This is a genomic window from Natrinema halophilum, from assembly GCF_013402815.2.
GTDB lineage: Archaea > Halobacteriota > Halobacteria > Halobacteriales > Natrialbaceae > Natrinema > Natrinema halophilum.
Genome location: NZ_CP058601.1, coordinates 1030717 through 1256594, shown reverse-complemented (window position 1 = coordinate 1256594; position 225878 = coordinate 1030717). Strand labels below are relative to the sequence as shown.

The window sequence follows — 225878 nt, the reverse complement described above, 5'->3', positions numbered from 1 at the left end:
ACGGAATCGTTCGGGGATGTCTTCGACCGATTGGTCGACGAGCAGTACGAGTCCCCCGAAGACGTCCGTGAAGCGGTTTACGGGGAAATAACCGGTGAGGCGGGCAGCCCGAACGAAGCCAACGCGGAACGCGACCTCGAGGCACTCGACGCGGAAAAAGAGGGCATGATCGGCGAGAGTGACGACGACGGATACTGAGTCGAGCCACCCGCGTGGATGGCTGACTGCACTACGACCTCCTTCCAACTCATCCTTCAGCGATCAGCGCGCAATCGGGTGGATTACGATAGCAGAACGGATTTACGTTCGCGTCGTCTGTTCTCGTGTATGGATTACGAATCGAGTCTCGACCGAGCGATGGAGGACGTTCCAGATATCGGGGGCGACGAACAGCGACTCCAGATTCCCGACCCCCAGACGCAGAAAGACGGTGCATTTACGCGAGTGACGAACCTCGACGAAGTAGCCGACGTTCTCTCTCGAGAGACCGAACACCTCCACCGGTTCATCCAGCGGGAACTCGGGACCAGCGGCAAACTCGAGAACGGCCGTGGTCGATACAACGGGACGTTCTCACAACGCGACATAAGCGCGGCGATCGACGCCTACGTCGACGAGTACGTCCTCTGTTCGGAGTGTGGGCTGCCGGACACCCGTCTGGTCCGAGAAGACCGAACGCCGATGCTGCGTTGTGACGCGTGTGGTGCGTTCCGACCGGTTACCAAACGCTCGACGAGCAGCCAGCAGCAACAGCAACAGGACGCCGTCGAGGAAGGCCAGACCTACACGGTCGAAATCACCGGAACTGGCCGCAAAGGAGACGGCGTCGCAGAGAAAGGAAGCTATACCATTTTCGTGCCGGGGGCAGACGAAGGCGACGTCGTCGACATCTACATCAAGAACATTTCGGGCAATCTAGCGTTCGCCCGACTCGCCTGATCGCGGTTTAGCCGGCCAGGGACGTTCCGTTTTGGTGGCTGTCCGAACGACTTCACTGGAAGCGACACGCGTATCGCGAAATTAAAGTCAGCTTGTGCTAGTGACACGACTGTGGGTGTATCGTTTGATCTCTTTGGAACGCTGGTGACCGCCGACGGGCCGGACGACCCGGCCGCAGCCGTCGCGACCGAACTCGAGAAACGAGACGTCGCAGTTCCGGACGATTGGGCCGACGCCTACGCGGAACCTCACGTCGATGCGCCCGAGGGGGCTGAAGTCCCGTTGCCGGCCCACGTCTCCCGCACGCTTGCAAGCCGCGGTGTCGATTACGAGCACAACGCGGCTAGACGGGCCGTCGTGGCGGCGTTTGATCCTACCGTCGAAACCAGGCCGGGCGCACTCGAAGCAGTCGAGGCCGCCCGTGAACGAGGACCCGTTGCGATCTGTTCGAACTGCAGCGTCCCGGAACTGGTTGGCCGGACGCTCGTCAGATCCGATTTCGAGCGCGACGACTTCGATGCGATCGTGACGAGCATCGGTTGTGGGTGGCGCAAGCCGGCGCCAGAAATCTTCGAACAGACCGCTGACCGACTTGGCATCGAGGCAGCAGAGCTCGTTCACGTCGGCGACGATTCCCGGACGGATGGCGGAGTCGAAGCCGTCGGCGGGAAAGCACTGTTGCTCGAGGACGTGTCGCTCGTCGACGTACCGTCGCGGCTGTCGTCGACGGACTCACAGCAGTCATGACCGAGTGGAGACGGGCTGTCAGCGCGGAGGGCCGGCCGTGACGCTGACGACGCTTGCCGTGATCGGCCTTGCGTTCAGTCTCGATTTACTGATCGGTGAGCCACCGACTGCCGTCCACCCGGTGGCGTGGTTCGGTCGATTCGTCGACGCCCTCGATCGGCCGTGGAGTACCGACGAACGACGGCAGCGTCTGTTCGGCATCGGAATCGCCGCCGCTGCTCCGCTCGTCCCCGCTGCGACCGCCGCCGGAGCCGTCCTCGTCGCGAGCGAACTCGACCCGATGGGCGGGGGGATCGCCGCAGCACTCGTTCTCTTTTCGACGACCAGCCTTCGATCACTGCTCGAACGGACGGCGGACGTCGTTCGAGCGACCGACGGTGACACAGAGCAGGCCCGCGAGCAAGTTATCGCGCTCGTCGGTCGCGACGTTTCGTCGCTTTCGCCCGGCGAACTTCGTAGCGCCGCAGTCGAAAGTGCTGCCGAAAACCTGGCGGATGGACTGGTCGCGAGTCTGCTCCCGTTCGCGGTTCTCGCACCGTTTTCGCTTCCCGCCGCGGCGGCGGTCGCCGCCTGGGTCAAAGGCGTCAACACGCTGGATTCGATGCTCGGCTATCCCTCGAAACCGATCGGCACCGCGAGCGCGCGACTGGACGATTTCGTGATGTACGTTCCCGCTCGAATCGCAGCAGTCGCAATCGCCGTCGCGGCGCTCGATCCGCTTGCACTCCCTCGAGCCCGACGGTGGGCACGGGTTCCACCGTCTCCGAACTCCGGCTGGCCGATGGCCACGCTGGCCTGTTCGATCGGCGTTCGTCTCGAAAAGCCGTCGGTCTACGTGCTCAACCCGGACGCCGACCTCCCGACGCTCGCCGACGGCGAGCAGGCCGTTTCGCTCGTCGGTATGGCTGCCGTCTTCTCGGTCGTACTGGCCGGTATGCTCGTGGCCGTCGAACCGGCGATCGGGACGGGACTCGAAACTCGAGTTCAAACGCTTGTCGTGGTGGTGACATGACCCTCGTTGGGCGCTGGATACGTGGGCTTCGCGGTGCGGTCGGATTTTTGACGCGCGTTCCGATCGACTACCGAGACGGGGACTGGAACGCGTTTCGAACGACACCAACGACGTTTCCCGTCGTCGGATATGTCGCGGGTGCGCTGACGGCGATACCGCTACTTGCGGCTGGGATGCTCGCTCCGCCGACCGTTGCGCTCGGCTATCTGCTCGCGGTGTACGCGGTGATGGGAATCCACCATCTCGACGGCGTCGCTGACCTGGGCGACGCGCTGGTCGTACACGGCGACGTCGCTCGCCGTCGCGACGTGCTGACGGACACGACGACCGGTGTCGGCGCGCTGCTCGCGGTATCGGCAACGGTCGCTGCCCTCGCGCTGGCCGGGTTGGGCCTGGCGGGGCTCTCGGTTCGCACAGCCGTCGGCGTCGCAGTCAGTGCGGAGGTCGGGACGAAACTCGGCATGGCCGCGATGGCCTGTTTCGGGGCGGCGAGCTACGAGGGGATGGGAGAACAGTTCACCGCGGCGTCCGCTCCGCGCTCTGTTGTCGCGCCCGCAGTCGTTGCCCTTCCTGCCGCTTTGCTCACCTGGCCCGATCCCGCCGCAGCGGTTGCCCTCTGTGGCGCCGTCGCGGGCATCGGATTGCCGTGGTACATGGCGAACCGTCACCTGGGGGGAATCAGTGGCGACATTTTCGGCGCGGCAAACGAAATCGGTCGAATCGCCGGCGTTCACGCGGGGGTGATCGCGTGGACGCTCTTGTGATGTGTGGCGGGACGGGAACTCGCCTCGAGTCGACCCACGAGAAACCGCTGTATCCCATCGACGGCACGGCGATGATCGATCGGGTGGTGACGGCACTTCGCGAGAGCGGAATCGAAACGATCTACGCCGCCGTGTCGACGAATGCACCATCGACGCGTTCACACCTCGAGCGGGCCGCCGGCGTGATGACGATCGAAACGAGCGGCGACGGCTACGTCCCTGACCTGATGGCGGCCCTCGAGCGAGACGACCTTTCATCGCCGGTCCTGACCGTCGCCGCGGATCTGCCGTTACTCGAGGCGTCGTGCATCGACCGGGTGCTCGCGGCCCACGGTAGCGGTGACGGCTCGCGGACCGTCTGCGTTCCGGCGGCGCTCAAACAGCGACTCGGAGTGAGCATCGACGCGCGACTCGAGCCCGACGATCACCTCGTGCCGACCGGGGTCAACGTCGTTGGCGACGCGGATGATTCGACGACTATGACCGATGTGTACTACGACATACGATTCGCGGTGAACGTGAACCGACTCGAAGACGCAGGAATCGCAGCCCGACGGCTGCGGGATCGACGTACTGCGGGGGGCTAGAATGCGAGTCCTCCTCCCCGCCGGAACGACCGAAACGGCCCTGATCGATGGGATCAGCGCTGCCGGAGCCACACCGGAGCTGATGGCGCATACTCCCTCGGCCGACGTCGAGATCCTCGAGTACGGCGAGCCGATCGCGTCGCCGGTGACTCCGGTGAGTCCCAGCGGGTGTCCGACACCTGCAGCGGTGACACGCGCCGTCTGGGAGGTCGTCGGCTTTAACCTCACAGTGATCGATGCGGGACTCGCCCGACCGACGGCTGCGCCGACGGTCGATCTCGACGTTCGGCCGGGCAACGATGTCCGAGAACCGATTGCCGTGCCCGACGCGGACGCCACCTTCGACCGCGCGTACGACTACGGCACGAGCCTCCCAGACGACGAGCTCCTGATCGGCGAGACGGTCCCCGGCGGTACGACCACTGCACTCGGCGTCCTCACCGCGCTCGGCGAACCGACCGGTGTCTCCTCCTCGCTTCCAGAGAACCCGATCGAGCGCAAGCGACGCGTCGTCGACGAGGCCCTGACCGCAAGCGATCTCGAGGCCGGCGATTGCGAGGGCGCACCGCTCGAGGCGGTCGGTGTCGTCGGTGATCCCGTCCAGCCGACCGTCGCCGGAATTACGGCCGGCGCGCTCGAGGCCGGTATCGACGTAACTTTGGCCGGTGGGACGCAGATGATCGCGGTCGCTGCACTGGTGCGCCACGCCGGGATCGACGCGGCGCTTTCGATCGCGACTACCTCGTTCGTCGCGGCGGAGCAAGGCGATCGACTGTGGGATGCCTGCGAGCGATTCGACTGTGATCTCACCGTCACGGACCCCGGTTTCGACGAGCGAGATCACGTCGCGATGGAGCGCTATTGTGCCGGCGAGGCCAAAGAGGGCGTCGCGATGGGCGGGGCACTCTCGCTCGTCCCGGAGGGCCGAATGTCCGACGTCAGAGACCGACTCGAGATGATCTGTGTCCGACTCGGGATCGATACCGAACCGGGACTCGAGTCGGGCGGTCGGAACGAGGGCGGATCTACGCCGTCGTCAGTGGGGATGGCGGACGCGGAAGGGACGGCCGCAGAAGAGATGGACGCGGAAGGGACGGCCGCAGAAGAGATGGACGCGGAAGGGACGGCCGCAGAAGAGATGGACGCGGAGGGTGATCGTGGATCCTGACTCGATTCCGGGAGAGAGTCGAGTCCCGCACGGCGGCGAACCCGACCGGAACCTGCTGGATTTCTCCGCCAATACTAACCCGCGAACTCCCGACGGCGTCGACGACGTATTCGCGGCCGCACTCGAGGACTCTCGGCGCTATCCGGACGACGAGTACCCCGATTTCCGATCTGGCGCGGCCGAGTACGTCGGTTGCGATTCGACGCGTATCGTGCCGACCCCCGGCGGACTCGCCGCGATACGGCTGGCGATGGAAATCGCACTCGAGCCGGGCGACGAGGCGCTGGTCCCGTACCCTAGTTTCGGCGAGTACGCCCGCGAAGTCCGTCTCCAGGGGTCGAAGCCGCGGTTCGTCCACTACGATGAAATCAGCGAGGTTGGCCCCGCCGTACTCGAGCCGTGTTCTCTGGTGGTCTGCTGTACGCCGAACAATCCGACTGGGGACGCGATCGATCTGGACGCGCTCGAGGCGCTCGCGGCCCGCTGTGCTCGTGCCGGGACGACCTTGCTCGTCGACGAAGCGTTTCTCGGGTTCACCGACCTGCCGTCGGCGGTCGAACTCGACCATGAGCACGTCGTCGTCGCCCGCTCGCTTACCAAACTGTTCGGCCTCCCCGGACTCCGCGCCGGGTTCGCCGTCGCAACCGGCGATCGACTGGACGCGCTCGAGACGGCCCGTCGCACGTGGTCGCTCGGGATTCCGGCGGCTCGCGTCGGTGCCCACTGCCTCCGACAGGGTGAGTTCGTTCGCGACACGCGCGAGCGCGTTGCCCGTGAACGAAAGCGGATGCACGCCGCGCTCGCGGAGCGGTTCGACGTCCAGCCGTCGGATGCACCGTACCTCCTCTGTGACGTGGGCGACCGCACCGTCTCGACGGTGATCGCCGATGCGCGGGCCGACGGCGTGGCGATTCGTGACGCGACGACGTTTCGCGGACTCGACTCGCACGTTCGAGTCGCCGTCAAGGACCGAGCGTCGAACGACCGGTTGCTCGCGGCGCTCGGCGCAGACGACTCGAGAACCGAGTCCGACCACGGGGCCACCGATGATTGAGTCGGAGCCTGCTTTCGACGCGATCCGGCGAGACGGCGTCCTCCGGGTCAGTCGACCGGAGACGGAGTGGCTTTCGACCGGCTGGAACGGCGGCCGTCGCGTCGCAGATCACGCGTACAACATTTCGGTTCCGGAGGGCTGGGACCGGACGGACCTCAGCGCGTACGTGGACGAACGGCTCGAACGGGCGGGCTTCCAGCGGACCGCCGCGGACGCGACTGGACCGGCTTTACTGACCGGTGTGGAGATCGAAGACGCATGCGGTGCACGCTGTGGTCCCGTGACAGCCTACGCGACCGCCGGGGTTTCGAACCCGGCAGCGTTGCCGATATCGCAGGACCCGTCGTCGGAGATGGATACGAAGATGAAATCGGAGTCGGAAGCGACCGTCCCCGAGACCGGACAAGCGGGTCTCGAGCGGGGTCAGGGTGAGAGACAGGGACAGAGACAGGGACAGGGACAGAGACAGGGACAGAGACAGGGACAGGGACAGGGGACCGTCAACGTCATCGTTGGCACCGAGCGGGCGCTCGCACCTGGCGCGTTGGCGAACCTGATCGCGGTCGCCGCGGAGGCGAAGGCGGCGACGTTGCTCGCCGAAACCGGCTTTCCGGGCACTACGACCGACGCGGTCGTCGTCGGTCACGATCCGTCGGGGACGCCGACTGACTTCTCGGGGAGCGCAACCGAAGTGGGTGGGGCGACGCGCGCCTGTGTTCGAGAGGCGGTCCGTGCGGCGTTGCGGGTCCACTACACGGACTCCGACGTGGTCCTTCCGGAGTCTGTCGCGGACGCGGCGTACGGTGTCTCGACGGACGTTCGTGCGGCCGTGTTTCGTCCGCGGGGACCAGACGAGGCCGCCGAACCCGAAGGTTAAACGACCCGCGCCCGTACCCGCTTTTGATGGCCGAGAACGACGATCCGACAGCAATTCGTTCGGTCGCACTCTCGCCGGAAGACGCCGCCGATGCGTACGTCTATAGTCGCGAGAATCCCGGGGATGCTGTTCTTCGCGTGACTCCGCCGTTTCACGGTCGAATGCGGGCCCGAATTCACGTCTACCGCGTCGACGACACCGAACTAACCGGTGCGGTTCACCTGTCGCCCGGCGACGTCATCGCGGACGAGGTCGTCGCCGCCTATCCGGGTCTCGAGACCGAACTCGCGGACAGTGTGGAGGACGATACGCCCGACGGAGCCGACGAGATCCGCAAGCGCCATGCAGAAGCCGTCGCAGAGTGGCAGGATCGTGCCCGCGAATCGATCGTCGACGTGATCACGCTCGAGACCGACGACGGCCCGCGCGAGGTCGACGTCAAACGGATCGGCTAAAGTGGCACGTCTACGTCCGCCCGTGATCCCGTCGGCAAATCGGAGGTCGGGTTCGTTCGAGCGACCCCGCGGCTCTGCTCGTATGACCGTCGTTGCGTCCCGCACTTTCACTTTCACTCCGGACGGGTCGGTTTGACATACTGTCGGTCTAACTGGAATGTATGTCACTGATCGTCGAAGCGACCGACGACCGGACCGATCGCAGCGAGGGGTACGATGAACGTGGGGACAGCGCATTCGTCGACTGGCAGACGGGAACGCGAAACCAGCAACGCCGGATCGACGTTACCGATGTACACGCGGCGGGTATCGACGAATTCGTCCGTTCGAACGTCGAAACGGACGCCGTCTCGCTCGAACACCGCGGCGGCCGAACGTACCTGCTACTCGAGGATTAACGGGCCGCGAACGGACCCCGTCGAATCAAATCGGTACGACTAATTCGTCGGCCCCGAGAGCGCCGCTAATGAAACTCGTGCGAATCGCGACGGACGACGGGCCTGTCGCCGGGCGGTACGAAGACGGTGTCGTTCACACGGACGACGGCGTATACGAGGTCGGTACGGATGCGGACTTTCTCCCACCGTGCGTTCCCTCGGCGCTGTACTGCGTCGGGCGAAATTTTGCAGCGACGATCGAACAGATGGAGTACGAACGCCCCGACGAGCCCGATTTCTTCATCAAGCCGCCCGCCTCGCTCGTCGGACACGAAGATCCGATCCCCTATCCGACGTTCACCGACGAACTCACCTACGCCGGCGAACTCGCGGCCGTCATCGATGAACCCTGCCGAAATCTCTCCGAAGCCGACGTACCCGGTGTCGTCCGCGGGTACACGATTTTGAACGATATGGACGCTCTCGATCAGGGCGAGCGGACGCCGCGAAAGGCCTTCGACGCGTCCGGACCGCTCGGCCCGTGGATCGAAACCGCCGTCGATCCGACGGGGATCGATATGTACACGGACGTCGCCGGCGAGCGCCGACAGGAAGCAAACACCGAACGCATGCTGTTCGATCCCTCCGAAGTCATCGCTTATCTCTCGCGCCGGATTACCTTTCGGCCCGGCGACGTCGTCTCCTTTGGCAGTCCTGCAAACCCCGGTCTGGTCGAACCCGGTGACTCCGTCGAAATCACGTACGAGGGCGTTGGCACACTTCGGAATACGGTCGTGAACCCGAGCGAACGAGACCGGTTCGGACTCGAGTCAGAGCCGGTCCGTCCGTAACTCCGTCTCGCGGCGTCTCCCAGCATTGACCGTTGACCATCCCATCGGATTGGAACGAACGGAAGATTCCGGGACTCGTGTGTATGACGAATTGAGCTACCCACGGCTAAAGCCGTGGGTTTTCTCCTGTGTCTCGTATAACGTGTCTCCGACCGATGGGGAACTCGGGTAGAAAGGCACTTGTGGACGAATCCCGACCCACGATACGTGAGCGCTGACGCCCCGCGACGCGTCGAAGTGTACCCAGACAACGAGGTCGTCGTCGAGTTCGATCCGGACCTCACCTTCGAGTGCGTCGACGATTGCACGTGGTGTTGTCACCACGGCGTTCTCCTCTACGACCGGGACCTCCTCGAGTTAGCCGAGCGAGCGAATCTCGCCGAAACGACGACGGACTTTCGCGGCGAAAAATTCGTCACGCGCGAAGAGAAAGACCGCGACGATCACGTCGCTGAAGACGGCCACGCCTGTGCCTTCCTGCGGGAGGACGGGCTCTGTTCGCTTCATCTCGAGGACGATTGGAAACCGACCCGGTGTTCCGTGTTCCCGCTGGGTGTCTGGCTCGAGGACGGCAACCTCCACGTGGATATCCGTGACTCGGCCCACGATCACTGCGAGGGGTTGAACGTCAGTGAGCGGCGGGTGGTCGACAACCTCGAGGCGTTCCTGCCGGCGGTGCTCTGGGACCTCGAGAACCCTGACTCGGATCGCGAACTGTAGCTGCGTCGCGAGCGGTCAGTACAGAAGGCTCTTGAGAAAATAGCATCACACAGCGGTATGGTCAGTAGAACTGTCGTCGCGTACGTCCCGGCGGTAGGGTCTCAGAAGAGGGATGATAACTCGTGACCGGCCACATCGAGTTCGACGTGGATCGCCGGGCTGTCCTCGGCGCACTCGCCGGCATCGGTGGGACCGCGCTGGCTGGCTGTTCGGCGTTCAACCGTGAGAGCGACGGCCAGACGAAGGGACTGGATGGCGAAGCCGCTCGAGAGTTGGCGTCGGAGTTCGCCCCGGCGTTGTACTTCGATGCCAACGAACCGTGGTTCCCGACGGACCCACGACCCTACGCCAGCGAGCGCGACGGCGAGACCGTCGTTATCGGGTTCGATGCTGTCGACGGGTACCACGGGCGATTCAGCGACGGGGACCCACCGGATCCGACGGTGTTCTACAACGCCGTCGCGTACGAGGACTCGCCCCTCGCCGTGGTCCAGTTCTGGTTCTATTCGGTGTTCGACCAGTTCACGACCAACTTCCACTGGCACGACTGGGAAGTGTTGCACGTCTTCGTCGACACGGAGACTGACGAGCCGCAACTGTACGTCGCCAGTTCCCACTCCCGGAAGGTGCCGAACAACGAATTCCTTGATCCGGATCCGGCATTGGTGCCACGCATCCTCTCGGAACTCGGCTCACACTCGAGTGCGCTCTCGGTCAACGACGTCCCTGATCGCTTCCAACGGGTCGCCATCGAGGACCTGGTGGCGGATATCACGAACACGGCGCTCGAGGGCGTCGAAGACCTCGCGGACCTCGAGTTACCGCTCGCGTACGGACTGCCGCGAGACGAGGGGTCACGGCTCCCATACCTTATCCCGGAGTACGAGGGGGACCCGATATACGAACACGAACGTTTGCCATCTGTTACCCGCGAGTCGCTGATCGACGACGATCTGACGGTCCGATCGTACGACACGCTGACATCGCCGCCGACGGAGCTGCCGACGCGCGAGACGGGGCTCGTCTTCCGCCATCGCGATCAGGAGGCCGACGCCGACGTCGAGTACGACCTCGTACCGAGCACCGAGGTCGAACATATCGCGGCCTTCACCGGACCGCAGTTGAGCTTCGAGTTCACCGTCCCCGACGTGGTCGAGGACGCCATCGCCGGCCATATCACGACGACAGGGACGCCGTGGACCCAGCCCCGCTACGGTAATCCGGCAGCTGACATCTCCGTTCCCAACCACCGGATGGCACTGGCTGACCGCTACGACGCCATCGGCGAGGCGGCACCGGTAAATAGCATCATCGCCCGCGTGACGGAGGCGGTCACGACCGACGATGCACCGGAGAACGAGGGGCTGACCACGACAGAGACGACCGTCGAGTCGGTCGTTCTGCTGGAGAGCGACCCCGAGGCCGTCCCGACGTTCGGCGGCATCGCGGTCGTACAGGACGTTCCAGCAGGCGATCATCGGCTGACAGTAAACGGTGCGGGCCGCGCGCCACACGGCGAACGCGTCGCTGTTTCAGACGACGGAACACCGACAGCAGCCGGCATCGGCGGCGAGATTCCATTGGTCGCCCGTGATCGCGCGACGAAGCTAGAAATCGGCGGCGAGAAGTCTGCGGCCGATCTCTCGACTGTCGCGGTCGAAGACGATTTCGCCGGTCGGCTGTACGAGTCGTCGGTAGACGGAACCGACGCCGTCTACGTCCACACCGGCGGGGCCTATACGACAGCGGTCCGGGACAGCGACGGCGCCATCGGCGCCTACCGGGTCAACCCGACTCCCGGGGGTAAGTCGACGGTCCGCATCGAACGCCCGGAGACGGGCAAAGCCCAGCTCGCGACGTTCGTGGCGGATATCGCCGACGAGACGCGGGAAGAGATCGCGTCGCTCGGCAGTGGCGGTGATCGAGGCGGTGGTTCGTCGAGCGCCGTCGAGGGACTCGAGCGCGCCCTCGCGGCCGTCGTCGAGGCCGCACGAAAGGCTGCCGAGGGGGCACGCGACAGTGAGCGAGGTACTGCCGACGCGCAGCTTTCCGCCGTTGCTGAGCGCCTCCAGCGGGTAGAGCAGCGTCTCACCGAGGCAAGGAGTGACTTGCCCGAGCCCCTCTCGAACGCGACGCAAAACCGGATAGAACAAGCCGATCGACGAACGGAGCACGCCCGAAACGTGAAAAAACTCTCCGCCGACAATTGAACGACCTCCATGCGAGTCACGGTATCATGACTCTCCCATGTTTTAAACGTCTGCCTCACGTAGGTAAGCTGTGACAGAAGAATCCGGGCGTCGGAACCTCCGTATGCCCAACAACGATGAAGTATTCGCCGTCGTGACCGAACACCTCGGTGGCAACCACGTTCGCCTCCGCTGTGAGGACGGCGAGGAACGGCTCGGACGCATTCCTGGGCGCATGAAATATCGCACCTGGATCGAACAAGACGACATCGTCGTCGCCGAGCCCTGGGACTGGCAAGACGAGAAGGCCACCATCGAGTGGCGCTATACCGGCCAGGACGCAGACCAGCTCCGCCGCGAAGGTCACATCGATTGATTCACTCGGTTTCGACCTGATACGTCGCATTCTCCTGCGTGTACCTATACCGGGCCTAGCATCGCGAATATCGAGTGTCGCGAATATCGAGTGTCGCGAATATTGAGTGTCGCGAATATCGAGTGCCATGAATTTGCTCGCTCGAGTGACCGGCGGACTGCGATTTCGAACGAATGTCCATGACCCACAGGTTCGCTGACGGCACCTGCAATCTGCTGGTCGAGAATGCACGCTCCGAAAAGGCGCCGAACGAGGCACCCGGGACGTGAGTCGCGTGCGTGCTAGCAGAAATATACCCAGTAGGTATGTCCCCGTGAACACGTGACCGTCGTGTATTCACCGTACGCAGCGACCGATTTTCGTACGGCGAGCGCTGTCTCCTCGTCGGGGAGTGAGATAGTGTTATTCTCCCCACAGTGAGGACAGGTAACCGCTTTCGTTGTGACTTGTTGCATCTCCATTCACTGTGGTGACATACACCATGAGCTCGCATAACGGTTGTTGTGAGGAAATCCAGACCGTTCACTTTTCTACGCTGTTGCCTGTAGAACCTGCAATCGCCAGTTTGTTCGTCACCAGTCTCGTTGGTTGTATGAACTCGATCCAAACGATCGAATAGTCACCGATCCTGGCCCCCGTGTGCCGCAGTTGGGTTCGATTCTATCGAACAACGATACATTGCAACAGCGGCTTTTTGCCGATCGACACTTCACATGACTCTGTCATTCGCAGCATACTGTTCCGATTGTGATACCGACGCGTGATGTCCGATACTTCGGGGCAATCGACCGATCGTACAAACCGTTCGCGACGAACCGTTCTGAAAGCTATCGGCGGAACTCGACTCGTTTCGCCCCCTGTTTGAGGTAGTGATTGACGAATGTACCGTGGCGCCCGGTCAGTAGGCATATCGGTCGTCGATGGATTGGAACCGGAACCTACCCGAAAACTGGCACTCGAGACGGATGTTCTCAAAATTCATCACGTCCACAGCACCGCCGGGGACCGCAGACGTCAACCGCTACGATCGATCGACGACGTCCGCGCCGACCGCGTCTTCGACCGAGGAGAACCCGTCGCGCTCGAGTATCTTGACCAGCCCTCGATTGATTCGCTTCGCCGTCGAGGGGCCTTCGTACACGAACCCGGTGTACAACTGGACGAGCGAGGCACCTGCTCGGATCTTTTCGTACGCGCTCGCCGCCGAATCGACGCCGCCGACGCCGATAATCGGTAGTTCGCCGTCCGTGTAGTCGGCGAGCGTGCGAATGACTTCGGTGGAGCGCTCCTCGATCGGCTTCCCGCTGAGCCCACCCCACTCCTCTTGTTGCGGTGACTCGAGGTCTCTACGGCTCGTCGAGGTATTGGTCGCGACGATTCCGTCGAGGTCGAACTCCCGAACGATGTCGACCAGATCGAACATCGATTCGTCGGGTGAATCGGGGCCGATTTTCACGAGTATCGGTACCTCTCGGTCGTTTTCGGCCTCGAGCGTTTCGAAAATCGAACGAAGGTGTTCGGGCGAGCCCTCGTCGAACTCGTCGGGCGTGTTCGGACAGGAGACGTTTACCACGACGTAGTCGGCAAACGGTGAGAGTCGATCGAACACACGACGATAGTCTTCGATCGCCTCGCGTTCGTTCGAGGAGTTCATCTTGCCGACGTTCACGCCGAGCGGAATCTCCGGTGTTCCGTCGCTCTCGAGCCGTGATTTGACCCGTTCCATTCCCTGGCCGTTGAATCCCATTCGGTTGATCATCCCCCCGTCCTCGAGCAGCCGGAACAGTCGGGGTCGGTCGTTGCCGTCCTGTGGATATGGCGTGACGGTTCCGATTTCCACGAAGCCAAAACCGAGCGCGGCCAGTGCGTGAGTCACCTCCGCGTTCTTGTCGAACCCCGCAGCGACGCCGACGGGGTTTGAAAATCTCGTTTCGAACAGATCGACCGCGAGCGCCGGATGCTCGTACTGGTACGCGCTGGATAGCGCCGCCCGTGTCGGCCAAGTCGACTGGGCCGCCCGGAGCGTTCGCTTGCCGAGGTCGTGGGCAGTCTCGGCCGGCAGTTTAAACGCCAGGGGCCGCACGCGCGAGTACAGCGTCATTATCAGCAATCGGAACGGCTGGCTGGTAAACGTCCCGAAACCTCGAGCGGAATCCACCTCGTCCGATTTCGAGGCGGATGCCCGCTCGGCTGACGGTTAAAGCGATTCGATGACGCTACGTACGTCCTCGACGCTCCGGAGGTTGTCGAGGGCTGTGATCGCGTCGTCGATCGCAACCGGTCTCGGCGCATATTCCGCACACATTCTGAACTTCTCCTGAAGTTCGTCGTTCGAAAGCGGATCGTCGTGCGTGCCGGGTGGTCGTTCCTGTGTGCGTTCGTATACGTCACCCGTACGGTCCGTCACAGCGACGTGAGCGGTGTTCGAGTCGTACGGCAAGTCTTCGTCGACGGACAGCGTGACGCGCTCGCGGACAGCCTGGACCGCAGGTTCCTCGATCCGATCAGCCTCGAATGCCGATAGACCGACCCCTCGACGGACGATCGCGCTGGCGATCAGGTACGGCATCGAGAACTTCGCCTCGAGACCCGTCCGCGGATCGTCGTGGGCGAGCGCATCGGCCGCACCCTGGGAGGCGGTCACGACGATGTCGTCGATGGCGTCGGCCCGAATATCGTTCGTTTCCGCGATCTCGGTCGCCGCGTAGATCGCGGCGTGCGTGTAGTAACAGCACGGGTACTTTTTGACGTCTATGCCGTCCTCGAGCAGCGCCCAGCGGGAGCCGAGGTCAGGTAGTCGCTCTTTGTCCGGGGGACTGTCACCTCGATAGAGGTCGAAGAACCCACGGTCGCCGTCGATCGCCGTCGAATCCGCCGTCGCTCCCTCGCTTGCGAGCAGGGCCGCGGTCGTCGCTGAACGAGCGGCCTGACCTGCGTGGATCGGTTTCGTCGTCGTCCCGAAGTTCCGCTTGAGGCCGGCCGGCATCGAGGCGGCGATATTGAGCGCGTGTTCGGTGCGGTCGGGAGATAGTGCGAGCAGTCGGGCGACTGCGGCAGTAGCGCCGAAGAGGCCGATGGTCGACGTCGCGTGCCACCCGCCTTCGTAGTGGCCGGGACTGATCGGTTTCGAGAGATACCCCTGCACCTCGAATCCGGCGACGTATGCGGTCAGCAACTCTCGTCCTGACGCTCCGTTTCGTTGCCCGACGGCTAAAAGCGGTGCAACCATCGGGACGCTCGGATGCCCGTCCATCGCCGCGAGGGCGACGTCGTCGAAATCTAGCGCGTGTCCCGCTGTCGCGTTCGCGAAGACGGCGTCGGAGAGAGACAGTTGTTCATCACGTCCGAGGACAGTCGTCTCGCCACGGCTGTCCCCCATCGCGGCGACGGCAGTCGTTCCTGCCTCGGCATCGGCACCGGCGAGCGTCACCCCAACGGTGTCCAAGATCGCCCGTTCAGCCAATCGAAGCGCTTCATCGGGAATCTCGTCGGTCGTACGTTCGGCGACGAAATCTGCAAGTTCCGTTGCGACTCCACTCGAGGGGGTCTCGGTCATTGGTGTCCTTTCGGCGGTCGGTCCCTATAATCATACGTGTCGGCGATACCAACGGGGTCTGCGGGTTTTTGAGACTGCCGTCGCCTCGAAACGGATGCCTTCTCGCTCACCCGGGGTCGCGGTCCGAGTTTGCGTCCGCCCCGAATTCGGACTCGCTGTCCAGGTTTGCATCCGCCCCGAATTCGGACTCGAGCAGGTCGGGGACGTCGGCCGGTGTCACGTCCGAATACCACGTATTCCGCGGCTGGATGGAGACCGCAGCTCCGTCCTCGCTGCACAATCCCAGACAAGAAGTCGTGCTGACGGATACCGTCGTCCAGAACGCGTCTCGGTCGCGCAACCATTCGTTTATCGCAGTGACCGTTTCCTCGCCACCCGCCGCGGCGCAATTTGCGTGGGGCGAATCGCGGTCGTTCGTGCAGACGAACACGTGAGCCTCGAGGCGCTCTCGGTGTTGCTCGGTCCGATCTTTCATGGGTTGGTAAGCAGGTCGTCGGAGCGTTTCGTTGCCGATTGAACGTCAGCCCGGGTCTGGAGCCAGACGAAACAGCCGGCGATGCATGTCCAGAGCGCAGCCTGGCTCAGCGCTGTCAGTCCACGGAACACGGTCACGAGTTCGGCTGGCATCCCGCCGGCCTCGACGATGGTCGGGGCGCCGACCGTCGTACTGGCGACGAGTGCGACGATCGGTGCTGCAGCTGTAACTACCCCGAGTAGCCGGTGTTCGGTCGATACGCGTTGATACACTTGTACCGAGGCGGTGGCAACGACGGCACCGACTACCATCATTCCGAGGTAGATTCCGACTCGGAGGGACGGATCGTACGCTTGAGACGCACCTGGCGTCGTAGGCGGAAGGACGAGCCACGGCGCACCCGAGACAGTGAGGAAGCCGGCGCCGGCTAACACGCAAGCCTTGACGTTGCCGCGGCCCGGTAAGGCGGGTTCGAGAACGTAGTAGGCGAGTGCAAAAATACCGCCGAGCAGGATTCCCCAGAGGACGCCACCACCGACGCTGATGGTAGCGGTCATCGCCTCGCTTACTGCGTGAGCCTCCTCACCTGCGGTATGGGCGTGTTCGCCGACGATGCTGGCGTGATTTCCCGCTTCGTGGGCGTGACCACGACTGCTGTCACCGGCTTCGGCGACCGTTTCCATATAGCTGATCAGCGGATTCGCGACGAAAGCAACGTATGCGCCGTACGCGATACCCGCGATGACACCGGCGAGAATCCCGCGTTCGAGATACTCGACGAGCATCAGTGACAGATCACGCCGGCTGCGTGCCGGAAGTTGTGCAGCGAGTCGTGAGCGAGTGGCTCCTGAAGAAAGAGCAATGCGAAGGATACTGCCGCGGCGAACGTGAGAACGGCCGTAAGCTGTCCGATCGGCAGTTCGTCGCGTGCGGTCCCGATGCGGTCGTGAACGGTTTCGGTCGTCATGAAAGTCAGTTTTACCTATTGAAAGTATGCTTGTAAAACTATCGATCAGATCCCGTCGGCGACGATTTCGTCTCAGTTCGGCTGATCGCCGAAAATCTGGACAAATATCACGAATATCCCTGCAAGAAATGGTCGGAACGAATGACTGCAGGCGAATAACGAAATCGTTTTCCTACGCCTACCGTTTCACTCGACTACCAACGAGAGACATGAATATCAAACGACGGTCACCGAGAGGGGGGAGCCCCTGTGGCGTCTGAACGCCTGCTCGTTCCGTTATCGGACACGGTGACCGTTCGGCAAACGGTCGGATACGCCGTCCAGTCGGGCCTCGAGACCGGTGACTCCCTCGAATGTCACCTCGTGGTCGCACTCCCGTACGACGCCGACGTGCCCGAGAGCGAGCGCTACCGCGAAGACGCGGCGGGGTTACTCTCGCGAGCTCGAAACTGGGTCGAGGAAGACGCCAACGACGCGGACGTGACAATCGAAACGGCGACGCTCGGCGCCGATGAATACCTGTTCGGCCCGCGGGATTACGCCGACGTATTCGACGCGTACGCCGACGACAACGGTATCGACCGCGTTGTTATCGATCCAGAATACCAGCCAGGCGTTACCGCACAACTGCTCCAACCCCTCGAGCGCGAGCTCGAACGCGTCGGGTTGGCCTACGTCGAAGCCCCAGTCGGGCGGCCGGCCCGTCACGGACGGCTCGGCGGCGATAGCGAGAGCTTCGATCGACTGTTCGCGACGTTCTGGATCTCCTACGGGTTCTATCTCGTCCTGGGCGATCCAACCTACTGGTTCGATCTCGTCACCGGTGCGGCGGTCGCAGCCATCGTCGCCGTCACGCTCGCGACGGTAACGTTTTCAGTGCCGCTGGATCGAATCAAGTCGCCGGTACGAACGGTCCGATTCGTCTGTTACATCCCGTATCTCCTCTGGGAGATCGTCAAGGCCAATATCGCGGTCTCGGCGGTCATACTCAGACCATCCATGCCGATCGAGCCAGCGCTGACGCGAGTCAACGCCCGCGTTCGAAGCGGCTTGCCGCTGACCGCCCTGGCCAACAGCATCACGCTCACACCGGGAACGCTTACGGTTCGAGCCAACAATCAGCAACTACTGGTACACACGCTGATCCCGGCGGCCCGCGAAGACCTGTTCGACGGCGGACTCGAGCGCGGAATCCGCTTCGTCTTCTACGGGCGGAAATCCGCGTCGATCCCGTCGCCGGAAGAGCGCGACGACGCCGAGATCGTCGGAGGTGACGAACTATGACGCCCCCGCTCGCAGACGTATTTCTGTTCGCCGCAGCGCTGTTCATCGTTCTCGCTATCGTGATGTTTTACCGCGCTATCGTGGGGCCGACCACCCAGGATCGGCTGCTGGCAGTGAACGTCATCGGGACGAATACGGTCGTTGTTCTCGCCTTGCTGTCCGTGGCACTCGACGAACCGTGGTTTCTCGACGTTGCGCTGATCTACGCGCTACTGAACTTCCTGATGTCGATCGCGATTTCGAAGTTCACCGTCGAACGAGGTGGCGTCCTGTGATCGAGACGATCCGCTTCTGGGCGGTCGTCGTCCTTCTCGGACTCGGCGTTTTCTTTACGCTCGTTTCAGCCGTGGGCATCATTCGGCTGCCCGACGTTTACGCGCGAACGCACACCGCATCCCAGGCGGACACTCTCGGAGCCGGCCTGACGCTTGCAGCCGTCGCACTGGCACTGGGATGGCAGCACGCGACGGTGTACACCGTCCTGTTGCTGTTTTTCGTCTTTATCACCAATCCGACAGCGGCCCACGCGATTGCTCGTTCGGCCGCCGAAACGGGCGTCGAGGCGCGCCTCGACGATGAGGGAAGTAGCGCTCACGGACGTGATGCCGAGGCGACGGACCACAGTACCGAAACGGGAGGTGAACCCCAGTGAGCGTCCTCGCGTATTCCCTCGCAGTATTCATCCTTGTGACCGCAGTCGCAACGGCGCTCTTTCGCGACGTCCTGTCGGTGATCATCGTCTTCGGGGCCTACAGTCTCGGCATGGCGATCCTCTATACGTTCCTGCTGGCACCCGACGTCGCGATGACCGAGGCCGCGATCGGCGCCGGCGTTACGACGCTCTTGCTGTTGCTGACGATCGCGCGTACGTCCCGGCCCTCGACGAACGGCCTCAGTGAGCGGATTCACGTCCCTGCAGTCGTCGTCGTCGTCGCGTTCGTCATCCTGCTCTATACGATCGTCCTGCCGGAAATGTACGCGGTTGGCGGCACCACCACGCCTGTCTGGTCGAATCCCGACGTGACGCAACATTACATCCAGGAAACGTACGAGCAAACGGGCGTCCAGAACGCGGTGACGTCCGTGCTGGCCGCCTATCGTGGGTTCGACACGTTCGGCGAGGCGGTCGTCGTTTTCGCTGCCGGCGTCTCGACGCTGCTCGTCTTGAAACGCGAGGTGTTCGCCTAAATGCCCGATCGATACGACGATACCTACACCGAAAGCCAGGTGATCATGACCGCCGTGAAGATCATCGCCCCGTTTACGCTCACGTACGGGCTATTCATGACGTTCCACGGAGGCGACGCGCCCGGTGGCGGCTTCCAAGGGGGGACCATCGTCGGCGTTACGGTCCTCATGCTCGCGTTCGCCTTCGGGATCGAACCGACCCGACAGTGGCTTCGCAACTCGCTGCTCGTCGGCCTCGTTACCGGTGGCGTCGTTATATTCGGTGCTATCGGCCTCGCTATGGTGGCACTCGGCGGAAACTTCCTCGAGTTCTATCAGCTCAAGGAAGTCTTCCACATCAAACCGAAGTGGGGACTCGAGGCTGTCGAGATAGCCGGCATCTCGCTGATCGTCTCGGGGGTTATGATCACCCTCTTCTTCGCGATGGCAGCGGGATATACACCGGAACGGCCAAGCGGGACCGGAGGCACAAGAATGGCCGATGAGCCCCGCGAGTCGTCCGACCCAGAGGTGAGTGACGATGATTGAACTGCTTTCGAGCCACTACACGTACGTGTTGCTGTTCGCCTTGCTCGGCATCGGGATCTACATGGTGATCGCCAGCGAGAATCTCGTGAAGAAGTTGATCGGGGTGAACCTCTTTCAGACCGCGATCTTCCTGTTTTTCATCTCGATGGCCTACATCAACGTCGAGGGCGCGTCGGCCCCGGTCGTCCCAAACGAGAAAAATCCCGGGGAGCTCCTGGTCGCAAGCCCGCTGCCCCACGTCATCGTCCTGACCGCCATCGTCGTCGGCATCGCGCTAACGGCGGTCGGTCTGGCCCTGATCATCCGCATCTACGCGGAGTACGGGACGCTCCGCGAGGACACCCTCCGGGAGGTGCGTGCCGATGAGTAACGTCGATCTCATTCTGCCGTTGTTGATCGTCGTCCCATTGCTCGCGGCGACGCTCCCGATCGCTCTCGGACTGCGGTTCGACCGGACCGGATGGGCCGTCGCTGCGATTGCGACGCTCGGGCTGTTCGCGGCGGCCACAGCCCTCGCGAGCGTCGTTTACACTGACGGGCTGGTAACACACACACTCGGCGGCTATCCCCGCGAGTACGGGATCGAACTCGTCGCCGACCGGTTCTCGACGATGATTGCTCTGCTCGTAACGGCAGTCGCCGTCGGCATCCTCGCGTACACGCGCCGCGGTGGCCCACGCGGGAATACCTTCTACACCGCGTACCTGTTGCTCGTCGGCGGACTCCTTGGTATCACGCTAACCGGCGACGTCTTCAACCTGTTCGTCTTCCTCGAGATCACGAGCATCGCGACCTATGCGCTGGTCGCGAGCGGCGACGGTCCCGAATCGGCGGTCGCATCCCTGAAGTACCTGATTCTGGGAACCGTTGCCGCATCGATGTACTTGATCGGCGTCGCGTTCCTGCTCATGGCGACGGGGACACTCAACATGATCGAGCTCGCGACGGCGATTCCCGCGGCGGAACGACCCACCTTGATTCGGACTGCGTTCGCGTTCATCGTCGTGGGCTTTGCGGTCAAGGTCGCTCAGTGGCCACTACACACCTGGCAGCCGAGCGCCTACCAGCAGGCACCTGACGGTGTGACGCCGTTGATCGCCGCGCTCGTCTCGACGGCCTCCGCGTACGCCTTCGGTCGCCTGATCGTTACCGTCTTCGGCGTCGACTACCTGGCCGCGATGCCGAACGCGGCGGCTATCGTCGTCACAGTCGGTTGCGTGAGCGTCCTCGCGGGAACGGCCCTCGCCGTGATCCAGACCGAAGTCAAACGGATGCTCGCGTACTCGTCGGTTTCGCAGTTCGGCCTCGTCATCGCCGCCTACGGGATCGTCATCGCCGGCAATTCGGGGGCTGCGAAAACGGCGCTGACCGGAGCGACGATCCATCTGGTCGGCCACGGCCTGCTCAAAGCCGGCCTTTTCCTTGCCGCCGCGCTCGTTGCCACGAGTTACGGCGCTCGCACCGTCCACGAGTACGCCGGACTCGCAACCCACCGCCCGGTCATCGCCGGCGCGATGGCCGTCCTTTTGCTCTCGTTAGTCGGCGTCCCGCCGGGCGTCGGCTTCGTTGGCAAGTGGTACATCGCACTCGGCGCCGTCCAGTCCCAGCTGTGGCCCGTCGCCGCCGTCGTTTTCCTCAGCACCATGCTCACACTCGGCTACGCTGCCCGTCTGCTCGAGAAGATGTATTTCACACCGTTGCGCGTCGAATCGCCCGCTGAGCCGGGACCAGTCGCGACGGATGGCGGCTCGGACGCAGACGACCCGTCCGAAGTCGGGTCAGCTGAAAGATCGACTGACGCAACCGCGTCCGAAACCGTCGTCCCAGTCACTGCTTCGAGCAGGGCAGCTCCGGAGACGGTTTCGGTCGGGATGGTCGCCGTCGTCGTACTCGCTGCGCTCTGTGCCGTCGCTCTCGGATTTGCGGGTGGAACGTTCGCCGACCTGCTCGAGCCGTTTCTCACGGAGGTTATTAGCTAATGGTAGCAGATATTCGCCCCCTCGCCGCCGTGCTGGTATCCGCGGTCGCGGTCGTCCTGATCGTCGCGTCGCATCGTCGTCCGAACGTGCGTGAAGGGTGGTCCGTGTTGGCGGCCCTCGCGAAGTTCGGAATCGTCGGTAGCATGCTCCCGGCGGTCATGTCCGGGACCGTCTTCCGGTGGAGCCTCGCGGAGTCGACCGGAATCCGATTCCTCGACGGAATCGACTTCGCGCTCCGTGCTGACCCGCTGGGGATTTTCTTCGCGCTGCTCGCGAGTTTCCTCTGGATCTTCACCTCGTTTTACGCGACGGGGTACATGCGAGGCCTCGACGAACACGCCCAGACGCGCTTTTTCGCGTCGTTCGCGGCCAGTCTCTCGACCGCCGTGGGGATCGCTTTCGCCGCGAACCTGGTGACGATCTTCGTCTTCTACGAGCTGCTGTCGCTGGTCACGTACCCGCTAGTTGCACACAACGAAGACGACGAAGCGCGGATCGCCGGCCGAAAGTACCTCACGTACACCTTCTTCGGCGGCGGCGTCTTCCTGCTCGCCGGCACTGCGATGATCTACTGGCTCACGAGTCTGGTCGGTCAAGGACCGACGCTCGCCTTCGAAGCGGGTGGCACGGAAGCCCTCGCCGCGGCCGCCCAGGCAGAACCGGTCTACGCGCAGACCGCGTTCTTCCTGCTCATCGCCGGGTTCGGTGTCAAGGCCGCACTAATGCCGTTGCACTCCTGGCTCGCTGACGCAATGGTCGCGCCGACCCCCGTTTCTGGTCTCCTCCACGCGGTCGCGGTCGTCAAGTCTGGCGCGTTTGGCATCGCTCGAGTTATTCTCGACGTCTACGGTCCCGACCTGATCCACGACCTTCCCCTCGACGTCCCCGTCGTCGGCGAGGTCGGGCTGAACGTCCCGGTCGCGATCGTCGCCGCGTTCACGCTGACCGCGGCGAGCATCATCGCGATGCGCAAGGACCACCTGAAGCGGCGGCTCGCATACTCGACGACGGCACAGCTTTCGTACATCGTGCTCGGTCTCTCGATGCTTCACCCCTACGCGATCGTCGGGGCGTTGTTCCACATCCCTGCGCACGCGTTCGCGAAGCTCACCCTGTTCTTCTGTGCCGGATCGATCCACGTCGAGACCCACACCGACTACATCAGCGAAATGGCCGGTATCGGCAAGCGAATGCCGCTGACGATGACCGCCTTTACCGTCGGTGCGGCCGGCATGGCCGGCGTCCCGCCGATCGCCGGCTTCGTGAGCAAGTTCTACATGCTGATCGGCGCCGGCTACATGGGAACCGAGGGCATGGGCGGCGAGTACTGGCTGTTCGCCGGCGCGTTGCTCCTTTCGGCGGTCCTCAACATCGCGTACTTCTGGCCGGTGGTCTACACCGCCTTTTTCGAGAGCGAGGACCGACACAACGCCAAGCCGTTTCTCGAATTCCCCCGGGGAGGCCTGCCACGATCTTACAGTTCCGAGGAGCCGACCGACGAGAGCGTCTCCGCCGACGGCGGCGAACCGAGCGTGGACGGTACGGAGTCGGACGATACGGAGCCAGACTACGAGTACGCCGTCGACAAATACCCGAGCGATCACACAACTGCCGACGCGACGGCGAGGGACAACGACGAGCACGACGATCGCGATGAAAACGAGGACCACGACGGCGACACCCTCCACGGCGAATCCGTCGGCGCCATCGACCACCACGGCGATCACGACGACCACCTCACCGGCGGCCCGCCCTCTGGAGGGTGGTCGCGGACCTCGCCGCGTTCCGAGAGCACGTGGCTGATGCTCGCACCGATTGCGATCATCGCTACCGGTGCGATCGTCCTCGGCGTCGTCCCCGGCTACGTCGTCTTCCTCGATCTCGCGACCGAAATCGTCGAAGGGGTCTTCGGGATGCCGTTCGACCGTCTGGCTGACATACCGTTTGCGGAACTCGTTTCGGAGGTGACCGCCTGATGGAAGCAGACCTGCTCACGATGGCCTATCCGCCGTTGCTGGTTTTCGCGGCGGGACTGTTGGTACTCGTGGTCCCGAGAATCGCCGGATTCACGATCGGGACGCTCAGCCTCGCGGCCGTACTTGCGATCTCGCTTTTCGTCCCCGAGGGAAGCTACCTGACAGGAACCTTCCTCGGCTTCGACGTCGTTCCGTTTTACGTCGATCCGTTCTCCCGGATGATCGGTATCGGACTCGGGTTCCTCGGGATCTGTACCGTCGTTTACGCCTACTCGAGCGAGGCAAGCAAAACGATGACCGCGTTCGCGCTGGTGTACGTTTCCTCGTCGATCGGTGCAGCGTTTGCGGGCGACTGGCTCGTACTCCTGTTCATGTGGGAGTTGATGGCGGTGACGAGTACGCTGCTGATCTGGCACTACGGCGGGGATGCAGTTCGAGCTGGCTTCCGGTACGCGCTCTTCCACGGGACCGGGGGAGTGCTCGTGATGCTCGCAGTCGCTGCCCACTACGTCGAAGTCGGCACGTTCGTCTACGGAAGCGGCGGCATCGCGGACGGGATTCCGGCGCTGCTGGCAGTGCTCGGGATGGGAGTCAATGTCGCCTTCGTCGGGTTCCACACCTGGCTGCCCGACACCTACCCGCGTCCGCACTTCGCGGCGTCGGTGTTCCTCTCCGTGTACACGACCAAGACCAGCGCGTTCGTGCTCTACCGGGCGTTCCCGGAGGGCGAGGGGACGCTCTTCCTCGCGTACATGGGTGGCATCATGGCGGTCTACGGCGCTGCCTTCGCCCTACTCCAGCACGACATGCGGGCGCTACTGTCCTATCACATTCAGGCCCAGTTGGGGTACATCATCGCCGGAATCGGCATGACCTCGGGACTCGCCGTCGCGGGCGCGATGAGTCACCTGTTCAACAACATCCTTTTCAAGAGCTTGCTGTTCATGGCCGTCGGCGTCGTCATCTATCGGACCGGCGAGAACGACCTCTACGAACTCGGCGGCCTCTGGCGCGAGATGCCGCTGACCGCGATCGGCTTCGGATTCGGCGCGCTCTCGATCACCGCCATTCCGGGCTTCAACGGCTACGTCAGCAAGGGAATGATCTTCGACGCGGCCGATCCTCACTACTACGGCGAGCCCGAATTCCAGGCGCTGTACTGGCTGCTCTACCTCGGCGCGATCGGCACCCTGTTGTCGTTCATCAAACTCGGCTACTACGTCTTCTTCCACGGCGAGAACGACCTCGAGGTCGCGGACGCGAAACTCGGCCAGACCGTCGCGATGCTCGGCCTCGGCGGCGCCTGTCTCCTGTTCGGCGTGTGGTGGCAGGGGCTGGCTGAACTCGCTCCGACGATTCACGACCTTGGATTCCAGTATCACGGCGAAGAAAAGCATCTTCATCCCTACAGTGTCGGCCACCTCGAGACGGCCGGAATCCTGACCGCGATCGCGCTCGTGGCCTTTCCCCTTATCCGAAAACCGCTCTCGAAGCTCGATCTCGGAGATCCGGCGATGGTCGTCTATCCGGTCACCTACTACGTCAGCCGCTGGACGATGCTTGCGGTCACCAGAACCTACGCCGCGGTCGACGCCGTCGTCGTCGGCGTCGTCAAACGCTCTTACTGGGTCGGCAACAATCCCGTCCTCGCGGTCGATGCAGCGACACGTCCTCTCCCGGACTGGCTGGTCGACAACGACGCGCGTCGATCGGCCGATGGCGGCCGCCCGTCGACGATTCACCTTCGGGCCGGTATCGGAACGACCGTCCTGATGCTGACGGTCATCCTGACCGTAATCCTGTGGCTGCTCGTGAGTTGAAGCTGGTACCGGATTCCCCGTTCTCACAGAACACCGTAGACGGTCGCATATCGTATCGGCGGAGAATCGCCGTCATCCGACCCATCGATCGGAATCAATCCGGGGCAGACGAACGGATGCTGCCGACCAGTACGTGGGGAGTACGATGTCCGTCCTGGCGATGGGTGAACGGATTTTCTCAGTCAGTTTCCGTCGACTCGTCTCCGTTGCCCGTCTCGACGTCGATGACGGGCGATTCGCCAGATGAGACGACTATCGACTGCTCTATGACCGATGCACGAAGCGTCGGTTTGGAGGCTGACGCCTCCTGTCGATATGGATCCGATCCTTGATTTCGGCGGACACCTCGCGGCGTCAGGTAATCTCCGTCGACGTCGACCCCTGCTCCCTCGCAAAGTCGCTTCAGGACCGACCGTGCTCCTTCTGTGGTGATCGCCGGCGGTGCAATCGAGTGCTCGCGTGCGAGTTCCATCGCCGTCGCGTCGTCGAACAAAGACTCGATCGTCTCCGCATCGTAGCCTCGCTCTCTCAGGGCCGACCGAACTCGCTTGGCTATCGACGGTGCGTGGGCGGTCGGAAACAGCGGCCAGTCGTTCGACGGTGGATCCAGAACGATTCTGTAGCGACGCAGCGGCGTCCGCGCGCGGGCGGGCAACGGAACGTCCTCGAGTCGCTGTGATTTCCCCAGGACGCGGATCGTCCCCGTATAGAAGTCGACGTCTTGCCAGGTCGCACCTGTTCGCCTCTCGTCGTCGGGAACGCGGAACAATTCGGCCCCGCGGACGCTCGAGTGTGCGAGGACGGCTACCATCGCGTACTCTCGCAGTCTGGAGCGACGTTCGCTCGTCGATTGTGCTGTCACGTCGAGCACCCGATCGCGGACGTAGCGCTCGAGTTCGCGACGCTGTCGTGCCGTCCAGTGATCGTTCGCGGGGCGCGAGTCGCCACTCGGAAGCGTCGCTTCGGCGCGGGTCGTCGCAGCAGGGTTCGCCTCGCAGATACCACCCCGAACACACCACGAGAGAAACGCGCGGACGACAGCGTAATAGGTGCCGGCGGTCGACGCGGTGTACTCGCCGCGGTCCGTTCGCCTCCGGAGTTCCTCCGCGTACGCACGCATGTGGTCGACGCCGAGGGTCGCGATCGAGACGACGTCGTGTTCGGCCTCGAGCCACTCGGCCCAGCGTCGAAGGATCGATTCCGCATTGGACGCGTAGGTCCCGGCACCGGAACCGTTCGGATCCCCGACGGCCTTTCGTTGGAGGTAGGCGTCGACCGCGTCCGCGATCGCGATGTCGCTCACGTACGGATCACCCGCTTGAATATCACAATCGGTCCCGAAGTCGATCTTCGATTCGTGCACCGATCGCCGTCGGGCCCGTCGGGAGGGGGAGCACGGTTCGCGAGGGTGAGACGACTGATCATCGCTTCGTTCACTACTGTTTCACGAACCTAAATCCGTGTTTCGGTGTTACGGGGTCGGAAAAAACTCGACGCCACCGAATTTCGTTTTTCCTCATCCTGTGGTCTTCCCATCGCGTCGGATACGTCGCGTCTCGGATCGAATCGCGTTCGTATCAGCCGATACTGGATTTGCGTGGCACACCGCCACCCCTCTCGTCTCCGCCCTGTCTCGAGAGCGTGGATTCGGACGAACGGACGCGTTCACATATAGTAGTCGTTGAAAGTCATTGCACATCCCACTTGGGAATTCGCGGCCAGCGAGTGCTCGCTGACCGCCCCAGCGCAAGCGGTGGGTACAACATTTCAACGACTACTATCGCACCCGTCGAGACGACTTCCGCACCGTGCGCACTGCAACGGCCAGCGAACATCCGCTGGCTTCGAATGTACGACTCGATGTGCATCGATTTTCGACGACGGCTATCGGTATTGGGTGTTCTAGTAGTTACTGCCGTTTGTAGCGTTGGCAGTGGTTCAAACTTCTCGTGATCGAATGATGATGGGAACGAAACCCATACCCATCCCCGTAACTGTCCGAACGTCGTTACCCGTAACAGATAATTACTTACGAAAAATAATGGAAAATATGAACTATCGATCTTGGCTCCGCGTCGCGGTACTCGCTCTCGTCGGAGTAAGTCTCATACTCAACCCGTTTTATCTGTCCCCGGATGGCGGAGGAGATTACAAGAAGACGTACGAGGCAACAGAAATCGACCCCGAATCAGACACCTTTCTTCAAATACTGGGTTCTGACCGTATCCTTGCCTGCCCCGGAAATCGCATCTGTCCGTTCGAACGGAACATTCTCGAGGAGGAAACATACGAAACGAACGCAGCAGTGAATACTAATAGAGAAAAGATACTGGAAGTGACAAACTACCACGACTTTCTGGGATACGTCATGGTTTATATGAACAACACGTGGTATCTCCCGAAAGAGCGGGTGGAGGGGGATACCACCATATTATCACTCGAAGAAGTCAGTTCGAAGGAGGCGATCGAACACGCCGCAATCCCGGCCGAAAAGCGCCCCGAAGAGGTCTTGGAAGCGATCGAGACCGGCTCGGTGACTGTCTATGATACTCCGATTCAGAGTCTCGAAGAGACCGCTATTTACGAACACGACGACAAATATTACGGGATCTGGCTGAGTTCTCAAGAACCCCACTGGACTGGCAGTGGTATCCTCCCGGCAGTTAGACTGGTTCTCATCTTTTTCGGTAGCGGATTAGTATTCTATACCGGATGGACTGTTCGGTCGATAATCGACTGACCGGTAGGACGATGTACCCGCGCGGTTTGTTCGTTTAGTTTCCTCTTCTGATCGAGTTTTCCCTCGATCCAGCAGGACCGTTACACATCGAGACGCAGTCACAGCGATCAGCGGTCTCGGGACGTACTGCCGTGATCTGAGGATTACAGGTAGTTGCCCCGTCGATTGCTCAGGACAGAGGATGCGAAACAAACGCATCTGGAGATTTTTTGGATACCGAAACCAGCTACTAGTCACTGATGATGGATGCGACACCGCACTCAGTATTCCTCCTCGAACACGACGGTTCCCTCGGTAGCACTGACATAGACGCCATCGGCAACGGGTACTGATTGGACGCAGCCGTCGACGTCGTGACTTCGAGGGTATCCTCACCTGAGGTCAAGAGATGGTATTCTCTCAGCTCCGGAAAAACACCGTTGCTCCGGTTTCTACCGACGAACGGATGCGTTCGTTTTCTCCTTCTTCCGAGCCGTACGCCTATTTTCGCCCCTACTGTCGAGTCAATTGCATGCAAGCTATCCGATCGTCTCCTGCCAATTGATTCGATGACCGGCAACGAGTCGTTCGAGGGACGAATAGATTTGATATCGCATTATATGATTTACAGCTAGGTGAGTACGGTCGCAACGACTTTCGAGAAGTTCGGTGACGAGGATTCGGACGTCTCGATGATGAGGAACGGACCCGCATCCAGTACCGGATTGTCAAACGAGTTCGGGGCGGGAATCGATCGTCCGCAAGGAACTGGCGACCGAGTAAGCGTTACCGGAACGCGACTGCGAACACAACCGTGATTCAGGATGGGTCCTGATGGCTGATTTTCTCGGCGGTCATCGACGGTATCGGCGTCCCGCAGTCTTTGCACTTCCAGTTCGGCGTCGTCGTCCCTGGTTCTTTCTCGAGGTCCTGTTTGAACTCGATGTGTGCACCACACTCACACTGGTACGTCGTTCGGGTCATACCCGAACAAAGCCGATGGGAGGCGATAAACGGACCGCCGGGCGGGTAACCGACCCGTCCTGACAGGCGGTTCGATTGCGGGAACCTCCCGCCAGTGGCTCGACACTGATCGGTGCTGTTTGTCCGACCCGTTACGGCGACGGTGACGATCACGGCAAAGCCCGGTCCGACTGTAACGAACCCACGTCTGGTCACCGTGACCCTTGGGGTAGTCCGTTCGTGAGCCGTTCAACGACACCAGTCGTCTGTTGGTAGGTACCGTCCGGACCGAACTCGCACAGTCCCGATGAGGACGGACTCCGGTCTTGCTAAACCGAAACAGGAGATCGGTCCCTCCGAGGCGTGTCGTATCGAACGTGACCGCCGATATCAAGACGGCAGGCGACGTTCGAAAGCATACGAATGCCAGAACGCCATCGTATACCGGTCGAGGGTCCCGAGACCACGGGGGAGGTGCCTGAACTCGCTGCCGTTTATCACCCGGCGGATACCGATCAGTGGCTGTTTTTCTGTCACGGCCTCCGCAGTGACAAATCCGGCAGTTACGAGAACCGGTGTCGGCGAGCAGTCGAATCCGGTTACAACGCAGTCCGATTCGATGCCCGGGGCTGTGGTGAATCCGACGGCGAGTTCGTCGAATCGACGATCGAAACTCGTCTGACCGACCTCCGTCACGTCGTCGATCGGTTCGATCCGGAGTCGTACGCCCTGTTCGGATCGAGTTTCGGCGGGAAAGTCGCCTTCCACATGGCTGCATCCGACGACCGAGTCGAAGCGGTTGCCACACGCGCACCCGTGACGACTACTGAGACGTTCAACCACCACCGTGGCGTTGTCGACACCACCGGAACGTGGACCTTCGAGACCGGCGAACGGATCGACCGCCGGTTTTTCGAAGCCCTCGATCGGTATCCGTTCGACGACGTCGTGGGTGCACTCGGGGTCCCGGCCGCGGTTTTTCACGGCAGCAACGATGACGTCGTCGATCCGAACGATAGTTTCGACGCTGCCCGACGACTCCAGACGGACGTTCTCCTCGAGAAATTCGCTGGGGAAGGCCACCGATTTTCCCGGCCCGCCGAAGATCGGCTGCTCAAGCGGTTGTTCGGCTGGCTCGAGTGGGCGTACGGTCGAACGTGACGTTCAGCGCTCGCATGTGCAGTGTTCGACGATCGCTTTCGAACGGAGGAATGAATCGTATAACGATATATAGAATATGGCGATGTGAATAGTCGGACGTCGCTGAGGTCTCGAGAAACTCTCCTGAAGCTAAACCCCTATAGACGCAGCTATTCTGTTATCGAAATGGGCCTATCTGAGAGAAGTGGGACCGGGAAGCGTGTGGAACGCGAGGATGCTTACAACGGTCGGCCGAAAGATAGCGTGTTGTTCCGCCGTCGTAGTCGTGACGGCTCTGGCCGTCCAGTGGTACCGCGAAAACCTGCTGCCCCAAGGTCGGCCGCTCCCAGGAGAGTGAGTGCACCACGGCGGGTAGCCGTATTCTGTGTCTCGGTCTCCGCTGGGATTTCTTCGCGGACGACCTCTCGAATTCGGTCATCGTCGAGCGCATCGGTCTCGTCAGTCCCCCGCGTAAGTCTCACTTCTACCAGCGGGGGTAGTACTGGCACCACTGTTCCATCGGACTGGATCAGGATCAAACGATCTGATACTATTTTATAGGCGATAGAAATCGTACTGTTTTTAATATCTATTCCGGTACGAATAGCTATACCAGTGAGTGAGGACACCGACTTGTCGACTCTACTCGCCGTTCTCGAAGACGAGTACGCGCGAGATATCCTCACCCATACCAGCGTCGAACCCATGTCTGCCAGTACACTGAGCGAACGGTGTGACGCCTCCCTCCCGACGATTTATCGACGGCTCGACCGTCTCGAGGAGTATGATCTCATCACAGAAGAGACAGAACTCGCACCGGACGGCAACCACTACGGCGTCTACAGTGCGAACCTCGACCGGCTGGAACTGTCCCTCGAGGACGGCTCGTTCGCACTCGAATTAACGTATCGCGAGGAAGATGTCGCCGACAAGTTCACTCGCATGTGGGAGGGGATGCGATGAGTCGGAACGTCGTCCGAATTACCGAGGCGACGGTGTTCGAACTATTGACCGTCGCGAGTCTCTTTCTCGTTGCACTCTTCGGGACGATCATCGCGTATCAGGCGTATCGAGGCTATCGCCGCAACGATGCACCGTCGATGCTCTATCTCGCCGTTGGGTTGCTCCTGTTGACCTTGTTCCCCTTCTTGCTCAACGTCACTGTCACGACGATTATCAATCCAGAGCGGATCGTCATCGCGCTGCTCGAGAACGTGAGCCGACTGCTCGGGCTGGTCGCGATCACCTATTCGTTGTACGGACACCATTGAACAGTGCAAGTCGATCGGCAAACGGATTCGGGCCGACGCGATTTGAGCGGTCAGTCAGTCGCTTGTGAGGGAGGAAACGCCGGCGGGAATCTCGTGGAGAGGGGAACGTCGGCGGGGAGCTCGTGGGGGAGGAAACGCCGGCGGGGAAGTGGTAGATCGACGTGGCGTGTCTCGGCGAAAGGAGGACGAAGGCACGTCACATGAGATAGGGGCCGTACCCTGAGACGGTGCGGTACATGATGAGACCCGCACTGGCATACGAGGGTCGGCATGTCGCGACCCCCACCAGTCTCTTTCGCAGGGACCATCGTAAGTATACGAGAGCGTTTTCCGGGTTAGAAAATACACCGATAGCTATACTATTGACTGGAAATCTATCGGCTGAGCTCGTCGAACGGTACGGCCACGGTCCATGATCAGTCACGGTCGGTCCGCTCTTCTTTCGTTTGTTCGTCGGTTCGAAGGGTTCTTCGAAGCGGCCGTTGTGGTGTCGTTGTGCACTATCTCGTCGGCACGGATTCCGTTCACACGACGGCAGCGATCTGTGACTATCTCGATGATCGGGCAACACCCGACGACACAGTGACCGTGATCTCGGTTACACACTCGGACGACCGGACCGCACGCAGGGATGGCGAAGAAGCGCTGAACGTCGCATCCGTTCGACTCGCGTCAGTCAGCCGCGTCGAGACGGACACCCGATCCGGTACGGCCGCCGATGCGCTACTGGAGGCAGTACGAAACGTCGATGCCGATGAAGTCATTATCGGAGCCCACAGCGGCGACCCGGATGCGACGCGGGACCTCGGCTCGACGGCTCGACGCCTTCTCGAGGAAGCGGACAGACCGGTGGTCGTCGTTCCGATTCCCGAGTTGTAGTCGCTTCGAATTGCACGGTCGACAGACTCCGCTTCGAGTGAAATTCGCCTCGACCTGTAGCGTGTACGGACGAGCCGAGACCGAGAACGGACGCTGTGACGAAACATCACCGCTCAATCCGGTCTCGCTGTATGCCCGGATAAAGATTCAGTCCGAGCAGGCAATCGTGGATCTCGCCGATGGAAACTTCTCGCCGACGATTCTCCGGATGGCGACGATATACGGGCTCTCTCCCCGAATGCGGTTCGATCTGGTCGGGAACGTTCTCCCCGCAAAGGCCTACCACGATGCCGTCATCCCCGTTTTCGGCGGCGAACAATACCGGCCGAACGTCCACGTCGCCGACGCCGCACGCGCGTACATCGACTGCCTGACCGCCCCGATCGAAACGGTCGGCGACACCGTCTACAACGTCGGTTCCAGGCAACAGAACTTCCGCATCGACGAACTGGCGACGATCGTTGCCGACTGTTTCCCTCACGCAGACATAGCCTATCACGAGGACCGGACGGACGACCGGAGTTATCGAGTTTCGTTCGAACGGATCACCGGCGACCTCGATTACGAGCCACAGTTGACCATCCGAGACCACTGTCACGAACTCCGGGACGTGTTCGAGTCAGGCGACTTCGACGAATACACCGCCGACCGATATAACAACTGTGCGATTCTCGAGAAGACCGACGAGTTCGAAACGACCGCGACGAACCTCGACCATCACGAACCACCGATGCGAGAGACGCCCATATCGAAGAGCGCCTGAGAGGAGCGATCGACTCCCGTCCCGTCCGCTGAGCAGTAGGACCCGACCGGCAGTCAGGTGCCGCGTTTGATGGTTCGTACTCGTGGTTTGCGAATCTCCGACCGTGATCGAGGAGGTCTCCGGCAGGCCGAGCAGCAAACGTCTGCGTCCGTACTGTACCGCTCCGGTCGGCGATCGCCGGCGCGTCTTCCGTTTCTACGGGTCTCACTCGCCATACTTGAACGATGCATACCGGAGACGAGACGAACGATCCGAATCGACCGACGGATCGCACTCGAGGCGGACAACTGCCGTCGCTGTCGACGGAGAGTGGCGAGTCGACACGGAGGACGAGGCCGGTTAGCGACGGAGAGAAACGATCAGTCGGGTAACTGGGCCAGCAAGTCGAACTAGAAGGGAAACAGCGAGTCAGCCTCGAGGTCTCGCTCGATGAGTTCTATCTCGTGGCCGTCCTGGTCCGTCGTGAACGCGTACATGTCGTCGCAGCTTTCGGGATCGCGGTAATCGGCGGCCCCGCGGTCCAGTAGCCGATCCCAATCGCCCTCGAGATCGTCGACGCGGATGCAGAGGTGTCCCCAGGCATCGCCCATTTCGTAACTGCGGCCGTCGTAATTGTAGGTGAGTTCGACGCTCATCGCTTCGGGTGGGGCGGTCCGAGGTTCGACGAAGTAATTCGCGAAGCTATCGGCCTCCCATCGGCCGACCTCGTCGTACTCGAACTTCCGTGTCCAGAAGCCGAGCGCTTCGTCGGCGTCCTCGACGCGGATCATCGTATGATCGAGCGACCACAGCGCGCCCTCGTCGGGATCGCGCTGGACGATCTCGATCTCGTGGCCGTCGGGATCTTTGACGAAGGCATAGCGGCCCCCACAGGACTCGGGATCGCGGTAGTCCTCGACGCCGTCGTCCATCAATTGCTGATAGCGATCTTCGAGTTCCCCTTCAGGGACGCGGACGGCGATGTGTCCCCAGGCGTCACCGACTTCCGGCTCTTCGCCCTCGTTGTGGGTGATCTCGAGCATCGCCCCGTCCTCGTGCATCTCCTCGGGCCCGAGATAGACGATCGTGAAGTCGTCGCCCTCGTAGCGATCCTTCTCCTCGTACGCGAGGTGGGTCTCGTACCAGTCGAGGGAGTCCTCGAGGTCGGCGACGCGGATCATCGTGTGGTCGAGCGTTCCATCCATGCTGGAATTGAGGCCTGCAGACTCCAAAAGATTGGCGAAGGCGGTGGTCTAGTTTGGCTCCTCGGGCGACCCGGCGTCGCGTTCGGACTTCGTTTCGGCGTCATTGCTGGCCGAGTTCCCTGCGACCGGCTCGAGGCCCCTTCGGTTCGCGTCGAGCCTCGAAAGGCCGGCGACGAGGCCGACGAGTGAGACGGCACCGAGCGGCAGGAAGACGATCGGTGGGACACCGAGATACCCGTAGAGGAGATAACAGGCCACGACGACGAGGAAAACGGTCAGCGCGTAGGGAAGTTGCGTGCGCACGTGGTCGATCAAGTCTGCACCACTGAACGTGGCCGACAACACCGTCGTATCGGAGATCGGTGAGGTGTGGTCGCCGAAGATCGCGCCGGAGAAGACAGCACCGACCGCGACCGGAACAAGGTCGAATCCCGCCCCGAATTCGTACGCGACCTCGACGGCGATGGGCGTGACGAGCCCCATCGTTGCCCAGGACGACCCCATGGTAAACGCGACGAACGCCGATACGAACAGTACGAGAACGGGGAGTAACTCCGCCGATAGATATCCCCGGGCGAGATCGGCGACGAACGCTCCCGTTCCGAGCGTTTCCGCGACGCTGCTGATCGTCCACGCCAGTACGAGAATCGTCACCGCTGTCAGCATCAATTCGAAGCCGTCGATGACGGTATCGACGCCGTCGCCGATATCGAAGAGGCCGTAGGCAAGGCCGATCGCGATTGCGGTCGCGACCATGGCGAACGATCCCCAGATCAGCGCCGTCGCGAAGTCCCCCGCACCGACGATATCGACGAGCACCTGCGTGACTCCCGACTCGCCGGCCGCGGCGCCGATCGACGTCGGTCCACCAGCCTCCGACTGGCTCGAGAGCCACGATCGATAGCCGGTCCAGAACGCACTCGCCAGCGTCACCGCGATCAGAACGGCGATGGGCGCGAAAAACGTCCGAAGCATCGGCTGCTCGTCGATGGGGTCGCCGAGATCCTCCTCGACCTTCTGGAGCGGCTGTGCGCCCTCGCGGGTGACGTTCCCGGTGGTTCGTGCGCGGTGTTCGGCTTCGAGCATCTCGCCGTAGTCTCGCCCAGACGTGACGACGATGCCGACCATGACGATCGCCAGCAGCGCGTAGGTGTTGTACGGGATCGACCCCACGAACGTTTCGAAGGCACCCGGCGCCTCGCTCTCGACGCCAAGGTCCTCGTACGCGCTGCGAATCAGTGATAGCTGAAACGCGACCCAACTCGAGATGCCGAGCGTCGCGACGGGTGCAGCCGTGGAGTCGACGACGTAGGCGAGCTTTTCGCGAGAGATGCGCATCTGATCGGAGAGTTCTCGCATCGTACTGCCGACGATGGCGGTGTTTGCGTAGTCGTCGAAAAACAGGAGAATCCCGAGAAACCACGCGCTCATGCCGACGGTCCGTTGGGTCTCGAGTCGAACGATCGCCCATCGTCTGACGGCGGTTGCGCCGCCCAGTCGCCAGATAAGTGCGACGCCGGCCCCCAACAGGAGCGTAAAGAGAAGAATCTGGGCGTGAGCACCGTCGTTGACGATGATCGCGTCGACGATCCATTCGAACGTCTGTCCGATGCCGAGACTCTCGGTGTAAATGACCGCGCCCGACCAGATACCGAGAAACAGCGAGAGCAGTGGACGACGAGTCACGACCGCGAGGATGATCGCGAGCAGCGGCGGCACGAGCGATAGCGCTCCAAAATCAGCCATGGTTCCCTCCTAGCCGGGGCAGTTGATAATTACTGTTGGTTTCGATCCGGATTCTCACAATTCCATATGTTTCTCTGCCGACGACTGGAACGTATTCTGAAACGCTATCGACCGCCGACAGTATGTCGGGATCGTCGTGACTGCCAATCGGGCGAGTGATGGTATACTGATGTGGACCTATTGATCCGGGCTGACGGAAATCGATCCCACGATCGACGGATAGGCACCTGCTATCGGCGCAAGATTAGTTTTAGTACGTCTTCGTCTGCGAGGACGTGATCCTTCCCGACCTGCTGTTCGTCGTGGGTTGCGCTGGGACCTGTCACGCGTGCGAAGCGGAATCGCTCTTCCATCTCCCCGCCGAGTTTTTCGATGGCCTCGCCGACGGTCGTGCCCTCATCGATCACGAGGGGTTCCTCCCAGTCGACGCCGCGGCCGGGTTTGTCCATGTAGACGCGGATGAGTCCGAGGTTCTCCCAGATCCGGTCTTTGAGTGCCTCGAGACCCTTCTCCTTGTCGGCGCTGATGAAGGTCACGTTCTCGGGATCGAGGTCGCGTTCGCGAAGTTCCTCGTCGACGGTTTCCTTGTAGGAGGGCTCGATCAGATCCACTTTGTTGACACAGGTGATCGACGGAATGTACTCCCGGTTTTCCATCAGCCCGTCGACCAGCCGGTCGATGGTGACGTTCTCCTGAAGATTCAGATCGGCGTTGACGTAGCCCTGGTCGCGGAGGACGTCCTGAATGGTCTTCTCGTCGAGATCCTGATCAGTGCTCGAGGTGATCTTGATGCCATCTTTAATCTTCGGTCGAACGGTGACCCGCGGCGGCTCCTGATCAACGCGGATGTTGATGTCGTACAGTTCCTCGCGCAGCCGATCGTACTGTTCGATTTCGAACACCGAGAGAACGAACACGATTAGGTCGGCGTTGCGGACGACCGCGAGCACCTGCTGTCCGTCACCGCGACCCGAAGCAGCGCCTTCGATCAACCCCGGCACGTCGAGCATCTGGATGTTCGCCCCTCGGTGTTGCAACATCCCCGGATTGACGTCCAGCGTCGTGAACTCGTAGGACCCCGTCTCGCTCTCGGCGTTGGTTACCGAGTTCAAAAGCGACGACTTGCCGACGCTCGGAAAGCCGACCAGCGCAACTGTCGCATCGCCGTGTTTCTCGACGGAATAGCCGCCACCGCCGCCCGAACCGGACTGCTGTTTCTCGAGTTTCTCTTTTTTCTCCGCGAGTTTCGACTTCAGCCTGCCGATGTGGGCCTCCGTCGACTTGTTGTAGGGCGTGTTGGCGATTTCGTCCTCGATTTCCTCGATTTCCTCCTCGAGCCCCATTTGTCCGTACACAACCGGTCGGGCCGAAAAACCCTTTCGAGACCCGCACGGGTGGGCATCGAGACAGTGGTGGTCGATTCACTATTCGTTTCGTCCCGTTACGACCGAATCCACCCGGCGAAAGCACATTGTGATCACATCTTGGGTTCCAGAAAGCCCGCCCATTCGTTCACTCGATCAGGTTCGTATCGCGAATATTCACCCTCGGGTACGAGACGTATCCGGTTCGGAACGACGACGAGTTCTCCGTTCGCATCGCGACGGCCGACGGTGCAGCATCGCGAACGGTTCTCGTATACAGGCGCGATGAAGGCGGTGGCGGTGACAGTGACGGTGGCGACAGCTGAGGCGATGGAACCGGATCGCCGTCGTTCTCCGTGGCGATCACCGGCACGAACGCGCCGACGACCGGCGGTGGGTGGCTCTCCGTGACTGCCGCTCTCGAAAACGTCGGAAGCGATGTGGGAACGCATACCGTCGAACTCGTCGTCGGCCGCTCCCCAGAGGTCGTCGATACCTCGAGCGTGAGTATCGCGTTCGGAGAGACGGTACAGGTGTTCCTCGGTTACGAAACGTATCCGGTGTCAACCGAGGACGGATTCCCGGTGACGGTACGCACGGCGCAAACGAGCGATACGCGGCCCGTCATCATCCGTGCACGGACTGACGGCAGCCTTCGTTCAACACTGCAACTGGGCCGGTACCCCGTCCGTGACCGGACGGCGGTTCACGAGGGAACCGGCGGCAGCGTCGCTTCGTCGATCCAGAACGCTTCGACTGCTCGGACGATCTTTTCGAACTCGTCGGGATTGGTCGGCTTGGTCAAGTAGGCGTTCGCACACAATTCGTAGCTTTTGACGATGTCTTCGGTCGCTTCCGAACTCGTAAGCACGAGAACCGGTAGCGATGTCAGTTCCGAATTATCTTTGATCGCCTCGAGAACGTCGAACCCGTTCGTCCTCGGAAGGTTCAGATCAAGCAACATCAGATCGATGTCGGGCCCCGATTCGGCAGCAGCCTGTTCCCGTAAAAACTCGAGGGCGGTGTCGCCGTCGGTAACCGTATGAAATGTCGTCGCGAATCCCGCTGCTTTGAACGCTTCCCGTATCAGGCGGACGTCACCGGGATTGTCTTCGACGAGCAAGATAGCGACTTGCTCCCTGGAAACATGGGTAGACACGACTGTGCTAACTAAGCAAGTGGGGGAGAAGATGCATAAGGTTAGTCACTACAGACATTGGTTCGTCCGGGGTTCGACGATCGATGCCGGAATCGGTTTCACGTTCCGCAATAGTCCGTGTGGTGTCTGGGCGGCAGTCCTGGAACGATTACCGCTGCTGCGGATCAGTTCGCTACGAATGTGTCGAGCCACTGCAACAACCCACGCATCGAGCCATCCAAGCGGTGGAGAATGATTTCGAGTACGTCGGTGGTTCGTCAGCGCTCTGTGATTGTCCCGCCGGCGAGCCCGTCCCATTCGACGCGATAGCCGAGGTGAGAGAGTATTGCGCTCGAGTCAGTAATGTCGTGGTCGTCGAACGTCGCTTCGGCGTCCGCCAGCGTCATACCTGATTCGATCTCCTCGGAAAGCGATTCGATGATAGTAGGTCTGACCAAGGTCCGTCCGATCCGTTCGTGTTCGGGAAACGACTTGTCGGCGAGGGCGTCTGCGCTGACGCCGTAGTTTGTAGCCAGCACATCGAGCGCGATAGCGTCTTCGTCCGGTCGGAGCTCGTCTGGGAGCCGAGCTGCGCTCTCGGCCACGAGTTGGCGTTCGTACTCCCGAAGGACATCAGCGACGTCTTTGACTCGTACTGTCCCGGAGTACGGGATCGCGCGGTGGTCACGGGCGGCGATTTCTTCGCCGACACCCAGGGATTCGTCGACGGCGGTCAGCATTTCGACGTCCTCGAGGTCCGCGAGCTGGTCCAGTTTCTTCTCGACGTACTCCGGCGTCCAGAATCCGACGATTTCGAAAAAGACGCGAAAGTCGCCGTAGCCACCGTCCGACGAGTCCGTTCCGTCCGGGGTGCCCTCGCGGGTCGCTCCTGCGGGATCGTACTCGAACGCGAAGTCGGGGATCATCACGCGCGTTCCCGTCGCGAGCGGCTCCGGTTCGCGAACGAGGTTCCAGTCGAGGTCAAGGTTCGCGAACCGAGCGGCGAAATCGGACTCGACGCTACTGTCGTACGACACGTCCGCGATCGGCTCGGCGTCGGGAACCCGGACGGGACACTCGTGGGATAGCTCGAGCGTTCGTTCGGTGCCGCGATCGTCGATCGTCGCCTCGAGGTGCCACTCGCTGGCGTTCGCAACCGTTCGCAGGAGCCGCGCAAAGCGGGTGCCGTAGCGCCGAGACGAACGAAAGAGGTGAGTCGGTCCCGTGACGACGACGGTGCGGTCCGAAGCGCTCCCGTTTCCGGTCGCGTGTCTCCCTTTGGGCCGGTGAATCTCGTACATCAGCCGCAGTCGCTTGACCGCCGAGATCAGCGCCTTTGGCTCGCTCGAACGCACTCGTAGTTCAGTCGCGTCGAACAGCGCGGTCTGGGCCAGCGACATGTTGTACTGGGCGATCAACTCGTCCGGATCCCACCGCGACTCGACCCCAGTCAGAACTTGTCGCTCTTCGAGGTCGGCGTACAGCGCAGTCTCGAGGTCGTCCGCCGACACGTCGAGCGACTCGCTCGCGCGAATGAACGCCATCGCACGGTCGTCTTCGCTGACGACGCCAACCGCTTCGGCAGCCTCGAACACGGCCCGGCGTGCACGTGCGGGCTCGATCGTCGTCTCCGTCTCGAACGTCGCCTCTCGCTCGAGCAGCGCTGAAAGCCCGCGGATGAGTTTGAAATCATCGGCGTCGCGCTCGAGAGCGGTGAGCGCCTCCTCGAGGTTCGCCCGCGGCTCACCGACGTGGCCCTGGTACGTCCCGATAACGCGGGCTGCGAGCGGCCGATACTCGCGGTCGGCGAACTGGGGATGATAGCCGCCGCCGGCCCGAGAGATGCGGAGCAGATCCTTTGTCAGCATCTACCTCGAGTCGGCGTGGCACCGACAAAAGTCACCCGGAGAGCATCGGAATCCTCGACGAGTCGCGCTCCTCGAACGAGATGGCCCGATGGGCGAGACGGACTCGCGTCCGTGGAAAACGAACCGCAGCCGAATCGACCGGTGCTTTTCCGAGAATTCAGGGCACCACGGCCCGTCGAACGGTACTCCAACGGAGCCCCGTCGTCTCGGTACACCTCGACCAACCCGGACGAACCCGTCAGCGGACCGTTTCGAGAAGACGCGCATCCGCCGAGAGAGAATCTCGGCGGGCATATGCATGCTGTATTGCTTTGCCTCGAACGGGCGGATGGAAAAGAAGAAATGGCATTCACACCGCCGGTCGAATGTCCGATCTGCAAAGATGTACTGGAACCGGATCGGACGCTCGAGGGTCACCTCGTCGGAAATCATTCCCACCTCGAAGTCGCCCGCTACCTCGCCCGCCTCGACGAATGGGACTGGATCACGCCCGTCTCGGACTGAGGGGGACCGGCAGTCAGCGCGATACGAACACCCGTGTCGCCACCGACTGATCTACCTCACACGTTTCGATTCCCGGCCGGTTCGCGCAGTGTTCCCAGGATACGCCACGATCAGAACGTAACGGCGACGGGTTCCGACAAGGGACGCAGTTTCCCTGCACTCGGTACTCGTTAGTCTCGACGACGATCCGCGATCCGTTCTTTGCCGGTATCTTTCGAGACAATTTCGTAGAGAAGAGCCCGCCTCCCGTTCGCTTTCGGGCGATGAATCCGGCCGAAACGCTGCCTGAATTCGCGCTCGCTTCCACTTCCCGAAAGGATGGCGCCAACGCTTGCTTCCGGGACGTCGATACCTTCCTTGAGGACGTTCGTATCGATCCGAAATAGGCATCAACATCGTCGGCCGTTGCGCGCGCATGATGGCGGCCTCGTTCAGCCATGTGTTCCTTCCAACGTCGTCCCGCTCGTTCCGTCCGCTTCCGATGACTCTCCGAGCAGTCTTCGTCGAGCATATCGTTAGCGTACGCTCCTGATCCGAGGACCTACCTGTACTATTTATTCGGCGTGGGGTATATTTCTGAACTGACCGAACCGGCAGTCCCTTCCTATTGCCTGTAGCAGCTATTAGGAGCCACCGACCGTTCGTTCGTCTGGTTTGATACGATGGCCAAAATCGGCGTCGTCCACATGGATCTCATGTCGAAAGGCGGGGAGAGGCCGTCAGCATGAACGTGCTGGAGGCATTGCAGGATGACCACGACGTCACCCTATTGACGCTGACTGAGGCGGATCTCGACGAATTAAATGTCTACTTCAATACCGCTGTCGAATCGGTGACTGTCCGACAGGCGGGACGACTACGGGAACCGGATCGACGGCGGTGTTGAAGTAGCGGTTCAACTCGGCGAAGTCGGGCCGTGTCAGCGTGAACAACTCGACGTCGTGGTCTGCCTGGAGGGGCTCGAGGACGGTCATACAGTCGCCCTCGCCGCCGCCTTTCGCCATCAGGTCGGTGTGTGCTACGGCGATCCGAGACATCTGCGGTGGACGTCCACGGCCACGGGCAAAGCCTTGGGCCAGCGTCCGACGGGTGGAACCGGCGCGCCGCGGATCGACACGGAGACCGTCAAGATATAGTGTAATTCCACCCAGAACCTGTAGTTATTTCAACATTCCCTATCGATTTCGAAAGCACTTCCCTCCGCGATAGCGTATCCCATCCGAACGATGAGTCTCACTCACTCGTATCGGACGGGCGATAGCGCCGAGGTAATGGCCGCGATCGACCGGACTGGCGAGCGCGCCCGTCTCGTCATTTCGGACGTGACGAGAGACGGGGCGTGGCTCACCGTTCCGGAGGCCGAGGCGGTGACGGTGAAGGCGTGGCGATAGACCGCGATACTCACGGCCGAACGAGAACGACCAGTTGTTCCGAGACCAGACGATCAGTCCCGGAATTGCGCGAGTGCTCGCGCCCCCTTCTCGAGCGAGGCAGCCGGATCCGCGGGGTCATCGTGTTCGTAAATCAGCCACTCGGCGCCGGCGTCGCGTGCCGCCGTCGCACAGGCGTCGATGTCGACCTCTCCGTCGCCGAGTTCGACCGGCCGGCCGTCGGCGACGTCCTTGAGATGGACCAGCGGGACGCGCCCCTCGAGTCGCTCGAGCAGCGCGATCGGATCGTACCCCGCCGCGTGCGCCCAGCCCACGTCGAGTTCGATCGACAGGGCGTCGTCGGTCTCGTCGATCAGGCACTCGAAGGCGCTCCGCTTGTCGCCCTCGAGGGCGACGAACTCGTGGTCGTGGTTGTGATATCCCAGCGCGAGTCTGCGCTCTGCGAGCCGGTCGGCGAGTGCCGAGAGCCGGGTTGCGGTCTCCTGCACGGCGGCCGCATTCTCGAAATAGCTGTCGTCGAGATACGGCACGATGACGCGATCGCAGTCGAGTGCCGCGCAGGTCTCGGCCGCTCCGCCGGGATCGTCCTCGAGCGCGTCGATTCCGACGTGAACGCCGGCGGCCTCGAGGCCGACCGCCTCGAGGACGGTCGCCGCTCCGTCCGGCGGCGTCTCCCCGAACCCTGCGAACTCGACGCCGTCGAAGTCGGTCTCGCCGACGCGGCGAAGCAGCGTCGGAAGTCCGCCTTCTAGCTCCCGCAGTGTGTACAACTGGATCCCGGTTCGGATCATGTCGTCGACCGTAGCACGCGGGGAGTGAAAGAATGTCACCCTGCGGAGATCAAAATGAGGGAAACCGGATACCGTGATCGATACAGGTAAAGAACTGATCAGCAGGCGCGACCGACTGGAGGTCGGTTCCTGGCGAGTGCAACCACTTTCCATTTGCCCGCCAGTCCACTTTCGAGTTGTGGAGACCACTATGAGTAACACACCAACCGATCCAGAGGCGAATCGCACCACCGAGACCGACCGTCGCTACAACACGCTCAACACGGACACGATGCAGTGGGTGAGCGCGATCGTCGCCCTGGCCGGGCTCGGACTCGTCGCCTATCCGTTCATTTTCGAGGCCACGGAGGCGGCGATCTGGAACGACACCCTCACCGGGACGGCGATCTTCCTGCTCGCCGGCTACAATTTCGTCCGCCTGTCGCGGGACCGGCTGGCCAGCGTCGGCGTCGCCTCGTTGACCACGCTACTCGGGCTCTGGGCGCTCGTCTCGCCGGCAGTCATCCAGATGGGAAGCGGCGTACTTGCGACAACTACCGCTGCCGGCGGATTGATCGTGGCCGCCCTCTCGGCCTACAACGCCTACGCCAACAGTAAGGCCGACACCCCCGAACACGCTCCCGCTCGCGCTTAAATAGCAATACCCCATTTTTCGCGTCTCAGGGGCCGAGAGCGCGTTTGATATAGTGACGACGTGGGGAGCCAGTACTCCATACATTCGCATACTCACTCACCAAAACGGCCATTTCAGTACCGTCTTTCGGATTGGAGGACGGAAGATAGTAGACCTACTACATGTCCTTCAACCACGGCGACGCTTCGCAATCCGTTCTTCACTCGTGTTTTCGGCGATTATTTCGTAGAGAACGGCTCGTCCGCCGTTCGCTTTCGGGCGAAGGATTCGGCCGAGACGCTGCCTGAATTCGCGTTCGCTTCCGCTTCCCGAAAGGATCACGCCAACACTAGCTTCCGGGACGTCGATTCCTTCATCGAGCACGTTCGTCGTGACGAGCCTGGTGTACTCGCCATCGCGGAATCGATCCAGAACGTACTCGCGTTCGCTCCGACCATCCCTTACTACGGAGTCCGTCTGGTGGGTGATCGCCGGAATCAAGAACCGTTCGCTGACGTCGTACGCGAGGTCGTTGTGGGCCGTAAAGACGATGACCCGCTCGTCCCGGTGATCGTCGAGGATTTCGGCGAGCGTCTCGAGTTTGGTCTCGCTACTGAGCATGATCTCGCGTGCGCGCTGCCGTGCGAGCAATGCCTTGCGCGCTTCGGGGTCGTTTCCCGATCGTTTGACGAGAGTCTGGTAGTCCGAGCCACTTCTGAGCTCGATGTTCGATTTCGCGAGGTAGGACGAGAACACGTCCTGATTCCGTTCGTATTCCTCGCGTTCTTCGGGTGAGAGCGAGACCTCGAGACGTCTAATATCGTAGTCTGCCAGGTGATCTCCAGCCAGCGCCTCAACGTCGACGCGGTGGACCACTGGGCCGACGATATCTTCGATCACTTCGTGGGCGCCGTCGAGTCGTTCGAACGTCGCGGTCAGCCCCAGGCGCGCCGGAGCGGCGAGTAATCGTGCGATATCGCGGTATCCTTCGGCACCAAGCCGGTGTACCTCGTCGAAGATCACGCAGCCGAATCGATCACCGACCGAATCGGACTTCAAGTACGCTGAATCGTACGTCGAGACGGTGATCGGCTCGAACCGCTGCTCGCCCCCGCCGAAGCGGCCGATCGGTCGGTCGAACTCCCGCTCGAGTTCCCGCTCCCACTGCTCGAGCAGATCGATTGTCGGGACGACGACGAGTGTCGGCGCGGCGATCCGTTCGATTGCCTTCAGCGCGATCACGGTCTTGCCGCTGCCCGTGGGAAGCTCCAGAACGCCGGCGGGCGCTCGGAGGGACGAACCGAGACCCTCGACGTCGGCCCACCGGTCGGTCTCTACCCAGTCCTCGAGCGCTTTTGCCTGATAGTCGCGGAGTTCGTACGTCGAGTGGAGAGCAGGGATGGACGGAAAGTCAAAAACGTGATCGTCGACAACAGCGTCCGATTCTGTGAGGACTGCTCGAGCGTCGGCGTAGCGTATCGCCGGAACGCGCCAGCTGTCGGTCCGCGGATCGGATTCAAGATCGGGGATTCGCTCCTGAAGCGTCGACGGCGAAACAGGCGAGGCCTCGAGACCGTCGATACGGATCGTTCCGTCCTCGTATCGGAGTTCGATCGTCGCCGAACCGTCCATCGAAACCCGCATCACACGTCACAGTCGGAACAGAATGCACATATACTGTTGGGTCTGGATGATCCCGTTCAGCCGATACCGCCTTCACGACGCATCGTGGCAGGACCCCGCACGTGAATGACTGACTCTCTTTGCGAGTTCCTCTCGCGGGAGCGGTGGGACCGCCCGGACGTGCAGAACCGTCGAAACCGCATTGCCAGGCAGCAGTGTCGGTGAGACGGCTGTGACACCTGACGGCTCGCGACTGCGGGAATGCAGTGGAACGAGACACTCAAGTGAAGCGAACGACGCGACTGTTTTTCACTCGCTGCAAACGGCCCGAAAAACAAAACCAACACGAGTGTACGTTCCAGATGGCCGGCTGGCGACCCGGCCGACAGGGAATTATCAGGGATCGCTCTTTCACAGTCGGTCCCTTTCTGAGCAGGCTTCAGTAGGAGGGCTCGAGTGGCGCGGATTCATCAGCTCGACGAACTGGAGTGCATCGTGAGCGACTTCGAAACGGAATAGAATTCGAGACAGGATCGACTACGATACCGTCCCGAAGACACGTTGCCGAGAGGTGTCGACGAACGGAGTGCTACGGTGATTCGAAAGCGAGTGCGGTGGAAACGGCGTTATCGCTCGAGTTTCCCGCCGAGGACTTTCGCCGCCGTGAGGATCGGGTCCCAGACGGGGCTAAACGGTGGAGCGTACGCCAGGTCCGCGTTTTGCAATTCGGTGACGTTCATGGACGCGTGAAGCGCCGTCGCGACCGTGTCGATGCGCTTTGCTCCTTCCCGACCGACGACGCTGCCACCGAGCAAGGCCCCGGTTTCACGGTCGGCCAGCAGCGTGACGGTGAGTTCCGCACCGTCGGGGTAATAATGGGCGCGCGTCTGGGCCGAAATCGTGACCGAAACCGGATCGAAACCCGCTTCGCGGGCCTGCTCTTCGTCTACAATTCCTGTTCTGGCGGCCCCTAATTCGAACGCTTTCACGATGGCGGTTCCTGCGATATCTCCTATCGGCGTCGGCGAACCGGTGACTGTCTCCCCGATTGCTCGCCCCGCGCGGTTTGCCGTCAGGGCCAGCGGGACGTGGTCCGGCTCGCCGGTGACAACGTTTCGCGCTTCCGCACAGTCACCTGCCGCGTAGACGTTTTCGTAGTTCGTGCGGCCGTATTCGTCGGTCGCGACCGCACCGGTCGGGCCGAGATCGATGCCCGCCGTCTCCGCAAGTTCGACGTTCGGCGCCACACCAACCCCGACGATCGCAATGTCAGCGGGGACGACCTCGTCGTCGAGCCGCACGCCGTCGACGCGTTCGGCGCCCTCGAAGCCCGAAACCGCGGTCTCGAGGTGTAGTTCGACATCCTGCTCGCGCAGATGCGCTTCGACGACCTCGGCGACCGTCTCGCCAAACGGCTGGAGGACGTGTGGAAGCATCTCGTAGAGGTGCACGGTGATCCCGTGGGCGGACAACGCCTCGGCCATCTCGATACCGACGTACCCGCCACCGACGATCGCCGCGGTCTCGAGGTCCCGATCGGTGACGTACTCTTCGATAGCGTCGGCCTCGTCCATGTCGTGAATGGTGAACACTCCCTCGAGTCCGACGCCGTCGAACGGCGGTTCGATCGCGCTCGCACCGGTCGCGACGAGCAAATCGTCGTACGGCTGCTCGTACGTCTCGCCGCCGGAATCGACGGTTATCGTTTCGACTTCCGGATCGATGTCGACGACTTCGTGGCCCGTCCGAAGGTCGACGTCTCGCTCGTCACGGAACTCTTCGGCGGTGATGGTGACGAGATCGTTCAGCGATCCGACCTCACCTTTGACGTAGTACGGCATCCCGCAGGCAGCGTAGGAGACCCATTCTCCTTTTTCGAGGACGATCACTTTCAGGTCCGGATTCTCTCGTTTCGCCTTGCTCGCTGCGCTCATTCCCGCCGCGTCACCGCCGATGACGACGAAGGTGTCGGCCATGCCAGTAACTGGGTGCGGCAGCGTCTAAAATATTTCTCGGAATTCCCAATATTGTGGAGCACAGGCTACCTTTATCGACGTTTCTCTCTGAACGTCGATATATCGGTAGCGGATACGGCCGACTATTCTATCCGGACGGGCTCTCGTCTGCGTGCCGCGGGACGACGTTCCGTCCGACGAGGGCTCCCCAGAGGTCGACGACGAATACCGCCCAGGCGGCGGTGATAAGGAAATAGCCCGCGAGTGTGAGGAGTGACGCGACGTCGACGACCGGCGGAAAGGCCGTCGCCCAGAGAAAGAGCATCCCCGTATTCACGCTTCCGACCTGTAACCAGGACGGACTGGAACCCTCCTCGGTCGCGTCGGGTATCGCACCGATGAATTCGCTCGACGGTTGTAATGCCGCGATGGCAACGACGGGAAGAAAAGCCATCGCCAGTTGCAGCATCCAGCCGAAAACGAGCCCGTTTATCGCAGCGGTCTCGATAGCCCCTGCCGGAACGGCGTCCGGGAACAATATCACGAGCGGCGCCCAGGGCACCGGAAACAGCAGCCAGAGATACGCGCCCAATACGAGGACGAAACGGCTGTCCCACGTCCGTTCGCTGAGCCGGTAGGTCCCGCCGACGTTCACGAGTAGCGCGGTTGTTCCGAGAACGTACATCGCGAGGCCCCCGATCGTGAACTCGTGTCGAGCCAGCCACGGGCCAGCGACGAGTCCCATTGCACCGACCGTAAGACCCCAGTACGTGATGACACGGAGCCGCGGGAAACGGAGTGGGACATCGAGCAATCGAGGGAGAACCGTCAATAAGACTCCCGCCACGACGAGTCCGAGGAACCCCCAGACGTTGGCGTGAACGTGGGCCTCGAGCGACCCGAAGTATCCGCCTGGCCCGTGAATACCGAATAGCATTCCGAACGCGGCCAGAATCCCGATGACGAGAAACGACGGTGCCGTTCGAAAGTATCGACCAACTCCGCCGGATCTGTTCGACGCCGGTCGCAACCGATATAGCGTCACGAACAGCGATACGAGTGCGACGAGTACCATCCCCGCACCGGTACCGGCAGTCGTCGCTGATCCTGCCGTCATTCCGATCAGAATGAGCGGATAGCCGGCGTTCAACGCCCCCCACTGCAGCCATCGGTTTCGATAATGTATCGAACGTGAGCCGTCCGTCACTGCCGCGACGAATCGCGGCAACACTCCGAATACCGTTTGTGTCATCCCGCCGATCGTGACGAAGTGGATCGTCACCCATCGAAGGCGAGGCAATGCTTCGACGAGCCCCAGTTCGAAGGTCAGTTTTCCGGTCGCGGCGAGTACTCCGAGAACCATATACAATCCGGCCATGAGGAGAAACGGATTGGTTCTTGTGTGCAGCTTCATCGTTTCCCAGTACTCCTTCGTAGCCCGGCACGCCGAGTAGTTCTTCAGGCTACTGTGTTCCCGATAGCCGAACATGTTATGGTACCCCTTTCAGGTTAGCGACAGACTCAACCGTAGCTGCGACGGTAGATCCGGTATGCCCCGGGCCCGACTGTCCATCTCGCTCCCAGACGATGTCTGGATTCAACAGGTATCGACGGCACATCCGGAAACGGAATTCGAGGTCGTGACGGCACTCGCAGGGGAACGTGCTGGTATCGCACTCATCAACGTGACGACCGATGATCCCCTCCCCGTGCTGACGGCAATCGAACAACAGTCGAATGTCGTCAACCTGGAATTGCTCTGGAAACAGGCTGAGACGGCGCTTTTGCAGGTCGAGGCGACCAGTTCGCCGCTCCTTCTCCCGCTGTGGGAGGCGGGCATCCCGATCAGGCTACCGTTCTCGATCCGAAACGGGACAGCGACATGGGAACTCGTCACGTCCGCATCGCGCTTTTCAGCGCTCGGGACCGCGCTCGAGGAGGCCGGCATCGGCTTCGAACTCGAATCAGTCTCCGAGATCGGGACTACTGAGGCCGACCGGCTGTTGACAAATCGCCAACGGGAGGCGGTTGCCACCGCACTCGATGCCGGCTATTACGAGACGCCGCGAGAAGCGACATTGACCGACGTCGCCGACATGCTAGCCATCTCGAAGGCAACGTGTAGCGAGATTCTCCACCGGGCCGAGGGGAACATCATCTCCTGGTTCGCCGAAGAAGAGTTCGATATGGGAACCGGGACCTAGTCGATTCAGGGGTCCTAAACCGGATTGCGCCCATCGGCCAGTAGGACGCCAGGAACGCTGTTGTGGGATGAATCGAGGACCGACAGGGGCACCCAGAGACGAATCGAGAATCGTCATCGGTGACCGCAACACGAACGAGACGACTCCTGCCGTCTCTCACCGAAATGATCCCGGTGGATTACGACTCGCAGTTCGAGCAGTCCGCTCGATATTTGAGCGTCATCCCGACGAGCGCGAGGGTGAAGAGAGTTACCGCCATCTGAGAGAGACTGCTGCCCATTGTCCTGACAGCGGTTCCGCCGGCGACAGCGGTTCCGCCAGCGACGACAGCTCCGGTGCCGACACAGCAGAGGCTTGCAAGTCCTGCGAGCCCTACCAGCGACAGTCGAGAGGCAGAATCCGAGTCCATTTACCGAGATATCAGACGGGGGACGGATACGTATTGTGGCGCGTTTCGGCGCGAGTCACTTCGCGGCGGAACTGAAGCAAATCGAGTTACAGGTGGCTCTCGACGACGCTCCGAAGCTGCGATTCGGTTTGCATTCCGACGAGTCGCTCGGCTGGTTGTCCGTTCGCGAAGAGAACGAGCGTCGGAACGCCACGGACACCGTACTCCGTGGCGAGTTGCTGATTGGCGTCGATGTCTACTTTCGCTACGGCTGCCTGGGTATCAGCGGCTATCGTTTCGACGACTGGTTCGAGCATTTGGCACGGACCACACCAGTCAGCGTGGAAATCGACCAGAACGACGTCGTGATCATTGACGGTTTCGGTTAGCTCTGCCGATCCCTGTACTGGAAATGGTTCGGAGGGACTATCTCGAGTCGTCTCCTCCGCGTCGGCTTCCGTGGTCCGGCTGCGAAGCCGCTCCAGTTTCTGCTGACGAATCTCTTCGAGAGTTTCGTCTTCGGTCATACCCGGTGATTGGTGACGTACCATCTTATTTGTTTTGTATGGAGGGCACAATATAGCTCACCAGAGGCGTCCATCTGAGGGAGGGTCAACCGAAATGGTGCAGATGACTCGGATGCGAAGCGGTACCGGAATCGAGCACCCTATCCGATTACGGACAGCCTGAGAATTGCTACACTCTACGCGGCCAGACGTGCTCGCCTGTTGCTCGTCGAGGATGACTGTACTGTATCCGTGTTGAGACTGGTAAGGGTGGTCTCATGCCGGCCCCAGCCTCCGCGGGTGGCTTCCCTCGCCGGGCAGTGTGGAGTATCCGTCACCATACCGATCGAAATCCGGCCACGACCGCCGTTGCGCGCCTTCTCGCACCGAACAGTTCACCTCCACCCTTTTCGGGTTTCGGTTCGAACCACGCTGACGGACGCGGTTGTCGTGTGAACACGACGGGAGGTCTTCGAGGCAGTTCCCGTTTTCATCCGTTCTCGGGATGGCTCGACGTGCCGTGGCATCGCGCTCTTTCGTCTTTGAATCAGTCGGGCGCACGTCACCCCGCTGACGTTCGGCTCGTTTTCGGTACCGACGTCCCACTGAGTTGGCTGAGAATGATCCGAAAGGGGATAGGGGGGGAAAGGATGGTGCCTCTGGGTGTAAACAGAGGGCAATGTATTGTTGTTGGCTATTACTAATAATTCTTCCGCTTTATATCGGTAGTTGTCGCCAGTCGTGAGTCTAATGGTTCCCGCCGAGGCGACAGGAAACGTTCGGGTTCCCGCTGACGGTCGTTTCGAGTAATGCGTCTGTTGTCGATGATGTTCGGAAGAATCGTCCCCCACCAGTGAGTTATTGATGCGTAGACACTGCTTTGGTGACGAGAAAACTTTGTTTGGAAGCCCCAATACCATACATGAATGGCTCTTTCAGTTGATGCGAATCGGATACACCGAGACGAGATCGATACGACCCAGACAACACTCGAGATGATCCAGGAAGCGGTGATCGAGCACGTTTGCGAGGTGTTCACTGGCTCCGGGTTCGGGATTCCCGTCGAATTCTCCCTATAGTTACTCAACGAGAAGGGAGACGCCGATCGTGATCCCCACGACGTCCTGGGTGCCCGTAACTCGGCGGATGCTGGCCGTCTCCTCGAGGCCAGCGACGGAAAACGGGGTGGACTGTTTCCATTCAACGTCGTCTGGGCGGAAGAACCGGGACTCAAGGGATCTATCCCGTCTCGATAATGCGTATCGCACGCCTCATCGGAACGGCGACGAACGACGAGGAGATGGAAGAGATCATTACGACGACCGACGAACACGTCGACAACGCCTTCGGTGACTTATAATGGGACATCACACGTTTGACGCATCACGGGCTGACAAGCTTGAACAGGCGGAGCGACGATACCGATTTCTTTCGGCCGAAGAACTGCTGTGGGCGCTCGATCCCGCATCGACGGATACCGTCGCAGATCTCGGAAGTGGAACCGGATTCTATACGGACGACGTCGCGCCACACGCTGGCGATGTGTACGCGGTCGACCTCCAGGAGGAGATGCACGACTACTACCGAGAAAAGGGCGTCCCCGAGAACGTCGACCTCGTAACGACCGGCATCAGCGATCTCCCGTTCGACGACGAAAGCATAGACGCCGCGTTCTCGACGATGACGTATCACGAGTTCGCGGATGACGATGCGATTACCGAAATCAACCGCATCCTCGAGTCTACAGGGCGGCTCGTCGTCCTCGATTGGGCGGCGACCGGATCCGGTGACCACGGGCCGCCGGTCGACGAGCGGTACACTGCTGACGAAGCAACTACCGACCTTCGTGATCACGGCTTCCGTATCGAGTTCGAGGCAGTTCGGCCGGAAACGTTTCTGCTGGCCGGGACGCTCGAGTGAGCATCACCAGATCCCTCTTTGCAACACCCAGTCTGTGATCCTTCGCGTCCCTTCGTTCGTCGTCGGGTGCATCCGACGGCTCGAGGGACACAAGCGGATTTGCAGGATATTCGGACGTGAGTGCGTTCGCTCACCGGGTTCCATCCGGTTCTGAGTGATCATTTCGACGGAGTATCGTCTCGCAGTCCTGTTCCGAAAACCGATGCTCGAGCGAGGAATGCTTCTTCCACGTAACGGTGGAGGGTGGGTGCCGGTCGCCACGTTTTCGGTAGCCCGGTGGGTTGTTGCCGTCGTCGGCGTTGTACCAGCCAGTAAACGCTTCAGCAAACTCTTCGAGAACTCGCTGTGCTCAAAAATCAAAGATTTTTGGCATCACGAAAGACGAATTCTTTCGAACGAACTTGATTGAGAATGGAGATCACTGTAGCGTTCGTGGGCTTTCAATTCCGACTTCAACTCGACTTCGACAGGTATCTCGCCGTCTTCATCCCACCGGCCTTGAATGTAGTAGCGCCGACGTGCCACAGTTTCGAGGCGGAGAACCCGCACTGGTCAAGGTTGTCACGAACCTGTTCGTGGTTCGTGATTCGGGCGACGGAGGTGCGGGTTGTCTCCAGAATCGTGGCGACCTCATCATACAGTAAGAAGTTTGAGAATCAAATTTATCGATATATGATATATAATATACAGCCATGCTATCAACCAGCAGAAGTCGCTCACGAGGTCGGTTTCAACACCTGCCTAAAGGCGGGTGTATTCACCTCTGAATCTCTATAACAGGCTAACGAGGGTGGGTAAAATACCGTGTATATCGAGACAGTTGGTGTACGCAAGAAACGGCTCAGACCAGAAGTTGAACGTCGGATTCGGCCATGTGCTGAAGGGCGGTGGCTGCGCCGACGCCGGTGGTGACACCGTCGTAGAAGTCGTCCTCGTCGTAGTCCATCAACTCGATGGTCATCTGACAGGCCTGCAGTTCGACACCCTGCTCGATCGACAGATCGATGAGCTCTTCGATGGTCGCCGTCCCGTTTTCGTCGATTCGTTTCTCCATCATCCACGTTGCCATCCGGTCCATGCCGGGGAGCGCGGCGAGAGCGTTCGGCATCGGCATGTTCGGGTTGCCGACCGCCGACAGTTGCAGGTTCGTGGAGTTCTCCTCGTGGAGAATATCGAGCCCCCAGAACGTGTGGAAAACGACGACGTCCCAGCCGAAAGCGGCCGCCGTGCTCGCGAGGATCAAGGGCGGGTACGCCATGTCGAACGTCCCCTGCGTCGCGACTATCGTCATCTTCTTCCCGTCGTCGTCAGTCTCCGTCTCGAGCGAAGCGACTTTGTCCTCGAGTTCCTCGATCCGAGCCTGGAGGTCTTCCTCACGTATCGGCTCTCCGTCGGTCGGTGCCGAAGGTGTATCCGTACTCATCTTACGACGTTTTTTCCACGTAGTGTTTGTACACGTCGCCGTCCTCGATTTGCTCTACGAGTTCGACGCCGTCGGTGCCGGTCGCCCAGCCGTCGATGTCGCTCATGCTGCCCGAATCCGTCGCCACCACCTCGAGAATCTCGCCTTCGGCGAGGCCGTCGATGGCGGATTTTGTCTTGACGACCGGCATCGGACACGATGCGCCTTTCACGTCGAGCGTCTCGGTAATATCGTATTCCGTGTTCATGCTAGATTGCTCCGTTTGCTGTATTGGAGTCATTGCACAATATACTGCCCGTGGTTATAAGAGTGTCGGCACTTGTGACGAACGCAAACAACTGTACTTCGATGACCATACTCCGACACAAACGCAGCTTGTTTCAGACAGTTTGATGAAACCTCCGTCGGAATCACTCGCATTGGTATTGTGCAAATAGGGAACTACTATGCAAACTCTTATATGGTGCCGTCCGGTAGATAGCCCTGTACGACATGAACGCTGAAGACTTTCCGACCCCGGATGCTGATGTGGAAACGATTGCACCGGAAACGTTGAAGAGTCGCATCGACGCGGGCGAAGACATCACGCTTCTCGATACGCGTATGGAATCGGATTACGAGGAGTGGCGCATCGACGGCGAAACCATCGAATCGATCAACGTCCCGTATTTCGAGTTCCTCGAGGACGAGGTCGACGACGAGGTCTTAGAGCAAATACCCGATGATCGCGAGGTGACGGTTCTCTGTGCCAAGGGTGGTGCGAGTGAGTTCGCCGCGGGCACGCTCGTGGACCACGGATACACCGTCAACCATCTCGAGGACGGAATGAACGGTTGGGCACGCATTTACGAATCCGTCGAAGTTACCGACTACGACGGCGCCGGAACGTTGCTGCAGTACCAGCGGCCGTCCTCGGGTTGTCTCGGTTACCTCGTCTACGACGACGGCGAAGCCGCCGTCATCGACCCACTGCGTGCGTTCACCGATCGCTACCTCGAGGACGCCGACGAACTCGGCGTCGACCTGACGTACGCGATCGACACGCACATCCACGCGGATCACATCTCGGGCGTTCGTGCGCTCGATGCCCTCGGCGTCGAGGGTGTGATTCCGGATGCCGCGGTCGACCGCGGCGTCACCTACGGGGACGAATTGACGACGGCCGCTGACGGCGACACCTTCGACGTCGGCGACGCCACGATCGAGGCCGTTTACACGCCCGGCCACACGACGGGCATGACCTCCTACCTCGTCGACGACAGTCTGCTCGCCACCGGTGACGGACTGTTCATCGAGAGCGTGGCCCGACCCGACCTCGAGGAAGGCGACGACGGCGCTCCCGAGGCCGCGCGGATGCTCTACGAATCGCTCCACGAGCGAGTTCTGGCGCTTCCAGACGAGACCCTCGTCGGCGGGGCGCACTTCAGCGACGCCGCGGTACCTGCCGCCGACGGTACCTACACCGCACCGGTCGGCGATCTCGTCGACGACATGGAGGCACTCACGATGGACGAGGACGAATTCGTGGAATTGATCCTCTCGGACATGCCACCGCGGCCGGCCAACTACGAGGACATCATCGCGACGAACCTCGGTCAGCAGGTCGCAGACGACGACGAAGCGTTCGAACTCGAGCTCGGGCCGAACAACTGTGCCGCGAGCCAGGAATCGCTTGCCGGTGATTAACGACGCCACCACCAATGGTAACTGATCCAGTCCCACTACAGCTGGCCGCCGAAATCTTCCCGAACGGGATCAGTCGCTACGCTGTCGGCGGATTGCTCGTTGGTCTCGGAACCGTCGTGATCTACCTCGGGACAGGGATCCCCGCCGGCGCGAGTACGTTCCTCGAGTCGACGCTGTCGTACGTGTCCGGCCAGTCGCGGTTCCAGCAGTACGTGTCGTCTCGCGACTGGCGCGTCGTGTTCACGCTTGGCATCATCCTCGGCGGACTGGCGTTCGCGGCCACGATCCAGTCAGGGGTGATCACGACCTCGCTCTACCAGCCCGGAACGACCGGTGAACTGTACGAAATTGGCGGAGTGACGCTCTGGTCGACCGAGGTACAGGCCTGGCGGCTGCTGGTCGGCGGCGTGTTCGTCGGGATCGGCACGCGCATCGGCAAGGGATGTACGTCCGGTCACGGGGTCTGCGGGGTCGGCTCGGCCTCGAAGACGTCACTCGTCGGCGTGGTGACGTTCCTGGCGGTCGCCATCGCGACCGCTCAGGTCGTCGCCGCACTGGGGGTGGGTCCGTAATGTTCGAGACGTCCGCGTTTCGAACTGGCGAACGGAGGGGTGACGACCCGTGAGCCGGAACCGACATCCCCTGTTCATGCCGGTGATCTTCGTCGGCGGCCTGATCTTCGGTTTCGGCCTCGGATTCAGCCAGATGGCACGCCCGGAGGTCGTGTTGAACTTCCTGCAGTTCGAGGACTTCGGACTGCTGTTCGTCATGTTCGGCGCGGCGATCGTCTCCGGGATCGCCTTCGCAGTGATGCCCCGGATTCGGGACAGTGCGCCACTGACCGGCAACCGGTACGAACGCCGGTTGAAGCCCTTCGATCGGAACGTCCTGATCGGCGGTGCGATCTTCGGCGTCGGCTGGGGTCTCTCGGGAATCTGCCCGGGAGCCGCCTATGCAAGTCTCGGCGTCGGCAACGTCACCATCCTCTGGGCGCTCGCCGGGATGTTCCTCGGCGCGTACCTGCAGGGTCGGTGGCGGAGTCGTGCCGCGAGTACCGATACCGTGGCTGCGGGTGCTGACTAACGCACTTTTTCGGATTACTACTTCAATGGAATTGACGATACTTGCCCTGTTCGTTACTGCCGGATTCGCGAGCCTCTTTATGGCCTGGGTTATCGGTGCCGGCTCCAGCGGTGCGACGCCGTTCGCACCAGCGGTTGGAGCGAACGCCATATCGACGATGCGCGCCGCGTTCATCGTCGGGATATTCGGGCTCGCCGGAGCCGTCACTCAGGGTGGGAACGTTTCGGAAGCGATCGGTCGTGGTCTGGTCGGCGGGGTGAACCTACCGGCGATGGGCGTCATCGTCGTCTTACTGATCGGAGCGGGACTCATGGCGGTCGGTATTCGGACCGGCTATCCGATCGCAACCGCGTTTACGGTAACCGGTGCAGTAATCGGTGTCGGACTTGCACTCGGCGGAACGCCCGTCTGGTCGAAGTATCAACAGATCGGAATCGTCTGGGTTATGACACCGTTCGTCGGCGGCGGGCTCGCGTATGCTATCGCGAGCGTTCTCCCACGCACGGACGTCCCGGAGCGGTTCAGCGTTCCGATACTCGCGGGCCTCGTCAGTGCCGTCCTGGCGAACGTAGAGTTCGCGTTTCTGGGACCTGCCGGATCAGCGGGTACCGCTGTAAGGCTCGTCCAGCGATCGATCGGCTTCGAGAGCGTCGGTGCGTTAGTCAGTATCTCACTGGCGATCGGGATTGCGATTACGGGTATCGTCTACTGGGACGTCCGTCGAGACCTGACCGGTGGACTCAGGCGAGTACTGCTGGCGCTCGGCTCACTCGTGGCGTTCTCGGCCGGCGGAAGTCAGGTCGGGCTCGCAGTCGGGCCGTTGTTCCCCCTACTCGACGAGGTAGCTGCGGTCTCTACAGCTGCCGTTCTCTTCGGTGGCGGCGTCGGTATCCTCGTCGGCTCGTGGACTGGGGCACCGCGGATGATCAAGTCACTCGCGCAGGACTACTCGTCGCTGGGACCGCGGCGATCGATTGCAGCGCTCGTCCCGTCGTTTCTCATCTCCCAGCTCGCCATCCTACTCGGGGTGCCCGTGTCGTTCAACGAGATCGTCGTCAGCGCGATTATCGGCAGCGGTGCCGCTGTGGGTGGAGGAGATGCGATCAATCCACGAAAAATCCTGCTGACGATCGGCGCATGGGCTGCGTCGTTCGTCCTCGCGTTCACTATCGGGTATGGCCTCGTCGCCGCGATATCACTGATATAATCGGGAGGCAATCCGAGATCACGCTGTCCGGGGCGGGGGAACGAGGTACACGTTTTCGTCGGCTCTCGTGACGACCGATTCGGAGACGCTCCCGAGCAGCAATCGTCGGAGTCGACTTCGACCGCGTGACCCCAGCAGTATCGTCGTCGGATCTGTCTCGGCTGCGGCTGCGAGAATCTCGTCCGCCGGGTCACCGCGACGAACGTCGATTCGCGTGTCGATGTCCCACTCCTCGAGCTGTTCTGCGAGTTCTGATAACCGTTCGGTCGGCTCCGCTCCCTCGGTGGCTTCTACGTCCTTCGGCGATTCGACGTGGACCAGCGTTGCCCCGTCAGCGGCATGTCGGAGCGAGGAGAACGCGTCGAACGCGCGCTCGGAGTTTTCCGAAAAGTCGGTCGCAAAGAGTATTCGCCGGAAGAGATGCTCGCGTCGGATCGCGGGCTCGTCGGTCTCGCGTTCGATGCGAGTAACCAGCAACGGAACCACGGTCGTTCGCGCGAGGTTACGGGCCGTCGAGCCGATGACGCGGTTTTCGAGCGGACTCTTCCCGCGTGAACCGACGATCGACAGGTCTGCACGGACGGCTTCGGCAATTCCGTTGATTCGCCGATGGGGCGTCCCACGGACGACGTGCGTCTCGACGTCGAAGCCCGCTGATTCCATCGCCGACTGATACCGATCGAGCGCTTGCTGGCGTCGTTCCTCGAGGTTCATCGCGGGCACGCCAGCGTAGACGTTAGAGGGAACGACGGTGACGAGGTGAATCGATTCCACGCCGATTTGCTGGAGACTCTCGAGAGAAGTCTCGTTCTTGATCGCAGCCTCGCTTGCCGCCGAGAGGTCTGTTGCGTAAATCGCTCGCATAGGGGAACAATAGCACCCATCGTACAATATTGTTCGTATAATTCACGTTCAGTGACTGTCCAGTAATGATTTCGACCGTCGATCTATCGAAGCACACCTTGATGAAATACTGTCTTCTTTCCCGACATTATCCGCGCGCGAGCGGAACCAGTGCGATCTTCTGGTCGATTGGCGCACTTCATTGACACCTCCGTATCCGTATAACTTACAGATGTATTTCGGTGGGTTAGGCGTGTGATCCGTAGCAGTAATATTGTGTAGTACATCCAAAACTGTTATTACCGGCATCCGTCTAGGGACAATCGAAGAGAAAGCCATGATACACCCATATCCACACACGATCGGTGGTGATGACCGATGATCGGCAGTTTCGCTACGGCTGCAGACGCCGCCGTGCTCATCGGTATTGTGCTCCTCGAGGCCATCGTCCTGTACGTCGGCTACGGTGCAGCAGAAGAAGCGCTCGCAGAACCAATCGTCAAACGAATCACGAACGTCTAAAATGGAAATACTCGGAATGAGTCTGGCACTGGTGGTGATGTTCGTCGGATTCGGCCTGCTCATCGGGATCCTGTTCGGATTCTTCGGAATGGGCGGGTCGTTCCTCGTGACGCCCGCGCTGTTGGTCATGGGCTACGACGCAAACGTTGCGGTCGGGTCCGGGCTAGCGTTCGTCTTCGGGACTTCCGTCATCGCGACACTCAAGCACCGCGACCTCGGGCAGGTCGACTACAAACTCGGAGTACTGATGATCGCCGGCACTACTGCCGGCATCGAGGTCGGTAAGATCGGCCTCGAGTTCCTCCAGCACATCGGGCTCGCTGGCTCCGTGGTCAGCGTCGCGTACGTGCTCCTGCTCGGCGGGATCGGCGTCTTCGTCACGTACGAAGCACTGAAAGGCGGCGGTGGCGGCCTGGAACACGACGTCGACGAGGACGCGGACGTCGACGAGGCGGAAATCCCGGAGATCGCACAGAAGATCCAGTCCTACAGGGTTCCGCCGATGATTTCCATCCGCGGTGGCTTCACCGTCTCGCTGTGGATGGTGTTGGCCGTGGCATTCGCCACGGGTCTGCTGTCCGGGTTCCTGGGCGTCGGCGGCGGCTTCATCCGCATGCCGGCCCTGTTCTACCTGATCGGCGTTCCCGTCCCGGTCGCGGTGGGGACTGACCTCTTCGAGATCGTCTTCTCCGGCGGGATCGGGAGCTTCCTTTACGCGCAGTCCGGGGCCGTCGACCTGAGCATCGTCGCCCCGCTGTTGGCTGGGAGTGCACTCGGTGCCCGAGTCGGTGCAGCGGCGACGGATCTCGTCGATGAAGACGACATCAAGGTGTACTTCGGCATCATGCTGTTGCTGGGTTCGATCGCCGTCGCCGTGCGGGAAGTCGGCGGACTGCTGGATATGCCGGTGCTCGACACCGTGAGCCTCGCCATCATCCTCGGTGCTGCGCTACTCGTCAGTGGGGCCGTCGTTTACAGCGGCGTCACCATGCTTCGCGATGAAGCCCAAACGGTATCGTCGGTCGCAGACTGAGTTGGCGCAGGATTGTACGAACCCTACACAAGTCTTTTAACGGCGCGGTGAGTACCTAGCAGTGATTACAATGCCGGATTCGCTGTCCGAACAACTACAACAGGACATCCAGTGTGAGGGACTCCTCGAGTGCTTCCACGGCCTGAAACAACTCGACAAAGAGTGTTTTCGGGTGCTCGTCAATGCCGAGGAACCGTTGACCGTCGACGAAATCGCCGACACGGTAGATCGTGAGCGCTCGACCGCATACCGAGCCGTCCAGCGCCTGCTGCAGACGGGGTTCATCAAGAAAGATCAGGTTAACTACGAACAGGGCGGGTACTACCACGTCTACTCGCCGACCGACCCGTCGAAGATTGCAAACGACATGCAGCGGATGTTGAACGACTGGTACGCGAAAATGGGCCAGCTCATCCAGGAATTCGAAACAAAATACGAGCAGGCGGAGGCGACTGCACCGGCCGAAGGGTAGCATCGGACTCTGTCGTTTTTCGTCGCTTCCTTTCTCGACGATCCGTTGCCGTTGGTGGTCTCGGTTCTCCGTTCGAGCCGCCAGCGTCGCGGATTTGATACCGATGGCCGGTCGACGATTTTCCGACGGCGAAACGGTCCCGACTCGAGTGCAACGAGCAGGCGTTCGTCGTGCCCATTCTCGGCTTTCGTTCGACGAGCCGATGCTCGGCCATCGTTCGACACCAAATACGGAGCAGCGAGAAGAGAATCGGACGTAATCTATCGGACCGGAGTGCCCTGGTGCTCTCTTACTTCATCAGCGATACGAGGATGAGGATCATCCCGCTCGAGACGACGACTGCCTGGATGAGCGCGGCAGAAACGATCGTCGTTCCAAACGTGTGATAGATAAGTCCCTCACAGACCGCACCCGCACCGATGAACACGAAGCCGCCGGAGACGTATAGCATCGGCGTCCGGTCGCTACGCTGATAGCCGTGATACGCCAGATACGCGACCATGAGGCTCAAAAAGAGCGTTATCAGTTTGGCGATGACGAACGACGCTTCCATCAGTCTTCACCCCGAAGATCGTTCCAGAGAGTCGTAAAGTTGTCCGCGAGTTCGTCGCGCGTCTCCAGACTCAGTGTGAACTGCCCGTCTGTGAGATCGACGTACAGCCCTTCGAGTGTCGTCTCGAACTCGCTCCTGTGGGACCCGTCCGAGTCGACGGTATGACGTTCCTCGATGAGACCGTGTTCTTGAAGCGTCGAGACGCGGCGATAGATCGTCGTCAGAGAGGCATCGCATTCCTCGCTCAACGTTTTCGCGGTCTTCGGCCCGTTGTCCGCAGCGACGAGTATCTTCCGTGCGTACTCGTCTGCGAGGGTTTGGAAGATCTCCGGCGAATCCGGGGTACCTCTGTCCTGCACACGATACGTGCCGTTGGTCACTACCATATAGGCCACGATTTGCTGGTTCAGCAAATCGTCGCGGTTGTTTTGAAGGCACTTCGAGTCGGTATAAACCAGCGTCACCATCACGGAACCATGACGGATTATTTGCTCGCGTTCAAACCCGCGATTGGACTCTACGGACAACACGATCCGAGCGCTGTCCTCTTCGAAGACGGAACTCCTGTGTTCGGCGTCGAAGAAGAACGATATGCGCGAGAGAAACACGCCACCGATACCTTTCCGGAAAGCGCGATACGTGCCTGTCTCGACCATCGAAACCTCGAGGTCGCCGATCTGGATCAGATCCTGCTCCCGTACGAGCCGACGCTTCGAAACGAAATCGCCTCTCACTATCTGGCCGATGCGGTTCGAGTGCCTGGCCTTCGACGGAAAATCGTCGCGCTGGAACGGACACTCGTCACGCAACTTCGGAGCCGGTTCCTCCCGACCCGGCAGATCGAATCCCGCCTCGAGTCGATCGGGACCTCGTTGCCGCCGATCGAGACGATTCCCCATCATCGCTGTCATGCTGCGAGTGCCTTCCACCCGTCCGGCTTCGAGGAGGGGATCGCCCTCACCGTCGACGCGAAAGGTGAGTACGATTCGACGGTCGTCTGGCACGCAACGGATCGGCGTTTAAAACGCGTCCAGACGTACGAACACCCCAACAGTCTCGGACTCTTCTTTGCCGTCGTGACGGAGTACCTCGGGTATCGGATGTTCAACGGCGAGGGGAAGGTCATGGGACTCGCACCGTACGGCGACGACAACCCCGAGATCGAATCCGTCTTGCGAGAACTGATAGACGCGGGCAGAGACTACGACGTCACCGACCTGACGAAACGCTGGGGGACCGGCTACGGCGTCGAAATCCTCGAGAACGCGTTCGGTCGTCCCCGACTGGAGTCGCCGGGCGAGTTCGACCAGTGGGAGAAAGACCTCGCGTACACGGCCCAGAAATTGCTCGAAGAGACCGTCGTCGACATCGTGGAGACGGCTGTCGACCGACTGGGCACCGCCAACGTCGCGCTCGCGGGCGGTGTCACGCTGAACTGTAAACTGAATAAACGCATCCGGGAATCGCCGGCCGTCGACCGCGTCTTCGTCCAGCCCGTCGCTCACGACGCTGGGCTCGCCCTCGGGGCAGGATGGTCGCAGCAACGTCCGGCGGATGTCGACCACCAGACGTCGGTTTATCTCGGACCTGAATACGAGCCCGACGAAATACGATCCACCCTCGAAGAAAACAAAATCGCGTACGCGAAACCGGATAACCTCGAGCGGTACGTCGCCGAACGACTCGCAGCGGGCGACCTCGTCGGCTGGTTCCAGGGCCGAATGGAGATGGGCCCTCGAGCGCTCGGAGCCCGGAGCATCCTCGCCGATCCTCGCACCGCCGAATCTCGTGACCGTGTCAATCGGTACGTCAAACACCGCGAAGAGTGGCGACCGTTTGCGCCGTCGATGCTCGAGTCGGCTGCCGACGAGTACCTCGTCGACGGACAGCCGGCACCGTTCATGATCGAGGCCGACGACGCCCAGCCCGGTCGGATCGACGAACTCGAAGCCGTGGTGCACCCGGCCGACGAGTCGACCCGTCCTCAGACCGTCCGCGAGGACCAGCATCCCCGGTATCACCGGCTCATCTCGGAGTTTGACGACATCACCGGTGTTCCGGTCGTTCTGAACACTTCGTTTAACGACCATGCCGAGCCGATCGTCCGAACACCGACGCAAGCGCTCAAGGATTTCTACGGGATGGGACTCGACGTGCTCGCGCTCGAGGATTTCGTCGTCGAAAAGGACACGGCGTAGGCGGCGGTGACTGCGGTACGGACCGACGATTGCCGGAGCCACCGACGGGCGCGATTCAAACGACGGCCAGCCGCGGGGCAATCTCACAGCGGAGAGTCTCGGGCCCGCTGCGGGGCAATCTCACAGCGGAGAGTCTCGGGCCCGCTGCGGGGCAATCTCACAGCGGAGAGTCCCGGGCCCGCTGCGGAGCAATCTCGCACTGCAGAACCCTGGGCGCACCGAGTGTCTTACTTCTGGGCGTGCGCTTCGAGGAGGTCGACGATCGTTTCGGCACCCTGAAAGCCGTCATCGAGACGAGCGACTTCGTCACCGTCCCGCAGGACGACGAGCGTCGGGACGCTCCGGACGTCGAACTCCGCGGCGAGATCCGGGACGAGTCCCGCGTTTACCGTCGCTACCGCACCCGGTGCGCTGCGAGCGACCGTGCCGAGTACCGGCTCCATCGACGCACAGATCCCACACCCCGACGTGACGAACTCGAGCAAGACGAGGTCCTGCTCCGCGAGCAATTCGTCGTAGTCTGCCATCCCGTTCAACTCGACGGGCCTCTCCGTCCCACTACCGTCGTCGGAAGCATCTGCGTGTTTCGTTTCGGTCATCGTCGACGTTACGGTCCGACGGTATTTTAGTGTTATGTACATACTACACAATACTACAGATCAAGTGATCGTCTCCCGCCTTCCGAATCGAGCAGTACGGGCCGATAGCGGTCGGGGTCGAGTGATACGTCGGTTTCGAAGGAGCTCGCGATGATTGCGACAAGCACCGCGTCCTCGAGCGGTTCGGAATTGGGCATCAGTCGCCGTCGATCGCAGGATCGAACGGGCTCCGCTGCAGGTAGAGAAACTCAAGGAGAAAGAGCGAGACGAAGATGCCGACGATCCAGAGCAGGATCTCGACGTCGGTGCGATAGAGGTGATAGAGCACGACCGGGATCGCGACGGTCGTTCCGATCAGGCCAAGCGCGGGAAGGAAGCGGATCGAACCCGTCTCGTCGGCGAGCCTGAGATTCGTGTAGTTGGTGACCGCAAACGAGGCCAGAAACGCCACCGATCCGAACTCGGTGATTTGCTTGAGCGAGCCGAGGGCGGCGAACGCCGCCGTCAGGCTGCCCATTATCACGAGCGCGTATACGGGAATCCCCTCCCGGTTTCGAAACGAGAAGACCCTCGGCAGGGCCCCCTCGGTCGCGATTTTGTGGACGAGCCGGGCTGTCCCGAACAGGGTGGCGTTGATGCCTGACGAGGTGCTTTTCATCGCGGAGAGGATGACGAGGACGAATCCGGCACCACCCAACAACGGAATGTTGGAAACCGCCTCGGCGAGTGCGACTTCCTCGTGAGCGACGAGCTGTTCGGGCGTCAAATGGAGCGTCACCATAAACGAGACGGACACGTAGATCGCTATCGCGATGGCAATCGCGATATACATCCCGACCGGCAGCACCTGCTCTACGTCCGCGATGTCCTCGTAATCGTAGACGAGCAGTTGAAACCCTTCGTATGAGACGAAGATGATCGCGAACCCGGTGATGGGGCTTACGACACCTTTGTTGAAGAAGTGGACCGAGGTCACGCTCCCGTTGTAGAAGACGATTCCGAGGACTGCGAGGGATAGCAGAATCGTGATCTTGATGTAAACCGCGATATCCTCGAAGAGCCCGGTTTCCTCGACGCCTCGCAGGTTGAGCCCGACGAAGACGGCGACGATCAGGACTGAGATGACCGGTCGAAGGAGTTGTGGGAGTTCGAACCCGGCGATAGCCCGGGCCGCGGTGAGGGTGTACGCGCCGAACGCGAACGCGTACATCGCCATCACGCCGACGTAGCCGACGACGAGCACCCAGCCGACGTAGGCGGCGAGACTCGGGCTGTCGACGATGTGCTCGACGAACGAGAAGACGCCACCGTGCTCCCCGAAGTGAAGCGTCAGCTTGAGATAGGAGTAGGCGGTCACCAGCGTCAAAATCCCCGCGATGAGGTACGAAAGCGGGACGGCATTACCGGCCTGTCGCATCGCGACGCCGAGCACGGCGTAGATCCCACCCGATACCATTCCCCCGACGCCCATCGCGACGACCTCGAGCAGGCCGAGTTTTCCCTGACGGTTGCGCGTTAGCAAGGAGCGAAACGAATCCATATTCCATCAGGTCTGACGTCGGTCTCACTCCTCGGTCCATCCGAATAGGTTATACAGCCGGTTGAGGGAGTGCGAGCTCGTAAACCCACCATTGAACCTCCGGCCAGCACCTGTTCCCACCCTGCCGCCCGTCGAACTGAGCTTCGGGCACACATCGGACGACGAATCACGCCACACGTCTCCCCGGTCGAAACGCGACTTCAGCCCGGGGACGACGACGGTGCCAACCCGAAGCAAGCCCGTCGCATTCGCGAGTGCATTTCCATTGCCCCGACCGGCGATCGAACTGCCCATATCGGACGTTTCGCCTCCGCTTCACTTAACTGGTTTATTCGTTTTCACCGGATGGGTGTTCACCACCTCCGTTCGAAGAGCATCGTCCCGGTGCGTGAGAACCGCCGGATATCGAGGTTCGCGGAACCGCGTTTTCCGGCGACGGAGCGTGCGGTGCAGAGGCGTTCGGCGGAGGAACACAGTCGCCATTCTGAAACCGTGTTCCGAATTCGCGGGTCTCTCGCCCTTTACGCGTCACAAGTCGGACACGACCGTCTGTGACGAAGGAAGATCAATCCCGACAGGACCGCAACGGAGAGTACGCCGAGGACCGGACGGAACGGATCGAAGTACGTCATCAGCGCGGACGAACTGAACAGGGCGAGCAGGAAGACGTTGCAGATCGGACAGCCGACCGCGAGGAAGCCACCGATCAAACCGCCCATTGCCAACCGGTGTTCGGAGCTCGAGTGGCCGTCCGCTCCATCGAGTCGCGATTCCGATGCGACCCGCTGTGCGGCGTAGAGTCCCGCCAGCAACGCGGTCAGCGTCAGCAGCAGGTAGTCGACCGGCGTCCGGGGAACCATTCGCACGTAGAGCGGGTTCGGAATGAGGCCGGTGACCAGTCCGAACAGCAGAAACACGCTGGCTCCAGCGATCGCCCCCCACGCGATTGCCCGGCGATCCGATCGGATCGATCGGAGTAAGTGCTCCGTCATTTCGAGGCCTCCGTCGGAAACGGACACCGTTCGGGGTGGCCCGTCCGTCCAAGAAAGAACACCAACAGCGCGAGGCCGCCGACGCGAAGCAACGCGCCGTCGTACGGAAGTGCGGCGATTCCTCCCGCGAACCCCAGAAAGCCCAGGAGTCCGGCGCCACAGCTCGCACAGCCGGATGCGACGAGGCCGGGGAAAATACCGGTCAGGTCCGTCAAACTCGACGGACCGATTGCCCTGAGTTGTGCCACGGCGTTTACGACTGCGATACCCGAAAGTACGGCGTAGAGGACGATAATCGAGAGCCCCGTCCACCCGTCGGACCGATAAATCGTCTCCGTGAGCGAGACGAGGACGTACGTAACCCAGTGAAAGTCGTCACCGAGCATCTGCAGCGTAAACGTCGGCATCGTGCTCAGTATCAACAGCACGTAGATCGCGAGGGATAGGACCACGAGCCCGATCGTGTCTCGCCACGTCTCGAACGGGTACAAAACCGCAGCGGAGAGGTTCCGCAGGTATTCACTGATCGAGTCGCGCGTGAGCATCTGATTGAAACCAATGCAGGGCTGACTGATACCTACGGCTCCGATTTGCTGAGTCAGCAAATCGCCAGTTCTATTTACGTTCCAGAGCGTGAATGTAACAACGAGTATCCTATCTACAATGGCTCACGAACCCGACGCGGATGGCGACTCTTCCCGACGGCGCATGTTAGCCGTACTCGGTGCCGCCTCGACGACGCTCGCTGGCTGTATGGACGCACTGTCGGACGGCGACTCCGGCGGGACGGAAGCCGACGACGGGACCGGTGGAAACGGATCCGGCGGTAACGCTGATGCCGGTCCCGTACGCTGGCCAGCTATCGAAGCGGGCGAAGTGATTTCGAATTTCGAATCTCTTGACGAGTGGTCGCCCCGGTCCGGCGAAATAGCGGCTGCGCCTGACGAAGCGCGGTCCGGTTCGCAGGCGGCCGCCGTCGAGAGCGACACTGGGAACGCCGGCATGCGGATTCGGTTCCCTGACGGATTCGACCTCGAGGGCTGGGACACCTCGGTCGCGGTCAAGCCCGAATCCGCTACGAAAATCACCGTCGAGTTTTTCGCGCCGTCACAGAGCGCGCGCCTCGCTAGCACTCGCGTGATACCGGACGAGTACGACGGCTGGTTTCGGATGGATTGTGGCTACCAGCAAAAGCCCGGCGACGATCCGGATCTCTCGACTGTCACCGGTATGACGATCTCCGCGGACGGACCCGACGGCGGCCCGACCAGACTGCTCGTAGACGACCTCCGCCGAACGAAATCGGCCGGAAACGGGAAAGCAATCCTCGCCTTCTACGGCAGTCACGATTCGCACTACGAAATCGCGGCCGAAATGCTCGCAGAGCGCGACTGGGCCGGAGCAGTTCCGATCAGTCCGGAGCGCATCGGCAACGCCGGTCGGATGGAGCTTTCCGACCTTCGCGATCTCCGGGATCGCGGCTGGGATATCTGTTCCTACCCGCAGGTGTCGACCCCGCTTCCCGAACACCCCGAGGAGCAACAGCGAGAACTCTTCGAAACCGCTCGAGACGCACTCGAAAAGGCCGGTTTCGAAAAGGGGTCGCGTCATCTGTTCATTCCCGATAGCGGTCCGGACCCGACGGCCTACGAAGTCGCCAGAGACGTCCACGAGTCAGCGTTCCTGTACAGCTCCGGGACGACCGGCGTACCGCCGTCCGAGATGCATCTGATTCCGCTCATCTGGGGGCCGGCGCTTCACACCGGTGTTCGCCGTCATATCAATCTCTCCGATCAGTACAACCTGCTCACCGTGTTGCGGATTCCCCGGATCGTCGACGAAGATGACGTGGGCATCAACGAAAACAGAATGTCGCTCGACGACTTCGGGCTCCTTCTCGATCACATCGAACAGCGCGGTCTCGACGTTGTCACCCCCTCCGATCTCGTCGACGGGACCTGGGAGGGCGACGGTAGCGGTGACGAACCCGCGAACAGAGAGCGACCGGAGGGGACCATCCTCGAGGCAGGGCAATCCCACGAATTCGAGGGATCGGGCTCGGACGACTCACCGACGTTCGAACTCGACGACGGCGTTCTCGTCGCGAGCACCACCCACGAGGCCGATTCGGAGATCACCGTCGACGTGACGAAGGCTGACGGAAACGGACGCGACGAAAACCTGGTGACGACGTCAGGGGATACAACAGCCAAGTCGATCATGGCCGTCGAGAGCGGCACCTACGGACTCGAGGTCGACGCGGACGGTGCGTGGTCGATCGAACTGGCCCAGCCCGCCGTCGAGAGCGACGAGCTCGAGGATCTCCCCGTGGAGGCCGACGGGACCGGGTCGGCGTTCGTCGGGCCGTTATGGACGGAGGGCCGAACCAGGGTCCTCGCGACGCACGATGGCGACGGCACGTTCATCGTCGACGGCTACGGTGCGGACGGCAGTCGGGAGATACTCGTCCATCGGAGCGGCGAATTCAATAACGCCCGATCGTACAAGGCAGGAGGCCCCGTCTGGATCAATATCGAAGCCGACGGTGACTGGACGCTCGAGGTCGTCGACTCGTAGCTATCGGGCGTTTCGGTATCGTTCCCCCGCGGTAGTTTCCCTCACCTCAGATGGCGCGTCTGAGCGGACATCGAGCGTCGTCGAGCCGTCGTGGACGGACGAATACGATACTTCGACGACTCAAACCCGGACCGATCCCGATTTGCTGACTCAGCAAATCGTCTGACCCGTTTACGGGTCAGTGATGCAAACGGTCGGGAGTACAAGCGATGTCGCTCGATCAGCCGTCCCGTCGCGCCGTTCTTGCGGGCACTGGAACGCTGTTGGGTAGTGGCAGCCTCTATTATGCCACGCGATCCGACGAGAGCGCCGATCACGATCTGTCTCCACCATTTCACTCGAGCGACGAACCGTCCGCACTCGGCGTCGAGTTACGGGAGAAGCCGATCATGGGCTCGCCGGACGCACCGCTCGAGTTGTACTACTGGACGGACTTCCAGTGCCCGTTCTGCGAACGATTCGAACGAGAGACGCTCCCCGAACTCGTTCGGAATCACGTCCGACCCGGAACGGTTCGAATCGTGTTCATCTCGCTGCCGTATTTCGGCGCGGATTCGATGACTGCCGCGGTCGCCGGAAAGTGCGTGTGGGATCAGGTCCGCCGATCGGAGCCGACGGCGTACTGGGACTGGCACACCGCTATCTTCGACGAACAGGGCGAGAAAAACTCCGGCTGGGCGTCAGCGGAGAACCTCGTCGAGTACACGCACTCGGTTTCCGGTGTGGACGCCGCTGCACTCGAGACCTGTCTCGAAGAACGGCGCTCGGAACTCGAAGCCCGGATCGACGCGGATGCCGAACGAGCCCGCTCGGGTGGTATTTCGAGCACGCCAACGTTCGTCGTCTTCGATCGAGATCTCGAATCGGGGACGTCGCTCGTGGGCGCCCAGCCGATAGAACGGTTCGATGAGGCGATCGATCGGTACGAGAGCGGCTAACACTCGTCGACGGCGGCGAACGCAGCGTCTCTGTGCCAGTGGAGACCGGCGGCGAACGCAGCGTCTCTGTGCCAGTGGAGACCGGCGGCGAACGCAGCATCTCTGTGCCAGTGGAGACCGGCGGCGAACGCAGCATCTCTGTGCCAGTGGAGACCGGCACCGAACGACGGATTCACACTATTCGACGACAACCGCGCCCTTCATCCCCTGTTGGCGGTGGGGCTCACACACGTACAGGTACGTCCCGGTGTCTTCGAACTGGTGTTCGAACGTAAACCCTGCTTCGTCGGTGATTTCGGTCTCGAAAACCGGTTCCTCCGCACCAGTTGCATTTTCGATTCCCAGCGACTCCTCTTCTTCTGGAACGTGGACGACGTTGTGGCTGCCGCCCTCGCCCGTCCACTCCCAGACGACCGTCGCATCCTGATCGATGCGGAAAGCGGGGGGATCGAACTGGAGGCCATCTCCAGCCCCGACGTCGACGGTGACTTCGTCCTCTCCCGTCAGATCCTCGGTCTCCTCGTAGTTCTCGACGTCGTCGAACCAATCGCCGTAGTCCGGTTCCTCCTCACCCTCCTGTGCGCTCGCGGAGCCACTGATGCCGCCGAGGACGGTACTTACGCCGATCGTTTTGAGTATCGTTCGTCGTTCGATCAGTTCCATATAGAGGCCTGCTCCGACTGAGTAGAAAAATAGACACCTTACGATCGCAACGAACATCACGAAACGGATGTGAGAGGTGACGAGAACGGAGCTCGGCACCGTCTTGTGGCGGTCACAGTCCCACGGGGGCCAGGTTTCCACCTCGATGTCGCCACCGAACGGAGCCTGGGGCGTCCGAATTCCACCGATCGCGTCATTCATCGGCCGGCGTTGGATCTACGGGGGTCGCCAGATCACCCCGATGCCCGCTCCGACGACTCGATCGCGGCTATCCCAAACTGACGTCGAGATACAGCATTATGACGACGCCTGCCATTACGCCGAGCGTCGCGATCCGCTCGTATCCGCGAGTGTGGGTTTCGGGGATGATCTCGTCGGAAATGACGAAAAGCATCGCTCCCGCGGCAAATCCCATCGCGTACGGCAGTACCGGTTCGACGACACTTACTGCCAGCGCGCCTAAAACCGCAAGGGGTATTTCGACGATGCCGGATCGTATTCCGGCGAAGGCTGCGTAGAAGCGCCGATCCAGGCCCGCATTGATGGCGGCTACCGACACGGCGAGCCCTTCCGGTATATTTTGAATGCCGATAGCGAGCATGAGCGGAATCGCGTTCTCGATGTCTCCGGAGCCAAAGCCGACACCCACGGCTAGCCCTTCGGGCATGTTGTGGAGGGTGATAGCGAGGATGAAGAGGATCACGGGCGTCAGCCGCTCGCTCTCGAGCGGAAGGGACGTACTCGGGTCGGCTTCGTCCGTCCGCCTGCTCCCGGTCAGCAGATAGTGTGCGTGCGGGACGAGCCCGTCGGCACGGTCGAGGAAGACGGCACCGAGTACGACGCCCACGAGCGTCGGAATCGGATTTCCTCCCGAATACTGGTCGATCCCCGGGATGATGAGGCTCGTGAAGGCTGCAGCCAGCATCACACCGGCCGCGAATCCGAGTGCGCCATCGAGCGCACGTTCCGAAGGATCTTGCCAGACGAGCACCAGCGATGCGCCGAGCAGGTTTAACACCGCGATAACGATCCCGCCGACGAGCCCCTGTACGACCGGGTTTTCGCCGGCGATTCGAACAAACAACTCGACTACTGGAACCATGATTCTCTTCCTCCCACTTACTTGACGAACGCCCTTGTGTCGCGTTTCATTGCGAACCGTTATCGGTGGACGACAGTAACGAAGTTCAAATAAACCCATCGATCGGGGTAGAAGATCACGGGCAAGCCGTTGTGGTCCCGCTACACGATAGAACTGTTGTGGCTGAACGGACGTCGGTTCAGCCCGGGTTCTACGCGGACGAACGACATTTCAAAGCGGATCTGGAACCGCGAGGATCAAACGCGACGCCGATCATCATCCCGCCGTGCCCACGTCGCGCCATCAGGAACGAAGCCGGACCGTCGAGTACGGCGTTGGGGCCTAAACCGCATGTAGACCGTTGTATCGTTTCTTTCAACGTATCATGAACGGCCACGATTACCTGCTGAAACGGGCGATTGATCTTTGTGGTGACCGTTTTCCCCGACGGACGTCTCCGTTCGTCCGTTCGTCAGTTCGTCCGTTCGTCAGTTCGTCCGTTCGTCAGTTCGTCCGTTCGTCAGTTCGTCAGTTCGTCAGTTCGTCCGAGCCGGTCCGCCGTACCTCAACCCTTTTATTATCGCTGTTCGTTGACTGGCACATGAGCGAAGACGAAGGGACGAATGCGTCCGCCCAGGGTGTCCAGTCCGAGGAGGAATCCAACGACGGCGAGATGGCTGACGTGAATCCCGAGGAGTCGGTCGGCGGGGAAACGGAATCGGCTCCCGACTCGAACGATTCCGAATCAGAACCGTCGGCGACGGAATCGGAATCAGAGGCGACCGATATCGGTTCGAACAGAGGAACGACCGAGGATGAGACAGAGGCAGAGACGGACACGGACGACGATGCACCCGAAACGAGCGAGGACATCCAGCGTGTCCTCGACCGTGTCACCGAATACGACGACGAACTCGCACACAAGGTAAGCTCGATCGTCGAGGAAGCTCGCGACCTCAATGGCACAGTCACACACCAGCGCGAGGAACTGGAGGATCTCGAAGAGCGAATCGAGTCCCAGGCCGAAACGATCGGCGAATTACAGGACGAACTCGACGAGTACGAGCAGGCATTGAACGAACGAGACGAACAACTCGAAGCACACAAAGAGGAAATCGACGAGCTGAAGAGTCGACTGAAGCGCAAACAGGCGGACTTCCAGAACTACAAGAAGCGCGCGAAAAAACGCCAACAGCAGATCAAGGATCGCGCTACCGAAGACCTAGTCGAGCGACTCATCGGCGTCCGCGATAATTTGAAACGCGCACTCGAGGAGGAAAGCGACGATACCGAAAGCCTTCAGCAGGGCGTCGAAATGACCCTCCGAGAATTCGACCGTATCCTCGAAGACGAGAACGTCTCCGAAATCGATCCAGAGCCCGGGACAGAAGCCGACCCCCAGCGCCACGAGGTCATGATGCAGGTCGAAAGCAGTCGTCCTGAAGGGACCATCGACGAAGTCTACACCCCCGGCTACGAGATGGGTGATAAGGTCATTCAGAACGCACAGGTGACCATCTCGAACGGCGATCCCGGGACTGAAACTGAATCACCCGCTGACGACGCCGAACGCGGGAGCGAAGGGGCGAGTGACGACAGCGAGGCCGGAAGTGACGAGGACGCCGATGAATCCGCAGAGACCAACGCATCCACAGATGGATCGGTCGACGTCTCCGACGACGCAGGAGAGAAAGAAGAAACCGACGCGGACGATGGAGCGATCGAACTTGGTGGCGAGGTCGCCACCGACGACGATATAGACGAGACTCCGGTGGACGATGTCGACGAGTGACTTCGACCGTGTAGCGATACCTGTACGTGTCGCTTCTCCAGATCGGTATCGGCTTTTACCCGCGCTATAACTATAGGAACACTGTTATTTTTTTCATCCGGTCGACGGATTCCACGATCGTTTTTATAGATCCCCAACTGCCGTAAAATCGTATCTAAGGGGCCCTATGAGCGTTTAATTCGGCACCTGATCGCTCCTAGTAACCTTTAAAACAAAGTGCGCACAATACCCCTCCACGATGGCGAGCAACAAAATTCTCGGAATCGACCTCGGAACGACGAACAGTGCGTTCGCGGTGATGGAAGGTGGCGATCCGGAGATAATCGTTAACGCAGAAGGCGAACGAACGACGCCCTCCGTCGTTGCCTTTACCGACGACGAAGAGCGCCTCGTCGGGAAACCAGCGAAGAATCAGGCGATTCAGAACCCCGAAAAGACGATTTCCTCGATCAAACGTCATATCGGCGAAGAGGATTACACCGTCGAGGTCGAGGACGAAGAGTACACGCCAGAACAGATCTCGGCGATGATCCTCCAGAAGATCAAACGCGACGCCGAGGACTATCTGGGTGACGAAATCGAAAAGGCCGTCATCACGGTTCCCGCTTACTTCTCCGACCGACAGCGCCAGGCGACCAAAGACGCGGGTGAAATCGCTGGCTTCGAAGTCGAGCGCATCATCAACGAACCGACCGCCGCGTCGATGGCGTATGGGCTCGAGGACGATCAAGATCAGACCGTCCTCGTTTACGACCTCGGTGGTGGCACCTTCGACGTCTCCATACTGGATCTCGGCGGCGGCGTCTATGAGGTCGTTGCGACTAACGGTGACAACGACCTCGGTGGCGACGACTGGGACAGGGCGATTATCGACTGGCTTGCTGACGGATTCGAGGACGAACACGGAATCGACCTCCGCGAAGACCGTCAGGCCCTCCAGCGGCTCAAAGACGCGGCGGAAGAAGCCAAAATCGAACTCTCTTCCCGAAAGGAAACCGAAATCAATCTTCCCTTCATCACGGCGACCGACGACGGCCCGATTCACCTCGAGGAGTCGCTCACGCGTGCGAAGTTCGAATCCCTGACCCAGGATCTCATCGACCGAACCATCGAACCCACCGAGCAGGCACTCGAGGATGCTGGCTACGAAAAAGACGACATCGACGAAGTACTGCTCGTCGGCGGATCGACGCGGATGCCCCAGGTCGGCGAGAAGGTCGAAGAGCTGACCGGTCAGGAACCGCAGAAGAACGTTAATCCGGACGAAGCGGTCGCACTGGGTGCGGCGATTCAGGGTGGCGTCCTCGGTGGCGAGGTCGACGACATCGTTCTGCTCGACGTGACGCCGCTCTCGCTCGGTATCGAGGTCAAGGGCGGCCTCTTCGAGCGACTCATCGAGAAGAACACGACGATTCCAACCGAGGAATCGAAGATTTTCACCACTGCAGCGGCCAACCAGACCACCGTTCAGGTACGGGTCTTCCAGGGTGAGCGCGAACTGGCCGAGGAGAACGAACTGCTCGGCGAGTTCCACCTGACGGGTATCCCACCGGCTCCGGCGGGTACGCCCCAAATCGAGGTCACGTTCTCGATCGACGAAAACGGTATCGTCAACGTCTCCGCCGAGGACAAAGGCAGCGGTACGACAGAAGAGATCACCATCGAGGGCGGTGCCGGTCTTTCGGACGCAGAAATCGAAAAGATGCAACGCGAGGCCGAGAAACACGCCGAGGAAGACCAGCAAAAGCGCCAGCGCATCGAGGCACGCAACACCGCCGAAGCCACGATCCAGCGCGCCGAAACGCTACTCGAGGAGAACGACGAGCAGGTCGACGACGACCTTCGCGCCGACATCGAGGACGCGATAGCGAACCTCGAAGAAACGATCGACGACGACGACGCAGACGCCGACGATATCGAAGCTGCGACGGAAAACCTGAGCGAGGAACTGCAGGAGATCGGAAAGCAAATTTATCAGCAGGAAGCCGGTGCAGCGGGTGCTGGCGGCGCAGCCGGCGCTGGCGGCGCAGCCGGCGGTGCCGCGGGAGCAGGACCCGGCGGCATGGGCGGCGGCCCGAATCCCGGCCCCGACGCCGGTGCGGGTGCGGCGGGCGGCGAGGACGAAGAGTTCGTCGACGCCGACTTCGAAGACGTCGACGACGAGGACGAATAACCCGATCTGAGACGTCGCCTGGCATAGCTCCGATACGTGCCGGCAACGTCGACGGAGACGGTGCCGGAGGTCGGCGAGACGGCTCACACCGCTGTCCGTTCCCGGTTCGTCTCAAATCACCGATCTGCCCACAGAAGCAGGTCTCGTAACGGTTTGCTACGGTTTTCCCGCGGATCGTTTTATCGCATCGGCATTGTACCCCGCAATCGTCGCCGATACGTCTGGACCGCTGTGACGATCGACGCAGATCGAACAGGCGAGCGGCGACGAACGCTCGGGATCACGAGCCGCGACTGCTGGACGCGTTCGGTCGATTCGTCACAGTCCGCTTAGCCGAACCGGAGGGTCGCTTCGGTACCGTCTGAATTCGTCTGAAACTCCAATGTTGCACTCGAGCGGTCGACGATCCACTTGACCAGCCACAGGCCGATGCCGCTGCCGTGTTCCAGTGACGTTTCGCGTTCGTCTTCGAGGACAGTAAGCTCGTACTCTGGAATACCCGACCCGTTGTCCGTGATGGTAAGCGTCGGCGTCTCGTCGTTCGTGAGACGAACCGAGACGCACGGACTGGTGGCATCGTTGTGTTCTGCAGCGTTCTCCAGAAGGTTCTCGATGACCACCTCGAGTCTGGTGTCAGCCTCGACGGGACGAGAATTGGGTCCGTTCACGTCGAACGAGACGTTCGGATATCGGTTTTCCATGCTCTCGATCGTTTCGTCGACGACGTCTCGAAGATCGTATTCGGCAGGTTTTCCGTCCCCGTCGACGACGTCTTCGACCAGTCGCGCTTTTCGACTGATCGATAGCAAGTCGTCGCTGGCCTCGAGGACAGTCTGAAGCCGTTCGGCGTGACCGTCTTCGACGGCTTCGGCGACGTGATTTGTGTGGCCCCGGATAGAGGTCAGTTCGTTGCGGATGTTGTGTCGAAGTACTCTGGACTGCACCTGTCGGAGCAGGTCGAGTTCCTCCTCACGGCGTTTGATTCCGGTGATATCCCTGAGGACGACCACTCGTCCACCCCGGGTATTGGACCCTCGGTCGATCGGGGACAGAGACAGTGAAAAGTATCGTTCCTCGCCGTCGAGTTGCACGGCGATCTGGGTTTCGACCTCTGCAGTGTCTTCGTAGCGTTCTAGCACCTCGTCGGGCACTGAATCGAAAAAGGCGGATCCTTGCATGCCGACGTAGTCGTCGCCATCATCGATGAACAGGTTCCGGGCGGCGACGTTCGCGTCGAGTACGCGGTTATCGCCGTCCAGCGTGACGATGGCATCATCCACCTCGTCCCACGCGGTTCGTCGAGCGATGGGCACCAGATCGAGCATTCGGTAGCGAAAGATAGCGTAGCTAAAACACAGGCCGGTTACGCCAATGCCGATTGGAGTGAGGTCGAGGAAATCCGGAACGAACGGGATCAGATTGAAAAGAAACAACGCGCCAAGCGTCATCGGCGTTATCGCACCCAGAACGATAGCAATCGTCTGTCGTCGGTAGAGTTTGGCCGAGTCGAACGAGTGCTTTACGAGCAAAACCACGCTGTAGACGACGACGGCGTCCAAGTACAACAGCGATAGTAGATGCGCCGGCTCGGGTTCGGTAACGTAGACGTATAATCCGTTTCGACTGACGAACTCGCCGGTCCACAACAGGGTATGAAGTTCGTTGGTGAGGGCCAACAGGATTCCAATCACGACCGGGACTAGCAGGATTCCAACGGTACGACGCGCAAAAACGTCGGTTCGTCCGGTGTAGGCCAGCGTGAAGAACAGGAGCCCCATCACCCCTCCGCCCCAGCCGATCCAGACGATCGATGCCAGGAGCACCTTCAACGTCTCGTCGGTGACGACGTATTGGAACGACCGCGATAGAATCCAGATCGTCGCCGATAGCATCATGACGGCAAGTGACAGGACCGTCTCGTCGCTCCCATATTTCCGATGGTATCGATACGTATATGCCGCTACGCCGGCCGTGACGATCCCCGACCCGAAATACGGAACGACGAACGGAGAGAATTGGAACATAGGTACGGATTGGCGGGAGTGACGTGAAAGTTCGCTGTACCCATAATCACAATACACTTTCATTATTATTGCGGCCAGTGCTATCGAGAGACGCAGTCGGTTTTGGCCACACTTTCCCGGGATAGTGGTCCCTGTCTGCTGGCCCTGTGTACTCTCGTCTCAGCACTCGAGGAATCGACCGTCGAACGTTCGTTTCAAGTGTCTCAACCGAGTATCGGTAAGACAACGAATGAGCGAGGACTTCTATGACGTTCTCGGCGTGAGTCCCGACGCGTCTACCGAGGAGATTAAACAGGCGTATCGGAAGAAGGCCACCGAGTATCATCCGGACGTCAGCGACGACCCCGATGCCGAAGAGAAATTCAAGAAGATCCAGAAAGCAAAGCAGGTGCTAACTGACGAGGAAAAACGCGAAGCCTACGACCAGATGGGTCACGACCGCTACGAGCAGGCCGAAAAACACGGCTTCGACGCCGGCGAGGCAGGCGGTGCCGGCGGCATGGGCGGCGGCCCGTTCGGCGGTATGGGTGGCAACATGGGCGGTGGTGGCATGGGCGGCGGCGGCCTCGGCGACCTTTTCGAGCAGGTCTTCGGTGGGGGCAGTGGTCGCGGTGGTCGCCGTCAGCCCCGAAAGGGGAGAGATCTGCGAACCGAACTCGAAATTGACCTCGAAGAGGCGTACAACGGTGCAGAGAAGCAATTCTCCGTCGAACGACCCGAAGCGTGCGAGGTCTGTGAGGGTGAGGGCCATCCCCCGGAAGCGGACGCCGAAACCTGTCCGCAATGTCAAGGTCGCGGCCAGGTAACCCAGGTCCAGCAAACGCCGCTCGGTCGAGTCCAACAAACGACGACCTGTCCACGGTGTGAAGGCGAGGGAACGCTTTATTCGGAGACCTGCGACGAATGTCGCGGCGAGGGGTACGTCCGTAACGAAGCGACGTTGACCGTCGAAATTCCAGCCGGAATTCAGGGTGGCCAGACCCTCCGGATGGAAAGCGAGGGCGCACCTAGCCCCGAGGGCGGGCCCAAAGGCGACATGCTAATCGACGTAACCGTTAGAGATCACGACGAATTTAAACGCGAAGGCGATGACCTGTACTATCGGCTCCCCGTTTCGTTCCCGCAGGCTACCTTCGGAGATACCGTAGAAGTTCCAACACTCGAGGGGGCTGCCGAATTCGAAATTCCGGATGGGACACAAAGCGGCGAAACGTTCCGCCTCGAGGGGAAGGGAATGCCGCGACTCCGTGGCCGTGGAACCGGGGACCTATACGTGCAAGTCCAGGTGGTCACTCCAGACCGCTTGAACGACGAGCAACGCGAAGCACTCGAAGCCTTTGCAGAGGCCGGCGGCGACGAAATCGACATCAAGGACGGCTTCTTCGAGAAAATCAAACGAGCGTTCTAACTATAGTAGTCGTTGAACGTCATTGTACACCCCGCTCGCGAATTCGCGGCCAGCGAGTGCTCGCTGGCCGCAGCAGTACGAGCGGTGGGTGAATCGTTTCAACGACTACTAAAGCTGCCGCGGATGGAGTCGGAATCGGGCGCCGATGTTCGATACGGCCGAGAAACAAATTCGCCTCCTCTCGGAGCGCATTCGTGATGAATCCCACCGGGACAGGACCCGGATTATTACACCGTATGTAATGAAACGCTAATGCGGTAATTATGAAAATGATAAGGGCAGAAGGCGTCCTGGGCTGGTAAAATGAGTGGAGGGGTTTCGGGGAAGGTGGCGATGCAGGGGAGCGTTCAAGACGCAAAATGATGTTATATCGTCGATAATTATACGCCGCTCCCTGTCATCAATTCACATGGACCTCGTTCGTGCCTATCGCACTATCGGACAAGTATACAACCTGATACAGGCGGAACGACGGACTAGGTCGTCGTTCGAGGTTGCATTGGGGGACCGACCGTGGCTCTACAGACACGGGTTTCTGAGCAAGTCTGGCGAGATATACTCGCTGGATTTGAACGGTCCGGAGGAGTATCTGACAGATTATCAGCGGTTCGTCAGAACGACGCGAATCAACGGGTCACAGTGGAACACGTTGATCGACAACAAACTCGCCTTTCATCGGTTGCTCGGCGAGTTTCCGACGCATCGCCCAGCCGTGTACGGATTGCTCACTGATGGGGAACTTCACGTATACGACCGGACTGACGGCCGATCAGTGATGACCGACGGCGGGCTCAAACTCGAGCATCCATCCGAACCGGCGAGCGAACAACCGACCACGGAACCAGTTACCTGGATCGCCGACGCCCTTTCTGACGGGGATCGACTCGTATTGAAGCGGTTTCGTGGCAGTGATAGAACCGACGTTCACTTCCTCGAGCGAGTGGGCGAGGAGTACGTCTTCGATGGCACGCGGATGAGCGAGGCCGCTCTCGCCAAGACGCTCACGACCTTCGACGGGTACCTGCTCTGCGAGCACGTCGAACAGGCCGACTACGCGGCCGAACTGTTCCCCCATACGACGAATACGATCCGGGTGCTGACGATGTACGACGATCGAGAACGAGAAGCGTTCATCCCGATGGCGATTCATCGGATCGGAACGACCGACTCCGCTCCCGTCGATACGTTTTCGGACGGTGGGATGAGCGCCCGCATCGACCGAGAAACGGGTGAACTCGGCGAAGCCGTCAAGTATCCGACCGACGGGACGGTCGACTGGCATCGAACGCATCCCGATTCCGGCGCTCGAATCCGGGGGACGGACGTGCCGGGCTGGAGTCGGGTCCGGGACCAACTGCTCGAGATCGCAGAAATGTACTCTCACATCCCCTACGTCGGATGGGATCTCGTCGTCACCGACGAGGGCGGGTTCGAGATTATCGGGGCACACAGCCACCCGAACGTCGCCCCGTTGCAGGTTCACGAACCGTTACTGGCCGACGATCGGACGCGTCGGTTCTACCGCGACCACGACGTCATCTGAATTATACGTGTCCAATCGAAGAGATCGCGTATCCGATCAAGGACTGCTTGCGGGTCTAGCCATCGTGACTCGAGTGTAAACGTAGCTCCGCCGTGTGAGGCACGGTTTCGAGTTCTTGACGTGTTCCGCCTCAGCAAAATCGCCGGTAACGATCTGGGAATCCCGATCGCGAGTCGCGTTGAGTGGAAACGACGGTCGCGTCGTCGACGCGAGTCGGCGCGCTTTTTCCGATTCGGCCCCGAAGATCTGGTATGAACGTTGGGACGGTCGACGACCTGTTCACGCGGGAACTCCGTGACGATCGGACCGGACTCGTCGACGCGACGGGTCGGGAATACGACTACCATTGGCTGTGTACGTCGTCCTGGAAGGCCGGCAACTTTCTGCGCCATTCGGGCGTCCGCGAAGGCGTCACCGTCGGCGTTGTCGGTGACGGCCCGTTCGCTTTGCTCGCATTCTTCGGCACGACGCTGCTCGAGGGGACGACCCGCTTCGACCCGCCGATGAACCTCGCCGAAGTGGACGACTTCCGGGCCCTCGTCGCACCCGTTGAGTCCCTCGAGAACTTCGAGCTACCGCGTGGCGCTCAGCGAATCGGCTACGGCACCAGACCCGATGCGCCGGACGTCCATCACTTCGATGCCGGACTCTGGAGCGAGAATCCGTCGTTTCCGCCGCTTTCGACCGATCCCGAAACCGTCCTCCTGACCGACGGCGATCGGACGGTGACCCATCGTGAGGTCCTAGACGAGACGCGTCGGATCATCGAGGAGGCCGGACTCGAGGCGAACGATCGCGTCGTCGTCAGAGCGCCGTTATCGGATCTCCGAACCGTCGTTGCGGGTGTTATCGCCCCGTTGCTGGCCGGGGGCGGGATCGTGCTTTCGGGCAACGACAGTGAGACCGACCCGGAGGCCAAACGCGGTGCGTACGCGGTCTCGAGCGAGTCCGTCCCCGAGCCGAATCGAATCGATCCCGACTCGGTATCACTCCCGTAAGCGCCAGCGCTTTCTCCGGGCACGTTCCGCCCGCCGAGCGGGTTCGACGTCGTCTATCCGTCACAGTTCCCGATACAGCAGTCCCTCGAGAGCGGGCCCCGAGAGCACGTCTCCGTCGTAGGTAAACCGTGAACCGTGACAGGGGCAGTCCCAGGTCCGTTCGGCGTCGTTCCACCGGACGAGACAGCCCATGTGCGGGCAGGTCGCCGACACCGCGTGGGTCGTTCCGTCTTCGGCGCGGTAGAGACCCACTGGTTGGCTCGCCCGGCGGACGACGCGCCCGTCACCGGGCGAGAGAGCGTCCTTGCCGTCCGACTGGAGCGTGGCGAGCAGCGATTTGATCCGATCGCCGACGAAGCTCCCGCCGACTTTGGCGTTCTCCTCGAGGAATTTCTTCGCCGAGGCACCGGGTGTGAGTCGCTGCGGATCGAATACGTCGGCCCAGGGGCTCGAGCCGTCCGTTACCAGATCGGCAAGTATCATCCCTGCGGCGGGTGCCGCCCGTCATCCCCCATCCACCGAACCCGGTGCCGACGTAGACGTGTCGGGCGAGCGGATCGATCTGTCCGATGAACGGGACCCGATCGACCGGCGAGTAGTCCATCGTCGACCAGCGGTACTCGATCGATTCGACGGTGAAGTGATCGCGGGCAAACGTCTCGCAGCGTCGGTATCGCTCGGAGGTTGGGACCCCGTCGACGCTCGGCTTGTGGCCCTGTCCGCCGACGAGAAGGAGATCGCCGTCCCCGGAATCGACGCCGTCTGGTGCACTCGAAGCGTAGGTTCGCATCGTCGCGGCCGGCGAGTCCGTGCTGTAGTACATCCCTTCGAACGGCGTCTCTGCGACCCGAACGGCGAGCAGATACGCTCGATGTGGATGCATCCGCGCGAAGTAGCCGGCGCGATCGAAAAGCGGGAAGTGCGTCGCAACGACGACGTCGTCGGAGATGATTTCCCCGTGTTCGGTCTGGACGCGACACGGCGAACCGGGATCGATGTCGAGGGCCCGCGTTTCCTCGAAGACGTGGTTGTCCTCCCCCTGTATCTCTTCGGCGATCGTGAGCAGGTACTTCCGCGGGTGAAACTCCGCCTGGTCGTCGAAACGGACCGCTCCGTCGACCTCGAACGGCAGCGGCGTGTCCTCGACGTACGAGGCGGGGAGGCCGACTCGTTGGGCAGCCGCCACTTCGTCACGGATCTTCTGTCGATCGTTCGGCGAGGCGGCGTAGGTGTACGCGTTCGTGCGATGAAAGTCGCAATTGATGGCGCCGGCCTCGACGCGTCTACTGACTTCGTCGATCGCTGCTTCGTTGGCACGGGCGTACTGTCGCGCCTTCTCCTCTCCGAATTGCGAGACGAGTTCGTCGTAAATCAGCCCGTGCTGGGATGTGAGCTTCGCCGTCGTGTGTCCGGTCGTGCTTTCTACGATTCGATCGGCCTCGACGACCGCGACGGTGCGACCGGCTTCCGTCAGATTGATCGCTGTCGTCAGACCGGTGATACCCCCGCCGATAACCGCCACGTCTACGTCCAGCCCATCCTCGAGGGGAGCGTATTCGGTCGACGGCGTCGTGGCCATCCACAGTGACTCTTCGCGCAGGGACTTCGGTGAAGTCTGGTCCGACATACAGATCAGTGGTCTGGCTATCCACACTCGTGACAAAAGGGACAGGGGGTGACATTGCCTGGATGCTGCCGCTTGCGTACCTGCGCAAGCGACCATCATCGCTGACCGAATAGTTATTATTTCTGATAAAATCGTTTATCTCGACGGTCGTGGTCGCTTCGCCCATGCCAGATGTCGCTATCATCGGCGGTGGCCCCGCCGGACTGAGCGCAGCATTGTTCACCGGAAAGAACGGCCTCGAAACCGTCGTCTTCGACACGGACGAGACGTGGATGCACAAGGCTCACCTGTTCAACTATCCCGGGATTCGGAGTATCAGTGGCGACGAATTTATGGAACTCACGCGTGGGCAGGTTCGCGACCGCGGTGCGGACGTCCGCGTCGGCGAAGAAGTCACCGACGTCGAACCGAGAGAAGGCGGATTTCGAATCGAGACCGAGGACGACGAGTACGATCCGAACTACGTCGTGCTCGCCACCGGCGCCGATCGGTCGATCGCCGAAGATATCGCCGTCGAGTTCGACGACGAGGACACCGTCGACGTCGATTTGCAGATGGAGACGAGCGTCGACAATCTGTACGCGACGGGCGCGATGGTCCGTGCTGAGGAGTGGCAGGCCGTCATCGCCGCGGGCGACGGCGCATCAGCAGCGCTAAACATCCTCAGCAAAGAGAAGGGCGAACACTTCCACGACTTCGACGTGCCCGATGACGTACCGGGGCTCGAGTCGGAGTGAGAGCCGCGTCGAACCGGCAATTTGTCGTTCGTCGTCCGCCGATGGTCGATCGACGGTCGTCGGCGACAGCGGCGAGCCTGCGTGTTCGTGGACTCCGACTAAGCGACTGGTCGGTGTCTGTCTTCGTACGCTGATGAACGACCTCCACCAGCTGTTCGTCCACAAACTCGCCCAGCAGTACTACGTCGAACAGGAACTCGTCGAGACGCTCGACGAAATGGCCCGTAACACGACTAACGACCGGATGAGCCAGGGCTTTGCCGACCATCGCGACGAAACTCGGACGCAGGTTCAGCGCATCGAGGACGTTTTCGCGACGCTCGACCAGCCCGCTGAAACGCGGGATTCGGCTATTCTCGACGGGTTGGAAGAGGATCGGCGCGAACTCGAGTCCGAGATCGAAGACGACGAACTGCTCAACATGGTCTACCTGAACGCAGGCATGATGACCGAGCGCGTCGAGATGACCGCCTACGAGGGGCTGACGACGCTGGCGGAGCAACTCGAACTCGGTAACGACGTCCAAAAGCCCCTCGAGTCGAACTACGACGAAGAGAAGTCCACCCTCCGCGAACTCGAGACGATGGCGACCGCCAAGGACATGAAGTCCCTGTGGGATCGACTGACGCCATCGTAAGCGTTCGTGCCGGTGATCGGGATATTCCGCCACCGGCTACACGGGTATGAGAATCGGACTATCGAGGTCGATAGCCACGTTCATCGGTCGAGACTCGCGAAACCGTCGACTACAAGGGACGACGGATCGAATATCGCGACGTGCAACTCGAGTGTGTCTTTTTCGGACCGTTTCGCGACGACGTGGGCCGGAAGACCGTTCGTTACGAGACTGATGCGGAAACGGTCGGCGATTTGCTGGTCGAACTCGAGATGACGTACCCGACACTCGAGGGACGACTCCTCGCCGACGACGGGTCCGGACTGGCTGGTGAGACGGTCGTCACGAAGGATACGAAACACGTTACCCAGCTCGACGGTCTCGAGACGCCCCTCGCGGAGGGAAACGTAATTCGACTCGTTCCGTCGGTGTACGGCGGTTCGACGCGAACGAAACACCGAGCCGACGGCAACTACGCAGCGAACCGACGGCAGCTAAGTAGCGAGCCGACGGCAACTACGCAGCGAACCGACGGCAGCTAAGTAGCGAGCCGACGGCAACTACGCAGCGAACCGACGGCAGCTAAGTAGCGAGCCGACGGCAACTACGCAGCGAACCGACGGCAGCTAAGTAGCGAGCCGACGGCAGCCAAACAGCGAACCGGCAGCTGCCAAACAACGGTCGTCAGTCCGCGGAAGGCATGACGGGATCGATTGCCGTTTGAGGGACGGTTCCATCGTCGTTCCAGCCCCGGGCTGCATAGTACTCCGTGACAGCATCCTCGAGGTCGGGAATCTCGTATGGTAACTCGTCGTCATTCCGATCGAAGCCGCGCCGATTGTTGAAGTGGCGCTCGAGGCGGACCGTTCGTGCGCCGACCTCGAGGAGGTCGTCGTAATCGGCGTCGAACAGCGTTTCGAGGCGCTCGTCGGTCAGGTAGTCGCTGCCGAACGCACAAACGATCCCGGTATCGCGAAACGCCGACGCGTTCTCTTCTTTCACGAGCGTTTCGGCCTTTCCGAGCGTGCCCTCCGGATCGAGTTCGCCACTGTACTCGAGGGACAGCATTCCGGCGTACATGTGGTCTGCACCTCGGTTTGCGACGGCATAGGAGAGCCCCTGGCCGTGGAGGACGCGGCCATCGTGAGCGGCGAACTCCATCCCTTTGACGGTGTAATTGTCGACGCCGAGTTCGCCGTGGACGCGGTCGACGCCTTCGGCGAGCGTGTCGCCGATCCCATCGCGGTGGGCGATCTTCTCGGTCACCTCCTGTGCGAGTTCCGCGTTGCCGAACTCGTCTTCGCTGGCCAGGTAGGCTGCGACGGTGACGCCCGCGGAGATCGTATCCATCCCGAGCGAATCACAGAGCTCGTTCGCCCTCATTACGTCGACGATATCACCGACCCCCTGACTCGAGCCGAAGGCGTAGACGGTCTCGAATTCCGGCCCTTCGGTCTCGACGCCGGTCTCTTCGTCCCGCGTCGGCAGTTTGCAGGCGTACGCACAGGCCGAGCACGCGCCTTTCTTGTATTTTTTCTCCTCGACTGCGCTGCCGCCGATGTCGGCCACATGTTCGAATCCGTGCTCCTGGAAGTACCGTGTCGGCAGCGAGAAGTTGTCGTTGATGAACTCGGTCGTGCCGGTCGTTCCCTGTCGTCGCATCAGGTCGTCGGACTGCGCCGCCTCCCTGTGAACGTCCATTTCTGGCGGATTCGGAATGTCGACGGACGGTTCCGAATCCCCCTCAAAGGTGACGCACTTGACGTTTTTCGACCCGAGGACAGCACCGAGACCACCGCGGCCGAACGCTCGCGAGTCGAACGTCATCACCGAGGCAAACCGAACCCGGTTTTCGCCCGCCGGACCGATGGCGATGCAGTTGTCGGGGCCGAGGTCGTGAGTGTCGGTCATGTAGTCCGACGTCTCCGGAACCGTCGCACCCTCGAGTTCCGGTACCGCCTCGAACTCTACACCCTCGTCAGTCACGTGGATAGCAATTAATTCGTTGCTCTCGCCGACGAGTTCGAGGACGCTGATTCCCGTTCCGACGAAATTTCGCGAGAGATAGCCGCCGGCGTTCGTCGAGACGAGTCCGTCGGTTAGCGGCGACAGCCCAGTCATGTTCATCCGGCCGGTAAATGACATCCGAGACTGTTGTAGCGGCCCCGTCGAGAGATACGCCCTGTTTTCCGGACCGAACGGGTCCGCGTCGAACGGGATCCGGTCGTGTGCGAGCGCCGTTGCGACGGCCCGTCCGCCGACCAGCGTCTCGAGGACATCGTCGATGTTCGTTTCCGTTGCGGTTCGCTCCCCGACGTCGATAGTGAGTAGGGGGCCTTCCGAGTGAAGCATTAGCATACAGTTCCGCCCGAACGAACTTAGCTTTGATAGCCGTCCCGGGAAATACGCGGCCTCCCCGCGCGTCGTCGGTACGAGCCGAAAACCCGGACGGATTCTGGCGACCATCCGTGTCACTCCGTTGTGCTGTGGTGTGTTACACGACCTCGACACCGGCGTGAGGTCGATTCATTCCCCAGAGACATCCAGTTAGAATTATTAGTCTTCGCTATGGATCGTCACATCGATGCACTACGACGCGGTCCTATTCGACTTCGACGGAGTCGTGGTCGAGACCCCTTCGTCCCGGCACCTTTCCGATGCCCTCGGTCGAACGTACGAGAAACTCGAGCGCTCCGGGCCGACGCCTGGGACGTTCCAGGCGTTCTTGGCCGGTGATTTCGAATCGATCGCGCAACGGTGCCGGAATCTCGGTATCGATACCGACGTGTTCTGTGCTCAAGCAGCCAGGGAGATGGTCCGCGCGCAACGCGAAGAGGTCGAACGCGGACTGCGATCGGCTTACGACGACGTCACTGCGGTACGATCGCTCGAGCCACCGCTGGGGATCGTAAGCGACAACCATCCGACGGCTGTCTCCACGCTGCTCGACCGATTCGGCCTTCGATCGCTGTTCGAGACCGTTTACGGCTGTCCGCTAACGTCGGACGGTCTGGCCCGACGCAAGCCCGATCCGACGAATCTTGAATCGGCGATGGACGCACTCGAGGCTGACGACGCTCTTTACGTCGGCGACCGAGCCGTCGACGTCCGAGCGGCAGATAATGCGGGCATCGACTCGGCGCTGATCGCTCGCGACGAGGACGATCAACCGGAGACGGACGTGGAACCGACCTATCGTTTCTCGTCACTCTCGGCCCTCCCGTCGATCCTCGAGTGATATCGAGACATCCCAGTCGTCTGGGACGGGCACGAGCCGATCCGGGTGCGAGGTCGTTCGAAGAGTCTTTGTAACCGGCAGCGAACGATTTCCGGCGACAGCGTCGTGAATCGGTCTATCGGTGGCAGATTCGTGGCGGCGCTTTTTTGAGCTGCTCACGGTAATCAGTGTATGGAATCCGACGACACTTGGTCTATGCTCCGGACGCAGTGTGAGTCTCTCGAGCCGGGTTCGGAGCTGATTACGCCAGTCTCTGACCGTCCGTTCGGTATCGAACGTATCGAGGACGACCGAATCGTCGTCCGCTTTGGTGACAGCGGCGAGCGGCGGCCGCTCTGGCGGGAGCAATTCGTCGTTTTCTTCGAGCAACTCGACGACGGATCAGTTCCCCTTGCGGAGTTACCACCGGGTGTCGAGCCCTACGCGAGCATCGTCACGCTCACGGGATCGTACACCGCCGACGACGACGCGATACGTTACGAACCCGCGCAAGCGACCGCCGGAGAAAGTCCGTTTCTCGTCCCGGCGGTTGCCGCTCGATCGACGCCCGAGCGAGTTCACGACGACGCGTTGTTACTCGCCCGCCAACTCGAGACCCACGACGCCGATGCACCCTCGACGCTCGACACCGACACGGCGACCGACCTCTACGTCCTCGCGTCGGACGTCCAACGCGGGGCAGACCGGGTACGGCGTTCGATTCGCGACGCGCTACTCGAGCGGCTCGGGCAGGGCCAACGGCTCCACGGCCGGTACGGCACCGTCAGGCGGACGATGCGGAAACGCCGCCAGCCGAAAGACGAAGAAACGATTTTTTCGTCACTCGACGAGCGTGGCATTCCCCGAGAATGGGTCACCGGCGTTGATCGGGATAAATTAGACGTCGTTCTCGCCGTGACTGATCTCGAGGAGGACGAAGTGTACGACGTCGAAGAGGACGTCTACGTTCAGAAAACGGGCGTCGACGAGGACGAAAAGTATTCGCGACTTCAGGGGATCGCCGACCGGATCGACGACCTCGAGGGCGACGCGAGCGAGGAGTTTCGCGCCGAACTGGACGACTTCGAGGATCGACTCGAGGACGCACTGTCGGCCGGGTGAGTGCTCGAGGGGACTGTTCGGTTCACTCGATACCGCATCCGGCCGGCCCCATCCGGTTACGGCCCGGTAATGCGAGTATCACAACGGCATCGTATAGATGCGCATCGGGTACGATTCCCCGCCACCTCGGTCAATCGCGTGCTATCTCGGGTTCGAAGCCGTTTCCGAGTCCGACCCGGAAGGCGAACCGGGCTCCGAAGTTGACCGAATCGGCCGACTATACGTTCGTGTGTGACGTTTTCGTAGCGGAACTCGGAGGTGCCACCGTCTACCTGACTGGCGCGAGACGGATAATTCCACATCGAATCGCCTATGGTCTATCGTCACCCAATCAGTGATAATGGCTCTCGACGGGGTACGACTTCGTCTCGACGCGATCATTGCTCTATTACTGATAATTCTTTCAGTGCTGCTCTTGTCCGTTCTCCCCCTCTTTCTCGGCCTCACTGGTATTTTCTTTATACTCGCTGTACCGGCGATTACGTGGGTTTTGCTCCAGTCAGATCCCCGAATTCGGGTGTAGTATCCGAATGCATATCACTACTGTGCCGGTATGGCTGGCCATCTTTCCGAGAAGCGCGCGAGTGTGACGGTGGCTGCTATCGGGACAGTGTTCTTCGCTCGTCGATTGTCGATAGCCGGTTGTCTGCGCTCGTACTCGACCGTAATTCTGTGCATCGAGGGATCGAATCGGGGCCTCGAGATGGCCGAACGGATCTCGGTGATCATCGGACAGAGGCAAGTTGGCCCGATCCTATCGGTTCGGCGGATAGTCGAGTAGCAGTATACTATAGTAGTCGTTAAACGTCATTGCACACCCCGCTCGCGAATTCGCGGCCAGCGAGCGCTCGCTGGCCGCAGTAGTTCGAGCGGTGGGTACATCGTTTCAACGATTAGGATAGCGACCAGCGCCCATCTCGGATCGAATCCGAGTCGCCCCGATCCCGTTTCGTGCTGTCGAACCGAACACGTCGAGAAATCGAGAACAGTATTTATAATGGTCGATGATGAAGATATTTCGTGATGCCCGATCCAACCGGCAATCACCGAACGAGAGAGCTCGGGATCGAGTTCGGATCACTCGCTGCCCAACTCGAGCAACACGAGTATCCGACAACGTGTGAAGAACTTGTCGACGCCTACGGTGCCGAAGTCCTCCTGTTCCAGAACGGCGAACAGCCACTCGAGGAGGTACTAAACCAGGTTCCCGAAGAACGGTTCGCGTCGGTAACGGAGGCACGTACAGCGATCTTCAACAACGTCGCCGAAGGTGCCATCGGGCGGAAAGGCTACAGCGACCGCACGCCACCCGCACTCGGTGAGCAAAGCGACGAACCGGAGGAATCGTTCTGAGGGATCTCGGCTCCCGAGAGGCTCGGCCGTCTTCGGTGATCCACACACTGCTCGAGCCCCGTCCGAACTGGTGACTCACTCGATGTTGCATTTGCCACCGTAGTAAGCGATGTCACGGAAACGGGTGTCACCGGGCCCGCATCAGCCGAACCGCGCCGCGACCGTTTCGAGTCGACCTGACAGCAGATCGACGAGGGCGAGTACGTCGGACCGCGTCGGCTGGTTCGCGAACGGATCGTACTCCTCGCGGACGGACTCCGCGACCAGCGAGCGAACGACCTCGTTCATCGCAGTAGCAGCGTTTCCGTACTGATTGCTGGCCATCCGCTCGCTGACCTGCTCGAACGCATCCGCGAGCAACTCTGGGAGGTCGCGCTCTCTTCGCCTTCGGGGCTTACGAACCCGCGGGCCGGAACGGCTGACACGCGTCTCGAGCCCGTGGAAACACCATCTTGGAAATACTAAGGGAGGATTGGACCGTCCGAACGAATCGTGTCGGTCGTGTCGACGGCGGTGGTCTTGGACTTCGACGCCATCGATACCTGCTGGAAACGGCCTCAGCCCGATCGTACGTGCAGGATGCGCTTTTCTCCACCAATGAACGGATTTGTGATGCGTGATACGAGCGACGTCGATCGATACCGTGTCGCGAACTCGGATGCCTCCGTGTTGCAGACGAGGATATCCGCCCCAAATCCGCTGAGGGACTCGTTCGACACTCGTTTCAGTCGGCCGTCCGTAGTTCGAAGCTGATGTCCGTTCGTGGAACCGGAACCCGGCTCGTGATGGCGCTGGTGGGCCTGCTCCTGTTACTGTGGTATTTTGGGCTGGCGGTCGCCAGTTACTGGGTCCTATCGGTCCTCCGCGTTTCCGCACCCGATCCAGGGGTTACCCTGCTGTTGCTCCTCGGTACCGCCGTCGTCGGGGGCGTTTTGAGCTACCGACTTGGAACGAGACAGTTGCTCTCGCGCCTCGAGGCGGTCGAGCTCCCGCGGTCGCACGCGCCAGCGTTTTACCGCCACCTCGATCGACTGGAGTCCCGAATGGATGTCGATTCCCCGTCGGTCCTGATCGCGCGACTGCCGATGCCAAACGCCTTCGCTTTGGGGACTGGGCGAAACGGCGTGATCGTTCTCGACCGCTCGCTCCTTCGGCTATTATCGCTCGACGAACTCGAGGCGCTGGTCGCACACGAACTTGCCCACCTCGAGAGTCACGATGCGCTCGTTCAGACGCTCGCATACAGCATTTTTCGGACGGCAGCTGGACTCGTATTTTTTCTCTTCGCCCCGCTACTGTTGCCGATAGCGGGGATCGCTCGATCGGTCGCGTGGATGCGCGGAAACCCGCAGTCGTGGTCGGAAACGGTCTTTGGACGATTGCTGCGTGTATTCGAAGGTGGGATACTGGTCGCCCTGGTTGTCCTGACACTCGTCGCCCGTGCCCACTCCCGTCGCAGGGAGTACGCTGCCGACGAGCGCGCTACCGAAGTCACCGGAAACCCGCTCGCGCTCGCCCGGGCGCTCAGGACGATCGAGCGTGCTTCGGTGCCGTATCAGGGCTTGCTCGCGACATTGTACGTCCACACCGAGGCGGATACTCTGAGCCGACTCTTGGCTACGCACCCCTCGACGGACGAGCGAATCGACCGTCTCATCGACCGAGAGCAAACCGATCACAACGAGCCGATGCGACCGATCGAGTAAACGGTCCGATCACCAGAGCGAACTCGTCGTCGGCGAGGGTGAACCAAACGAATCGGTGCCATCCCCGTCGTGTGGTTACTGCCAATCCACAAACGCTTTTGGCCGCACACCTCCTATCTCCAGTTATGTACGTGCGGGACGCGAAAAACAGAGAGGAAGTCTGGTTGCTGGACCACATCGAGTCGATGGGACTCGACGAGACGGCGTTCCGCTCGCGCGACTACGTCGTCGCGGTCGACGAGGAAACCGGCGAAAAGGCCGGATTCGGCCGTATCCGCGTCCACAAACCCGACGAAGAGTCGGCGGCTGACGTCTGCGAACTGACCAGTATCGGCGTCCTCGAAGGCTGGCGCGAACGAGGCGTTGGAGCCCACGTCGTCGAGCGGCTCGTAGAGTACGCCGGTGACCAAGGGTTCGACACAGTCTATGCCCTGACCGGCGAGGGCGCGTACCTCGCACAGTTCGGCTTCCAGCGGATCGAGGAGTCCGATCTGCCGGCCGTATTACAGGACCGCCTCGCAGCGAAGCGAGGCAGCTCCGACCCGGACGCGGTACCGCTGTCGATCGACGTCGCCGAGTTTCGTATGCCCCAGCAACTCCGGGACGCGTTCAAGCGAGCCCCCGAAGGGCGCGGGGAAACTGGCGACGAGGAGTCGCCGGAAGATTTCGGAATCGATCCCGACTCCGCCACGTACAAGTACGATACAGGACGGTGAGGACGATACGTGACGATTGGGTGGTCCGAACGACAGACGCAGTCCGGCTTTCCGAATCGTCGTCACCAGTCATCGGCTCGAGTCGGTTTCGACCGGTCGCTCGTGAAATCCGTGACGGAAGGCAATCCAGCCGATCCCGGAGAGAAACAACACTGGCGGAAGGATGGCAAATCCCCAGAGCGGATCCAGTCCCCATCGGAGCAAGAACCCAAGATTCACCAGCCCGATGATGAGAAACGGCGCGACGTAGCGGGCGGCACGGCGGCGGCTATTCCCGTCCTCGGTCCGGACCGTCGGCTCCGTTACCATGGTATGGGTATCGACGGCTCGAGAAATAAGATGTTGTGGCGAGAAACAGGACATTCATGACTGCAAACGCATCCGATTCGACGACGGAAAGCGGTATCGACAACGACGAAAACGGGTCAGATGACGACGATGAGATTCCAGTCTGGCTCGTCGAACGAACGTACTCGGACGACGAACTCAACCTCATCATCCTCGTATACGCCACCGAGGACGGCCGACGGTACCACCGACGCGAGCGCGCGTTGACGAGTTTCTCAGGACCCGCTCGAGAAACCAGCGCGGGGCTGGTCGTCTCGCCTGCCGACGTTGGGACCGTCGATGATCCCGACACTCGAGAGCGGTACGCCGAAGAAGCGTCCCGAATGGCCGAGCGACACGATCCAAACGATAGCGTTTAGACCGACTTGTCGTTCGCGTCAGCGGTGTGTAGTGACCTCACCATGTATATCAAAGTTCAAGCCCTGTGCCGTCCACGCTATCGATAATGTTCGATCCCGACGAACTCGAGGAGATCCGTGCCAGTAAAGCGGAATGGCACGAGGCGGAAGTCGAACCCGTCCTCGAGCGGTTCGGCGAGCGGAAGGAAACGTTTACCACCGATACGGGCGGCCAGGAGGTCGATCGCCTCTATACACCCGCGGACGTCGACGACATCGACTACGAAGCGGATCTGGGTAATCCAGGCGAGCCGCCGTACACGCGCGGGGTGTACTCCACCGGCTATCGCGGTCGGCTGTGGACGATGCGTCAATACGCCGGGTTTTCGACGCCGGAAGATACCAACGAGCGCTACCACTACTTGCTCGATCAGGGCCAAACTGGTCTTTCGATGGCGTTCGACCTCCCGACGCAGATGGGATACGACTCCGATGCGGACATGGCTGCCGGCGAAATCGGCAAGGCCGGGGTCGCAATCGACTCCCTCGCGGACATGGAGACAGTCTTCGAGGGCATTCCACTCGACGAAGTCTCGACGTCGATGACGATCAACGCGCCGGCGTCGGTACTGCTGGCGATGTATATCGCGGTCGGCGACCAGCAGGGTGTCGACCGCAAGGAACTGCGAGGGACGATTCAGAACGATCTCCTCAAGGAATACATCGCGCGAAACACGTACATCTATCCGCCGGAGCCGTCGATGCGGATCATCACGGACATTTTCGAGTTCTGTGCGGCCGAAACGCCGAAGTTCAACACCATCTCGATTTCGGGGTATCACATCCGCGAAGCCGGTTCTACGGCCGCTCAAGAACTCGCCTTCACGCTCGGGAACGGAATCGAATACGTCGAGACGGCGATCGAGGCCGGACTCGACGTCGACGAGTTCGCGCCCCAGCTTTCGTTTTTCTTCAACGGGCACAACAACATCTTCGAGGAGGTTGCGAAGTTCCGCGCGGCTCGCCGGATGTGGCACGACATTATCGAGGCGCGTTTCGACCCCGACGATCCCGCATCGAAACAGCTCAAATTCCACACACAAACCGCCGGCTCCATGCTAACCGCCCAGCAGATCGAGAACAACGTCGTCCGCGTCGCCTACCAGGCGCTCGCGGCCGTTCTCGGCGGTACACAGAGCCTCCACACCAACGGCAAGGACGAAGCGCTGGCCCTGCCGACAGAGGAATCTGTCCGAACCGCACTTCGTACGCAACAGATCCTCGCCCACGAGTCTGGCGCGGCGGACACTATTGACCCGTTGGCGGGCAGCTACTACGTCGAATCGCTGACAGACGAAGTCGAGGACGAGGCGTACGACATTCTCGACGAGGTCGAAGAACGTGGCGGCATGCTCGAGGCCGTCGATCAACAGTGGGTTCAGCGCCAGATTCAGGACACGGCGTTTGATCGTCAGAAGGAGATCGAAGAGAAAGATCGTATCATCGTCGGCGTCAATGAGTTCGAGGTCGACGAAGAGCCGGAGATGGACGTCCAGGAGATTACCGAGGAGGATCAGCAGCGCCAGATCGATCACCTCGAAACCGTCCGCGACGAGCGCGACGATGAGGCAGTCGATGCAGCCCTCGAAGCGCTTCGCGACGCGACCAGGAGCGACCAGAACCTGATGCCGTTCATTATCGACGCGGTCAAAGCCTACGCGACGGTCGGCGAAATCTGCAACGTCATGCGCGACGAATTCGGCGAGTACCAACCCGGCGGCGCCGTCTGATCGGCCACCGGATCGTGTCGGTGATGGTAGTGGCGAATATCGTCGACGGTCTCATTGCGACCATCATCGAAATCGACGTTTTCGGTTCCGTCTCGAGATCGATCCGCCATTTCGTCGTCACGGAAGGCGTGCCCTCTGTCGACGACGATAGCCATCAGTCTCCGATATTCCACGACTGGTAAGGCTTTCGTTGCGTCGCTCCACCCAACTGGGTCTTTTACCTTCGTAACTCAGTGTTACGCGCATTCCCTTCGGTCAGTTCGAAGCTAACACTTCGTTGAGCGAGGAATTCGGAGGAACAGTCGGGTCAATTTATTCGAATATCAGGCGACGGCGTTGCTGTGAGTCTTCCATGAGCGATCACTCGGATGAAAACCCAACTACTGGATCGAAATCGGTAACTGATTACTCCGCGACTTCGCGTCGTCGGCTCCTGCAGGCGGCTGTGGCCGCTGGTGGCGTCGCGAGTTTCGGTGGTCTCGCCGCTGCCCAGGAATCGCAATCGTTCGAATTCGGCGGCGAGGTAAGCGGCTGGCAGGGCCGGTCGCCATCGGAAATCGAGGGGCAAACGAACCCAACGCTTCAGTTACAGGAGGGGACGACCTACGAGTTCACCTGGGAGAACGTCGACGGCGCCCCCCACAACATCGCGATCCTCGACGCAGACGGCAACGAACTCGAAAGCACCGAGATCATTAGCGAACAGGGTGCGACCCAGACACTTGAGTTCGAGGCGACGAGCGAGATGGCCGAATACTACTGTGCGGTCCATCCCGCTTCCATGCGCGGTTCTCTCGAGATCAGCGGCGGAGGCGGCGCGACCGATGGACAGACCGGTGGGGCCGACCAGCGGTTCTTCCAGCCGGGGACTGAAATCGGCGTACAGACCATCGCGGAAGGGATGACCGCGCCGACTGATTTCGCCGTCGCGGACGAAGAGCAAACGCGGTACTTCGTCACCGACCAGACTGGCGAGGTCCGGGTCGTCACCGACGAGGGACTGCAAGACGAGCCGTTTCTCGACGTCAGCGATCGGATGGTCGAACTCGGAACGTTCGAGGGAAGCTACGCAAGTCAAGGGCAAGCGTACGACGAGCGCGGGTTGCTCGGGATCGAACCTCACCCGAACTTCTCCGAGAACGGCCGCGTGTTCATCCACTACAGCGCGCCGCCGAACGAGCAAACGCCCGACGGCTGGAGCCACGTCGAGGTCGTCTCCGAGTTCCAGGCGAACGACGATCTCAGTCAGGCCGACCCCGAGTCCGAGCAGCTCCTGATGGAGTTCCAGAAGCCCCAGTACAACCACGATTCCGGGCCGATGGCGTTCGGTCCGGACGGGTATCTGTACGTTCCGATGGGCGACGGCGGCGGCGCGAACGACAACATGTACGGCCACGTCGACGACTGGTACGACGGCAACGAGGGCGGGAACGGGCAGGACGTTAGCGAGAACTTGCTCGGGAGTATTCTCCGGATCGACGTCGACCAGGAGGGCGAGGACAAACCGTACTCCATCCCCGACGACAATCCGCTGGTCGATTCTGAGCAGGGACTCGACGAGCACTACGCCTGGGGCTTCCGGAACCCGTTCGGAATCTCGTTCGACAGCAACGACCGGTTGTTCGTCGGCGACGCCGGACAGAACCTCTTCGAGGAAGCGGACATCGTCGAAAAGGGCGGCAATTACGGCTGGAACGTCAAGGAAGGGACCCACTGCTTCAGCACGGAAAACCCGGGCCAGCCGCCCGAAGACTGTCCGGACACGGCGCCCGACGAGCCGCCGTACAACGGTCAGGAGCTACAGGATCCGATCGTCGAGTACCCCCATATCTACCAGGGGGAGGTCGTCGGTATCGTGATCGTCGGCGGCCACGTCTACGAGGCCGGGCAGGTCGAGGGGCTAGAGGGCAAGTACATCTTCGGTGACTGGACGGCCGATCCGGCGCGGGAATCGCCACAGGGGCGGATCTTCGCGGCATCCGAGCCCGACGGTGGAATGGGCCAGACGACCGACGCCGGTGGGAACGAGACTGCCGGGATGAACGAGTCCGCCGACATGAACGAAACCGGCGGGATGAACGAGTCCGCCGACATGAACGAAACCGGCGGGATGAACGAGTCCGCTGACATGAACGAAACCGGCGGGATGAACGAAACCGGCGGCATGAACGAAACTGGCGGCATGAACGAGTCCGCCGACATGAACGAGACTGCCGGCGGAAACGAAACGGAGACGGACGGTGCGGCCGGTGGAGGCGGTCCGGGGCAGACGGTCCCGCGTGACGAACTATGGAATATGGAGGAACTTCAGATCGCGGGGAGCGAAGACGGTTCCTTCCCCTACTTCGTTCGGATGTTCGGTCAGGACGCCGACGGCAACGTCTACGTCCTCGCGAACAGGCGAGGCGTTCCGGAAGGTGACACGGGCGTCGTCATGCAGATCGTCCCGCCAGGAGAGGGTGATTCCCTTTCGATGCCCGCCGACGGCGACGGAGCCGCGGCTGGCGGAAATGAAACGGCTGGGGGTAATCAGACGGCAGATATGAACGAAACAGCCGATGGAAATCAGACGGCAGATATGAACGAAACAGCCGACGGGAACGAAACAGCCGACAACGAATCCACCGGAAACGCGACGGACGACGCCTGAGTTCCAGCCGAGGTCGACGCGCGTCGGATACCCGGTGGCCTCCCTCTCGAGTCGAACCCCGACCGGTTCTGACGTACGAGCGACCGAGTATCGTTCGCCGGGGCGGTCTTGATTACGGCCGGTATCGAACGGGCCGTTATGAGCACTGATTCCACGACTGGCACCGTACTCGCACAGGGAGCGGACGTGCCTGCGCTCGGACTCGGAACGGCGCGTATGACCGGCGAGGACTGTCAGCGTGCCGTCGAAACTGCACTGGCGATCGGCTATCGCCACGTCGACACCGCTCAGATGTACGACAACGAGGCGGCAGTTGGCCGCGCGATCGCCGAGAGCGACGTCGACCGAGAAGCCGTGTTCATCGTCACGAAAGTACATCCCAGCAACGCGGCTCCGGCGGCCGTCCGCGAATCGACGCGGGAAAGCCTCGAGCGACTCGAACTCCAGACCGTTGATCTTCTATTGTTGCACGGCCCGAGCGATGCGGCTCCGCTCGAGGAAACTATCGGCGCGATGAACGACCTCCAGCACGACGGACTGGTCGATCACGTCGGCATCAGCAACTTCGGCGTCGACGGACTCAAACATGCGATCCAGTACTCGGAGACGCCGATCGTCACGAATCAGGTGAAATATCACCCCTATCACCAACCGGACGACCTCGTCGCTTACTGTATCGAAAACGAGATCCTCGTGACCGCATACAGTCCCCTCGCAGAGGGGAGCGTCGTCGGCGACGATCGTCTGACTGCGATCGGCGACGTGTACGGCAAATCGGCCGCACAGGTGACGCTACGATGGCTCATTCAGCACCCCTACGTCGCGGCGATCCCGAAGGCTGCGCGTCGGACCCACATCGAGGCGAACGCGGATATCTTCGATTTCGAACTCTCGCCAGAGGAGATGCGCACCGTGTCCGAACTCGACGGCGGCCTCTCGGATCAGCTGGCCGTCCAGTTGGGGGTGAATTGATTGCCGTTCTGGCCATCGTTTTGACCTCGGATGGGAACGGAACGACGGTCGGGCACGGATGGGGTTCAACGAAAAATCACAACAGTAACACGGTCCCCGTGAGGAGGAGAGACCGATGCATTTCGATCACGCCGGGATCGCGGTCGACGACGCACAGAATCTGGCGGAACTGTACGGCGAGCTTTTCGGCCTCGAGGTCGCTCACGAAGAGGAGTTCGACGGTCTGCGAGTCGTCTTCCTCGACTGTGGCGACGGATACTTCGAACTGCTCGAACCGCTGTCGGACGACGGGACGATTGCCCGTTACCTCGAGACGAACGGTGCGGGTATCCACCATCTCGCGCTCGCGACCGACGACATCCAGGGCGCGCTCGAGACGGTACGCGACCGGAACGTGGCGCTGGTCGACGAAGAACCGCGACCGGGCGCATGGGGTCACTCGGTCGCATTCCTGCACCCGAAGGACACCGGCGGAATTCTGGTGGAACTCGTCGAACACTGAAGCGTCGTCCTATCGCTGGCCCTCGGATGGCCCGGTCGGGTGGTCGCCCGTCACTTTCCATCCCCTCGGGGGCAAACCGGGTCCGCTGAGTCCGATCACGCACCTGTCTCTCATTTTCGGTCTCGGCGACGAGCGGCGAACTTCCGTTCGAAGGCGTCGGCCTTGCGCTGTGGCAGGCACCCGCCGCGTCTGTCACCGATATCGTGGGATTCGCCATCGGCGCACCGCCGGTAACACACTATAGTAGTCGTTGAAACGATTCACCTACCGCTCGCACTACTGCGGCCAGCGAGCGCTCGCTGGCCGCGAATTCGCGAGCGGGGTGTGCAATGACGTTTAACGACTACTATATTTCTTGCCGCTGGAGAATTCGGACCAGCGCCATCGGGAGTTTATCCAGTTCCCCAGGAAGAGTGCACTGCTGCGGGCGGCAAATGCGTTCCTTGAGTGGGCCATGCCCGCGACCGCTATCCGAAGTTCTCGATGTGGGCGTCATCCGAATCGCCCCCGGCGTCTTCGATCGCCTCGGCGACGGTCGTGACGAAGTCCTCGAAGCCGAAAGCGTACAACTGACCTCCTGATCGGTGGGTTGGGTCCGCATCTGCGAGTTCGTCCTCTTGATTCGCGTCCACGAAGACGACCGTCGTCCCCGCTGCTTCGAGCGCCTCGAGCCGATCGACGTGAGCCGGTTCGTCGGCCTGATAGATGACGGCTGCGTCGTGGTCCGTCTCGAGGGCTGCCTCGGCGATGGCGACTGCTGCACCGATGCCCGGACCACCCGCGACTGCGACGACGTCACCGTCGTCGTCGTAGGTGATCCGGCCGAACGGTCCCTCGACGTTGACGGTTTCGCTGGCGTCGAGTTCTTCGAGCCACGGAGAAAGGTCGGCATCTGGGTCGATTCCGACCGTTAGTTCGAACGTTTCATTTCCGTCGGGTGACGAAAGCGTGTAGTGGCGGGCTATCTCTTCTTCCGCAGGTTACGCGCGCAGTAAGACGAATTGTCCCGGAAGCGCGTCAAATCCCTCGGGGGATTCGAGTCGAGTGCGATAGTATCGGCCCCGACTTCGTCGACCGATGCGACCGTGACTGGCGTCCCCTTCATGTCGGATCTGTTCGGCGGCTCATTGAAAAGGGGTCCCGTTCCGTCGATGATATCCGAAGTTATCACTACATTCTTTTGATATGTATGGATTCTAATACCCGAGTTAGTTAGGCGGCGGCCCCGGGTTCCATACCTCCGTGTCCGTCTCCCTTTCCCCGGTCCATAACGATTAATTATAATTACTACGTCTCGTCAAACATATCACCTATCGTTGCGGTTGCTCGGTTGGGGTTTCAGAAGCCTTTTCATTTGTGGGGGGCAAGTCTCAGGATAACATGGCTGAGGATCTCAACTGGGCGATTGGAGGCGAGGCCGGCGACGGTATCGACTCTACCGGAAAAATATTCGCTCAGGCACTTTCCCGAGCCGGACGGCACGTATTCACGTCGAAAGACTTCGCATCACGAATCCGTGGGGGCTATACTGCCTACAAAATTCGAACGTCGGTCGACCGCGTCCAGAGCGTGGTCGATCGACTGGACATTTTGGTCGCACTCACACAGCGGACGATAGACGAAAACCTAGATGAGCTTCACGGCGGTAGTGCAATCATCTACGACGGCGAACGCTCTTGGGAAGCCGAAATTCCTGACGAGATGACTGCTGTCGACGTTCCGCTGAAGTCACTGGCCGAAGACGCAGGTGGCGCGATCATGCGCAACATCGTCGCACTCGGTGCCGCGTGTGAAATCACTGGCTTCGACGTCGAGTACCTCGATGAAGCGCTCGAGAAACGATTCGGCGGCAAGGGCTCGAAGATCGTCGAAAACAACAAAGAAGCCGCACGACTGGGCCAGGAGTACGTCCAGGAGAACTACGATTTGGATCACCTCGGCTACAACGTCGGGACAACCGACAACGATTACGTCCTCCTCAACGGCAACGAAGCGATCGGCATGGGTGCGATCGCCGCCGGTTGTCGATTTTATGCTGGATATCCTATTACGCCCGCAACGTCCATCATGGAGTACCTGACGGGACGTATCGAAGACTACGGCGGTCACGTCGTTCAGGCCGAAGACGAGTTGTCTGCGATCAACATGGCACTCGGTGCCGCACGCTCCGGTGCTCGATCGATGACCGCGACGTCGGGAGCCGGGATCGACCTCATGACCGAAACCTTCGGTCTGGTCGCAACCAGCGAGACACCGCTCGTCATTACCGACGTCCAGCGTTCAGGTCCTTCGACGGGGATGCCGACGAAACAGGAACAGGGTGACCTCAACATGGTGCTGTACGGCGGCCACGGCGAAGTTCCGCGGTTCGTCGTCGCTCCGACGTCGATCACCGAGTGTTTCTGGAAGACCATCGAAGCGTTCAATCTCGCCGAGAAGTACCAGACGCCGGTCTTCCTCGTATCTGACCTGGCGATGTCGGTTACCGAACAGACGTTCCCGCCGGAGGCGTTCGACATGGACGAGGTCGAAATCGACCGCGGCAAGCTCGTCGACGAGGACGAAGTCGACGAGTGGCTCGACGCGCAGGGCCGGTTCCGTGCACACGCCGTCACCGAAGACGGCGTCAGCCCGCGGGCAATTCCCGGGACGACCGACGGTGCACACATGTCCACTGGTCTCGAACACGACGAACTCGGCCGGCGAACCGAAGAAGAAGACGAACGCGTCCAGCAGGTCGACAAGCGAAACCGAAAAGTCGAGACTGCACGGACCGAAGAGGACTGGGACTATCGCGAGTTCGGAGATTCGGACGCCGGTAACCTCGTCATCTCGTGGGGGTCGAACGAGGGCGCGCTCGTCGAAGCGCTCGAGTATCTCGAAGACGACGATATCGACGTTCGCGTTATCTCGGTTCCGTACCTCTTCCCGCGACCGGACCTTAGCGATGAGATCGATGCAGCCGACCAGACGGTCGTCGTGGAGTGTAATGCGAACGGGCAGTTTGCGGACGTGCTCGAACACGACGCGCTTACCCGTTTGAAACGCATCAACAAGTACACGGGCGTTCGCTTCAAGGCGGACGAACTCGCGGAATCGATCACCGAAAAACTCTCCGAAGAGGTGCCAGCACAATGAGCTCCGACGTACGATTTACCGACTTCAAATCCGACAAACAACCGACGTGGTGTCCCGGATGCGGCGACTTCGGGACGATGAACGGCATGATGAAAGCCCTCGCCGAAACCGGTAACGATCCCGACAACACGTTCATCGTGGCCGGAATCGGCTGTTCCGGAAAGATCGGGACCTACATGCACAGCTACGCCCTCCACGGGGTTCACGGCCGTGCGCTCCCGGTCGGTACCGGTGTCAAAATGGCCCGTCCCGACCTCGAGGTCATGGTGGCTGGCGGTGACGGCGACGGCTACTCGATCGGTGCCGGTCACTTCGTTCATGCCGTCCGCCGAAACGTCGACATGTCCTACGTGGTCATGGACAACCGTATCTACGGCCTGACGAAGGGGCAGGCTTCGCCGACCTCGCGATCGGACTTCGAGACCTCGACGACTCCCGAAGGCCCGAAGCAGCCGCCGGTCAATCCGCTTGCCCTGGCGCTGGCCTCCGGCGCCTCGTTTATCGCCCAGTCGTTCGCGTCAGACGCGTTGCGCCACCAGGAGATCGTCCAGAAAGCCATCGAACACGACGGCTTCGGGTTCGTCAACGTCTTCAGTCCCTGCGTCACGTTCAACGATGTCGACACCTACGACTACTTCCGCGACAACTTAGTCGACCTGCAGGAAGAAGACCACGATCCGAACGACTACGAAGCCGCCAAGAAGGTCGTCCTCGACAGCGAGAAGGAGTATCAGGGCATCATGTACCAGGACGAAAACTCAGTGCCGTATCACGAACAACACGGCGTTACCGAAGACATGTCCGACATTCCGGACAGTGCTCCCGACGATGCGATGGACCTCGTCCGCGAGTTCTACTGACGGGTGACTGCTCCGCCGCTGATCTTTCGATGGCGGCCACCCTGTTGTGGAACCGTTCGACGGCAGATTCTTGCGATCGAAACCGACTGGTAATTCGGCCGCAGTGGGCCGCCAGGGACCCCTGGGCACCGGAGACCCGACCAGACGGCGCCTGCGTCAGTTTGTCGACCACGACGGCCAGCGGAACCACGCCATCGCGATGGTATCCACCTGGATTTCTCGAGAGCGTGCCGACGTCGGCGGCTGCTAAGCCCCTTCGATGATCGAACAAGATAGCGAGACGGTGCTGACCGAACGGGGTTCCTCGAGGCGGATCGCACTCGCGTGCGGGTGTGGGTCTCTATCGGTCCCAACAGTTGGTGATCAAACGACCGTTTCTCGATCCCAACCGTCGAACTGGTTCGTAGCAGAACCGTATCCAATCGACTGGCCGTCCGCGATGACGCGACCACGATCGGCACGAAAGAAGAAGCGCCTGCACACGCGTCCGAGGCGCCGACGAACGCCGACTGCAAGTCAGTCGTCGCGCCGATGCCCTACAGAACACGGTCGACGTGGATCGTCCCGGGCACGAGCAACGATAGTACGTGGCGCGTCGACATCGATCCGTTGACTGCGAAGACGCGTCTCGTCGGCACGGCCGGCTGAGTCTCCGTCGGCCGCTTCGTGGCAATACAGTCCTCTTCAGGACGGTTTTACCGGGGACGGAATCAAATCGCCGCGCGATGTAGGGAACGGAATCTCCGCTCAGACGGGATGTTCGGCGGACTCCATCAGCACCTCGACGTTCGCGGACTCTTCGGTGAGCATCTTCGGGAGGAGTCCGAGTAACACCAGCATATCTCCCTCGTGACTGAACGACGTGACCTTGATTTCGATGTCGATCGTTTCACCCTCGAGTTCGGATTCGCCGAGGAAGGTATCGACAGTACGACCGCCGCCGAGGATCTCGAGATCGAACGAGTCCTGGTGAGTAATGTTTTTGATCGCGCCCTGATCGGTCTCGATCTGATTCAGGAACCGTTCCAGTAAGCGTTCGTTCGACATGTCGTCGAGCGGATTGAGCGATCGGCCCGCGACTTCCATCCCCGGGATCGAGACGGCAGCGAAGGCCGCACCCTCGCGTTTTTGGCCCATGTATTCGACCTTTTTCGTATAGACAGAGCGCCAGAACGATGCTTTGAAATCTCGTTCGATGCCGGCGACTTCCTCGGAGCGCTCGATCGAGTCCTCTTTGACGGACTGTTCCTCGTATCCGGCGTCTCCGAGGGCCTCGTCGGTCGGTGCGACGCGGTCTGAATCGAACGTGAGCGGTTCGTTGCCGAGGACGAAACCGAGACAACCAGCCGTCAATGCGATCGTTCCAGTCGCTCCCGCAGCGAGCAACGATCGACGAGAGAGAGTCATTACTGGAGAGGTTCTGTACGACCCATATATTCCTTGTGGCCAGTACGATCCCGAAGACAAGACAGTCTGACGTTCATGATAGTCGGTCGAACGATTGCGGCGACGTACATGAAGAGTTATCGGGATTGACGTCACCGGTTAAGCCATGACTGGGTTTGCAGATCGAGTCGAAGACGTGTCGATCAGTGGCATTCGCAAGGTCTTCGAGGCTGCGGACGAAGACGCGATCAACCTCGGACTCGGACAGCCGGATTTCCCGACACCGGCTCACGCTCGCCGCGGTGCCATCGAGGCAATCGAATCCGGACAGGTCGACGCCTACACCTCGAACAAGGGCACTCCCCAGCTCCGAGAGGCAATTTCCGCGAAATACGACCGTGACTACGGCATCGAAATCGACCCGGCGGACGTGATCGCCACGTCGGGTGGCAGCGAGGCTCTGCATCTCGCGCTCGAGGCACACGTCAATCCAGGGGACGAAGTGATCTTTCCGGATCCGGGGTTCGTCTCCTACGACGCACTGACTCGTATTGCAGACGGCACGCCGAAGCCAGTCCCCCTGCGCGAGGATCTGACGCTCGATCCCGCGACGGTCGAAGAGGCAATCACCGACGAGACGGCAGTGTTCGTCGTCAACAGTCCGGCGAACCCAACGGGGGCCGTCCAGAGCGAATCCGACATGCGCGAGTTCGCCCGCATAGCTGACGAGCACGACGTACTCTGTCTCTCCGACGAGGTCTACGAACACATCCTGTTCGAGGGCGAACACCACTCTCCGTTCGATTTCGCCGAGACGGATAACGTGGTCGTGGTGAGCGCCTGTTCGAAGACCTACTCGATGACCGGCTGGCGACTCGGCTGGGTCATCGCTTCGAATCGCCGAATCAAACGCATGCTCCGCGTCCACCAGTACGGTCAGGCCTGCGCGTCTGCACCCGCTCAATTCGCCGCAGAGGCGGCGCTGACGGGTTCCCAGGAGCCGGTTCAGGAGATGGTCGACACCTTCGAGCGCCGTCGCGACCTCGTTCTCGACGGCCTCACGGATGCCGGTCTCGAGGTTCCAACCCCGAAGGGAGCCTTTTATGCGATGCCAAATGTCCCAGAGGGCTGGTGTCAGGAGGTAATCGACAGCGGCGTGATCGTGGTCCCTGGCGACGCCTTCGGCGCAAATGGCGACGGCTACGCACGACTCTCGTATGCGACCGGGACGGAGGAATTGAAGGAGGCGCTCGAGATCATCGACGACGCGACTCGAGCAATTCGCTAGCATCTGGGTGCCACCGCCGGTAGAACGGACAGAGTACGACGAGGATGGCTGCGGTCCGTTCGATTCCGGCCGATGACACGGCCTACGGTCGGTGCGATGACACGGCCGACGGTCGAGTTGTCTGAAGAATCAGTACGAACAGGTATGTGACGGTAAAAGTGACTGTCACCCTGACGGAGCGGTCACAATCGCTAAGTTCTCCCTCGACTAATTCAGTATATGGTAACCCTGGGTACAATATTTGACCTACTCCAGGATGAACGCCGGCGATACGCGTTATATTATCTGTACGAACAGGACGGCCCGGTCGCTGTGACCGAACTGGTCAAAACGGTAGATGACTGGGAAACCGATCAAACGCGGAACGACCAGCATGAACGATTTGACAAAATCGCCGTCGATTTGCGCCACACTCATCTCCCGAAGTCCGCCGAAGTCGAATTCCTGCAGTACGATCAAAACCAGGGAATCGTTCAGGTCTCTGGAACACCAACGGAGTTCGATGCGATCATAACTATCGCGAGATTGATCGAACAACCAGAGAAGTGATGGTTAGTGCAAGCGGTTGGCTGATCGATTTGCACACAGGGCGGGTCAAGGGCGGCACGCGTACAAAGATTCCACTTGCTCGTGTAACAGGGGGATACCCAGCAGCCGATGGCGACTCGCCGAGACAATTTCCGACCATCGTCGGGACATTTTTTTGACTCCCCGACGCGTGCGCTCAGCCATGCGAGCTGTACGCCTCCACGAACACGGCGACCCAGACGTACTGCAGGTAGACGAGATCGATCGGCCGGAGCCCGGCGAGGCCGAGCTTCTGGTCGAAATCGCCGCTGCGGGTGTCAATCCCGTCGATACATACTTCCGGGACGGCTCGTACACGCCGGTGGACGTGCCGTTTTCGCCCGGCGTCGACTTCGGAGGGGTCGTCGCCAAAACGGGATCGGCAGTCGAGTCGTTCGACGAGGGCGATCGCGTTTACGGCACGGGGATCGGTAACGGTGATTTCCAGGGTTCGTACGCCGAGTACGCGACGGTCCCCACCGATCGTGTCGTCCACCTACCGGACGGTGCCGACGTGACCGAAGCGAGTGCAGCAGGCGTCGCCACGGCCACCGCCTGGCGCGCGCTGATCGACCACGCAGGCCTCGAACCGGCCGAGTATTGTTTGATCCACGGCGGTTCTGGCGGTGTTGGTCATGCAGCCGTCCAGATCGCCGCCGCTGTCAGTGCACGAGTGATTGCCACCGCAGCCGAGGAGTATCACGACACCCTGTACGATTATGGGGCCGAAACGGTACTGGATTACGGCCGTGAGGATCTTGCCGATGCCGTTATCGATGCCTCTAGTGGTGGCGTCGACGCCGTGTTAGATCACCGACTCGACGATTACCTGCAGTTCGATGCGGAGGTCGCTGCGACTGGGGCTCGTGTGGTCGGCATCGGCGAGAATAGCCCGGACCCTGGCTTTACGAACGATGGACCGGCTCGGTCGAAAGACGTTTCCTATCAATTTATGAGTATGTTTAACACGCCGGATCTGCGCGTCCCGCTACGGGGAGTCGCCCACCTTATGAGGACCGGGGCTCTCTCGGTCAACGTCGGACGGACGTACGACCTGGAAGAAGTAGCCGACGCACACCGCGCTGTCATGGCGGATAGTTTCCTCGGCAAATTGGTTCTCGAGCCGTAACGTTTCGTGCGACGAATCCGACAGGGGCGAAACGGTATCGATACGAGAGTGTCACCCCGTTCCTCGACGAAAGAACCCAGTCGTATACAGCGAAAACAGCACGAACGTCTGGACTGAAGTCGTGGGAGAAGCCGGAACGTTCAGGCTATCACTCGTGCTGAGGTGATCCGGAGACGGCGTCTCGCCGAGAAAGTAGCGTTCGGCCGTGGTCGGTCAGCGTAACCGTCTTCGCCGCAGCGTCGTAATCGACCGCATTTGCACTGGCTAACTGCGGGACGTGAGTGTGGTGTAACGATATCTGAACGGCGCGGCGGTTCCGCGGAGAGACCGTCTCGTGGTCCGAAATCGCACTCGGTTCGGATGAGTTTTCCTGCGTCGCGATTTCAATCGCCAGCTCCGGAAGGGTTGCAAAGCCATCCATCGAAGCGAGGATCGTTAGAACCGCGCGCCGCCGTCGATTCGACAGCAATTTCATCCCCGTATCCACAGCGTCCGCGTACGTGTCACCGACCGACGTGAGGGTTTCGGGCGAACCGAGAAGTGGAATCATACCATCGGTAGGTCCCGAATAGTACATAAACGGACTGTGAGTCCGATCGAAACACTATCCCTCGGTGTCGGATTTCGTTCGGATTCTCGGTGGTCATCCCGGTTTACTCATTCCCGGTCTACCCATTGCGGGACGTCGCGTCGACCCTCAGCCGAGGTCAGCGACCGTTTCCATCGTCGTGTGTTTTTCGTCTTCGGATATTCCATTGATGAAACCGATCTGTACGGCATCGACGCCGTCGATTTCGCCGTATGCTTCGATCCACTCGCGGACCTCGTCGGGCGTACCTGCAGCCGCCAACTCGTCGAGAACCTCGTCGGGTAATGCCGCCGCCATCGCGTCAGTATTCCGATCTTGCCAGGCCGCACGGATTTCCGAGACGACGTCCGGATATCCCTGTTCGGCGACCGAGTTGCCGTAGTAAGGACCGTAGGCTCCGAGCATGAACGCGATCGCTCCTCGGGCCTTTTGGCGCACTTCTTGGCGGTCTTCTCCCGCAATTACGCGGACGATCGGTGCCACTCGCAGGTCCGAACGGTCCTTGTCCGCGAGTTCGACACCGCGTTCTAAATCCTCGAGTCGATCCCGCAGGCCGTCGGCGGTGAACATCTGTGGGGCCCACCCGTCGCCGAAGCGGCCGGCCATCTCGGTGGCTTTGGGTCCAAGGGTGCCGAGGTCGATCGGTGGGGGATTTTCGGTTGGTCCACGTTCGTACCCGAGCCCCGGAACATCGAAGACGTCGCCCTCGTACGCTGGATTGCCCTCGTCGTAGACTCTCCGCATTATTTCGATCGTTTCTCGGGTTCGGCGCAGGGGCCGGTCGAATTCCATCCCGTGCCACCGCTCCGTGATCGCCGGCGAACTCGGTCCGATTCCGAACCGGTAGCGGCCGTCGGCGGCGGCCTGAAGCGTGAGCGCGGTCTGGGCGAGCATCGCGGGCGTTCGACTATACGGTGAGATGACGTTGGTCGAGATTCCGAGTTCGTCGGTTCGGTCGGCAGCTAACGTCAGCGGCGGAACGATATCCCATCCGGTCGTCTCGCCGACCGTGATTCGATCGAAACCGAGTTCCTCAGCCTGAACGGCACGGTCGGCGACCTCCTGGGGCCGGTCGTAGTCGCCGAGACTCACCAGCAGGTCAAGTTCGGCGTTCACAGTTCGTCCCTCCGCGCCGGCGTTCGAGATGCGTGTCGAAGCCTCATCACCATGCAACGCGGTACGCAATCACATAAATCTGTAACGTTTCCGCTCACTGATTGCACGCAGAAGTGCGATTGCTCACTCGATCCGGGAATCGCGCCGTGGACGATCCAAGCTCGTCGGGATATTCGGGCGTCAGCACGAGCCGAGTCAGTGGAAAACGTTGATAGTTCCCGTGGCCAACGTGGCCGTATGACACATGACTGTTCGTTTCTCGAGGACTGCCCTCTCGCGGACGATCAGCTCTCGTTTTCACCCGAGCCGAGAGAATCGCATGCGACCGACTACGGGACCGAACGCAACGGCGGCAGTGGGGTCCTTCCGGATGCCGTGGTCTGGCCCGAGTGCACCGAAGACGTTTCGAACGTACTCGCCGCCGCGACCGATGCCGGCGTCCCCGTAACGCCGTACGCCGCCGGGACGGGACTCGAGGGAAACGCCGTTCCGGCCTACGGAGGGATCAGCCTCGATCTGACGCGAATGGACGACGTCGTCGACTATCGTCCCGACGACTTCCAGATCGACGTCGGGCCGGGGATCATCGGCTCCACAGTCGACGAATACGTCGCAAACGATGGCCTGTTCTTTCCGCCGCTTCCATCGTCGGGTAACATCTCGACGGTCGGCGGTATGATCGCGACGGATGCAAGCGGTATGAAAACCGTTCGCTACGGCGAGATCGCCGACTGGGTCCTCGGACTCGAGGCAGTTCTCGCCGATGGTACCATCATCGAGACGGGCTCGCGGGCGATAAAGACGTCGAGCGGGTACAACCTGACCGATCTCATCGTCGGTAGCGAGGGGACCCTCGCCGTCGTCACCGAGGCGACGCTAGCGCTTGCGGGCCGACCCCAGCAGATCCGCGGCGGGCGGGCAATCTTCGAGACGCTCGATGAGGCCGCCGAAGCCGTCTTCGACGCGGTCCGGACCGATGTGGACGTCGCCCGCATCGAACTCGTCGACGGTCTGAGCGCGACGATGGCCAACGACTACCTGGGCAGTGACCTGCCCGATGCGCCGATGGTCTTTCTCGAATTCCACGCCAATCACGGCATCGAGACGGAAATCGATCTCTGCCGGACGATCTTCGCAGATCACGCCGTCGACCGGTTCGAGATGAGCGACGACGACGCTGAGATGGAAGCGCTCTGGCAGGCCCGTCGGGAACTTGCGTACGCCGTCTCGAACTACGACCCCGACCTCGAATCGCTTCGCCCGGGCGACGTGACGGTTCCGATCAGTGCCTACCCCGACGTCGTCCGGGAGGTGAAACGGCTGGCCGACGAGGCCGACCTGCTCGTTCCCTGTTTCGGTCACGCCGGCGACGGGAATTTACACTACAGCGTTCTCGTCGATCCCGACGACGCCGACGAACTCGAGCGCGGCGAGCACCTCTACCGCTCGGTCGTCGAACTGGCGATGGAGTTCGGCGGGACCGCAACTGGCGAACACGGTATCGGGGACGGAAAACAGAAATATCTCGAGCCGGAACACGGAGCCGCCGCGGTCGAAACAATGCGGGTCATCAAGCGAGCGCTCGACCCGACCGATACGCTCAACCCCGGGAAGATTTTCCCCGAAACGTCTGAGGGCGGGCGTATTCGGGGCCCAGAGTGCTGATTCCGATCGACGGTCCCGATTCGCCGTATCGCGTCATCCGTGCGTTCGAGACCGTATCGGCCGTTGTGCTCGTCCCTGCGGGTACTCGGGACTACCGGGTCCGGATCGGCAACAACGTTTATGCCAATTTCGACGAATGAGCGGTCCTAATGCAACGGCGGAAGTTTCTCGTGTGTTCGTGTGCCGCCGCCGGCACCGTTGCCGGTTCCACCGTTGGCTCGGCCGGCGGCGGTTCCGGTGACCTCACGGTCGAGGTGATCCGTCACGGCTCGGTCCGGCCGACTGACGACGCGCTTCGCTACGTCATCGACGGCGTGGAACTCTTCGCCGAGACGTGGACGGATTCGACACCGGGGACGGTTACCGTCCGAACGGAGACCGAGACTGTCGCCGACTTCGATATTTCCGCGTCGTACGCTGAAACACTCGACGCGATCGAAGACGACGACGCCCTCCGATCCGATCGAAGGCCCGAAACGGTGTCGCTGTTCGTCCTCGAAGACGGAGCAGCGACCGCGGGTGCGATGCGCGCGTACGCCGGCAATGATGGTCGTACGTACGCCGAACCGGGTGCATATGGCTACGTCAACACCGAACTCGTCGGACTGTTCGGGTTGCCCGTGGGGATGCCCCACGGGCTAGTGCGCAACTTTGCGGCCCACGAGTGTGGACACGCGGTACTGGGCTGGGCTGACATCCCGTACTACCCGGCCGACGCGACCGAAGGAGATCCTTCCCCGGGCCTGCGCGCACACAGCTGCGGCGCACAGGATCACCCAGTTCCAGGCGGCTGGTTCGCACGCCACGGGATCACGCCGATGGCAACGGGCTATTCGGCCCGGGAAAGTCGGAACACTCCCCGAGATCACAAGTTCGCGACCGAAACGGACGGCCTGGACACCTATGCCGATCCCGTCGACGAATCGTGGTCTTACTTCGCTATGGATTACGTCCCCGCGTTCTCGCGGACCGCGCGAGCTGCGATGGGCGAACATCACCGACAGTTCCTGTCATAGCACGATCAGGAGGCGTGACCTGGTGGATCGATTTGGTCACAGTTTTTATTACGACACTCCAACTCTGTCGGAAGTAGATACCGTTCGGCAGCGGTCGAGCGAGGGCGGTTCGACGACGATTCCACAATGATACGCAGGCTTCACGTTGATGTCCGGTCCAGTTGCAGCTTTCTCGGCACGGTGCTGAAATATCTCTCGCTCACGCTCTTCTTTCCAACCGGAATCGCGCTCTACTACCGAGAGAGTCCGGTCCCGTTTCTAGTCACGTTGGTCGTCACTGTCGTGGTGGGGGTCGGCCTCGAGCGCCTCGAGGCGGAGCCGCGACTCGATCATCGCGAGGCGTTTCTGCTCGTCGCGCTGACGTGGTTCGTCGTCCCCTTCGTCGGAACCGTTCCGTATCTCGTCGCAGGAACGGGGACGGTCGCGGATCCCGTCAATGCGTTTTTCGAGAGTATGAGCGGATTCACGACGACCGGAGCGACGGTCATGGGCAGTATCTCCGTCGAGACTCACTCGCGGTCGATCATGATGTGGCGTCAGCTGACCCAGTGGCTCGGCGGGATGGGGATTCTCGTTCTCATGGTTGCGATTCTCTCGGAGCTCTCAGTCGGCGGGACACAGATCATCCGACAGGAAGCACCGGGGATCAAAGTCGAGAAACTGACCCCGCGGATCAGGGAGACTGCGCGGGCGCTGTGGCTGATTTACGCCTGGTTCACTCTCGCCGCCGTGGTCGTCTACTACGGCCTCCATCTCGCCGGGTTGGCTCCGAACATGACTGCGTACAACGCCGTCGCCCACGGGCTTACGTCGCTGCCGACCGGCGGGTTCTCGCCGGAGGGGCGCAGCGTCGAAGCCTTCGAACCGATCGTCCAGTGGGCGGTCATGCTCTTTATGATCGTGGCTGGGACGAACTTCGCGCTCTACTGGTACGCCTGGCGCGGCCGTCCCGAGCGGTTGACGGAAAACGCCGAATTCCGCTCGTACATCCTGGTGATGGGTGTCATCGGTGGACTCATTTCCACGCTGTTGTTTCTCGGCGTCGGGCTCGCGACGGTTCCGGAGAGCGTCTCGACGATTCCGGGCAGCGTAGAACGATCGCTGCGACACGGGTTCTTCCAGATCATCGCCATCGTCACGACGACCGGGTACGCCAGTATGGACTTCAACGCGTGGAGCGACACGACGCAGGTAATTCTCCTGTTTACGATGTTTCTCGGCGGGTCAGCGGGGTCTGCGGCCGGTTCGATCAAAATCATCCGCTGGTACGTGATCCAGAAGTCGATGCGGCGCGAACTCTTCAGGCTCGTTCACCCAGAAGCAGTCCGCCCGGTCCGAATGGGAACCACCGGCGATGTCATAGACGAGGAGACAATTCTCGGTATCTTCGTCTTCGTGGCGGTATTTCTGACGCTATTCGTGATTTCGACCGTCGTGCTCCTCGTCGACGCCCATCGAACGCCCGGCCTCTCGTTATCGGCGCTCGAGGCGGCAAGCGCCGTCATCGCCACGCTCGGCAACGTCGGCCCGGGCGTCGGCGTTGTCGGACCGATGAACAGCTACGAACCGTTCTCCGACGCCGCGAAGCTGTACATGATCTTCCTCATGTGGATCGGGCGGCTCGAAATCCTCTCCGTACTGGTTATCCTGACGCCTACATACTGGCGATCGTAGCGACACGGGCAACTCGCAGTCGTGTTACGCGACGGTCCCGGACGATCGTTCCCGTGACAATACCTGACGACCAATACATCACCCGTTCGAAACGATGATCGTGTACTCAGTCGTGGACCAGCACGTCGAGGACGTCGGGACCGTCGCGAGCGAGTGCGGCCGAAAGCGCGGATTCGATTTCGTCCGGCGTTTCGACGAGCTGGGCGCGCGAGCCGTGGCTTTCGGCGTTTTTCACGAGGTCGACCGACGGCTCGAAGTCCATGCCGACGAAGTCGTAATCGTCTTCCTCGCCGCCCATGAGGTGGAGCGTGTTGTTCTTTAGAATACGGTAGTTACGGTTGTCCGAGATGACGACCGTCAGATCGAGATCGTAACGGGCGGCGCTGTAGATAGAGTGCGGGTAGTACTGGTAGGATCCGTCGCCGATAAAGCCGACCACGTTCCGTGGATCGTCTCGCTGGTTTTCAGCGACGGCAGCGCCGACCGATGCCGGGAGCCCGTAGCCGAGGCCGCCGCCTTTGTTCGACGTGTACTGTTCCGGTGCGAGATCCCAACGGATCAGCATGGCGAACTTCGAGGTGACGCCCTCGTCGACGATCGCCGCGTCTCCCGCGACTCGTTCCATCGTATCGACCAACTGCGCCTTCGAGGCCCGCGGATCGTCCCCGTCGCCTTCGCCGTAGCCGGCCATCTCCGACTCGACCATCTCCTTGGTCGCGGCAACGTCTTCGAGCCGATCCGCGACGACGTCTTCCGAGAGGCGCTTTCGGACGCGTTCGGTAAGTCCCTGAAGGACGAGTCCAGGATCGCCGATCACGGCCGCGTCGGCCGGTTGGTTCTTGCCGACCTGCCAGGCGTCGTCGCTGACGTGGATGCAGGTCGCGTCCGAATCTACCAGCGGCTCCTCGTGGCGCGTCAGCGTCGTATTCGTCGAACACCCGGCGAAGAGGAGCGTATCCGTGTCCATCAGCATCGAGGCGAGTGTTTCGCTCACCGGCAAGTAGGAGACCCACTGGTCGTGGTCCGGGGGAAAGTCCACCTCGCTGGAAAGGATCTCGCCGTGGACGCGAGCGCCCGTCGCCTCCGCCAGATCGACGGCCGCGGCGACGGCGTCGGCACCGGATCGGGCGATGTGATCGCCGACGACCATCACCGGACGTTCGGCGTCGGCCAGCAGATCGGCGGCGCGGTCGAGTTGTGTGGGGTCGCCGCCGCCGGCGTTTGGAATCGCCCCGAGACGTTCCGGTTCGGCGTCGGTTTCCGCCATCGTCACATCGAGCGGAAGGCCGAGGAAGACGGGTCCGGTTGGTGGCGTTATCGCGACGCGGAACGCCCGCCGGAGCATCGTCGGTAGCGCCGACACGTCCAGCACTTCGTCGGACCACTTGCAGAACTCCCGTGCCATGTCGGCGAGCCGTCCCGACAGGATCGGCTCTTCGTGGCGAAAGTCCGTGCTATGATTTCCCGCGGTCACGACCAGCGGCGCACCCGCGATCTTGGCCGCGTAAAGGTTTCCGAGGCCGTGAGCCAGCCCGGGAGCGATGTGCAGGTTCGCCACTCCTACCGGCATAATCGAGTCGTCGTGGTGGGCGTGGTACCGTCGCCGCTGGGCGTAGCCCGAGGCCATCCCGACCGCGATGTCCTCGTGGAGTGCGAGCCTGTACTCGAGATCACTTCGACTGATCGCGTCCATGATCGGCAGTTCGGTCGTCCCCGGGTTTCCGAAGACGTAGTCGACGCCGTAGGACTCGAGAGCGTCAGTGAAGAGATCTGCACCCGTGTGGCTATCCGTCATGCAGCCTCGTCGCACGGCATTTCACATCAAACTGTGTATTTCGGTTACTCGATTCGACAGGTTACGAATCCGGGTTGGGTATTATACATCAGTTCGTTGTCGGGCCGGTATGGCCCTCGTGAGGAATGGGACCGGATTTCGCGGGACGGCTATAGCGTTCTGGTCGCAGGTTCATCCCGTCTTCATGACGCCACCGTTGGCCGCATCGCTGTTCGGTGCGATCCTCGCTGCGAACGTCGACCCGCTACTCGCGGCGGTCCACCTCGTCGCGATGTTCGCGGCGGTCTACACGGCCCACGTCAAAGACGGCTACGTTGATTTTCACGTCCGCGGCGAGGACGACGATCACCCGCTGACTGCGACCGGATGTCGGGTTGCACTCGTCGTCTCGACGACGGCGTTCGCCCTGTGCTGTGTCGTCCTCGGTGTACTCGTCAATGGAATCGCGGTCGCGCTGGTCATCCCGACGTGGCTGATCGCGTACCATCACGCGCCACAGCTCGACACGAACCCTGTGACAGCTACGACCGGCTATCCCCTCGGGATCGCGCTCGCTATTCTCGGTGGCTTCTACGTGCAAGCGAAAACGCTCACTCCCGTTTCGATCGCGTTCGCCGTGGTCTTCCTTACGCTTCTCTCTGGGGTCAAGGTGATCGACGACGCCCAGGACTACGCGTACGACCGGTCCATCGAGAAGCGGACCGTTGCGGTGGCGGTCGGACCCGACCGGGCGATCGGAGTCGCCTACGGCCTGATGATCGTGGCGTTAGTCGCCGTCGTCGGGTTCGCCCTCGCTCGGGTGTTCCCTCTGACGGCCATCCTCGCGGCGTTCGCATTCGCTGCCGTGGCTCTCGTCGCGCGGCGTGCCGATCCCGAACTCGCGACCATGTTGCTCATCCGCGGCTCGTACGTCTTTCTCGCCGTCCTCGTTGCCGCGGTCCGCTTCGATCCGATTGGTGGGTTGGTCTGAGTCGACCGGCGATGGCCGACAGGTACCAACGTAGCAACACCCCACGGAAGTCGAATACGTTTCTCTACGACCGCCGCATTCGACCCGCGCGCTCCCGGACACTGGGTCGAGTGACTCCCAATATATTACTGTGTACGCGGACCCCGACTTCGCCCGTGCCGGTAATTCGGCGCTACATCGTGCGTCTGTGTCCGCAGTGAGGGCAGTACATATGCCCGTTTTTGATTAACATGTAGCTCTTCTCACAGTGGCTGCACGGCGATCCTACCGAGACTCCGTTTTCCCGCCCGAGCGCTTCGACCGTCCGTCGTAACAGGCAGTGGCGCTGCTCCATCGCCTCGAGGCGTTCGTTGAGCGCAACCAGTTGTGCCTTCACCGTTCGATCGCGTTTGGTCTGTGGGAATCGAATGTGGCGTGGCATCGTATGGAGTATACATCGCCACCAGCGAAAAGCGCATCTCTACCCTCCCATCTTTTTGATACTCTGCGACAGAGAACCGATTAGCCGTTCGCGGGCCACGAGCCAACTGAACGCGTCGGGAAACATCGTTCTACGCTATCGCCGCCAACGGCGGTCGGTACGGTCTCCGTTGCGGAGGGCTACGCCGAACTGCCGTGGCGTTGCATGGAGTGGACAGTGCCACGAGCGCAAAACATCGTCGCCCGGAAACGGGTCCGGGAGTGTTCCCTGTTTTCCGAACCGGAGAGAGGGTTTTCCCCCAGATCGGAACTCAAGCAGTGCTCACGATCTTTATTACGTCACCTTCCTCGAGTTCGTATTCCTCGCTGATCTCTCGATTCGTCTTCGCGTTTACTGCGTGGAGGTAGCCGTCCCCGATGTCGGAGTGGACGGTGTACGCGAGGTCGACCGGGGTCGATCCGCGCGGCAGCAAGAAGGCGTCCGGCAGGACGTTCCCGCTGCCGTCGGACCACTTCGAGGCGTCTTCGACCGGATAGGCGGTGAGGTGGTCGAGCAGGTCGTAGACGGCGTAATCGAACGCCGCTTGGACGCCGGTTCCGCCCCACTCGGCCATCGTCTCCGCGAGCCCCTCGAGGGCTTCGCGCTGTGCGTCGGAGACGCCCTCGCCGATGTCGATCGTTTCGTCACCGGGGTCGTACTCGACGAGCCCATTGTCGGCGGCCCGGCGGAGTGCGAGTTCGCCCTCGGCCGTGGTCGGGATGACGGGTTTGTCCAGTTCAAGCAGGCGGTCGACGTTTTCCTCGGGCGCTACGTCGATCTTGTTCGCCGCAACGACGATCGGCTTGGTTCGCTGGCGAACGTCTCGAGCGAGCGCCTCGCGGTGTTCGTCCTCCCACTGGATCGGATCGTCGGGGTAGTCCAGATCGCGGAGAACGGTCGCGATCTGTTTCGGGGAGGCACCGAAGCCCGAGAGCATGTCCGCAAGCACGTCGTCGATGTCGAAATCGGGAGAGCGGGACTTGCGCTCGACGGATTCCCAATTGCGCTCGACGATACCCGCAAGCCAGAGGTCCATTTCTTCTTCGATGAAGTCGATGTCGGCAAGCGGGTCGTGGTCGCCGACATCGACGGGTTCGCCCTTTTCGTTGGTCCCGCCCGAGGCGTCGACCACGTTGACGATCACGTCCGCGTTCGTCAGCTCGTCCAGAAACTGGTTGCCGAGCCCCTTCCCCTCGTGGGCACCCGGGACCAGCCCCGCGACGTCGAGGAGTTCGATCGGAACGTAGCGCTTGCCGTCTTCGCAGTTGTCGGCGTTGCACCGTTCGTCTCGCTCGAGGCACGGACACTCTGTCCGGACGTAACTCACCCCCCTGTTAGCGTCGATCGTGGTAAACGGATAGTTGGCGACGTCCACCTCTGCCATCGTCGCCGCCGTGTAAAACGTGGACTTGCCGGCGTTTGGCTTCCCGGCAAGTGCAATGGAAAGCATACGCGTCCGTAGCCCCGTCCGCAGGAATTGTCTTTCGATTCGACTGACCACGGTCGTCTCATGCGGGACGTGGGGTACGTCGATGAGTGCACTCTCGCTGCTCGCAACCGCGAACCCGTCGCCGAATTGGCGGTCTTCGATCGACGCATCCAGTAACCGAAATGCGGTACTCGAACTCGAGTACGATCTGACCGATCGACCGTTCGCGACGCTCGAGAGGGACAGTTCGCGACGCCCGAGAGGGACCGTTCGCGACGCTCGAGAGGGTTCATCGTGCGGGTGCGTCGATCGGCCTCGCGAATCGACCGCGGCGGAAGGTGCTGAACAGATGAGCGTTTCGTCGCTGACGCTATGAAATCAGGTACGAAAGGTGGACGGGGAAACTCGCCGCCTCGTTTGTCGAGGCGAGTCGCCGCGTCCGAGACGGCGATGTTTCCGACTACGGTCACCGCGCCAGATCACAGTTCGACTGCCATCATCACTTCGTCGACGTAGTGGCCTTCGAGCTTGTAGTGGTCACGCCGAATCGCTTCGGTATCCCAGTCGTGCGCCTCGAGGAAGGCGATCGCCTCCTCGTTGGTCGAGGGCACGCTCTGATAGACCTTCTCGTAGCCGTTCGATCCAGCCCACTCGAGTCCTCGTGAAAGGAGATGTGACCCGACGCCATGACCCCGGTACTCTTCCAGGACGCCGACCGTGAGTTCGGCGGTGTGGCTCAGTTTCTCCAGTTCCGGCGCGTAGAGATGAACCCAGCCGATTACTTCGTCTTCGACCGTCGCGACGAAGAACATTCGCGACTCGAGTTCATTGTGTCGTAGCAGGGCGTTCTCGTGATCGATTTCGTCGGCGACGCTCTCGGCTTCGATGTAGGTCTTTTCTTCGGCCACCTGCCGGATCGCACCGACGATCCCCGTGAGGTCCTCCTGGCGGGCCGGTCGGATGTGAAACTCGAGGTCCTCGGAAACGTACTCTTCTTCGGCACCTCCATCGATCGTCACTCTGAGAGTCCTGTCTTTCTGCTCGAGTCGTCCGTCGCGCTTGAGAATTGCGACGTGGTGGCGAAACCCGCCGGGATCGAGCCCGAGTCGCTCCTGGGTTTCCTCGGCGTCGACCGTCCCGTGACGTTCGACGTACTCGTAAATCTGTTTACGATCTTCGTGTCCGAATTCGAGCGTATCAGTCACTACCATGACATTCGGTACCACCTACCATTACTTAATCCTTGCCGGGTGAAGCCAACTCGGAACCATCGGGCGTGATGCAAACCCGAGGATGGTGTTCGTCCCGTCACGAACTGTCGAATTTGACTCGAACACCGATTCATCGTCTGAGATCGTTTCGCCGTTTCGTCTCCAGTCGAGGCCAACGTCAAGCGACTACGCGTTTCTAATCAAGCGCCAAATCGCATGGCAATTTCCGAAAGCTACATTCGTATAAACTGTTGTAATATAAAGTAGTTTCTCTATCTCTCATTGAAACGTAGAGAGATATCAGAGCTGATCGCTGGTGATCGGTGTGCGGGGTCGTCGATTCAGCGCTGACACGATTCGATGGCGAATCACAGTGCTGCCTCCTGGAGCTGACGCCGGACGAAGCCGGGGGTCACACCCTGCAATTGTCGGTGACCGACCTGCCGATCGAACGAGTACGGACCGGCGTATGGTCCGGATCATCACCGACTGCGTGGGTAGTGAACGACCCGACTGCCGCTTCGATTGTTGGCCATCGCGACGTTAGAGGCGGTTATCCGGGGTTGTCGGTGACCGTTCACTTCTCGTCAGTCCCGACAGGGAGCGGTAGAAGTGGCTCGCGGAGTGGACGCGAGCCGTCGAAGTCGGGGTTCGTTTTCAGGGCCAGGCGACAGCCCCAACAGCAGTAGCGATACCGACGACGAGAGCAGAACCGACAGCGATCGGATTTCGTCGGTGAGGTACGAGATAGCGAACGCCCACAGCGGCCAACTGCTCGAGGTGGCCGGCCCGAAACGAATACCGCGGAATGGCCATTAGTTGCCATCGAAGGGGCCTCAATAGAGTGGCTCGTCGCGAACTGCGCGACGGCGAGTACTGTTTCACGACCGAGAATAGCGCCAATTCTCTCGACGTAGCTTTCGACGACAGGAGCGTCGGTGCTCTCGTCTACTCTACTCCACGGCTGGCTTCGCCTTTCAGCACCGGTGCATCTCCGGCATCGCTGGCGGTGAGTTCCTCCTCGAGGCCATTCCGGTAGTATTCATTGGTCGTCAATGAGCGCCCCGCCTCTGAATTCGCTGCCAGCGAGGGTTCGCTGGCCCAGCGGTGCAAGCGGTGCGTAATCGTTTCAACGACTACTATATCGAACGGTCGTCGACGCCATAGAATGGCCATCTGGGGTCGGGACAAACGACATCCAGTAGGCAGACAGTGGCGCCGCGAATCACTGCTCGAAGTTCCACTGGTGGCGTCCTCGTCTGGCACCTTAAGGCGACAACCTGTACACCCTGCTATCCTTCCATCGCCAGTTCATCGTCCCGATTGCGCGAGATGGGCTCCCGGATCGAGTAGACGAGCTGATCGACGGGTGTCTCTCTCGCGTGCCCCATGATCGGATCGAACGTTGTGGTTGCTGGCTGTGTGCTCGCCCTCTCCGTAGCGGTCGGGCTGGTGGCTCACGAGTGGGCGCACGCGGTCGTCCTTCGACTCGCACGAGTCGAACACTCCGTCACCTACCTCCCCGGCAAATCCGACGGATTCTGCGCCCTCCTGACGACCCGTCCCTGGGCCGCCGTCACCCCTCGTCCGACCGGACGAGAACCGGCCTGGGTCCTTCGCTTTGCCGCGCTCGCGCCCGCCCTCCTCGCAATTCCAGTCTTCGGGCTCGGACTTGCTGGCCACGTTACAGCCGATGCGCCGATTATCGCTGCAGCGGCAATCGGCTGGCTCGCGTGTTCGATTCCTAGCCCACAGGACTTCTCGGTTGCATTTCACGCCCATCGACTACTCGACCGTACCGGCGAACCGGACGCTCACGCCCTCTCCCGCGCCGACTGACGGTTGTCACTGGTTACGCGTTCGGTTCCTCGTCTCCGGTCGAACTGTCTCGTAACTGGTCGGTCGACAACGCGTGGACGACGGTCACGGTCGCGAACGTAACGAGAACGATTACGGTCCCGAGTCGTTCACTGATTGGCACGATTTCCGTCGCGACCGCTGCGAAAAATGCGCTACACAGGACGACCGTCCCTGCGTACCGAAGCGGCCATCGATCGGCAGACGTGGCCGGGTACGGAGAGTCGAGATACTGATCGAGGTGTGCCATCCGTGGCGTCGGTTCGACCCACCCGCGATCCTTGTCGTAGTTGACGATGCCGTGATTGTCGAGTTTCGGAAGATGCGATTGATACAGCGAGATATAGACGCGCTGCCGTTCGCTCGAGTTGAGATTTTCGACGGTCGTTTCTTGTTCCCAGGCTGCGACCTGTTCGGCGAGGTCGCGGAGGGGAACTCGACCGTCCGACTGGCGGAGGTATCGAAGCACGTCTCGCCGGCGTTTCGTCTGTAGAATGTGGTAGATATCATCGAGCTCCAGGTTCGGCGGCGTCTCGATTCCAGTAGGCGCTCGAGACGATGCATCGACGCCGTCCGTCTGGCTACGTCCGAGCACGTTCGTTCCTTCCAGACAGTACCCTCGTCTAACAGATAAAACTACGCACCGATGACTGTTCGACCGGTGGTAGCCGGGAACAGCGGTCGACAGTTCTGTCGTGATCTGTCGAATCCCCCCTCGTAGGCAGGGAATGATGCTGGTTTCGCTCCCCCAATCGACCACGCGTTTACGACCGATCAAAGCGACCGTCCGACTGAAACAATTACTCAGGACGGCTTCGTCGCGCCGGATCGAGACGTTTCGTTCGGTCAGGGATCGATCTCCATCGGAGCGGTTCGATCGGATAGCTCCGCGCTCACGAGAGCTGCGTGGCTTCGGCGAAGCCGTTCGGAGAGCGCCTGGTGGGAGATGTCCAGTTCCGCAGCTAGCTCTTTTAGCGTCACCCCTCGAGGGACGTCGAAATACCCAAGTTCGTGGGCCTTACAGATCGTTTTGTACTGCGTTTCGGTCAGGGGCGTCCGTGCAGTCGCCAGGTCGTCGACGCCGCTGATTCTGGTGACGTTCACTGTGAACTCGTACTGCTCAAGGAGCTCGTGACACGCAGAAACCGACTCCCGGTCGTGAAATAGTAACTTTAGCATCCACCGGTTTTCGCGCCCCTGTGCCGTCAGGATAGCACCGTCGTTTTCCGTGACGATTTCCTCGAATAGTTTTACGCCGTCCCCGAACTCGAGTCGATACAGCCAGCGGTCGCTCGGGATGGCACCGACTCCGTCGTCCGTCGTAGTCCCCGCATCGTCGTTGGCCACGCTCGCGATCAGCTCGACCGACGGATCTGACTCGAGAGCTGTCTGGACGGTTGCCCGGTCCTGGCCGCCGGCCCAGACGAGCGGCGGGGAGCCACCGATCATTCCACCGACCTGAAACTCGAACGTCGATACTCGATCGAACGTCCGGGCGAGTCCGAGTCGATCAGCCGGAATCTCGAGTTCGACGACTGTGGTCATCATCGAAGTCCACCACAAAGACATATAGACGGATTTGGTTTCCGGTAGCCTTTCCCGCCACCCAGTTCCGATGACTGTCAGTTTGACGAAAGGGTCACTTTCGATAACCTGTCTGGGTCGAGCTTTCAAAGTTAGCTTCGATCGTGTTCTTCGTGACCGACTACTGTCAATTTGAAACGCGGGCTACTCACACGTTGGTTTCTGGAGAAAATGACGACCTCGATAAGGTATTACCAATAAACATGGGCGTTCTCAGACCGTGCAATTCCTGATCAGTTACAAATAGTACTGCCGCCATTGTTTCTGGTGGCCAACGGCAGGTACTTGAGCACCAGGGAATGCACGGCGTCCGCCGATGGCCGTCGTTTTCACCACCGGTTTTGCAGTTACGAGCCTCTCGAGCGACCCGGTTATAGTAGTCGTTGAAAGTCATTGCATACCCCGCTCGCGAATTCGCGGCCAGCGAGCACTCGCTGGCCGCAGCAGTGCGAGCGGTGGGTATATCGTTTCAACGACTACTATAGTTCGGCCGAAAGCCGCAAATCCGTTCAGCGCTGGAGTCGCACGACGTGGTCGTCGCCGTTTCGCTCGAGTTCGACCAGCCCGTCCGACTGAAGGTCGTCCAGCAACCCCTTGATCCACTCCCGGCCGTACTCGCCGTCAGGGGTGTAGTCGACTCGAATGCGGTGGCCCAGCGTATCGAGTTCGAGTTCGTCGTACTCACGCAGTGTGGAGATCACGCGGCCGCGGAACTGCCGACGGCTCCCCTCGAAGCTCGGCTGTGTCGGCACGTCGGGTGCGGTGAAGTCACCCGTGGCGTAGGCACTACACCACTCCCGCCACGGACAGCCGGATTCGTCGCAGCGAGGGGTCTGCTCGCAGGCGACACCGCCCAGTTCCATGATCGCGTTATTCCAGACTCGAGACCGACCATCGGGCATGAGTTCGCGTGCGGCGGTCTCGAACGCCGAATGCACGGTAATTGCGGAAATACATTATACCAAGACCTATTCCGCTTATCGTCATCGTAATGATCATCTTTCATCGCGCAAGTTTGGACGTGATGGCTGAGTGCGAAGCGAAGTTTGATCCTGGAAAATGGAAACATGAGTTCGGTATCGATCCAGTGACAGAAGATCATGTAGATTGCACCAGAGAACAAATCTCCGAGAGCAACTACTGCAAATACCATTCTAGTTCCAAAACCAGAAAGAAGGCAGGAATTAGCGACTCAGATGTAATAATTAATCTATTACATGAAGATGATGCCGTCTTTGAGCCAAAGTTTCAGAGCGTGACAATTGAGGATACCGCAATTGACATCGACGATGACGCGGGAGAAAGCCCTAAATTACAGATCGTTCATCCAATAGTACAAGACAAACTCGAGATAAAGGGATGCGAATTCGGGGACGACTTTAGAATAATAAATGGGCTTTTAGGTGATATTGAGATACGGCATCCGGAATCTGTGTGTGATATTGAATTCCGCCGGAGTGTTGTAACCGGCAATCTTAGCATTTTCGCTGATGATACAAGGGCGAAGTTTCTATTAAACCAGACAGACATATATGGTCATACGGAAATAAATTCGACATTTGACAATAAATTCATCATTGACGATTCAAGGTTTAAAGAATTAGTGTATATAGAAGATTGTACCTTCAAAGGTGGACTGGATTTATCAGGAAGTGAATTCTGGGATTCAATAGTAATTAATAAGTCAGATATATATAATGAAGCAAGATTCCACTCCATAGCTACTGATTTTCTTTTGTACATATCTGAATGCAATTTCGAAAGCATTGATCTTGACATCAAGAGCTGCTTCGAGAATCTGATTCGTATCTATTATTCTGAAATAGAAGAGGGGACATTAAGGCAGCAAGATCGAGGTACGACCTATTTTGATCTATCCTACTCAACATTGGGGAATGTTGATGTTCTTATGAAAGATGAGGGCCTTGAGACACTACATATTAGCGACTGTGACTATACTGAATTTGATTTTACTCAGATACGGAATCAGTTAAAGGAGTCAAATTGGTATCTCCATGATTTTGGCATAGATTGGGGATTAGCAAACATAAAAATACGAAAGGCACTCTCAAATGAGATATCAAAAGTCCCATACCGAACATATATAGATCAATTTCATATGAGAAACTATGTTGAAACATATATCAAGTCGAAAGAACGGGCATCAAGACAAGGGGACAGTCGATCTGCTTCGGAGTTCCTGATAAATGAGATGAGGGCCAAAAGAAAGAAAAGGTCTCACAATTCTCTAACATCTGATTTTGGATGGAGAGAACAATTAAATCACAGCACAGCTCAAGCAAAGAATATTTTCCTTGACTATTCTTGTGGGTTCGGAGAAAAGCCTTGGAAAGCAGCCGCTTGGGCAATAGGTTTTCCAACTTTTCTAGGAGCATTTCTATTCCCCTCTATTGGTGGTGTGGAAAATCCAGACACAGGCCAAAAATTCGCCTTTTCATTAGATGGTAAATTTGATCTTCTTTTAGGAACCGAGATTCTGCTAAAGAACATTTACTTTAGTATATTGTCTTTCTCGACAATTGGATCGAATTACTATGTTCCAGCAACTCTTTGGTCTCATATTCTGATGGCAGTTGAATCACTTAGCGGACCTTTTCTAGTAGCTCTTTTTGTATTTACTCTCGGAAAACAGGTAACCCGTTAAATTCCGAGCTTAAATATTTCTTCTCTATATGATTTCTCTATATCTTCAAACCAAGTATGAATATAGGAATCAATTGCATTTCGGGTCGACTGTATTTTTCCGCCTCCTTGTCGATCCCCCCGCATATACTTTATGAGGTCTCGAGACCACTCTTGTTCAATCCTGAACCACGTCGTGAAGTAGTGTCGCCCGTAGTGGGATGATACGCCCCGGTGGCGTTCGTTTGGGCCATACTCCGGCCTAAAATGCTTCTTCCATATGTCGTTGATGTTGTCTTGATCAAGCTTCTTTCCACCTGACTTCGACAGAAACAGCCACGGACGCCCGTTGTCCGGGCGACAGAGCAGGTACTGAAGCAGGACTCGGCGTAGTTCGTCGTCCAGGGGTAGGACCCGGGGGCGCTCCGACTTGTTTCGCTTTCGGTCGTGAGGGATGTAGACTGCGTTCGGTCGGGCTTCTAGGGCAGGGTGCGCCCCCAAGTCATCGTAGTGATCCTGAAGTTCGGAGTTGGCGATGTGGACTTCACTGAGTTTAATGTTCGACGCTTCCGACGCCCGTAGCCCCAACTTGAACTGGGTGACTATCAGCGCCCGGTCGCGGATGTGCTTGATGTCGTCGCGGACGACGTCGCGGAGTTCGTCCAACGGGATCGGGCGCGGCTCCTTCGGGTCGTCGCCGTTAAGATCGATCTTCCCCTTCGCGGCGTCGAATGGGTTGAAGTCGGTCGGGTGCGGGAACGCGGGTTCACTCTGGAAGTACCGAAACATCCGGCTGAGAGTACCCAGTTTCGCCGCGACGGTGTTCTTCGCGTTGTCCCGTTCGTCTAGGTAGTACCGGGCGAAGTCCATGACGTGGCGCGTCGTCGGGACTGCAGCGTGTCGGTCGTGCTGGTCGGCCATGTAGTCGCGCCACTGGTTGACCCGGCGTTTCATGGTGTTCACCGTTCCGTCGGAGTAGTCCTGACTATAGACTTGCTCTTCCAGCCAGAGGTCGAACGGATCGACGTCCAGGTCTTTGAAGCGGGCGTCGTACTCCGCCAGCGGGTCCGTCGTCCGCCCGAACGCTTCGGCTATCGTTTCGTGCGTCGTCTGATTGTCGCTCATTTTCTATCTCCATAGTCGGGTTTGTAGTCAGTCTGCCAGTACCACACTTCACGGGTGATACCGCTGGCGTGGGCGCCCATCAGGACCGGGTTGTAGACGTGCGGGTAGTCGACGTGGTGGACCAGCCACCGGAAGAAAGTCTTCAGCGGGGACAGGTGCTGGTAGTAGACGGTGTTAATCGACCGCTCCGTAACCTTGGTCGAATACCCGCCGTCCTTGATGTGGGCCAGGTACGCTTCGACGTCGTCCGGGAGCGGGAGGGCGTGGTGTCGCCCGACTTCCTCCTGCATGAACTTCTTGAAGCGGTCGCCACACGGATACCAGGAATTTTTCTTTGTCGATTCGGCCAAGTCGTCGCGGGTCGCCAGGTAGTCGCCCCAGGTGTCTTCCCCCGCGAATTCGCTTTCGTAGTTCCGTAGCCGGTAGCGGTCGGGGACTTCTTCTATCGACTTGTAGACACCCAGCCAGTATTCGACGTCCCGCTCCCCGGGCGCATCGTCGGGTCGATCTGGCCGGTCCGGGTAACTGTCTTTCCGGGTCATCACGCACCGCCCCCGGTTTCAGCCGGGTAGTAGCCGCCGTCCACGTACCGGAGTTCGTCGCCTTCCAGGTCGTCCAGGTGCGTCGTGACCCGCTGGGGGACGGTGTCGATGACGTGTTGGATGACTTCATCGTAGGTCGCCCCAGGGTTGTCTTCGACGTACCGCTTGATTGTCCGGCGTTCCCCGTGGTAGACGGCGTCTTCCAGTTCCTGAATCCGATCGCGGGCGCGGTCCAGTTCCGTCTTCAGTTCGTTCCGCTGCTGGCGGAGTTCCTGGTTTGTTTCGTCGGGTTCCACCGTCGCGTCGAACTTCTTCATCCCGGCTTCAACCATCGCTTCCATGAATTCCGACATGGACATCCCTAGGTCGTCGGCCCGGTCCTGCCACCGCTGATACTGATCTTCAGACGAGTAGGTGGCCGCGTGAAGGCTATCCGCCATTTTCGACCACCCACAGCATTGCGCCCCCGACCTGACGGCTGTCGATCTGGCCGTCGTCTCGGAGGTTCGATAATCGGTGATACGCCGTCCGCTGGGGACAGCCAATTTCGTCCGCGACGTCGGCGGTTCCCGCTGCGCCCCCCAGGTTACGGAGCGCGTCCAGAAACGCCGACGCGGGGTATTTTTCGGTGAACTTCCCCGTGTCGTCCCGTTCGTCGTCTGAATCTTCTGAATCACCCATTGCCTGATGAAGCAATGGTGTGGCCTTCACTTAACCGTTGCCCACGGAGGTAACGGTGTGGCCTACCGTCCCCGTGACAGTCAGACCATGCAGTAGGAGGCTTAAACGGGCCGTCAGTCACGGAAGTGGTAGTCGATCCATGATGGGAAACGGACCCATCGGAGAAGCGGATAGCCGACGGTCCAGCCGCACCGATGCATGTCAGGAAGCGGGATCTGCGTTTCCATGTCCTCCGCGCGTGGGTCGTGTCCGCTCGGCACGCGCCGGTGTTCACAGTAGAATAACATAAACGCCCCCTCCCCGGTCGACGCCCGGTGTCGCGGCCACGACCGGCGTACCAGCAGGTGCTAGCAGTTCCCGTAGTCGTCGGCGTGGTCGCACCCGTTGATTTCCCCCGGGAACAGGCCTGTCGCCACGACGTCGAAGCGGGCATCCCGAATATCGGAAAGCGGCGTCGAACAGGGCCGGCGGGGCGGTAGGACGACGTGGGTCACGGGCACGTCGAACATCGGGTGCAACAGTTCGCACCGATGGACGACCGACGTCCCCAGGCTGGGGGCGGCCCGGGTCATGTGTCGATCCCTCCCTCAACCCCGCTGTCAAAGCCGACCCCTGTTCGTTCGACAACGTCTGAGTGGCTTATCGCTGAAGCCGAACAACAGTCTTCCCGTCGTTTTGATCCACGACATCTACTAGCCCGTCATCGGCTAAGTCTAATACCAGGTCACGGAGCCACTCCTGACCATGCTTGCCGTCGGGTGCGTAGTCGACGCGGACCCGTGGCCCAAGGTCATCAAGCGCCAGTTCATCGTGTTCCCCCAGAACGCGGACGATCCGTCCGCGGAACTGTCGCCGGCTACCTTCGAAGGACGGTTGGGTCGGAACGTCCGGCGCTGTGAAGTCGCCGGTCTGATAGGCGTGACACCATTTCCGCCAGGGACACTCTTCTTCGTCGCATCGGGGCGTCTTCTGACAGGCGACGCCTCCTAATTCCATGATGGCGTTGTTCCACACCCGTGATTGGCCGTCTGGCATGAGTGCATTCGCTACTTCCTCATACGGCGGGTTGTCCGCATTATGGATTTCCGCAAAACGATAGAGAACCCGCTTGACGTTCGTATCGACGACCGCGTCGCCGTCGTTGAAGGCGAAACTCGCCACCGCGTTGGCCGTATACGGGCCGACGCCCATGAGTTCCTGGAGTTCGGTGGGCGTGTCTGGAAAGTCGCCAGCGTACTCCGTTTCGACCTGCTGAGCTGCCTCGTGCAGGTACTTCGCTCGGTTGTTGTATCCGAGACTGTGATCCGTCCAGAACCCGACGACCGCAGCCCGGTCGGCCGCGGCCAACTCGGCTGTCGTCGGCCACTGTTCGAGGAATTCCTCCCAGGCTTCGACGACTCGACCGAGCTGGGTCTGTTGGCTCATCACCTCGCTGACGAGGATCGCGTACGGATCGTCCGTTCGCCGCCAGGGAAACTCGCGGTGGTCGTCTTCGTACCATGCGATGAGCGCGTCGCGAACGGCCTCGCAGTCGTCGGGCAACGCCCACTCCTGGGCCTCTGCTGTCATCGACGACGCTTGGGGAAGCGGCGGCTTATGGATGATGATCGACGACGCGTACGGCTCCGAGGGGACGATCACCGACGTAAGCAACAGTCGTGTTCGATCGGCCACAGGACGGATTGGCCGCGCAGTACCGGGCGGCCGGTCGACGCGACAAGAAAGGCCTATCCGGCATGCTCGAGTCTCACGTCGTATGAGCCTCGACGGACTCACTGACGACGTCACGGCATCGTATTCGGATATCGGCGACGAACTATCCGTTTCTCTCGATCGAGAAACGCGAAACGAACTCGCATTGCTCGAGACGGCACTCGAGCCTGAAGAGACGGACGAACTCGTCCGGCGGGCGATCCACATGCTCTTCCAGTCGACCGTCGACACCGGCAAGCTCGACTTCCAGCTTCGGACCGCCTACGACGTGACGTACGACGAATACCTCTCCGGTATGACCTTCGAGGAGATGACCGGTGCGAACCAGTATCCGTCGATGGATGACGAGCGACGATACCAGTTCTAGCTGTCGGAAAGCGGAACGAACGGCAACGTCGCCCGCTCGTCAGCCGAGTAGGCGAGCGCCTCCGCCTGGGTGACGTCCCCGCCCGTCACCAGGTCCATAACTCGAGGTGCGTTCTCGGCTGCACCGGAAATAGCACCGCCGAAGGCGTACTCCTCGGCCGTTTCGTCGACGGGTCGGAGCGCTCCCCGATCCTCTGACTGGACCATCGCGACGAGTTCCAGGTCCGAAATATCCGTCGCGCCGAACGCCGTTCGGTCGACGGAGAGCGCCACGGTATTCGACTCGAGGTCGACGTCGTCGCGCACGACTCTCTCGTTGCCGTCGGCATCGGTCAGCGGATTGCCACTCGCGTCGACCGCGCTCTTCGTGAAGCCGCTGACCTCGAGACGATAGTGCCACGCCGATTCGAAGTTCGCGGCCAGGCCGAGGTCGCCGATTTCGGCTGTGGTGCCGCCGTCGGCGGTCGGGTCGCGGAGCCACACCACGAACATGTGCGGCGAGAATCCGCGGTCGCTGCCGAACGCGTTGTTCAGAGTTTCGACCGAGAAGGAGAACTGAACGCTGCTGTCGGTCCGCGTTACCTCGACCGTCTGCAGGTCGAAGATGCCGTCTTCGAACCCGTCGGCGGTCGGATACGTGTACGCGCCCGGACCGTGATCGTCGTCGCTCGGATCATCGAACGAGGCGACGGTTTTCGGCGGTCTCACCGTAACCGTTCGGGTGGCGAGCGTCTCTTCCGCCAGGGTCCGGACGGTCACATCGTAGGTCCCGGGGGCGTCTATCGTCGACCTGAACGCGAACGACTGATCGGATCCATCAGGCGCGAATCGAACGTTCCCCTTATCGGCGACGTCACCGTCCACGACGAGTTCCACGTTCGTTCCGCCGATGTAGTCCCCGTCGTTCGAACCGGTCGCGGAGATGAACGGTTCCCGAACGAACGTCTCATCGTCGATCGAAACGTCGATCTCCTGTCTGGGCCGATCGTACGTCGGCATCGATTCGAGATCGTCCCGCGTTGCAGGACAAAGCCGAACGGCGGTCCCGCCGGAACCGACCATCGACGCCAGGAGCGTCGTCGATCGGTCGACGATCGCCGCGTCGATGCGGACGGCCTCGAGATCGTCGTCGTCCGCATCGGTGCCGTCCGAGTAGATCTCGGCCACGTATGCGCCTTTCGCGTGGTCGTTTCCGTGGTCCAGATCCCGTTCGTGGCAGTTTTCGCCACGCGTTACAGGGCTATTCCGGTTCCCGCCGTTCTCCCTCCGTTTTTCGTCGACATTCTCGTGACTGCGCTTGCGACCGGACGGGGACTCGAGGAAGTCGAGAGGAATCTCGAGCGCGCGGCCGTTCTCGTCGGTCATCGCGCCGACGAACCACTCGTCGTCTTTCTTCCGAGCAGTGATCATGTACTCGCCGATCGACGAGTCTACGACGCGCGTGTCGTCCCAGCCCGCGGCGGGAACGTCTTCGATGAACTTGAACTCGGGAACCGTCGGCCCGGTGATCGGCGGCTCGTCCGGTTCTGGCATCGACCGTCCGGGCTCCGTGAGGGCGATTGCGTCGAGGTTGAACCCGCCGGTGTCCCCGTCGGTTAGCGTCAGACCGAGGTCTGCATCGCCGCACTCGAGCGAGACGGTCGTGGAGGTTTCGGTCCAGACGTCCCAGTACTCGGTTCCCGGTATCGATAGCTGCTCGACTGGGTTGCCATCGATCTGGAGCGTCGCGGTTGCATCCACGCCGTCGTCCAACCCATTGTCGGTCTCGTAGTTGGCGATCCGGATGTGGACGTCGTACTCGCCTGTATCGACAGTATCGAGAGTCCAGGTGGCTGCCGGGCTGCTTTCGTCGCTGTCGCCGGCGAACGGGACGTACGCCTCGCCCTGCGAGTTGGCCCACTTCGACCGTCTCTCGAGTCCAGACAGTTCGGCGTGTTGTGCCTGAGCGACCTCGCCGACGCCAAGCGTTGCTGGCTGGTCGGCCAGGTACGAACTGGGCAGATCCGCCACCATCTGGAGACCGCTGAAGTACGTCGGATACATCGCGAGCTGTTTCGCTCGTGTCGTCTCGATGCCGCCGGAGCCGGAGTCCATATCGAAGATACCCGGGGTGTATTCGACGGGACCTCCGAGCATGCGCGTAAACGGAAACGTCACGTGGTGTGCGGGGCTAACGTCACCGAACGCGTCGTACTCCTGTCCTTTCACACCCTCGCGAGTCATCATGTTCGGATAGGTTCGACGGCGCCCGGTCGGGTGAATCGGCTCGTGGACGTCGAGCAGCTGCCGGTTGGCTGCTGCCGTCTTCGCGACCAGCGTATGATGGTTGACGAGCACCTGATTGTGGTGATTGAAACCGTCACCGGCCAGATTTCCGTCGTCCGAGACGTACCCGGTTTTAATCGTCCGGATACCGAGGTCGTCGTACAGGTCGAACGCCTCGTCGATCTGTGATTCGTAATTTCGGAAATCTCCCGCCGTCTCGTTGTGCATCGTCATCTGGGTCGGTGGGTCGAGGTGCGCACCGTAGCTGGTCACCCTTTCGAGACCGAAGTCGGGGTAGGACTCCGTGAAGTCGAAGCCGTTTCCGTCACCCGGATAGCTCGACCAGCCCCGGTTCCAGCCCTCGACGAGGACGCCGGAGATATCGTGCTCGCTCGCGAAGTTCATGTACTGCTTTACGCGACCGGTCTGTGCCCCGTGGTTGCCGGACTGTGGGCCCTGATATTCCCAGTCTGCGCGGCCGGTGATCATTAGCCACCAGACGCCGATGAACTTCTGCGGTTCGATCCAGTTCGTTCCCTGGACGAACACGTCGTCGCTGTAGTCATCGTTGAGATTGACGATGAGGTTCGACTCGACGAGATCGCCTGGTCGCACGCCGAGTTGGATCGTCCGCCACGGCGTTACGTGCGGCGCGGACGCGGACACCTTCGTGCCGTCGGGAAGCGGGGCGAGTTCCGATTCGAAGTCGGTTCCACCGCCTCCTCGGGGCGCGATTGCAAGCGACGCGTAATCGTCGAGGTTCGCCTCGTGGACGCTGACGTAGTGATCGTCGTCGGTTCGCATCGTCATCGGTGTGTGAACGCCGTCGAACGTGCCTCCCAGATCAGTCTCGAGCGTCGATCCGATAGAGCTCAACGGGGTCCGCTCGTACTCGAGTTCGAAGTTATCGTAATCGCTGGGAATCCACCACGATTCGTAGTCCCCTGCAAAGGCGTATTCGGTTCGCTCAGACGTGATGACGAACGGATCGCCGAAGCTCTCGCCAAAGAGGAACCGAAACCCGAGTCCGTCGTCGAACACCCGGATCTCGAGCGTTCCACCCCGACCAGAACCCGTGGTTTCGACGAGTCCAAGTCGGAGTTCGCAGTAGCGTTCGGGGATTTCGTCGTACTGATCCCAGATCGGTTCCCACGTCGTATCGACCGTCGTCCGTTCACTTCCGGTAACGGTGATATCGTCCCCGTCGCTCCCGACGCCGAAGGTCGGCTGGTTCTGAAACTCGAATCCGAGACGCGAGGTGTCGATGACGGATGACCCCTCGAACGTGACGCTATACGTCGGCGTTCCGTCAGTGACGTCGACCGCCACGGCGACGCTCCCATCCGGCGAAGACACCGTCTGCACCGCCGAGTCATTGCCCTCGCGAACCGGCGAAGCGGCGTCGGCCGAGATGTTCAGCGAATAAGTCGTCGCTGCAAATAGCGATGCCATTCCGCCGAGAACTCCTCGACGTCGATACGTGGGAAATGTTTGGTGAGAACAATCATCAATCATTTCAAGATACCGATCTCGACACTGACACTAAAAATTTACTACCTGACGAATTTATTCCACCTCCTGTTTGGCGTGGAAAACGCGATCCGTTGCCAGAACGGGGTCCGAAACCGAAATATCGGACGCTCAGCCCGACCGACTCGTAGCGACGGGGTCGGCTCCGGAGATCGGTATCCGTCGCGGATGACGACTTTACTGGTGCATCCGCCGGTATTCGATCGGAAACGGTCGGTCGCCGCTCTTTGGTAGTTGTGAACGGACCGTTACCGCTCGGATGGAGCGACTTTCGGACCGCATTCGCATCGCCCGTTCCCAATTCGGGCTCACATCGCCGTGACGAGGAATACGCAACGCTATCGAAATACACAACGCCAACACGAGACATCCCGACTGCTCCGGCAGAGATCGAAACTATTTCGGCAGGTATTCCAGCTACATCGGCAGGTATTCCAGCTACATCGGCAGGTATTCCAACTTCATCGGCAGGTATTCCAGCTCCATCGGCAGGTATTCCAGCTCCATCGGCAGGTATTCCAGCTACATCGGCAGGTATTCCAGCTACATCGGCAGGTATTCCAACTACTCTGGCGGATGTCCCCTGGAGACGAACGGCGCGAAGAACCTACGAGCAACGGGTTGGGTCGCTTTCAGTCGTCGATCGGGGCTGCACTCGAAAGCGCTTCGTCGATGTCGGCTTCGGCCATCTTTTCGACCAGGGCATCGATCACTTCCTCGCGCTTGCCGGTGACGAACTTGATCGATCCGACGACGAGGTGGCCGCCACCGGAGACGCCACCGCCGGCTATCTCGGCTTCGAGTTCCGACACCATGGTCGGAATGTCCAGTCGGACACCGTCGCTGCGCAACACGGCGAAATCAGGCCCATAACCGACCGTGATTACCGGGTCGCCGGTCTCTTCGATCTTGCGATCGTGGATTTCGCCGGTTGTCTTCCCCGGTGCGGGGTAGGTAAACCGGTGGGCGTAGTTCTCCACGTCGATTCGGTAGAGGTGAGCGCCGTTGTCGAGCGTTTCGTGCTCGAGATGGGGCATCGCGGCATCGAGTTGTTCATCGACTTCCTCGCGTGCGCGGTCGGCGAAGAAAGAGACGAGATCTCGGTGGCGCGCTTCCTCGTCGTCATCGAGGTGGAGTAGATCCTGTATCAGCTGGTCGCCGGAGTTGTAGCGCAGCCAGAAGGCGGCATAATCCAGCGCTTCGCTGACGTCCTGCAGGCGGTTTTCGTCGTAGCCCTTCTCGGCGGCGAGTTCCACGTAGTCGTCCATCGCGTCGGCCTTCGATCGGTCCGAAAGGCCGGCCACGGCAGGAATGTGACGGAGTTCCTCAGTGAGATCCGGGTAGATCATTCGTGCGAGCTCGACACAGAGCATTCCCGTCGTTATTCGGTAATCCTCGTCGTGGAGATACGGATTCACGTGGGCGTCGAGGAGGTCACCGACTGCCTCGGGGTCGGGGTGGTGGTGGTCGATCGCGACGATCGGGATGTCGTAGTGGGCCAACGTCTCGTACGCCGGGACGTCTTCGGCCGTCGAGCCGTTGTCGAGCATGAGCAAGAGCGGAAGTTGCTGGCCGTGTTTCTCGCGATCCTCGAGCGCGAAGTTGAGGTCTCGCGTCGCATCTTCCATCTCGTAGAAGGGAGCTTTCGCCGGAAGTCGCTTGATCAGATGCCGGGGTGCGTTCTCGTCTTCGTGAACGTCGGCGATGAACCGCTCCAGGGCGATCTGGACGGGAACGGCTGCACACATTCCGTCGCCGTCGGCGTGGTGGCGAACGCGAATCGGGCGCCCGTCGAGAACCGTTCGACGAAGCAGTTTCGCGACTTCCTCGAGGTTCGGGCGGAGCTTTTCGAACGCCGGCCAGTCGATCAGCGGCGCAACGTCGTGCGGTTCGGCTCGAGCCTCGAGTGCAGAATCGAGGCGCTCGCGAGCCTCGTCAGCGTCTTCGCCATCGAGTTTCGAGAGGCCGTCGACCTCGATCTGTATCGACCCTTCGCGGTGTTCCGGCATGCCCGTCACGCGGACGATGTCGCCGACCTCGATCGTCGGGTACGCACGGACCCCGGCCTCCTCGAAGGCGGCACAGGGTACGACGCCGTTCTCGTCGGTGACGTGGAAAATCGTCGGGCCACCGGTCTGTTTGACCTGGGTGACTTCTCCCTCGACGTGAATCTGCTCACCGAGATTGCTTTCGAGACGGTGAGTGCCGGTCAGTGAGTAATCGTGGCTGACTTCCTCGGTCACGTATTCATCGATGTCGACGGGCTCAAAGGCCATGTCGCCGTTTTCGCGGATGCTCTCTAGTTCGACGACGAGTTCATCGCCGACGGCGTACGTTCCCTCGAGGACGGATTCGTGAACGAGACCGGAAACGGAATCGGAGAGATCTACGAAGACGCCATAGTCGACGATGCCGTTGATTTCGGCGAGATAGGGAAGCCCCTGTTCGATGTCGTCGGCGGTACATTCGGGAGCGAGATCGTAGACGACGGAATCCCCGTCGTCTGCGCCGGGTTCCCCGGCGGAGTCACGCGTCATCTTGGTTCGCCGTTTGGGGGTGGTCGCGTATAACCCTTGTCAAGATGCGATGTCGATTCGGGTCGCCTTCGAAACCCGGTATCCCACTCGAGAACCGCGCGTCCCCGTCGATAGGGTTCTCGCCTGGGTGAAGTGTCGAGGCGGTGCGTACGAACCCGCCGACGGAACGTCGACGGAGCGACGGAACTGGACTGGCGGTCTGCCCCGTCAGACCGCATTCACGACGACGAACCTTCGACCGCCTCGCAACCGACGGATACGTCGCATATCGATCAGTAGCTACAGGCAAACCGTCAGACGGTCCAGCATGGACGTCTCGCTTCCCCCTGCAACAGGCGACGAGTACACCTTCGTACGGCCCTTCAGCCGCGAGGATGCCCGGGAATGCGACGATATTTCGGGAGATCAGCAGCCGATACACACCGAACCGGACGACGCTGGTCGATTGATCGCCCAGGGGTTGCTCACCGCAACGCTGCCGACGAAGATTGGCGGCGAACTCAACTATATCGCTCGCAATATGGAATTCGAGTTCGCCGAGCCAGCCTATATCGGCGAGCGGGTACCTGTCCCCTTCGACTCGAGTCTGTAACCGAACGGGAAGATCGATACGACGAGGAGAGTTCGGCGGTCTGTCGGAACGGAGTCGGTGAGGTCGTGATACGAGGCGAAATCGACGGCATCGTTCCGGCGGACGCCGTTCCGGACAGCGAGTCGTCCCATACCGACGAGGCGTCGGATCGTGCTCGACGATAAATGATAACGGGCGCATCGGAACGTTTAGCAACCGCAAGGCCGGAGGTGGGGTATGGGGCTGTTCGACGCGCTGTTTCGCTCGAGCGAAATCCTCGGAATCGCCGAGGAGACCCTCGAGTTCGCCCTAGAATCCTCGGAGGCGACCCATCCAAGCGAGTACATGGGGTTTCTCCGAGGAACGGAGGCCGATCGACTTGGAATGGATTCGGACGGGCTGGTCATTACGGATATCCTCGTGGTACCCGGAACCGAGTCAAATAGCGTCAGCGCGACCGTCAAGACGAATCAGATTCCGAACGACGTGAAGGCGCTGGGCAGCATTCATTCCCATCCTAACGGCGTAATCAGTCCGAGCAATGCGGATCTGGACACCTTCGGCCGGGGCAGCGTCCACGTCATCATCGGCGCACCCTACCGCCGGACGGACTGGCGCGCGTTCGATTCGCAGGGAAAGCCGACGGATCTGAACGTGATCGACGTCGAACTGCCTGAGACGGAGGATTTCTTCGATTTCACACAGGCCGATATCGACGAGGAACTGCGGCGATGAACCTTGCTATGCTCGGGACGATCCTTTCAGCGACTACCGGACGAATCGCGACGGAACCGACGTGCAGCCTTCTGGCCGCGAGAGTGTCACCGAGGGATACATGACACGGACGGTAATCGCCCAGGGGACGTTCGACATCCTCCACCCGGGCCACGTTCACTACCTCGAGGAGGCTGCCACGATGGGTGATGAACTCGTCGTGATCGTCGCGCGAAAGGCGAACGTCGATCACAAGGAAGCGCCGATCTGTCCTGCCACTCAGCGCCGAGACGTAGTCGGCGCACTCGAGGCCGTCGACGAGGCCATGCTGGGTCACGAGGAGGATATCTTCGTCCCGATCGAAACGATCGATCCCGACGTAATCGCCCTGGGCCACGACCAGCACCTCGACGACGAGGCTATCGAAACCGAACTCGAGCGCCGCGGCATCGACTGCGAGGTTCGTCGGGCAAGCGGCCGCGAACCGACCGACGAGGAGGAACTGTTATCGACAAGGCTGATCATCGATCGAATTCTCGAGCGACGAGGGTAAGCGGGATCGATCGGTACGTTTCGCCTGGTACATTCACGGACCGACCGTACCTCTCGGGTGCGTCAGCTTCCCCCACAGAGTCAAACGGCGGGCATCGACGGACGAACGAAACCCGTCGATTGAGGTGGGTCAGTTTTCGAGTATCACTGGCGGTGGAAGCCGGATCGAATCGACTGTGTGTCCCGTCTCGACGAAGTGTTCGATGGCCTTTTTCGAAACCTCTTTTTCAGTATGGCCACCGGCCATGCTAATCTGCCAGTCGCATTCGAGGCAATATTTACACATGGATCGTTCTATCTGCTATTCGGTCACAGGGGCGGGAAAGATTCGTGCAGGAAATCGAAGGGAACGTTACGACGCGGTGGGTAACCGCCGAGCCAGAACGTCCGGAAAGGCGGATTCGCCTACTCGTCTTTGACGCCAGGGTTAGTCACCGCACCGTTCGCAGCCGACCCGAAATCGCGGCCAAATTTGGCCAGGACGCCGGTCTCGTAGTTCGGCTCGGGTTGCTCCCACTCCTCACGTCGGGCCTCGAGTTCGTCGTCGTCGACGTCCACCTCGAGGGTCCGCTCGGCGATGTCGATGGTGACCACGTCGCCATCCTCGATGAGGCCGATGGGGCCGCCCGCGAACGCCTCCGGAGCTACGTGGCCGATCGAGAACCCGCGCGTGGCACCGGAAAAGCGGCCGTCGGTGATGAGTGCGACGTCTTCAGCGTGACCCTGACCCGCGACCGCGCTCGTGACGCCCAGCATCTCCCGCATTCCGGGCCCGCCTTGAGGCCCCTCGTTGCGGATGACGATCACGTCGCCGCTCTCGACGTGTCCCTCTTGGACGTACGCCATGGCGTTTTCCTCGTCTTCGAAGACGCGGACGGGACCTTCGTGGTGGAGATCGTCGTCGCCGGTAACCTTGAGGACCGAACCGCCGGGCGCGAGGTTCCCGGTCAGGATTCGAATCGCCCCCTGCTCGTTTTTCGGCTCGTCGACGGTGTAGAGGAAGTCTGCGTCGAGATCTTCGATCGTCGGTGGATCGAGTCGCTCGAGTTCTTCGCCGATCGAGTTGCCCGTAACCGTCAGCGCGTCTCCGTGGAGCAGATCCGCCTCGTAGAGGGCGTTCAAGACGACTGGGACGCCGCCGACTTCGTGGAGGTCCTGCATTACCCGCTGGCCACCGGGCTGGAGGTCGGCTATCTTCGGGGTGCGCTGGCTGATCTGGTCGAACTCCTCGATGGAGAGTTCGACCCCGGCTTCGGCGGCCATCGCCAGCAGGTGCAAGACGGCGTTAGTCGAGCCGCCGACGGCGACCTGGAGGGCGATCGCGTTCTCGAACGACTCCCTGCTGAGGAAGTCGGATGGTTTTCGTTGCTCTTTGACGGCTTCGACGGCGAGTTCGCCGGCCTCGCGGGCGACCTCGTAGCGCGAATTGCCCTCAGCGGGCGGACTGGCGCTGCCGAGTGGGGCGAACCCGAGCGCCTCCGAAATCGATGCCATCGTGTTCGCGGTGAACATGCCACCGCAGGAGCCGGCGCCGGGACAGGCATTCCGTTCCATTTCGTCGAGTTCCTCGCTCGACATTTCTCCGTCCGCGACGGCACCGACGCCCTCGAAGAGGTTCTGGACGGTGATCTCGCGTCCCTCGTGCTCGCCGGGCATGATGGAACCCCCGTAGAGGAAGACCGACGGGAGGTCGGTCCGAATGGACGCCATCATCATTCCGGGCATGTTCTTGTCACAGCCGCCGATGGTGACCAGTCCGTCCATGCGCTCCCCGAACGTGACGAGTTCGACCGAGTCGGCGATGAGTTCCCGGGAGATCAGCGAGGCTTTCATTCCCTCGGTTCCCATCGAGATGGCGTCTGAGATGGTGATCGTCCCGAATTCGATCGGCATCCCTCCAGCCTCGTCTATCCCCTCGAGTGCGGACTCGGCGACGTCGTCCAGGTGAACGTTACACGGCGTGATGTCTGCCGCGGGATTCGGAACACCGATCATCGGCGCGCCGAAGTCGTCGTCGTCGAATCCCATCGCACGGAACATGGCTCTGTGCGGTGCCTTGTCGGCACCTTCCGTCACTTCTCGGCTCCGCAACGTCTCATCTTTCCCGTAATTGAACTCGCTGTCACCGCTCATGGTCAGACCTTGATTCGAAAGGACATAAGTTGCCCTTTCTCGGCCAATCGAACGTGGGTGTCCGATTAGTCCGAACGGATTCGGGTGCCGACCCCGACAAACCTCGACTATCGCGGGGGAGTACAGGTAACCGCGCCCGCCAACGATATTCAGGGCGAGGAAGCTCGTACGCCCACCTTCCGGTCCCTATCGGTCCTCGGTATCTCATCGAAAGTAGTTTCGCGACGGTGATCGGTTGGGCAGTGTATACTCGAGGTAGCCGACGAGATACGTCCAGAGAAGTCGACCGTAGCCGATGCGCTCTTGCCGACGAGCCGACGTTTCGACGGGGCAGGTGTGATCGTAGACGACGGTCCCGGTGTGGCGGAGCCGCAGAGAGATGTCGGTATCCTCGAGGAACCGCAGCGAACCGTCGAATCCGCCGATCGTTTCGAACGCGGACCGGCGAATGCTACAGTTACAGCCGGGTTGCTGGACGAAGCCGAGCGGCCAGCACGCTCGATACCACCAGTCCGAGAGAACGCGAAAACAGGCGCGGTGTCGAAACGCGTCCTCGAGCGGTCGGAGCGGGCCGCCGACGCCGACGACGGCAGGGGTGACGTAGTGGCGACAGTGACGTCGGACCCACGTGGGTGGAACGACCGTATCGGCGTCCGTAAACAACAAAACATCGCCGCTGGACGCGGCCACGCCCATATTTCTGGCCGGGCCGGGACCTGCCCGCTTGTCATCGACACGAACGCGATCGACGACCGGATGTTCTCGAGCAGTTCGCACCGTTTTTGAGTCACTCGCCACGACGACTATCTCGAGACGCCCGTCGAACGTCTGCGCCGAAAGCGACTCAAGCGTCTGCTCGAGGCAACGTCTCTCGTTACGGGCGGGAACGACGACCGATGCATCGACATTCGCCATCGTCGGTGACTGTCCTTCCGAAGGTTATAATCGCTGCGCCCTGCCGAACTCGACTCGCCTCCCGTCGATCCAGCCGACCCCCCAGTCGACGCTATCGTCGTCACTCGAATTATCTGAACCATCCTGGCCGTCGTCGGTTGCCCAGCCTTTCGGTGGCGTACAGCACCGACGAAACGGTAATCACCGCCCACCGAGGGGAGAATTGCTGTCCGCTGTCCGCAATCGCTTTCTTCGCTCTGTAACTCGACTAATTCGAATCGTATTCACACCTACTATTTCCCTCGCAATATATAGTTCTAATAGATATAATCATTAGATATATATCTGGTGAAATGGTCCACTCTGTCTACATGGCAGAGAATGGCAATCATTCATCTGGGAATCAACGGGCCAAACCAATCAGTAGACGCACTCTAGTCTGCGGAGCTGCGATGGCCGGTCTTTCCTTCGCTGGCGCGAGAGTCGCCTCGACTGCCGCGGCCGCTGGCGAGTCCGTGTTTTTTCAGTATTTCCACGAGACGTGGCCGACGATCACGGATACGCTCCCGACAGTTGCCAATCGCGGGTACGATGGAATCTGGATTCAGGCACCACAGGAGAGTGCGCTGTCGTGGTCCGACCAGGAGAGCAGGAACGACCCACCGTTGGGCTACCAACCCGTCGATTTTCGCTCCTTCGATAGTGAGTTCGGAACCGAAGAGGACTTCCAGTGTCTCATCGATACCGCCCACGAAAACGACCTCGAGGTGTACGTCGATTGCGTCATGAATCATATGGCCGCGAACCGCGGATACGACTTTCCGCAGTTCGACGAAAAGCACTTTCACACGCACGTCAGTTCGATCGACGACTGGGACGACGAACATCAGGTCGAACACGGCGATCTCCTCGGGCTGAAAGATCTCGCACAACTCGAGTCACACGGCCACGAGGACACGGCTCCGCACGTCCGCGAGCAGTTGCGCGAGTACATGAAAAAGATCGCCGATTTCGGCGCCGACGGCTACCGGTACGATGCGGTCAAGCACATCGACCCCGAGTACTGGGAGCGGTACGCGAACCGATGGGCGGACGAATTCGACATGAACCGTGTCGGTGAAGTACTGGCCGGCACCGTCGACTACGTTCGGACCTACATCAACACCGGTATGAACGCGCTTGACTATCCGCTATACTGGGTTCTCGATGACGTCTTCGACTACGGCGATATGAGTCGGCTCGAGGGTGCGGGCGTCACGACGCAGGATCCGTGGCATTCCTGGCCGTTCGTCCAGAACCACGACGAAGGCGCGCCTCCACAATATCACTTGGCGTACGCACACGTACTCACGATCGAGGGAACGCCATTGGTGTACAACCTCTACCCGACGGAGATTCTCGACGACGACGCGATAACCAACATGGTGTGGGTCAAGACGAACCTCGCCGGTGGCACAACGTATTGGCGACACACCGATTCGGATCTCGCGATTTACGAGCGAGACAATACCTTGCTCGTGGGCTTGAACAACGACACCAGTGAGTGGCACGGCGACCGCGTATACACGACGTGGCGCAACGAAACGCTCACGGACTACAGCGGGACGGCTGCGGACGTTACCGTCGACGGCGACGGCTGGGTCGAAATCTGGGTCCCGCCCGAAGGCTGGGTCTTCTATGCACCATACTAACCGGTACGACCGGCTGGAAGAATTCGCCGAACAGCCGATAGGCAGGTTCGAACGGGAGGCAGAATACTGTGCGGAGAGAACCCCGTGTCTGCGCACGAGGCTGTTTCCGACGTAACCTGGTTCGGACGTCTCAGGGAACGTCGTGGTTCCTCGTTGCCACCGTCGAAATTCCCTTGATTGCCCACCCCCTACGCCACGACATGGCGACCGCCACTGTCAGCGCAGGTGCGCGACTCCACGTCGGCTTTCAGAATCTGTCGCTCGCACGTGAGCGTCTCTACGGTGGCATCGGTGTCGGGCTCGCGAGGCCGCGAGTGACCGTTACCGCTGAGCCCGCTGCCGCCGTCGTTACCGACGATCCACTGGTTCGAAAATACGCGACCCGCGCTGTCGACGTCCTCGGCGTCCCCGGCGTGTCGATCTCGCTCGAGGAATCGCTCCCGCGCCACGTCGGTCTCGGTAGCGGGACACAACTCGCGCTGAGCGTGCTCGCTGCGACGGCCCGTGCACACGGTCGCCGGCCTCGGGTCAGGACCCACGCCCCGGCGATCGGACGAGGGGGACGTAGCGGGGTCGGCGTTGCGACGTTCGAAGGCGGAAGATTCGTCGTCGACGCTGGCCATCCGACGAATCGATTTACGACGAAACCACCTGCGGAGGGCGACTGGACGGTGCCACCGGTCGTCGCTCGCCATGACCTGCCGACGGAGTGGCGGTTTGTGATCATCGTCCCGGACGCCGAACCCGGCCGCAGCGGGGACGATGAGGATGCGAGCATGCGCGCGGTCGTCGAACGCGCCGACCCCGCAGTGGCCGACGAGATCGCCGGCGTCGTCACTCGAAAACTCCTGCCGGCTACTGCCGAGGGCCGGCTCGATGCCTTCGGGGAAGCGATCGGCGAAATCGGCCGCAAGAACGGGTCCTGGTACGCCGACGCCCAGGGCGGCGTCTTCCGGCCACCTGCGGGAGAACTCGTCGAAGCGCTCGAAGACTGTCCGGTTCTCTCCGGCGTCGGCCAATCGTCGTGGGGGCCCGTCGTCTACGGCGTTACCGATACTGCCCACGCAGACGAGGCCCGGGCAGCGGCCGAAGACGCGCTCGCCGACAGCGGCCTCGAGGGACGTCTCGTTCTCACAGAGCCGGCCAAGGCGGGGGCTACCGTCGAGACGAACGGAACGTGACGGCGGTGAAGACGGGCTCGTTATCGATCCGTGACTGGTCGTTCGTCGTGCGTTTCAGGGTCGTGGTACCCCCCTTGACAGCGACTGGATTTTCCAGCCGGACCGGTACCGTCGACTCGAGCAGCCAACTGACTCCACGAACGGAGGCCGAAAGCACATCCCAGAACTGAGACGGCGCGATGCAGGGGGACTCGAGTCCACGTAATTACTCCTGCATGGTGTAGTATCGGTAAGTGAACGTGTCGTACCGTCAGTGCGGACTCTCCCCCGTGGCTCTCTCGAACGATTGCAGATCTGTTCCGTACCCTCGAATGACCGATACACCCCGTTTTACAGCCAGGACGATGCGCTCTATCTCGACCGAGAGACCGGGGACGCGGCGACAACCTGACCGAGACGGAACTCGTCTGCCCCGATCGACATTTCGGCGACGACAGCCATGTGACGAATGCGTGCTCTGCAGTTTTCGGTGCCCAGGATTGACCCGCTATCTCGTGGCGATTCAAAAGTCGACATCGCGCTTCCCGTGCGGCTCGGGTCGATGGGACGGCCGTGTGTTTCGCCGACATGCCGTCACTTGTTCCTCTCTTCAGCCATTGTTTTCGATACCGAAACAAATAGTAAAATAGAATAACCGATAGAAAGTATGGCAGAAAAGAGAGACGCGGCGGACGAAAGACGCCGAACTACTCGTCGGACGGTTCTCGGAAGCGCACTTGGTGGATCGACAGCGTTGCTCGGCGCAGGGACGTTCGGAACACGGCCCGGAACTGCGAGAGAAACGGCTGACCGGAGCCCGACGGAAGAACGGACGGATATCGGACTCTCGAAGACACAAACAGTTCACGACGGACCGAAAGAATTGTGGCGCCGTACGTACGGTGGTCTCGACGACGAACGAGTTCGAGATTTGATCCGGACGTCGGACGGCGGATACGTTCTCGTCGGTAATACGAGATCGCACGGTGAGGCGATCGCAAATGCGTGGATGGTGAAAACTGATCCGGGCGGGCGAGAACTGTGGACGCGAACCTTCGGGTGGGGGACGATAAATTCGGTCGTGCAGACGACCGACGGCGGCTATGCCATAGCCGGTGGAATAAGCGGCGCCGAATCGGAACTCTGGATCGCTCGAACGGACGCAGCTGGTTCGCTCGAGTGGTCACGAACGTACGGCGGAGACGGAACGCTATTTTCCATCGCTCAGACGGTCGACGGTGGATTCGCAGCCGGTGGATTCGATCGTCCACGAGCCTCGATTCTCAAGGTCGATCGACGCGGAAACGCAGTGGGGGAATATTCAAGATCCGATATGGTTTCCGTATCGGATCTCGTGGTCTCAGCAGACGGCGGGGTTGCGTTCGTCGGAACCCACGTCGGGACCGTTCTGGACGGAAGGCAAGACGCAATGCTCGGAAAGTGCAAGTTCCACTCGGAGCGCGTCACCGAGGAGTTCCTCACGTCGTTCGGGACCAGCAATGCTCGCGAAAACGCCTCATCTATCGTGTCGGCTCACGACGATGGGTTCGTCTTCGTGGGACTGGTGTCTCAATCGGGCGAGACGTTCCATACGCGCGTCGTAAAGACGTGTCCGATCGGACGGTCTGAGTGGACGGTGACTCTCCCGGATCGCGCGTGGAAATCGATCGAGCCGACTTTCGACGGCGGATATGTGCTCACGGGGCCTCATCTCGGCCTCGTAAAGATAGACGGCTCCGGAGACAGAGAATGGACCGCTCAGTTCGATCGCGGATACAGAGCACAGTCGGCGATCCAGACGCGAGACGGCGGATATGCACTCGGTGGGACGGGGTGCGGTGGCGACGGTAATCGGGAATTCTTGCTGATCCGAACGTACCCATGGACCTCCATGGACGAGTAACCCGATACGCTCCTGAACCGCCTGTGCCGTCGCCAGTCCGACACGGAAGACCGCGACGGCACACCCGTTTCTCTGCGGGGGGAACGTAGTTGCGCCTATCGCGTGCGAGTCGGAACTCGTCGGTTTCGAACCGGTGTCCGTCATCGAGACTCGAGAGGAATCGCGAGGAAAGACCGTGGGTTCGCGATCGGGACGGAAAACGGTGACGTCGTCCGAGATTCCGACTGAGGGCCGGCCTCGATGAACGAGGAACGGAGACGGAGCGAATCCCGATTGCGTGAGGGACCACTCGGTTTTGCCACAACAGGTATACCGATCCGTCCAAACGGGAGTGTATGGAGCGGATGCCGCTTGGAATCTCACGGTTCGACCGGACCATCGGTGGCGGTGCTCCAGCCGGAAGCGTCGTCCTCCTCGCGGGTGAATCCGGCGCCGGTGCGCGCGAGTTCTGTTATACGAGTGCGGCTATGAATGGACTCGTGAAAGTCGACCCCGACATGTTCGACCTTTATTACGGCGATCTCGAGCAGGGGGTGACGGTCCCCGAATCCATCCACTACGTCTCGTTTACGGACGAGCGAAGCGCTGTCGTCAGCGAAATGGAGTTCGTCATGGACGACGAACTCGTCGATGCAGGGATGTCCGACGTCTCGTTCGTCGAACTCGCGGAAGAGTACTTCCAGGTGACGCCAGTCCCGACCAACTGGTATGCAGACGGGATGGCCGACATCACGGAATTAGGGAGTCAAAGCGAACGCACCGACGTTCTCGAGGCGCTGGGTGAATTCCTGACCGATCACGCGACGGGTAATCTCGTCGTGATCGACTCGTTGACCGACCTCATTGCGGCGGCCGACGACCGTCTCGGTCTCTCGGATCTGACCGTTCTGTTGAAAGGCCTCAAACGAGCATCTCACCGCTGGGGCGGCGTAATCCTGTTGCTCGTCAACGCGGAAGTGCTCGAGCCGTCCGATCTGGGGCGACTCAAGGAAGCGACGGACGGTACCCTCTCGTTCGAGTGGGAAAGCGGCGGGTCGGAGCGGGCCAGAACCCTCGTCGTCGAAGAGTTTCGAGGGGTTCTCTCCCGCCTGGAAGACGAGGACATCGTTCGGTTCGAAACCGAGATCCACGACGGCGGATTCGATATCAGCAACGTCCGCAAGATCAGGTAACCGGTATCGTCGTTGGCGGACGGCCGGAAAAGTCGACGCCGGCCGGAACTCAGCGGCTGAGTTCGAACCAACCCTTATGCGAGCGCGACCACATTTTCGAGTAGATGTCGAGCCAGAAGCGGGACGAGGGTGTGATTTCGTTTTCCCCATCCGAAGAGATTACCGACTGGCTCACCGAGGAAGCCGCTCGACGAGGCGACAGCCCCGGAGAGATGTGCCGTCGTCTCGTGACTGCGGCCCACGAAGCGACCGACGACGACGGGTTTGAGCCTGCCGCCCGTGAGGATTTTGCGGCGTTGCAGGGCGAACTCGAGGCCCAACACCAGGAGTTTACCGATCTCATCGAGGACGTCCGCAGCCGAGTAATTCAGGTTAAACGTGAAACCGACAGCAAGGCATCGGCCGACCACGATCACCCCGAAATACCGAGCGAAGCGGAGTGGCAAGCCATCGAGAAGGACATTGCGACTCTCGAGACGACGGTCGAACGCGGCTTCGAAAACTTCGAGACCGTCCTCGATGACCTGGTCGACGAAACCGACGATCTCGCACACCGTTCGACGGTACTTGCACAGGCCGTGGTCCGGTTGCGAGACTGGCAAGCCGAACTCGCCGAGCAACACCGCCGTCAGGAGGCGGCCGATCGGCTCCAGGTGGCGGCGAACCAACTCCAAATCCGAACCGCGGTGTGTGAGGACTGTGATTCGAGCGTCGATATCGCGTTGCTGACTGCGCCCGAGTGCCCTCACTGTGGGAGCGAGTTCGTCGAGGTCGTCGAACGATCGTCGTTGTTCGGTTCGCATCGACTCGTAACTGGCGAACCACCAGCCCTCGAAGGAAACGGCGAACGAGCGACCGACGCAACAGCTGATGGCGTCTTCGAGGCCATCGAGGGCGATGCCGATGGGACGGCGTCAGACCAGTACAGTTCGAACCGATCGACTGACGACGGAGGCACCGACTGATGACCGACCGAGGTAATAGCGACGAGACGAGCCAGAAGGATGCTGATCGGGAAGGCACAGACAAAACCGACGCTAATCGGGAAGGCACAGACCGAACCGAACCACAAGAAACTGAACTCACGTACGGTGACGATCGAGAGTCTCCGAGCCGTACCGACACCGAGGTCGATGGAGATGTGAATACGGACGAAGGCGCACAACCCAAACCGCTCGGTGACCTCGCAGCTACCGTCTCGGAACGATCCGATACCGACCGTTCGAAATCGGGTTCGCCCGACTTCGACGATCTATTCGACAGTCAGGACGTCGCCGACATCGACGGCGATCGGCTCTGGGAGCAACTCGAGGCCGACGAATCCGTTGCCTCGAACGACGACCTAACGCCGACCAAGCGGACCGTCCACGAAATCGAGAAACGGTCGTACTGCCAGGACTGCGAGTACTTTGCCGACCCTCCCGACGTTGCATGCTCCCGAAAGGGAACCGAAATTCTCGCCGTCCCAACGATGACGACCGTTCGGGTTGCGGACTGCCCGTTCGTTCGCGAGGACGAAATGCTCGAGGACTCGTCGTGACGGAACCAGCGGACCAAAGCGTATGAGGAGTGGTGTATTTTTGCGTCTCGAGTTCGTAGCTAACCGGTATGCAGTTTTGCGACGAATGCGGCTCGATGATGAAAGCCCAGGGGGACAATATGGTCTGTACGAACGAGGACTGCGGGGCCTCGAGCGAACGGGACCAGGAACGGGAAGACGCATTCATCACGACGGAGTCACAGACCGACGACGACGTGATCGAATCCGACGAAAACGCGAATTTCGAAGGAAAACCGAAGGCGACCGACGTCGTTTGTGACGAATGCGGCACCCAAGAAGCGTGGTACACGCTCAAGCAGACTGCGTCGGCTGACGAACCGCCCACGCGCTTTTTCAAGTGCACTGAGTGCGGTCACCGCTGGCGAGAATACAACTAAGACTCACCTTAGACTGCCGATTTTGGCAGATTAGGTTATGGGTCTGCTTGCAAGATTGCATCGTAATCCGTCCAGATGAAATCACGGTTTTCGGGGGTTTCAAACTACCTGATTCGGCCAAGAGAGTGCTGATACCGACCCGATTGGGCGTTCCATAGGGAAATTAAATGTCGCTTGCTGTATGTTCACTAACTGAGGAGCGAAGATATGCCGAACTACACACCACCAGAAGTTGACGAAGGAGCTGGAAGCAGAGATGAGGAAGTGGCTGAGAGGCAAGCGAGATACTGACCCTCGTCTCTGAGACGTTCAGAATCTACTCTACCGATTCTGGAGATAGTCGCGGATATGCTCTAATAGCTTCGTACCGGGTGGACCACCAAGTCCAGTTACGGAAACATCTTGACGGCGCGTCTGGAATCGCATTTTCCCTAACGAGGATACTTGAACGTCAACGATGTTATCGAATTGGACGGTTATCCAGCCTTTGGACATTATGGTCCCCTTCTGCTGTATCTTTATCCGGTCTTTGTAGACTTCTATCTTACCACAATTGGTTTTCTCGTTCGTATTTCCAGCAATACGAACTTTATTCCCGCGAACCGTAAATTCTGGTTCTGCCATTAATTGGCACACGTCGTCGGGCCATGATAAAACCCAACGCACAGTATACAGCAACCGCAGTCACGAGGAGGGGAACTTGCTGGTGTCCGCGATGACGAGAACGGCGAGTCGAAGAACTGGGGTAAACACGGCAACCTCGACTTGCACGGGTGGGCTTCGGCCGCTTCACGAAGAGTCTCACCTACACGGCGAAAGTCAGTGGCAGTGAAGTCGTAGAAGTGTCCGAACGCGACACGAGTAAGACGTGTTGCGTGTGCAGTAGAGAGGACGATAGTCAGCGTGTTGAACGTGGGCTGTACGTTTGCGAGGAGTGTGATGCGGCGTTCAACGCTGACGTGAACGGGGCGGAGAACATCCGTCTCACCATCAACGGTAGCGAAAGTAACTCCGAGTCTGCACCCGATTTGGATGGATCGCCACCAGATAGGAGTACCGGCTGGTTGGCACAGCCCGGAGTCTACCTCCACGACCTCTCTCGAGGATCCCACCCTCGAGCAGAGGTGGTAGACTGCAAACCCTAATATCCCAATCCAGCGGCGCGGTGCCGTGGGATTCCCGCGTCTTCAGGCGCGGGAGGATGTCAATGGAAAGGGAGAACTTGCGTTAGATACCACGGGTGGCACCAGGACAGCTATTGTATCCGTCACGTATCCGTTAACTGTGAAAAGGTTAAAGAGACGAGAGTACCACTGCTGAGGGACTAGGGACACAGCGGAGAAGGCCGAAGGGAGTGGAACACCTCTGCCTTCTTCCTACGACCGCATAAGCCTTTCCCAGCGAGTGGCGACGCTACTGGCGACGAACCGTCGTTGCGTGATGATCGTGTCACGTCACACGTCTTTGCCCACCGCCGGTGGACGCGCGTCCCGACGAATTGCCGAGTCACCATGTATCAGAATAGAGATCAAAACCCATCGAACGGAGGAGGTGCCGAACAGAGGAGCCAGTCTGCTGACTCGGACGACGACGGTACTATCGACGTCCGAGAGTCACGTGACCGGACCGAACTCGATCAGTCCATCGAGCGGACGTCCGTCGACGATGGGGCGGATCCCGAGCGGAACCGTCGGTACCGACTGACTCCCGAGCTTTTTTTCGAACGGATCGTTCGGCTCGGACGAACGACCGCGAAGCCAGTCGAAATCGTCTTCGAGAGAACTCGTTCCACTGGGGACGACGGGCCTGAAACACCACGGGCCGGATCAGCGGAACTACTCGCCCCGTTCATCGTCTCGGTAGTGTACGTTGGATTGGCTGCTCTTCTCGGGCCCGGAGTGTTCGATACCGCTGCGTCCGGTTTTACGCAGTTAGGTGCGTACGTGTTACTCGGCACGCTGCTTCACCTTTCAGGCTATTCCACACTTCAGTTGTATAGTGATAGTCGCCTACTGCAGGATGGAGACGGTCGTTGGCAGCCGAATCCGTGGCTCTACATCTGCGGCGGAGCACTCGCACTCGTTGGAGTACGCGCCGGAGAGATACTGATTGCAGGACGGACGGTCTCCGAACCGACCATCTACTTTGTTGGGAATGCGTTCGTTGCCCTCCCACTTGCTTCGATCGTCGCTGGTCCGATTTACTGGTCGAATCGCCGTCGCCACGGCGAATCGACAGAATAATGCCGGTAACACGGCGTCCAGGTCACCGAGTCGGATCGCTGGCTCATCCTGCTCGAATCACAAGCAATAACGCAAGGAGGGCGAACGCGTATGCCAGACCGATCACCAGAACGGCTCCCAGTCTATATGCGTACCGCTCGTATGTTCCCGGTTTGCGGGCCCTCCGCCGTCCAACAGCCAGGTCGTCGACTCGTTCGACCGTTTCTGCCACCTTCGTCTCGATGGTCGACAGGATAGCCAGATGATACCAGACGAGCGAATCGTACAGGTAGACGATAATGCCGCCGATCTCCCAGATCGGATCTGCCGTATCCAGTGGCGTGTCACGGCGTTCACGACGCTGCTCGAGCGATGGCTTCGCGCCGTGGGTTGGAACGGTCGACGAAGGAACGGTGGACTCGTCGAAACTCACCTGAGTGGAATCTGCCTGGACGGATCGGGAATCCGACTCGGCCTCCGATGACGATTCGCCGTCGCTGCCCGTGGACGGGGTCGTCTTCGTAGCCGCGGTAGTCGAGTCAGTCGTTCGATCAGTACCGTCTTGAGGGGACGGATGGAGATCCTCGAGTGACGGCGTCGAGCCGGCGTCTGCGGTGTGTTTTCGTCGAAATTGGACCCGTTCGATCGATTCGTCCCAGTCAGTCTGGACGATCGCCTCGCCGTCCGCTAACGACTGAATGGTTTCAGCTGAATCGTCGCCGAGAATCCGTCCGACGACGGCGGTATCGTTCTCCCACGTCAGTCGGTGCCAGATGAACCAGTTACACTGCGTGATGTAATCCTTGTCGACGGACGCCGGTCGCTGGGACAACGCACAGATCCCGAGTCCTCGCTTTCGTCCGCGTTTTGCCACGCGGATGAGGAGCGTTTTGAGGTCCGAACCGCCTTTCCCACCGTGTTGGGGAAGGAACTCGTGGGCTTCTTCGAGGAGGATCAGAAACGGAATCCGATGCTCGCTTTCGGCGTCGAACAGGGCCTTAATCGCCTCGTAGAGGACCGATTCCAATTCTTCCTCGTCGACGTACGTCGAGAGGTCGAGGAGAATCGGAACGCGATCCTCGAGTCCGTAGGAGACCAGCGGAGTCACATCGTCGCTCGTGATTTCGACGTCGCAGTCGCTGTCCCTCCCCACGTGCAGGAGATCGTACGTGTCCGTTAGCCCGGTGTACTCGCCGTCGGTATCGACGATCAACAACGGAAGGTTCCGATCGAGTAACTCTTCGACGATCACGCTTGCGGTATTGGACTTCCCGCTTCCCGATTTGCCCGTAATGAACCCACGTCCGGTGAGTACGTCCTCGGCGGGAAACGTGAATCCACTGTCTGAGACCGGGAATTTCTCGATCGAATCGGGCATTCGTTTCGGCTCATTGGCAGTCATTGCATAAATGCTTCCTGTCCGTTCACCGACCGGTCAGTCGGCCTCAACGTTTTTCTCTCGAGGGGAAGGTTGAGAGCATATGAACTGGGGTCGAGCATCTGAAACGATACCGGGACGAATATTCGGCGCCGTTGCTGGCGTAACCGTCGTGCTGACCGCGAGTATGGTCGGTGTGGTCGCGCTGGTATCTGGAAAGGCGGGCGGGGCAGGCGGGCGGTTTCCGTACTACGTTCTTTTGACCGCGATTGCGTTCGTCATCAGCCTCTGGAAGCTCGACGACGAGACCGTCGACGGCACGACGGTCCTCATCGCGACGTCCGGTATCGCAATCGGCAGCGGATCGCTGGTTTCGCTCGCTATCGAGGGTATCGTCTTTGGAAGCCAGCACCCCGATCGGATCGTCGGCTCCCGGCTTCTGGTGTATTTCGTGGCTGCAGGGTTGATATGTACCGCTCTCGGCATGTGGTCGCTCCGCCATTGGCGGGAGTTTACGATGTACGATTCGTCATGAATCCGTACGGTGGAAAGCGGTGGATAACGGAGACCGATTCCGTCCGTGTCGCTCGAGGCGGTCGAGCCAGTTCCAGTTGACGAGACGCCGCACTCACTCGCGGTCGGTCACTCCGAACGAATCAGCCACTCGTTCGCTCCACCGCTCGCTCGACCCGCTGATAGGCGGTCCGTTCGATTCCGTCGGCAGATATGGTCTGGGAACCCAGGAGACGAAGTGCCACCGGCCCCGTCGCATTGCAGCGGCGGAGTACCGTCGGTCGAACCATCGTCCAATCGTCTGCGTCGGTCCACGTTGTCGACAGTCCTTTCCGGCGACACAAAGAATTTACATCTCCTAATTATATCTAATTACGAGATGGCTGAGAACTTCCCCGACTACGTCAACGTAGACTATTCCGACGGCGAAGATGAAGACCCTGTCGACTATCCACACATTCAGGACAAAATCGAGAAGGCGATCGAGGTGACCCGTGATGGCCTCGAGGAGTACGAGAACCCGGCGGTCATGTGGACCGGCGGCAAGGACTCGACGCTGACCCTGTACTTCATCAAGGAGGTAGCCGACCGCTTCGACCTCGAGGTACCCCCGGCGGTGTTTATCGATCACTACCAGCACTTCGACGAGATCCACGACTTCGTCGACCACTGGGCTGACGAGTGGGACCTCGACGTGATCTACGCGCGTAACGAAGACGTCGGTGGCTACGTCGACGAGCACGGCCTCGAGCCCGGCGACGAGATCGAAATCGCAGACCTCTCCGATCACAACCAGCACCACGTCGAAGACATCCTCGAATACGAGGAGGACACGTTCCCGTTCCTGCTCGACACCTACGTCGGCAACCACCTGCTGAAGACGGTCGCGCTCAACGACGCGCTCGAGGAGTACGACATCGACGGCGTCATCTCCGGCGTCCGCTGGGACGAACAGGAGGCTCGAGCCGACGAGACGTTCTTCTCGCCGCGTCACGACCCCGATATCTACCCGCCCCACGATCGCATTCAGCCCATCCTGCAGTTCGACGAGGCCGCAGTGTGGGAGGCGTTCTGGAACTTCGTGGTTCCGGACACCGTCGACGAATTCCCGGAGGAGGGCTACGTTCCCGAAAGCGACGACGACCTCCCCGCGGGCGTCGAACAGGACGACGTTCCGATCTCGCCGAAGTACTTCGCCGGCTTCCGATCGCTGGGTAGCGAAGTCAGTACGGAAAAGAGTGACCAGGAACCCGCATGGCTACAGGACCTCGAGGGGACGACCGAGCGCGCAGGCCGCGCACAGGACAAGGAAGACCTGATGGAGCGCCTGCGCGATCTCGGTTACATGTAAATCGTCGCGGTCGACGATAGTCGAAGCGATACGCTCCGATTTTCGCCTCGATTCTCTCGGTCGCGATCGTATTGTTGCGAACGAACCGGGTGAACGACCGACTGGGTTACGGAGGGTGACTGCTGCCACGGTGCGGCTGGCTACCGTCCCATAGCGCGGTACTCGCCGTGTTTGATACCGAGGACGAGCATAATCAGTCCGAATACGATCATCGACGGTGCGACCATCATCAGTACGGTATCCATAGCCATCATCGGTGCCGCGATAAGACTGACGACGCCGATCGCGATAACGGTGATAAACGTGGCAGCGGTTGTTGGGAGGTCGAACTCCATATTTTCGTCTTGGAGCCTGGTCGACTAATGATATCGGGAATCGGCAGTCCGTTCACCGACGGTGATCGGAACCGTCCGTGCTTACTCCGACGGCCGAACCAGGTTCGCCAGCGCGACGATACTGCCGAGGAACCAGCCAAGCGGAATGGAGATGCCGAGCCACATGCCCGCGTAGGCAGGCCCTTCGAGCGTGAAGTTCGATCGGAGAATGTCGTTTGCGCCGCCGAGGACCAACACGTTATCGAGCACCCAGACGGCGAAATCGTAGCTGGGGTCGAGAACGTAGGGATGCAGCGACGGCGTCACGAGCGCAGCAACGACGGGCGGCAGGAACAGCGCCGTCATCGCGAACGGATACGCCAGAATAACCGTTGCAGCGCGGCCGCCGACTTTCGAAAAGGTCGCTGCGAGCGCGGTCGACACCGTTGCGACGCCACTCGCCGCAGCCACCGCGAGAACTGCCTCGAGTGGGATGTCGACCTGTTCCATGTACGACATCGCCCCCCACGCGACAGTGAGTAGCCCCCACCCGAGCAGCGCGAGAGCCGTGACGCCGACGATGCCGAGCCGGGTTCGCGTCGAGTCGAGTTTCGCCGCGTAAAAGCGGGTCGCGAGTCCGAGAACGGTCAACGGATAGAGGGCGAGCAAACCGATGAGGCCGAGAACGCTCCAGCCGTAATAGCTGACTTTCTGGGGGACAGTTTCGGGTTTCCACTTGCCCATGACGGAGTGACCGCGGCCACGTTGTCTGGGGAAGACGATCTCCATCCAGGCACCGTGTAACCGCTGTATGTCGGCCCTGATCGCGCCGACGAACCCACCACCGCCACTTCGTTGCGAGCGGGTAGACATACGCGAGCCAAAAGCCCGGCGTACCGTAAACTTTCCTGCTTTTTCTTTGTGTTCGACAGGTCGGATGCAATCAGAAAAACGGTGTTTTCAACCCCTCGAAGACGGTGAAGCCGTCAGTTCCAGGGGGCGAAATCTGGGTCTACCTGTCGGCTCGTTTTATTTATGGCGTCGATTCTATTGATGTCCTCTCTATCGAGTTCTACGGTGAGCGACTCCCAGTTGTCGACAATATGATTCGCACTCGTCGCTTTCGGGATCGTGGTGACGCCCTTTTGACGGGCCCAGGCGAGGCTGACTTGCACCTCGGTGGCGTCGTGCTTCTCCGCGATCGTCTGTATCTCGGGCTGTTCGATGACCCGGCCACGCGCAAGCGGCGAGTAGCCGACGACTTCGACGTCGTAGTCGTCGCAGGCGTTACGGACCGACTCCTGTGGGAGCAGCGGGTGTAGCTCGACCTGGTTTGCGAAAATTGGCGTATCACAAACGTCGACGGCGGTCTCGAGCTGTTCGGGCTGGAAATTGCTGACGCCGACGTTCTCGATCAGCCCCTCGTCGTGGAGTTCGGTGAACGCAGATAGTGTCTCTTCAGCGTCGTACGTTCGGGCTGGCCAGTGGACGTACAGCAGGTCGAGGTAATCGACACCGAGCCGATCGAGACTGTCTCGAGTCGTTTCGAGGACGTCGTCGGAGGACAGGTTCGCGATCCAGATCTTGGTCGCGAGAAAGACGTCCTCGCGGTCGACGCCAGCGGCCGCGAGGCCGTCGCCGACAGCCTCCTCGTTCCGGTAGAACTGGGCGGTGTCGATATGACGGTAGCCCGCCTCGAGTGCCGTTCGTACGCTCTCGGCACACTGATCCGCGTCGTCGTTTTGCCAGGTGCCGAGACCGAGCATCGGCATACCGCTAGCGGTTGGACACGTCCCCGGAGCGATCGAGTCGGCGTGTTCGGGTTCCATAAACGTACGATGGGTAAGAACGCGAAAAGGGGTTTTGGTACCGGTCAGCGGTGCGGGTTGCGACGTCGGGATCTGGAAGGCGACGTCGTCAGCGGACGGTGAACGACGATCCTGACCGACTCCGTCCGTTCGCCCGCTGCCGATCGAGTGCCCGCCAGTACCGCGCTACTCGTAGAGGTAGTCCCAGGGCCGTTCCCGTTCGAACGCGGCGCTCGCCGCGAGGATATCATCGTCACCGAATCGCCGACCGACGAGTTGCAGGCCGACAGGATGGCCGCGTTCCGTCACCCCGGCGGGCGCGGACGCGACCGGATGGCCGGTCCAGTTGAACGGCCACGTCAACGGCCACTCCCAGGCCTCCGCGCCGATGTCCTCGTGGAGTCTGACGTCGGCCCGTGAAAGCGTCGGCGTGACAAGCAGGTCGTAGTCCCCCAGTACGTCTTCGACGGCGTCGTAGACGCCGGTTCGAACGACGCCGGATCGGGCGACGTCCGCGGGACCGTACTCCCCGCTGACGTGGAGCATCGCAAGCAGACTGTCTGAGACCTCGTCGGAACGATCCCGGAACTCGACGCCGTGGGCCTGCTCCATTACCGTCGTACTTTCGAGGACGGACGTCGTGTACGTCGGCATCGCCGCTTCGCTCAGATCCGTCATCGAGTAGCCGTGGTCGACGGTCACCGTCTCGACTGTCGCACCCGCGTCCGCGAACGCGTCGACCGCGTCGTCGACGACCGCACGCACTTCGTCGTCGATCGGAAACGCGTCGAAGTCGGGACTGTACGCGATGCGAAACTCGTCGATCGGTCGATCGAGTGCGGCGGTGTACTCGATGTCGACGGGAACGCTGTTTGGGTCTGCCGAGTGCGGCCCGCCCATCACCGATAGTAGCAAGGCGGCATCGGCGACGCTGCGGGTCATCGGCCCCTTCGTCGTGTGTTGCAGCTCCCGGCCGAACGCGCTCGGTCGGCCGTCGTCGGGCACCAGGCCGAACGTCGGCTTGAACCCGTAGACGCCGCAGGCTGCGGCCGGAATGCGAAGCGAACCGCCGGCATCGCTTCCCGTCGCGATCGGCGCCATGCCGGCGGAAAGCGCCGCCGCCGAACCGCCGGAGGACCCACCCGCGTTCAGCGTGGGGTCGATGGGTGACGCCGTTGGGCCTATCACTTCGTTGTCGGTCGTGCCTTTGTGACCCAACTCCGGCGTGTTCGTCTTCCCGATTACGATCGCACCGGCTGCCTCGAGACGCTCGACGACCGCAGCCGTCCGTTGGGAGACGTACTCTTCGAACAGCGCCGAGCCGTACGTGTGTCGGACGCCCTCTTTTTCCGCGCCGAGGTCTTTCAGCGCCAGCGGGACGCCGTGGAGCGGCCCGACGTCCTCGTCCGCTTCGAGTGCACGATCGGCCTCGGCAGCGGCCTCACGTGCCTCGTCCTTACAGACCGTGACGAAGGCGTTGATTTCGTCGTCCCGTTCGTCGATTCGCTCGAGGTGGGCATCGATGACGTTGGTGACCGTCACATCCCGGTCTCGGATTCGAGCGCCGAGTTCAGACGCGGAAAGCCGCGGAAGTTCCGTTCTGCATGACATACCGTTAGAACGTCACGGTACCATGATATACGTTCGCTCGGTTTTCGCGGTTGCAGGACGTAAATCGTAGCACTTCGGCGATCGGACACGGAACGCGTCGTCGGTTTCTGTTCGTAGAGAACGCAGGCACGCGAGAACGAATATCGATGCCGGCTCTTCTCGAGCCAGTGGTTCAGGTGATGATTACTGGTACATCCGTAGCGGCTGAGCCTGCGAGCTCTGATCCTTGCCGATCGCCTGCATTTGCTGAGCCAATTGCTGTCGCTTCGACCGAATCTCCTCGGCGCGGTCGACGAGATCCTGGACGTCTATCTCGAGGTCGGCGATCGGACCGATGCCGTCCTCGAGCAGGACGCTCGCGGCCTTCGGATCGGGAAACTGGGGATCACATTGGACGACGAGGCCGAGACAGTCCTCGTTCTCCCGCGCTGCGCGGTTTATAAGCGCGCCTGTCGGCCCGGTTATGACGCCGTCCTCCGGCGGTATCGGTACGTCGGCTGACTCGAGCAACTCGCCTCCGTCGCCGGTCGCGATGCCGTAGATGTCCGGTCGGTCGTCCTCGCTGCGCTCGGCGGGGAGGCCGCTCAGGTAGATCGGCGTCGTCGCTCGATCGACGATCCAGTCGCTCAGACATCCTGCGACACTCTCGACGGCCTGCGAGGCGATCGGTGCGTCACTCTGGAGAACGAGCAGATCGTCGGCCTCGCTGACGTAGATCCGAACCGGTGGCTGCACGGTTCGATCGCCACCGCGGTAGACACCTATTTGAGCCAACCCGTCGCAGTGGACGCTCGCGTAATAGCGCATGTCGAGTTGTTCGACGAGATGATCGGCTGCGATTTTCCCGACGAGACCGACGCCCGGAAAACCCTCGATTAGCGTGGGGTCATCGAGCTCCGCTTCCTGTCCCTGCTGGCGAATCTCTGCCATACTCAGACAGAGGATCGTTACCGGCATAAAATCGGGGGAAGACGTTCGTTGCCGTCGATGTGGGTCGTTCCGGCCGCTTCGAAACCCACAAGCGGTGGGCCACCGAATCCGCGGTCGATGGAGCCACTCGAGCGGTATCGATCGATCATCGACGATTTCGACGCTTTTCTCGCGGCCTGTAAGCGGCCCCTCGCGAGCGCCGTCCGCGTGAACACGATCAAGTCATCAGTCGAGCGGACGCTCGCGGCCCTCGAACGGGAGGGGGTCGGCTACGAGCAGGCGAACTGGAACCCGCGGGTTTTACGCCTCGAAACCGATTCCCCGGGATCGACCTGGACCTCCTTTCACGGCTTTACGCACGGCCAGGAGGAGGTTTCGGCCGTGCCGCCAGTCGTCCTCGATCCCGAACCCGGCGAACGGGTCTGGGACTGCTGTGCGGCCCCCGGCGGCAAGGCGACCCAGCTCGCCGCACGAATGGACGACCGCGGGACGGTCGTCGCCAACGACGACAACCTCGGTCGTCTCTCGGCGCTCCGATTTAACGCGGAGCGACTCGGCGCGACAAGCCTCGCCGTGACTAACGAGGACGCGCGCACCTACTCGCTCGAGCGATTCGGTTTCGACGCGTTCGACCGGACGCTGGTCGACGCACCCTGTTCGTGCGAGGGGACGATTCGAAAGAACCCCGACGCGCTCGATAACTGGTCTGAGGGACATATTTCGTCCGTCGCCGGGATCCAGAAGGGAATCCTCCGACGGGCTATCCAGGCTACCCGGAAGGGAGGTGCCGTCGTGTACTCTACGTGTACGTTCGCCCCCGAAGAGAACGAGGCGGTCGTCCAGCACGCGCTCGAAACCGAATCCTGTCGCCTCGTCGACTTCGAATTGGGGCTCGAGCACTCGACAGGTCTCACGGCCTGGCAAGGCGACGACTTCGACGACGGCCTCGAGCGAGCGGCGCGGATCTATCCACACCAGAACGACACCGGCGGCTTTTTCGTCGCGAAACTGGAGGTGACCGCCGAATGAGCAACGGCGGTGACGGCGCCGATCCGGAGACGAACGTCGGACAGCGGTTCGATCGATTACCGGCCACCGAGGCGGAGCGATCTGTCGAGGGCCGCGCTACGCGCGAAGAAGTCGTCGACTACTTCGCGGACCGGTTTGCCATTCCGCCCGAAACGTTCGACGCCTATACGTTCTGGGAAAAGGGGGCAGGCAAGATATGGATTTACGCCGACGAGGCTCCGACGCCGATCGAAATCGAGGCGATCGGGATGACGTGCCTGCGTACTCGGCAGGAACACTGGAAACCGACGACGGACTTCGTCCAGCGCTTCGGCCGGGCGGCGACCGAGTGCGTGATCCACCTCGAACGCGAGGAGGCCCGACGGTTCGTCGCCGGCGAGGACCAAGATCTCGAATGGGACGGCGACTGGGGGTATCTTATCGCCGCCCACGACGTCGCGGGCGAGCGCGAACCCCTCGGCATCGGCCTGTACGTCCACGGCGAACTGCGTTCGATGGTGCCAAAGGGCCGACAGCGGTCCCTCGACTCGGAGCAGATGGACCCGTAGTATCGGACCCGGTTTCGACATCGGTCGTGACCGACAGATACTCGAGAAGAGACATTCGGGGTCGTACTTATCTCACCGTGTCTCGGCAAACCAACGTATCACGCTGCCGTGCGTCGTATTTCCGGATCGATTTTCGTCGGTCCGCGACAGACAGCTTCTCGTTCGGTGTGGTCGTATCTTCTCGTGAAACACCTCGAGGCGACTTCTTGGTCCCATTACCAATGACAACTGAACTTCGACACACATAAACGATGGGCGGAAAACCACTCATCTATGTCCAACGCGTCGCAGCTGCGAGACAGTACCCAGATCGTCCTCTCCCGAGAGGCACTCGAAGGACTGGAACAGCAGCTCGACGACGAGTTTACCGTCACCGTCTTTCCCGAAAGTGAAAACTGCTGTCGAATCATCGGCAGCCCCGTCGAGATCAAAGCGGCCAGCGAGTTCCTCGCCCGTCACGGCGTCAGCGTTCGCTGACTGTAGACCGCGTTCCAACGGGACCTCGTTCCGATCGTCCTTTTCGATCGACTGTGACGCCACCGGTTGTGGTCTCTGGTTTATTCGGCTCACACTCGGTAGCCTGTTATAGTTGAAGGCAGGCGCAAAACCCACGACTACAGTCGTGGGACGCGTGCCGGAAGCCTGGTTACACATCACCCGTACCGAGTCTTGTGCGTAGAGAACTGCCAGTTGACTCGGTGTCTGTCACGGCCAGAGCCGACCGCGCCGAGCGGCACAAAACCAGATGGCCCCAGGCCGTTACATCGGGAGGAGAACGGCTTCGTGGCGGAGCCAGTGCCGTCGGTCACATATAGTGGTCTATGGCTCAGGTGTCAATCGTCGACATCACCGTTCGGGATGCGTCGGCGCGTCGAACCCGCCGCGGATGAGCGGCTTCGCAATGTGACGACGCGCACACGGCGGCACTTCGTACCAACCGATCTCGAGACCACGGTCGAGCGACCGTTCCACCTTCCCGTCGCGTGACGTTTCGCAGGTCCGGCAGCGATAGCCCTGATTACGGCCGGCGCTCTCCATCGTCCGGGAACAATCGGGACAGGTGGGGGTCACAGGTTCGGTTCGAACGAGGTCGCGAACGGCGAATTTCTCGAGCTTAAGTGTCCCATCGGACACTTCGCCACAGGCGGTGATCCGATCGCCGATCCGAAGCGCTCGCACGCGATCCCTGAATCGCTTCGTCGGCTCGAAGGCTGCACACGTAAGTCGGTCTGGTTCGTTTCGAACTTCGTTCGCCGCAGGGGCCGGTGCCTCGAGGTCGACGAAGACGTGTCCCCCACGACGTGTCTCCGGCTCGGTCGCAACCCGGCCCTCGAGTCGGTAGGCACGACCATTTTCGACGGCTCCAAGCGTGCCCTTCTGGAGGTGGACGTCAGTCCCCTGGTTGGTGACGAACAGCTGGCTCGCGGTAACGGGCTCGCTCTCGATCTGCTCGGCGACCGATCGGGTCGCGGCGGGGTCGTCGCCGCGGATTCCGTGCAGGATCGGTCCCGGCGTATGTGGGACGCAAACGGTCTCGCCTTCGCCCCGGTCGACCGTATCCCAGACGTCTGGATAGCCCCAGTCCGCCGCGACGACGACGCTCTCCCGGTCGACGTCGCGCGGTGTTCCCCAGCGGTCGGAGTCACGGTAGGAGATATATTCGTACGTCCACTCTTCGAGCGCGGCCCAAGAGCCGATTGCGGCCAGCGCGCCGATCCGGCCGCGGCCGTCGCCTGCGTGCCACGATCGATATCCGTGGCGCTCGAGTACGTCTGTTGCGTCGGCTATTCTGAGCTTGTCTCGGACGGCTGCGCGCGCGAACTCACGTACATCGTCGGGAACGTCGCGTTCCTCGGGATCGTGATCTGCGACGACCAGCCCCGGATTCGTCCGTTCGTCTTCCGTTTTGGCCAGCGCCTCGAGTCGTTTGCGCGCGACCGCAAAGGCACGATCCGGATCGCAGTCGGTGTGGATCGCGAGTGCGGCGTTACCCCTCGTCTTGTACTTGATGGCGGGGTTGAGGCGGACGAGGAGGAGTCTCGAGACTACTGGAGAGCCGTTCCGGCGGAGCTGGTCGGCGATCTCCGTGGCGACGTAGGTCGTACACATTCCTCGCTCGCGCGAGTCTGTATCATCGATCCCGACGACGGTCATCGACGGACCTTGTGGTTCGCTCGAGTAACCCCTTTCGGGACTGATCCTCCGACAGGGGAACTGCAGGTATATAAGTATAGTCCCGGTATAGATCCCAATCGCGACACGGCATACGGGCAACCGGGGAAAACGTCTTATAGGAGGAATAGCTTACCTCCCCGTATGTCCCGCTCCGCACTGGTCGGAAACGTTACCGCGATGTTAGAGGACGCGGGATTCGTGGTAAGCGACCTGTGTGCGATTCGTCCAAAGAGCTTCGATATCGCTGCACGTCGCGGTGAAGATCTCATCCTCGTCAAAATTCTTGCAAACATCGACGCGTTCAACGAGGCGATCGGCCACGAAATGCGCCGCCTGGGAACGTATCTCCAGGCGACGCCGCTGGTCATCGGCCTTCGAAGTCGCGACGAGGATCTCAAACCCGACGTCGTCTACTTCCGCCACGGCGTCCCCGTCTTCAGTCCAGACACCGCGTACAACCTATTTATCGAGGACGTACCGCCGTTGATCTATGCCGCACCGGGCGGCCTCTACGTCAACATCGACGGTGAACTGCTGGCTGACGAACGCGAGGACCGCGACTGGAGTCTGGGCCAACTTGCAACCGAACTCGGCGTCTCCCGCCGTACTGTTTCGAAGTACGAAGACGGCATGAACGCGTCCGTCGAAGTCGCGATGGCGCTCGAAGAACTGTTCGACGCACCGCTTACGAGCCCCGTCGACGTCCTCGAGGGGGCTGATGAGGTCCACGAGAGCGACTCGACGCCGGACGATCCGGAAGCGGATCCGGACGACGAACAAGTGGTCGCAGTCCTCACGCGGGCCGGCTACCGCGTTCACCCGACGGTTCGATCGCCGTTTACCGCGGTCAGCGAGGACGAAGACGACAGCGACGTCCTCCTGACCGGTCACTCCAACTTCACGAAAGCCGCGGAGAAACGCGCACGGATCATGAGTTCGATCGGTCACGTTACGCGTACGCAATCAGTCTACGTCGTCGACCGGGCGAAACGAGAGTCGGTCGACGGCACTGCGCTAGTCGAACGCGACGAACTCGCACAGCTCCGAAACGCCGACGAACTCCGGGACGTTATCCGAGAGCGATCCGAGCACGAAGAAGCGGCCTGACTACTCTCGAGAACTCACAAATCAGTACGGCGGTCTTGATCGCCCCGAGTTCAGTCTCGAGCACAGCCGACGAAACCTATCAGCGGGTATCCGCGCGGACTACTTGACGCGAGTTGAAATGTTTAGGTGGCGCGTTCGCCGTACGTTTCCTCGAGGTACTCGACGATGTCGTCGCTTTCGTTCATTCCGTCGACGCCGTTTGCTTCATCGGTGATGACCGGCACGCCCGTCTGACCGCTGACGTTTTCGACCTCGGTTCGGTCGCCGTGCGTGCGGGGCACCTCGATGATGTCGTACTCGAGGTCGAGTTCGTCGAGTTTCGAGCGAACCTTCGCACAGAACGGACAGCCGGGGAGTTCGTAGAGTGTGATATCTGCCATTGTGGACGAAAATAGGGTCTTCCAGAGAGAAGTAAACACCGGTAGCGGCGGTCACGGTGGAAAACGAAAGAGGAGGTCGCAGTGTGTGGATTCGTTTGGCGCGAGCGTCGTTAGCCGAGCATCCCGCTCGTGGACACGTAAAAGTAGCCCACGAGGATGGCCGCGAGGATCCACTGTCCAAAGTGGACGTCGTCGTGTTCGCCCATCGCCGTCTTCATGAGCGGGAAGGCGATAATCCCCGCCGCGAGACCGTTGGAAATCGAGTAGGTCAACGGCATGACGGTGACCGTTAGTCCGGCTGAGATTGCCCACGCTGGATCCTGCCAGTCGATGTCGAGGACGCCACGAAGCATCATGATACCGACGGCGACGAGCGCGATGTACGACGCGTACGCGGGAATCGCGGCGACGACCGGCACCGCAACCAGCGATATCAAGAACAGGATAGCGACGACGAGGGCGGTGAATCCGGTACTCCCGCCTTCTTCGACACCTGCAGAGGACTCGATGAAGGTCGTTACCGTCGACGTCCCGATCATCGCGCCGAACGTCGTACCGATCGCGTCTGCCATCAGCGGTTTTTCAATCTCGGGCAACTCTCCGTCGTCATCCAGGAACCCGCCGAACTGCGAGACGCCGATGAGCGTTCCGGCAGTGTCAAAGAAGTCGACGAAGAAGAACGTGAAGACGACCAGCCAAAAGTCAAGTGTGTCGATATTGGTTAGCCCGTCGATAAACGCCCCGACAAGAGGCGTAATATCGTAGTGTGGCGACGTTACGGCGTCGAAGCTGACTTCTCCGGATTCCGTAAGAAGCGTCGAAGGCGCGAGTGCGTTCGCACTCGCGACGTCAGCGAACAGAAGCGCCCAACCGGCGATCGCCGTGGTAAAGATACCGAGGATAATCGCACCTTTCACCCCTCGGGCCCAGAGCACCAGCGTCAGGAAAAGGCCAGCCACACCGAGAGCCGCAGCAGGGTTCTGCGCGATGCTTCCGAGCGTAACCATCGTCGCGGGGTCGGCCGCGACGAGTTGCATTTCCTGAAGGCCGATAAACAGGAGGAACACACCGATACCCGCACCCACCGAGAACTTCACCGGCTTGGGAAAGAGGTTGATAATGTACTTTCGAGCCCCGACAGCCGTAAGAAAGAGGAAGATGATCCCCTCGATGAAGACCGCTGCGAAAGCAGTCTGCCACGGGATACCCAGTCCGAGGACGACGGTGAACGCAAAGAAGGCATTCAGTCCCATTCCGGGCGCGAGCCCGAACGGTCGTTTGGCATACAACGCCATAACGAGCATCGCGACGACCGAAGCGAGGATCGTCGTGATCGCGAGCATCTGAAACACCTCGTTTGCCGTGTACTCCGCCCCGTTGATTGTCGTTGTCCCGTTTGAACCGCCTGCCATGATCGCGGCAGAGAGGATCGTCGGATTGACGACGATAATGTACGACATCGCCAAAAATGTCGTAATCCCCGCGATCAATTCTGTTTTGAAATCTGTCTCGTGCTCGTCGAATCCGAAATACCTGCCGAGTTGATCTACGGAGCTCATATTGGACGATCGAGCATTACCAGACCGATTAGTTAAATATTTTGGCCGATTCTGGCGCTTGAATCACTTCATTTGTGAATGAATGAGTTCCACGACGTGGCGATTGGTTCCCTGGTCGTATCGAGAGATTGCGGTCGGGTCTGGCCTATCAGACCCTGTTTTGCTCTATCGAGCGGTAGGTACCCGACGGACCAACGTATTTCATCTCCGAGCACGTACTGTATTACCATGAAGTTTGTTATCGTGGGGTACGGTCGTGTCGGCTCCCGAACGGCGACGATACTGGCGGAGGAGGGCCACAAAGTCGTCATCGTCGACAGCGACAGTGATCGGATCGAGCGAGCCACCAACGATGGATTCGAAACCGTGCTGGGCGACGGCGCCGACGAAGACACCCTCCTCGAGGCGGGGATCGATACCGTCGACTCCGTCGGTGCGTTCACGCCCGATCTGAACGTCAATTTTGCGGCCTGTATGGTTGGCACACATCACGGCTGTCGGACCGTCCTTCGGATCGACGAAGACTACCGCGAAGACATCTACGAAAAGTACGCTGAGGAAGTCGACGACATCATCTATCCCGAGCGCCTCGGTGCAGCAGGCGCGAAAACGGCCCTGCTCGGCGGCGATTTCAACGTCGTCACCGACCTCGCGGAGAACCTTCAACTCACGGTCCTCGAGATTCAGGACGGATCACCTGCGGTTGGCAAGCGGATGAGCGAACTCGAGTTGCCGGAGTCCGCACGCATCTACGCCCACGGTCGCGCTCGCGAACCGCTGACGATTCCGCTGCCGGGAACCGAATTCGCGGTCGGTGACGAAATCGCGGTTATTAGCGAGACCGAGCGCATGGAGGCGGTCAGGTCAGCGCTGCTGCCGGCAAGCGCCTGATCGGGAGGTGTCGACGGCTTCCGCAGGGGTCGTTCGACCGTCACGTGGGTCTGCGTCGAACGAGCGGCGACGAACGGGACCAGACGCGCCGACGAACGGATGAGGGATGGGGGATGAGGGATGGGGGAGCAGTGGATGAGGTGTTGGGGATCGTCGGCGCGTCTGATCGTTTCGTCACCGCGCTTTCCAATAAAACCGCGTCAGACGGCCGACAGACGCCGGTCAGACAACTTCAGTCATCGGTTTCGGTCCCGTCCTCGAGGCGAAAGACGAGAACGTTCTGATGGACCATCGAGGGAACGAACGAAAAGGGATATCCGTAGACGTGGAGGTCCTTCGTCGGATCGTACCAGACCAGGTTCGCGATGAGCGTCAGTGGTGCCGTCGACTCGATCGCGCGCGCGAGGTCGGCAGAGAGGAACTCGTAGGATTGATCCCGGTACATATCCCCGATGAAGACGACGACGTGGCCAGCCTGTGTGACGGCGTCCGTAAACCGATCGAATTTCTCGGCCATATCCGCGAGCCACTCGTTTTTCGTCTCTCGCTTCGCGGACGCATCGGTCGCATCGGTACCGTCTCCCTCGGTGTTCGCGTCCCCGGCGAACGTGCCGAGCTTGCTCTCGCGGGTTCGGCGTTCGTTGCGCGTCTGCTCCAGTTCGTCCATGTGCCAGTAAGGGACGTCAGTCAACAGGAGGTCAACCGAGTCGTCGGGAACGTCCTCGATCAACTGGGCACAATCCCCGTGGCGCATGTCCTGGGCCGCAAGCGGCGACTCACCCCGAGCGTGGCGGTCCTCGTTTTCGCGCTCGAGGACCTCGTGGTAGATTTCGATCCACCGTTCGGTTCGTTCGAAGCCGATGGCTTCCCGGAGACCGGTGCCTTCGTGCTCGCAAAAGCTTGCACCGAGCAACGTGCCGCCGACGCCCGCAAACGGATCGAGGACGGTATCGCCGGCCGCGGAGAACTGGCCGATCAGATCGGCACAGAGTCGGGGCGGCTTTTGACCGCCGTGTTCGCTGCGAAGATCATGCTGAACGGCCGGCGGATAGCTTTCGTCGATCACTGACTTCGTGGCGTACTTCCACTCCTTTCCCGTGAGGTCGTTCACCCGATTGCGCTCGTCGTAGATCCCGCGCCCCTCGACGTAGCGCTGGTGGTCTGCCAACTCGTCGGTATCGATCACCTCGCCGTCTTCGACCGGAAGGGACTCCTCTCGCGCCCGTTCGGCGTCGAACGACCCATCGTCATCAGTGAACAGGCGACTCTGGCGGTGTCGATCCCCGTCGTCTGCCATACCTCGAGTCCTCACGCGAACCGCTTAAACGCTTGCGCCTCCCTCCGAACGAACCGCATCGTCCGGTGGCGAATAGTCCGTGTTCTTTTGAGAATCCCGTCCGAACTAATTCGCCACGATGGTTCCCGCTGGTGAGGTCGGCTTGCTCGTCGTCGGGGTTCTCGCTCTGTGGATCGGCGCTCGCCTACTCGTGACTGGGGCCGCGAGACTCGCCGGCGCGGCCGGCGTTTCCGCGCTCATCGTCGGCCTCACGGTGGTCGCTTTCGGGACCTCTGCCCCGGAGATCGTCGTCTCGACCGAGGCGGCACTCGAGGGACGGGGGAGCATCTCGGTCGGAAACGTCGTCGGCTCGAATCTGTTCAATCTCGCGGTGAGCCTCGGGCTCGTCGCGACCTTCTCGCCGTTTCGAGTCTCCGAGACGCTAGTCCGCCGGGACGCGCTCGCGATGGCGTTCTCGACGGGCATCGCAACTGTCGTCCTCGCAAACGGCATCGTCTCGCGGCTCGATGGAGGAATTCTCCTCGTGATTCTGGGCTGTTATCTCGGTGCGCTCGGCGTTGCGATTCGAAACGCCGATGGCGCGGATGACGCGGGAACCCAATCGCCCGAGGCGGCAACGACGGTGGCGACCGCTTCTGTTCCGTCCGACGGAGACGACGGACGGAACGCGAAATTCGGCCCGGAAACCGTCCGTGTTCTCGTCGGGCTCGTTCTCGTGATCGGCGGTGGACGCGTGCTGGTCGACGCGGCGGTTGGGCTGGCCCTGGCCGTCGGCATCTCGGAGTGGGTCGTCGGTGCAACGATCGTCGCGGCCGGAACCTCGCTGCCGGAACTCGTGACGTCGATCGTGGCCGCCCGCGGGGGCGACGTCAGCATCGCTGCGGGCAACGTCATCGGGTCGAACGTCTTCAACGCCCTCGGCGTGCTGGGGATCGCAGCGGTGATCCAACCGCTGACGGTCGATCCGGCGGTCTTCCTCGGGCTTGCGTGGCTCGCCGTGGTCACCGCCTTCGCGACGGTGGTGCTCGCGACGGGCCGGACGCTCACCCGTCTCGAGGGGGTCGCGCTCATCGCCCTCGGAGCAGGCTACTGGGTCGTCAGCGTCGTCGTCTGACTCGAGGACGGAGCCGGTAGCGACGTCTCGACGCGACCGTCGCGGGGCTGGTGACGCGAGGATTAGCGAGGCCCTTTGTAGCCCGCGTCCCTTTTGACCGTATGAATATGCTCGTCGATGGTGAGTGGCGAACCGACGCGTACGAGTCGACAACGGACGACGGCTCGTTCGACCGTCAGGAGACGACGTTCCGGAACGAGATCCGCGACGATCCCGATGCTCAGTTTCCACCCGAGGCAAACCGGTACCACCTCTACGTTTCCTACGCTTGCCCCTGGGCCCACCGAACGCTCGTGACACGGGCGGTAAAAGGGCTCGAAGACGCGATTTCCGTCTCGGTGGTCGACCCCTATCGCGACGAGGACGGCTGGCAGTTCACGCCCGAGAAGGAGGGCTGTACGCGCGATCACGTCCACGACGCGAACTCCCTCCGAGAACTCTACGTTCGTGCGGATCCGAACGTGACCTGTCGGGTCACAGTGCCGATCCTCTGGGATACGAAGACGGACAGGATCGTCAACAACGAGTCCGAGGAGATCATGCGGATGCTCGATACGGAGTTCGACGAATACGCGACGCGGAACGTGGATCTCTACCCCGACGGCTACCGCGACGAAGTCGACCGGATCATCGACGAAATCTACGAACCGATCAACAACGGCGTCTATCGTGCGGGCTTCGCGACGGAACAGGAGCCCTACGACGAGGCGGTCGACGACCTCTTTTCGGATCTCGATCGCTGGGACGATGTACTCGCTGATCAGCGGTACCTCGCAGGAGATCGATTGACCGAGGCCGACATCGCGATGTTCACGACGCTCGTTCGGTTCGACAACGTCTATCACACTCACTTCATGTGTAACGTTCAGTACGTCAGAGAATACGACAATCTCTGGCCCTATCTCCGCGATCTGTATCAAACGCCCGGCGTCGCCGAGACCGTCGACATGGGTCACATCAAAGAACACTATTACACGACGCACCCGGACGTCAACCCGCATCGGATCGTCGCTCGCGGTCCCGATCTGAACTTCGATGCGCCACAGGATCGGGACGAACTCCCCGGCGGCCCACCGTCAGATCTCGCCACCGCTGCGAGCGTCGACGATTGAGTGGTCGAGGCCGAACCAAACCTGATTCGGACGAGAGATGGGAGACGGAAAACTGGAAACTGGAGAGACGGGAGGTTGGATTGGGAGGGCAACGCCTGAGGAACAACTCATTTCCGGTATCAGGACCCGCTCGGCGGGCGGCCCGATTCGCGACGCCAGTCTTCGAAGCTATGCTCGATGTCCTCCTCCGAAACAAACACTTTCCAGAGGATCCACGCGAGAACGAGGACCGGAAGTAACGGAAGGAGAACAATGACGAGAATCGCGGCCATCACGTATCCGAACAGGGACATCTGCGTGTTCGGCCCGTAGCCTGTCGACTCCGACACCTTGGGTGACATGTGCGACGATACGAACGTGTCGCTATTCCGTCTTTCGACTCCATAAGTAGCGTCCGGACCGAACGGCCCGTCTTTTGACAAACGCTCAGGAAATGGTGGTCGGGTATTACGTCGTTTCGAGCCCGTTGTGACCGTTCGATTCGTCGCTCAGTACCGCTTCCGCATCGTCCTGCGGTCGATACTCGAGCGCCTGCATGGTCTCGGAAAGCGAGAGGAACCGTTCCGAATTATCGGAAATTCCATGGGCGATCAGCGGCGACTCCTCGAGCGTTGCCGTTGCGGCCGCGTGAATCACTCGGCGGCAGTCGCCGGGGCTCAGCCACATCGCGCGTGCGTAGCGCTCGCCTGCCCCATCCCGCTTCTGGCACTCTTGACGGAGTTCGTCTCGAGTGAGCAGCCAGCCGATCCGCAAGTTCACCACGTCGAGTCCGTGGCGCTTGGCGTAATACGATCCCATCGCCTCCCCGAAAACCTTCGTCACGCCGTAGTAGGTATCGGGGTCCGTCGAATCAGACGGTCGGACGATAGCGGGGCTGGCGACCGACGACTCCGGTCGGATCGGCGAGACCGTATTTTTCCTGTTGACCGCGTGGTTCGAACTCGCGAAAACCACCCGCTCGAGGTCGGCTGCGGTTGCGGCTTCGAAGGCGTTGTAGAGGCCGTCGACGTTCGGCCCACGTAGTTCGTCCCACTCCGCTCGCGGCGACGCGTTCGCAGCGAGGTGGATCAATACGTCCTGTCCCTCGAGCGCGTCGCCGAACGCCTCGCTGTTGGTAATCTCGAGCGGCGTCGCATCCAGATCGTCGGTCTCGCTGTGGGAAAATAGCGTCAGTTCGTGGTCGTCGTCCGGAAAGGAATCGACGGCTTCCCGGCCGACGTTTCCCGCCGCGCCGTTGATGGCGATATCAGTCATACGCGACGAACAGCGAACTGACGGAAATAGATCGGGCCAGCGCGTTCCGGCCGCTTCCTCCGAGGAGACGCCCTCGAAAAATTCGGACCGCAGTAGCGGTCGACGACAGCCGGAACGTCCGTCGGTCCAGCTCAGACGTCGAAAGCAGCGCGAGCACCGCTGGTATAGTAATCGTTGAAACGATTCACCCACCGCTCGCACTGCTGCGGTCGGTAGGTACTCGCTGGCCGCGAATTCGAAAGCGGTGTGTGAAATGACGTTCAACGACGACTATACCGACGGGAACTGTCCACGATCCGGTCGACGGCGGTCGGCCGAATCGGGTGCGCACGACTTCCAGTAGCTACTGTCGCGTTCCGATCCGGCCCCGCCGACCGACGGTTGGACGACGATCTTGCCCACGATCCCGCGGTCTCGCATTGCCGCAAAGGCCTCGTCAGTTCCCTCGAGCGAATACGTCCGGTCGATCTCCGGCGACAGATCGTCGGCGGCGACGAAATCGACGAGTCGCCGGAGGTCGTCCTGGGTACCCATCGTGGACCCGACGACGGGTCTCGCTTGCCCCTCGATCGGTATAGATTTCTCTCGCGGCTTGCGACCGTCCGGCAGGAGGTCTTTTCCCCAACCCATCGTATACGATCCCGTGACAGCCCCCACTACCTGGGAGGTCGAACTGCTACTCCCCGACGACGCAGATCTGGACGCGGCCGGCGAGTCGCGAACGATCGAGGTCGGCGAGGACGAGTCGATACTGGCGGCAGCCCGCGCCGCTGACCTGTGGCTGTCCGCCGACTGTCAGCAGGGGTGGTGTATCACGTGCGGCGCGAAGCTCGTTTCCGGCGAAGTCGACCACAGTCAGGCCAAACGGTACTATCCGGAGGACGAGGAAGCAGGTTTCGTCCTCACCTGCGTCGCCCGCCCCCGATCGGATTGCGTCATCGAGGCCGAACAGTACGCCGAACTGCTTCAACACCGGGCCGACCACGACAAGCCACCGGGCCGATCGAAGCTCGGATAGCGGTCGAAACGTGTCCGGATTACCGAAACCGGCAACTGCTCCACCGGACGGTTTCCCCTCGTGGCGTACGAGGCGATATGCCCGAACCGCAGGTCACCGGCGTTCTGCTTTACGACGGCGACTGCCCGTTCTGTTCGGCGGCGTCGACCGCGATGCGTCGACTAGAAGACGTCGTCGCCGTTCCGTGGGACGACCCGGCCGCACAGGCGTTTCTCGAGGCGCAATTCGGCGAGGCTCCGTTCGCCCTGTTCTACGTCGATATAGCGGCCGAGACGGTCTGGGCGGGCCGAGCCGCGGCAAGCGAACTCTGTGACCGTGCCGGTATGCCTGTTCTAGTCCGGGATATCGTCGACGAGAACTACGAGCGGTTCGCGGACGCCGTCCGGTCCGTTTCGGGAGTCGACCGCGATATCGATCCCTATCACGACGCGTATCCGTTGGTCGACGACGCCGCGGCGCTGTTCGACGAGCTGGCGGCGAACGGCGAGCGAACGCACGTGCCGAGTACGTGAGATAACGCTGTCGTCAGCGAACGTCGACCGCTCCTCGCATCGACGACGGATGGACCTGCCAGTAGTACTCGATCATCTCGGCCGAGGCCGTGAACGTGACCGACTGGGTCATCCCCTGTTCGCCCACGAGGTTCGTTGCGAGCAGGTCCTCGCCGTTCTCGTCTTCGAGCGTGAAATTGTGCTGCAGGCCGTCGCCGTTCTCCCAGCCGAGGACGTACTCGGTTCCTGCTTCGAGCGTCAGCGTCGGGTTCTCCGTCTCCGCGATATCCTCGGGCGCGATGCCTCGCCAGCCGGATGCGTCGGCGAGGAGACGAATGTCGGCACCGTCGCTGCCGATCTCCCGTTCGCCACCGTCACCGGGATATTCCCGTCCGCGAACGGCCCGTCGACGAGTTCGTCCTGCTCCCACATTGCATGGACAAAGTGCTGGGTCTCCCCGTTCGGCAGTTCGAACGCAGTCGGGACCGGCGCGAACACCGGCCCGTCGGGCGTTGGCTCTATCGGCAGGACGACGCCGTGAGTGTGGTGGATTGTCCCCGGATCGTGTTTCCGGGCTCGAGCGACGACGACGGCGCACGGAGAAGACGGCGAGTTTGTCCCTCACCGGGGGTTCGGAACGGGAAGGGACCGACGCTCCCGCGGCGGGACGAGGTAGTTCGCCCGGTTACGAACGGTGAGATACTGGAGAATACCGCTGTTGGTTGGCGGACCGGAGAGGTCGGCCCCGGTCATCGCTTCGCGAGTTTTCACGAAGTCCGCGATGGAGCGCTGCAATGAGAGGAAGTGAGTGGTCGCCGTTTCGTCGTCGGTCGAGTCGAAGTCCCGTCGAAGGATGATCGGCTCACCGTCTTCACGTGCGCGGGCGGCTTTCTGAGCGTGGCCGACGGTCCCCTTGCTCCGGGCAGCCTCGGCTGCGGTGTTCGGACCGTCGGTTACGCCACTCGAGTCGCCGAGGTTCTGGCCGGCTCCTTCGACCAGGTTATCTGTGTTGTGGGTCGGCGAAAACATCTTGGAGACGCGCTGGGCCCGGCTGTCTTGCTCGTACCACTGGTGGAGGTGGAGCTGTATCTTCGAGAGGTGAATCGTGGTCCCACCCGCGTACGGTCCGTCCGGAATTGTAACGCGGTCCTCGCTCGCCTGATTGTGTCGAAACCCGGATTTAAATCCCATGAACATCGGCGCATCCTCGGGGACGGGTTCGCTATCCGGAATGCCGCTGACGCCCGACTGGCGTTCTGCGGGGAGGCCGCGCCCGATGAATCCCGTCCGACGGCCGGCAACCTCGAAGATATCGTTGAACGACCCCTCGGTCTCGAGACCGTTTAGCTGCTCGAGTTCACCTTTCAGGGCCTCTTCGGCGCTTAAGGTGACGTGACCGTAGTCGCTGGCCAGGTGAACGAGCGCGTCGTACTCGTCGAATGCGGGATCCTCGAACGGCGTCAACGCCTTCGGAGCCGGTAGGTCGATCCCTTCGGGTCCGTCGCCGTCGAACCGGTCGAAATACACCGGCCCGTATCCAACTGCGAACACCAGACCGTCGTTCCCCCGCCTGTACGCTTTCTCGAGCGTTCTGAACGCGGACTCGAGTCGTTCGCGTTCGCCGGACGCATCGGCTGGGCCGTTGCCGACGTACTCGAGGCCGAGCAAGAGGTGGTGTTCGGGTGGGTGTACGTTGCCGTGATCGTCAGTCGAGAGAAATTCGTTCCAGGCGTGCTGGCGATCGGGGAGGTCCTCGGGAGCGAGGGCTGCCTGTGGCACGTCCTCGCTTTCCTCGCGCTGGAGGCAAGCGGCGAGCGCACTCGCGCCGCCGATAGCGACTGCACTACGAACGAACGCGCGACGCGAGAGTCCGCGATCCGGTCCGTCCATATTCGAGTCTGCGGGCCCGTCGCAAAAGGGGGTTGCGGTCCGAACGCCCTCGTCATCAGTCGCCGGCAAACTGGACGAATCGACTGACAGTCGCTTCAGCATGAATAAATTTCGCTGGCTTTGGGCAAACATCTAAGTGGTGGCTTATGGGAGTCGTACGGTGCGATGTCCGACGAAAAACCACACGTTGCAGGCAACGTCGATGCAGGGGATACGAGCGAACGAGTTGGAATGAATGTCCTTCGCGAACGGGGACTCGAACCCGAAGACCTTCGCGAAAAACTAGTGGACGCGATTGGTGCCGAATTCACCACCTATTACTACTATACGAACCTGCGAATGCATCTTGCTGGTCACGAAGACTACAAGGAAATAGCCGAAGATGCCCGCCTCGAGGACCGGGCGCACTTCGAACTCGTCGCGCCGCGAGTGTACGAACTCGGCGGTGCGTTACCGAACGACATCCGAGATTTCGCAGACCGGGCTTCTTGTCCGGATGCGGAGGTCCCAACCCCAATGGACGACGAGGGCGGTTTCGACACCCACAGCCTCGACGCCGAGTCGATTCTGGAGGTACTGCTCGAGGCCGAGCGCTGTGCCATCCGCACGTGGTCGGAAATCTGCGACATGACCCAGGGGAAAGACCCCCGGACCTACGACATGGCCTCCCGCATCCTTCAGGAAGAGATCGAACACGAGGCGTGGTTCGTCGAACTGCTCTCGATGGAGCGCGACGGCGAGATCAACCCCGCAGGCCACTTCATCCGTGGCGAACCCGGCGATGCCCCCTACTCGACGAACCGCCGGTTCAACGATAGCGCATAAGCGGGCCATCGCAACTGCCTCCCGATTGCTTCGGATCGAAACGCGTTCCAGTCCGATGGTCTCTGGCCCGACAGATTCGTGGTTCCATCGTGCCCGTTCGGTCGTCGATGACAACCGACTCGATCGCATCGGTGAAGCGACCGATACTGCCATAGCACGTGGTGAGTTACCTCCCATCATGGAGGAGGTCGAAGTGTTCGTCGAAATCGATGCCCCGCCACCCGACGTATGGGAAGCCCTTCGTTCGTTCGAGAGCTATCCCGAGTGGAATCCGGCTTCTCGACGGATCGAGGGTGTCGTCGTCGATCCCGGGATAGAACGACCACCGGCCGCCCCATCCGGGCGTGGCCGACGCACCATCGAATCGTCCGTGGTAGCCGTTGAACCGCACCGGCGACTCGCCTGGCTCGATCGGTTCGTGGTCCCGTTCGCCTTCGACCGCTACCACGAGTTTCACCTCGAGCCGATCACCGATAGCGGCCGATTCACGTCGGAACCACTTTCCGACGGTAGTCGACGGACGCGACTGCTTCAACGGGAGACCGTTCGGGGAGCGCTCGTCCCCTTCGCGTTCGATCACGATCGCGTCGAACGAGCGTTCGTCGAAATGAACGAGGCGATCGCCGCCCGGGCCGAACGTCGAGCGAGTCCGACTATTTGACCGAGAGTCGCGACCAGAACGCCGATCCGAGCATCGCTCGAGTCGCTATCAGACCAACCCGGTCAGCGTCGAAAGCGTCTCGATTTCGTGTGCCGGCTCAGTCGGTAGCTCGTAGCCAGCCCGGTGATCGCGACGAATGAACGCCGCGTCGATTCCGGCCGCATCGGCGGCAGCGATGTCGACTCGACTGTCCCCCACGTACAACGGATTCGTGACACCGAGGTCCGCAAGCGCCTGTTCGAGGTAGTACGGCGTCGGTTTCTTCCGTTCGATTCCTTCGATCGTCGGCTCGCGGCCGTACCAGACGTCGAAGCCTTCGAGATTGCAGTGGTCGAGGATGTTACCGATCGTTTCGTGCTGGTTGTTGCTGACGATCCCGGTCGGGACCGACAGCGACTCGAGCGTCGCGATGTCATCGTAGCCGCGTTTTCGGCCGGATCGAAGCTCGGCGAGTTGGGCCGCGATCGCCGCCTCTTCGCGGGCGGTCCAGAGCTCGTGCGGTCCGATGGCGTGTTCGGCTGCGACTCCACGCAACGACGGAACGTCGGGGCTCAAGAGAATGTCGACGTGATCGGCCGGCGGCTCCGTGACGCCGACGGTTTCGAACGCTTCGTGCATCGCCTCGACTAGCACGTCCCGATCCGTCGGCGTCGTCAGTACGCCGTCGTTGTCGAAGACGACCGCGTCGTATGCCGTCCCGGTACTCATGCATTCCATACGTAGTGACGGACGGATTTCGGTGTTTTGCCACCGGGGATTTCGCCCCGTTTCGGCGTGGAATCGACCCCCTCTCTTTCGGAACAGTTCTGCGCTCGATTCCGGTCTCGAGTGATGAGAAAGTACTTAACCGACTATTAGAAACCGAGGATCGACTCCACTGGTCGTTTTATGACAGTTGCTCGATCCGAACCGACATCGACGACCAGCGGAAATGGGACGAGACCGTCGTCGGTTCGAGCGGTCGTCCGCTCCCGTCTCGGGATCGACCCGCGAGCGCTGGGTGCGTTCCGGATCGGACTCGGGCTCGTCGTTCTTTTCGATCTGCTCGTTCTCCGGGCCCCGGGGTTGGGTACGTTCTATACCGACGGGGGAATCCTTCCGCGGTCTGCTCTGGGGGAACTCTATCCCGCCCTCGCGAGGTGGTCCCTCCACGCGCAGTCGGGGTCTTTCTGGATAGAGGCGTTCCTGCTCGCAGGTACCTGTCTCCTCGCGACGTGCGTCCTGGCCGGCTACCGATCCCGTCTCGCAGCCGTCGGTACGGCCCTTCTTCTCGCGTCGTTGCACGCGCGCAATCCGTTTCTGGTAAACGGCGGCGATACGATCCTCATCTCGCTGCTCATCATCGCAGCATTTCTGCCGCTCGAGGCGCGGTGGTCGCTCCGTCGTCGCCTCGACGGCCGGTGCGTCGGCACGCGTTCCGTCGAGAACCGCCGCATCACTTCGATAGCGACTGCAACGGTCCTCGTCCACGTCGTGAGTATCTACGCGATCAACGCGATTCTCAAGTTCCGGAGCGATGCGTGGATGAGCGGCGTCGCAGTCCCGCGCATTTTCCAGCTCGAGGACTTCATTTATCTGTTAGGGCCCGTTCTCGCAGAGCATACCGCGGTTCTAACAGCAATCAACTGGCTCTGGATCGTGACCCTTTCCACGTCGGTGTTACTCGTCCTTTCGTCCGGCTGGATTCGATCCGTGACCGTCTCGGCCTTCGTGGTCGCGCACCTCGGAATGGCTGCGACGATGCGTCTCGGCGCCTTTCCGTTCGTCATGGTTGCCGTCCTGCTGTTGTTCTTTCCCCCGCGAGTGTGGGATCGTCTCGCTCACCTGGTTTCGAGGTTCGACCGCGGTCGTCGGCTCGAGTCCCTCGCGACAGAGAGACGATCCGGCGACAAATCCGAATCATCGTCGTCCGAAATCGCAGTCCCGCCGCGCATACGCCGCGGGGCTCGCCTCGTCGGAGTGGCGTTTCTCGTGGGTTTCGTTCTCATTTCGGGATGCTGGCAGGTGGTAGCGGCTGGCCTCGTCGACGCACCTGCGGCAGTGGCTGATAGCGACCTGGATGGGGCGAGCTGGGCATTCTTCGCGCCGAACCCGCCGGATTCGTACAGCTGGTACGTGATCGAAGCCGAACGCGAATCCGGGGCCTCGATGGATCTCGTGGACGGCGAAGCGGCGGATTTCGACCGGCCGCCCGACGCGATGGATCGGTATCCGACGACACTCTGGAAACGGTACGGAACGAAAACACAGGGCGCAGGAGCGGCCCACCTCGAGCCGGCGGCCGTCTACTTCTGCGGTCGTGCTCCGGCCGACGTCGAATCGATAACGATCTATCGCGCTGACCAGCCGGTCGATGCCGACGGCCCGGTCGGCGAGCCGATCCGACGGGAGTTGATCGCCGCCTCCTGCGAGTAAGGCGTCCCGTGCGCCGGGGGAGCCCCGTGCGATGCGAGGGACACTCGTAAACGACGGACGTGAACGTCGGCTGGGATCGCAGATCCAGTTCCGGCACGTCCGCAGATTCAAGTACGGATGGGCGGCCAGACTCTCCGTGATCCGTACTACCGTACCCCCATCGAACGTCGATGCAGTCGCTCCGGTCGAGTTGCGTCGGTTCTGCCGGGTGGACCATGGGGCATAGGGCGCTGGTCGCCTACCAGCGGCCGGATCGGCTCTACGACCTGCGGTACAGTCACTGGGGTGGTGAGGAGCTATCGTTCGCTGCCGAAATAACCGCCAGCACTCCCCTCGCCGAGGGTGCGATCGACAGCGACGTGCTGACGAACTCGATCACGTGCGATCGAATCCTGACGGACTATCTCGACCCTCGGATTCACGAGGCGCTTTACCTCGTCACACCGACGGCCGACTACGCGACCGACGCATTTCGAGTTTGCTGGCTCGAGTGGGGTCTCGGACGGGATAGCGGTCGGGGTGTGATCGTCGAGACCGAACCCGCTGAAGACCGTGCTCTCAGAGTCTGGTTTCGCGCGACCAAGACCGCACTTGCAGACGCCATCGAGATGGGTGTCCTTTCGCGGCGGGCCGCACGGGCGTATCTCGAGGCTCGGATCTGCGAGGAGAAAGATGGGGTCGTCTACACGTACGGCGACTCGACCGAACCGCAAAGCCGTGCCGGAACGGCGTCTCCACTGGCGACTGATATGTGCGTCGAGGACGATTCGGAGAGACAGGAGGAGAGTGAGGAGGAGAGTGAGGAGGGAAAATAACGCGCCGAACGCGGACCAGCAGATCACTCGCCGGTGGCCCAACGGGCGTCAGCGAGCGTCCGCTGAACGACATCGTTACCGACGGCCTCGGCAAGCGTCTCGAATCCGACCCGCTCGGTCCGGTCGCTCGCGTTCGCCACCAGTCGCGAGACGATAAATTCGGGGGTCGAACGACCTACTGTCCCGAAGCGGGGCTGGTAGTCGACGAGCAACTCGAGATCAGGATTCAGCCCTTCCGCGAATATGCCGTCGACCCGCGCCTCGGACGGCAGCGGTTCCAAGTCGTCGGCGAGGTGGGTGACGAACACGCCGAGGGCCTCGCGATCGACGGAAAGCGTGACGAGGCCGTGTAACAGGTCGGCGGCGCTGCCCGGTTCTGTGATCGCCTCGAACTCGTCGACCAGCATCAGCGTCCGCCCATCCGTCGATAGCGGCGGAACGATGGAGCGAAGCGTCGACTCGAGGACACCGGCGTTGAAACTCGCGTGCCGGCGGTGAAAGACCAGCGAGTCGACCGGCGTCACTTCCGCGCGATCTGCCGGAACCGGCAACCCCATCGTTGCCAGCAGAACGACCTGACACATCGTCTCGAGCAACGTGGTTTTCCCGCCGCTGTTCGCGCCCGTCAGGACGGCGACGCGTTCCTCGCCGGGGACTTCGTTTACCTCGTCGGGAACGGCCGTCACGTCGTGATCGCCGAGCGCGTAGGTAACGGGCTGGACGGACTCACCTTCGCGGTCGTCCGCGCTTCGCGTTCCTGAAGCGTCATCGCGGGCGGCGAGTGTGAGATTGCGGGCATTGACGACCGAAACCGCGGCATCGGTACCGGTCACGAAGGACGGACGAGTACACTCGTACTCGAGTGCGAAACGCGCAAGAGAGAGGTGCAACGCGATGTCGTCGACAGCTTCGACGGCCTGATCGATACCGTCACGGGCTTGTTCGAGCGTGTCCTGCAGGTCGCTCGCGACGGCTTCCTCGCGCTCGTCGACCGCCGCGGTGAGGTCGTTTCGAAGTGTTCGGAGCGTCGCGCCGACGAAGTCCGTCGCATCCGACGCGTCCGTCGGCATCGCTTCTCGAACCCGGTCGATCGTTACGTCCGTCTCGTTCAGGAGATGGTCCTCGAACGATTGGCGGAATCCCTCGACGTCGCGAACGCCCTCCGAACGGAGGTCGTCGATCAACGCGAGGGCGTTCGCGTCCATATCCTCGATCGCACCCAGCGCGTCACGTAAGCGGTCGAGTTCCTCGTCTACACCGTCGCGGACTCGCCCGCCGTCGATTGCAGCCAGCGCCTCCGCGGACTCCTCGAGACGGTCGGGCTCGAGGTCGGCGATTGCGGCGAACGGTCCGGAATCGACTCCCGCCTCGAGCAGCGCCAGCGCGGCCTCGACGGCCGCGTGTTCGCTGCCGTCACGCTCGTCGTAGCGGTCGTAGGCAGCGAGGACCGCCGATCGGTCTTCGTCCGGAAGCCCTGCCCAGGCGTCCCGTGCCGCAAGAACGTCCTCGAGTCTGCTTTCCATCGCGTCACGGCTGGCAAGCGGCGTGAGCACTCGGATTCGGTCGGCTGCACGTTGGGTAACCGCGTGACCGACCGCAAGGTCCAGCAACTCTTTGTACGCCGACCGGGCATCGCGCGTCGCTAGTATGTCCATTCCAGCCCCGCCGGTCGCTCGGCGCAGGATTCGCGTCGCCCGGCCACGGGCGAGGCCGGCGTCGGAAAGCGCCCGCACGTCGCCGCTTTCGATGGCCTGGATCGCCTGTTCTCTTCCCAATTCGTCGACCAGTGTCTCCCGCGTTTTCGGACCGACCCCCCAGTACTCCTCGAGTCGCATACGTCCTGCACTCGAGGCGACTGTCTTGAACGCTGTGTCATCGCCGTGTCGTATCGATGTCATCAACGGCCCCATCTATACGGACGGGAGTCCCGAGCCGAAATCGATCCCGTCGTGCGTTGCTGTTCACGGCCGTATCGCGAGCCGTCCACGGTCGTGGACGGATCGCGAATACCTGCCTCTCTTCGTCGGCGCCGGCCGTCCACGAGTGACTTCCCGGCGATTCGCACCGCCCGTCACCGCGTCTCGAATCCTTCCGCCGACCGTCATCGCCCGATAGGTATCCAAGAACGTGAATAACAATAGGGAACGATGGAGACCGTTGCAGCACAAACACGGGGATTTTTATCGATTCGGTGCCGTACTGACTCTCATGACTGATGGGCGGGGCGAGACTCCCCGGCGAACAGGAATGACCGAAAAGTGCGGCGTCGTCGGCGTCTCACTCGACGGTCGAGACGCAGCACGTCCGCTGTACTATGCACTCTATGCACTCCAGCACCGTGGACAGGAGTCCGCGGGGATCGTCACGCACGACGGCTTCCAGCAACACAGCCACGTCGAAATGGGTCTCGTGGGAGATGCCTTCGGAGAGGACGACCTCGATACGCTCAACGGCTCGGCGGGGATCGGTCACGTTCGATATCCGACGGCCGGTTCTGTCGATTCCTCCTGTGCCCAGCCCTTCTCCGTCTCGTTTAAGAGCGGCTCCCTCGGCCTCTCGCACAATGGCAACCTCGTCAACGCCGACGAGATTCGCGACGAACTCGCTGCCGCGGGCCACGCGTTCACGAGCGACGGCGATACCGAGGTCATCGCTCACGACCTGGCGCGCAACCTCCTCGAGGAGGATCTGGTACGGGCCGTCAAACGCACCATGGGTCGGATTCACGGGTCGTATTCGCTGACTATTAGCCACGACGATACGATCCTCGGTGTACGGGACCCACAGGGAAATCGACCACTCTGTATCGGGAAACTCGACGACGGCTACATGCTGGCCTCCGAATCGGCAGCGATCGACACGCTAGATGGAGACCTCGTCCGAGACGTACAGCCAGGCGAACTGGTCGTCCTCCAGGACGGCGGGCAGGGGTTCGACACGTACCAGCTCGTCGATCAGGAGCACACGGCTCACTGCTTTTTCGAACACGTCTACTTCGCACGACCCGACAGCGTCATCGACGGCACGCTCGTCTACGAAGCCCGGCGAGAACTCGGGCGACAGCTCTGGGAGGAAAGCGGCGTCGAGACCGACGTCGTGATGCCGGTTCCCGACTCCGGGCGCGCCTTCGCTTCGGGGTATGCTGATGCAGCGAGCGAAACGACCGCAGACGGCGAACCCCGGGCCGCGGACGACGACGGTGTCGAATTCGCCGAGGGCCTGATGAAAAACCGGTACGTCGGCCGGACGTTCATCATGCCGACGCAAGACGAGCGCGAACGCGCGGTGCGGCTGAAACTCAACCCGATCAAATCCACTGTCGAGGGCAAGACGGTCACCGTCATCGACGACAGCATCGTTCGCGGGACGACCTCAACCCAGCTCGTCCAGTTGCTCAAAGACTGCGGGGCAAAAGAGGTCCACGTTCGAATCGGAGCACCGGCTATCGTCGCCCCCTGCTACATGGGAATCAACATGGCCACCCGCGAGGAACTCATCGCCTCGGACAAATCGACCGCCGAAATTCGCGACGCGATCGACGCCGACAGTCTCGCGTACCTCTCGACCGACGCCGTCGCCGACGTCCTCGAACAGGAACGCATCGATCTCTGTCTCGGGTGCGTGACTGGCGAATATCCCTACGACATAGACGGCGAAGAGACCGATCGAGACGTGAGCCGTCCTGACCTCGCCGGACAGCCGATGCACGCTGACGACTGAGAGGCGAAATTTTCCTCTGTGGGTGCGACAAAGACCCATTCTCCGCAAAATTCGATCAAAAAGCGCTCCCCCTCCCAGCTACTCGCGTCACTCGCCCCAGGTCGGACGTCGGCCCGCACGCTCCGCCCGCGTTCGCGAATCTACAGGCGAAGTACGTCGAGGCGTTTTACCGCCAGAACGGCTACCGCAGGCAGGCCGCGACGACCTCGAGCATCTGTTCCCCTCGAACTTCGTCCGCGAACAGGGGAACGCGGCGCACGTCAGTCCCGCGAAAGAGGTCCTGAGCTTCGGCCAGTGCCGACTGCTGGACGTCCCACCGTCGTTGACAGAACTCGCAGTCGTCGAGATTGGGCTGCAAGAATTCGCCTTCGACGTCGTCGGTGACGTTCGACAGCGGTTCCATCACCCGGTTGACGACCACGGTGCCGACGGGTATCTCAAACTCCCCGAGTTGCTGGCGGAGCCGCTTCGACTCGATGACGCTCATCTCCTCCGGGATCATGACGATTCGAAAGTCCGTCCGCGCTGGATCGCGCAGCGCCGCCCGCAGCCGCTCGATGCGCTCCCGTAGTTCCTGCAGATCCTCGAGATCTTCCCCGTCGTCAGGGACCTCGTCTCCGCCAAACATGCCCTTGACGCCGTCGATCATTCCGCCGATGCGCTGGCGAAACTGGACGAGCCGTCCCATCATCGTGTCCATGATCTCTGGAAGTTGCAACAGTCGGAGCGTATGGCCCGTCGGGGCCGTATCGATGATCACGCGATCGAACCGATCGTCGTCCATGTACTCGAGTAAGAGTTGCATCGCAGCGGCTTCGTCCGCACCGGGCATCGCACCGCCGAAGAGAGCGTCCATTGGCGATTCGTCGCCGAGCAGTTCGCCGAGGCCGCCGAGGGGACCGTTCGCGGCGCCACCGCCGAGCATACCGTCGTCGGCCTCGGCGTTCCCACCGCCGAAGAACGCGGTCTGGCCCTCGTCGAGTGCTGTATCGGGATCGATTTCGGCAGCGAAGAGCGGGATGTCCTCGCGAATTCGATCGGGTCGTGCCGGAACAGCCGTTTCGAAGGTATCCGATAGGGAGTGTGCCGGATCGGTCGAAGCGACGAGCGTTCGGGTACCGCCGCGGGCACTATCGAGCGCAGTTGCTGCGGCCATCGTCGTCTTCCCGACGCCGCCTTTTCCGCCATAGAGTACGTAGTCGGGGCCGTCTATCGGCTCCTCGGACGGTTGGACATCGATCATCTCTCGTCCGGATCTCTCGTCCTCGACCGAGTCGGTCGGCGTGACCTCGATCCGTTTTGCGCCGTCGTTCGTCTCGGCCGCTGTCTCGTCGTCCCCATCGACCGGCTCGACCTCGATACCGCTCATGCGCTTCGGTTGCCCGTCCAGGCACGAGTATTCGTCGGTCCCGATCCGACACGTCTGGCGCGCGGAGAAGGTTCGGATGCGAGTTCCTCCAGGGTTTCGACACCCGATTCGAACGGGAGCGTCCGTCGACCGGATCAGACGTACCGGTCCTGTGGTGGGTCGTTAGTCAGTTCCACGACGCCGGTTGCGTCGAGGACAGCCAGACGGATCGGTACAACCCAGAGCGTCGCGTAGAGGGCCTGCGTGATCGGGTTACATAGTACGGAGTATCTGAGGCGATCCCAGCCGCTACTGAATGGGACTCCTTCCCATGCGGCATGAGACGAGCGCCAGCCGTAATACGCCCAGATGGCGACGTTGAACAGGATGACCGGCGTCAGAAACGAGGGAATCGAGACGACAGTGGTATCGCTGACGGTCAGAATCAAAACGAGAGCCCCGATCGGGATTCCGAAGACGTTCGTCATCGAAACTGCATGCAACACGACCATTCCCATTCCGTTCCACCCTCGCCCGAGTCACCGCGTGCTCGGTGCAGAGAGGCGCCGATACACGCCGCGGACCCAGTGTCGCTTCTGTCGTATCCACGAATTGAAGGTATCCGGACACCGGGTCCGTACGTACCGATAGACGACACCCTGCAGTCGCACTCGGTTTCGATACCGATACGGAGCGCTTGACTCGGTTGCTGTCGTCGCGGAGACGAGCTGGACGGCGTCGATTTGCGTTGGTCGTCTCGTGTTGGGATGCCGTCTAGTCGACGGCGCGAGCGAGCGCGCTATCGTCGATTTGATTCCCGGATCGGCGGACCAAACGGGACAGGCGGCCGCAGTTGACGATGAAATAGGCCCCCTGCGTCAGACCGAACGCAACGACGACGGCATCGAGCAGCATCTCCCGCTACCTCTCGAGCCAGTGTGCATCCATGGTGGCCAGATAGAGATGTGATCGAACGAGCGACCGATCATCGAGTGGCCTGGGAACGGTACTCCGATCGATCACTCGAAGTAGTTCGCCAACCGCTCTGTGGCTTCCTTGACCCGCGGGGTGACGAGCGCAAATCGCACCCAGGCCGTTCGCGAGTCACCGAATGCCTCACCCGGCATCCCCGCGACGCCTGCTTCGTCGATCAATCGCGCCACGTTCTCGAGCGTCCCCGGATAGCCGTCGAACCGAGCCATCACGTAGAACGACCCGTTCGCTCTGGTATAGGCCGCTCCCGCAGCCTCGAGCGCGTCGGTAAACGAGACGACACGTTCGCGGAGCCGTTCCCGATTGCGCTCGGAGTACTCGGGCGGCGTCTCCCGGAGAGTGTTCAAGACCGCGTACTGGCCGGGCCGAGTAGTCGCGACGTTGACCAGCATGTGCCGGCTTTTTGCTGCTTCGACGAGATCCGGCGGCAGAATAGCGTACCCGACTCGAACGCCGGTGATCGCCATCGACTTCGAAAACGCGTTGGTGACGATCCGGTGAGCGGAGTCGATCGAGAGCGCGCTCGTGAATTTCTCCGAGAGGTCGTAATGGTCGTACACCTCGTCGCTGATCAGAATCGCATCGTACTCTTCGGCGATCGCGACCAGTTCTCGCATCGTCCGTTCGGGGTAGACGGCGCCTGTCGGGTTGTTCGGCGTGTTAACGACGATCGCAGCCGTGTTCGAGTTGGCGGCGTTGCGCACGTCGACCGGGTCGAGTTGGCCGTTGCTGGCCGTCTCGACGAACGCCTGCGTTCCGCCGAGCATGGTCGTCTTTCCCGGATAGTACGGATACACGGGCTCCGTCAACAGAATCTCGTTCCCGCTGTCACGCTCGAGGGCACGCGCCATCGCGAGATAGTTCGCCCCTCCGCCACCGTTCGTGATGACTACCTGATCAGTGGCGACGCCGCGGCGCGCCGCGATTTCCTGGCGGAGTTCGAGCAAGCCCCCGCTGGGCGGGTACTGGAGCCTGTCGGGCTCGAGTTCGGCATATTCGGTGAACCCCTCGCGAAGCGCCTCCGGAGGCTCCCAGTCGGGGTTTCCGCTGACCATGTCGATGACGTCGCGGCCCGCCGCGTTCGCGTACTCCATCACCTGGAAGAACAGCGGCGTTTCGTAGTTCATGCGCGACGATGTGGGGCGTTTCGTAGTTCATGCGCGACGATATGGGTCGTTTCCTCTTTCGTTCTTCCCCTCCCGATTCCCGGTCCGAATCGGAAGTTTCTCGAGGGGATCGGTCGTCGAGTCGGGATCGGTGCGTGAGCGAGCAGTCAGGGTTGACCGGCGATCTGCTCGATGGCGGCCGGTGCGTCGATACGTCCGGCCCCGAGACCCGATGTGGACTCGCCTGAGAGTTCGATCGCGCCCATCTCGATCGCCTGTTCGACGCGTCGGGGATGGAGATCTGGATCGATTTCCCGGAGCAGACACGCCAGTCCGGCCACTTGCGGTGCCGCCATCGACGTCCCGGGCTTGCGCCTGTACAGCGATTCGTAGTAGAGACGATTCGGGACCGTCGAAAGAATCCCGCTGCCGGGTGCAGCGACGTCGATCGCGTCACCGTAGTTCGAGAAGAGAACCCGTGTATCGGTTCGGCCGGTCGCACCGACGGCGACTGCGCCGGAGACGTCGGCGGGCAGGACATACCTTGCCACGCGATCGAGATCGAGAAAGTCGTTCCCGGCGGAAACGACGATCAGCGTCCCATTTTCGATCGCGTGTTGAATCACCCGCCGAAACGCGGCGAATGCACGGCTGTCTCCGGGTTGGATCGTTCGCAAACTCGCATTCACCACGTCGACGCCGATCTCGACGGCGTAGTCGATCGCGATGAGTATGTCCGCGATCGATCCGATCAAGCGACCGTATGTGGACTCTCCATCTTCCAACACCGGGTCGAAAAACATCGTCCGAAGCGAGACGACCGATGCATCGGGTGCCACGCCGACGACACCGGTATCCCCTCGAGATGCAGCGGCGATACCGGCGACGTGAGTCCCGTGTCCGTCTACGTCGGTCGCCAGTGCCTGCGTCGTCGTTTCGATCGGATTCAATCGGCTAAGCGGATTTTGCGGCCCCGAAGCGACGGTAACCGAGTCGGTTCCCGAGCGGATCCGGGCGTCCCGAACGAGTCGGCTCCGGTCCGTGTCGACTTGCGATCGCAGGTCCGGATGTGCAAAGCTTACCCCAGAATCGATAACCGCAAGCGTCGTTCCTGCTCCAGTTGCCCGCTCGTGGGCTCTTTCGGCCCGGATCAGCTGATTGTCCCACTGCTCTTCGGACAGTGCTTCGTCCCCGCGTTCGATGTCTCGCTCGTTTCGTTCGATCTCTCCGAGAGCGAACGTCTCGTTCGTGACGGCGTCAGCCACGGCCGCCAGTGATCGGAGTTCGTCTTCCTTCCCCGCCGGACCCTGGATGATGAAGACCGATCCGTCGGCCAGTGCGTGCAGGACCTCGAAGCCCGCGCTCTCGAGACGAGACCGGAGCCCCGCTCCACCTCCGAGCACGATGTATATCTCGTGGTCTGCCGGCGCTTGACGGTCAGTCGAACGCACGCCCTCGACCCCCCCGACTGCGATGGTGCTTCCGGCGATTCCGCAAAGGACGGATCGTCTCGACGTTTCGGTATTACACATCAGCATCAACAATAACTTATCGCATTGCAACGATGAAAATAATTTCTATTTCATTTCGACGTACTATATGCTATCACAACACCGCTTATACCAGCCGTCACCTTCGCCCATCGATTTGACAACCCGTCGTGCCCTCACCCGATATATGGACCAGAATTTCGACTTCGACCGCGACCTACCGATGGAGGTCGGCGACGCCCTACGGGACGCCGAGGAGACGCTTGCCGTCGCTGAATCCTGTACCGGCGGCCTGGTCGGGGCTGCGATCACCGCCGTCCCGGGTGCGAGCGACTACTTCGACGCCGGGTTAGCGACGTACGCATACGACGCCAAGCGTCGTCACCTCGGCGTCAGTCGCGAATCACTCGACGAACACGGTGCCGTCTCGGAGCCAGTGGCTCGAGAAATGGCAACAGGAATCCGAGACGTCGCGGACGTAACCTGGGGCGTCTCGACCACTGGCGTCGCCGGGCCGACCGGCGGAAGCGAGGCGGATCCAGTTGGCACCGTCTATATCGGCGTTTCGTACGCGGCTCCGTGGGGAACCGAGGAGTCGTACTCGTCCGTTTCCCGCTACGAGTTCGACGGCGATCGAGCGGCCGTCCGTGCAAAAACAGTCGATCGAGCGCTGGAAGACCTACTCGCGGAACTCGAGATGCGCTGATCCTGCGGTCGAATTCGTTCTATGCCGAGTTATCCGTTCAGTTTTGTTACAGTAACCTCGAGAAAAACACGACTGGATGACAATCTCGAGAGTAAACTATTCCCCGATCGCCTCCCCAGAGACGAGTAGATGAACAAGAAGGGGCACGTACTGAATGCCGTTCTTTTGAGTATCGGGCTTGGATATCTGCTCGAGCCGGCGGGGGACGTAGCGACGTTCCAGACGATCGTGATGATCGGCGTCCCAGTGACGTTGGGTGCGCTCTTCCCGGACGTGGACACGGCATTCGGGTCACATCGGAAGACGCTGCACAACCTTCCCATCCTGGTCGGGTTCGTGGCGTTTCCATACGTATTCGGCAATCTCGAGTACGTCTGGATCGGCGTGTTGACCCATTACGTCCTCGACGTCGCGGGGAGCAAGCGCGGGATCGCACTGTTTTACCCGGTCTGGAAGAAGGAGTTCGGATTACCGATCGGCGTCACGGTCAGCAGCAAACGAGCCGATCTCATGATGATGTTCGTTACCGCTGCCGAACTGATAATCGCCGGGATACTCGTGTTCCGGATACCCCAATGGGGGTTTTCGATGGGACGGCAGCTTCTCGGAATCTAGTCGCCAGCATTTCTCGAACCTCTCAATCGGGATGGCGAATGCTTTGCGTACGAGTCTCTTGCATCACCAGTCGCTGTCAGGAACGATAAACAGCTGGTTGCCGTCGATCTCGATTCGGTACTCGTCGATGGCGAATGATAACTTCGGGTCGTTGCTGGTAGTGACGAGCGTATCGAGCGCTTCCGGATCGATGTGATCGTACAGGGCGGTGTTGAGCGTCACCGGAAGATCGGTCGGGTCGACGTTTTCGATACCAGCGATGGCATTGACGATCGCAACCGTCGGTGTCGTACTCGACCAGACGTATCGACCACAGAACAGTTCATCCCCCATGTATTCACTTCTATGGTGCAGGCCATCGACGACTCACTTTGGTATGCTGTGATTATCGGGTGGCAATTACCAATTTGAAAGCCGGGTATTATCACCGAAAAGCGAAGCGAACGCCTCGCCAACAGCTGAACGATCCCTTCGACACCCCGTCTATGGGACGACCAAACGCTGGTGGCGACAATTCGATACGGTCGATTCGAAACTGACGAACGGTCCGAAGCTGATGAACGATTCGGAACTCGAGACCAATGTGACGGAGAGACGAGGAGGAATCTCGAGCCTCATCGCCGATTCGGCGCCCAGACTTCGCATGCGTCCATATCGTCCATGGCCGTGTCGTGGCGGGCACAATACGGCACCATCCCGTCAGACGAACGAACGTACTCGAAGTGCGTGCAGTTCCCGCAGTATCGGTCCGTCGGATCGTCCGGCCTGTCCTCCTGTGACTTGACTATCTCGGCGTCGCAACCGTCGCCCGCATCGAGCGGCGAGGAGATGTCAGCAGTCGTCGATCCGCCGTCGCTGGTCGTGGCACCGACGGACCGACCGGGTGTGGACACAGCGGCTCCCGTGGTCTTCCCTGTTACCGACGAATCCGATGACTCCGCTGCGGATAGACGCCCGCTCGAGTCATCTCCGCCTGAACCGGTCGTGTTTCCGGCGTCGCTCGCGGCCGCGTCGATATCAGCGTTGGTCTGCGTTTCGACGTCACCATCCGGCGTGCCACCGAGGAAGCCGATGCCGCCCAACCCGCCAGAACTGCTCGAGTCGTCGACTTCGAGGACGGTCTTTTGTTGGCGGGTAACGTTCATCTCGAGGCTCCCGCCGGGATCGTTACGTCGCTTGAACGTCGCAACGGCGCCGAACAAACACCAGATTGCGGTCAGCAGCCCGAGCAAATAGACCGCAGAAACCTCTAGCGTCAGTTGGTCACTGCCGTACCGCCATTGGTGTGGGTAGGCGTACCAGAAGAGGGCGACACCGAGCAGGCAGAGACTCGCGCTGATCGCGGCAGTGGCCTGAATGCGGCGGCTGGCCGGCAACACGATGAAGACGCCGACGAGGACGGTAGGAACGCTGAGACCGGCCAGAACGCCTGCGGCACGGACGGTCGCGAACTGTGCGGCCATCTCGCCGGAGAGGTCAACAGCGTAGCCGCCGACGAGGTCAGTCGTCGCAACGAGGACGGCTACGACGGCCAGGAATGCACCCAGCAGGACGAACGCCGTTCCCGCGTACAGTCGGCGACGCGTCACCTCGGGCGCTGTCCCATCGTAGACCTCCGTCAGGCTTGTCATATCGGGGTGTTCGGTGGCCCACCACAAAACGATACGTCAGACACATGTGGGTTATTGTATGTGTTTCGCCGCAAAGCGTGAGCGGTGACCCCAACATACTTCCGAAGCGAAAGCTTGAATCGCTGCCCATGCAAACGACCGTTCATGAGTGACGAGGATGACGAATCGGAGCCAGCGGTTTCGCTCGGAGAACACGCGCGCGTCGACGGTGCGCCGCTCGCCCGCGTGAGTTCGCGTCTAACCTGGCCCAAAGAGAAGAGCGAAATCGACCGTCTCGAAGGTGACACGGTCGTTCGGACGCCCGACGGCCCACGCGAACTGACGACCATCCTCGAAGACGTCGACGGGACGTATTTCGAGCGTCATCAGGAGTTCGAAGATCACGTTCGGGACGTGATTGGAACCGGACCGATCCCGACTACAGACGAGTAACATCGTGGCGTCGGAGTCGGATCACCACGAGGACCGTTGGCACCGGAACCGACTGAAACTCACCTGGGTCCAGAAGTCGCTGGTTGCAGGTGCCATCCTCGCACTATTGTGGATGCGATTCGTCCCGGTTGAGTTGCGTCAACGGGTCCTCTTCGACGGCGTCCTACTAATCGCGGGGCCGCTCGCGCTCGGTCTATCGCACGGAAACCGAATCGGCTGGCGGGTCGACTTGACGGCAGTTCGAAATACGATCCTGCTCGCACTGTTCGTCCTGCCCTTTTACGTTGTGGGTTCGACGTTCCCGACGATTCGCACGTTCTATCCGATCTGGGAGACCTCGAGTGCACCGGCGGCGTTCGTTCCGCACGCACTCAGGCTCATGACGCTTGCGCTGGCGGCCGAAACCTACTACAGAGGATTGCTCTGCGTCGGCGTCAAAGAACTCGGCTTCGGTGCCGTGTTTATCAGCCCGATCGTCTACATGCTCCACCACTCGTCGAAGCCGCCGATCGAGTTTCTCCTCTCGGGCCCGACGGACGTCTTGTTCGGTGCCGTCGATTACAAATCGAATTCGATTCTTCCATCCGTCCTCGCCCACGGCGGCGGTCTCGTCCTGCTCGATTGGCTCGTTCTGCACGAACCGTTGTTCGATCCAGTGCTCATCATGCGGTATCTCGAGTGGCTGCCCGTTCCCCTGTAACGCGATTCGATTCCGGCCGTCGTCCTCCTGACCTTGCGTCCGACGCGGAGTCACTATAAGTGACGGGCCGACTAACCGACGCGTATGGCGCTGCCAATCGACCCGACCGAGATCGATCAGGCGGATTACGGCGAACAACGAGCGGTTCTCGAGATGGACCACGAGGAAGCCATCGAACACACTCGAACGGTGTTTACGGATGCGGGGTTCGGCGTCCCCACAGAGTTCTCTCCCTCAGAGTTGCTCAACGAGAAGGTCGACGCAGACCGCGACCCCTACTACGTCCTCGGAGCCTGCAACCCCGAAATCGCAGACCGGGTACTGGACGTCACTGACGAGATGGGCGCGCTGTTCCCCTGTAATGTCGTCATTTGGGAGGAAGAACCGGCTCGTCAGGTCGTGTACCACGTCTCAATTATGAAAATCGCACGACTACTCGGGATCGCCCCGGACGACGAGAACTGGCAGGATATCGTCGACGAGACCAGTGCGATGGTCGACGAGGCGTACGCGAGCCTCTAACTGCCGGCCGGTAGCCCGTTCGACGTCTCTGGTCGGCCGGTAGCCCGTTCGACGTCTCTGGTCGGCCAGTAGCCCGTTCGGCGCGTCACGAAAAGTCGGCCCATTCATTCGACTGAAGTGACAGTCACTAATACCAACATTTATTGGCCCGACTCGGGATTGTAATATATGGACGCCCGTACGGCGTTTTTCGTCCTTCTCGTCTGCGTACTTGGGGCGCTTGCTGCCCTGGTGGTCCTGCCGCTGGTGGAATACGTGCTGGCTGCCTGTCTTCTCGCGTCCGTTCTCCGTCCGGCGAACGAACGATTGGCCCCACGAATCGGCCACCGGTGCGCTGCGGTCGCGCTCACGGCCGTTGCGATCGTCGCAGGTGTCGTTCCACTACTTCTCGTTTCGCTGGTCGCTCTTCGGACGACTGTCTCGACCGTCACCACGTTCGATGGTGCGCAGATCGTGGCGTCCGGTCGCGAAATTGCACGCACCGAACTCGGTATGAGCGAAGAGACGGTCGCCGAACTCGAGGCGATCGTTCGATCTGAACTGGAAGGGGCGTTCTCGAACGCTGCCGAAATGACACTGGCCCGGACCATCGACATCGTGACGCTTGGCGTCGACGTGGTCATTGGATTGATCGTTTTCGTCTTCGTACTGTATTATCTACTCAAAGACGGCCCTGCGGTCGTCGACTGGTTCCGGCGGGTCTCGCCGCTCGATCCTCGAGTCGTCGACGAATTGCTCGGTGAGGTTTCAGTCGTCACCCGAGCGGTCCTTCGCAGCCACGTCCTGGTCGCAGTCGTACAGGGAGCGCTCGGTGGACTCGGATTGGCGCTTCTCGGCGTGCCATACGCGACTACGTTGGCGGTCGTCCTCGTCCTCGTCTCCTTCCTTCCGACGATCGGAGTCTGGCTCGTCTGGGGACCGGTAACGATTGCTTACGCGACTGCGAGCGGACCCGTCCGCGGCGCCGTCACGTTGGGATACGGGCTCGTCGTCCTTACCGCGACAGACTACTACCTACGGGCGATACTCGTCGACCGAGGCTCCGACTTGCATCCGGCGATCGCCCTGCTCGGGGTCATCGGTGGCATCTCCCTGTTTGGAATCGTTGGCCTGTTCGTCGGTCCCGTCGTCCTCGCAAGTTTCAAAGCGGTCGTGACGGTGGTAAATCGCATCGAGAACCAGGCCCCGGAACCTCCCGTCGATCGGCAGACCTCGATCGCGGAGATGAAACGGTAGGCGGCCCGCCACGAACTGCGTTCGGTCGGTATAGTAGTCGTTGAACGTCATTGCACACCCTGCTCGCGAATTCGCAGCCAGCGAACATTCACTGGCCGCAGCAGTGCGAGCGGTGGGTAACTCGTTTCAACGACTCCTATCGCTCTCAGTTCGACCCGGAGAAGCTGTTCAGGTTCGACTGCAATCCCGCGGCAAGTTCGGATTTGCGCCGCAATCGCGCGTCGGATACCGGCAACTGGGTCGCGATTTCCGATATCGCTCCGTGAAACGTTTCGGATTCGCCGAACTCGCCGTCGAATGCGTTCCGAACGCTCTCACGAACCTGCCAGACGCCGACCGGAGCCCAGTAGTCGTCGCTGACCTCCCGCAAGACAAGACACTTGGCTTGCCGACCGATCGACTCGAGGTACTCGAGGACGCCCAGTCTCGCCGCGTAGTATGCACCCGCAGTCTCCTCGACGTAGTTCGAACGCCCCTCGTATCCTTCCGAAGCGCTCGCCATCCAGACGTCGTCCCCGGGATCGGGGTTCCAGATACTGCCGGGGGCCTTCATCTCGACGAGTTCGAACTCCCAGGTTCCGGGCGCGAGAACGATCCAGTAGCGGTTTCCGATGTATTCGTTGGCCCATACCTGCACCTCATCGATGCTGGACGCGTTCCGAATGCGTCCGCGCAGGTACGTGCCGATCGTGTCGTCGACCGCGGTGATCGACCACCGCGTCGGGACGAGCCGGCGCTGTTTCGTCTCGCCAAGTGCGCCCGCTGAAAGGATCGAGTTGATGTCGTAGACGTCGAACCCGCGTCGGTAGAGGTAGGTCATCGCCCCCTGGGCCTGCCAGTCGTCGTCCTCGAGCGTTTTCTTGATCGGACGGGGAACGTACGGATTCTCCCGCAATTCCGCGTTACGAGCGTTGGCGCGGGGGCCACGCGGCGTCGCGACATCCGTTCCGGTATCGAGACCGAGGTCCGGCGTGTCGTCGAGCCCGATTTCGAGGTCGACGGGCCGATCAGCGATGGCGACCTCGCGCTGGACGCCGACGAAGCCGTCCCAGGTGTCGTGGACGGAGGGAGCCAATCGGCTCGCGATGCTCGGGGACTCTACGTTCGCCCGTTTGCTCGAGTTCAAGAGCCCGGTTCGGCGCTGGAGGACGTCGTCGATCGCGTAGCCCTGCTGATACCAGTCTCCGTCGGTGACGTACTCCTCGGCGGCGCCTTCGTCGCCGACTGGAGAGAGCAATCCGACCGGGATATCCGGATAGTTCGACCGCCCGACGAAGATCGACGGAGACGTCGAGCCGACGAGGGTATCACCGCTTAGGGCATCATCGAACCGACGTTCGAACTCCTCGAGGTGGTCCGTGATCGCGTAGGACTTCTCTTTGGCGAGGCGGCGCCGTTCTGCCTCCTCGTCGGGCTCGAGATCCTCGATGTAGTCGTCGAGGCGCATTCATCGGAACAAGGGATGCCACGGCTTTGAATGTTGAGTTCCGGGCGCTTCGTATCGCTCCATAGACACGAACGTATCCTATCGACTTTCGATTCGGTCAGCTCCGAAGTTCGATCAGCGGAGATGTCAGAGGCAGAGGTTCGATGGCGTCGAGCCACCGATCCTCATCTCTTCGTACGCGTCGGCTCGATAAGTAACCGGTCGAGCATTTTCTGAGCTGGAAAACGGTAGAAAATATAACACCGTTCCAGTCGGTGACCGCCGTTGCTCGTGCGATCGAATCGGCGTTGGCGGAATTCGAGACGGACGGTTCTGGGCAGACTCGAGAAAGACAACCGTTAAAAACGGCGGGCGGGAAATGGTGGGTATGAGTACGATCGACGATCGAGAGACGCGCTCCTGCGTCTCTTGTGGACTCAATATCGCGGGCACGAACGCCGCCGCGTTCAAATGTCCCGAGTGCGGCCAGCAGATCTACCGCTGTGCCAAGTGCCGCAAACAGAGCAACCTCTATGAGTGCCCCGACTGCGGGTTCACCGGTCCATAACGTTCACCATGGGAAAAGTCGCTGCTAAAATCAAGGTCATGCCGGACAGCCCCGAAATCGACCTCGATGCGCTCCAGGAGCGCCTCGAAAGCGCCCTTCCAGAGGGTGCAAAGATCAACCGGGTCGACCGCGAAGACGTCGCGTTTGGACTCGTCGCCCTGTATCCGACCGTGATCGTCCCCGACGATGCAGGTGGGACGGAATCCGTCGAGGAAAACTTCGCGAACGTCGACGGCATCGAGAGCGTCGAGATCGACGAAGTTGGCCGCATCTAACCGGTTAGTCGGACGGACACTTTTTCGAACGGTTCGATCATCGATGGATCGACCGCGTTAGCGTAAACACGAATAGTGCGATCAGGAACGCACCGATAAATCCCTCGAGTTCGGCGAGGAGACGGATTCGCGGGTTAGGAATCGCTGCTGCACCGCCGAGTACGAGCGTGATGAATCCTTCAAAGCTCAACACGAGATAGCCCGCAGTGGAGCCGTACGGTGGCAACTCCGGGAGCAGTACTGCGTACAGCAACGCAAAGCCGAGGATGACTCCGAGCGACGCTCCTACGACCCGAAGTGGTCGTTCACCGTATCCGGCCAGAAGATCGAGTCCGGCGTTCCGGAGCCATCGCGTTGCCGGTTTGAGACGAGCGAAACCGGAGTTTTCCCGGAACGAACGCGCGTGACCGGACCGCCGATGCCGGAGTTGGCGAAGGAAGAACTCGGCGGCGACGTTATCGCTCCCGGTCTTTTGGGCGCCGTTTTTCGCCTTGAGGTACGTCGATTCCAGAACGCCCGGGTCGGACCGTTCGTCTACACTTTCGTCACCACCGACCGACCGATATAGTTCCGGAGCGACCGTGGCGTGTAGATCCCAGTTGGCCGCCGCAAGAGCATCCAGGTGATGATCGAAGTCGAAGTCCTCGAACGTCGTCTGCGAGAAACGCGTCCCCGTGAGCGCGTTACTGGCGCTCGGTGCCTCAAAGCGGACGTCTCCCAGTGTCCCGTCGGCGACGTCATAGAGAACGAATCCGTCCGATGGTTGTCTTAGCGTCCCCGATCGGATCGACGTGTCGCGGCAATCGACTCTGACTGCGTCGCGTTCCGCCAGCGTCAGCGACACGGATAACGTTTCGATGTCACCGCCGCGAACGTCGACTCCCGACGGACACTGGCTTTCCTCTAACGAAAGTCGGTCCGTTACCGTGATCCGTTCGGCCGAAAGTCGCCCATCGATCGTCGCCCCATCGAAGTCGATAGATTCGATCGTCCCGCCATCGAGCGAGAGGGTGTCGCCGATGCTCGCTCGCTCGAAGGTCAGATGGTCAGGAACGGATGCGCCTGCGAAGTCTCCGGATCCATCGACCGTCGTATCGATAAACGTGCCACCGTGTTCAAACGACGCTTCTATTGCCAGCATTTGTTCACACTCGAACCCGTGGAACGCGGCATCGTCTTCGAACGTCGCATAATTAAACTGGATCGTGTCGTCGACCGTCAGTCCGGAAAACCGAGCCGGGCCGGAGAACGTCGCTCCCCAAAAACTTGAGCGATCGTGAACGGTCGCCTCGTCGAACGTCGCCGTCTTTTCGAACGCGGCATCCTTTGCTTCGACGTGGCCACCGATCGTCACGTCGTACACCGAAACCGTTTCACGAAACACCGTTTCTCGGAGGGTGAAATCACCCTCGATCGTCGCCCCCGATAGATCGAGACGGTGGGCGACGGTCGCGCCGTCGAGATCGATATCACCGCCGATCGTCACCCCGCACAACCGAAGCGGCTGGACGACGCGCGCACCCCGGAGGACGACGGATCCGTCGACGGTGGCGTGACGGAGGTCGATCGGAAATTGGTGTGACCCGCTGACGAGCGCGTTCGGTAACGAAAGATTGTCCAATCGCGCCCCGATGATCGTCGTCTCGACAGTTCCCGGGTCGGACGGCTGATCCCGTGTACTGCGGAGGAGAGATAGTAGCGCCCGCTCGACGGAACAACCTTCCGGACGTGCGTCGGAATCGAGGTGAAACACACAGTGATCGAACCCGTCTACGGCATCGTGCGGGCACGACCAGACGCCGTCCTCGAGGTCGGAATCGTATACGAAACAGCGCCCGTCGTTAGCGTTTTTCCACGCCGACGGATCGAATTCGTATTGACAGCACATTCGGTATGTCCCGGTAATCTCCACCACCGGACATTAACCGTATCGGATACGAGGACGACGGTGGAACTGGACACCATCGATCACACAATGGCTCCCTACTGGCGGCGGACGAACGATGGACGTCGACAGCGGCCGAAGTGTCTCCCCTTCTGTAGTACGGTTCACGGGCGTTCGAGGGGTTCGAATGGCCACTCGAGAGATCGAGTAATATCACTCCCTGCGGCTGGCCGTGAACTGGGTAACGGATTCTCGAAAAGCGACGTTCGTGTGCTCTCAGTTTCCTGGACGGCGATCTCACCGATCCGCACCCAGGTCAGCCTGGGAAACGATTTCCGCACCGACCGACGAGAGATCGACAGTTACGTCCTCGGTAACGGCTTTACTTATTTCGTCTAGATTACCCGCGAGCACCGTCAACACGTCGTCGGGATTGGCATACAGGAGCATATTTCCGTCCTGTCCCTCTGCGACGAGTTGCGTGTCGTTTAACACTATCTGATCGTTCTGGATCGTCGCCGAAACGACCGGCAGTGCTTCCGGTTTTCCCGGCTCGTTGTCTCTGACACGACGGATGTGGACCTCCTCCAGGTCGATTACCTCTTTGTGCTCTTTGATCTGTTCGGCGCAGTTTACCATGTCGTTGAGGAGTGCTGTTCGTTGCTCGTTGCCATGATCGCCCTCGAGACAGTGCTGACAGACGCGGAGTTCGAGACGCATTACCGATCAGTTGGTGACGGAGACCGATGAGAATTCCGCTTCGAAACTCGGCCGCGTTTCGACTCCTGCTATCCTCGCTTGAGTTGTGACTCGCCTGGGACCCTCAACCGCGTAGTTGATCGTGGATTTCCCGGATCCGCTCGGTTCCGCGGTCGACGTAGCCGCCGTGATAACACACCGTCCGGTCGACCTCGAGCGACGCCAGCGTACCGACAGACTCCGTCGCACGTTCCATCTCCGGCGTAAAGTTCGGTTTCGGTCCGGCGAGTGGCTCGTCACCGTCTGCGACGAGTGCATCGCCAGCGATCAGCAGGTTTCCCGTCGGGAAGTACACCGAAACGTGACCCGGCGTGTGACCCGGCGTCGCGACGACTTCCATCAGCCCTGCGTCCGTCGGAATCCGAACGCCATCTACCAGTTCGAGGTCGACGGTCACCGGCGGATAGCGTTCCCCGTCGCTCTTGATTGGCTCCTTCTCTCCCGACACGAACGGCGCTTCCTCGCGATGGGTTGCGACGACTGCATCGACCCGTTCGAGCAGTGCTGCCAGGCCAGCAGCGTGGTCTCCGTCGTGGTGGCTCAGGACCACCAACCAGACGTCTTCGAGGCTATAACCCACCTTCATCAGGTGCGTTTCTAGCGATGAAATGGCCCCTCGAGGACCGACATCGAGCAGTACGAGTCCTCGGTCGGTTTCGACGACTACCGGTGTGATCGTGATCTCCCGGCCGGCGTACTCGACCGGTATCGGTAACGCGTGAACGCCAGCGTTTTCATGCATACTGAGGCCTTTCCGGTGCCAGCACGATAGAATTGGGTGTTTCTTTGGTGCCAGCACGATAGGCGTGTGTTACTCTCCGGTGTCGTCGCGATTCGAGAGACAATCGTCATAAATTGCCTCCAGTAATTTGTGTGCGAATGTATAAATTTATTAATCCTGAATTTCAGCTTCAGTGTAATGCGAAACGAGTTTGAAGTTTCCACTCACAGTACTGGTGAAAGGCCACTTGCTGCCGTTCGACAACAAAATCTCCCCGAGACAGTCCTGCCATTGATTGATTCGTACGACGATATTGCCGGTGACAGGGATCGTTTCCTCTGGCAATGGCTCTATCACCTCTTTCCGACGGTTAGACTTTCCTGCGTCCACGAGGAGCGTACCCGCCCCGTTCGCGACGCAAAACTGGTTGCGACGATATTCGCAGTCGTTGCTGACGACGTCGCCGAACAACACGCCGACCGAGCGACGTTCGACGAACTGACTGCGATTCCGTTCGACCACCGGCGCGCGAATCCAGACCGCGACGACGTCGACGGCGACGTCGTTCGATTTTTAACGGATGTCTGGGAGCGGTTCTCGACGCTGTACGATAGCGGACCTCGATCGAAAGAGTTCAGGGAGTTGCTTCAGTTCGACCTTCAGGAAGTCTTTCAGGCGATCAAATACTCGTATCTCGCGAACGCGTACCCCGGTCTCGTCTCTGAACGCGAACTATGGCGGTACGACGTTTACAACATGCTCATTTTCGTCTACGCCGACATCGACCTCTCGAACGCCCCGACGTTCGACTCGAGTGAGTTATCGGTTCTCCGGCAGGTCTGCGACCGGACCCAACGGATGGCCCGCATTGGAAACTGGATTTCGACCTGGAAGCGAGAACTAGCCGAGGGCGATTGTAGTTCCGGCGTCGTCGTCTACGCGATGGAAAACGACATCGTTTCTCACGAGACGATACAACTGATCAGGGAGAATCCGACCGAGGCGCCGATTCGCTCCGTCGTCGAGTCGATTCGTCACTCAAACGTCGTCGAGCACTTCCTGAAGTGTTGGCGTGGCGAGTACGAACGAGCGATGCAGTTCGAATCCGAGATTCAGAGTGTCGATATAGGGGCATATCTCGAGGGGTTCGAACAAATACTGGATTATCACATCTCGAGCGAGGGTCTCAAGTGAGGGCCGGGTCACGGCGTACTCGTTCCCGGATTCGGTTCTATAGTACTCTCCCTGTATGCGGCGCTGGGTATCGGTCCACCACCGAAACCCGTCGGACCGAACTGAGCGGGCATCGCCTCCAGTTGAATGTGGAGTGAGTGCTCCTCCAGTATGAACAGCTTTCGACGCTAAACGCAGTCATCATCCCATTAGGGATACGAGTAGCCGGTAGTACGTTCGAGGAACGATCCCGATCGTAATGGCAGCCTAGGTGATCCTTCATCGCTCATAACTTTCATCCATCGTCGCACCGAAGTGGGTATGGTTGGGTCGTTATCACAAAACGCAACGGATGACCTCGAAAACGGAGGGAATGACTGCCCGAACTCGATCCAGTTTACGTACGATACGTACGAGGAACTCCTCGTTCAGTTACGGTCGCGTGGATACGAGTTCACGTCGTACGGTGGCCCCATCGACGATGGCGAGATCCTTTTGCGACACGACGTAGACTGGTCACCGAAGCGGGCGACGAAGATGGCGCAACTCGAGTCCGACAACGACGTCACCGCTACGTACTTCTTCCTGCTCTCGTCGCCGTTTTATAACACATTATGTCAGGAAACGCGAAACGCCATCGATCGGATCACCTCGCTGGGTCACGACATCGGCCTGCACTTTAGCCCGCACCAGTATTGGTCGTCGGAACCCACAAACGAGGATCTCGTCGCGGCAGTCGACAAGGAACGCAACATACTCTCGATGGCAATCGAGGAACCGATCGACGCCGTCTCGTTTCACATCCCGCCGGATTGGGTGCTGAAACGGAGCTACGAGGGGTTCGTGAGTACGTACGAGGAACGGTTCTTCACTTCCATCGCGTACCGGGGTGACTCGAACCAGCGGTGGCGTGGTTCGCCTCCGTTTGCCGATGGGTTTCCCGACCGGCTGCAGATTCTGGTCCACCCAGGGCTGTGGGCCGAATCCGACCAGTCGTTCGCCGAGCGACTGTATCGCGAACGCGATAATCGGTTTCGGTCGCTCAGTGGATTCCTCAATCACCAGTTCATCGACGACAACGTAAGCCGCTCGTAAAACGACCGAGCTAGACGACAGCCGATTTACGATCCGACGATCTCCACATGACCCACGATCAACTCGCAACTGACGACGAACCGGTTCGCGATCCGCAAATAGTGTTTGCCAGCTGTACAGATGCCGGGTTCGACCTTTTTCGGTACGTTCACGAGGAGCTGGTCGAAGTAGACGAACTCGTTTCGCTGACGCCCGAACAGGGCGAGCGATACGGCGTCTGTAGCTACTACGATCACGCCGAGTACGCCGCGGACCACGACGTTTCGATCTACTATCCCGAAACCTACGGAATGGACGACAGAGACGTCGACCACTTCGTCACCCTCGATGCCGATTTATTGCTCGTCCACGGCTGGCAACGACTCATCCCTGGTGATGTTCTCGAGACGTTCACACGCGGAGCACTTGGCCTCCACGGGTCGGCCTTTGGCTTGCCGAAGGGGAGGGGGCGGTCGCCGATGAACTGGTCGCTCATCGAAGACCTCGATCGGTTCCTCCTCTCGGTAATGCATTTAGACGAAGGGGCTGATTCGGGTGACGTGGTCGCCACGAAAAAGTTCGACATCAACCGCCACGACACGATCCAGTCGTTGTATCACAAGCTCGTGATGACCGGCCAGCAACTGTTCGAGGAAATCCTCGTCGACGTATTAGCTGGAACCGCCGAGCTCGAGGTTCAGACGGCTGAGCCGACCTATTATCCGAAGCGGAACCCGGAGGATGGCGCTATCCACTGGGAAGACCCGACGAAGACGATCTACAACCTCGTTCGGGCCGTCGCACATCCATATCCGGGCGCGTTCACCGAACACGATGGAACACGCATAACGATCTGGAACGCCCAGCCGTTCTCCTCGGATCTGCTGCTCGACGAGCGACCGGGAACGGTGGTTCAGGTCTTCCAGGCGAGCCAGCAATTCGTCGTCAAGACGAGCGACGGAACCCTGCTCGTCACCGACTGGGAGGCAGAGAACTGGGACCCCGTCCGGGGAATGGTTCTCGAGTCGCTCACGAACGAATCGGTCGATAGCCCGAACCGAGTGGACCAGCCCGAGCATGAGGACTCGTTGACAGGGTAGCGATCCAGGTGGCCGCCCGGTCGGGAAACTGGCCTCGTCGAGCGGTCAATACGGAATACGTGTGTTTTATAACCGTCACCGGACAATCCGGTCGTACGACCATGCCGAAGTCTAATGGCCCTCGTCAGGGAACTCGAAGGAAGCTCGCGAACAATCCCCGGGATCGCGGCACGTCACCGCCTCAGCGTGCGATTCAGGAGTACGAGCCGGGCGAAAAAGTCCATTTGAAAATCGACCCAAGCGTCCCAAACGGACGCTTCCACCCACGATTCGACGGTCGGACCGGCGAAGTCGTCGGCAAACAGGGAAGCGCGTTCAAGGTTCAGATCGAGGATGGCGGCAAGAACAAGACGCTGCTGGTAACCGCGGCCCATCTGCGGGCGCAAAACCAGGAAAAAAGCCGGATCTGATCGGGGATGACGATCTTCAAAGAGATCGTCGACGAGGAGTTCCTGACGGTCTCGGAAACGAAGGAACTGCTCGCCGACATCGAAGCCGAACGCGCGATGGACGAGAATCGCGAACTGCGCTATGAACTCGCGCGAGCGATCGAACACGCAAACCGATTTACCGTCTTGGAGCCAGCGGAATCCCAGGCGCTCGTCGACGACTTGCGAGATATAGAGAAGGTCGACGAACCGACTGCATATAAGATAGCGAACCTCCTGCCCCGCGATCGGGACGAGCTCCGGTCGGTGTATGCACAGCAACGCTATTCACTGTCGGGCGATGAACTCGACGAAATTCTCAACGTCATCGCTCAGTACGTCTAACAGGCCGAGCGGATTACCGTTCTGTTGTGGATCGAAAAGCACGAAACTCCAGTGTTGTCGTGCGTTTCGAAGGGCCACAAGCGTAATCAAATACGCATCAGAAAGATCGAGTAAACGTGAGAGCGATACTCCTTTTCGAGACCTGTCCCGGAGAGCGATACGATGACAATCTCTTCAGGGACGTCGTCCGATTGCGGACTACCCTGCGGTTCTTAAACAGGGGATGAACACCGAGAGGGGGTGTAGATAGTGGCTCCAGCCGATGCGGTGACTGATTCGAGGTCGGATTCTGAATCCGAAACGCTCGAACGTGATATCGGCCTCCTCGGAGCTACCGCGATCGGTGCGGGGACGATGATCGCTGGGGGTATCTTTGTACTCTCGGGACTTGCAGTCGGAAACGTCGGCGCAGCGGCGACCGTCTCGTTCGCGCTAGCGGCGGTCGCCGCGTCGTTTACTGCCCTGACCTACGCCGAATTCGCGACCGTCTACACCGTCGATGGCGGAGGTTACGCGTACGTGGCTGAGGTGTTCGATTCGGACTGGTCGTATCTCGTCGGCTGGCTATTGATTCTAGGGTATCCCGCCAGCGCAGCCTTCTACCTGGCAAGTTTTTCGGACTGGTTCAACCGATTCGCACGTCCTGCAATTGCATTGCCCCAGGCGCTTCCCTACTGGATCCCTGGAATCGCCGTCCTCGCGGTACTGGTTGGGATCAATCTCATCGGTACGGCAGAAACCAGAACGTTACAGATCGCACTAACAGGGTTGAAAGTCGCTCTGATCGGCCTCTTTCTGGTCGGCGGGTTTCGCGCGTTCGACGCGGATGTCGTTGCTACGTCTTTCGCAACTCACGCAGCGCAGTTCGAAGACGTTGCTCTTACGTCAGCACTCGTATTCATCACGTTTTTCGGATTCGAAGCGATCGCGACGAGCGAAGGCGAGATCGAAGCACCCGAACGGACGGTCCCCAGGGCCATCTTTCTGAGCATCGGTATCGTAACCGTGCTGTATATGTTCGTCGTTGTCGTGGTGGTGCTGGCGATCAACGATGCGGGCTTTCACGCATTTCTCGCCGAGCGAACGTCGATGTCCTCGTCTACGGCTGCCACAACATTTGTCGCTACCCACGGCGAAGTCGCGTTAGCGCGGGCGGCTCAGTATTACCTCGGCGATATCGGGTTCTACGTCTTTATCGGAGGTGCATTGCTATCCATGATCTCGGCTGCCAACGCGACGGTGCTTGCCGGCTCGCGAGTGAAGTTGGCGATGGCCGACCGGGATCATCTCCCGGAACCAGTAGACCGGGTCGATCCACAATCCGGCGTTCCGACGGTGGCGGTTATCTTGACTGGTGGCCTGATTCTAGCGTTTTTCATGTTTTTCGGCGTTCTCTTCGGGACGCCATCGGCCGAAGCCGGGCAATCCCACGGCTTGGTGTTAGGCCTCGAGTCGCTCGCCCACCTCGCCGACTTCATGCTACTCGCCGCGCTGGTGTTCGTAAACGGTGCGCTGATCTGGTCTCGCCGGAAGAACCCGGATCGAGAACGATTGTTTCGAGTTCCGGCCGTTCCGTGGGTCCCGATGGCCGCAGTTGGGTCGAACCTTATATTGCTGGCGAGCCTGGAACTGTCCGCCGTGGTGCTCGGTGTCGCGGCGATAGTCGTCGGTATCGGGCTCTGGTTCGTGGCTATCGATTGATTGCCGTTCAAACCGAAATCCGCCTCACCGTGGCCGGTTTTTCCGCATCCGGTCTCGTCACTTGCGATCCCAAAACGTATCACAGCCGACACCTACCCATCGAACTCGATCCGTGAGTTACTACTGTTTCGGCAGCGGTGTATTCACGGCCATGATAGCGCCGTTCGGAGAGAAGCGTCGGATGTGAACGGAATCCGACTCCGCCGACTAATGGGCCGACTCTTTAAGTATGCCGTCGCCGTATCTGTATCAAATGAGCGAAGCCGATGACGACGAGATGGACGTTCGACGAGCGGTCGTGTTGGATTACCTCGCACACGGATTGTCGGACGACGGCCGACCACAGTATGCGAAGTCACCGGCAGGCTATGCTGTCGGAATCGAGGACTTTCAGCTCTATCAGGTCGCGTTTGACGAAGATGAGCGGATAACCATCGGGAGCGAGATAGTCATCGAGCCGCCCGCTCACCGGGACGTCGTCACCGAGGCACATCGCGTCGAGTACGACGATCTCTCGTCGGGTGCACAATCGGAACTCGAGTACGTCGTCGCTGATCTCGTCGAGGAGAACGAAGAGCGCTTCGTCGACTTCTACAACGATGCGCAGCCGATTACGCTGCGACTCCACCAGTTGAATCTGCTGCCCGGAATCGGAAAGAAACTCCGAAATGGGATCCTCGACGAGCGCAAACGCAAACCGTTCGAGAGCTTCGAGGAACTGTCCGAGCGGGTATCCGGGCTGCACGACCCAGACGAAATCCTCGTCGACCGCATTCTGGAGGAGTTGCGCGACGACGACTTGAAATACCAGACGTTCGTCGGCCGGCGGGAACAACAGCAGGACCAGTAACGACGGCGACTGGACTCGACCCAGCGGCGCCCGTATACGAATTGCCGACGACCCGAGACGACGACCCTCGTCCTACGACACTCACGTGCTGGTTTTCGTCAGGAAGTCGTCGACAACCACATTAAACGCCGTCGGTTGCTCGAGCATCGCCAGATGACCCGCGTCTTCGATTTCGGCCAGTTCTCCGTCATCGATCTCGTCGGCGAGGTACTCGTGAAACCACGGCGGCGTCAACTGATCGTATTCGCCGTACACAGCGAGGGCGGGAACGTCGATACTGCCGAGTTCGTTGCGGACGTCGAACTCGTGGCAGGTCAAGAAATCCCGTCGAGTCACTCTCTGTCCGCAGTCGTACATTCGTTCTACCGATTGCTCTCGGAGTTTGGGATCCGGATCGTAAAAGAGTCTGTTCGGTCCGTGCAGGAACTCGACTGCTCGTTCGAAGTCCGATTTGAGCCACGTAAGCAGATCGTCGAGGACGCCGAGTCGTGCACCGGTCCCCGTCAGGACGACCGCCGTCGGATCGAACTCGCGCTCGAGCAAGATATGTAATACGATGGCACCGCCGAGTGAATTCCCGACGAGGATTTCGGCGTCAGTTTCATCGACGACGGCTAGTACGTCGTCCGCGTAGGCTGATAGCGCCGTGTACCCGGCACTTGCGTCCGCATCAGACGAATCTCCGTGACCGCTTAGATCGACCGTAACGATCGGATACCGATCCGCCAGTGACTGTTGGCCGGTCCAGATGCCGCGCGAACCGCCGCTTCCGTGGATACAACAGATCGGAGGACCGTTACCGCCTCGGTCGACGACATCGTAAGCCGTCTCCCGGCCGTGGTGTGGTACCGTTTCCATACGTTGCGAAACGAGCGGAATTGGCATAAAGACTCGATCCGGCCGTCCCGGAAACTGCCAGCACCGGTGATATAATCGTTCCGACCGAATACTCATCCGAACCGTACACCAGACTGGACGAAGGCTGATTCTCCGTGAACCACGAACAAAGGACTACAGATCGGACCCGCCGCCTTCTTGCGATATACCATGGAAAGATATATATGCTTTGGGTGCTTACCTTGGGTTAGTTACAGCATGACTCTCGAACAATTCACCCGCGAAGATGGGCAGTTGGCCCGTCGGTACGACTACGACGACGGCACGGTGTTTGCCGTTGACTTCGGTACCGACGGGACCAACGCCACGGTCGATCTCGTCGACGACACCGTCATCGTCGTCCTCGAGGACGACCAGTACGAGATCGAACTCCCCAAAACTGGTGAGGACGCGCACACGTTTATCAAAAACGGCGTCCTCACTATCGAACTGGAGGAGAAACGATGAAACTCACCGTCAAACCCCTGAAACAGAAAGACGCGGGTCGCGGTCTGGCTGCAATCGACCGCGTCTCGATGAACGAACTCGATCTAGAGAACGGGGACTACATAGTCATCGACGGAAAGGGCGACGGACAGGCCGTTGCACGCGTCTGGCCTGGTTACCCCGAGGACGAAGGCCGGGGAATCGTCCGGATCGACGGCCGCCTGCGTCAGGAAGCCAACGTCGGGATCGACGACACCGTCACGGTCGAACCAGCCGACGTCAAGCCCGCGAAGTCGGTAACCGTCGCGCTTCCGCAGAACCTGCGGATTCGCGGTGATATCGGTCCCCTCGTTCGCGACAAGCTGAGCGGTCAGGCCGTCACCGAAGGCCAGACGGTGCCGTTCTCGCTTTCGTTCGGGCCGATGGCCAGTTCCGGCCAATCAGTCCCGCTGAAGATCGCTAACACGTCGCCAAGCGGGACGGTCGTCATTACAGATTCGACGAACATCGAAATCTCCGAAACGCCGGCCGAGCAGGTCAGTTCCAGCGGTGGACGGTCCGCCGAAGGCGTCCCGAACGTCACCTACGAGGACATCGGCGGCTTGGACGACGAACTCGACCAGGTGCGCGAGATGATCGAGTTGCCGATGCGCCACCCCGAGCTGTTCCAGCAACTGGGAATCGAGCCGCCGAAGGGCGTCCTCCTGCACGGCCCGCCGGGCACCGGAAAGACCCTGATGGCAAAGGCCGTCGCCAACGAAATCGATGCTCACTTCGAAACGATCTCCGGTCCGGAGATCATGTCGAAGTACTACGGAGAGAGCGAAGAACAACTCCGTGAAGTCTTCGAGGAGGCCGAAGAGAACGCGCCCGCAATCGTCTTCATTGACGAACTCGACTCCATTGCCGCCAAACGAGAGGAGGCCGGTGGCGACGTCGAACGACGTGTCGTCGCCCAGTTGCTCTCACTGATGGACGGCCTCGAGGAACGAGGGCGAGTCACGGTCATCGCCGCAACCAACCGCGTCGACGCAATCGATCCCGCACTCCGACGCGGCGGGCGCTTCGACCGCGAAATCGAGATCGGCGTTCCCGACAAGGAGGGCCGAAAGGAAATCCTGCAGGTTCACACCCGCGGAATGCCGCTCTCGGAGTCGATCGATCTCGAACAGTACGCCGAAAACACGCACGGCTTCGTGGGTGCCGACCTCGAATCGCTGGCTCGCGAAAGCGCGATGAACGCGCTCCGTCGGATCCGTCCCGAGCTCGACCTCGAGTCCGAGGAGATCGATGCCGACGTCCTGGAGTCACTAGAGGTGAACGAAGCCGACGTCAAGGAGGCACTCAAGGGTATCCAGCCATCTGCGCTTCGTGAGGTCTTCGTCGAAGTGCCGGACGTCACCTGGAACGACGTCGGTGGACTCGAAGACACCAAAGAGCGCCTCCGCGAGACGATCCAGTGGCCGCTCGATTACCCCGACGTGTTCGAGGCGATGGACATGCAGGCCGCCAAGGGTGTCCTCATGTACGGACCGCCTGGCACCGGGAAGACGCTGCTGGCAAAGGCAGTCGCCAACGAAGCCCAGTCGAACTTCATCTCGATCAAGGGCCCCGAACTGCTGAACAAATACGTCGGAGAGAGCGAGAAGGGCGTTCGCGAGGTCTTCGAGAAGGCTCGCGAGAACGCCCCGACCGTGATCTTCTTCGACGAGATCGACTCGATCGCGGGCGAACGCGGTCAGCGTCAGGGTGATTCCGGCGTCGGCGAACGCGTCGTCTCCCAGCTGTTGACCGAACTCGACGGGCTCGAGGAACTCGAGGACGTCGTCGTGATCGCGACGACCAACCGCCCGGACCTGATCGACAGCGCCCTGTTGCGACCAGGTCGGCTCGACCGCCACGTCCACGTGCCGGTTCCCGACGAGGGTGGCCGCAAAAAGATCTTCGAGGTCCACACCCGCAACAAGCCTCTGGCCGAGGCGGTCGACCTCGAATGGCTCGCGAGCGAGACGGATGGCTACGTCGGTGCTGACATCGAAGCGGTCGCTCGCGAGGCATCGATGGCAGCCAGTCGCGAGTTCATCAACTCGGTCGATCCCGAGGAGATGGACGACACCATCGGCAACGTTCGCATCGGGAAAGAACACTTCGAGCACGCACTCAACGAAGTCAATCCGAGCGTGACTCCCGAGACGCGAGAGCAGTACGAAGAACTCGAAGAGGAGTTTCAGCAGGCCGAACCCACTGGCGAAGAACAGGTCGGTCGAACCTTCCAGTAAGGTCGCCACCTCCGGTTTCGTCGTTTGGCGTTTCTGTTTTCGATCGATTTGCGGCTGCGGAACTACCTAAAACTGTATACACATCCATCGCACAGCCGTCGTGCAATCGGGTATGTTCCGACTGTCAGTAGCACCTCTATCGGCAACCGCCAACGGTCACTCGAGCGCGTCACGAAACCGGTTCGATGAGGTCGTGACTCATCCCAGCCGATTTCTACTGTTTCATCCCGACCGAGGCCGTATTGAGGCCGCTCGAGGACCAAATGGACGAGCAGTCTTAGAGGGTGACGTCGACAGGATCGAGGTCGGCGAGGATTTCCTCGGCGTGACCGTCGGGCGAGACGTCCTCGTAAACCGCTTCGATCTGACCGGCCGGTCCGACGAGGTACGTGTTTCGAAAGACTCCATCGAACGTCGTGCCGAACATCCGTTTTTCGCCGTACGATTCGTACAGCGTGGCGACTTCGCCGAATTCGTCGGCGAGCAGATCGAACTGGAAGTCGTAGTCCGCCGCGAAGTCGGCGATGTCGTCGACGGAATCGTCGCTAATGCCGACGATACTCACATCGAGAGATGCGAATTCGGACAGTGAGTCGTCAAATCCGCAGGCCTCGGCGGTGCAGCCGTCCGTGTTCGCCCGGGGATAGAAATATACGACGAGTCGCTTGCCGTCGAAGTCAGAGCGGCGAACCGTTTCGCCGTGTTGGTTCGGCAGTTCGAATTCTGGTGCTTCGTCACCGACGTCGAGCATGCACGCCAGTTAGCGACAGGTATTGTATGCGTTACGGTTTCACACGAGAGAAGCGTCCGGTCGCGACGACGAACGGGAGTTCGACGTTCGACGGCGTCATTCGAGTCGTTCAGCCGCTTCCCGGTCGACGAGAGGAGCGGCATTTTGTTCGGGCAGCGTAACGACATCGTCGCTGGTCAGGGTATATTCGCGGTCGTCAACGCCGAGAATCGAACCGATGTCGCTGGTGATCCTGACTGTGGTTCGGTCGACGTCTGCGGTGACGGTATTCGCACCATCGTTGGCTCCCGCATCCGCGCCCGGTCCAGGGTCGGCTCCGTGACTTGCCGACTCGGAACTGGTATCGGAGATAGGCGTGGCGTTCGTTTGGTCCGGTTCGCCCGAGTTCTCGTTTCCTGCTTTCGTCGGCTGAGTATTGTGGGAGGTCGAAGTGGCCTCGTCACGCCCGGCCGCGTTGTCGTCTGCTTCATCGACTGCCGATCCGCTCTCGCCCATGACATCCGCGGGGGAAACACCACTCGAGTCGTCCGACACCGTTTCCGATCCCGGCTCGGTCATCTCGTCCTTCGTTCGACCGGTATCCGCCGGACGGTGGTCGGGCGGTGGTTGCGGGGCGTCGTCCGAGGAATGCTGATCGGGAGCCGCATCCGCGGCGTGGATGGTAGAATCCTCCGACTCCGCTGTACGAGGCGAGTCGGTCTCGGTAGCACTCGATGCTACGGCCGTATCGTCGACGTTTTCGAGAACGTCGAGTACACGGTTCTTGTTCGAGCCGATGCGATCGACGAGATCCTCGAACAGATCTCCTTCTTCGGCCGTTAGACCCTCATCATTGGCTGCCATCCCGGCCGCGGCGAGACTGGCCTGTTTGACGAGCTTTCCCATTCTGCGCTCGTAAACCGCTTCGACGACGTCTTTTGCGGTTTCGATTTCGTCTGTCAGTCGACTGACTTCCGGAGAGGAAAAGGGGTCGTCGGCTTGCTCGGCGACGCGATCGCGTTCGGTCTCGAGGCTAGCGATGTACTCGCCGACCTCCTGATAGAACGTAGGGCGCAAATTCTGGAGGCTATCCTTCTGGCGCTCCTTGCTCTGGATCGAACGCAATTCGTCTAGATTCATTCTTTTTCCTTTTCTGCGCGGCCGCGTGCCATCAGAAACACGGCAACGTACTCCTGTAGTGACTGGTTGCCTTCCTGGACCGTAAAGCTATCTCCTCCCAGTTCGATCTCGCCCCCCTCGACCACGTCGACTGTAATCTCGTGACCGCGAAACGTCTCGGGAACGGCATCGACGAGTGGATCGAACGCATCGAGTTCGTCGCGATCGAGCCGTACGGTCCGAAGCCCGCTCCCGCCGTGGAGGCTGCCCGGCAATCGGATGAGGCGGTTCGTGTCGGTAGTGACCGGCTCGTCGATAGGGGCATTGTCCCGCTCAACGGCCAGGTTCGAAAACCGCTCGGCGAGTTGTGCGATCGCGGTGTGAACGGTGACGTTGCCCGCCTCGAGCTGCTCTCGATTGTTGCGGGCCGCATTCAGCGTTGCTGTGGCTTTCCCCTCACCGATGCCGTCGAATTCCTGTAAGCGCTCGAGAGCCACGTCTTCGTCTAGTTCGAGCAGGTTGTCGACGTACTCCATGAAGTGCTCGTGGGTTCGGGCACCCCAGCCGCCTTCGGTTTGGAGAATACGACGCTCAGCCGGGGTCTTACGACCCACACCGACCACCGTCTCGCTCTCGATCAGTTCGTCGAATTCGAGGCCGATACCGCGGACGTAATCGACGATCTCTCGCCGGTGCTCCCGCTCGAGGCGGGAAACACCGTCGTCGCGAACGTGTACGTGGTAGCCCCGGCCGCCCGAAAAGACGATCTCGAGGTCGTCGAAGCCGAAGTCGTTCTCGAGGAAATCGAGCAGCCGAAAGAGGGCGTCCTTGCACTTCGCGAGCATCTCCGCGTAGCTGTCCTCGCCGAGCGTGACGGTCGGCAGGTGATCCGCGTCCAGGTCGAAGACGAGATCCGCGGATTGCCAGTCTTTGGCGTGCATCGAGCTCGCGCCGGGATCGCGAAAGTGTCCCGCGGAGAAGTAGACGTGTCGCGGCCGCTTCCTGACGAGAAACTCCGAGAGATCGCCTAACTCGAGCAGCGATCGATGACGGACCATCGTCGTGTCGGGACCGTCGGTCCAGGGAATGAACCCCCACTCGCGTTCGTTGGCGGCTGGTGGCGGTGTGATCTCTGTCCGTCGATAGTGATCGCGAAACCGCCCCCGAAGGTAGGCCCTCGTTCGCTCCTCCATGCGCCTCGAGTAGTCGTCGGTGGGGGTCTATAATCCTGCCGAAAGGAATGACGGTCGACGTCCGTGTGAATGTAACTGCGAGCGTAGCGGGCTGTCTCGTTTTCGGTCGGGGAGGAGACGCCTCACCGGCGGATCAGATCCGTGATCCGGTCGGCGATACCGACGTCGGCACCGAGTTTCAGGTAGTAGGCATCGCCGCCGTCTTCGTAATAATTGTCGATTCTGCGCTTTATCTCGAAGCCGAGGTGCTCGTAGAACTGGAGGGCGTTCTCGTTGGTCGTCCGGGCGTGACACGTGATCGCATCGTGATCTTCCGCCACGTGAGCGATGAGACGTTTGCCGATCCCTTCGCTTCGGTAGTCGGGAGCCACTGCCAGAAAGAGCAAATATCCGTCGCGACGGACGGCGGCGAATCCGATGAGGTCCCCCTTCTGGACGTAACAGTGTACCGTCGACCGGCGATATGCGTCGGTAAAGAAATCGTGCCGCTGTTTGAGTACACCTTCCTGACGGTTTATCTCCTCTTTCAGCTGCCAGGCTTCGTCGACGAAATCGTCGCTCCCCGGGGCGACGACGCGACTGTCGATGTTGACGCTCACTATCACAGCATACCAGCGACGTCAATATAATTCCACCGGCACATGTGGCTCTGTAACGTCAGACGGTAATAATGAGTGTCCGGTATTCCGATCCAGTATCAATCCGACATTCGACGGCGGCTCCGAAACGGGAAACCGAAACGACGGGCATAGGATCACCGACGACGAAGGACTCAAAAATGAACTTCGAACTGCGCGACCACACGGCTGACATCGCGGTCTCGGCGACCGGCGATTCGCTCGAGGCGATATTCGGGGCCGTGGCGGATGGTCTCGCGGCGGCATCGTGCGGGGAGATACCCGGCGATACGGGTGAGCGCTTTTCACTCGCTGTGAGCGCGGAGCGCCGCGACGCCTTACTGTTCGACTATCTCGACGAACTGATCTATTTGCGGGACGTCCGCGTGGAACTTCCCGTCGATCACCGCGTCGAGTCGGTGGAGCGGGTCGAGTCGGCCGACGGTTCGCCGGAGTGGCACCTCGAGGCCAGCGCCCGCGGCGTCCCGCTCGCAGCCATCGACGCTCGCGAAGTAAAGGCCGTGACTTACTCTGAAATGCAACTCGAGCGTATCGACGGGAGCTGGGAAGCGTACGTCGTCTTCGACGTGTGAGGTCGAGAGGAGAGACGAACATCTTTCATCGCTGGAGTCCGACTTTGAGGTATGACTACCTTCGACGCCAACGGTATCTCGCTCGAGCGGGTACGCGAATACGTCTGGGAGATCCCACAACGAGACGGGATGCGCGCCCCAGCGCGGGTGCTTGCGAGTGAAGCGTTGCTCGAGGAGATCGCGGACGACAAGACGCTCGAGCAGATCACGAACACGACCCACCTACCAGGGATAACGAAACACGCGATCTGCATGCCCGACGGCCATCAGGGATACGGGTTTCCGGTCGGCGGAGTGGGGGCGCTTGACGCCCAAAACGGCTGTATTTCGCCGGGAGCAGTCGGCTACGACATCAATTGCGGCGTCAGGATGATGCGGACGAACCTGACGTACGACGAGTTGCAGGGCCGCGAGGAGGAACTCGTCGATTCCCTGTTTACCAACATTCCGTCGGGCCTGGGTGGCGGTGGCGTCGTCGAAGCCGGCGTCGACACCGTCGACGAAATTCTCGCCCGCGGCGTCGACTGGGCGCTGGAGAACGGCCACGCCGTCGAGGACGACCTCCTCCACTGCGAGGACGAGGGCATGCGCGAGGGGGCCGATCCGTCGAAAGTGAGTCAAAAGGCCAAAGATCGCGGAAAGAATCAGATCGGTTCGCTGGGATCGGGCAACCACTTCCTCGAGGTCCAGCGGGTCACCGACGTCTTCGACGACGAGGTGGGTGAGGCGTTCGGACTCGAGGAAGAGCAGATCGTCGTGTTGATTCACTGTGGGTCACGCGGACTCGGCCACCAGACCTGCAATGACTACTTGCGAAAGATCGAGCAGCAACATCAGGGGCTGTTGAATAAACTACCGGACAAAGAACTCGCTGCTGCCCCAGCCGGGTCCCAGCTCGCCGAGGACTATTACGGCGCGATGAACGCGGCGATTAACTTCGCGTGGGTCAACCGCCAGCTGATCATGCATCGCACGCGCCAGGTCTTCGAGCGCGTGTTTGGCCGTTCCTGGGAGGAGATGGACATGCACTTGCTGTACGACGTAGCCCACAACATCGCCAAAAAGGAGATGCACACAGTCGGCGACGAAAAGCGCGAACTGTACGTCCACCGCAAGGGCGCGACACGGGCGTTTCCGGCCGGCCATCCCGAGGTCCCGATGGCCTATCGCGACGTCGGTCAACCGGTTATCATCCCCGGCAGCATGGGGTCCGGCAGTTACGTCCTCCGAGGCGGGGAAAACTCGATGGACCTCACCTTTGGCTCGACCGCCCACGGGGCGGGACGACTCATGAGCCGCACGCAGGCGAAAAAGGAGTACTGGGGCGGTGACGTGAAACAGCAGTTACAAGACCGGAATCAGATCTACGTCAAAGCCCAGTCCGGCGCGACGGTCGCCGAGGAAGCACCGGGCGTCTACAAGGACGTCGACGAGGTCGTCCGCGTCTCCGACGAGCTGGGTATCGGCGATACGGTCGCGCGAACGTTCCCGGTCTGTAACATCAAAGGATAAGTGACATCTGCGGTCCGACACAACGGGACCGGATCTACTCGACGTTCGGCTTGCGCTTACTTCAACCGATACGGACTTTCGTCGTCGTCATCGTCGTCGCTTTCGTACGGTTTTCGAGCGGTGATCGTCACCGTCGCTTCCGGATCGTCCTCGTCGGCCCACGGGCTGTCGTAGGCCGATATCTCGAGGTCGGTGACGTCCCAACCTTCCTCCTCGATGATCTCTACGAGGCGACGCTGGTCTGCGAGCATATCCTCGTCCATGGTGGCACGTTCGAGATTGATCAGGGTAGGTCTTCCGTCCTCCCTTATCGTATCACAGGAAGGAAACGGGTCCGTTGTGCCGTTCATCGGTGTCGATTCGGCGTTCGCTGCTCGACTTACCGATGTCGGTTCATTCTCCTTCGTCCGACTCACCGATGTCGGTTCATTCTCCTTCGTCCGACTCACCGATGTCGGTTTATTCCCCTTCGTCCGACTCACCGATGTCGATTACTTCCTCGACGAGCGCGCGGTGTGCTCGTCGAAGCCGCTCGGAAAGCGCCTGATGAGAGATTTCGAGCTCGCCAGATAGCTCGTCCATGTCCATCCCGCGGGGAATCTCGTAATACCCGCTTTCGAGGGCTGCGACCAGTGTCTCGTACTGAGCATCGGTAAGGCCGAACCGACCGTGGCGGTTCTCTTCCAACTGGTGAATCTTGTGGATCTCGATGCCAAGCCCCTGCTCGGATGCGAAATCGTAGGTCCGAGAGAGCGCTTCCCGCTCGGGAAAGAGAACCCGAAACCGCCACCGTTTGGTCTTGACGTGCGCGTCGAGAACCGTCGCTTGCTCCTCGGTCAACAGGTGGAGTATCACGGTGACGTCGTCTACCCAGTTCATTCGATATAACCGCTCGTCGTCGAGGTCCGTGAGCTGTTCGGCCTCTTCGACGCTAGGGTCGTTCGCTAGCGCATCGCCGAGTGTTTCAAGCGTCTCCCCCGTCCCGGAAAACCAGACGTACGGCATAACGTGATCCGGATCGTACGCGACGACGCGTTCGATCTCCACGTCGAGGTCGTCGGTCGCCTCGAGCGTGTGCCGGAGTGCGAACTCGGCAGCAGGGACCGCGAACTCCGCGATCGTACTCATGTCGGACGGTATCACGTCGACGACCAAGAGTCCCGGACCTCGTCCGTCCGCGACCGGTGGACGATCAGCTTCATGACTGCGAGCTGTCAGCAGACGAAACCGATTTCGGTTACGGAAGATCGAATAAGCCGGCGCGTTTAAGCGGATCCGGCTGCAAACCGGTGCCATGCTCACCGACGAGTTCGGGCGCGAGGTAACGGGGGTTCGCGTTTCTCTCACCGATCGGTGTAACTTCGATTGCGTCTACTGCCACAACGAAGGCCTCGGCGACACCCGGGGGCCGATGGACCCCCAAGACGACGAGATGGGCGCGGACGACGTCGTTCGCTTTCTCGAAGTTGCAGCCGAGTTCGGCGTTGACTCGGTCAAGTTCACCGGCGGAGAGCCGATGCTTCGACAGGACTTAGAGGAAATAATTAGACGCACTCCCGACCAGATGGAGGTCTCTCTGACGACCAACGGCACGTTTCTCCCCGGGCGCGCCGAGGCGCTCGTCGACGCCGGTCTCGAACGAGTCAACGTCTCGCAGGACGCGCTCGATCCACAGGATTTCGCCGAGATCACCAAGAGTGGGGCGTACGAGAAGGTCATAGAGGGGGTCGACGCCGCGCTCGAATCGGGTCTCACGCCGGTCAAACTCAATATGGTCGTCTTCGAACACACCGCCGGTTACGTCCCGGAGATGGTCGACCACGTCGCCGAGAACGAGGGCCTCCAGCTTCAGTTGATCGAGTATATGCCCGAACTGACCGGCAAGCCGGAGTGGAATATCGACATCGAGCGCGTTCACGACTGGCTAGCCGAGAAGGCGGACGATATCGAACACAGAGAGATGCACGACCGAAAGCGTTACTGGATAAACGGCGGGATGGTCGAAATCGTCGACCCCGTCGAGAATCCGACGTTTTGCGCGAACTGTCACCGAGTTCGCGTTACCCACGAAGGGTATCTGAAAGGCTGTCTCAACCGCAACGACGACCTCGTCTCGATGGGCGACATGGACAGGTCCGAGATTCGAGCGGCCTTCCGCGATGTCGTTGCAAACCGGGTCCCCTACTACGGCGAGTACATGATTCGAAACGACGAGGGCGAGTGGGAGATCAATGATAAGTATATCGAGGAGTACGCCGGAGCCTGACTTTCCCGTCCGTATTTCGTCCGGTGTGAATGCGCTCATCTCGGATCTATTTGGATGTACGGAACCCGGGAGAGTTTGTCCGTGATTTGGGAGTTTGTCCGTGATTGGCACGAAACATGCGCGCAGAATCCGGCCACCTTTCGTTGCGCTTAAGTAGTGCACGGGGGTAGGTTCGGGTGCGATACGTGTAGGGGAGCGATCCCCGAGTCCGAGAGGGCGACGATTGACCGACGGTGTCGTGGTAGCCAAGCGGCCCAAGGCGCATGGTTGCTAACCATGTGGCGTCAAGCCTCCGGGGTTCGAATCCCCGCCACGACGTCGGATTCAACGCTGGCGTTTTCCCGCCAGTCGACTTGCAACGCACGCAGACCAGACACAGATACACGACATATGAGCGCGGAAGAACCTCAAGAACAACAGGACGACGAAGATCTCCAGTATTTCGTCCGCATCGGGCAAACGGACCTCGATGGGACGAAATCCGTCGAGCGCTCGCTTACGGAGATGAACGGGATCGGTCGACGAACCGCCCGACTCATCGCCGCAGAAGCGGGCGTCGACCGGACGGCAACGTTCGGTCGACTCGACGACGACGTCATCGACGAGGTCGTCGAGATCGTCGAGAACTACGCCGACGAAGTTCCAAACTGGCTCAACAACCGTCAGGAGGACTTCTACAGCGGCGAAACGACCCACCAGATCGGTAACGATCTCCAGCTGACTCGCCAGCACGACATCAACCGGATGAAGATGATCGACTCCTACAAGGGGACGCGCCACAAGCGCGGCCAGAAGGTCCGCGGGCAGCGAACCAAGTCCACCGGCCGGACGGAGGGCACCATCGGAGTCAACGTCGAAGAGATCCGTGAAGAACAGGCCGAAGAAGCCGCCGCCGAAGAGGACGAGGGTGAATAATGCCACTCGGCACTGACACCAAGCAATACGAGACGCCGAACCACCCGTACCAGGGTGAACGCATCGCCTCCGAGCACTCCCTCGTCGACCGCTACGGGCTCTCGAACAAAGAAGAGCTCTGGCGTGCCCAGTCCGAACTTCGCTCCTACCGGCGCGAGGCTCGAGAACTGCTCGGCCAGGCACAGGACGACGAGATCGTCATACAGCGCTCCGAGGAGTTCCTCGGTCGACTCAAGCGCGTCGGCATTCTGGACGAAACGGACGAACTCGGCGATATCCTCTCGCTCGAAATCGAGGACATTCTCGAGCGCCGCCTGCAGACGGTCGTCTACCGGTCCGGACTGGCGAATACGACCCAACAGGCACGTCAGTTTATTACACACGGTCACGTCGTGGTCGGCGACCAGCGCCACCGCGTTCCATCCTACATCGTCGACGTCGACGAAGAGGATCTGGTGGCCTTCGACGAGAACAGCCCGCTCGCTGACGAACTCCACCCCGAACGCGCGGAGGGTCAATAACATGAGTCAGGACGACGACAAATGGGGCATCGCCCACGTACACGCATCGTTTAACAACACCGTTATGACCGTGACGGACCTCACGGGTGCGGAAACGATCGCCAAGTCCTCCGGTGGGACGGCGGTCAAGCAGAACCGAGACGAAGCGTCGCCGTACGCAGCCATGCAAATGGCCGAGTCCGTCGCCGAAGAGGTCAAAGCGGCCGGCATCACGGGGCTACACGTTCGTGTCCGCGGTCCCGGCGGCAATCTCCAGAAATCCCCCGGTCCCGGCGCGCAGGCCACGATTCGTGCGCTTGCCCGCTCGGGTATCGAGATCGGGCGCATCGAGGACGTCACGCCGATCCCCCACGACGGATCGCGCGCTCCCAAAGGCAAGGGCGGCTACTAGATCATGACTGAGGAGTACGACGTCGAGTTCGTCGAACGCGAGGATCGAGAAGCTAGATTCCTCGTTCGCGGCGTGACGCCTGCGTTCGCCAATGGCATCCGCCGAGCAATGGTCGCCGACGTGCCTACGATGGCGATCGATACCGTCCGGTTCGTCGAGAACTCGTCAGTCATGTTCGACGAGCAACTCGCACTTCGGCTCGGTCTCGTCCCATTAACGACGCCACCGGTCGGCGAATTCAGCGAGGACGACACCGTCACGCTCTCGATCGACGTCGAAGGGCCGGCCACCGCCTACTCCGGCGATCTCATCACCAGCGACGATCTCGTTCGTCCCGCAGACAAAAACGTCCCGATCATCGAACTCAAGGACGGCCAACGCCTCGAGGCCGAGGCTGACGCCGTTCTCGACCGTGGTAAAGACCACGCCAAACACCAGGGCGGGGTCGCGGTCGGGTATCAGCATCTCCAGCGCATCGAAGTCGACGGAGATCTCCCCGAGTTCGAGGAGGAGGAACGCCGGATAATCCGCGGCGTCATCGAAGACGATGGCGAACTCGTTTCCACGAACGAGTTCGATCACGACCTCTCGAATCGCTATCCGGGCAAGCAGGTCAGGGTCGAGGACGTCCCCAATGCCTTCGTCTTCCACGTGGAGACGGACGGCTCCTTTACCATCGAAGAACTGGTCACGCGAGCCGCCGAGACGCTCGAGGCGCGCGCGACTGAACTCGAAGAAGCTGTACAGTTGTAAACATGAACCGACGCCCCCGACCCGATCAGGGCACGCCGTTTGCCGGCGCCGTGAGCGACGAGACCGGCGATCGCGTACCCACTGGAATCGAAAGGGGTTTGAAGGGGCGACGGGTAGACGGAAGTGCGAGCAGGGATAGCCAAGTCAGGCCAACGGCGCAGCGTTCAGGGCGCTGTCTCGTAGGAGTCCGCAGGTTCAAATCCTGCTCCCTGCATCACTTCTCTCGAATCGATTCCACCGTCGACGGCACCGTTTCTCGTGCTATCGACGTTCCAGCAGTTGCAGTATTTGGAGGAAACCAATGAGTAGCAAGACTAATCCGAGGCTCACCGATCTCATCGCCGAGCTAAAGTCGACGTCCCGAGAGACGGACGCCGACGTCTGGCGAGACGTTGCGGATCGACTCGAGAAGCCCCGGCGCACCCACGCTGAGGTGAACCTGGGCCGCATCGAGCGGTACGCACGCGAAGAAGAGACTGTCGTCGTTCCCGGCAAAGTGCTGGGATCTGGCGCATTACAGAAAAACGTCACCGTCGCGGCCGTCAACTTCTCTTCGTCCGCAGAGACGAAGATCGAACAGGTCGGCGAACCGGTATCGCTCGAGCAAGTGCTCGAAGAAAACCCCGAAGGATCCGACGTGAGGGTGATTCGATGAGTCTCGCAGAGTTCGACGCAGACACCGTCGTCGATGCCCAAGACTGTATCCTCGGTCGCGTCGCCAGCGAGGTCGCCCAGCGTGCGCTGGACGGCGAGCGCGTTGCGATCGTGAACGCGGAGGACGCGGTCATCACCGGCGGAAAAGAGGACATCTTCGAAACGTACCGCACGCGGCTACAGATGGGCTCGGACAGCGGGCCGTACTACCCCCGCCGTCCGGACACGATTTTCAAGCGGTCCGTTCGCGGGATGTTGCCGTACAAAAAGCCGCGCGGTCGCGAGGCGCTCGACAGCGTCCGCGTCTACGTCGGTAACCCCTACGAGAACGACGACGGCCGCGAGTCGGAGGTTCTCGAGGGGACGTCGCTGGATCGACTGTCGAACATCCGCTTCGTCCATCTGCACGAAGTGTCCGAACAGTTAGGTGCTAACGTCACATGGTAACCAACACGAGTGGCAAGAAAAAGACGGCCGTCGCTCGCGCCACGGTGCGCGAAGGCGAGGGTCGCGTTCGAATCAATTCACAACCCGTCGAACTGGTCGAACCGGAGATGTCTCGGCTCAAGATGCTCGAGCCGTTTCGCATCGTCGGCGAGGATCTGCGGGGCGAGATGGACATCGACGTTCGCGTCGAGGGTGGCGGCATCAGCGGACAGGCAGACGCCGTCCGCACAGCCATCGCCCGCGGGGTCGTCCAGCACACCAACGACGCCGAACTTCGCGATGCGTTCATGGAATTCGACCGATCGCTGCTGGTCAACGACGTTCGCCAGTCCGAACCGAAGAAGTGGGGCGGCCCGGGCGCTCGGGCGCGCTACCAGAAATCCTACCGCTAAGGTGATTCAATCATGATGGTACCGGTCCGGTGTTTCACCTGTGGCAACGTCGTCGCCGAACACTGGGAAGCGTTCGACGAGCGAGCGAACGAGGGCAACGAGGATCCCGAGGAAGTCCTCGACGAGTTGGGCGTCGAGCGCTACTGCTGTCGGCGCATGCTCGTCAGTCACACCGACCTCGTCGACGTCGTCTCCCCGTACCAGTAACCAATGCAACAACAACAACACAACCGTTACGAGAAGGCACGCATCCTCGGTGCGCGAGCGCTGCAGGTCTCCTACGGCGCGCCGGTGTTGATCGAAACCGAGCAGACGGAACCGATCCTCATCGCGGCCGAGGAGTACGACGCTGGCGTCCTTCCGTTCACCGTCAAGCGGGGGTACGACCGGAAATGACGCTCATTACCGACGTCCGCCTGCGTCGAGTCCTCGACTCTCGAGGGAACCCGACGGTGGAGGCAGACGTCGTTACTGAAAGCGGCGGCTTCGGTCGCGCCGCAGCACCCAGTGGCGCCAGTACTGGCGAGTACGAAGCTGTCGAACGACCGCCGACAGAGGCAATCGCTGCGGCCAGGGAACACGCCGTCCCTCGGCTCGTCGGCACGGTATACGCTGGTAACCAGCGTGAGGTCGACGCTGCACTTCACGCTGCCGACGGAACCACCGACTTCTCGGAAATCGGTGCCAACAGCGCGGTCGCTATCTCGATGGCCGCTGCGAAAGCTGGTGCCGACGTCCTCGGTGCTCCGCTCTTTCAGCACCTCGGCGGGACGTTCCGCGGTGAAAACTTCCCGATTCCGCTCGGAAACGTCGTCGGCGGTGGCGAACACGCCGCCGACGCGACCGACATTCAGGAGTTTCTCGCGGCACCAGTCGGCGCACCGAGCGTCGAAGATGCCGTTTTCGCCAACGCAGCCGTCCACGCCGCCGTCGCCGACCTACTCTCCGAACGCGGTGTTCCCTGTGGGAAAGGCGACGAGGGGGCATGGGCGCCATCGATCGACGACAGCGAGGCGTTCGAAATCGTCGCCGAGGCGGTGTCGATGGTCCAAGACGAGGTCGGCTTCAACATCGGCTTCGGGCTCGACGTCGCTGGCGCGGAGTTGTACGATGCCGAGTCGGAAACGTACGAATACAGCGACCGGAGTCGAGATACCGACGAGCAGATCGCCTATATCGCCGATCTGGTCGAGGAATACGACCTCGTCTATGTCGAGGACCCACTCGACGAGGACGATTACGACGCGTTTGCAGACCTCACCGCCGAGGTCGGCGACCAGACGCTGATCTGCGGTGACGACCTGTTCGTCACCAATACCAACCGCCTCGTCGATGGGATCGATCGCAACGCGGCCAACAGCATCCTGATCAAACCAAACCAGATCGGAACACTGTCGGACGCCTTCGATGCGATCGAACTCGCCACAGAGAACGGCTACGACTCGGTCGTCTCCCACCGATCGGGCGAGACCGAAGACGCGACGATCGCACACCTTGCCGTCGCAACTGACGCACCCTTCATCAAGACGGGTGCCGTCGGCGGCGAGCGAACCGCAAAGCTCAACGAGCTCATTCGAATCGCAGACGACGCGACATGACAGAAAACGACGCAACCCAGGAAGGGCTCGACGCCGCCGAAGACGAAATCGACGAGGAGCCAGCCAAAGGGGCTGGCCCCGCCGCCGAGGAGGACGTCGAGCCAGTAGACGAACAGCCCACCGACGCCGAGGGAGAGCCCACGGCCGACGCAGAACCAGCCGACGACGCCGAGAGCGAAGACGCCGGTCCGACTCTCGACGACGACGTCATGTCCGACGAGGAAGCGGACCTGCTGATCCCCGTCGAGGACTATCTCGGCGCCGGTGTCCACATCGGCACCCAGCAGAAGACCGCGGACATGGAACGGTTCATCCACCGCGTCCGGACTGACGGTCTGTACGTGCTCGACGTTTCGAAGACCGACGGCCGGATTCGCACAGCCGCGGACTTCCTCGCAAACTACGATCCGGAACAGATTCTGGTCACCTCGAGCCGCCAGTACGGACGGTTCCCAGCGGAGAAGTTCGCCGAGGCCGTCGGCGCGCGCGCTCGAACCGGGCGATTCATTCCGGGAACTCTGACGAATCCGAAGTACGATGGCTACATCGAACCGGACGTTGTGGTCGTCACTGACCCGATCGGTGACGCCCAGGCCGTCAAAGAGGCCATCACGGTTGGTATCCCGGTTATCGCAATGTGTGACTCGAACAATCAGCTCAGTAACGTCGACCTCGTCGTCCCGACGAACAACAAGGGCCGCAAAGCTCTCTCGGTCGTCTACTGGCTCCTCGCAAACGAGGTCCTCGATCGACGCGGTGCCGAGCCGTCTTACTCGCTCGAGGACTTCGAGAGCACCGTCTAAACCGTTCACCATCAGCGCTGGTCGTTTTCTCGCCGAAGCACAGGAGAGCCATTTGTCTCACGACTAGCGACGCGTTCCGGGACGCGCTACGTCGTCTCAGCGAGACAGCGGTCGTAGACGGTACGTAGCCGCGTTCCCATTTCGTCGAGGCCGTAGTCGGCGATTCGTTCTCTGCCGGCTGCAGGTTCGTCGGCCTCGAGGACGGACGCCAGACGCGTTCGGAGCGCGTCGTCGCTGTCTACGACGTAGGAGTTCGGGATGCCATTGAGTACCTCCCGGACGAAGCCGACGTCGCGCGAGACGACCGGGACGTTACAGGCGGCAGCTTCCTTGACCGTCATCGGCCCGCTCTCGTATCGAGACGTAATCAAAACGACATCAGCTGCGTTCAAATAGTATGGGACGTCCTCGTAGGGTTGGTTGGCGACAGTCCGCAAGGTAACGTCACATTCGAGGCCGTCGACGATGCGTTTCGCCAGCGGATAGTTCTTCTCGTATCGCGAGGGTGCATACGGGAAGAGGACGACTCGTTTAT

Annotated in this window: 227 protein-coding genes, 2 tRNA genes and 9 pseudogenes (2 of these 238 only partly in view); 139 read left to right on the top strand and 99 right to left on the bottom strand. The window is 60.8% G+C overall.

The annotated features are described in order from the left end of the window. The 15 genes from HYG82_RS26925 to HYG82_RS26855 form a co-directional block, all read left to right on the top strand. A protein-coding gene (locus HYG82_RS26925; protein WP_179260182.1) for a DUF5789 family protein crosses the window boundary here: on the top strand, positions 1 to 198 show its 3' portion. The gene continues 189 nt to the left of window position 1, outside the view; 198 of the gene's 387 nt are visible here — the last part of the coding sequence; its start codon lies off the left edge, out of view; its stop codon occupies positions 196 to 198. A gap of 129 nt (positions 199 to 327) precedes the next feature. Further along, complete coding sequence (locus HYG82_RS26920) at positions 328 to 939, top strand: translation initiation factor IF-2 subunit beta (protein ID WP_179260181.1); 612 nt, start codon at positions 328 to 330, stop codon at positions 937 to 939. Positions 940 to 1050: 111 nt separating this feature from the next. Continuing rightward, a complete protein-coding gene (locus HYG82_RS26915; protein ID WP_179260180.1) occupies positions 1051 to 1686 on the top strand; it encodes an HAD family hydrolase in 636 nt (211 codons plus the stop codon). Between the two features lie 37 nt (positions 1687 to 1723). Beyond that, a complete protein-coding gene (gene cbiB / locus HYG82_RS26910; RefSeq protein ID WP_235217839.1) occupies positions 1724 to 2698 on the top strand; it encodes an adenosylcobinamide-phosphate synthase CbiB in 975 nt (324 codons plus the stop codon). Further along, positions 2695 to 3462: an adenosylcobinamide-GDP ribazoletransferase gene (cobS, locus tag HYG82_RS26905; protein WP_179260178.1), complete on the top strand. Its 768-nt coding sequence runs from the start codon at positions 2695 to 2697 to the stop codon at positions 3460 to 3462. Before cbiB ends, cobS begins: the two co-directional genes overlap by 4 nt. Continuing rightward, positions 3462 to 4049, top strand: coding sequence for an NTP transferase domain-containing protein (locus HYG82_RS26900; RefSeq protein ID WP_179264385.1), 588 nt, complete (start codon positions 3462 to 3464; stop codon positions 4047 to 4049). The genes cobS and HYG82_RS26900 overlap by 1 nt, the downstream gene beginning before the upstream one ends. Position 4050: 1 nt before the next feature. Continuing rightward, complete coding sequence (gene cobT, locus HYG82_RS26895; protein ID WP_179260177.1) at positions 4051 to 5217, top strand: nicotinate mononucleotide-dependent phosphoribosyltransferase CobT; 1167 nt, start codon at positions 4051 to 4053, stop codon at positions 5215 to 5217. Beyond that, the gene (locus HYG82_RS26890; RefSeq protein ID WP_179260176.1) at positions 5207 to 6271 is read left to right on the top strand and encodes a threonine-phosphate decarboxylase; all 1065 of its coding nucleotides are present in this window, start codon (positions 5207 to 5209) and stop codon (positions 6269 to 6271) included. Before cobT ends, HYG82_RS26890 begins: the two co-directional genes overlap by 11 nt. After that, positions 6264 to 7148, top strand: a complete 885-nt coding sequence (locus HYG82_RS26885; protein ID WP_179260175.1) for an adenosylcobinamide amidohydrolase — start codon at positions 6264 to 6266, stop codon at positions 7146 to 7148. Before HYG82_RS26890 ends, HYG82_RS26885 begins: the two co-directional genes overlap by 8 nt. Positions 7149 to 7174: 26 nt before the next feature. Then, on the top strand, positions 7175 to 7603 hold the full coding sequence (locus tag HYG82_RS26880) for a DUF8009 family protein (protein ID WP_179260174.1): 429 nt from the start codon (positions 7175 to 7177) through the stop codon (positions 7601 to 7603). A 161-nt stretch (positions 7604 to 7764) separates the two neighbouring features. Next, positions 7765 to 8001: a hypothetical protein gene (locus tag HYG82_RS26875; RefSeq protein WP_179260173.1), complete on the top strand. Its 237-nt coding sequence runs from the start codon at positions 7765 to 7767 to the stop codon at positions 7999 to 8001. A gap of 68 nt (positions 8002 to 8069) precedes the next feature. Beyond that, positions 8070 to 8831 (top strand): fumarylacetoacetate hydrolase family protein, encoded by a 762-nt coding sequence (locus HYG82_RS26870; RefSeq protein WP_179260172.1) that lies wholly within the window; start codon positions 8070 to 8072, stop codon positions 8829 to 8831. Positions 8832 to 9038: 207 nt separating this feature from the next. After that, the gene (locus HYG82_RS26865; RefSeq protein WP_179260171.1) at positions 9039 to 9551 is read left to right on the top strand and encodes a YkgJ family cysteine cluster protein; all 513 of its coding nucleotides are present in this window, start codon (positions 9039 to 9041) and stop codon (positions 9549 to 9551) included. A 122-nt stretch (positions 9552 to 9673) separates the two neighbouring features. Then, positions 9674 to 11761: a hypothetical protein gene (locus HYG82_RS26860; RefSeq protein ID WP_179260170.1), complete on the top strand. Its 2088-nt coding sequence runs from the start codon at positions 9674 to 9676 to the stop codon at positions 11759 to 11761. 70 nt (positions 11762 to 11831) lie between these two features. Then, positions 11832 to 12116 (top strand): translation initiation factor eIF-1A, encoded by a 285-nt coding sequence (locus tag HYG82_RS26855; RefSeq protein WP_179260169.1) that lies wholly within the window; start codon positions 11832 to 11834, stop codon positions 12114 to 12116. A 281-nt stretch (positions 12117 to 12397) separates the two neighbouring features. Here HYG82_RS26855 and HYG82_RS44570 read toward each other — a convergent pair whose 3' ends face one another. From HYG82_RS44570 to HYG82_RS26830, 6 genes are all read right to left on the bottom strand, one after another. Further along, the gene (locus HYG82_RS44570; RefSeq protein WP_425495419.1) at positions 12398 to 12571 is read right to left on the bottom strand and encodes a hypothetical protein; all 174 of its coding nucleotides are present in this window, start codon (positions 12569 to 12571) and stop codon (positions 12398 to 12400) included. Positions 12572 to 13137: 566 nt separating this feature from the next. Next, positions 13138 to 14217: a quinone-dependent dihydroorotate dehydrogenase gene (locus HYG82_RS26850; protein ID WP_179260168.1), complete on the bottom strand. Its 1080-nt coding sequence runs from the start codon at positions 14215 to 14217 to the stop codon at positions 13138 to 13140. Positions 14218 to 14313: 96 nt separating this feature from the next. Continuing rightward, a complete protein-coding gene (locus tag HYG82_RS26845) occupies positions 14314 to 15672 on the bottom strand; it encodes an MmgE/PrpD family protein (protein ID WP_179260167.1) in 1359 nt (452 codons plus the stop codon). Between the two features lie 106 nt (positions 15673 to 15778). Continuing rightward, on the bottom strand, positions 15779 to 16147 hold the full coding sequence (locus tag HYG82_RS26840; protein WP_179260166.1) for a (2Fe-2S) ferredoxin domain-containing protein: 369 nt from the start codon (positions 16145 to 16147) through the stop codon (positions 15779 to 15781). Beyond that, entirely contained in the window at positions 16144 to 16932 is a 789-nt protein-coding gene (locus HYG82_RS26835) for a CbtA family protein (RefSeq protein ID WP_179260165.1), read from the bottom strand. Before HYG82_RS26835 ends, HYG82_RS26840 begins: the two co-directional genes overlap by 4 nt. Then, the gene (locus tag HYG82_RS26830; protein WP_179260164.1) at positions 16932 to 17114 is read right to left on the bottom strand and encodes a CbtB domain-containing protein; all 183 of its coding nucleotides are present in this window, start codon (positions 17112 to 17114) and stop codon (positions 16932 to 16934) included. Before HYG82_RS26830 ends, HYG82_RS26835 begins: the two co-directional genes overlap by 1 nt. Positions 17115 to 17363: 249 nt before the next feature. Between HYG82_RS26830 and HYG82_RS26825 the strand changes: the two genes are divergently transcribed. Genes HYG82_RS26825 through HYG82_RS26785 form a run of 9 tightly spaced genes read left to right on the top strand, consistent with a single transcriptional unit; the run spans position 17364 to position 25889 of the window. Beyond that, positions 17364 to 18398 carry a monovalent cation/H+ antiporter subunit E gene (locus HYG82_RS26825; RefSeq protein WP_179260163.1) on the top strand — a complete coding sequence of 345 codons (1035 nt, stop codon included), beginning with the start codon at positions 17364 to 17366 and terminating at the stop codon, positions 18396 to 18398. Beyond that, positions 18395 to 18673, top strand: a complete 279-nt coding sequence (locus HYG82_RS26820; RefSeq protein ID WP_179260162.1) for a cation:proton antiporter — start codon at positions 18395 to 18397, stop codon at positions 18671 to 18673. The genes HYG82_RS26825 and HYG82_RS26820 overlap by 4 nt, the downstream gene beginning before the upstream one ends. Next, on the top strand, positions 18670 to 19050 hold the full coding sequence (gene mnhG / locus HYG82_RS26815) for a monovalent cation/H(+) antiporter subunit G (RefSeq protein ID WP_179260161.1): 381 nt from the start codon (positions 18670 to 18672) through the stop codon (positions 19048 to 19050). Before HYG82_RS26820 ends, mnhG begins: the two co-directional genes overlap by 4 nt. Next, positions 19047 to 19586 carry a DUF4040 domain-containing protein gene (locus HYG82_RS26810; RefSeq protein ID WP_179260160.1) on the top strand — a complete coding sequence of 180 codons (540 nt, stop codon included), beginning with the start codon at positions 19047 to 19049 and terminating at the stop codon, positions 19584 to 19586. Before mnhG ends, HYG82_RS26810 begins: the two co-directional genes overlap by 4 nt. After that, the gene (locus HYG82_RS26805; protein ID WP_179260159.1) at positions 19587 to 20114 is read left to right on the top strand and encodes an MnhB domain-containing protein; all 528 of its coding nucleotides are present in this window, start codon (positions 19587 to 19589) and stop codon (positions 20112 to 20114) included. Then, positions 20107 to 20484 (top strand): cation:proton antiporter subunit C, encoded by a 378-nt coding sequence (locus HYG82_RS26800; protein ID WP_179260158.1) that lies wholly within the window; start codon positions 20107 to 20109, stop codon positions 20482 to 20484. Before HYG82_RS26805 ends, HYG82_RS26800 begins: the two co-directional genes overlap by 8 nt. Further along, a complete protein-coding gene (locus HYG82_RS26795; RefSeq protein WP_179260157.1) occupies positions 20477 to 22093 on the top strand; it encodes a complex I subunit 5 family protein in 1617 nt (538 codons plus the stop codon). Before HYG82_RS26800 ends, HYG82_RS26795 begins: the two co-directional genes overlap by 8 nt. After that, positions 22093 to 24069 carry a proton-conducting transporter transmembrane domain-containing protein gene (locus tag HYG82_RS26790; protein WP_179260156.1) on the top strand — a complete coding sequence of 659 codons (1977 nt, stop codon included), beginning with the start codon at positions 22093 to 22095 and terminating at the stop codon, positions 24067 to 24069. Before HYG82_RS26795 ends, HYG82_RS26790 begins: the two co-directional genes overlap by 1 nt. Then, the gene (locus HYG82_RS26785; RefSeq protein ID WP_179260155.1) at positions 24069 to 25889 is read left to right on the top strand and encodes a Na(+)/H(+) antiporter subunit D; all 1821 of its coding nucleotides are present in this window, start codon (positions 24069 to 24071) and stop codon (positions 25887 to 25889) included. Before HYG82_RS26790 ends, HYG82_RS26785 begins: the two co-directional genes overlap by 1 nt. 178 nt (positions 25890 to 26067) lie before the next feature. Here HYG82_RS26785 and HYG82_RS26780 read toward each other — a convergent pair whose 3' ends face one another. Continuing rightward, complete coding sequence (locus HYG82_RS26780; protein WP_179260154.1) at positions 26068 to 27192, bottom strand: tyrosine-type recombinase/integrase; 1125 nt, start codon at positions 27190 to 27192, stop codon at positions 26068 to 26070. 657 nt (positions 27193 to 27849) lie between these two features. Between HYG82_RS26780 and HYG82_RS26775 the strand changes: the two genes are divergently transcribed. Beyond that, a complete protein-coding gene (locus HYG82_RS26775; RefSeq protein WP_179260153.1) occupies positions 27850 to 28629 on the top strand; it encodes a DUF8127 domain-containing protein in 780 nt (259 codons plus the stop codon). 798 nt (positions 28630 to 29427) lie between these two features. Here HYG82_RS26775 and HYG82_RS26770 read toward each other — a convergent pair. Then, the gene (locus HYG82_RS26770; RefSeq protein ID WP_179260152.1) at positions 29428 to 29592 is read right to left on the bottom strand and encodes a hypothetical protein; all 165 of its coding nucleotides are present in this window, start codon (positions 29590 to 29592) and stop codon (positions 29428 to 29430) included. Between the two features lie 402 nt (positions 29593 to 29994). On the opposite strand from HYG82_RS26770, the gene HYG82_RS26765 reads away from it, so the two are divergent. The 5 genes from HYG82_RS26765 (at position 29995) to HYG82_RS26745 (ending at position 33624) form a co-directional block, all read left to right on the top strand. Next, entirely contained in the window at positions 29995 to 30732 is a 738-nt protein-coding gene (locus HYG82_RS26765; RefSeq protein WP_179260151.1) for an alpha/beta hydrolase family protein, read from the top strand. A gap of 594 nt (positions 30733 to 31326) precedes the next feature. After that, positions 31327 to 31674 carry an ArsR/SmtB family transcription factor gene (locus HYG82_RS26760; RefSeq protein WP_179260150.1) on the top strand — a complete coding sequence of 116 codons (348 nt, stop codon included), beginning with the start codon at positions 31327 to 31329 and terminating at the stop codon, positions 31672 to 31674. Next, positions 31671 to 31982, top strand: coding sequence for a DUF7521 family protein (locus tag HYG82_RS26755; protein ID WP_179260149.1), 312 nt, complete (start codon positions 31671 to 31673; stop codon positions 31980 to 31982). The genes HYG82_RS26760 and HYG82_RS26755 overlap by 4 nt, the downstream gene beginning before the upstream one ends. 495 nt (positions 31983 to 32477) lie before the next feature. After that, a complete protein-coding gene (locus HYG82_RS26750) occupies positions 32478 to 32861 on the top strand; it encodes a universal stress protein (protein WP_179260148.1) in 384 nt (127 codons plus the stop codon). A gap of 61 nt (positions 32862 to 32922) precedes the next feature. Beyond that, positions 32923 to 33624: an NAD-dependent epimerase/dehydratase family protein gene (locus tag HYG82_RS26745; RefSeq protein WP_235217838.1), complete on the top strand. Its 702-nt coding sequence runs from the start codon at positions 32923 to 32925 to the stop codon at positions 33622 to 33624. Positions 33625 to 34013: 389 nt separating this feature from the next. On the opposite strand, the gene HYG82_RS26740 is transcribed toward HYG82_RS26745, so the two are convergent. The 6 genes from HYG82_RS26740 to HYG82_RS26715 all read right to left on the bottom strand — a co-directional run bounded on the left by HYG82_RS26740 (position 34014) and on the right by HYG82_RS26715 (position 40924). Continuing rightward, entirely contained in the window at positions 34014 to 34808 is a 795-nt protein-coding gene (locus HYG82_RS26740; protein WP_179260146.1) for a VOC family protein, read from the bottom strand. A 48-nt stretch (positions 34809 to 34856) separates the two neighbouring features. Then, positions 34857 to 36554, bottom strand: coding sequence for a Na+/H+ antiporter NhaC family protein (locus HYG82_RS26735; RefSeq protein ID WP_179260145.1), 1698 nt, complete (start codon positions 36552 to 36554; stop codon positions 34857 to 34859). 230 nt (positions 36555 to 36784) lie between these two features. Continuing rightward, positions 36785 to 37897: an OBG GTPase family GTP-binding protein gene (locus HYG82_RS26730; RefSeq protein WP_179260144.1), complete on the bottom strand. Its 1113-nt coding sequence runs from the start codon at positions 37895 to 37897 to the stop codon at positions 36785 to 36787. Between the two features lie 134 nt (positions 37898 to 38031). Then, positions 38032 to 38370 carry a hypothetical protein gene (locus HYG82_RS26725; protein WP_235217837.1) on the bottom strand — a complete coding sequence of 113 codons (339 nt, stop codon included), beginning with the start codon at positions 38368 to 38370 and terminating at the stop codon, positions 38032 to 38034. Positions 38371 to 38624: 254 nt separating this feature from the next. Then, complete coding sequence (locus HYG82_RS26720; protein WP_179260143.1) at positions 38625 to 39077, bottom strand: response regulator; 453 nt, start codon at positions 39075 to 39077, stop codon at positions 38625 to 38627. A 257-nt stretch (positions 39078 to 39334) separates the two neighbouring features. After that, on the bottom strand, positions 39335 to 40924 hold the full coding sequence (locus HYG82_RS26715; RefSeq protein WP_179260142.1) for a DUF790 family protein: 1590 nt from the start codon (positions 40922 to 40924) through the stop codon (positions 39335 to 39337). A 342-nt stretch (positions 40925 to 41266) separates the two neighbouring features. Here HYG82_RS26715 and HYG82_RS26710 point away from each other — a divergent pair, with 342 nt between their 5' ends. Next, positions 41267 to 41428, top strand: coding sequence for a hypothetical protein (locus tag HYG82_RS26710; protein ID WP_179260141.1), 162 nt, complete (start codon positions 41267 to 41269; stop codon positions 41426 to 41428). 170 nt (positions 41429 to 41598) lie between these two features. Here the strand turns inward: HYG82_RS26710 and HYG82_RS26705 are convergent. Next, positions 41599 to 41799, bottom strand: a pseudogene (locus HYG82_RS26705) (helicase-related protein); the annotation flags it as partial. A gap of 441 nt (positions 41800 to 42240) precedes the next feature. After that, a complete protein-coding gene (locus HYG82_RS26700; protein WP_179260140.1) occupies positions 42241 to 42465 on the bottom strand; it encodes a hypothetical protein in 225 nt (74 codons plus the stop codon). Positions 42466 to 42654: 189 nt separating this feature from the next. Here HYG82_RS26700 and HYG82_RS26695 point away from each other — a divergent pair, with 189 nt between their 5' ends. Next, the gene (locus HYG82_RS26695) at positions 42655 to 42819 is read left to right on the top strand and encodes a DUF7556 family protein (RefSeq protein WP_179260139.1); all 165 of its coding nucleotides are present in this window, start codon (positions 42655 to 42657) and stop codon (positions 42817 to 42819) included. Between the two features lie 53 nt (positions 42820 to 42872). On the opposite strand, the gene HYG82_RS26690 is transcribed toward HYG82_RS26695, so the two are convergent. After that, positions 42873 to 43610 carry a sugar phosphate isomerase/epimerase family protein gene (locus HYG82_RS26690; RefSeq protein ID WP_179260138.1) on the bottom strand — a complete coding sequence of 246 codons (738 nt, stop codon included), beginning with the start codon at positions 43608 to 43610 and terminating at the stop codon, positions 42873 to 42875. Positions 43611 to 43800: 190 nt separating this feature from the next. Between HYG82_RS26690 and HYG82_RS26685 the strand changes: the two genes are divergently transcribed. Continuing rightward, positions 43801 to 44244 (top strand): SPW repeat domain-containing protein, encoded by a 444-nt coding sequence (locus tag HYG82_RS26685; protein WP_179260137.1) that lies wholly within the window; start codon positions 43801 to 43803, stop codon positions 44242 to 44244. Between the two features lie 168 nt (positions 44245 to 44412). Here HYG82_RS26685 and HYG82_RS26680 read toward each other — a convergent pair whose 3' ends face one another. The 3 genes from HYG82_RS26680 to HYG82_RS26670 form a co-directional block, all read right to left on the bottom strand. Continuing rightward, positions 44413 to 45867 carry a DEAD/DEAH box helicase family protein gene (locus HYG82_RS26680; RefSeq protein WP_179264381.1) on the bottom strand — a complete coding sequence of 485 codons (1455 nt, stop codon included), beginning with the start codon at positions 45865 to 45867 and terminating at the stop codon, positions 44413 to 44415. Between the two features lie 605 nt (positions 45868 to 46472). Continuing rightward, positions 46473 to 47822, bottom strand: coding sequence for an FAD-dependent oxidoreductase (locus HYG82_RS26675; protein ID WP_179260136.1), 1350 nt, complete (start codon positions 47820 to 47822; stop codon positions 46473 to 46475). 127 nt (positions 47823 to 47949) lie between these two features. Beyond that, positions 47950 to 49215, bottom strand: a complete 1266-nt coding sequence (locus HYG82_RS26670) for a heme-copper oxidase family protein (protein ID WP_179260135.1) — start codon at positions 49213 to 49215, stop codon at positions 47950 to 47952. Between the two features lie 136 nt (positions 49216 to 49351). Between HYG82_RS26670 and HYG82_RS26665 the strand changes: the two genes are divergently transcribed. Further along, the gene (locus HYG82_RS26665) at positions 49352 to 50005 is read left to right on the top strand and encodes a helix-turn-helix domain-containing protein (RefSeq protein ID WP_179260134.1); all 654 of its coding nucleotides are present in this window, start codon (positions 49352 to 49354) and stop codon (positions 50003 to 50005) included. Between the two features lie 178 nt (positions 50006 to 50183). Here HYG82_RS26665 and HYG82_RS26660 read toward each other — a convergent pair whose 3' ends face one another. Together HYG82_RS26660 and trxA are read right to left on the bottom strand one after the other, a co-directional pair. Further along, positions 50184 to 50414: a hypothetical protein gene (locus HYG82_RS26660; protein WP_179260133.1), complete on the bottom strand. Its 231-nt coding sequence runs from the start codon at positions 50412 to 50414 to the stop codon at positions 50184 to 50186. An 86-nt stretch (positions 50415 to 50500) separates the two neighbouring features. Next, positions 50501 to 50920: a thioredoxin gene (trxA, locus tag HYG82_RS26655; protein WP_179260132.1), complete on the bottom strand. Its 420-nt coding sequence runs from the start codon at positions 50918 to 50920 to the stop codon at positions 50501 to 50503. Positions 50921 to 51825: 905 nt separating this feature from the next. On the opposite strand from trxA, the pseudogene HYG82_RS26650 reads away from it, so the two are divergent. Both HYG82_RS26650 and HYG82_RS26645 read left to right on the top strand, forming a co-directional pair. After that, positions 51826 to 52259: pseudogene (locus HYG82_RS26650) on the top strand (DUF302 domain-containing protein). Then, positions 52259 to 52819 (top strand): class I SAM-dependent methyltransferase, encoded by a 561-nt coding sequence (locus tag HYG82_RS26645; RefSeq protein WP_179260131.1) that lies wholly within the window; start codon positions 52259 to 52261, stop codon positions 52817 to 52819. The pseudogene HYG82_RS26650 and the gene HYG82_RS26645 overlap by 1 nt, the downstream one beginning before the upstream one ends. Before the next feature lie 214 nt (positions 52820 to 53033). Here HYG82_RS26645 and HYG82_RS26640 read toward each other — a convergent pair. From HYG82_RS26640 to HYG82_RS26630, 3 genes and pseudogenes are all read right to left on the bottom strand, one after another. After that, a pseudogene (locus HYG82_RS26640) lies at positions 53034 to 53439 on the bottom strand (hypothetical protein); the annotation flags it as partial. Positions 53440 to 53660: 221 nt separating this feature from the next. Then, entirely contained in the window at positions 53661 to 54242 is a 582-nt protein-coding gene (locus tag HYG82_RS26635) for a DsrE/DsrF/DrsH-like family protein (protein WP_179260130.1), read from the bottom strand. A gap of 1 nt (position 54243) precedes the next feature. Next, positions 54244 to 54489: a sulfurtransferase TusA family protein gene (locus HYG82_RS26630; protein WP_179264379.1), complete on the bottom strand. Its 246-nt coding sequence runs from the start codon at positions 54487 to 54489 to the stop codon at positions 54244 to 54246. 245 nt (positions 54490 to 54734) lie between these two features. Here HYG82_RS26630 and HYG82_RS26625 point away from each other — a divergent pair, with 245 nt between their 5' ends. The 4 genes from HYG82_RS26625 to HYG82_RS26610 are packed head-to-tail and all read left to right on the top strand — an operon-like array spanning position 54735 to position 58218. Continuing rightward, on the top strand, positions 54735 to 55928 hold the full coding sequence (locus HYG82_RS26625) for an MBL fold metallo-hydrolase (RefSeq protein ID WP_179260129.1): 1194 nt from the start codon (positions 54735 to 54737) through the stop codon (positions 55926 to 55928). Between the two features lie 14 nt (positions 55929 to 55942). Further along, the gene (locus HYG82_RS26620) at positions 55943 to 56500 is read left to right on the top strand and encodes a YeeE/YedE family protein (protein ID WP_179260128.1); all 558 of its coding nucleotides are present in this window, start codon (positions 55943 to 55945) and stop codon (positions 56498 to 56500) included. Positions 56501 to 56549: 49 nt separating this feature from the next. Beyond that, positions 56550 to 57011, top strand: coding sequence for a YeeE/YedE family protein (locus HYG82_RS26615; protein WP_179260127.1), 462 nt, complete (start codon positions 56550 to 56552; stop codon positions 57009 to 57011). 25 nt (positions 57012 to 57036) lie between these two features. Further along, entirely contained in the window at positions 57037 to 58218 is a 1182-nt protein-coding gene (locus HYG82_RS26610) for an inorganic phosphate transporter (protein ID WP_179260126.1), read from the top strand. Positions 58219 to 58236: 18 nt separating this feature from the next. On the opposite strand, the gene HYG82_RS26605 is transcribed toward HYG82_RS26610, so the two are convergent. After that, positions 58237 to 59082 carry a universal stress protein gene (locus tag HYG82_RS26605; protein WP_179260125.1) on the bottom strand — a complete coding sequence of 282 codons (846 nt, stop codon included), beginning with the start codon at positions 59080 to 59082 and terminating at the stop codon, positions 58237 to 58239. Between the two features lie 357 nt (positions 59083 to 59439). Between HYG82_RS26605 and HYG82_RS26600 the strand changes: the two genes are divergently transcribed. From HYG82_RS26600 to HYG82_RS26590, 3 genes are all read left to right on the top strand, one after another. Next, positions 59440 to 59583, top strand: a complete 144-nt coding sequence (locus HYG82_RS26600) for a DUF7512 family protein (protein ID WP_179260124.1) — start codon at positions 59440 to 59442, stop codon at positions 59581 to 59583. 16 nt (positions 59584 to 59599) lie between these two features. Next, entirely contained in the window at positions 59600 to 60616 is a 1017-nt protein-coding gene (locus HYG82_RS26595; RefSeq protein ID WP_425495397.1) for a sulfite exporter TauE/SafE family protein, read from the top strand. A 70-nt stretch (positions 60617 to 60686) separates the two neighbouring features. Continuing rightward, complete coding sequence (locus tag HYG82_RS26590; protein ID WP_179260122.1) at positions 60687 to 61088, top strand: helix-turn-helix domain-containing protein; 402 nt, start codon at positions 60687 to 60689, stop codon at positions 61086 to 61088. 289 nt (positions 61089 to 61377) lie between these two features. On the opposite strand, the gene HYG82_RS26585 is transcribed toward HYG82_RS26590, so the two are convergent. Further along, entirely contained in the window at positions 61378 to 61641 is a 264-nt protein-coding gene (locus HYG82_RS26585; protein ID WP_179260121.1) for a DUF7521 family protein, read from the bottom strand. After that, the gene (locus tag HYG82_RS26580) at positions 61641 to 62027 is read right to left on the bottom strand and encodes an ArsR/SmtB family transcription factor (protein WP_425495395.1); all 387 of its coding nucleotides are present in this window, start codon (positions 62025 to 62027) and stop codon (positions 61641 to 61643) included. Before HYG82_RS26580 ends, HYG82_RS26585 begins: the two co-directional genes overlap by 1 nt. A gap of 90 nt (positions 62028 to 62117) precedes the next feature. Between HYG82_RS26580 and HYG82_RS26575 the strand changes: the two genes are divergently transcribed. After that, positions 62118 to 63839, top strand: coding sequence for a carbamoyltransferase family protein (locus HYG82_RS26575; RefSeq protein WP_179260119.1), 1722 nt, complete (start codon positions 62118 to 62120; stop codon positions 63837 to 63839). 227 nt (positions 63840 to 64066) lie between these two features. Here the strand turns inward: HYG82_RS26575 and HYG82_RS26570 are convergent, their stop codons facing one another. The 5 genes from HYG82_RS26570 to HYG82_RS26550 all read right to left on the bottom strand — a co-directional run bounded on the left by HYG82_RS26570 (position 64067) and on the right by HYG82_RS26550 (position 67515). After that, on the bottom strand, positions 64067 to 64438 hold the full coding sequence (locus HYG82_RS26570; RefSeq protein ID WP_179260118.1) for a thioredoxin family protein: 372 nt from the start codon (positions 64436 to 64438) through the stop codon (positions 64067 to 64069). 53 nt (positions 64439 to 64491) lie between these two features. Then, positions 64492 to 64635, bottom strand: a complete 144-nt coding sequence (locus HYG82_RS26565) for a hypothetical protein (protein WP_179260117.1) — start codon at positions 64633 to 64635, stop codon at positions 64492 to 64494. Then, positions 64635 to 65978, bottom strand: coding sequence for an APC family permease (locus tag HYG82_RS26560; protein WP_179260116.1), 1344 nt, complete (start codon positions 65976 to 65978; stop codon positions 64635 to 64637). Before HYG82_RS26560 ends, HYG82_RS26565 begins: the two co-directional genes overlap by 1 nt. Positions 65979 to 66499: 521 nt before the next feature. Then, the gene (locus HYG82_RS26555; protein ID WP_179260115.1) at positions 66500 to 66970 is read right to left on the bottom strand and encodes a hypothetical protein; all 471 of its coding nucleotides are present in this window, start codon (positions 66968 to 66970) and stop codon (positions 66500 to 66502) included. After that, the gene (locus HYG82_RS26550) at positions 66967 to 67515 is read right to left on the bottom strand and encodes a hypothetical protein (protein WP_179260114.1); all 549 of its coding nucleotides are present in this window, start codon (positions 67513 to 67515) and stop codon (positions 66967 to 66969) included. Before HYG82_RS26550 ends, HYG82_RS26555 begins: the two co-directional genes overlap by 4 nt. 118 nt (positions 67516 to 67633) lie before the next feature. Between HYG82_RS26550 and HYG82_RS26545 the strand changes: the two genes are divergently transcribed. Together HYG82_RS26545 and HYG82_RS26540 are read left to right on the top strand one after the other, a co-directional pair. Then, entirely contained in the window at positions 67634 to 69547 is a 1914-nt protein-coding gene (locus HYG82_RS26545; protein WP_179260113.1) for a polysaccharide deacetylase family protein, read from the top strand. A 209-nt stretch (positions 69548 to 69756) separates the two neighbouring features. Then, a complete protein-coding gene (locus HYG82_RS26540; protein WP_179260112.1) occupies positions 69757 to 70485 on the top strand; it encodes a DsbA family protein in 729 nt (242 codons plus the stop codon). Here HYG82_RS26540 and HYG82_RS26535 read toward each other — a convergent pair. The 3 genes from HYG82_RS26535 to HYG82_RS26525 all read right to left on the bottom strand — a co-directional run bounded on the left by HYG82_RS26535 (position 70482) and on the right by HYG82_RS26525 (position 72250). After that, positions 70482 to 70661, bottom strand: coding sequence for a hypothetical protein (locus HYG82_RS26535; RefSeq protein ID WP_179260111.1), 180 nt, complete (start codon positions 70659 to 70661; stop codon positions 70482 to 70484). The genes HYG82_RS26540 and HYG82_RS26535 overlap by 4 nt on opposite strands. 1 nt (position 70662) lies before the next feature. Continuing rightward, the gene (locus HYG82_RS26530) at positions 70663 to 71148 is read right to left on the bottom strand and encodes a halocyanin domain-containing protein (RefSeq protein ID WP_218834205.1); all 486 of its coding nucleotides are present in this window, start codon (positions 71146 to 71148) and stop codon (positions 70663 to 70665) included. Positions 71149 to 71416: 268 nt separating this feature from the next. Next, positions 71417 to 72250 (bottom strand): ZIP family metal transporter, encoded by an 834-nt coding sequence (locus HYG82_RS26525; protein ID WP_179260110.1) that lies wholly within the window; start codon positions 72248 to 72250, stop codon positions 71417 to 71419. Positions 72251 to 72830: 580 nt separating this feature from the next. On the opposite strand from HYG82_RS26525, the gene HYG82_RS26520 reads away from it, so the two are divergent. Together HYG82_RS26520 and dnaK are read left to right on the top strand one after the other, a co-directional pair. After that, on the top strand, positions 72831 to 74021 hold the full coding sequence (locus HYG82_RS26520; RefSeq protein ID WP_179260109.1) for a nucleotide exchange factor GrpE: 1191 nt from the start codon (positions 72831 to 72833) through the stop codon (positions 74019 to 74021). A 238-nt stretch (positions 74022 to 74259) separates the two neighbouring features. After that, positions 74260 to 76194 (top strand): molecular chaperone DnaK, encoded by a 1935-nt coding sequence (dnaK, locus tag HYG82_RS26515; RefSeq protein ID WP_179260108.1) that lies wholly within the window; start codon positions 74260 to 74262, stop codon positions 76192 to 76194. A gap of 329 nt (positions 76195 to 76523) precedes the next feature. On the opposite strand, the gene HYG82_RS26510 is transcribed toward dnaK, so the two are convergent. Continuing rightward, entirely contained in the window at positions 76524 to 78218 is a 1695-nt protein-coding gene (locus HYG82_RS26510; protein ID WP_179260107.1) for a sensor histidine kinase, read from the bottom strand. Positions 78219 to 78447: 229 nt separating this feature from the next. Here HYG82_RS26510 and dnaJ point away from each other — a divergent pair, with 229 nt between their 5' ends. The 3 genes from dnaJ (at position 78448) to HYG82_RS26495 (ending at position 82167) form a co-directional block, all read left to right on the top strand. Next, the gene (gene dnaJ, locus HYG82_RS26505; RefSeq protein WP_179260106.1) at positions 78448 to 79626 is read left to right on the top strand and encodes a molecular chaperone DnaJ; all 1179 of its coding nucleotides are present in this window, start codon (positions 78448 to 78450) and stop codon (positions 79624 to 79626) included. Between the two features lie 409 nt (positions 79627 to 80035). Beyond that, the gene (locus tag HYG82_RS26500; RefSeq protein WP_179260105.1) at positions 80036 to 81169 is read left to right on the top strand and encodes a sugar-transfer associated ATP-grasp domain-containing protein; all 1134 of its coding nucleotides are present in this window, start codon (positions 80036 to 80038) and stop codon (positions 81167 to 81169) included. Positions 81170 to 81420: 251 nt separating this feature from the next. Continuing rightward, positions 81421 to 82167, top strand: coding sequence for a hypothetical protein (locus HYG82_RS26495; RefSeq protein WP_179260104.1), 747 nt, complete (start codon positions 81421 to 81423; stop codon positions 82165 to 82167). A gap of 60 nt (positions 82168 to 82227) precedes the next feature. On the opposite strand, the pseudogene HYG82_RS26490 reads toward HYG82_RS26495, so the two are convergent. Continuing rightward, positions 82228 to 83794: pseudogene (locus HYG82_RS26490) on the bottom strand (FAD-dependent oxidoreductase). A gap of 164 nt (positions 83795 to 83958) precedes the next feature. Between HYG82_RS26490 and HYG82_RS26485 the strand changes: the two are divergent. The 3 genes from HYG82_RS26485 (at position 83959) to HYG82_RS26475 (ending at position 85689) form a co-directional block, all read left to right on the top strand. Continuing rightward, positions 83959 to 84531 carry an NAD(P)/FAD-dependent oxidoreductase gene (locus HYG82_RS26485; RefSeq protein WP_179260103.1) on the top strand — a complete coding sequence of 191 codons (573 nt, stop codon included), beginning with the start codon at positions 83959 to 83961 and terminating at the stop codon, positions 84529 to 84531. A gap of 133 nt (positions 84532 to 84664) precedes the next feature. Then, the gene (locus tag HYG82_RS26480; protein WP_179260102.1) at positions 84665 to 85168 is read left to right on the top strand and encodes a YciE/YciF ferroxidase family protein; all 504 of its coding nucleotides are present in this window, start codon (positions 84665 to 84667) and stop codon (positions 85166 to 85168) included. A 140-nt stretch (positions 85169 to 85308) separates the two neighbouring features. Next, entirely contained in the window at positions 85309 to 85689 is a 381-nt protein-coding gene (locus HYG82_RS26475; protein WP_179260101.1) for a MoaD/ThiS family protein, read from the top strand. A 142-nt stretch (positions 85690 to 85831) separates the two neighbouring features. Here HYG82_RS26475 and HYG82_RS26470 read toward each other — a convergent pair whose 3' ends face one another. Beyond that, positions 85832 to 87499, bottom strand: coding sequence for an aldehyde ferredoxin oxidoreductase C-terminal domain-containing protein (locus tag HYG82_RS26470; RefSeq protein WP_179264375.1), 1668 nt, complete (start codon positions 87497 to 87499; stop codon positions 85832 to 85834). Between the two features lie 232 nt (positions 87500 to 87731). Between HYG82_RS26470 and HYG82_RS26465 the strand changes: the two genes are divergently transcribed. From HYG82_RS26465 to HYG82_RS26455, 3 genes are all read left to right on the top strand, one after another. After that, entirely contained in the window at positions 87732 to 88385 is a 654-nt protein-coding gene (locus HYG82_RS26465; protein ID WP_179260100.1) for an HAD family hydrolase, read from the top strand. Between the two features lie 171 nt (positions 88386 to 88556). Next, positions 88557 to 89486: a DUF7983 family protein gene (locus HYG82_RS26460; RefSeq protein ID WP_179260099.1), complete on the top strand. Its 930-nt coding sequence runs from the start codon at positions 88557 to 88559 to the stop codon at positions 89484 to 89486. A 1023-nt stretch (positions 89487 to 90509) separates the two neighbouring features. Then, complete coding sequence (locus HYG82_RS26455; RefSeq protein ID WP_179260098.1) at positions 90510 to 90839, top strand: DUF5789 family protein; 330 nt, start codon at positions 90510 to 90512, stop codon at positions 90837 to 90839. A 141-nt stretch (positions 90840 to 90980) separates the two neighbouring features. Here the strand turns inward: HYG82_RS26455 and HYG82_RS26450 are convergent, their stop codons facing one another. Then, positions 90981 to 91199, bottom strand: coding sequence for a hypothetical protein (locus HYG82_RS26450; protein WP_179260097.1), 219 nt, complete (start codon positions 91197 to 91199; stop codon positions 90981 to 90983). A gap of 392 nt (positions 91200 to 91591) precedes the next feature. Here HYG82_RS26450 and HYG82_RS26445 point away from each other — a divergent pair, with 392 nt between their 5' ends. Together HYG82_RS26445 and HYG82_RS26440 are read left to right on the top strand one after the other, a co-directional pair. Beyond that, positions 91592 to 92545: a M48 family metallopeptidase gene (locus tag HYG82_RS26445; RefSeq protein ID WP_235217836.1), complete on the top strand. Its 954-nt coding sequence runs from the start codon at positions 91592 to 91594 to the stop codon at positions 92543 to 92545. 125 nt (positions 92546 to 92670) lie between these two features. Continuing rightward, positions 92671 to 93261: a GNAT family N-acetyltransferase gene (locus tag HYG82_RS26440; protein WP_179260096.1), complete on the top strand. Its 591-nt coding sequence runs from the start codon at positions 92671 to 92673 to the stop codon at positions 93259 to 93261. A gap of 69 nt (positions 93262 to 93330) precedes the next feature. Here the strand turns inward: HYG82_RS26440 and HYG82_RS26435 are convergent, their stop codons facing one another. Next, positions 93331 to 93570, bottom strand: a complete 240-nt coding sequence (locus HYG82_RS26435; protein WP_179260095.1) for a DUF8142 family protein — start codon at positions 93568 to 93570, stop codon at positions 93331 to 93333. A 56-nt stretch (positions 93571 to 93626) separates the two neighbouring features. On the opposite strand from HYG82_RS26435, the gene HYG82_RS26430 reads away from it, so the two are divergent. From HYG82_RS26430 to mce, 6 genes are all read left to right on the top strand, one after another. Then, positions 93627 to 93968, top strand: coding sequence for a DUF7967 family protein (locus tag HYG82_RS26430; RefSeq protein ID WP_179260094.1), 342 nt, complete (start codon positions 93627 to 93629; stop codon positions 93966 to 93968). 86 nt (positions 93969 to 94054) lie between these two features. Then, positions 94055 to 95737, top strand: coding sequence for an acyl-CoA mutase large subunit family protein (locus tag HYG82_RS26425; protein WP_179260093.1), 1683 nt, complete (start codon positions 94055 to 94057; stop codon positions 95735 to 95737). 29 nt (positions 95738 to 95766) lie between these two features. Then, positions 95767 to 95919: a hypothetical protein gene (locus tag HYG82_RS26420; protein ID WP_179260092.1), complete on the top strand. Its 153-nt coding sequence runs from the start codon at positions 95767 to 95769 to the stop codon at positions 95917 to 95919. A 170-nt stretch (positions 95920 to 96089) separates the two neighbouring features. Then, on the top strand, positions 96090 to 98387 hold the full coding sequence (locus HYG82_RS26415) for a PQQ-dependent sugar dehydrogenase (RefSeq protein ID WP_179260091.1): 2298 nt from the start codon (positions 96090 to 96092) through the stop codon (positions 98385 to 98387). A 138-nt stretch (positions 98388 to 98525) separates the two neighbouring features. Further along, positions 98526 to 99359 (top strand): aldo/keto reductase, encoded by an 834-nt coding sequence (locus HYG82_RS26410; RefSeq protein ID WP_179260090.1) that lies wholly within the window; start codon positions 98526 to 98528, stop codon positions 99357 to 99359. A gap of 115 nt (positions 99360 to 99474) precedes the next feature. After that, positions 99475 to 99861: a methylmalonyl-CoA epimerase gene (mce, locus tag HYG82_RS26405; protein ID WP_179260089.1), complete on the top strand. Its 387-nt coding sequence runs from the start codon at positions 99475 to 99477 to the stop codon at positions 99859 to 99861. 467 nt (positions 99862 to 100328) lie between these two features. Here the strand turns inward: mce and HYG82_RS26400 are convergent. Further along, positions 100329 to 100966, bottom strand: a pseudogene (locus HYG82_RS26400) (FAD-dependent oxidoreductase). A gap of 275 nt (positions 100967 to 101241) precedes the next feature. On the opposite strand from HYG82_RS26400, the gene HYG82_RS26395 reads away from it, so the two are divergent. Both HYG82_RS26395 and HYG82_RS26390 read left to right on the top strand, forming a co-directional pair. Then, entirely contained in the window at positions 101242 to 102999 is a 1758-nt protein-coding gene (locus HYG82_RS26395; protein WP_179260088.1) for a 2-oxoacid:acceptor oxidoreductase subunit alpha, read from the top strand. After that, positions 102996 to 103859 carry a 2-oxoacid:ferredoxin oxidoreductase subunit beta gene (locus HYG82_RS26390; RefSeq protein WP_179260087.1) on the top strand — a complete coding sequence of 288 codons (864 nt, stop codon included), beginning with the start codon at positions 102996 to 102998 and terminating at the stop codon, positions 103857 to 103859. The genes HYG82_RS26395 and HYG82_RS26390 overlap by 4 nt, the downstream gene beginning before the upstream one ends. 747 nt (positions 103860 to 104606) lie before the next feature. Here the strand turns inward: HYG82_RS26390 and HYG82_RS26385 are convergent. Beyond that, complete coding sequence (locus HYG82_RS26385; protein ID WP_179260086.1) at positions 104607 to 105266, bottom strand: DUF6517 family protein; 660 nt, start codon at positions 105264 to 105266, stop codon at positions 104607 to 104609. Positions 105267 to 105411: 145 nt separating this feature from the next. Between HYG82_RS26385 and HYG82_RS26380 the strand changes: the two genes are divergently transcribed. From HYG82_RS26380 to HYG82_RS26370, 3 genes are all read left to right on the top strand, one after another. Then, positions 105412 to 106533, top strand: a complete 1122-nt coding sequence (locus HYG82_RS26380) for a pyridoxal phosphate-dependent aminotransferase (RefSeq protein WP_179260085.1) — start codon at positions 105412 to 105414, stop codon at positions 106531 to 106533. 219 nt (positions 106534 to 106752) lie between these two features. Further along, the gene (locus tag HYG82_RS26375; protein ID WP_179260084.1) at positions 106753 to 107082 is read left to right on the top strand and encodes a DUF7344 domain-containing protein; all 330 of its coding nucleotides are present in this window, start codon (positions 106753 to 106755) and stop codon (positions 107080 to 107082) included. A 181-nt stretch (positions 107083 to 107263) separates the two neighbouring features. Next, the gene (locus tag HYG82_RS26370; protein ID WP_179260083.1) at positions 107264 to 108229 is read left to right on the top strand and encodes an NADPH:quinone reductase; all 966 of its coding nucleotides are present in this window, start codon (positions 107264 to 107266) and stop codon (positions 108227 to 108229) included. 148 nt (positions 108230 to 108377) lie between these two features. On the opposite strand, the gene HYG82_RS26365 is transcribed toward HYG82_RS26370, so the two are convergent. Together HYG82_RS26365 and HYG82_RS26360 are read right to left on the bottom strand one after the other, a co-directional pair. Continuing rightward, entirely contained in the window at positions 108378 to 108779 is a 402-nt protein-coding gene (locus HYG82_RS26365; protein ID WP_179260082.1) for a DUF7344 domain-containing protein, read from the bottom strand. A 147-nt stretch (positions 108780 to 108926) separates the two neighbouring features. Next, complete coding sequence (locus HYG82_RS26360; RefSeq protein WP_179260081.1) at positions 108927 to 109934, bottom strand: TIGR04024 family LLM class F420-dependent oxidoreductase; 1008 nt, start codon at positions 109932 to 109934, stop codon at positions 108927 to 108929. A gap of 237 nt (positions 109935 to 110171) precedes the next feature. Here HYG82_RS26360 and HYG82_RS26355 point away from each other — a divergent pair, with 237 nt between their 5' ends. From HYG82_RS26355 to HYG82_RS26345, 3 genes are all read left to right on the top strand, one after another. Beyond that, positions 110172 to 111599, top strand: a complete 1428-nt coding sequence (locus HYG82_RS26355; protein WP_179260080.1) for an FAD-binding oxidoreductase — start codon at positions 110172 to 110174, stop codon at positions 111597 to 111599. A gap of 149 nt (positions 111600 to 111748) precedes the next feature. Beyond that, positions 111749 to 112615: a hypothetical protein gene (locus HYG82_RS26350; protein WP_179260079.1), complete on the top strand. Its 867-nt coding sequence runs from the start codon at positions 111749 to 111751 to the stop codon at positions 112613 to 112615. A gap of 126 nt (positions 112616 to 112741) precedes the next feature. Next, the gene (locus tag HYG82_RS26345; protein WP_179260078.1) at positions 112742 to 114289 is read left to right on the top strand and encodes a TrkH family potassium uptake protein; all 1548 of its coding nucleotides are present in this window, start codon (positions 112742 to 112744) and stop codon (positions 114287 to 114289) included. 106 nt (positions 114290 to 114395) lie between these two features. Here HYG82_RS26345 and HYG82_RS26340 read toward each other — a convergent pair whose 3' ends face one another. Then, positions 114396 to 116084, bottom strand: a complete 1689-nt coding sequence (locus HYG82_RS26340; protein WP_179260077.1) for a thiamine pyrophosphate-binding protein — start codon at positions 116082 to 116084, stop codon at positions 114396 to 114398. Between the two features lie 109 nt (positions 116085 to 116193). Between HYG82_RS26340 and HYG82_RS26335 the strand changes: the two genes are divergently transcribed. Then, complete coding sequence (locus tag HYG82_RS26335; protein WP_179260076.1) at positions 116194 to 117054, top strand: UbiA family prenyltransferase; 861 nt, start codon at positions 116194 to 116196, stop codon at positions 117052 to 117054. Between the two features lie 172 nt (positions 117055 to 117226). Here HYG82_RS26335 and HYG82_RS26330 read toward each other — a convergent pair whose 3' ends face one another. Both HYG82_RS26330 and HYG82_RS26325 read right to left on the bottom strand, forming a co-directional pair. Beyond that, positions 117227 to 117475: a hypothetical protein gene (locus tag HYG82_RS26330; RefSeq protein WP_179260075.1), complete on the bottom strand. Its 249-nt coding sequence runs from the start codon at positions 117473 to 117475 to the stop codon at positions 117227 to 117229. Between the two features lie 310 nt (positions 117476 to 117785). Next, positions 117786 to 118964, bottom strand: a complete 1179-nt coding sequence (locus tag HYG82_RS26325; protein WP_179260074.1) for a redox-regulated ATPase YchF — start codon at positions 118962 to 118964, stop codon at positions 117786 to 117788. A gap of 82 nt (positions 118965 to 119046) precedes the next feature. On the opposite strand from HYG82_RS26325, the gene HYG82_RS26320 reads away from it, so the two are divergent. Then, positions 119047 to 119319 carry a hypothetical protein gene (locus HYG82_RS26320; RefSeq protein WP_179260073.1) on the top strand — a complete coding sequence of 91 codons (273 nt, stop codon included), beginning with the start codon at positions 119047 to 119049 and terminating at the stop codon, positions 119317 to 119319. A 103-nt stretch (positions 119320 to 119422) separates the two neighbouring features. On the opposite strand, the gene HYG82_RS26315 is transcribed toward HYG82_RS26320, so the two are convergent. Further along, positions 119423 to 120154 carry a GNAT family N-acetyltransferase gene (locus tag HYG82_RS26315; protein WP_179260072.1) on the bottom strand — a complete coding sequence of 244 codons (732 nt, stop codon included), beginning with the start codon at positions 120152 to 120154 and terminating at the stop codon, positions 119423 to 119425. A gap of 1389 nt (positions 120155 to 121543) precedes the next feature. Here HYG82_RS26315 and HYG82_RS26310 point away from each other — a divergent pair. Beyond that, positions 121544 to 121993 carry a hypothetical protein gene (locus HYG82_RS26310; RefSeq protein ID WP_179260071.1) on the top strand — a complete coding sequence of 150 codons (450 nt, stop codon included), beginning with the start codon at positions 121544 to 121546 and terminating at the stop codon, positions 121991 to 121993. 13 nt (positions 121994 to 122006) lie between these two features. On the opposite strand, the gene HYG82_RS26305 is transcribed toward HYG82_RS26310, so the two are convergent. The 3 genes and pseudogenes from HYG82_RS26305 to HYG82_RS26295 all read right to left on the bottom strand — a co-directional run. Beyond that, on the bottom strand, positions 122007 to 122606 hold the full coding sequence (locus HYG82_RS26305) for a DUF7344 domain-containing protein (protein ID WP_179260070.1): 600 nt from the start codon (positions 122604 to 122606) through the stop codon (positions 122007 to 122009). Positions 122607 to 122857: 251 nt separating this feature from the next. Beyond that, positions 122858 to 123556 (bottom strand): helix-turn-helix domain-containing protein, encoded by a 699-nt coding sequence (locus HYG82_RS26300; protein WP_179260069.1) that lies wholly within the window; start codon positions 123554 to 123556, stop codon positions 122858 to 122860. Between the two features lie 548 nt (positions 123557 to 124104). After that, positions 124105 to 124527 (bottom strand): annotated as a pseudogene (locus HYG82_RS26295) (HhH-GPD family protein); the annotation flags it as partial. Between the two features lie 92 nt (positions 124528 to 124619). Here HYG82_RS26295 and HYG82_RS26290 point away from each other — a divergent pair. Continuing rightward, complete coding sequence (locus tag HYG82_RS26290) at positions 124620 to 126260, top strand: potassium channel family protein (protein WP_179260068.1); 1641 nt, start codon at positions 124620 to 124622, stop codon at positions 126258 to 126260. On the opposite strand, the gene HYG82_RS26285 is transcribed toward HYG82_RS26290, so the two are convergent. The 7 genes from HYG82_RS26285 to HYG82_RS26255 form a co-directional block, all read right to left on the bottom strand. Then, positions 126257 to 127363: a tyrosine-type recombinase/integrase gene (locus tag HYG82_RS26285; RefSeq protein WP_179260067.1), complete on the bottom strand. Its 1107-nt coding sequence runs from the start codon at positions 127361 to 127363 to the stop codon at positions 126257 to 126259. The two genes, HYG82_RS26290 and HYG82_RS26285, sit on opposite strands and share 4 nt — an antisense overlap. Continuing rightward, positions 127360 to 127905, bottom strand: coding sequence for a site-specific integrase (locus tag HYG82_RS26280; RefSeq protein WP_179260066.1), 546 nt, complete (start codon positions 127903 to 127905; stop codon positions 127360 to 127362). The genes HYG82_RS26285 and HYG82_RS26280 overlap by 4 nt, the downstream gene beginning before the upstream one ends. Next, positions 127905 to 128345 (bottom strand): hypothetical protein, encoded by a 441-nt coding sequence (locus HYG82_RS26275; RefSeq protein ID WP_179260065.1) that lies wholly within the window; start codon positions 128343 to 128345, stop codon positions 127905 to 127907. The genes HYG82_RS26280 and HYG82_RS26275 overlap by 1 nt, the downstream gene beginning before the upstream one ends. Beyond that, positions 128335 to 128586 carry a helix-turn-helix domain-containing protein gene (locus tag HYG82_RS26270; protein WP_179260064.1) on the bottom strand — a complete coding sequence of 84 codons (252 nt, stop codon included), beginning with the start codon at positions 128584 to 128586 and terminating at the stop codon, positions 128335 to 128337. The genes HYG82_RS26275 and HYG82_RS26270 overlap by 11 nt, the downstream gene beginning before the upstream one ends. Before the next feature lie 113 nt (positions 128587 to 128699). After that, positions 128700 to 128846, bottom strand: a complete 147-nt coding sequence (locus HYG82_RS26265; RefSeq protein ID WP_179260063.1) for a hypothetical protein — start codon at positions 128844 to 128846, stop codon at positions 128700 to 128702. A gap of 87 nt (positions 128847 to 128933) precedes the next feature. Then, positions 128934 to 129158, bottom strand: coding sequence for a hypothetical protein (locus HYG82_RS26260; RefSeq protein ID WP_179260062.1), 225 nt, complete (start codon positions 129156 to 129158; stop codon positions 128934 to 128936). 67 nt (positions 129159 to 129225) lie between these two features. Beyond that, entirely contained in the window at positions 129226 to 130155 is a 930-nt protein-coding gene (locus HYG82_RS26255) for an A/G-specific adenine glycosylase (protein WP_179264369.1), read from the bottom strand. A gap of 187 nt (positions 130156 to 130342) precedes the next feature. Here HYG82_RS26255 and HYG82_RS26250 point away from each other — a divergent pair, with 187 nt between their 5' ends. Beyond that, positions 130343 to 130666 (top strand): ribbon-helix-helix protein, encoded by a 324-nt coding sequence (locus HYG82_RS26250; protein WP_179260061.1) that lies wholly within the window; start codon positions 130343 to 130345, stop codon positions 130664 to 130666. Here the strand turns inward: HYG82_RS26250 and HYG82_RS26245 are convergent. Beyond that, entirely contained in the window at positions 130663 to 134382 is a 3720-nt protein-coding gene (locus HYG82_RS26245) for a glycoside hydrolase family 97 N-terminal domain-containing protein (RefSeq protein WP_235217835.1), read from the bottom strand. The two genes, HYG82_RS26250 and HYG82_RS26245, sit on opposite strands and share 4 nt — an antisense overlap. A gap of 710 nt (positions 134383 to 135092) precedes the next feature. After that, entirely contained in the window at positions 135093 to 136997 is a 1905-nt protein-coding gene (gene han / locus HYG82_RS26240; protein WP_179260059.1) for a Hef-associated nuclease, read from the bottom strand. Positions 136998 to 137046: 49 nt separating this feature from the next. Between han and HYG82_RS26235 the strand changes: the two genes are divergently transcribed. The 3 genes from HYG82_RS26235 to HYG82_RS26225 all read left to right on the top strand — a co-directional run bounded on the left by HYG82_RS26235 (position 137047) and on the right by HYG82_RS26225 (position 138835). Beyond that, positions 137047 to 137589 carry a hotdog family protein gene (locus HYG82_RS26235; protein ID WP_235217834.1) on the top strand — a complete coding sequence of 181 codons (543 nt, stop codon included), beginning with the start codon at positions 137047 to 137049 and terminating at the stop codon, positions 137587 to 137589. Positions 137590 to 137805: 216 nt separating this feature from the next. Next, positions 137806 to 138303, top strand: coding sequence for a Mov34/MPN/PAD-1 family protein (locus HYG82_RS26230; protein WP_179260058.1), 498 nt, complete (start codon positions 137806 to 137808; stop codon positions 138301 to 138303). A 100-nt stretch (positions 138304 to 138403) separates the two neighbouring features. After that, entirely contained in the window at positions 138404 to 138835 is a 432-nt protein-coding gene (locus HYG82_RS26225; RefSeq protein WP_179260057.1) for an FAD synthase family protein, read from the top strand. 404 nt (positions 138836 to 139239) lie between these two features. Here HYG82_RS26225 and ilvD read toward each other — a convergent pair whose 3' ends face one another. Both ilvD and HYG82_RS26215 read right to left on the bottom strand, forming a co-directional pair. Continuing rightward, positions 139240 to 140967 (bottom strand): dihydroxy-acid dehydratase, encoded by a 1728-nt coding sequence (gene ilvD / locus HYG82_RS26220; protein WP_179260056.1) that lies wholly within the window; start codon positions 140965 to 140967, stop codon positions 139240 to 139242. A gap of 204 nt (positions 140968 to 141171) precedes the next feature. After that, positions 141172 to 141882: a glycosyltransferase family 2 protein gene (locus HYG82_RS26215; protein ID WP_179260055.1), complete on the bottom strand. Its 711-nt coding sequence runs from the start codon at positions 141880 to 141882 to the stop codon at positions 141172 to 141174. A 431-nt stretch (positions 141883 to 142313) separates the two neighbouring features. Between HYG82_RS26215 and HYG82_RS26210 the strand changes: the two genes are divergently transcribed. The 9 genes and pseudogenes from HYG82_RS26210 to HYG82_RS26170 all read left to right on the top strand — a co-directional run bounded on the left by HYG82_RS26210 (position 142314) and on the right by HYG82_RS26170 (position 151968). Then, positions 142314 to 143552, top strand: coding sequence for an alpha-amylase domain-containing protein (locus HYG82_RS26210; protein ID WP_235217833.1), 1239 nt, complete (start codon positions 142314 to 142316; stop codon positions 143550 to 143552). Between the two features lie 200 nt (positions 143553 to 143752). Next, positions 143753 to 144733: a beta-ribofuranosylaminobenzene 5'-phosphate synthase family protein gene (locus HYG82_RS26205; protein WP_179260053.1), complete on the top strand. Its 981-nt coding sequence runs from the start codon at positions 143753 to 143755 to the stop codon at positions 144731 to 144733. 646 nt (positions 144734 to 145379) lie between these two features. Next, a complete protein-coding gene (locus tag HYG82_RS26200) occupies positions 145380 to 146615 on the top strand; it encodes a hypothetical protein (RefSeq protein ID WP_179260052.1) in 1236 nt (411 codons plus the stop codon). 335 nt (positions 146616 to 146950) lie between these two features. Further along, on the top strand, positions 146951 to 147787 hold the full coding sequence (locus tag HYG82_RS26195; protein WP_179260051.1) for an RAD55 family ATPase: 837 nt from the start codon (positions 146951 to 146953) through the stop codon (positions 147785 to 147787). A 104-nt stretch (positions 147788 to 147891) separates the two neighbouring features. After that, the gene (locus tag HYG82_RS26190; RefSeq protein ID WP_179260050.1) at positions 147892 to 148752 is read left to right on the top strand and encodes a zinc-ribbon domain-containing protein; all 861 of its coding nucleotides are present in this window, start codon (positions 147892 to 147894) and stop codon (positions 148750 to 148752) included. Beyond that, entirely contained in the window at positions 148752 to 149327 is a 576-nt protein-coding gene (locus tag HYG82_RS26185; RefSeq protein WP_179260049.1) for a DUF8135 domain-containing protein, read from the top strand. Before HYG82_RS26190 ends, HYG82_RS26185 begins: the two co-directional genes overlap by 1 nt. A gap of 68 nt (positions 149328 to 149395) precedes the next feature. Next, a complete protein-coding gene (locus HYG82_RS26180) occupies positions 149396 to 149725 on the top strand; it encodes a transcription factor S (protein ID WP_179260048.1) in 330 nt (109 codons plus the stop codon). 693 nt (positions 149726 to 150418) lie between these two features. Further along, positions 150419 to 150870: pseudogene (locus HYG82_RS26175) on the top strand (zinc ribbon domain-containing protein); the annotation flags it as partial. A 366-nt stretch (positions 150871 to 151236) separates the two neighbouring features. Further along, the gene (locus tag HYG82_RS26170; protein ID WP_179260047.1) at positions 151237 to 151968 is read left to right on the top strand and encodes a hypothetical protein; all 732 of its coding nucleotides are present in this window, start codon (positions 151237 to 151239) and stop codon (positions 151966 to 151968) included. 43 nt (positions 151969 to 152011) lie between these two features. Here the strand turns inward: HYG82_RS26170 and HYG82_RS26165 are convergent, their stop codons facing one another. Continuing rightward, entirely contained in the window at positions 152012 to 153325 is a 1314-nt protein-coding gene (locus HYG82_RS26165) for an ATP-binding protein (protein WP_179260046.1), read from the bottom strand. A gap of 103 nt (positions 153326 to 153428) precedes the next feature. On the opposite strand from HYG82_RS26165, the gene HYG82_RS26160 reads away from it, so the two are divergent. Both HYG82_RS26160 and HYG82_RS26155 read left to right on the top strand, forming a co-directional pair. Then, positions 153429 to 153860 carry a hypothetical protein gene (locus HYG82_RS26160; RefSeq protein ID WP_179260045.1) on the top strand — a complete coding sequence of 144 codons (432 nt, stop codon included), beginning with the start codon at positions 153429 to 153431 and terminating at the stop codon, positions 153858 to 153860. A 357-nt stretch (positions 153861 to 154217) separates the two neighbouring features. Continuing rightward, positions 154218 to 155189: a phosphoadenosine phosphosulfate reductase family protein gene (locus HYG82_RS26155; RefSeq protein WP_179260044.1), complete on the top strand. Its 972-nt coding sequence runs from the start codon at positions 154218 to 154220 to the stop codon at positions 155187 to 155189. Positions 155190 to 155329: 140 nt separating this feature from the next. Here HYG82_RS26155 and HYG82_RS26150 read toward each other — a convergent pair whose 3' ends face one another. The 5 genes from HYG82_RS26150 to HYG82_RS26130 form a co-directional block, all read right to left on the bottom strand. Beyond that, positions 155330 to 155524: a DUF7333 family protein gene (locus tag HYG82_RS26150; protein ID WP_179260043.1), complete on the bottom strand. Its 195-nt coding sequence runs from the start codon at positions 155522 to 155524 to the stop codon at positions 155330 to 155332. Positions 155525 to 155605: 81 nt separating this feature from the next. After that, positions 155606 to 156376 (bottom strand): hypothetical protein, encoded by a 771-nt coding sequence (locus tag HYG82_RS26145; protein ID WP_179260042.1) that lies wholly within the window; start codon positions 156374 to 156376, stop codon positions 155606 to 155608. Positions 156377 to 156489: 113 nt separating this feature from the next. After that, positions 156490 to 157332 carry an aldo/keto reductase gene (locus tag HYG82_RS26140; RefSeq protein ID WP_179260041.1) on the bottom strand — a complete coding sequence of 281 codons (843 nt, stop codon included), beginning with the start codon at positions 157330 to 157332 and terminating at the stop codon, positions 156490 to 156492. 165 nt (positions 157333 to 157497) lie between these two features. After that, entirely contained in the window at positions 157498 to 158922 is a 1425-nt protein-coding gene (locus tag HYG82_RS26135) for an amidase (RefSeq protein ID WP_179260040.1), read from the bottom strand. Positions 158923 to 159105: 183 nt separating this feature from the next. Further along, positions 159106 to 159852, bottom strand: coding sequence for a proteasome assembly chaperone family protein (locus HYG82_RS26130; protein ID WP_179260039.1), 747 nt, complete (start codon positions 159850 to 159852; stop codon positions 159106 to 159108). Between the two features lie 117 nt (positions 159853 to 159969). On the opposite strand from HYG82_RS26130, the gene HYG82_RS26125 reads away from it, so the two are divergent. The 3 genes from HYG82_RS26125 to HYG82_RS26115 all read left to right on the top strand — a co-directional run bounded on the left by HYG82_RS26125 (position 159970) and on the right by HYG82_RS26115 (position 161906). After that, positions 159970 to 160881 (top strand): RsmB/NOP family class I SAM-dependent RNA methyltransferase, encoded by a 912-nt coding sequence (locus HYG82_RS26125; RefSeq protein ID WP_179260038.1) that lies wholly within the window; start codon positions 159970 to 159972, stop codon positions 160879 to 160881. Further along, a complete protein-coding gene (locus tag HYG82_RS26120; RefSeq protein WP_179260037.1) occupies positions 160878 to 161429 on the top strand; it encodes a DUF7122 family protein in 552 nt (183 codons plus the stop codon). Before HYG82_RS26125 ends, HYG82_RS26120 begins: the two co-directional genes overlap by 4 nt. A gap of 273 nt (positions 161430 to 161702) precedes the next feature. Further along, positions 161703 to 161906, top strand: a complete 204-nt coding sequence (locus HYG82_RS26115) for a VNG_1110C family protein (protein ID WP_179260036.1) — start codon at positions 161703 to 161705, stop codon at positions 161904 to 161906. A 369-nt stretch (positions 161907 to 162275) separates the two neighbouring features. On the opposite strand, the gene HYG82_RS26110 is transcribed toward HYG82_RS26115, so the two are convergent. Further along, positions 162276 to 163583, bottom strand: a complete 1308-nt coding sequence (locus tag HYG82_RS26110) for a tRNA(Ile)(2)-agmatinylcytidine synthase (RefSeq protein WP_179260035.1) — start codon at positions 163581 to 163583, stop codon at positions 162276 to 162278. Positions 163584 to 163745: 162 nt separating this feature from the next. Here HYG82_RS26110 and HYG82_RS26105 point away from each other — a divergent pair, with 162 nt between their 5' ends. Continuing rightward, complete coding sequence (locus tag HYG82_RS26105) at positions 163746 to 164711, top strand: transcriptional regulator (RefSeq protein WP_179260034.1); 966 nt, start codon at positions 163746 to 163748, stop codon at positions 164709 to 164711. Between the two features lie 122 nt (positions 164712 to 164833). Here the strand turns inward: HYG82_RS26105 and HYG82_RS26100 are convergent, their stop codons facing one another. Continuing rightward, positions 164834 to 165091, bottom strand: a complete 258-nt coding sequence (locus HYG82_RS26100; RefSeq protein ID WP_179260033.1) for a glutathione S-transferase N-terminal domain-containing protein — start codon at positions 165089 to 165091, stop codon at positions 164834 to 164836. 110 nt (positions 165092 to 165201) lie between these two features. Further along, positions 165202 to 166650 carry an NCS2 family permease gene (locus tag HYG82_RS26095; protein WP_179260032.1) on the bottom strand — a complete coding sequence of 483 codons (1449 nt, stop codon included), beginning with the start codon at positions 166648 to 166650 and terminating at the stop codon, positions 165202 to 165204. A 228-nt stretch (positions 166651 to 166878) separates the two neighbouring features. Here HYG82_RS26095 and HYG82_RS26090 point away from each other — a divergent pair, with 228 nt between their 5' ends. Then, positions 166879 to 167541: a potassium channel family protein gene (locus HYG82_RS26090; RefSeq protein ID WP_179260031.1), complete on the top strand. Its 663-nt coding sequence runs from the start codon at positions 166879 to 166881 to the stop codon at positions 167539 to 167541. A 232-nt stretch (positions 167542 to 167773) separates the two neighbouring features. On the opposite strand, the gene HYG82_RS26085 is transcribed toward HYG82_RS26090, so the two are convergent. Beyond that, positions 167774 to 168838 carry a DNA methyltransferase gene (locus HYG82_RS26085; protein WP_179260030.1) on the bottom strand — a complete coding sequence of 355 codons (1065 nt, stop codon included), beginning with the start codon at positions 168836 to 168838 and terminating at the stop codon, positions 167774 to 167776. A gap of 118 nt (positions 168839 to 168956) precedes the next feature. Between HYG82_RS26085 and HYG82_RS26080 the strand changes: the two genes are divergently transcribed. Both HYG82_RS26080 and HYG82_RS26075 read left to right on the top strand, forming a co-directional pair. Beyond that, a complete protein-coding gene (locus tag HYG82_RS26080) occupies positions 168957 to 169952 on the top strand; it encodes a calcium/sodium antiporter (RefSeq protein WP_179260029.1) in 996 nt (331 codons plus the stop codon). 101 nt (positions 169953 to 170053) lie between these two features. Further along, entirely contained in the window at positions 170054 to 171064 is a 1011-nt protein-coding gene (locus HYG82_RS26075; protein ID WP_179260028.1) for a glutathione S-transferase family protein, read from the top strand. Positions 171065 to 171183: 119 nt separating this feature from the next. Here HYG82_RS26075 and HYG82_RS26070 read toward each other — a convergent pair whose 3' ends face one another. The 3 genes and pseudogenes from HYG82_RS26070 to HYG82_RS26060 form a co-directional block, all read right to left on the bottom strand. Further along, on the bottom strand, positions 171184 to 171405 hold the full coding sequence (locus tag HYG82_RS26070) for a DUF7535 family protein (protein WP_179260027.1): 222 nt from the start codon (positions 171403 to 171405) through the stop codon (positions 171184 to 171186). 106 nt (positions 171406 to 171511) lie between these two features. Beyond that, positions 171512 to 172318, bottom strand: a complete 807-nt coding sequence (locus HYG82_RS26065) for an NAD-dependent epimerase/dehydratase family protein (RefSeq protein WP_179260026.1) — start codon at positions 172316 to 172318, stop codon at positions 171512 to 171514. A 378-nt stretch (positions 172319 to 172696) separates the two neighbouring features. Further along, positions 172697 to 172867: pseudogene (locus tag HYG82_RS26060) on the bottom strand (zinc-binding dehydrogenase); the annotation flags it as partial. A 94-nt stretch (positions 172868 to 172961) separates the two neighbouring features. On the opposite strand from HYG82_RS26060, the gene HYG82_RS26055 reads away from it, so the two are divergent. Together HYG82_RS26055 and HYG82_RS26050 are read left to right on the top strand one after the other, a co-directional pair. Continuing rightward, the gene (locus tag HYG82_RS26055; protein WP_179260024.1) at positions 172962 to 173336 is read left to right on the top strand and encodes a 2Fe-2S iron-sulfur cluster-binding protein; all 375 of its coding nucleotides are present in this window, start codon (positions 172962 to 172964) and stop codon (positions 173334 to 173336) included. 77 nt (positions 173337 to 173413) lie between these two features. Then, on the top strand, positions 173414 to 173848 hold the full coding sequence (locus tag HYG82_RS26050; protein ID WP_179260023.1) for a thiol-disulfide oxidoreductase DCC family protein: 435 nt from the start codon (positions 173414 to 173416) through the stop codon (positions 173846 to 173848). A gap of 13 nt (positions 173849 to 173861) precedes the next feature. Here HYG82_RS26050 and HYG82_RS26045 read toward each other — a convergent pair. Both HYG82_RS26045 and HYG82_RS26040 read right to left on the bottom strand, forming a co-directional pair. Next, positions 173862 to 174385: pseudogene (locus HYG82_RS26045) on the bottom strand (cupredoxin domain-containing protein); the annotation flags it as partial. A gap of 63 nt (positions 174386 to 174448) precedes the next feature. After that, positions 174449 to 175717, bottom strand: a complete 1269-nt coding sequence (locus HYG82_RS26040) for a DUF7405 family protein (RefSeq protein WP_179260022.1) — start codon at positions 175715 to 175717, stop codon at positions 174449 to 174451. Between the two features lie 165 nt (positions 175718 to 175882). Here HYG82_RS26040 and dps point away from each other — a divergent pair, with 165 nt between their 5' ends. Both dps and HYG82_RS26030 read left to right on the top strand, forming a co-directional pair. Then, entirely contained in the window at positions 175883 to 176542 is a 660-nt protein-coding gene (gene dps, locus HYG82_RS26035) for a DNA protection during starvation protein (RefSeq protein WP_179260021.1), read from the top strand. A 178-nt stretch (positions 176543 to 176720) separates the two neighbouring features. Then, the gene (locus tag HYG82_RS26030; protein WP_179260020.1) at positions 176721 to 177203 is read left to right on the top strand and encodes an SRPBCC domain-containing protein; all 483 of its coding nucleotides are present in this window, start codon (positions 176721 to 176723) and stop codon (positions 177201 to 177203) included. A 48-nt stretch (positions 177204 to 177251) separates the two neighbouring features. Here the strand turns inward: HYG82_RS26030 and HYG82_RS26025 are convergent, their stop codons facing one another. Next, complete coding sequence (locus HYG82_RS26025; RefSeq protein WP_179260019.1) at positions 177252 to 177911, bottom strand: HAD family hydrolase; 660 nt, start codon at positions 177909 to 177911, stop codon at positions 177252 to 177254. 180 nt (positions 177912 to 178091) lie between these two features. On the opposite strand from HYG82_RS26025, the gene HYG82_RS26020 reads away from it, so the two are divergent. After that, a complete protein-coding gene (locus HYG82_RS26020; RefSeq protein ID WP_179260018.1) occupies positions 178092 to 179618 on the top strand; it encodes an HTTM domain-containing protein in 1527 nt (508 codons plus the stop codon). A 215-nt stretch (positions 179619 to 179833) separates the two neighbouring features. Next, positions 179834 to 180433 carry a DUF6735 family protein gene (locus HYG82_RS26015; protein ID WP_179260017.1) on the top strand — a complete coding sequence of 200 codons (600 nt, stop codon included), beginning with the start codon at positions 179834 to 179836 and terminating at the stop codon, positions 180431 to 180433. Positions 180434 to 180456: 23 nt separating this feature from the next. On the opposite strand, the gene HYG82_RS26010 is transcribed toward HYG82_RS26015, so the two are convergent. Continuing rightward, positions 180457 to 182268: a MutS-related protein gene (locus HYG82_RS26010; protein WP_179260016.1), complete on the bottom strand. Its 1812-nt coding sequence runs from the start codon at positions 182266 to 182268 to the stop codon at positions 180457 to 180459. Between the two features lie 412 nt (positions 182269 to 182680). On the opposite strand from HYG82_RS26010, the gene purF reads away from it, so the two are divergent. Continuing rightward, the gene (gene purF / locus HYG82_RS26005) at positions 182681 to 184153 is read left to right on the top strand and encodes an amidophosphoribosyltransferase (RefSeq protein WP_179264367.1); all 1473 of its coding nucleotides are present in this window, start codon (positions 182681 to 182683) and stop codon (positions 184151 to 184153) included. Positions 184154 to 184334: 181 nt separating this feature from the next. Here purF and HYG82_RS26000 read toward each other — a convergent pair whose 3' ends face one another. From HYG82_RS26000 to HYG82_RS25980, 5 genes are all read right to left on the bottom strand, one after another. Further along, on the bottom strand, positions 184335 to 185522 hold the full coding sequence (locus HYG82_RS26000) for an ArsA family ATPase (RefSeq protein WP_179260015.1): 1188 nt from the start codon (positions 185520 to 185522) through the stop codon (positions 184335 to 184337). Positions 185523 to 185656: 134 nt separating this feature from the next. Continuing rightward, positions 185657 to 186019, bottom strand: coding sequence for a hypothetical protein (locus HYG82_RS25995; protein WP_179260014.1), 363 nt, complete (start codon positions 186017 to 186019; stop codon positions 185657 to 185659). A 256-nt stretch (positions 186020 to 186275) separates the two neighbouring features. After that, complete coding sequence (locus tag HYG82_RS25990; protein ID WP_179260013.1) at positions 186276 to 186416, bottom strand: hypothetical protein; 141 nt, start codon at positions 186414 to 186416, stop codon at positions 186276 to 186278. Between the two features lie 104 nt (positions 186417 to 186520). Next, entirely contained in the window at positions 186521 to 187621 is a 1101-nt protein-coding gene (locus HYG82_RS25985) for a pyridoxal phosphate-dependent aminotransferase (protein ID WP_179260012.1), read from the bottom strand. A 146-nt stretch (positions 187622 to 187767) separates the two neighbouring features. Then, positions 187768 to 189138 (bottom strand): S8 family peptidase, encoded by a 1371-nt coding sequence (locus HYG82_RS25980; protein ID WP_235217831.1) that lies wholly within the window; start codon positions 189136 to 189138, stop codon positions 187768 to 187770. Between the two features lie 139 nt (positions 189139 to 189277). On the opposite strand from HYG82_RS25980, the gene HYG82_RS25975 reads away from it, so the two are divergent. Together HYG82_RS25975 and HYG82_RS25970 are read left to right on the top strand one after the other, a co-directional pair. Further along, entirely contained in the window at positions 189278 to 189796 is a 519-nt protein-coding gene (locus tag HYG82_RS25975; protein WP_179260010.1) for a CinA family protein, read from the top strand. 129 nt (positions 189797 to 189925) lie between these two features. Continuing rightward, positions 189926 to 190411, top strand: a complete 486-nt coding sequence (locus HYG82_RS25970) for a metal-dependent hydrolase (protein ID WP_179260009.1) — start codon at positions 189926 to 189928, stop codon at positions 190409 to 190411. Positions 190412 to 190474: 63 nt separating this feature from the next. Here HYG82_RS25970 and HYG82_RS25965 read toward each other — a convergent pair whose 3' ends face one another. Together HYG82_RS25965 and HYG82_RS25960 are read right to left on the bottom strand one after the other, a co-directional pair. Then, positions 190475 to 190744 (bottom strand): HalOD1 output domain-containing protein, encoded by a 270-nt coding sequence (locus tag HYG82_RS25965; protein ID WP_179260008.1) that lies wholly within the window; start codon positions 190742 to 190744, stop codon positions 190475 to 190477. 281 nt (positions 190745 to 191025) lie between these two features. Next, positions 191026 to 192042, bottom strand: a complete 1017-nt coding sequence (locus tag HYG82_RS25960; RefSeq protein WP_179260007.1) for a cell division protein CdpA domain-containing protein — start codon at positions 192040 to 192042, stop codon at positions 191026 to 191028. 144 nt (positions 192043 to 192186) lie between these two features. Here HYG82_RS25960 and HYG82_RS25955 point away from each other — a divergent pair, with 144 nt between their 5' ends. The 4 genes from HYG82_RS25955 to HYG82_RS25940 all read left to right on the top strand — a co-directional run bounded on the left by HYG82_RS25955 (position 192187) and on the right by HYG82_RS25940 (position 194932). Beyond that, positions 192187 to 192474: a DUF5789 family protein gene (locus tag HYG82_RS25955; RefSeq protein ID WP_179260006.1), complete on the top strand. Its 288-nt coding sequence runs from the start codon at positions 192187 to 192189 to the stop codon at positions 192472 to 192474. Between the two features lie 4 nt (positions 192475 to 192478). After that, positions 192479 to 193174, top strand: a complete 696-nt coding sequence (locus HYG82_RS25950; RefSeq protein WP_235217830.1) for a CPBP family glutamic-type intramembrane protease — start codon at positions 192479 to 192481, stop codon at positions 193172 to 193174. Positions 193175 to 193258: 84 nt separating this feature from the next. Beyond that, entirely contained in the window at positions 193259 to 193696 is a 438-nt protein-coding gene (locus HYG82_RS25945) for a DUF302 domain-containing protein (RefSeq protein ID WP_179260005.1), read from the top strand. Positions 193697 to 193864: 168 nt separating this feature from the next. Continuing rightward, positions 193865 to 194932 (top strand): AI-2E family transporter, encoded by a 1068-nt coding sequence (locus HYG82_RS25940; protein WP_179260004.1) that lies wholly within the window; start codon positions 193865 to 193867, stop codon positions 194930 to 194932. Between the two features lie 145 nt (positions 194933 to 195077). Here HYG82_RS25940 and nreA read toward each other — a convergent pair whose 3' ends face one another. After that, positions 195078 to 196379 carry a DNA repair protein NreA gene (gene nreA, locus HYG82_RS25935; protein ID WP_179260003.1) on the bottom strand — a complete coding sequence of 434 codons (1302 nt, stop codon included), beginning with the start codon at positions 196377 to 196379 and terminating at the stop codon, positions 195078 to 195080. Positions 196380 to 196746: 367 nt separating this feature from the next. Between nreA and HYG82_RS25930 the strand changes: the two genes are divergently transcribed. Next, entirely contained in the window at positions 196747 to 196926 is a 180-nt protein-coding gene (locus HYG82_RS25930; protein ID WP_179260002.1) for an HVO_2753 family zinc finger protein, read from the top strand. Between the two features lie 8 nt (positions 196927 to 196934). Then, entirely contained in the window at positions 196935 to 197201 is a 267-nt protein-coding gene (locus HYG82_RS25925; protein WP_179260001.1) for an elongation factor 1-beta, read from the top strand. A 37-nt stretch (positions 197202 to 197238) separates the two neighbouring features. On the opposite strand, the gene HYG82_RS25920 is transcribed toward HYG82_RS25925, so the two are convergent. The 3 genes from HYG82_RS25920 to HYG82_RS25910 all read right to left on the bottom strand — a co-directional run bounded on the left by HYG82_RS25920 (position 197239) and on the right by HYG82_RS25910 (position 200587). Next, entirely contained in the window at positions 197239 to 199089 is a 1851-nt protein-coding gene (locus tag HYG82_RS25920; RefSeq protein WP_179260000.1) for a pentapeptide repeat-containing protein, read from the bottom strand. Positions 199090 to 199383: 294 nt separating this feature from the next. Continuing rightward, positions 199384 to 199806, bottom strand: coding sequence for a hypothetical protein (locus HYG82_RS25915; protein ID WP_179259999.1), 423 nt, complete (start codon positions 199804 to 199806; stop codon positions 199384 to 199386). A 103-nt stretch (positions 199807 to 199909) separates the two neighbouring features. Then, positions 199910 to 200587 (bottom strand): MBL fold metallo-hydrolase, encoded by a 678-nt coding sequence (locus HYG82_RS25910; protein WP_179259998.1) that lies wholly within the window; start codon positions 200585 to 200587, stop codon positions 199910 to 199912. 270 nt (positions 200588 to 200857) lie between these two features. Between HYG82_RS25910 and HYG82_RS25905 the strand changes: the two genes are divergently transcribed. The 7 genes from HYG82_RS25905 to HYG82_RS25875 all read left to right on the top strand — a co-directional run bounded on the left by HYG82_RS25905 (position 200858) and on the right by HYG82_RS25875 (position 207237). Beyond that, positions 200858 to 201760, top strand: coding sequence for a terpene synthase family protein (locus HYG82_RS25905; protein ID WP_235217829.1), 903 nt, complete (start codon positions 200858 to 200860; stop codon positions 201758 to 201760). Between the two features lie 300 nt (positions 201761 to 202060). After that, positions 202061 to 202834 (top strand): polysaccharide deacetylase family protein, encoded by a 774-nt coding sequence (locus tag HYG82_RS25900; RefSeq protein ID WP_179259996.1) that lies wholly within the window; start codon positions 202061 to 202063, stop codon positions 202832 to 202834. Between the two features lie 47 nt (positions 202835 to 202881). Then, positions 202882 to 203913 (top strand): methionyl-tRNA formyltransferase, encoded by a 1032-nt coding sequence (locus HYG82_RS25895; RefSeq protein ID WP_179259995.1) that lies wholly within the window; start codon positions 202882 to 202884, stop codon positions 203911 to 203913. A 101-nt stretch (positions 203914 to 204014) separates the two neighbouring features. Continuing rightward, positions 204015 to 204323, top strand: a complete 309-nt coding sequence (locus HYG82_RS25890) for a 50S ribosomal protein L21e (protein ID WP_179259994.1) — start codon at positions 204015 to 204017, stop codon at positions 204321 to 204323. 6 nt (positions 204324 to 204329) lie between these two features. After that, the gene (locus HYG82_RS25885) at positions 204330 to 204686 is read left to right on the top strand and encodes an RNA polymerase Rpb4 family protein (protein ID WP_179259993.1); all 357 of its coding nucleotides are present in this window, start codon (positions 204330 to 204332) and stop codon (positions 204684 to 204686) included. Between the two features lie 249 nt (positions 204687 to 204935). After that, positions 204936 to 206387, top strand: coding sequence for an APC family permease (locus HYG82_RS25880; protein WP_235217828.1), 1452 nt, complete (start codon positions 204936 to 204938; stop codon positions 206385 to 206387). A gap of 253 nt (positions 206388 to 206640) precedes the next feature. Next, complete coding sequence (locus tag HYG82_RS25875; RefSeq protein WP_179259992.1) at positions 206641 to 207237, top strand: DUF655 domain-containing protein; 597 nt, start codon at positions 206641 to 206643, stop codon at positions 207235 to 207237. A gap of 81 nt (positions 207238 to 207318) precedes the next feature. On the opposite strand, the gene HYG82_RS25870 is transcribed toward HYG82_RS25875, so the two are convergent. Further along, positions 207319 to 208095 carry an alpha/beta fold hydrolase gene (locus tag HYG82_RS25870; RefSeq protein ID WP_179259991.1) on the bottom strand — a complete coding sequence of 259 codons (777 nt, stop codon included), beginning with the start codon at positions 208093 to 208095 and terminating at the stop codon, positions 207319 to 207321. 237 nt (positions 208096 to 208332) lie between these two features. Between HYG82_RS25870 and HYG82_RS25865 the strand changes: the two genes are divergently transcribed. Together HYG82_RS25865 and HYG82_RS25860 are read left to right on the top strand one after the other, a co-directional pair. After that, positions 208333 to 208581: a DUF7127 family protein gene (locus tag HYG82_RS25865; protein WP_179259990.1), complete on the top strand. Its 249-nt coding sequence runs from the start codon at positions 208333 to 208335 to the stop codon at positions 208579 to 208581. Continuing rightward, positions 208578 to 210839 carry a CDC48 family AAA ATPase gene (locus HYG82_RS25860; RefSeq protein WP_179259989.1) on the top strand — a complete coding sequence of 754 codons (2262 nt, stop codon included), beginning with the start codon at positions 208578 to 208580 and terminating at the stop codon, positions 210837 to 210839. The genes HYG82_RS25865 and HYG82_RS25860 overlap by 4 nt, the downstream gene beginning before the upstream one ends. A 277-nt stretch (positions 210840 to 211116) precedes the next feature. On the opposite strand, the gene HYG82_RS25855 is transcribed toward HYG82_RS25860, so the two are convergent. The 4 genes from HYG82_RS25855 to HYG82_RS25840 all read right to left on the bottom strand — a co-directional run bounded on the left by HYG82_RS25855 (position 211117) and on the right by HYG82_RS25840 (position 214480). Continuing rightward, positions 211117 to 211590, bottom strand: coding sequence for a peroxiredoxin (locus tag HYG82_RS25855; RefSeq protein WP_179259988.1), 474 nt, complete (start codon positions 211588 to 211590; stop codon positions 211117 to 211119). A 96-nt stretch (positions 211591 to 211686) separates the two neighbouring features. Beyond that, positions 211687 to 212709, bottom strand: a complete 1023-nt coding sequence (locus HYG82_RS25850; protein WP_179259987.1) for a DNA replication complex subunit Gins51 — start codon at positions 212707 to 212709, stop codon at positions 211687 to 211689. Continuing rightward, positions 212706 to 213881, bottom strand: coding sequence for a DNA primase small subunit PriS (priS, locus tag HYG82_RS25845; RefSeq protein WP_179259986.1), 1176 nt, complete (start codon positions 213879 to 213881; stop codon positions 212706 to 212708). Before priS ends, HYG82_RS25850 begins: the two co-directional genes overlap by 4 nt. A gap of 122 nt (positions 213882 to 214003) precedes the next feature. Continuing rightward, positions 214004 to 214480: a GNAT family N-acetyltransferase gene (locus tag HYG82_RS25840; protein ID WP_179259985.1), complete on the bottom strand. Its 477-nt coding sequence runs from the start codon at positions 214478 to 214480 to the stop codon at positions 214004 to 214006. Positions 214481 to 214659: 179 nt separating this feature from the next. Between HYG82_RS25840 and HYG82_RS25835 the strand changes: the two genes are divergently transcribed. Next, the gene (locus HYG82_RS25835) at positions 214660 to 215091 is read left to right on the top strand and encodes an archease (protein ID WP_179259984.1); all 432 of its coding nucleotides are present in this window, start codon (positions 214660 to 214662) and stop codon (positions 215089 to 215091) included. Positions 215092 to 215142: 51 nt separating this feature from the next. After that, positions 215143 to 216603: an RtcB family protein gene (locus tag HYG82_RS25830; protein WP_179259983.1), complete on the top strand. Its 1461-nt coding sequence runs from the start codon at positions 215143 to 215145 to the stop codon at positions 216601 to 216603. Between the two features lie 56 nt (positions 216604 to 216659). Here HYG82_RS25830 and HYG82_RS25825 read toward each other — a convergent pair whose 3' ends face one another. Then, entirely contained in the window at positions 216660 to 216866 is a 207-nt protein-coding gene (locus tag HYG82_RS25825) for a hypothetical protein (RefSeq protein WP_179259982.1), read from the bottom strand. Between the two features lie 196 nt (positions 216867 to 217062). Further along, a complete protein-coding gene (locus HYG82_RS25820; RefSeq protein ID WP_179259981.1) occupies positions 217063 to 217731 on the bottom strand; it encodes a helix-turn-helix domain-containing protein in 669 nt (222 codons plus the stop codon). 166 nt (positions 217732 to 217897) lie between these two features. On the opposite strand from HYG82_RS25820, the gene moaA reads away from it, so the two are divergent. The 14 genes from moaA (at position 217898) to rpsB (ending at position 225343) form a co-directional block, all read left to right on the top strand. Then, positions 217898 to 218869, top strand: coding sequence for a GTP 3',8-cyclase MoaA (moaA, locus tag HYG82_RS25815; protein ID WP_179259980.1), 972 nt, complete (start codon positions 217898 to 217900; stop codon positions 218867 to 218869). Between the two features lie 235 nt (positions 218870 to 219104). After that, a tRNA-Ser gene (locus tag HYG82_RS25810) sits at positions 219105 to 219187 on the top strand. A gap of 72 nt (positions 219188 to 219259) precedes the next feature. Continuing rightward, positions 219260 to 219784: a 30S ribosomal protein S13 gene (locus HYG82_RS25805; protein WP_179259979.1), complete on the top strand. Its 525-nt coding sequence runs from the start codon at positions 219260 to 219262 to the stop codon at positions 219782 to 219784. Beyond that, positions 219784 to 220305 (top strand): 30S ribosomal protein S4, encoded by a 522-nt coding sequence (locus tag HYG82_RS25800; RefSeq protein ID WP_179259978.1) that lies wholly within the window; start codon positions 219784 to 219786, stop codon positions 220303 to 220305. Before HYG82_RS25805 ends, HYG82_RS25800 begins: the two co-directional genes overlap by 1 nt. Before the next feature lies 1 nt (position 220306). Further along, on the top strand, positions 220307 to 220696 hold the full coding sequence (locus tag HYG82_RS25795; protein ID WP_066295959.1) for a 30S ribosomal protein S11: 390 nt from the start codon (positions 220307 to 220309) through the stop codon (positions 220694 to 220696). 3 nt (positions 220697 to 220699) lie between these two features. Beyond that, positions 220700 to 221449, top strand: coding sequence for a DNA-directed RNA polymerase subunit D (locus tag HYG82_RS25790; protein ID WP_179259977.1), 750 nt, complete (start codon positions 220700 to 220702; stop codon positions 221447 to 221449). A gap of 129 nt (positions 221450 to 221578) precedes the next feature. After that, positions 221579 to 221663: transfer RNA gene (locus tag HYG82_RS25785), tRNA-Leu, on the top strand. An 87-nt stretch (positions 221664 to 221750) separates the two neighbouring features. Beyond that, positions 221751 to 222104, top strand: a complete 354-nt coding sequence (locus tag HYG82_RS25780) for a 50S ribosomal protein L18e (RefSeq protein WP_179259976.1) — start codon at positions 221751 to 221753, stop codon at positions 222102 to 222104. After that, positions 222101 to 222550, top strand: a complete 450-nt coding sequence (locus tag HYG82_RS25775) for a 50S ribosomal protein L13 (RefSeq protein ID WP_179259975.1) — start codon at positions 222101 to 222103, stop codon at positions 222548 to 222550. The genes HYG82_RS25780 and HYG82_RS25775 overlap by 4 nt, the downstream gene beginning before the upstream one ends. Next, positions 222544 to 222942 carry a 30S ribosomal protein S9 gene (locus HYG82_RS25770; RefSeq protein ID WP_179259974.1) on the top strand — a complete coding sequence of 133 codons (399 nt, stop codon included), beginning with the start codon at positions 222544 to 222546 and terminating at the stop codon, positions 222940 to 222942. The genes HYG82_RS25775 and HYG82_RS25770 overlap by 7 nt, the downstream gene beginning before the upstream one ends. A 12-nt stretch (positions 222943 to 222954) precedes the next feature. Further along, complete coding sequence (locus HYG82_RS25765; protein WP_179259973.1) at positions 222955 to 223149, top strand: DNA-directed RNA polymerase subunit N; 195 nt, start codon at positions 222955 to 222957, stop codon at positions 223147 to 223149. A 3-nt stretch (positions 223150 to 223152) separates the two neighbouring features. Then, on the top strand, positions 223153 to 223338 hold the full coding sequence (locus tag HYG82_RS25760) for a DNA-directed RNA polymerase subunit K (protein WP_008012923.1): 186 nt from the start codon (positions 223153 to 223155) through the stop codon (positions 223336 to 223338). Then, a complete protein-coding gene (gene eno / locus HYG82_RS25755) occupies positions 223335 to 224540 on the top strand; it encodes a phosphopyruvate hydratase (protein ID WP_179259972.1) in 1206 nt (401 codons plus the stop codon). The genes HYG82_RS25760 and eno overlap by 4 nt, the downstream gene beginning before the upstream one ends. Then, a complete protein-coding gene (gene rpsB, locus HYG82_RS25750) occupies positions 224537 to 225343 on the top strand; it encodes a 30S ribosomal protein S2 (protein ID WP_179259971.1) in 807 nt (268 codons plus the stop codon). Before eno ends, rpsB begins: the two co-directional genes overlap by 4 nt. Before the next feature lie 86 nt (positions 225344 to 225429). On the opposite strand, the gene HYG82_RS25745 is transcribed toward rpsB, so the two are convergent. Further along, positions 225430 to 225878, bottom strand: the end of a protein-coding gene (locus HYG82_RS25745; RefSeq protein WP_179259970.1) for a glycosyltransferase. The gene runs 508 nt beyond the window's last position; the window shows 449 of its 957 coding nt (coding positions 509-957); its start codon lies beyond the right edge, outside the window; it ends in the stop codon at positions 225430 to 225432.

Coding starts and splice junctions, on each gene's coding strand:
- HYG82_RS26920 (WP_179260181.1), top strand. CDS start 328: ATGGATTACGAATCGAGTCTCGACCGAGCGATGGAGGACGTTCCAGAT.
- cobS (WP_179260178.1), top strand. CDS start 2,695: ATGACCCTCGTTGGGCGCTGGATACGTGGGCTTCGCGGTGCGGTCGGA.
- HYG82_RS26900 (WP_179264385.1), top strand. CDS start 3,462: ATGTGTGGCGGGACGGGAACTCGCCTCGAGTCGACCCACGAGAAACCG.
- cobT (WP_179260177.1), top strand. CDS start 4,051: ATGCGAGTCCTCCTCCCCGCCGGAACGACCGAAACGGCCCTGATCGAT.
- HYG82_RS26885 (WP_179260175.1), top strand. CDS start 6,264: ATGATTGAGTCGGAGCCTGCTTTCGACGCGATCCGGCGAGACGGCGTC.
- HYG82_RS26880 (WP_179260174.1), top strand. CDS start 7,175: ATGGCCGAGAACGACGATCCGACAGCAATTCGTTCGGTCGCACTCTCG.
- HYG82_RS26875 (WP_179260173.1), top strand. CDS start 7,765: ATGTCACTGATCGTCGAAGCGACCGACGACCGGACCGATCGCAGCGAG.
- HYG82_RS26870 (WP_179260172.1), top strand. CDS start 8,070: ATGAAACTCGTGCGAATCGCGACGGACGACGGGCCTGTCGCCGGGCGG.
- HYG82_RS44570 (WP_425495419.1), bottom strand. CDS start 12,571: ATGCAACAAGTCACAACGAAAGCGGTTACCTGTCCTCACTGTGGGGAG.
- HYG82_RS26850 (WP_179260168.1), bottom strand. CDS start 14,217: ATGACGCTGTACTCGCGCGTGCGGCCCCTGGCGTTTAAACTGCCGGCC.
- HYG82_RS26845 (WP_179260167.1), bottom strand. CDS start 15,672: ATGACCGAGACCCCCTCGAGTGGAGTCGCAACGGAACTTGCAGATTTC.
- HYG82_RS26840 (WP_179260166.1), bottom strand. CDS start 16,147: ATGAAAGATCGGACCGAGCAACACCGAGAGCGCCTCGAGGCTCACGTG.
- HYG82_RS26835 (WP_179260165.1), bottom strand. CDS start 16,932: ATGCTCGTCGAGTATCTCGAACGCGGGATTCTCGCCGGTGTCATCGCG.
- HYG82_RS26830 (WP_179260164.1), bottom strand. CDS start 17,114: ATGACGACCGAAACCGTTCACGACCGCATCGGGACCGCACGCGACGAA.
- HYG82_RS26820 (WP_179260162.1), top strand. CDS start 18,395: ATGACGCCCCCGCTCGCAGACGTATTTCTGTTCGCCGCAGCGCTGTTC.
- HYG82_RS26805 (WP_179260159.1), top strand. CDS start 19,587: ATGCCCGATCGATACGACGATACCTACACCGAAAGCCAGGTGATCATG.
- HYG82_RS26800 (WP_179260158.1), top strand. CDS start 20,107: ATGATTGAACTGCTTTCGAGCCACTACACGTACGTGTTGCTGTTCGCC.
- HYG82_RS26795 (WP_179260157.1), top strand. CDS start 20,477: ATGAGTAACGTCGATCTCATTCTGCCGTTGTTGATCGTCGTCCCATTG.
- HYG82_RS26790 (WP_179260156.1), top strand. CDS start 22,093: ATGGTAGCAGATATTCGCCCCCTCGCCGCCGTGCTGGTATCCGCGGTC.
- HYG82_RS26785 (WP_179260155.1), top strand. CDS start 24,069: ATGGAAGCAGACCTGCTCACGATGGCCTATCCGCCGTTGCTGGTTTTC.
- HYG82_RS26775 (WP_179260153.1), top strand. CDS start 27,850: ATGATGGGAACGAAACCCATACCCATCCCCGTAACTGTCCGAACGTCG.
- HYG82_RS26770 (WP_179260152.1), bottom strand. CDS start 29,592: ATGACCCGAACGACGTACCAGTGTGAGTGTGGTGCACACATCGAGTTC.
- HYG82_RS26765 (WP_179260151.1), top strand. CDS start 29,995: ATGCCAGAACGCCATCGTATACCGGTCGAGGGTCCCGAGACCACGGGG.
- HYG82_RS26755 (WP_179260149.1), top strand. CDS start 31,671: ATGAGTCGGAACGTCGTCCGAATTACCGAGGCGACGGTGTTCGAACTA.
- HYG82_RS26740 (WP_179260146.1), bottom strand. CDS start 34,808: ATGGATGGAACGCTCGACCACACGATGATCCGCGTCGCCGACCTCGAG.
- HYG82_RS26735 (WP_179260145.1), bottom strand. CDS start 36,554: ATGGCTGATTTTGGAGCGCTATCGCTCGTGCCGCCGCTGCTCGCGATC.
- HYG82_RS26730 (WP_179260144.1), bottom strand. CDS start 37,897: ATGGGGCTCGAGGAGGAAATCGAGGAAATCGAGGACGAAATCGCCAAC.
- HYG82_RS26725 (WP_235217837.1), bottom strand. CDS start 38,370: ATGCGTTCCCACATCGCTTCCGACGTTTTCGAGAGCGGCAGTCACGGA.
- HYG82_RS26715 (WP_179260142.1), bottom strand. CDS start 40,924: ATGCTGACAAAGGATCTGCTCCGCATCTCTCGGGCCGGCGGCGGCTAT.
- HYG82_RS26710 (WP_179260141.1), top strand. CDS start 41,267: ATGGCATTCACACCGCCGGTCGAATGTCCGATCTGCAAAGATGTACTG.
- HYG82_RS26700 (WP_179260140.1), bottom strand. CDS start 42,465: ATGTCTCGGATCGCCGTAGCACACACCGACCTGATGGCGAAAGGCGGC.
- HYG82_RS26695 (WP_179260139.1), top strand. CDS start 42,655: ATGAGTCTCACTCACTCGTATCGGACGGGCGATAGCGCCGAGGTAATG.
- HYG82_RS26690 (WP_179260138.1), bottom strand. CDS start 43,610: ATGATCCGAACCGGGATCCAGTTGTACACACTGCGGGAGCTAGAAGGC.
- HYG82_RS26685 (WP_179260137.1), top strand. CDS start 43,801: ATGAGTAACACACCAACCGATCCAGAGGCGAATCGCACCACCGAGACC.
- HYG82_RS26680 (WP_179264381.1), bottom strand. CDS start 45,867: ATGCGGGTTTCGATGGACGGTTCGGCGACGATCGAACTCCGATACGAG.
- HYG82_RS26675 (WP_179260136.1), bottom strand. CDS start 47,822: ATGGCCGACACCTTCGTCGTCATCGGCGGTGACGCGGCGGGAATGAGC.
- HYG82_RS26670 (WP_179260135.1), bottom strand. CDS start 49,215: ATGAAGCTGCACACAAGAACCAATCCGTTTCTCCTCATGGCCGGATTG.
- HYG82_RS26665 (WP_179260134.1), top strand. CDS start 49,352: ATGCCCCGGGCCCGACTGTCCATCTCGCTCCCAGACGATGTCTGGATT.
- HYG82_RS26660 (WP_179260133.1), bottom strand. CDS start 50,414: ATGGACTCGGATTCTGCCTCTCGACTGTCGCTGGTAGGGCTCGCAGGA.
- trxA (WP_179260132.1), bottom strand. CDS start 50,920: ATGACCGAAGACGAAACTCTCGAAGAGATTCGTCAGCAGAAACTGGAG.
- HYG82_RS26645 (WP_179260131.1), top strand. CDS start 52,259: ATGGGACATCACACGTTTGACGCATCACGGGCTGACAAGCTTGAACAG.
- HYG82_RS26635 (WP_179260130.1), bottom strand. CDS start 54,242: ATGAGTACGGATACACCTTCGGCACCGACCGACGGAGAGCCGATACGT.
- HYG82_RS26630 (WP_179264379.1), bottom strand. CDS start 54,489: ATGAACACGGAATACGATATTACCGAGACGCTCGACGTGAAAGGCGCA.
- HYG82_RS26625 (WP_179260129.1), top strand. CDS start 54,735: ATGAACGCTGAAGACTTTCCGACCCCGGATGCTGATGTGGAAACGATT.
- HYG82_RS26620 (WP_179260128.1), top strand. CDS start 55,943: ATGGTAACTGATCCAGTCCCACTACAGCTGGCCGCCGAAATCTTCCCG.
- HYG82_RS26610 (WP_179260126.1), top strand. CDS start 57,037: ATGGAATTGACGATACTTGCCCTGTTCGTTACTGCCGGATTCGCGAGC.
- HYG82_RS26605 (WP_179260125.1), bottom strand. CDS start 59,082: ATGCGAGCGATTTACGCAACAGACCTCTCGGCGGCAAGCGAGGCTGCG.
- HYG82_RS26600 (WP_179260124.1), top strand. CDS start 59,440: ATGATCGGCAGTTTCGCTACGGCTGCAGACGCCGCCGTGCTCATCGGT.
- HYG82_RS26595 (WP_425495397.1), top strand. CDS start 59,600: ATGAGTCTGGCACTGGTGGTGATGTTCGTCGGATTCGGCCTGCTCATC.
- HYG82_RS26590 (WP_179260122.1), top strand. CDS start 60,687: ATGCCGGATTCGCTGTCCGAACAACTACAACAGGACATCCAGTGTGAG.
- HYG82_RS26585 (WP_179260121.1), bottom strand. CDS start 61,641: ATGGAAGCGTCGTTCGTCATCGCCAAACTGATAACGCTCTTTTTGAGC.
- HYG82_RS26580 (WP_425495395.1), bottom strand. CDS start 62,027: ATGGTAGTGACCAACGGCACGTATCGTGTGCAGGACAGAGGTACCCCG.
- HYG82_RS26575 (WP_179260119.1), top strand. CDS start 62,118: ATGACGGATTATTTGCTCGCGTTCAAACCCGCGATTGGACTCTACGGA.
- HYG82_RS26570 (WP_179260118.1), bottom strand. CDS start 64,438: ATGACCGAAACGAAACACGCAGATGCTTCCGACGACGGTAGTGGGACG.
- HYG82_RS26565 (WP_179260117.1), bottom strand. CDS start 64,635: ATGCCCAATTCCGAACCGCTCGAGGACGCGGTGCTTGTCGCAATCATC.
- HYG82_RS26560 (WP_179260116.1), bottom strand. CDS start 65,978: ATGGATTCGTTTCGCTCCTTGCTAACGCGCAACCGTCAGGGAAAACTC.
- HYG82_RS26555 (WP_179260115.1), bottom strand. CDS start 66,970: ATGACGGAGCACTTACTCCGATCGATCCGATCGGATCGCCGGGCAATC.
- HYG82_RS26550 (WP_179260114.1), bottom strand. CDS start 67,515: ATGCTCACGCGCGACTCGATCAGTGAATACCTGCGGAACCTCTCCGCT.
- HYG82_RS26545 (WP_179260113.1), top strand. CDS start 67,634: ATGGCTCACGAACCCGACGCGGATGGCGACTCTTCCCGACGGCGCATG.
- HYG82_RS26540 (WP_179260112.1), top strand. CDS start 69,757: ATGTCGCTCGATCAGCCGTCCCGTCGCGCCGTTCTTGCGGGCACTGGA.
- HYG82_RS26530 (WP_218834205.1), bottom strand. CDS start 71,148: ATGGAACTGATCGAACGACGAACGATACTCAAAACGATCGGCGTAAGT.
- HYG82_RS26525 (WP_179260110.1), bottom strand. CDS start 72,250: ATGGTTCCAGTAGTCGAGTTGTTTGTTCGAATCGCCGGCGAAAACCCG.
- HYG82_RS26520 (WP_179260109.1), top strand. CDS start 72,831: ATGAGCGAAGACGAAGGGACGAATGCGTCCGCCCAGGGTGTCCAGTCC.
- dnaK (WP_179260108.1), top strand. CDS start 74,260: ATGGCGAGCAACAAAATTCTCGGAATCGACCTCGGAACGACGAACAGT.
- HYG82_RS26510 (WP_179260107.1), bottom strand. CDS start 78,218: ATGTTCCAATTCTCTCCGTTCGTCGTTCCGTATTTCGGGTCGGGGATC.
- dnaJ (WP_179260106.1), top strand. CDS start 78,448: ATGAGCGAGGACTTCTATGACGTTCTCGGCGTGAGTCCCGACGCGTCT.
- HYG82_RS26500 (WP_179260105.1), top strand. CDS start 80,036: ATGGACCTCGTTCGTGCCTATCGCACTATCGGACAAGTATACAACCTG.
- HYG82_RS26495 (WP_179260104.1), top strand. CDS start 81,421: ATGAACGTTGGGACGGTCGACGACCTGTTCACGCGGGAACTCCGTGAC.
- HYG82_RS26485 (WP_179260103.1), top strand. CDS start 83,959: ATGCCAGATGTCGCTATCATCGGCGGTGGCCCCGCCGGACTGAGCGCA.
- HYG82_RS26480 (WP_179260102.1), top strand. CDS start 84,665: ATGAACGACCTCCACCAGCTGTTCGTCCACAAACTCGCCCAGCAGTAC.
- HYG82_RS26470 (WP_179264375.1), bottom strand. CDS start 87,499: ATGCTTCACTCGGAAGGCCCCCTACTCACTATCGACGTCGGGGAGCGA.
- HYG82_RS26465 (WP_179260100.1), top strand. CDS start 87,732: ATGCACTACGACGCGGTCCTATTCGACTTCGACGGAGTCGTGGTCGAG.
- HYG82_RS26460 (WP_179260099.1), top strand. CDS start 88,557: ATGGAATCCGACGACACTTGGTCTATGCTCCGGACGCAGTGTGAGTCT.
- HYG82_RS26455 (WP_179260098.1), top strand. CDS start 90,510: ATGCCCGATCCAACCGGCAATCACCGAACGAGAGAGCTCGGGATCGAG.
- HYG82_RS26445 (WP_235217836.1), top strand. CDS start 91,592: ATGTCCGTTCGTGGAACCGGAACCCGGCTCGTGATGGCGCTGGTGGGC.
- HYG82_RS26440 (WP_179260096.1), top strand. CDS start 92,671: ATGTACGTGCGGGACGCGAAAAACAGAGAGGAAGTCTGGTTGCTGGAC.
- HYG82_RS26435 (WP_179260095.1), bottom strand. CDS start 93,570: ATGGTAACGGAGCCGACGGTCCGGACCGAGGACGGGAATAGCCGCCGC.
- HYG82_RS26430 (WP_179260094.1), top strand. CDS start 93,627: ATGACTGCAAACGCATCCGATTCGACGACGGAAAGCGGTATCGACAAC.
- HYG82_RS26425 (WP_179260093.1), top strand. CDS start 94,055: ATGTTCGATCCCGACGAACTCGAGGAGATCCGTGCCAGTAAAGCGGAA.
- HYG82_RS26415 (WP_179260091.1), top strand. CDS start 96,090: ATGAGCGATCACTCGGATGAAAACCCAACTACTGGATCGAAATCGGTA.
- HYG82_RS26410 (WP_179260090.1), top strand. CDS start 98,526: ATGAGCACTGATTCCACGACTGGCACCGTACTCGCACAGGGAGCGGAC.
- mce (WP_179260089.1), top strand. CDS start 99,475: ATGCATTTCGATCACGCCGGGATCGCGGTCGACGACGCACAGAATCTG.
- HYG82_RS26395 (WP_179260088.1), top strand. CDS start 101,242: ATGGCTGAGGATCTCAACTGGGCGATTGGAGGCGAGGCCGGCGACGGT.
- HYG82_RS26390 (WP_179260087.1), top strand. CDS start 102,996: ATGAGCTCCGACGTACGATTTACCGACTTCAAATCCGACAAACAACCG.
- HYG82_RS26385 (WP_179260086.1), bottom strand. CDS start 105,266: ATGACTCTCTCTCGTCGATCGTTGCTCGCTGCGGGAGCGACTGGAACG.
- HYG82_RS26380 (WP_179260085.1), top strand. CDS start 105,412: ATGACTGGGTTTGCAGATCGAGTCGAAGACGTGTCGATCAGTGGCATT.
- HYG82_RS26375 (WP_179260084.1), top strand. CDS start 106,753: ATGGTAACCCTGGGTACAATATTTGACCTACTCCAGGATGAACGCCGG.
- HYG82_RS26370 (WP_179260083.1), top strand. CDS start 107,264: ATGCGAGCTGTACGCCTCCACGAACACGGCGACCCAGACGTACTGCAG.
- HYG82_RS26365 (WP_179260082.1), bottom strand. CDS start 108,779: ATGATTCCACTTCTCGGTTCGCCCGAAACCCTCACGTCGGTCGGTGAC.
- HYG82_RS26355 (WP_179260080.1), top strand. CDS start 110,172: ATGACACATGACTGTTCGTTTCTCGAGGACTGCCCTCTCGCGGACGAT.
- HYG82_RS26350 (WP_179260079.1), top strand. CDS start 111,749: ATGCAACGGCGGAAGTTTCTCGTGTGTTCGTGTGCCGCCGCCGGCACC.
- HYG82_RS26345 (WP_179260078.1), top strand. CDS start 112,742: ATGATACGCAGGCTTCACGTTGATGTCCGGTCCAGTTGCAGCTTTCTC.
- HYG82_RS26340 (WP_179260077.1), bottom strand. CDS start 116,084: ATGACGGATAGCCACACGGGTGCAGATCTCTTCACTGACGCTCTCGAG.
- HYG82_RS26335 (WP_179260076.1), top strand. CDS start 116,194: ATGGCCCTCGTGAGGAATGGGACCGGATTTCGCGGGACGGCTATAGCG.
- HYG82_RS26330 (WP_179260075.1), bottom strand. CDS start 117,475: ATGCCACGCCACATTCGATTCCCACAGACCAAACGCGATCGAACGGTG.
- HYG82_RS26325 (WP_179260074.1), bottom strand. CDS start 118,964: ATGCTTTCCATTGCACTTGCCGGGAAGCCAAACGCCGGCAAGTCCACG.
- HYG82_RS26320 (WP_179260073.1), top strand. CDS start 119,047: ATGAGTGCACTCTCGCTGCTCGCAACCGCGAACCCGTCGCCGAATTGG.
- HYG82_RS26315 (WP_179260072.1), bottom strand. CDS start 120,154: ATGGTAGTGACTGATACGCTCGAATTCGGACACGAAGATCGTAAACAG.
- HYG82_RS26310 (WP_179260071.1), top strand. CDS start 121,544: ATGATCGGATCGAACGTTGTGGTTGCTGGCTGTGTGCTCGCCCTCTCC.
- HYG82_RS26300 (WP_179260069.1), bottom strand. CDS start 123,556: ATGACCACAGTCGTCGAACTCGAGATTCCGGCTGATCGACTCGGACTC.
- HYG82_RS26290 (WP_179260068.1), top strand. CDS start 124,620: ATGGCTGAGTGCGAAGCGAAGTTTGATCCTGGAAAATGGAAACATGAG.
- HYG82_RS26285 (WP_179260067.1), bottom strand. CDS start 127,363: ATGAGCGACAATCAGACGACGCACGAAACGATAGCCGAAGCGTTCGGG.
- HYG82_RS26280 (WP_179260066.1), bottom strand. CDS start 127,905: ATGACCCGGAAAGACAGTTACCCGGACCGGCCAGATCGACCCGACGAT.
- HYG82_RS26275 (WP_179260065.1), bottom strand. CDS start 128,345: ATGGCGGATAGCCTTCACGCGGCCACCTACTCGTCTGAAGATCAGTAT.
- HYG82_RS26270 (WP_179260064.1), bottom strand. CDS start 128,586: ATGGGTGATTCAGAAGATTCAGACGACGAACGGGACGACACGGGGAAG.
- HYG82_RS26260 (WP_179260062.1), bottom strand. CDS start 129,158: ATGACCCGGGCCGCCCCCAGCCTGGGGACGTCGGTCGTCCATCGGTGC.
- HYG82_RS26255 (WP_179264369.1), bottom strand. CDS start 130,155: ATGACAGCAGAGGCCCAGGAGTGGGCGTTGCCCGACGACTGCGAGGCC.
- HYG82_RS26250 (WP_179260061.1), top strand. CDS start 130,343: ATGAGCCTCGACGGACTCACTGACGACGTCACGGCATCGTATTCGGAT.
- HYG82_RS26245 (WP_235217835.1), bottom strand. CDS start 134,382: ATGGCATCGCTATTTGCAGCGACGACTTATTCGCTGAACATCTCGGCC.
- han (WP_179260059.1), bottom strand. CDS start 136,997: ATGACGCGTGACTCCGCCGGGGAACCCGGCGCAGACGACGGGGATTCC.
- HYG82_RS26235 (WP_235217834.1), top strand. CDS start 137,047: ATGTCGATTCGGGTCGCCTTCGAAACCCGGTATCCCACTCGAGAACCG.
- HYG82_RS26230 (WP_179260058.1), top strand. CDS start 137,806: ATGGGGCTGTTCGACGCGCTGTTTCGCTCGAGCGAAATCCTCGGAATC.
- HYG82_RS26225 (WP_179260057.1), top strand. CDS start 138,404: ATGACACGGACGGTAATCGCCCAGGGGACGTTCGACATCCTCCACCCG.
- ilvD (WP_179260056.1), bottom strand. CDS start 140,967: ATGAGCGGTGACAGCGAGTTCAATTACGGGAAAGATGAGACGTTGCGG.
- HYG82_RS26215 (WP_179260055.1), bottom strand. CDS start 141,882: ATGGCGAATGTCGATGCATCGGTCGTCGTTCCCGCCCGTAACGAGAGA.
- HYG82_RS26210 (WP_235217833.1), top strand. CDS start 142,314: ATGGCCGGTCTTTCCTTCGCTGGCGCGAGAGTCGCCTCGACTGCCGCG.
- HYG82_RS26205 (WP_179260053.1), top strand. CDS start 143,753: ATGGCGACCGCCACTGTCAGCGCAGGTGCGCGACTCCACGTCGGCTTT.
- HYG82_RS26200 (WP_179260052.1), top strand. CDS start 145,380: ATGGCAGAAAAGAGAGACGCGGCGGACGAAAGACGCCGAACTACTCGT.
- HYG82_RS26195 (WP_179260051.1), top strand. CDS start 146,951: ATGGAGCGGATGCCGCTTGGAATCTCACGGTTCGACCGGACCATCGGT.
- HYG82_RS26190 (WP_179260050.1), top strand. CDS start 147,892: ATGTCGAGCCAGAAGCGGGACGAGGGTGTGATTTCGTTTTCCCCATCC.
- HYG82_RS26185 (WP_179260049.1), top strand. CDS start 148,752: ATGACCGACCGAGGTAATAGCGACGAGACGAGCCAGAAGGATGCTGAT.
- HYG82_RS26180 (WP_179260048.1), top strand. CDS start 149,396: ATGCAGTTTTGCGACGAATGCGGCTCGATGATGAAAGCCCAGGGGGAC.
- HYG82_RS26170 (WP_179260047.1), top strand. CDS start 151,237: ATGTATCAGAATAGAGATCAAAACCCATCGAACGGAGGAGGTGCCGAA.
- HYG82_RS26165 (WP_179260046.1), bottom strand. CDS start 153,325: ATGCCCGATTCGATCGAGAAATTCCCGGTCTCAGACAGTGGATTCACG.
- HYG82_RS26160 (WP_179260045.1), top strand. CDS start 153,429: ATGAACTGGGGTCGAGCATCTGAAACGATACCGGGACGAATATTCGGC.
- HYG82_RS26155 (WP_179260044.1), top strand. CDS start 154,218: ATGGCTGAGAACTTCCCCGACTACGTCAACGTAGACTATTCCGACGGC.
- HYG82_RS26150 (WP_179260043.1), bottom strand. CDS start 155,524: ATGGAGTTCGACCTCCCAACAACCGCTGCCACGTTTATCACCGTTATC.
- HYG82_RS26145 (WP_179260042.1), bottom strand. CDS start 156,376: ATGTCTACCCGCTCGCAACGAAGTGGCGGTGGTGGGTTCGTCGGCGCG.
- HYG82_RS26140 (WP_179260041.1), bottom strand. CDS start 157,332: ATGGAACCCGAACACGCCGACTCGATCGCTCCGGGGACGTGTCCAACC.
- HYG82_RS26135 (WP_179260040.1), bottom strand. CDS start 158,922: ATGTCATGCAGAACGGAACTTCCGCGGCTTTCCGCGTCTGAACTCGGC.
- HYG82_RS26130 (WP_179260039.1), bottom strand. CDS start 159,852: ATGGCAGAGATTCGCCAGCAGGGACAGGAAGCGGAGCTCGATGACCCC.
- HYG82_RS26125 (WP_179260038.1), top strand. CDS start 159,970: ATGGAGCCACTCGAGCGGTATCGATCGATCATCGACGATTTCGACGCT.
- HYG82_RS26120 (WP_179260037.1), top strand. CDS start 160,878: ATGAGCAACGGCGGTGACGGCGCCGATCCGGAGACGAACGTCGGACAG.
- HYG82_RS26115 (WP_179260036.1), top strand. CDS start 161,703: ATGTCCAACGCGTCGCAGCTGCGAGACAGTACCCAGATCGTCCTCTCC.
- HYG82_RS26110 (WP_179260035.1), bottom strand. CDS start 163,583: ATGACCGTCGTCGGGATCGATGATACAGACTCGCGCGAGCGAGGAATG.
- HYG82_RS26105 (WP_179260034.1), top strand. CDS start 163,746: ATGTCCCGCTCCGCACTGGTCGGAAACGTTACCGCGATGTTAGAGGAC.
- HYG82_RS26100 (WP_179260033.1), bottom strand. CDS start 165,091: ATGGCAGATATCACACTCTACGAACTCCCCGGCTGTCCGTTCTGTGCG.
- HYG82_RS26095 (WP_179260032.1), bottom strand. CDS start 166,650: ATGAGCTCCGTAGATCAACTCGGCAGGTATTTCGGATTCGACGAGCAC.
- HYG82_RS26090 (WP_179260031.1), top strand. CDS start 166,879: ATGAAGTTTGTTATCGTGGGGTACGGTCGTGTCGGCTCCCGAACGGCG.
- HYG82_RS26085 (WP_179260030.1), bottom strand. CDS start 168,838: ATGGCAGACGACGGGGATCGACACCGCCAGAGTCGCCTGTTCACTGAT.
- HYG82_RS26080 (WP_179260029.1), top strand. CDS start 168,957: ATGGTTCCCGCTGGTGAGGTCGGCTTGCTCGTCGTCGGGGTTCTCGCT.
- HYG82_RS26075 (WP_179260028.1), top strand. CDS start 170,054: ATGAATATGCTCGTCGATGGTGAGTGGCGAACCGACGCGTACGAGTCG.
- HYG82_RS26070 (WP_179260027.1), bottom strand. CDS start 171,405: ATGTCACCCAAGGTGTCGGAGTCGACAGGCTACGGGCCGAACACGCAG.
- HYG82_RS26065 (WP_179260026.1), bottom strand. CDS start 172,318: ATGACTGATATCGCCATCAACGGCGCGGCGGGAAACGTCGGCCGGGAA.
- HYG82_RS26050 (WP_179260023.1), top strand. CDS start 173,414: ATGCCCGAACCGCAGGTCACCGGCGTTCTGCTTTACGACGGCGACTGC.
- HYG82_RS26040 (WP_179260022.1), bottom strand. CDS start 175,717: ATGGACGGACCGGATCGCGGACTCTCGCGTCGCGCGTTCGTTCGTAGT.
- dps (WP_179260021.1), top strand. CDS start 175,883: ATGTCCGACGAAAAACCACACGTTGCAGGCAACGTCGATGCAGGGGAT.
- HYG82_RS26030 (WP_179260020.1), top strand. CDS start 176,721: ATGGAGGAGGTCGAAGTGTTCGTCGAAATCGATGCCCCGCCACCCGAC.
- HYG82_RS26025 (WP_179260019.1), bottom strand. CDS start 177,911: ATGAGTACCGGGACGGCATACGACGCGGTCGTCTTCGACAACGACGGC.
- HYG82_RS26020 (WP_179260018.1), top strand. CDS start 178,092: ATGACAGTTGCTCGATCCGAACCGACATCGACGACCAGCGGAAATGGG.
- HYG82_RS26015 (WP_179260017.1), top strand. CDS start 179,834: ATGGGGCATAGGGCGCTGGTCGCCTACCAGCGGCCGGATCGGCTCTAC.
- HYG82_RS26010 (WP_179260016.1), bottom strand. CDS start 182,268: ATGCGACTCGAGGAGTACTGGGGGGTCGGTCCGAAAACGCGGGAGACA.
- purF (WP_179264367.1), top strand. CDS start 182,681: ATGACCGAAAAGTGCGGCGTCGTCGGCGTCTCACTCGACGGTCGAGAC.
- HYG82_RS26000 (WP_179260015.1), bottom strand. CDS start 185,522: ATGAGCGGTATCGAGGTCGAGCCGGTCGATGGGGACGACGAGACAGCG.
- HYG82_RS25995 (WP_179260014.1), bottom strand. CDS start 186,019: ATGGGAATGGTCGTGTTGCATGCAGTTTCGATGACGAACGTCTTCGGA.
- HYG82_RS25990 (WP_179260013.1), bottom strand. CDS start 186,416: ATGCTGCTCGATGCCGTCGTCGTTGCGTTCGGTCTGACGCAGGGGGCC.
- HYG82_RS25985 (WP_179260012.1), bottom strand. CDS start 187,621: ATGAACTACGAAACGCCGCTGTTCTTCCAGGTGATGGAGTACGCGAAC.
- HYG82_RS25980 (WP_235217831.1), bottom strand. CDS start 189,138: ATGCTGATGTGTAATACCGAAACGTCGAGACGATCCGTCCTTTGCGGA.
- HYG82_RS25975 (WP_179260010.1), top strand. CDS start 189,278: ATGGACCAGAATTTCGACTTCGACCGCGACCTACCGATGGAGGTCGGC.
- HYG82_RS25970 (WP_179260009.1), top strand. CDS start 189,926: ATGAACAAGAAGGGGCACGTACTGAATGCCGTTCTTTTGAGTATCGGG.
- HYG82_RS25965 (WP_179260008.1), bottom strand. CDS start 190,744: ATGGGGGATGAACTGTTCTGTGGTCGATACGTCTGGTCGAGTACGACA.
- HYG82_RS25960 (WP_179260007.1), bottom strand. CDS start 192,042: ATGACAAGCCTGACGGAGGTCTACGATGGGACAGCGCCCGAGGTGACG.
- HYG82_RS25955 (WP_179260006.1), top strand. CDS start 192,187: ATGAGTGACGAGGATGACGAATCGGAGCCAGCGGTTTCGCTCGGAGAA.
- HYG82_RS25945 (WP_179260005.1), top strand. CDS start 193,259: ATGGCGCTGCCAATCGACCCGACCGAGATCGATCAGGCGGATTACGGC.
- HYG82_RS25940 (WP_179260004.1), top strand. CDS start 193,865: ATGGACGCCCGTACGGCGTTTTTCGTCCTTCTCGTCTGCGTACTTGGG.
- nreA (WP_179260003.1), bottom strand. CDS start 196,379: ATGCGCCTCGACGACTACATCGAGGATCTCGAGCCCGACGAGGAGGCA.
- HYG82_RS25930 (WP_179260002.1), top strand. CDS start 196,747: ATGAGTACGATCGACGATCGAGAGACGCGCTCCTGCGTCTCTTGTGGA.
- HYG82_RS25925 (WP_179260001.1), top strand. CDS start 196,935: ATGGGAAAAGTCGCTGCTAAAATCAAGGTCATGCCGGACAGCCCCGAA.
- HYG82_RS25920 (WP_179260000.1), bottom strand. CDS start 199,089: ATGTGCTGTCAATACGAATTCGATCCGTCGGCGTGGAAAAACGCTAAC.
- HYG82_RS25915 (WP_179259999.1), bottom strand. CDS start 199,806: ATGCGTCTCGAACTCCGCGTCTGTCAGCACTGTCTCGAGGGCGATCAT.
- HYG82_RS25910 (WP_179259998.1), bottom strand. CDS start 200,587: ATGCATGAAAACGCTGGCGTTCACGCGTTACCGATACCGGTCGAGTAC.
- HYG82_RS25900 (WP_179259996.1), top strand. CDS start 202,061: ATGGTTGGGTCGTTATCACAAAACGCAACGGATGACCTCGAAAACGGA.
- HYG82_RS25895 (WP_179259995.1), top strand. CDS start 202,882: ATGACCCACGATCAACTCGCAACTGACGACGAACCGGTTCGCGATCCG.
- HYG82_RS25890 (WP_179259994.1), top strand. CDS start 204,015: ATGCCGAAGTCTAATGGCCCTCGTCAGGGAACTCGAAGGAAGCTCGCG.
- HYG82_RS25885 (WP_179259993.1), top strand. CDS start 204,330: ATGACGATCTTCAAAGAGATCGTCGACGAGGAGTTCCTGACGGTCTCG.
- HYG82_RS25875 (WP_179259992.1), top strand. CDS start 206,641: ATGAGCGAAGCCGATGACGACGAGATGGACGTTCGACGAGCGGTCGTG.
- HYG82_RS25870 (WP_179259991.1), bottom strand. CDS start 208,095: ATGGAAACGGTACCACACCACGGCCGGGAGACGGCTTACGATGTCGTC.
- HYG82_RS25865 (WP_179259990.1), top strand. CDS start 208,333: ATGACTCTCGAACAATTCACCCGCGAAGATGGGCAGTTGGCCCGTCGG.
- HYG82_RS25860 (WP_179259989.1), top strand. CDS start 208,578: ATGAAACTCACCGTCAAACCCCTGAAACAGAAAGACGCGGGTCGCGGT.
- HYG82_RS25855 (WP_179259988.1), bottom strand. CDS start 211,590: ATGCTCGACGTCGGTGACGAAGCACCAGAATTCGAACTGCCGAACCAA.
- HYG82_RS25850 (WP_179259987.1), bottom strand. CDS start 212,709: ATGAATCTAGACGAATTGCGTTCGATCCAGAGCAAGGAGCGCCAGAAG.
- priS (WP_179259986.1), bottom strand. CDS start 213,881: ATGGAGGAGCGAACGAGGGCCTACCTTCGGGGGCGGTTTCGCGATCAC.
- HYG82_RS25835 (WP_179259984.1), top strand. CDS start 214,660: ATGAACTTCGAACTGCGCGACCACACGGCTGACATCGCGGTCTCGGCG.
- HYG82_RS25830 (WP_179259983.1), top strand. CDS start 215,143: ATGACTACCTTCGACGCCAACGGTATCTCGCTCGAGCGGGTACGCGAA.
- HYG82_RS25825 (WP_179259982.1), bottom strand. CDS start 216,866: ATGGACGAGGATATGCTCGCAGACCAGCGTCGCCTCGTAGAGATCATC.
- HYG82_RS25820 (WP_179259981.1), bottom strand. CDS start 217,731: ATGAGTACGATCGCGGAGTTCGCGGTCCCTGCTGCCGAGTTCGCACTC.
- moaA (WP_179259980.1), top strand. CDS start 217,898: ATGCTCACCGACGAGTTCGGGCGCGAGGTAACGGGGGTTCGCGTTTCT.
- HYG82_RS25805 (WP_179259979.1), top strand. CDS start 219,260: ATGAGCGCGGAAGAACCTCAAGAACAACAGGACGACGAAGATCTCCAG.
- HYG82_RS25800 (WP_179259978.1), top strand. CDS start 219,784: ATGCCACTCGGCACTGACACCAAGCAATACGAGACGCCGAACCACCCG.
- HYG82_RS25795 (WP_066295959.1), top strand. CDS start 220,307: ATGAGTCAGGACGACGACAAATGGGGCATCGCCCACGTACACGCATCG.
- HYG82_RS25790 (WP_179259977.1), top strand. CDS start 220,700: ATGACTGAGGAGTACGACGTCGAGTTCGTCGAACGCGAGGATCGAGAA.
- HYG82_RS25780 (WP_179259976.1), top strand. CDS start 221,751: ATGAGTAGCAAGACTAATCCGAGGCTCACCGATCTCATCGCCGAGCTA.
- HYG82_RS25775 (WP_179259975.1), top strand. CDS start 222,101: ATGAGTCTCGCAGAGTTCGACGCAGACACCGTCGTCGATGCCCAAGAC.
- HYG82_RS25770 (WP_179259974.1), top strand. CDS start 222,544: ATGGTAACCAACACGAGTGGCAAGAAAAAGACGGCCGTCGCTCGCGCC.
- HYG82_RS25765 (WP_179259973.1), top strand. CDS start 222,955: ATGATGGTACCGGTCCGGTGTTTCACCTGTGGCAACGTCGTCGCCGAA.
- HYG82_RS25760 (WP_008012923.1), top strand. CDS start 223,153: ATGCAACAACAACAACACAACCGTTACGAGAAGGCACGCATCCTCGGT.
- eno (WP_179259972.1), top strand. CDS start 223,335: ATGACGCTCATTACCGACGTCCGCCTGCGTCGAGTCCTCGACTCTCGA.
- rpsB (WP_179259971.1), top strand. CDS start 224,537: ATGACAGAAAACGACGCAACCCAGGAAGGGCTCGACGCCGCCGAAGAC.